The organism is Ideonella oryzae, from assembly GCF_024055665.1.
In the GTDB taxonomy this organism is placed as follows: Bacteria; Pseudomonadota; Gammaproteobacteria; order Burkholderiales; family Burkholderiaceae_C; genus Ideonella; species Ideonella oryzae.
Genome location: NZ_JAMXMC010000001.1, coordinates 165992 through 389177 on the forward strand (window position 1 = coordinate 165992; position 223186 = coordinate 389177).

General features: G+C 70.4%; 209 protein-coding genes, 2 pseudogenes and 4 riboswitches (1 of these 215 only partly in view). Of the genes and pseudogenes, 81 read left to right on the forward strand and 130 right to left on the reverse strand.

Features of this window, described 5'->3' with window-relative positions:
• Positions 1 to 444 precede the first annotated feature (444 nt).
• A complete protein-coding gene (locus M0L44_RS00825) occupies positions 445 to 3729 on the forward strand; it encodes a PAS domain-containing hybrid sensor histidine kinase/response regulator (protein ID WP_252767714.1) in 3285 nt (1094 codons plus the stop codon).
• Here M0L44_RS00825 and M0L44_RS00830 read toward each other — a convergent pair.
• Positions 3699 to 4427, reverse strand: coding sequence for a response regulator (locus tag M0L44_RS00830; RefSeq protein ID WP_252767715.1), 729 nt, complete (start codon positions 4425 to 4427; stop codon positions 3699 to 3701). The genes M0L44_RS00825 and M0L44_RS00830 overlap by 31 nt on opposite strands.
• The gene (locus tag M0L44_RS00835; protein WP_252767716.1) at positions 4427 to 5908 is read right to left on the reverse strand and encodes an ATP-binding protein; all 1482 of its coding nucleotides are present in this window, start codon (positions 5906 to 5908) and stop codon (positions 4427 to 4429) included. Before M0L44_RS00835 ends, M0L44_RS00830 begins: the two co-directional genes overlap by 1 nt.
• Positions 5909 to 6035: 127 nt before the next feature.
• Here M0L44_RS00835 and M0L44_RS00840 point away from each other — a divergent pair, with 127 nt between their 5' ends.
• The 3 genes from M0L44_RS00840 to M0L44_RS00850 are packed head-to-tail and all read left to right on the forward strand — an operon-like array spanning position 6036 to position 11851.
• Positions 6036 to 7238, forward strand: coding sequence for an efflux RND transporter periplasmic adaptor subunit (locus tag M0L44_RS00840; RefSeq protein WP_252767717.1), 1203 nt, complete (start codon positions 6036 to 6038; stop codon positions 7236 to 7238).
• A gap of 12 nt (positions 7239 to 7250) precedes the next feature.
• Complete coding sequence (locus tag M0L44_RS00845; protein ID WP_252767718.1) at positions 7251 to 10409, forward strand: efflux RND transporter permease subunit; 3159 nt, start codon at positions 7251 to 7253, stop codon at positions 10407 to 10409.
• Positions 10406 to 11851 carry an efflux transporter outer membrane subunit gene (locus M0L44_RS00850; RefSeq protein WP_252767719.1) on the forward strand — a complete coding sequence of 482 codons (1446 nt, stop codon included), beginning with the start codon at positions 10406 to 10408 and terminating at the stop codon, positions 11849 to 11851. The genes M0L44_RS00845 and M0L44_RS00850 overlap by 4 nt, the downstream gene beginning before the upstream one ends.
• A 6-nt stretch (positions 11852 to 11857) precedes the next feature.
• Here M0L44_RS00850 and M0L44_RS00855 read toward each other — a convergent pair whose 3' ends face one another.
• The 4 genes from M0L44_RS00855 to M0L44_RS00870 form a co-directional block, all read right to left on the reverse strand.
• Entirely contained in the window at positions 11858 to 13303 is a 1446-nt protein-coding gene (locus tag M0L44_RS00855) for a DHA2 family efflux MFS transporter permease subunit (RefSeq protein WP_252767720.1), read from the reverse strand.
• A 103-nt stretch (positions 13304 to 13406) separates the two neighbouring features.
• Positions 13407 to 13775, reverse strand: coding sequence for a VOC family protein (locus M0L44_RS00860; RefSeq protein ID WP_252767721.1), 369 nt, complete (start codon positions 13773 to 13775; stop codon positions 13407 to 13409).
• Between the two features lie 117 nt (positions 13776 to 13892).
• Positions 13893 to 14297, reverse strand: coding sequence for a hypothetical protein (locus tag M0L44_RS00865; RefSeq protein ID WP_252767722.1), 405 nt, complete (start codon positions 14295 to 14297; stop codon positions 13893 to 13895).
• A 103-nt stretch (positions 14298 to 14400) separates the two neighbouring features.
• Positions 14401 to 15015: a DUF1345 domain-containing protein gene (locus M0L44_RS00870; RefSeq protein WP_252767723.1), complete on the reverse strand. Its 615-nt coding sequence runs from the start codon at positions 15013 to 15015 to the stop codon at positions 14401 to 14403.
• A 101-nt stretch (positions 15016 to 15116) separates the two neighbouring features.
• Between M0L44_RS00870 and M0L44_RS00875 the strand changes: the two genes are divergently transcribed.
• Together M0L44_RS00875 and M0L44_RS00880 are read left to right on the forward strand one after the other, a co-directional pair.
• Positions 15117 to 15743: an FMN-binding negative transcriptional regulator gene (locus tag M0L44_RS00875; protein WP_252767724.1), complete on the forward strand. Its 627-nt coding sequence runs from the start codon at positions 15117 to 15119 to the stop codon at positions 15741 to 15743.
• A 19-nt stretch (positions 15744 to 15762) separates the two neighbouring features.
• Positions 15763 to 16080, forward strand: coding sequence for an antibiotic biosynthesis monooxygenase family protein (locus tag M0L44_RS00880; RefSeq protein ID WP_252767725.1), 318 nt, complete (start codon positions 15763 to 15765; stop codon positions 16078 to 16080).
• A gap of 15 nt (positions 16081 to 16095) precedes the next feature.
• Here M0L44_RS00880 and M0L44_RS00885 read toward each other — a convergent pair whose 3' ends face one another.
• Positions 16096 to 16926 carry an EAL domain-containing protein gene (locus M0L44_RS00885; protein WP_252767726.1) on the reverse strand — a complete coding sequence of 277 codons (831 nt, stop codon included), beginning with the start codon at positions 16924 to 16926 and terminating at the stop codon, positions 16096 to 16098.
• A gap of 192 nt (positions 16927 to 17118) precedes the next feature.
• Positions 17119 to 17222, forward strand: a riboswitch (glycine riboswitch).
• A gap of 166 nt (positions 17223 to 17388) precedes the next feature.
• Here M0L44_RS00885 and M0L44_RS00890 point away from each other — a divergent pair.
• On the forward strand, positions 17389 to 18621 hold the full coding sequence (locus tag M0L44_RS00890) for a D-amino acid dehydrogenase (protein WP_252767727.1): 1233 nt from the start codon (positions 17389 to 17391) through the stop codon (positions 18619 to 18621).
• A gap of 52 nt (positions 18622 to 18673) precedes the next feature.
• Here the strand turns inward: M0L44_RS00890 and M0L44_RS00895 are convergent, their stop codons facing one another.
• On the reverse strand, positions 18674 to 19588 hold the full coding sequence (locus M0L44_RS00895; protein WP_252767728.1) for a LysR family transcriptional regulator: 915 nt from the start codon (positions 19586 to 19588) through the stop codon (positions 18674 to 18676).
• A 146-nt stretch (positions 19589 to 19734) separates the two neighbouring features.
• Here M0L44_RS00895 and M0L44_RS00900 point away from each other — a divergent pair, with 146 nt between their 5' ends.
• The 3 genes from M0L44_RS00900 to M0L44_RS00910 all read left to right on the forward strand — a co-directional run bounded on the left by M0L44_RS00900 (position 19735) and on the right by M0L44_RS00910 (position 23521).
• Complete coding sequence (locus M0L44_RS00900) at positions 19735 to 20658, forward strand: pyridoxal-phosphate dependent enzyme (protein WP_252767729.1); 924 nt, start codon at positions 19735 to 19737, stop codon at positions 20656 to 20658.
• A 134-nt stretch (positions 20659 to 20792) separates the two neighbouring features.
• Positions 20793 to 22208 (forward strand): ATP-dependent RNA helicase DbpA, encoded by a 1416-nt coding sequence (dbpA, locus tag M0L44_RS00905; protein WP_252767730.1) that lies wholly within the window; start codon positions 20793 to 20795, stop codon positions 22206 to 22208.
• Between the two features lie 11 nt (positions 22209 to 22219).
• On the forward strand, positions 22220 to 23521 hold the full coding sequence (locus tag M0L44_RS00910) for a DEAD/DEAH box helicase (RefSeq protein ID WP_252767731.1): 1302 nt from the start codon (positions 22220 to 22222) through the stop codon (positions 23519 to 23521).
• Positions 23522 to 23564: 43 nt separating this feature from the next.
• Here the strand turns inward: M0L44_RS00910 and M0L44_RS00915 are convergent, their stop codons facing one another.
• The 5 genes from M0L44_RS00915 to M0L44_RS00935 form a co-directional block, all read right to left on the reverse strand.
• On the reverse strand, positions 23565 to 24536 hold the full coding sequence (locus M0L44_RS00915) for a bifunctional helix-turn-helix transcriptional regulator/GNAT family N-acetyltransferase (protein ID WP_252767732.1): 972 nt from the start codon (positions 24534 to 24536) through the stop codon (positions 23565 to 23567).
• 112 nt (positions 24537 to 24648) lie between these two features.
• Positions 24649 to 25518 (reverse strand): hypothetical protein, encoded by an 870-nt coding sequence (locus tag M0L44_RS00920; RefSeq protein ID WP_252767733.1) that lies wholly within the window; start codon positions 25516 to 25518, stop codon positions 24649 to 24651.
• A complete protein-coding gene (locus M0L44_RS00925; protein ID WP_256489907.1) occupies positions 25515 to 26060 on the reverse strand; it encodes a sigma-70 family RNA polymerase sigma factor in 546 nt (181 codons plus the stop codon). The genes M0L44_RS00920 and M0L44_RS00925 overlap by 4 nt, the downstream gene beginning before the upstream one ends.
• Positions 26057 to 26410, reverse strand: coding sequence for a cupredoxin domain-containing protein (locus M0L44_RS00930; protein ID WP_252767734.1), 354 nt, complete (start codon positions 26408 to 26410; stop codon positions 26057 to 26059). Before M0L44_RS00930 ends, M0L44_RS00925 begins: the two co-directional genes overlap by 4 nt.
• A 2-nt stretch (positions 26411 to 26412) precedes the next feature.
• On the reverse strand, positions 26413 to 27303 hold the full coding sequence (locus M0L44_RS00935) for a metallophosphoesterase family protein (protein WP_252767735.1): 891 nt from the start codon (positions 27301 to 27303) through the stop codon (positions 26413 to 26415).
• A 223-nt stretch (positions 27304 to 27526) separates the two neighbouring features.
• On the opposite strand from M0L44_RS00935, the gene M0L44_RS00940 reads away from it, so the two are divergent.
• Together M0L44_RS00940 and M0L44_RS00945 are read left to right on the forward strand one after the other, a co-directional pair.
• Entirely contained in the window at positions 27527 to 27874 is a 348-nt protein-coding gene (locus M0L44_RS00940) for a Rieske 2Fe-2S domain-containing protein (RefSeq protein WP_252767736.1), read from the forward strand.
• Positions 27871 to 28119 (forward strand): hypothetical protein, encoded by a 249-nt coding sequence (locus M0L44_RS00945; RefSeq protein WP_252767737.1) that lies wholly within the window; start codon positions 27871 to 27873, stop codon positions 28117 to 28119. Before M0L44_RS00940 ends, M0L44_RS00945 begins: the two co-directional genes overlap by 4 nt.
• Before the next feature lie 27 nt (positions 28120 to 28146).
• Here the strand turns inward: M0L44_RS00945 and M0L44_RS00950 are convergent, their stop codons facing one another.
• Entirely contained in the window at positions 28147 to 29073 is a 927-nt protein-coding gene (locus tag M0L44_RS00950; protein WP_252767738.1) for a LysR family transcriptional regulator, read from the reverse strand.
• Positions 29074 to 29172: 99 nt separating this feature from the next.
• On the opposite strand from M0L44_RS00950, the gene M0L44_RS00955 reads away from it, so the two are divergent.
• The gene (locus M0L44_RS00955; RefSeq protein ID WP_252767739.1) at positions 29173 to 30177 is read left to right on the forward strand and encodes a zinc-dependent alcohol dehydrogenase family protein; all 1005 of its coding nucleotides are present in this window, start codon (positions 29173 to 29175) and stop codon (positions 30175 to 30177) included.
• Between the two features lie 171 nt (positions 30178 to 30348).
• On the opposite strand, the gene M0L44_RS00960 is transcribed toward M0L44_RS00955, so the two are convergent.
• Both M0L44_RS00960 and M0L44_RS00965 read right to left on the reverse strand, forming a co-directional pair.
• Entirely contained in the window at positions 30349 to 30912 is a 564-nt protein-coding gene (locus tag M0L44_RS00960; protein WP_252767740.1) for a ferritin-like domain-containing protein, read from the reverse strand.
• Positions 30913 to 31252: 340 nt separating this feature from the next.
• Positions 31253 to 31783, reverse strand: coding sequence for a hypothetical protein (locus M0L44_RS00965; protein WP_252767741.1), 531 nt, complete (start codon positions 31781 to 31783; stop codon positions 31253 to 31255).
• A gap of 405 nt (positions 31784 to 32188) precedes the next feature.
• On the opposite strand from M0L44_RS00965, the gene M0L44_RS00970 reads away from it, so the two are divergent.
• A complete protein-coding gene (locus tag M0L44_RS00970; RefSeq protein WP_252767742.1) occupies positions 32189 to 33718 on the forward strand; it encodes a DUF2779 domain-containing protein in 1530 nt (509 codons plus the stop codon).
• 25 nt (positions 33719 to 33743) lie between these two features.
• Here M0L44_RS00970 and M0L44_RS00975 read toward each other — a convergent pair whose 3' ends face one another.
• Complete coding sequence (locus tag M0L44_RS00975) at positions 33744 to 34499, reverse strand: SDR family oxidoreductase (RefSeq protein ID WP_252767743.1); 756 nt, start codon at positions 34497 to 34499, stop codon at positions 33744 to 33746.
• Positions 34500 to 34599: 100 nt separating this feature from the next.
• On the opposite strand from M0L44_RS00975, the gene M0L44_RS00980 reads away from it, so the two are divergent.
• On the forward strand, positions 34600 to 35517 hold the full coding sequence (locus M0L44_RS00980; RefSeq protein ID WP_252767744.1) for an AraC family transcriptional regulator: 918 nt from the start codon (positions 34600 to 34602) through the stop codon (positions 35515 to 35517).
• Here the strand turns inward: M0L44_RS00980 and M0L44_RS00985 are convergent.
• The 19 genes from M0L44_RS00985 to M0L44_RS01075 all read right to left on the reverse strand — a co-directional run bounded on the left by M0L44_RS00985 (position 35509) and on the right by M0L44_RS01075 (position 52642).
• Entirely contained in the window at positions 35509 to 37050 is a 1542-nt protein-coding gene (locus M0L44_RS00985) for a cobyric acid synthase (protein ID WP_252767745.1), read from the reverse strand. The genes M0L44_RS00980 and M0L44_RS00985 overlap by 9 nt on opposite strands.
• Positions 37047 to 37949, reverse strand: a complete 903-nt coding sequence (locus tag M0L44_RS00990; protein WP_252767746.1) for a cobalamin-binding protein — start codon at positions 37947 to 37949, stop codon at positions 37047 to 37049. Before M0L44_RS00990 ends, M0L44_RS00985 begins: the two co-directional genes overlap by 4 nt.
• Before the next feature lies 1 nt (position 37950).
• The gene (gene cobU / locus M0L44_RS00995) at positions 37951 to 38526 is read right to left on the reverse strand and encodes a bifunctional adenosylcobinamide kinase/adenosylcobinamide-phosphate guanylyltransferase (protein ID WP_252767747.1); all 576 of its coding nucleotides are present in this window, start codon (positions 38524 to 38526) and stop codon (positions 37951 to 37953) included.
• Positions 38527 to 38536: 10 nt separating this feature from the next.
• Positions 38537 to 39154, reverse strand: coding sequence for a histidine phosphatase family protein (locus M0L44_RS01000; RefSeq protein WP_252767748.1), 618 nt, complete (start codon positions 39152 to 39154; stop codon positions 38537 to 38539).
• Positions 39155 to 39158: 4 nt separating this feature from the next.
• On the reverse strand, positions 39159 to 40001 hold the full coding sequence (locus M0L44_RS01005) for an adenosylcobinamide-GDP ribazoletransferase (RefSeq protein WP_252767749.1): 843 nt from the start codon (positions 39999 to 40001) through the stop codon (positions 39159 to 39161).
• On the reverse strand, positions 39998 to 41080 hold the full coding sequence (locus tag M0L44_RS01010) for an aminotransferase class I/II-fold pyridoxal phosphate-dependent enzyme (protein WP_252767750.1): 1083 nt from the start codon (positions 41078 to 41080) through the stop codon (positions 39998 to 40000). The genes M0L44_RS01005 and M0L44_RS01010 overlap by 4 nt, the downstream gene beginning before the upstream one ends.
• The gene (cbiB, locus tag M0L44_RS01015; RefSeq protein ID WP_435526374.1) at positions 41077 to 42036 is read right to left on the reverse strand and encodes an adenosylcobinamide-phosphate synthase CbiB; all 960 of its coding nucleotides are present in this window, start codon (positions 42034 to 42036) and stop codon (positions 41077 to 41079) included. Before cbiB ends, M0L44_RS01010 begins: the two co-directional genes overlap by 4 nt.
• Complete coding sequence (locus M0L44_RS01020; RefSeq protein WP_252767751.1) at positions 42033 to 42461, reverse strand: (2Fe-2S) ferredoxin domain-containing protein; 429 nt, start codon at positions 42459 to 42461, stop codon at positions 42033 to 42035. The genes cbiB and M0L44_RS01020 overlap by 4 nt, the downstream gene beginning before the upstream one ends.
• Positions 42458 to 43459, reverse strand: a complete 1002-nt coding sequence (gene cobJ, locus M0L44_RS01025; RefSeq protein WP_252767752.1) for a precorrin-3B C(17)-methyltransferase — start codon at positions 43457 to 43459, stop codon at positions 42458 to 42460. The genes M0L44_RS01020 and cobJ overlap by 4 nt, the downstream gene beginning before the upstream one ends.
• The gene (locus M0L44_RS01030; RefSeq protein WP_252767753.1) at positions 43456 to 43887 is read right to left on the reverse strand and encodes a cobalamin biosynthesis protein; all 432 of its coding nucleotides are present in this window, start codon (positions 43885 to 43887) and stop codon (positions 43456 to 43458) included. Before M0L44_RS01030 ends, cobJ begins: the two co-directional genes overlap by 4 nt.
• Entirely contained in the window at positions 43884 to 44645 is a 762-nt protein-coding gene (locus tag M0L44_RS01035) for a cobalamin biosynthesis central domain-containing protein (RefSeq protein WP_252767754.1), read from the reverse strand. Before M0L44_RS01035 ends, M0L44_RS01030 begins: the two co-directional genes overlap by 4 nt.
• Positions 44642 to 45448 carry a precorrin-2 C(20)-methyltransferase gene (cobI, locus tag M0L44_RS01040; RefSeq protein ID WP_252767755.1) on the reverse strand — a complete coding sequence of 269 codons (807 nt, stop codon included), beginning with the start codon at positions 45446 to 45448 and terminating at the stop codon, positions 44642 to 44644. Before cobI ends, M0L44_RS01035 begins: the two co-directional genes overlap by 4 nt.
• Complete coding sequence (gene cbiE / locus M0L44_RS01045; protein WP_252767756.1) at positions 45445 to 46776, reverse strand: precorrin-6y C5,15-methyltransferase (decarboxylating) subunit CbiE; 1332 nt, start codon at positions 46774 to 46776, stop codon at positions 45445 to 45447. Before cbiE ends, cobI begins: the two co-directional genes overlap by 4 nt.
• Positions 46777 to 46783: 7 nt before the next feature.
• Positions 46784 to 47902 carry a cobalt-precorrin-5B (C(1))-methyltransferase gene (locus M0L44_RS01050; protein WP_252767757.1) on the reverse strand — a complete coding sequence of 373 codons (1119 nt, stop codon included), beginning with the start codon at positions 47900 to 47902 and terminating at the stop codon, positions 46784 to 46786.
• A complete protein-coding gene (locus M0L44_RS01055; protein WP_252767758.1) occupies positions 47899 to 48582 on the reverse strand; it encodes a precorrin-8X methylmutase in 684 nt (227 codons plus the stop codon). The genes M0L44_RS01050 and M0L44_RS01055 overlap by 4 nt, the downstream gene beginning before the upstream one ends.
• A complete protein-coding gene (locus M0L44_RS01060; RefSeq protein WP_252767759.1) occupies positions 48579 to 49484 on the reverse strand; it encodes a sirohydrochlorin chelatase in 906 nt (301 codons plus the stop codon). Before M0L44_RS01060 ends, M0L44_RS01055 begins: the two co-directional genes overlap by 4 nt.
• Entirely contained in the window at positions 49481 to 50290 is an 810-nt protein-coding gene (cobM, locus tag M0L44_RS01065) for a precorrin-4 C(11)-methyltransferase (RefSeq protein ID WP_252767760.1), read from the reverse strand. The genes M0L44_RS01060 and cobM overlap by 4 nt, the downstream gene beginning before the upstream one ends.
• Positions 50291 to 50292: 2 nt before the next feature.
• Positions 50293 to 50925 carry an energy-coupling factor ABC transporter permease gene (locus M0L44_RS01070; protein ID WP_252767761.1) on the reverse strand — a complete coding sequence of 211 codons (633 nt, stop codon included), beginning with the start codon at positions 50923 to 50925 and terminating at the stop codon, positions 50293 to 50295.
• 174 nt (positions 50926 to 51099) lie between these two features.
• A riboswitch (cobalamin riboswitch) is annotated at positions 51100 to 51365 on the reverse strand.
• A gap of 20 nt (positions 51366 to 51385) precedes the next feature.
• Positions 51386 to 52642 carry an MFS transporter gene (locus tag M0L44_RS01075; RefSeq protein ID WP_252767762.1) on the reverse strand — a complete coding sequence of 419 codons (1257 nt, stop codon included), beginning with the start codon at positions 52640 to 52642 and terminating at the stop codon, positions 51386 to 51388.
• Positions 52643 to 52834: 192 nt separating this feature from the next.
• Between M0L44_RS01075 and dacB the strand changes: the two genes are divergently transcribed.
• A complete protein-coding gene (dacB, locus tag M0L44_RS01080) occupies positions 52835 to 54331 on the forward strand; it encodes a D-alanyl-D-alanine carboxypeptidase/D-alanyl-D-alanine endopeptidase (RefSeq protein WP_252767763.1) in 1497 nt (498 codons plus the stop codon).
• An 82-nt stretch (positions 54332 to 54413) separates the two neighbouring features.
• Here dacB and M0L44_RS01085 read toward each other — a convergent pair whose 3' ends face one another.
• The 8 genes from M0L44_RS01085 to M0L44_RS01120 form a co-directional block, all read right to left on the reverse strand.
• Positions 54414 to 57233 (reverse strand): TonB-dependent receptor, encoded by a 2820-nt coding sequence (locus M0L44_RS01085; protein ID WP_252767764.1) that lies wholly within the window; start codon positions 57231 to 57233, stop codon positions 54414 to 54416.
• Positions 57234 to 57276: 43 nt separating this feature from the next.
• Positions 57277 to 57489, reverse strand: a complete 213-nt coding sequence (locus M0L44_RS01090) for a hypothetical protein (RefSeq protein WP_252767765.1) — start codon at positions 57487 to 57489, stop codon at positions 57277 to 57279.
• Positions 57490 to 57669: 180 nt separating this feature from the next.
• Complete coding sequence (locus M0L44_RS01095; protein WP_252767766.1) at positions 57670 to 58614, reverse strand: succinylglutamate desuccinylase/aspartoacylase family protein; 945 nt, start codon at positions 58612 to 58614, stop codon at positions 57670 to 57672.
• A gap of 43 nt (positions 58615 to 58657) precedes the next feature.
• The gene (locus M0L44_RS01100) at positions 58658 to 59620 is read right to left on the reverse strand and encodes a dipeptide ABC transporter ATP-binding protein (RefSeq protein WP_252767767.1); all 963 of its coding nucleotides are present in this window, start codon (positions 59618 to 59620) and stop codon (positions 58658 to 58660) included.
• Positions 59617 to 60570 (reverse strand): ABC transporter ATP-binding protein, encoded by a 954-nt coding sequence (locus tag M0L44_RS01105; protein ID WP_252767768.1) that lies wholly within the window; start codon positions 60568 to 60570, stop codon positions 59617 to 59619. The genes M0L44_RS01100 and M0L44_RS01105 overlap by 4 nt, the downstream gene beginning before the upstream one ends.
• Positions 60570 to 61496: an ABC transporter permease gene (locus M0L44_RS01110; protein ID WP_252767769.1), complete on the reverse strand. Its 927-nt coding sequence runs from the start codon at positions 61494 to 61496 to the stop codon at positions 60570 to 60572. Before M0L44_RS01110 ends, M0L44_RS01105 begins: the two co-directional genes overlap by 1 nt.
• Entirely contained in the window at positions 61493 to 62503 is a 1011-nt protein-coding gene (locus M0L44_RS01115) for an ABC transporter permease (RefSeq protein WP_252768055.1), read from the reverse strand. The genes M0L44_RS01110 and M0L44_RS01115 overlap by 4 nt, the downstream gene beginning before the upstream one ends.
• 50 nt (positions 62504 to 62553) lie before the next feature.
• A complete protein-coding gene (locus M0L44_RS01120) occupies positions 62554 to 63456 on the reverse strand; it encodes an N-acetylmuramoyl-L-alanine amidase (protein WP_252767770.1) in 903 nt (300 codons plus the stop codon).
• Between the two features lie 245 nt (positions 63457 to 63701).
• On the opposite strand from M0L44_RS01120, the gene M0L44_RS01125 reads away from it, so the two are divergent.
• The 9 genes from M0L44_RS01125 to M0L44_RS01165 all read left to right on the forward strand — a co-directional run bounded on the left by M0L44_RS01125 (position 63702) and on the right by M0L44_RS01165 (position 72566).
• Entirely contained in the window at positions 63702 to 64955 is a 1254-nt protein-coding gene (locus M0L44_RS01125; RefSeq protein WP_252767771.1) for a D-amino acid dehydrogenase, read from the forward strand.
• Positions 64952 to 66241, forward strand: coding sequence for a class A beta-lactamase-related serine hydrolase (locus M0L44_RS01130; protein ID WP_252767772.1), 1290 nt, complete (start codon positions 64952 to 64954; stop codon positions 66239 to 66241). Before M0L44_RS01125 ends, M0L44_RS01130 begins: the two co-directional genes overlap by 4 nt.
• Entirely contained in the window at positions 66238 to 67146 is a 909-nt protein-coding gene (locus M0L44_RS01135) for a S66 peptidase family protein (RefSeq protein ID WP_252767773.1), read from the forward strand. The genes M0L44_RS01130 and M0L44_RS01135 overlap by 4 nt, the downstream gene beginning before the upstream one ends.
• Before the next feature lie 19 nt (positions 67147 to 67165).
• Positions 67166 to 68755 (forward strand): ABC transporter substrate-binding protein, encoded by a 1590-nt coding sequence (locus tag M0L44_RS01140; RefSeq protein ID WP_252767774.1) that lies wholly within the window; start codon positions 67166 to 67168, stop codon positions 68753 to 68755.
• On the forward strand, positions 68752 to 69651 hold the full coding sequence (locus M0L44_RS01145) for a LysR family transcriptional regulator (protein ID WP_252767775.1): 900 nt from the start codon (positions 68752 to 68754) through the stop codon (positions 69649 to 69651). The genes M0L44_RS01140 and M0L44_RS01145 overlap by 4 nt, the downstream gene beginning before the upstream one ends.
• Positions 69652 to 69654: 3 nt before the next feature.
• A complete protein-coding gene (locus M0L44_RS01150; protein WP_252767776.1) occupies positions 69655 to 70272 on the forward strand; it encodes a M15 family metallopeptidase in 618 nt (205 codons plus the stop codon).
• 24 nt (positions 70273 to 70296) lie between these two features.
• Positions 70297 to 71349 carry a S66 peptidase family protein gene (locus M0L44_RS01155; RefSeq protein ID WP_252767777.1) on the forward strand — a complete coding sequence of 351 codons (1053 nt, stop codon included), beginning with the start codon at positions 70297 to 70299 and terminating at the stop codon, positions 71347 to 71349.
• 174 nt (positions 71350 to 71523) lie between these two features.
• On the forward strand, positions 71524 to 71778 hold the full coding sequence (locus M0L44_RS01160; protein ID WP_252767778.1) for a DUF2789 family protein: 255 nt from the start codon (positions 71524 to 71526) through the stop codon (positions 71776 to 71778).
• Between the two features lie 60 nt (positions 71779 to 71838).
• A riboswitch (FMN riboswitch) is annotated at positions 71839 to 71994 on the forward strand.
• A gap of 80 nt (positions 71995 to 72074) precedes the next feature.
• Positions 72075 to 72566, forward strand: coding sequence for a 6,7-dimethyl-8-ribityllumazine synthase (locus tag M0L44_RS01165; RefSeq protein WP_252767779.1), 492 nt, complete (start codon positions 72075 to 72077; stop codon positions 72564 to 72566).
• Between the two features lie 51 nt (positions 72567 to 72617).
• On the opposite strand, the gene M0L44_RS01170 is transcribed toward M0L44_RS01165, so the two are convergent.
• Both M0L44_RS01170 and M0L44_RS01175 read right to left on the reverse strand, forming a co-directional pair.
• A complete protein-coding gene (locus M0L44_RS01170) occupies positions 72618 to 73235 on the reverse strand; it encodes a TetR family transcriptional regulator (protein WP_252767780.1) in 618 nt (205 codons plus the stop codon).
• 3 nt (positions 73236 to 73238) lie between these two features.
• Positions 73239 to 73691, reverse strand: coding sequence for a MaoC family dehydratase (locus M0L44_RS01175; protein WP_252767781.1), 453 nt, complete (start codon positions 73689 to 73691; stop codon positions 73239 to 73241).
• Positions 73692 to 74015: 324 nt separating this feature from the next.
• Between M0L44_RS01175 and M0L44_RS01180 the strand changes: the two genes are divergently transcribed.
• The 14 genes from M0L44_RS01180 (at position 74016) to M0L44_RS01245 (ending at position 87043) form a co-directional block, all read left to right on the forward strand.
• Complete coding sequence (locus M0L44_RS01180; RefSeq protein ID WP_252767782.1) at positions 74016 to 75137, forward strand: BMP family ABC transporter substrate-binding protein; 1122 nt, start codon at positions 74016 to 74018, stop codon at positions 75135 to 75137.
• Between the two features lie 39 nt (positions 75138 to 75176).
• Positions 75177 to 76307: an ABC transporter permease gene (locus tag M0L44_RS01185; protein WP_252767783.1), complete on the forward strand. Its 1131-nt coding sequence runs from the start codon at positions 75177 to 75179 to the stop codon at positions 76305 to 76307.
• The gene (locus tag M0L44_RS01190) at positions 76304 to 77224 is read left to right on the forward strand and encodes an ABC transporter permease (protein WP_252767784.1); all 921 of its coding nucleotides are present in this window, start codon (positions 76304 to 76306) and stop codon (positions 77222 to 77224) included. Before M0L44_RS01185 ends, M0L44_RS01190 begins: the two co-directional genes overlap by 4 nt.
• Before the next feature lie 27 nt (positions 77225 to 77251).
• Complete coding sequence (gene biuH / locus M0L44_RS01195) at positions 77252 to 77935, forward strand: biuret amidohydrolase (RefSeq protein ID WP_252767785.1); 684 nt, start codon at positions 77252 to 77254, stop codon at positions 77933 to 77935.
• Positions 77936 to 77958: 23 nt separating this feature from the next.
• Positions 77959 to 79554 carry an ABC transporter ATP-binding protein gene (locus M0L44_RS01200; protein ID WP_252767786.1) on the forward strand — a complete coding sequence of 532 codons (1596 nt, stop codon included), beginning with the start codon at positions 77959 to 77961 and terminating at the stop codon, positions 79552 to 79554.
• A complete protein-coding gene (locus M0L44_RS01205; protein ID WP_252767787.1) occupies positions 79551 to 80228 on the forward strand; it encodes a cysteine hydrolase family protein in 678 nt (225 codons plus the stop codon). The genes M0L44_RS01200 and M0L44_RS01205 overlap by 4 nt, the downstream gene beginning before the upstream one ends.
• Complete coding sequence (gene atzF / locus M0L44_RS01210) at positions 80225 to 82024, forward strand: allophanate hydrolase (protein ID WP_252767788.1); 1800 nt, start codon at positions 80225 to 80227, stop codon at positions 82022 to 82024. Before M0L44_RS01205 ends, atzF begins: the two co-directional genes overlap by 4 nt.
• Positions 82025 to 82043: 19 nt before the next feature.
• Positions 82044 to 82445, forward strand: coding sequence for an oxalurate catabolism protein HpxZ (hpxZ, locus tag M0L44_RS01215; RefSeq protein WP_252767789.1), 402 nt, complete (start codon positions 82044 to 82046; stop codon positions 82443 to 82445).
• 52 nt (positions 82446 to 82497) lie between these two features.
• Positions 82498 to 83226, forward strand: coding sequence for a GntR family transcriptional regulator (locus M0L44_RS01220; RefSeq protein WP_252767790.1), 729 nt, complete (start codon positions 82498 to 82500; stop codon positions 83224 to 83226).
• Positions 83227 to 83397: 171 nt separating this feature from the next.
• Positions 83398 to 85314 (forward strand): putative bifunctional diguanylate cyclase/phosphodiesterase, encoded by a 1917-nt coding sequence (locus M0L44_RS01225; protein ID WP_252767791.1) that lies wholly within the window; start codon positions 83398 to 83400, stop codon positions 85312 to 85314.
• Between the two features lie 31 nt (positions 85315 to 85345).
• Positions 85346 to 85771 carry an acyl-CoA thioesterase gene (locus M0L44_RS01230; protein ID WP_252767792.1) on the forward strand — a complete coding sequence of 142 codons (426 nt, stop codon included), beginning with the start codon at positions 85346 to 85348 and terminating at the stop codon, positions 85769 to 85771.
• A 102-nt stretch (positions 85772 to 85873) separates the two neighbouring features.
• Entirely contained in the window at positions 85874 to 86086 is a 213-nt protein-coding gene (locus tag M0L44_RS01235) for a CsbD family protein (RefSeq protein WP_252767793.1), read from the forward strand.
• 277 nt (positions 86087 to 86363) lie between these two features.
• Positions 86364 to 86528 carry a DUF1328 domain-containing protein gene (locus tag M0L44_RS01240; RefSeq protein ID WP_252767794.1) on the forward strand — a complete coding sequence of 55 codons (165 nt, stop codon included), beginning with the start codon at positions 86364 to 86366 and terminating at the stop codon, positions 86526 to 86528.
• A 29-nt stretch (positions 86529 to 86557) separates the two neighbouring features.
• Positions 86558 to 87043 (forward strand): BON domain-containing protein, encoded by a 486-nt coding sequence (locus M0L44_RS01245; RefSeq protein WP_252767795.1) that lies wholly within the window; start codon positions 86558 to 86560, stop codon positions 87041 to 87043.
• 2 nt (positions 87044 to 87045) lie between these two features.
• Here M0L44_RS01245 and M0L44_RS01250 read toward each other — a convergent pair whose 3' ends face one another.
• From M0L44_RS01250 to M0L44_RS01270, 5 genes are all read right to left on the reverse strand, one after another.
• A complete protein-coding gene (locus M0L44_RS01250) occupies positions 87046 to 87651 on the reverse strand; it encodes a nucleotidyltransferase family protein (RefSeq protein WP_252767796.1) in 606 nt (201 codons plus the stop codon).
• 8 nt (positions 87652 to 87659) lie between these two features.
• Positions 87660 to 89948, reverse strand: a complete 2289-nt coding sequence (locus M0L44_RS01255; RefSeq protein ID WP_252767797.1) for a xanthine dehydrogenase family protein molybdopterin-binding subunit — start codon at positions 89946 to 89948, stop codon at positions 87660 to 87662.
• Entirely contained in the window at positions 89948 to 90415 is a 468-nt protein-coding gene (locus M0L44_RS01260) for a (2Fe-2S)-binding protein (RefSeq protein WP_252767798.1), read from the reverse strand. The genes M0L44_RS01255 and M0L44_RS01260 overlap by 1 nt, the downstream gene beginning before the upstream one ends.
• Complete coding sequence (locus M0L44_RS01265) at positions 90412 to 91431, reverse strand: XdhC family protein (protein WP_252767799.1); 1020 nt, start codon at positions 91429 to 91431, stop codon at positions 90412 to 90414. Before M0L44_RS01265 ends, M0L44_RS01260 begins: the two co-directional genes overlap by 4 nt.
• 130 nt (positions 91432 to 91561) lie before the next feature.
• Positions 91562 to 92521: a LysR family transcriptional regulator gene (locus M0L44_RS01270; RefSeq protein ID WP_252767800.1), complete on the reverse strand. Its 960-nt coding sequence runs from the start codon at positions 92519 to 92521 to the stop codon at positions 91562 to 91564.
• 193 nt (positions 92522 to 92714) lie between these two features.
• On the opposite strand from M0L44_RS01270, the gene M0L44_RS01275 reads away from it, so the two are divergent.
• Both M0L44_RS01275 and M0L44_RS01280 read left to right on the forward strand, forming a co-directional pair.
• Entirely contained in the window at positions 92715 to 92891 is a 177-nt protein-coding gene (locus M0L44_RS01275; RefSeq protein ID WP_252767801.1) for a hypothetical protein, read from the forward strand.
• 43 nt (positions 92892 to 92934) lie between these two features.
• A complete protein-coding gene (locus tag M0L44_RS01280) occupies positions 92935 to 93156 on the forward strand; it encodes a hypothetical protein (RefSeq protein ID WP_252767802.1) in 222 nt (73 codons plus the stop codon).
• 16 nt (positions 93157 to 93172) lie between these two features.
• Here the strand turns inward: M0L44_RS01280 and M0L44_RS01285 are convergent, their stop codons facing one another.
• A complete protein-coding gene (locus M0L44_RS01285; protein ID WP_252767803.1) occupies positions 93173 to 93940 on the reverse strand; it encodes an SDR family oxidoreductase in 768 nt (255 codons plus the stop codon).
• A 198-nt stretch (positions 93941 to 94138) separates the two neighbouring features.
• On the opposite strand from M0L44_RS01285, the gene M0L44_RS01290 reads away from it, so the two are divergent.
• The 4 genes from M0L44_RS01290 (at position 94139) to M0L44_RS01305 (ending at position 97356) form a co-directional block, all read left to right on the forward strand.
• On the forward strand, positions 94139 to 95056 hold the full coding sequence (locus tag M0L44_RS01290) for a LysR family transcriptional regulator (protein ID WP_252767804.1): 918 nt from the start codon (positions 94139 to 94141) through the stop codon (positions 95054 to 95056).
• Between the two features lie 505 nt (positions 95057 to 95561).
• Positions 95562 to 95762, forward strand: coding sequence for a ribbon-helix-helix domain-containing protein (locus M0L44_RS01295; RefSeq protein WP_252767805.1), 201 nt, complete (start codon positions 95562 to 95564; stop codon positions 95760 to 95762).
• Complete coding sequence (locus M0L44_RS01300; RefSeq protein WP_354004088.1) at positions 95763 to 96170, forward strand: very short patch repair endonuclease; 408 nt, start codon at positions 95763 to 95765, stop codon at positions 96168 to 96170. It abuts the gene before it with no gap.
• Positions 96163 to 97356, forward strand: a complete 1194-nt coding sequence (locus M0L44_RS01305; protein ID WP_252767806.1) for a DNA cytosine methyltransferase — start codon at positions 96163 to 96165, stop codon at positions 97354 to 97356. The genes M0L44_RS01300 and M0L44_RS01305 overlap by 8 nt, the downstream gene beginning before the upstream one ends.
• Positions 97357 to 97362: 6 nt before the next feature.
• Here the strand turns inward: M0L44_RS01305 and M0L44_RS01310 are convergent, their stop codons facing one another.
• Complete coding sequence (locus M0L44_RS01310; RefSeq protein WP_252767807.1) at positions 97363 to 98457, reverse strand: Eco29kI family restriction endonuclease; 1095 nt, start codon at positions 98455 to 98457, stop codon at positions 97363 to 97365.
• 400 nt (positions 98458 to 98857) lie between these two features.
• On the opposite strand from M0L44_RS01310, the gene M0L44_RS01315 reads away from it, so the two are divergent.
• The 13 genes from M0L44_RS01315 (at position 98858) to M0L44_RS01375 (ending at position 109341) form a co-directional block, all read left to right on the forward strand.
• Positions 98858 to 99010 (forward strand): hypothetical protein, encoded by a 153-nt coding sequence (locus M0L44_RS01315; RefSeq protein WP_252767808.1) that lies wholly within the window; start codon positions 98858 to 98860, stop codon positions 99008 to 99010.
• 138 nt (positions 99011 to 99148) lie between these two features.
• Positions 99149 to 100552 carry an AmmeMemoRadiSam system protein B gene (gene amrB / locus M0L44_RS01320; RefSeq protein ID WP_252767809.1) on the forward strand — a complete coding sequence of 468 codons (1404 nt, stop codon included), beginning with the start codon at positions 99149 to 99151 and terminating at the stop codon, positions 100550 to 100552.
• Positions 100549 to 101628, forward strand: a complete 1080-nt coding sequence (amrS, locus tag M0L44_RS01325; protein WP_252767810.1) for an AmmeMemoRadiSam system radical SAM enzyme — start codon at positions 100549 to 100551, stop codon at positions 101626 to 101628. Before amrB ends, amrS begins: the two co-directional genes overlap by 4 nt.
• A gap of 57 nt (positions 101629 to 101685) precedes the next feature.
• Positions 101686 to 102027 carry an ArsR/SmtB family transcription factor gene (locus M0L44_RS01330; RefSeq protein ID WP_252767811.1) on the forward strand — a complete coding sequence of 114 codons (342 nt, stop codon included), beginning with the start codon at positions 101686 to 101688 and terminating at the stop codon, positions 102025 to 102027.
• A gap of 10 nt (positions 102028 to 102037) precedes the next feature.
• A complete protein-coding gene (locus M0L44_RS01335) occupies positions 102038 to 102562 on the forward strand; it encodes an ArsI/CadI family heavy metal resistance metalloenzyme (RefSeq protein ID WP_252767812.1) in 525 nt (174 codons plus the stop codon).
• Between the two features lie 8 nt (positions 102563 to 102570).
• Entirely contained in the window at positions 102571 to 103065 is a 495-nt protein-coding gene (locus M0L44_RS01340; RefSeq protein WP_252767813.1) for an arsenate reductase ArsC, read from the forward strand.
• A 15-nt stretch (positions 103066 to 103080) separates the two neighbouring features.
• Positions 103081 to 103581 (forward strand): arsenate reductase ArsC, encoded by a 501-nt coding sequence (locus M0L44_RS01345; RefSeq protein WP_252767814.1) that lies wholly within the window; start codon positions 103081 to 103083, stop codon positions 103579 to 103581.
• A 13-nt stretch (positions 103582 to 103594) separates the two neighbouring features.
• A complete protein-coding gene (gene arsB / locus M0L44_RS01350; RefSeq protein ID WP_252767815.1) occupies positions 103595 to 104674 on the forward strand; it encodes an ACR3 family arsenite efflux transporter in 1080 nt (359 codons plus the stop codon).
• A complete protein-coding gene (locus M0L44_RS01355; RefSeq protein ID WP_252767816.1) occupies positions 104671 to 105219 on the forward strand; it encodes a sigma-70 family RNA polymerase sigma factor in 549 nt (182 codons plus the stop codon). Before arsB ends, M0L44_RS01355 begins: the two co-directional genes overlap by 4 nt.
• A gap of 73 nt (positions 105220 to 105292) precedes the next feature.
• The gene (locus M0L44_RS01360) at positions 105293 to 106318 is read left to right on the forward strand and encodes a permease (protein WP_252767817.1); all 1026 of its coding nucleotides are present in this window, start codon (positions 105293 to 105295) and stop codon (positions 106316 to 106318) included.
• 34 nt (positions 106319 to 106352) lie between these two features.
• Complete coding sequence (locus M0L44_RS01365) at positions 106353 to 106586, forward strand: thioredoxin family protein (protein WP_151123300.1); 234 nt, start codon at positions 106353 to 106355, stop codon at positions 106584 to 106586.
• 7 nt (positions 106587 to 106593) lie between these two features.
• Complete coding sequence (gene arsA, locus M0L44_RS01370; RefSeq protein ID WP_252767818.1) at positions 106594 to 108360, forward strand: arsenical pump-driving ATPase; 1767 nt, start codon at positions 106594 to 106596, stop codon at positions 108358 to 108360.
• 42 nt (positions 108361 to 108402) lie between these two features.
• Complete coding sequence (locus M0L44_RS01375) at positions 108403 to 109341, forward strand: sensor domain-containing diguanylate cyclase (RefSeq protein ID WP_252767819.1); 939 nt, start codon at positions 108403 to 108405, stop codon at positions 109339 to 109341.
• A 64-nt stretch (positions 109342 to 109405) separates the two neighbouring features.
• Here the strand turns inward: M0L44_RS01375 and M0L44_RS01380 are convergent, their stop codons facing one another.
• The 3 genes from M0L44_RS01380 to M0L44_RS01390 form a co-directional block, all read right to left on the reverse strand.
• Positions 109406 to 109594 carry a DUF3563 family protein gene (locus M0L44_RS01380; protein WP_252767820.1) on the reverse strand — a complete coding sequence of 63 codons (189 nt, stop codon included), beginning with the start codon at positions 109592 to 109594 and terminating at the stop codon, positions 109406 to 109408.
• 114 nt (positions 109595 to 109708) lie between these two features.
• On the reverse strand, positions 109709 to 110245 hold the full coding sequence (locus M0L44_RS01385) for a flavin reductase family protein (protein WP_252767821.1): 537 nt from the start codon (positions 110243 to 110245) through the stop codon (positions 109709 to 109711).
• A 70-nt stretch (positions 110246 to 110315) separates the two neighbouring features.
• Positions 110316 to 111218 (reverse strand): LysR family transcriptional regulator, encoded by a 903-nt coding sequence (locus tag M0L44_RS01390; protein WP_252767822.1) that lies wholly within the window; start codon positions 111216 to 111218, stop codon positions 110316 to 110318.
• Positions 111219 to 111326: 108 nt separating this feature from the next.
• Here M0L44_RS01390 and M0L44_RS01395 point away from each other — a divergent pair, with 108 nt between their 5' ends.
• From M0L44_RS01395 to M0L44_RS01405, 3 genes are read left to right on the forward strand one after another with little or no spacing between them, the layout of a single operon-like run.
• Entirely contained in the window at positions 111327 to 112103 is a 777-nt protein-coding gene (locus M0L44_RS01395; RefSeq protein WP_252767823.1) for an SDR family oxidoreductase, read from the forward strand.
• 42 nt (positions 112104 to 112145) lie between these two features.
• Entirely contained in the window at positions 112146 to 112418 is a 273-nt protein-coding gene (locus M0L44_RS01400; RefSeq protein WP_252767824.1) for a hypothetical protein, read from the forward strand.
• Positions 112419 to 112440: 22 nt separating this feature from the next.
• Positions 112441 to 113625, forward strand: a complete 1185-nt coding sequence (locus M0L44_RS01405) for a low temperature requirement protein A (RefSeq protein WP_252767825.1) — start codon at positions 112441 to 112443, stop codon at positions 113623 to 113625.
• A gap of 45 nt (positions 113626 to 113670) precedes the next feature.
• On the opposite strand, the gene M0L44_RS01410 is transcribed toward M0L44_RS01405, so the two are convergent.
• From M0L44_RS01410 to M0L44_RS01475, 14 genes and pseudogenes are all read right to left on the reverse strand, one after another.
• Positions 113671 to 114330, reverse strand: a complete 660-nt coding sequence (locus M0L44_RS01410) for a response regulator transcription factor (RefSeq protein WP_252767826.1) — start codon at positions 114328 to 114330, stop codon at positions 113671 to 113673.
• Positions 114327 to 116123 carry a sensor histidine kinase gene (locus tag M0L44_RS01415; protein WP_252767827.1) on the reverse strand — a complete coding sequence of 599 codons (1797 nt, stop codon included), beginning with the start codon at positions 116121 to 116123 and terminating at the stop codon, positions 114327 to 114329. Before M0L44_RS01415 ends, M0L44_RS01410 begins: the two co-directional genes overlap by 4 nt.
• Positions 116124 to 116243: 120 nt before the next feature.
• Positions 116244 to 118349 (reverse strand): c-type cytochrome, encoded by a 2106-nt coding sequence (locus M0L44_RS01420; RefSeq protein WP_435526375.1) that lies wholly within the window; start codon positions 118347 to 118349, stop codon positions 116244 to 116246.
• A 48-nt stretch (positions 118350 to 118397) separates the two neighbouring features.
• Complete coding sequence (locus M0L44_RS01425) at positions 118398 to 119213, reverse strand: putative bifunctional diguanylate cyclase/phosphodiesterase (RefSeq protein WP_252768058.1); 816 nt, start codon at positions 119211 to 119213, stop codon at positions 118398 to 118400.
• Positions 119214 to 119312: 99 nt separating this feature from the next.
• Positions 119313 to 119774, reverse strand: a pseudogene (locus M0L44_RS01430) (diguanylate cyclase domain-containing protein); the annotation flags it as partial.
• Positions 119757 to 121103 (reverse strand): annotated as a pseudogene (locus M0L44_RS01435) (PAS domain-containing protein); the annotation flags it as partial. The pseudogenes M0L44_RS01435 and M0L44_RS01430, both read right to left, overlap by 18 nt.
• 4 nt (positions 121104 to 121107) lie before the next feature.
• The gene (locus M0L44_RS01440) at positions 121108 to 121617 is read right to left on the reverse strand and encodes a hydrogenase maturation protease (protein WP_252767828.1); all 510 of its coding nucleotides are present in this window, start codon (positions 121615 to 121617) and stop codon (positions 121108 to 121110) included.
• Positions 121614 to 123146, reverse strand: coding sequence for a nickel-dependent hydrogenase large subunit (locus M0L44_RS01445; protein ID WP_252767829.1), 1533 nt, complete (start codon positions 123144 to 123146; stop codon positions 121614 to 121616). The genes M0L44_RS01440 and M0L44_RS01445 overlap by 4 nt, the downstream gene beginning before the upstream one ends.
• A gap of 21 nt (positions 123147 to 123167) precedes the next feature.
• Entirely contained in the window at positions 123168 to 124109 is a 942-nt protein-coding gene (locus M0L44_RS01450; protein ID WP_252767830.1) for an NADH-quinone oxidoreductase subunit B family protein, read from the reverse strand.
• A gap of 136 nt (positions 124110 to 124245) precedes the next feature.
• Positions 124246 to 125478: an OmpP1/FadL family transporter gene (locus M0L44_RS01455; protein WP_252767831.1), complete on the reverse strand. Its 1233-nt coding sequence runs from the start codon at positions 125476 to 125478 to the stop codon at positions 124246 to 124248.
• A 120-nt stretch (positions 125479 to 125598) separates the two neighbouring features.
• Positions 125599 to 126654, reverse strand: a complete 1056-nt coding sequence (locus tag M0L44_RS01460) for an AbrB family transcriptional regulator (protein ID WP_252767832.1) — start codon at positions 126652 to 126654, stop codon at positions 125599 to 125601.
• A gap of 89 nt (positions 126655 to 126743) precedes the next feature.
• The gene (locus tag M0L44_RS01465; RefSeq protein ID WP_252767833.1) at positions 126744 to 128114 is read right to left on the reverse strand and encodes an MFS transporter; all 1371 of its coding nucleotides are present in this window, start codon (positions 128112 to 128114) and stop codon (positions 126744 to 126746) included.
• A gap of 34 nt (positions 128115 to 128148) precedes the next feature.
• Positions 128149 to 128943, reverse strand: coding sequence for an SDR family NAD(P)-dependent oxidoreductase (locus M0L44_RS01470; RefSeq protein ID WP_252767834.1), 795 nt, complete (start codon positions 128941 to 128943; stop codon positions 128149 to 128151).
• Between the two features lie 48 nt (positions 128944 to 128991).
• The gene (locus M0L44_RS01475) at positions 128992 to 129564 is read right to left on the reverse strand and encodes an ester cyclase (protein ID WP_252767835.1); all 573 of its coding nucleotides are present in this window, start codon (positions 129562 to 129564) and stop codon (positions 128992 to 128994) included.
• Between the two features lie 126 nt (positions 129565 to 129690).
• Between M0L44_RS01475 and M0L44_RS01480 the strand changes: the two genes are divergently transcribed.
• Complete coding sequence (locus M0L44_RS01480) at positions 129691 to 130620, forward strand: LysR family transcriptional regulator (RefSeq protein WP_252767836.1); 930 nt, start codon at positions 129691 to 129693, stop codon at positions 130618 to 130620.
• A gap of 27 nt (positions 130621 to 130647) precedes the next feature.
• Here M0L44_RS01480 and M0L44_RS01485 read toward each other — a convergent pair whose 3' ends face one another.
• Entirely contained in the window at positions 130648 to 131793 is a 1146-nt protein-coding gene (locus M0L44_RS01485) for a GGDEF domain-containing protein (protein ID WP_252767837.1), read from the reverse strand.
• Between the two features lie 96 nt (positions 131794 to 131889).
• Complete coding sequence (locus tag M0L44_RS01490; RefSeq protein ID WP_252767838.1) at positions 131890 to 132117, reverse strand: DUF3079 domain-containing protein; 228 nt, start codon at positions 132115 to 132117, stop codon at positions 131890 to 131892.
• A 327-nt stretch (positions 132118 to 132444) separates the two neighbouring features.
• Here M0L44_RS01490 and nirB point away from each other — a divergent pair, with 327 nt between their 5' ends.
• From nirB to M0L44_RS01515, 5 genes are all read left to right on the forward strand, one after another.
• The gene (gene nirB / locus M0L44_RS01495) at positions 132445 to 134985 is read left to right on the forward strand and encodes a nitrite reductase large subunit NirB (protein WP_252767839.1); all 2541 of its coding nucleotides are present in this window, start codon (positions 132445 to 132447) and stop codon (positions 134983 to 134985) included.
• Between the two features lie 17 nt (positions 134986 to 135002).
• The gene (nirD, locus tag M0L44_RS01500) at positions 135003 to 135347 is read left to right on the forward strand and encodes a nitrite reductase small subunit NirD (RefSeq protein ID WP_252767840.1); all 345 of its coding nucleotides are present in this window, start codon (positions 135003 to 135005) and stop codon (positions 135345 to 135347) included.
• Positions 135348 to 135410: 63 nt separating this feature from the next.
• Complete coding sequence (locus M0L44_RS01505; RefSeq protein WP_252767841.1) at positions 135411 to 136730, forward strand: nitrate- and nitrite sensing domain-containing protein; 1320 nt, start codon at positions 135411 to 135413, stop codon at positions 136728 to 136730.
• A gap of 250 nt (positions 136731 to 136980) precedes the next feature.
• Complete coding sequence (locus M0L44_RS01510; protein WP_252767842.1) at positions 136981 to 137793, forward strand: formate/nitrite transporter family protein; 813 nt, start codon at positions 136981 to 136983, stop codon at positions 137791 to 137793.
• Between the two features lie 17 nt (positions 137794 to 137810).
• Positions 137811 to 139553 carry a bifunctional protein-serine/threonine kinase/phosphatase gene (locus tag M0L44_RS01515; RefSeq protein WP_252767843.1) on the forward strand — a complete coding sequence of 581 codons (1743 nt, stop codon included), beginning with the start codon at positions 137811 to 137813 and terminating at the stop codon, positions 139551 to 139553.
• Here M0L44_RS01515 and M0L44_RS01520 read toward each other — a convergent pair.
• From M0L44_RS01520 to M0L44_RS01570, 11 genes are all read right to left on the reverse strand, one after another.
• A complete protein-coding gene (locus M0L44_RS01520; RefSeq protein ID WP_252767844.1) occupies positions 139530 to 140645 on the reverse strand; it encodes a dipeptidase in 1116 nt (371 codons plus the stop codon). The genes M0L44_RS01515 and M0L44_RS01520 overlap by 24 nt on opposite strands.
• On the reverse strand, positions 140633 to 140995 hold the full coding sequence (locus tag M0L44_RS01525) for a DUF1304 domain-containing protein (protein WP_252767845.1): 363 nt from the start codon (positions 140993 to 140995) through the stop codon (positions 140633 to 140635). The genes M0L44_RS01520 and M0L44_RS01525 overlap by 13 nt, the downstream gene beginning before the upstream one ends.
• 53 nt (positions 140996 to 141048) lie before the next feature.
• On the reverse strand, positions 141049 to 142029 hold the full coding sequence (locus M0L44_RS01530; RefSeq protein WP_252767846.1) for a tellurite resistance TerB family protein: 981 nt from the start codon (positions 142027 to 142029) through the stop codon (positions 141049 to 141051).
• A 73-nt stretch (positions 142030 to 142102) separates the two neighbouring features.
• Positions 142103 to 143386 (reverse strand): cobyrinic acid a,c-diamide synthase CobB, encoded by a 1284-nt coding sequence (locus M0L44_RS01535; protein WP_252768059.1) that lies wholly within the window; start codon positions 143384 to 143386, stop codon positions 142103 to 142105.
• A gap of 28 nt (positions 143387 to 143414) precedes the next feature.
• Positions 143415 to 144461, reverse strand: coding sequence for a nicotinate-nucleotide--dimethylbenzimidazole phosphoribosyltransferase (gene cobT, locus M0L44_RS01540; RefSeq protein ID WP_252767847.1), 1047 nt, complete (start codon positions 144459 to 144461; stop codon positions 143415 to 143417).
• A gap of 37 nt (positions 144462 to 144498) precedes the next feature.
• Positions 144499 to 145128 carry a cob(I)yrinic acid a,c-diamide adenosyltransferase gene (gene cobO, locus M0L44_RS01545; RefSeq protein ID WP_252767848.1) on the reverse strand — a complete coding sequence of 210 codons (630 nt, stop codon included), beginning with the start codon at positions 145126 to 145128 and terminating at the stop codon, positions 144499 to 144501.
• A gap of 32 nt (positions 145129 to 145160) precedes the next feature.
• Positions 145161 to 145976, reverse strand: coding sequence for an ABC transporter ATP-binding protein (locus tag M0L44_RS01550; RefSeq protein ID WP_290429026.1), 816 nt, complete (start codon positions 145974 to 145976; stop codon positions 145161 to 145163).
• Positions 145973 to 146998: a FecCD family ABC transporter permease gene (locus M0L44_RS01555; protein WP_252767849.1), complete on the reverse strand. Its 1026-nt coding sequence runs from the start codon at positions 146996 to 146998 to the stop codon at positions 145973 to 145975. Before M0L44_RS01555 ends, M0L44_RS01550 begins: the two co-directional genes overlap by 4 nt.
• 7 nt (positions 146999 to 147005) lie before the next feature.
• Complete coding sequence (locus M0L44_RS01560; protein ID WP_252767850.1) at positions 147006 to 147809, reverse strand: energy transducer TonB; 804 nt, start codon at positions 147807 to 147809, stop codon at positions 147006 to 147008.
• 43 nt (positions 147810 to 147852) lie between these two features.
• Positions 147853 to 149715 carry a TonB-dependent receptor domain-containing protein gene (locus M0L44_RS01565; protein WP_252767851.1) on the reverse strand — a complete coding sequence of 621 codons (1863 nt, stop codon included), beginning with the start codon at positions 149713 to 149715 and terminating at the stop codon, positions 147853 to 147855.
• Positions 149716 to 149854: 139 nt separating this feature from the next.
• Positions 149855 to 150102: riboswitch (cobalamin riboswitch) on the reverse strand.
• 32 nt (positions 150103 to 150134) lie between these two features.
• Positions 150135 to 150746, reverse strand: coding sequence for a DUF6198 family protein (locus tag M0L44_RS01570; RefSeq protein ID WP_252767852.1), 612 nt, complete (start codon positions 150744 to 150746; stop codon positions 150135 to 150137).
• A gap of 53 nt (positions 150747 to 150799) precedes the next feature.
• On the opposite strand from M0L44_RS01570, the gene M0L44_RS01575 reads away from it, so the two are divergent.
• The 4 genes from M0L44_RS01575 to M0L44_RS01590 all read left to right on the forward strand — a co-directional run bounded on the left by M0L44_RS01575 (position 150800) and on the right by M0L44_RS01590 (position 156375).
• A complete protein-coding gene (locus tag M0L44_RS01575) occupies positions 150800 to 151498 on the forward strand; it encodes a 3'-5' exonuclease (protein ID WP_252767853.1) in 699 nt (232 codons plus the stop codon).
• A gap of 73 nt (positions 151499 to 151571) precedes the next feature.
• Positions 151572 to 152183, forward strand: coding sequence for a DUF2242 domain-containing protein (locus tag M0L44_RS01580; RefSeq protein WP_252767854.1), 612 nt, complete (start codon positions 151572 to 151574; stop codon positions 152181 to 152183).
• Positions 152184 to 152310: 127 nt separating this feature from the next.
• Positions 152311 to 154293: a methyl-accepting chemotaxis protein gene (locus M0L44_RS01585; RefSeq protein ID WP_252767855.1), complete on the forward strand. Its 1983-nt coding sequence runs from the start codon at positions 152311 to 152313 to the stop codon at positions 154291 to 154293.
• 105 nt (positions 154294 to 154398) lie between these two features.
• Entirely contained in the window at positions 154399 to 156375 is a 1977-nt protein-coding gene (locus M0L44_RS01590; RefSeq protein WP_252767856.1) for an amidohydrolase, read from the forward strand.
• Positions 156376 to 156394: 19 nt separating this feature from the next.
• Here M0L44_RS01590 and M0L44_RS01595 read toward each other — a convergent pair whose 3' ends face one another.
• On the reverse strand, positions 156395 to 157378 hold the full coding sequence (locus M0L44_RS01595) for a helix-turn-helix transcriptional regulator (RefSeq protein ID WP_252767857.1): 984 nt from the start codon (positions 157376 to 157378) through the stop codon (positions 156395 to 156397).
• Between the two features lie 140 nt (positions 157379 to 157518).
• Positions 157519 to 159774, reverse strand: coding sequence for a helicase-related protein (locus M0L44_RS01600; protein ID WP_252767858.1), 2256 nt, complete (start codon positions 159772 to 159774; stop codon positions 157519 to 157521).
• Between the two features lie 192 nt (positions 159775 to 159966).
• Here M0L44_RS01600 and M0L44_RS01605 point away from each other — a divergent pair, with 192 nt between their 5' ends.
• The 3 genes from M0L44_RS01605 to M0L44_RS01615 all read left to right on the forward strand — a co-directional run bounded on the left by M0L44_RS01605 (position 159967) and on the right by M0L44_RS01615 (position 163208).
• Positions 159967 to 160134 (forward strand): hypothetical protein, encoded by a 168-nt coding sequence (locus M0L44_RS01605; RefSeq protein ID WP_252767859.1) that lies wholly within the window; start codon positions 159967 to 159969, stop codon positions 160132 to 160134.
• A gap of 45 nt (positions 160135 to 160179) precedes the next feature.
• Positions 160180 to 162369, forward strand: coding sequence for a phosphocholine-specific phospholipase C (locus tag M0L44_RS01610; protein WP_252767860.1), 2190 nt, complete (start codon positions 160180 to 160182; stop codon positions 162367 to 162369).
• 62 nt (positions 162370 to 162431) lie between these two features.
• Positions 162432 to 163208 (forward strand): DeoR/GlpR family DNA-binding transcription regulator, encoded by a 777-nt coding sequence (locus M0L44_RS01615; RefSeq protein ID WP_252767861.1) that lies wholly within the window; start codon positions 162432 to 162434, stop codon positions 163206 to 163208.
• An 18-nt stretch (positions 163209 to 163226) separates the two neighbouring features.
• On the opposite strand, the gene M0L44_RS01620 is transcribed toward M0L44_RS01615, so the two are convergent.
• From M0L44_RS01620 to M0L44_RS01645, 6 genes are all read right to left on the reverse strand, one after another.
• Complete coding sequence (locus tag M0L44_RS01620) at positions 163227 to 163727, reverse strand: DUF411 domain-containing protein (RefSeq protein WP_252767862.1); 501 nt, start codon at positions 163725 to 163727, stop codon at positions 163227 to 163229.
• Positions 163728 to 163752: 25 nt separating this feature from the next.
• A complete protein-coding gene (locus M0L44_RS01625) occupies positions 163753 to 165126 on the reverse strand; it encodes a multicopper oxidase family protein (RefSeq protein ID WP_252767863.1) in 1374 nt (457 codons plus the stop codon).
• Positions 165127 to 165135: 9 nt separating this feature from the next.
• Entirely contained in the window at positions 165136 to 166566 is a 1431-nt protein-coding gene (locus tag M0L44_RS01630) for a TolC family protein (protein ID WP_252767864.1), read from the reverse strand.
• Positions 166567 to 166716: 150 nt separating this feature from the next.
• Positions 166717 to 167091, reverse strand: a complete 375-nt coding sequence (locus M0L44_RS01635) for a hypothetical protein (RefSeq protein ID WP_252767865.1) — start codon at positions 167089 to 167091, stop codon at positions 166717 to 166719.
• A gap of 55 nt (positions 167092 to 167146) precedes the next feature.
• Entirely contained in the window at positions 167147 to 167752 is a 606-nt protein-coding gene (locus M0L44_RS01640) for an Lcl C-terminal domain-containing protein (RefSeq protein WP_252767866.1), read from the reverse strand.
• Positions 167749 to 168129: a YggL 50S ribosome-binding family protein gene (locus M0L44_RS01645; protein ID WP_252767867.1), complete on the reverse strand. Its 381-nt coding sequence runs from the start codon at positions 168127 to 168129 to the stop codon at positions 167749 to 167751. The genes M0L44_RS01640 and M0L44_RS01645 overlap by 4 nt, the downstream gene beginning before the upstream one ends.
• A gap of 147 nt (positions 168130 to 168276) precedes the next feature.
• On the opposite strand from M0L44_RS01645, the gene M0L44_RS01650 reads away from it, so the two are divergent.
• Positions 168277 to 169410, forward strand: coding sequence for a metallophosphoesterase (locus M0L44_RS01650; protein ID WP_252767868.1), 1134 nt, complete (start codon positions 168277 to 168279; stop codon positions 169408 to 169410).
• Here the strand turns inward: M0L44_RS01650 and M0L44_RS01655 are convergent.
• The 6 genes from M0L44_RS01655 to M0L44_RS01680 all read right to left on the reverse strand — a co-directional run bounded on the left by M0L44_RS01655 (position 169388) and on the right by M0L44_RS01680 (position 181851).
• Positions 169388 to 172825, reverse strand: a complete 3438-nt coding sequence (locus tag M0L44_RS01655) for a patatin-like protein (protein WP_252767869.1) — start codon at positions 172823 to 172825, stop codon at positions 169388 to 169390. The genes M0L44_RS01650 and M0L44_RS01655 overlap by 23 nt on opposite strands.
• A 148-nt stretch (positions 172826 to 172973) precedes the next feature.
• A complete protein-coding gene (locus M0L44_RS01660; RefSeq protein WP_252767870.1) occupies positions 172974 to 176876 on the reverse strand; it encodes a PAS domain S-box protein in 3903 nt (1300 codons plus the stop codon).
• 44 nt (positions 176877 to 176920) lie between these two features.
• The gene (locus tag M0L44_RS01665; RefSeq protein ID WP_252767871.1) at positions 176921 to 177994 is read right to left on the reverse strand and encodes a response regulator; all 1074 of its coding nucleotides are present in this window, start codon (positions 177992 to 177994) and stop codon (positions 176921 to 176923) included.
• Positions 177995 to 178049: 55 nt separating this feature from the next.
• Positions 178050 to 178688 carry a response regulator gene (locus tag M0L44_RS01670; RefSeq protein WP_252767872.1) on the reverse strand — a complete coding sequence of 213 codons (639 nt, stop codon included), beginning with the start codon at positions 178686 to 178688 and terminating at the stop codon, positions 178050 to 178052.
• On the reverse strand, positions 178685 to 181420 hold the full coding sequence (locus tag M0L44_RS01675; protein WP_252767873.1) for a PAS domain-containing sensor histidine kinase: 2736 nt from the start codon (positions 181418 to 181420) through the stop codon (positions 178685 to 178687). The genes M0L44_RS01670 and M0L44_RS01675 overlap by 4 nt, the downstream gene beginning before the upstream one ends.
• Positions 181421 to 181515: 95 nt before the next feature.
• Positions 181516 to 181851 carry a hypothetical protein gene (locus M0L44_RS01680; protein ID WP_252767874.1) on the reverse strand — a complete coding sequence of 112 codons (336 nt, stop codon included), beginning with the start codon at positions 181849 to 181851 and terminating at the stop codon, positions 181516 to 181518.
• Between M0L44_RS01680 and M0L44_RS01685 the strand changes: the two genes are divergently transcribed.
• The 4 genes from M0L44_RS01685 (at position 181850) to M0L44_RS01700 (ending at position 189293) form a co-directional block, all read left to right on the forward strand.
• Positions 181850 to 182851, forward strand: a complete 1002-nt coding sequence (locus M0L44_RS01685) for an LLM class flavin-dependent oxidoreductase (protein ID WP_252767875.1) — start codon at positions 181850 to 181852, stop codon at positions 182849 to 182851. The two genes, M0L44_RS01680 and M0L44_RS01685, sit on opposite strands and share 2 nt — an antisense overlap.
• Before the next feature lie 62 nt (positions 182852 to 182913).
• Positions 182914 to 185325, forward strand: coding sequence for an ATP-binding response regulator (locus tag M0L44_RS01690; protein WP_252767876.1), 2412 nt, complete (start codon positions 182914 to 182916; stop codon positions 185323 to 185325).
• A 49-nt stretch (positions 185326 to 185374) separates the two neighbouring features.
• Entirely contained in the window at positions 185375 to 187303 is a 1929-nt protein-coding gene (locus M0L44_RS01695; protein WP_252767877.1) for a B12-binding domain-containing radical SAM protein, read from the forward strand.
• A gap of 118 nt (positions 187304 to 187421) precedes the next feature.
• Positions 187422 to 189293, forward strand: coding sequence for a diguanylate cyclase (locus M0L44_RS01700; RefSeq protein ID WP_252767878.1), 1872 nt, complete (start codon positions 187422 to 187424; stop codon positions 189291 to 189293).
• A 51-nt stretch (positions 189294 to 189344) separates the two neighbouring features.
• Here the strand turns inward: M0L44_RS01700 and M0L44_RS01705 are convergent, their stop codons facing one another.
• The 7 genes from M0L44_RS01705 to M0L44_RS01735 all read right to left on the reverse strand — a co-directional run bounded on the left by M0L44_RS01705 (position 189345) and on the right by M0L44_RS01735 (position 197359).
• Complete coding sequence (locus M0L44_RS01705; RefSeq protein ID WP_252767879.1) at positions 189345 to 191489, reverse strand: PQQ-dependent dehydrogenase, methanol/ethanol family; 2145 nt, start codon at positions 191487 to 191489, stop codon at positions 189345 to 189347.
• Between the two features lie 38 nt (positions 191490 to 191527).
• The gene (locus tag M0L44_RS01710; protein ID WP_252767880.1) at positions 191528 to 192982 is read right to left on the reverse strand and encodes an aldehyde dehydrogenase family protein; all 1455 of its coding nucleotides are present in this window, start codon (positions 192980 to 192982) and stop codon (positions 191528 to 191530) included.
• 17 nt (positions 192983 to 192999) lie between these two features.
• The gene (locus tag M0L44_RS01715; RefSeq protein ID WP_252767881.1) at positions 193000 to 193971 is read right to left on the reverse strand and encodes a SphA family protein; all 972 of its coding nucleotides are present in this window, start codon (positions 193969 to 193971) and stop codon (positions 193000 to 193002) included.
• Positions 193972 to 194120: 149 nt separating this feature from the next.
• Entirely contained in the window at positions 194121 to 195089 is a 969-nt protein-coding gene (locus M0L44_RS01720) for a helix-turn-helix domain-containing protein (RefSeq protein WP_252767882.1), read from the reverse strand.
• A 125-nt stretch (positions 195090 to 195214) separates the two neighbouring features.
• On the reverse strand, positions 195215 to 195850 hold the full coding sequence (locus tag M0L44_RS01725) for a class II glutamine amidotransferase domain-containing protein (protein ID WP_252767883.1): 636 nt from the start codon (positions 195848 to 195850) through the stop codon (positions 195215 to 195217).
• A 199-nt stretch (positions 195851 to 196049) separates the two neighbouring features.
• On the reverse strand, positions 196050 to 196451 hold the full coding sequence (locus M0L44_RS01730; protein WP_252767884.1) for a PPC domain-containing DNA-binding protein: 402 nt from the start codon (positions 196449 to 196451) through the stop codon (positions 196050 to 196052).
• Positions 196448 to 197359 (reverse strand): ketopantoate reductase family protein, encoded by a 912-nt coding sequence (locus tag M0L44_RS01735; RefSeq protein WP_252768060.1) that lies wholly within the window; start codon positions 197357 to 197359, stop codon positions 196448 to 196450. Before M0L44_RS01735 ends, M0L44_RS01730 begins: the two co-directional genes overlap by 4 nt.
• A 252-nt stretch (positions 197360 to 197611) precedes the next feature.
• Between M0L44_RS01735 and M0L44_RS01740 the strand changes: the two genes are divergently transcribed.
• Positions 197612 to 199150 carry a methyl-accepting chemotaxis protein gene (locus M0L44_RS01740; protein ID WP_252767885.1) on the forward strand — a complete coding sequence of 513 codons (1539 nt, stop codon included), beginning with the start codon at positions 197612 to 197614 and terminating at the stop codon, positions 199148 to 199150.
• A 35-nt stretch (positions 199151 to 199185) separates the two neighbouring features.
• Here M0L44_RS01740 and M0L44_RS01745 read toward each other — a convergent pair whose 3' ends face one another.
• From M0L44_RS01745 to M0L44_RS01870, 26 genes are all read right to left on the reverse strand, one after another.
• Entirely contained in the window at positions 199186 to 200214 is a 1029-nt protein-coding gene (locus tag M0L44_RS01745; protein WP_252767886.1) for a 2Fe-2S iron-sulfur cluster-binding protein, read from the reverse strand.
• Positions 200211 to 201197: an aromatic/alkene monooxygenase hydroxylase subunit beta gene (locus M0L44_RS01750; protein WP_252767887.1), complete on the reverse strand. Its 987-nt coding sequence runs from the start codon at positions 201195 to 201197 to the stop codon at positions 200211 to 200213. The genes M0L44_RS01745 and M0L44_RS01750 overlap by 4 nt, the downstream gene beginning before the upstream one ends.
• A 20-nt stretch (positions 201198 to 201217) precedes the next feature.
• Positions 201218 to 201532 (reverse strand): MmoB/DmpM family protein, encoded by a 315-nt coding sequence (locus tag M0L44_RS01755; protein ID WP_252767888.1) that lies wholly within the window; start codon positions 201530 to 201532, stop codon positions 201218 to 201220.
• Positions 201533 to 201551: 19 nt separating this feature from the next.
• Complete coding sequence (locus tag M0L44_RS01760; protein ID WP_252767889.1) at positions 201552 to 201887, reverse strand: monooxygenase system ferredoxin subunit; 336 nt, start codon at positions 201885 to 201887, stop codon at positions 201552 to 201554.
• A 10-nt stretch (positions 201888 to 201897) separates the two neighbouring features.
• Entirely contained in the window at positions 201898 to 202158 is a 261-nt protein-coding gene (locus M0L44_RS01765) for a toluene-4-monooxygenase system B family protein (RefSeq protein ID WP_022981827.1), read from the reverse strand.
• Between the two features lie 24 nt (positions 202159 to 202182).
• Positions 202183 to 203688, reverse strand: coding sequence for a ferritin family protein (locus tag M0L44_RS01770; protein ID WP_252767890.1), 1506 nt, complete (start codon positions 203686 to 203688; stop codon positions 202183 to 202185).
• A gap of 142 nt (positions 203689 to 203830) precedes the next feature.
• Positions 203831 to 204523: a response regulator transcription factor gene (locus tag M0L44_RS01775; RefSeq protein WP_252767891.1), complete on the reverse strand. Its 693-nt coding sequence runs from the start codon at positions 204521 to 204523 to the stop codon at positions 203831 to 203833.
• Complete coding sequence (locus M0L44_RS01780; protein ID WP_252767892.1) at positions 204520 to 207462, reverse strand: ATP-binding protein; 2943 nt, start codon at positions 207460 to 207462, stop codon at positions 204520 to 204522. The genes M0L44_RS01775 and M0L44_RS01780 overlap by 4 nt, the downstream gene beginning before the upstream one ends.
• A gap of 97 nt (positions 207463 to 207559) precedes the next feature.
• Positions 207560 to 208567: a zinc-binding alcohol dehydrogenase family protein gene (locus M0L44_RS01785; RefSeq protein WP_252767893.1), complete on the reverse strand. Its 1008-nt coding sequence runs from the start codon at positions 208565 to 208567 to the stop codon at positions 207560 to 207562.
• Between the two features lie 133 nt (positions 208568 to 208700).
• Complete coding sequence (gene thmT / locus M0L44_RS01790) at positions 208701 to 208892, reverse strand: 2-hydroxymuconate tautomerase (RefSeq protein WP_022979328.1); 192 nt, start codon at positions 208890 to 208892, stop codon at positions 208701 to 208703.
• Between the two features lie 19 nt (positions 208893 to 208911).
• Positions 208912 to 209952 (reverse strand): 4-hydroxy-2-oxovalerate aldolase, encoded by a 1041-nt coding sequence (dmpG, locus tag M0L44_RS01795; RefSeq protein WP_252767894.1) that lies wholly within the window; start codon positions 209950 to 209952, stop codon positions 208912 to 208914.
• A 16-nt stretch (positions 209953 to 209968) separates the two neighbouring features.
• Positions 209969 to 210898 (reverse strand): acetaldehyde dehydrogenase (acetylating), encoded by a 930-nt coding sequence (locus M0L44_RS01800; RefSeq protein WP_252767895.1) that lies wholly within the window; start codon positions 210896 to 210898, stop codon positions 209969 to 209971.
• A gap of 51 nt (positions 210899 to 210949) precedes the next feature.
• Positions 210950 to 211738, reverse strand: a complete 789-nt coding sequence (dmpH, locus tag M0L44_RS01805) for a 2-oxo-3-hexenedioate decarboxylase (RefSeq protein WP_022979331.1) — start codon at positions 211736 to 211738, stop codon at positions 210950 to 210952.
• 11 nt (positions 211739 to 211749) lie between these two features.
• A complete protein-coding gene (gene dmpE / locus M0L44_RS01810; RefSeq protein ID WP_252767896.1) occupies positions 211750 to 212535 on the reverse strand; it encodes a 2-oxopent-4-enoate hydratase in 786 nt (261 codons plus the stop codon).
• A 42-nt stretch (positions 212536 to 212577) separates the two neighbouring features.
• Positions 212578 to 213438, reverse strand: a complete 861-nt coding sequence (locus tag M0L44_RS01815; RefSeq protein ID WP_252767897.1) for an alpha/beta fold hydrolase — start codon at positions 213436 to 213438, stop codon at positions 212578 to 212580.
• Positions 213435 to 214889, reverse strand: a complete 1455-nt coding sequence (locus M0L44_RS01820) for a 2-hydroxymuconic semialdehyde dehydrogenase (RefSeq protein WP_252767898.1) — start codon at positions 214887 to 214889, stop codon at positions 213435 to 213437. The genes M0L44_RS01815 and M0L44_RS01820 overlap by 4 nt, the downstream gene beginning before the upstream one ends.
• Before the next feature lie 43 nt (positions 214890 to 214932).
• A complete protein-coding gene (locus M0L44_RS01825) occupies positions 214933 to 215400 on the reverse strand; it encodes a GlcG/HbpS family heme-binding protein (RefSeq protein ID WP_256489921.1) in 468 nt (155 codons plus the stop codon).
• 19 nt (positions 215401 to 215419) lie between these two features.
• Positions 215420 to 216316 (reverse strand): SphA family protein, encoded by an 897-nt coding sequence (locus M0L44_RS01830; RefSeq protein ID WP_252767899.1) that lies wholly within the window; start codon positions 216314 to 216316, stop codon positions 215420 to 215422.
• 77 nt (positions 216317 to 216393) lie between these two features.
• Complete coding sequence (locus M0L44_RS01835) at positions 216394 to 217338, reverse strand: catechol 2,3-dioxygenase (protein ID WP_252767900.1); 945 nt, start codon at positions 217336 to 217338, stop codon at positions 216394 to 216396.
• Between the two features lie 20 nt (positions 217339 to 217358).
• On the reverse strand, positions 217359 to 217730 hold the full coding sequence (locus M0L44_RS01840) for a 2Fe-2S iron-sulfur cluster binding domain-containing protein (RefSeq protein ID WP_252767901.1): 372 nt from the start codon (positions 217728 to 217730) through the stop codon (positions 217359 to 217361).
• Between the two features lie 13 nt (positions 217731 to 217743).
• Positions 217744 to 218805, reverse strand: coding sequence for an NADH:ubiquinone reductase (Na(+)-transporting) subunit F (locus M0L44_RS01845; protein ID WP_252767902.1), 1062 nt, complete (start codon positions 218803 to 218805; stop codon positions 217744 to 217746).
• 8 nt (positions 218806 to 218813) lie between these two features.
• Positions 218814 to 219170, reverse strand: a complete 357-nt coding sequence (locus M0L44_RS01850) for a phenol hydroxylase subunit P4 (RefSeq protein WP_252767903.1) — start codon at positions 219168 to 219170, stop codon at positions 218814 to 218816.
• Complete coding sequence (locus M0L44_RS01855; RefSeq protein WP_252767904.1) at positions 219167 to 220735, reverse strand: aromatic/alkene/methane monooxygenase hydroxylase/oxygenase subunit alpha; 1569 nt, start codon at positions 220733 to 220735, stop codon at positions 219167 to 219169. The genes M0L44_RS01850 and M0L44_RS01855 overlap by 4 nt, the downstream gene beginning before the upstream one ends.
• Before the next feature lie 38 nt (positions 220736 to 220773).
• Positions 220774 to 221043 carry an MmoB/DmpM family protein gene (locus M0L44_RS01860; RefSeq protein WP_022979342.1) on the reverse strand — a complete coding sequence of 90 codons (270 nt, stop codon included), beginning with the start codon at positions 221041 to 221043 and terminating at the stop codon, positions 220774 to 220776.
• A 32-nt stretch (positions 221044 to 221075) separates the two neighbouring features.
• The gene (locus M0L44_RS01865) at positions 221076 to 222071 is read right to left on the reverse strand and encodes a ferritin family protein (protein ID WP_252767905.1); all 996 of its coding nucleotides are present in this window, start codon (positions 222069 to 222071) and stop codon (positions 221076 to 221078) included.
• Positions 222072 to 222091: 20 nt separating this feature from the next.
• A complete protein-coding gene (locus tag M0L44_RS01870; protein WP_022979344.1) occupies positions 222092 to 222319 on the reverse strand; it encodes a phenol hydroxylase subunit in 228 nt (75 codons plus the stop codon).
• A 284-nt stretch (positions 222320 to 222603) separates the two neighbouring features.
• Here M0L44_RS01870 and M0L44_RS01875 point away from each other — a divergent pair, with 284 nt between their 5' ends.
• Positions 222604 to 223186: the 5' portion of a sigma-54-dependent Fis family transcriptional regulator gene (locus M0L44_RS01875; RefSeq protein ID WP_252767906.1), read on the forward strand. 1154 nt of this gene lie beyond the right edge of the window; the window shows 583 of its 1737 coding nt (coding positions 1-583); it begins with the start codon at positions 222604 to 222606; the stop codon falls past the right edge of the window.

Sequence of the window (223186 nt, forward strand, 5' to 3'; positions counted from 1 at the left end):
AAAGGCCTGCCGCGCTGGCTGGAAAGACGGCCTTTTCTGGCTCTCAGCCTCCTGTGGGGCTTGCTGACGGCGCTGGCGCTTCAGCAGGGGGCGCAGTGGCAGAGGCAGCGGCTGGCGGAGTCGCTGGCCTCAGAGTCCCGCCTGGATGCCCAGATCCTGAGCAGCTGGGTCCAGGAGCGCAGCGCAGAACTCCGCTTCCTTCAGAGCAGCGCCTACATGGCTGAACTCAGCCAGAAGGTCAGGGAAGGCTCGCAGCCGGCCCATGAACTCCTGGTCAGCCGTATTCAGACCTTTGTGCGCCCCGACGGCGCAGATCGGGTCACCTTGGTCGACGACAGTGGCGCGCCATTGGCAATGGCACCGCCAATGGCGCCGGTGCCATTGCTGGGCCGGCCCGCGACACGAGCACAAGCCACTGCAGGGGCTCGGGATGAGTCGCCTCGCATGGGCTCTCCTTCCCTGGATGCGCAGGGGCTGGACATTGTGGTTCCCCTGGCCAAGTCGGGGGATCCGCCACAGACCTATGCGGTGTTGCATGTGCCTTTTCAGCGCCGCATATCCGATCTGCTGCAGGAACGGATCCAGGCCCGGCAGGACCAGATTCTTCGCATCTGGTGGCAGACGGAGCCCCCCGGCTGGCTGAACGTCACGCTGGGCGCCAGTCCCGGCCCTGCGGTGGCTGCCCAGGCATTGCCGGAAGGCGATCTGGGCGCACGCAGCCCATTGCGGGGCACCGACTGGTGGCTCACCGTGGACCCGGCGCCCGGTGCGCTGTGGCAGGCCAGCTGGCCCCTGGCCTTGGGCACATTGCTGTTGTCGGCATCGCTCTATGCGGTGATGGCGCTGGGCCGGCGCACGCTGCGCCAACAGTTCCAGCTGCAGACGGCCGCCCGCAGCGAGCGCACCCGCGAGCGCGAACTCCAGGAACTGGGCCTGTTGGCCGCCATCGCCCAGGCGGCCGCCGACCTCATCTTCGCCAAGGATCTGCAGGGGCGCTACTTCCTCTGGGAGCCCCGCGACCCCCATGCCCCCGGACCCCGCCCCACAGACGTGCTGGGCCATACCGACGCGGAGTTGTTCCCGCCGGACATTGCCCAGCAGCGCGCCCAGGAGGACAAGGAAGTCCTCCTCACCCAACAAGCCGTCCATTACGACCGAGGTGAGGCCGATGGCCGTCAGCTGCTGGTCACCAAGGGGCCCCTGCGCAATGCCCAGGGACAGCTGATCGGCCTCTTTGGCGTGCTGCGCGATGTCAGTGAGGCCAGGCAGCTGCAGAGAGAGGCACGCGAGGAGTCCGCGCTGCGGCAGGCCCTGCTCACCAACGCCCACGATGGCATCGTGGTGCTGGACGACGAGGGGCGGGTCGTCGTCGCCAATCCCAGCTTTGCCGAACTGCTGGGCCGCAATCCAGAGGAAACCGCCCGCCTGCAGGCCTGGGACTGGGATGCCCAGTGGTCCCGCGAGGAACTGCTGAACAAGCTGCGCGACCAGACCCTCGGCAAGCGGCTTCTCGAAACGCGCTTCCTGCGGGCCGACGGCACCCGGGTGGACGTGGAAATCAGCTCCAGCCACATCACGCTGGGCGATCGGCACCTGGTGCTGTGCGACTGCCGGGACATCACCGAGCGCAAGCGCATCCAGGCTGAACTCGAACGCCACCGCCACCATCTCGAGCAGTTGGTGGTCGAACGCACCGAGGCGCTCCAGCGCGCCACCGAACAGCAGCTGCGCACGCTGCAGTTCAGCCAGGACGTGGCCGACAACATGCCCGGCGCAATGAGCTACTGGGACACCGACCTCGTCTGCCGCTTTGCCAACAAGGCCTATGCCCAGACCTTCGGGAGCACGCCGGACCAGCTGGTGGGGACCGCCATCCAACACACCGCCGTGCATGCCAGCTACCTGATGGCCCACCACCACGCGCAGGCCGCTCTGCAGGGACAAACGTGCGAGTTCGAGCAGGAGAGCCGGTCGGCCCAGGGTGACAAGATCTTCTGGTGTACCTACCAGCCCGACCTCCAGGGCGGCCAGGTGCGCGGCGTGTTCGTCGGCTTCCACGACATCACCGCCCGCAAGCAGGCCGAGGTGGCGCTGCAGCAGCTCAACCTGCAGCTGATGCAGGCGCGTGACCATGCCGAAGCCGCCAGCCGGGCCAAGAGTGCCTTCCTGGCCAACATGAGCCACGAAATCCGCACGCCGATGAACGCCATCATCGGGCTGACCCACCTGCTGCAGCGTGAGGTGGCGGTGCCGGAACAGCGGGAGCGCCTGGGCAAGGTGGAGGGCGCCGCCCAGCACCTGCTGGGCGTGATCAGCGACATCCTGGACCTCTCGAAGATCGAGGCAGGCAAGATGACGCTGGACATCACCGACTTCGCGCTCGACGCCCTGCTCTCCCGCATCACCACGCTGGTGGCGGACAAGGTCCGCGCCAAGGGCATTGAGCTGGTCATCGACACCGACCACATGCCGCCGCGGTTGCGTGGGGACGCCACGCGCCTGTCACAGGCCATGCTCAACCTGCTCAACAACGCCGCCAAGTTCACCGAACATGGCGTCATCACCCTGCGCTGCACGCTGGTGGGAGAAGGCGGTGGGTGGCTCCAGGTCCTGTTCGAAGTGCAGGACACCGGCCCCGGCATCGCCGCGGACCAACAGGGGCAGCTCTTCCAGGCCTTCGAGCAGATCGACAACTCCAGCACCCGACGCCATGGCGGCACCGGGCTGGGCCTGGCCATCACCAAGCGACTGGCCGAGCTGATGGGCGGCACGGTCGGAGTCGACAGCCACCCCGGCCAGGGCAGCCGCTTCTGGTTCACCGCCCGCCTGCAGATGTCCGCTGCCCCCGCAGAGCGGGCCCGGGCCGCACTGCTGTCTGGCCGCCGGGTGCTGATGGCCGACGACCTGCCCGAGGCGCGCCAGGCCCTGGGTGACATGCTGCGCCAGATGGGCCTGGACGTGCAGGAGGCCCTGGACGGGGGCGACGCCGTCGCACGCTGGCATGCGGCCCTGGACGACGGCCGGCCTTACGACTTCCTGGTGCTGGACGCGCTGATGCCCGGCATCGACGGCCTCGAGGCCCTGCGGCACATGCACCAGCGGGCCCCCAACCATGTGCCCCCCACCCTGCTGGTGACGGCCAGCGACGACCCCAGCCTCTGGAACCAGGCCCGCGACGCCGGCTGCGCCGCGGTGCTGCTCAAGCCCGTCACGGCATCGGCCCTGCTCGATCACCTGGTGAGCCTGGCCTCCGCGCAGGGCGTCACGCTGGAGGAGATTGCACCCGACCCCGGCACGCAAGCCAACGAAGAGGCCCTCCGGGAGTACTGCGCCGGCGCCAGCATCCTGCTGGTGGAAGACAACCCGGTGAACCTGGAGGTGGCCACCGAACTGCTGCGCCATGCCGGCCTGCGGGTGGACACCGCGACCGACGGCGCCCTGGCCGTGCAGGCCGCGGCCGAGCGACCCTATGACCTGATCCTGATGGACATGCAGATGCCGGAGATGGATGGCCTGCAGGCCACGCGCCGCATCCGTGCGCTCTCAGGCCATGTCCGCACTCCCATCATCGCGATGACGGCCAGCGCCTTTGCCGAGGACCGGGCCGCCTGTCTGGCCGCCGGCATGAACGACCACGTCGTCAAACCGGTGGAGCCTCGGGTGTTGCACGCCACGCTGCTGCGTTGGCTCGATCGGGCTCAGGCCTCCACCCAGCCCTCCCAGGCGTAGCCCACCCCATAGACCGAGCGGATGGGGTCACTGCCCGGCAGGGCGGCCTCCAGCTTGCGCCGCAGGTTGCGGATGTGGCTGTCCACGGCGCGGTCCGTCACCGCACGGCCATCTTCGTGCAGCACGTCCAGCAGTTGATCGCGCGAAAACACCCGCCCAGCGGAGCGCGCCAGGTGCCGCAGCAAGCGGAACTCGGCCGGCGTCAGGTCCAGCGCCGCACCCTGCCAGTGGGCGCGCAGCGCCTCGTCGTCGATGAGCAGGCCACCCGGCCCGGCCTCCGCCGCAGAAGGGCCCTGCCGGGCCTGGTCCCAGGCCTGTCTGCGCAGCTGGGCCTGCACACGGGCCACCACTTCCCTGGGGCGATAGGGCTTGCAGACATAGTCGTCGGCCCCCGCCTCCAGTCCGATCAGGCGCTCCACCTCCTCCACCCGGGCGGTCACCATGATCACCGGCACGCGGCTGAAGCCGCGCAGCTCACGGCACAGGCTCACCCCGTCCCGGCCAGGCAGCATCAGGTCCAGCAGGACCAGCACCGGCGGCCGCTGGCGGATGGCGTCCAGCACCAGGCGGCCATCGGCCACGATCTCGGTGCCGAAGCCCGCGGCCCGCAGATAGTCCTGCAACACGGCCGCCAGCTTCGGCTCGTCCTCAACGATCAGGACCGTGCCAGGGGCAGCGACGGATGCGACCTCTTCCATCAGGGCACCTCGCTCGTGGAGGCCACGCGCGGCGGGTGCGGCGGATGCGGCAGGCGCGGCAGACTCAGGCGCACGCACACGCCGCCCAGGGGCGAAGGCAAGGCCTCGATCTGCCCGCCATGCGCCAGCGCGATGTTGCGGCAGATGGACAGGCCCAGGCCGGCGCCACCGGTGCCGCGGCTGCGCGAGCCCTCCACCCGGAACAGGCGCTCGAACAGGCGAGACAGTGCTTCCTCGGGCACGCCCGGGGGGGAATCGTGGATCTCCACCCACAGCACATCGGAGCGCGCCTCCAGCGAGACCTCTACCCGACCCGGCGCATCGGTATAGCGGTAGCTGTTGGCCAGCAGGTTGTCCAGCAGCTGCTGCAGCCGTCCCTCGTCGCCCTGCACCCGCCAGGCCTCGGCACCGGCCGGCAGGGGCAGCAGGCGCAGGTCCAGCCCGTGCTGCTCGAAGTGCCAGTGGTGTTCGGCCACCCGGCGTTCCAGGAAGTCGGCCAGGGCCACCGGGGCCATGCGGTAGCTCAGCGCGCCGGCATCGGACAGCGCCAGTTCATTGAGGTCGTTCACCAACTCGCCCAGGCGCTCCACCTCGCCGCGCAGCGAGGCCAGGGCCTGCGGCGTCACCGGACGGATGCCGTCGACCAGTGCATCCACCTCGCCCGAGAGCACGGCCAGTGGCGTGCGCAGTTCGTGCGAGACATCGGCCAGGAAGTCGCGCCGCAGCGCCTCGTGCCGGGCCAGGGTGTTGGCCAGGGCATTGAAGTCCTGCGCCAGCTGCCCCACCTCGTCGGGGCTGTCCACCTCGACCCGTGTGTCATAGGCCCCCGCGGCCAGACGGTGGGTGGCCGCGGCCACGCGACGCACTGGCGCCAGCAGCCGGCGCGACACCCACCAGGCGATCAGCGCCGCCAGCACGCCGGCCACCCCGGCGATCAGCAAACTGGCCTGGGCCTGCCGCCGCCCGAAGCGCACAGCACCGCCCTCGGTCACGCTCTGGAAGGGCGCCAGCACCAGCCAGCCCACCGTGCGCCCGTTCACCTGCACCGGCAGGCGCTGCATGCCCGGCACCTGGTAGCGAAAGCCCGCCACCCACTGGTTCTGGCTGTCCACCACGCCCAGGCGCACCGAGGCGCCCGTCAGGTCCGAGGTGGGCGGCACGCCCTGCAGCGGGTCCACATCGGCGGGCAGTTCCTCACCGGCCACCGGCCGCAGCAGGTGGAACCAGCGCCGCGGCTCCTCGCGCAGAAAGTCCCAGCTGCCATGCTCGGCATAGGCCCGCTCCAGCCGCGGCCCCACATAGGCCATGCGCTCAGCCGCCACGTCGTTCAGGTAGCCCAGGAATTCGCGGCTGAAATTCCAGTGCGTGGCCATGCCCACCAGGGCCGACACCAGGATGCCGGTGCCGAACACCGCCAGAAAGATCCGCACCGACAGGCTGGTGCGCGGCACACGGCGCCGCCAGGAATGCAGAAAACGCATGCCCGGATTGGGCCAAAGCCGGGCCCGTCCGGCAAGCCCATCCGAGCCGGCCTGCTGGTTCCTCGTTTTTTCTGCACATTCGGGGGTCAGCATCGGTCCATCCTCATCCAAGTTGTCTGCCGCCGTGATGGATCACCGCCTCCAACGCACACCCCTGGCGTTCGCCGCCGCTGCCGCCCTGCTGTGCCTGGGCCTCGGGCTGTCTGCCTGCTCCTCCAAGTCCGCCGAGGCCCCCACGGCTCCGGCCACCGATGTGGGTGTGTTCACTGTCAGTGCCCAATCGCTGCCCCTCAAAAGCGAGCTGCCCGGGCGCACCGTGGCCCTGCAGTCGGCCGAGATCCGCCCCCAGGTGAGCGGCATCGTCCAGAAGCGCCTGTTCACCGAGGGCAGCGAAGTCCAGGCCGGACAGCCGCTCTACCAGCTGGACGCGGCCTCCTATGACGCCGCGGTGCGCAGCGCCGAGGCCGCCGTGGCCAAGGCCCAGGCCACGCTGGCCGCCGCCCGCCTGAGCGCCCAACGCCAGCAGGCGCTGCGGGCCGCCGATGCGAGCAGCCAGCAGGCACTGGAAGATGCCCAGGCCGCACTGAAGGAAGACGAGGCGGCCCTGCTCTCGGCCCAGGCGACGCTGACCAGCGCCCGCATCGACCTGGCCCGCACCCGCATCACCTCGCCCATCGCCGGCCGGGTGGACACCTCCAGCGTCACCGAAGGCGCCCTGGTGACCGCCAGCCAGACCACGGCCCTGACCACCGTGCAGCGGCTGGATCCGATCAACGTCGACATCCCGCAGAGCAGCGTGGACCTGCTCAAGCTGCGCCAGCAGCTCGGCCAGGGCGGCCTGAAGGACGGCAGCGCCCGCATCCAGCTGGTGCTGGAAGACGGCAGCACCTACGCCCACGAGGGCACGCTCAAGGTCAACGGCGTGGCGGTCAACACCAGCACCGGCGCGGTGACGCTGCGGGCCACCGTGCCCAACCCCGAGCATGTGCTGCTGCCCGGCATGTATGTGCGCGCGGTGCTGACCCAGGCGGTCGACCCGGCCGCCCTGCTGGTGCCGCAGGCCGGCGTGCAGCGCAATGCCTCCGGCGCGGCCAGCGCCCTGGTGGTGGGCGCCGACGGCAAGGTCGAGCAGCGCCCGGTCACGGTGGCCCAGGCCATCGGCAACCAGTGGCGCGTCACCCAGGGCCTGCAGGCCGGGGACCGCGTCATCGTCGAAGGCGTGGCCAAGGTGCGGCCGAGCCAGGTGGTGCACGCGGTGCCCGCCGCCCTGGGCGCCTCGGCGCCGGTGGCGGCCTCCGCAGCGTCGGCGGCCTCGGCGGCCAGCCGCTGAGCGGGAGCGGCCATGGCCAAGTTCTTCATCGACCGGCCCATCTTTGCCTGGGTCCTTGCCATCCTGATCATGCTGGCCGGCGCGCTGTCCATTCTGGATCTGCCGCTGGAACAGTACCCCGACATCGCCCCGGTGCGCGTGTCGGTCAACGCCACCTACACCGGCGCCAACGCGCAGACGGTGGAGGACTCGGTCACCCAGGTGATCGAACAGAACATGAAGGGCCTGGACGGGTTGCAGAGCATGCAGTCCACCTCCAGCTCCACCGGCGGCGCCAGCGTCACGCTGAGCTTCATCGCGGGCACCAACCCCGACGTGGCGCAGATGCAGGTGCAGAACAAGGTCCAGCAAGCCCTCACCCGCCTGCCCCAGGTGGTGCAGAGCCAGGGCGTGACGGTCACCAAGTCCGGCACCGACTTCCTGCTGATCGCCAACTTCGTCTCCGACGACCCCGCGGTCACCGCCTCCGACCTGGGCGACTACGTCTCCACCAGCCTGGTGGACACGCTCAGCCGCATCGACGGCGTGGGCGACGTGACCACGCTGGGCTCGGGCTACGCCATGCGCATCTGGCTGGACCCGGCCAAGATGCAGAAGTACGCGCTGATGCCCTCGGACATCACCAGCGCGTTGGAATCACAGAACACCCAGGTCTCTGCCGGCCAGCTGGGCGCCCTGCCGGCCGTGCCCGGCCAGCAGATCAACGCCGTGGTCTCGGCCCGCAGCAAGCTGCGCACGGTCGAGCAGTTCCAGAACGTGGTGGTCAAGTCGGCCACCGACGGCGCGCTGGTGCACCTGGGCGACGTGGCCCGCGTGGAGCTGGGCAGCGACAGCTACACCTTCCAGACCCGCTACAACGGCCGCCCGGCCGCCGGCGTGGGCATCAAGCTGGCCTCGGGCGCCAACGCCCTGGGCGTGGCCAAGGCGGTCAAGGCCAAGCTGGCCGAGCTGGCGCCCTTCTTCCCCAACCAGATCCACTACAGCATCGGCTACGACACCACGCCCTTCGTCACCATCTCGGTGGAAGAGGTGGTCAAGACCCTGGCTGAGGCGATGGTGCTGGTGGTGATCGTGATGGTGCTGTTCATGCAGAACCTGCGCGCCACCCTGATCCCGGCCATCGCCGTGCCGGTGGTGCTGCTGGGCACCTTCGGCGTGCTGGCCGCCTTCGGCTACTCGATCAACACGCTCACCCTCTTCGGCATGGTGCTGGCCATCGGCCTGCTGGTGGACGACGCCATCGTGGTGGTGGAGAACGTGGAACGGCTGATGCGCGAGGAAGGCCTGTCACCCCGGGACGCCACCCGCAAGAGCATGGGTGAAATCACCGGCGCGCTGATCGGCATCTCCCTGGTGCTGTCGGCCGTGTTCATCCCCATGGCCTTCTTCGGTGGCTCCACCGGCGTGATTTACCGCCAGTTCTCGATCACCATCGTCTCGTCCATGGTGCTGAGCGTGCTGATGGCCCTAAGCCTGACGCCCGCCCTGTGCGCCTCGCTGCTGCGCCACCACGCCGCGGCCGGCCTGGACGAGGAAGCCAAGACCGGCCCCCGCCACGGGCCGGTGGGCCGCTTCTTCGCCGCCTTCAACCGCGGCTTCCAGCGCTTCACCCAGCGCTACCAGGACTTCATGCGCCGCACGCTGGGCCGCACCGGCCGCATGATGGTGATCTACGGCCTGATCGTGGCCGCGCTGGGCGTGAGCTTCGTGCGCCTGCCCACCTCCTTCCTGCCGGACGAAGACCAGGGCCTGCTGATGGCCATGGTGCAGCTGCCCGCCGGGGCCTCGGCCGAGCGCACCCGCGCCGCGCTGGGACAGGTGGAGGACTACCTGAAGGCCCAGCCCGAGGTGGGCAGCACCATCTCGCTGATCGGCATGAGCGGCGACCAGGCCAGCGGCAACCTGTACGTGCGGCTCCAGGACTGGTCGCAGCGCAAGGGCCGAGGCCAGGACGCCGCCGCGCTGGCCGGACGCTTCACCAAGGACCTCTCCGGCATCCGGGACGCACGCATCTTCTTCATGCTGCCACCCGCGGTGCGCGGCCTGGGCAGCAGCGCCGGCTTCACGGTGGAGCTGGAAGACCTGGGCGGCCTGGGCCACGACGCCCTGCTGGCCGCACGCGACCAGTTCCTGGCCGCAGCCCGCAAGAGCCCGCTGCTGACCCAGGTGCGGCCCAGCGGCCTGGACGACACCGCCCAGCTGCAGATCAGCGTGGACGACAGCAAGGCCGCCGCGCAGGGCCTGTCCACCGCCAACGTCAACGACACCCTGTCGGTGGCCCTGGGCGGCACCTATGTCAACGACTTCATCAACAAGTCGCGGGTCAAGAAGGTCTACATGCAGGGTGATGCGGCCTACCGCATGCAGCCCGAAGACCTGAACCACTGGTACGTGCGCAACAGCGCGGGCGACATGGTGCCCTTCAGCGCCTTCGCCAGCGCCAGCTGGGGCAGCGGCCCGGCCAAGCTGGAGCGCTACAGCGGCATGTCCTCCTTCGAGATCGTGGGCTCGCCCGCCACGGGCGTGAGCACCGGCACCGCCATGGCCGAGGTGGAGAAGATCGCCGCCACCCTGCCCACCGGCATCACCTACGAATGGGCAGGCCAGAGCTTCCAGGAACGCCTCTCCGGCTCGCAGGCCCCGGCGCTCTACGCCCTGTCCATCCTGTTCGTCTTCCTCTGCCTGGCCGCCCTGTACGAGAGCTGGTCGGTGCCCTTCTCCGTCATGCTGGTGGTGCCGCTGGGCGTCATCGGCGCGGTGCTGGCCACTGGGCTGGCCGGCCTGTCCAACGACGTCTACTTCCAGATCGGCCTGCTGACCACCGTCGGCCTGTCCGCCAAGAACGCCATCCTGATCGTGGAGTTCGCGCAGAAGCTCTATGACGAGGGCATGGACCTGATGGAGGCCACGCTGCAGGCCATCAAGCTGCGGCTGCGGCCCATCGTCATGACCTCGCTGGCCTTCGGCTTCGGCGTGCTGCCGCTGGCCATCGCCACCGGCGCGGCCTCGGGTAGCCGGCGCGCCATCGGCACCGGCGTGCTGGGCGGCATGGTCACCGCCACCGTGCTGGGCCTGGTCTTCATCCCGGTGTTCTACCTGGTGGTGCGCCGCTTCTTCCAGGGCCGCAAGGCGGTCCATTCCACCCCCTCGATTCCGGAGAACGCGGCATGACCACGCGCGCCATCCTCAAGCCCATCGCCCTGGCCGCGGCCCTCGTGGCCCTGCTGGCCGGCTGTGTCACCACCCAGCCCAGCGGCCCGGGTGACCCGCAGTGGCAGGCCCCGGTGCCCGCCACCCTGGGCGCCAGCGCGGTGGCCGGCTCAGCCTCCCAGGCCGCCAGCGCCGACGCCACGCCGGACTGGCAGACCGTCGTCCTGGACACGCGCCTGCGCCAGACCATCGCCCTGGCGCTGACGCAGAACCGCGACCTGCGGGTGGCACTGCGCAACATCGACGCGGCCCGCGCCGCCGTCAGCAGCGCCACGGCCGACCGCCTGCCCACCCTCAAGGCCTCGGCCGGCACCACCACCAGCAAGAGCGCGGACGACCTGAGCAGCAGCGGCCACGGCGGCGTGAGCCGGCAGCACAGCGCCAGCCTGGGCCTCTCCGCCTGGGAGATCGACCTCTGGGGCCGCCTGGCCCGGCTGGATGAGGCAGCCCAGGCCAAGCTGCTGGCCAGCGAGGCCACCGCGCGCAGCGTGCAGGCCACGCTCATCGCCGAGACCGCCACCGCCTGGCTCACCCTGGCCGCCGACCAGCAGTCGCTGGCCCTGGATGAAGACACGCTGGCCAGCCAGCAACGGACCCTGGCACTCAGCACGCAGCAAAAAGCCCTGGGCGCCATCTCGGCACTGGACCTGGCCGCGGTGCAGGCTGCGGCGCAGACCGCAAGGCTCAATGCCGCCACCGCCCGCAGCCAGGTGGCCCAGGACCTCAATGCCCTGCGCCTGCTGCTGGGCACCGAGCCGCCGGCGGACCTGCTGCCCCCCACGGGACCGAATGCACTGGACCAGACCGCCCAGGCCACCGCCCTGCTGGGCGTGCCGGCCGACCTGCCCTCCAGCGTGCTGCTGCGCCGGCCCGATGTGATGGCCGCCGAGTTCACCCTGCAGGCCAACGACGCCAACGTGGCCGCGGCCCGGGCCGCCCTGTTCCCCACGGTCTCGCTCACCGCCACGGCCGGCACCGCCAGCACCGCCCTGAGCGGCCTGTTCAGCGCCGGCAACGGCACCTGGACGGTGGCCCCGGCGCTGAGCCTGCCCATCTTCGACTGGGGCAGCCGGCAGGCGGCCATCGACACCGCCCGCGCCAACCAGCAGGCCCAACTCGCCAGCTACGAGAAGACGCTGCAGACGGCCTTCCAAGAAGTGGCCAACGCCCTGGCCGTGCGGGCCCAGCTGGACGAGCGGCTGGACGCCCAGACCCAGCAGGTGCAGGCCTATGCCCAGGCGCTGAAGCTCACCGAGACCCGCCGCGCCCTCGGCGCCGAAAGCGCCCTGACGGTGCTGGAGGCCCAGCGCAGCTACTGGAACGCACGGCAGAGCCTGATCGCGCTGCGGCTGGCCGAGCAGAGCAACCGCCTGACCCTGTTCAAGGCCCTGGGCGGCGCCTGAGCCGGATCAGCTGGGGCGGAAGCTGGCCGAGGCCTCTTCCGCGTCGGTCTGCCCGGGCCGGCTGACGTTGTCGCCATCGTGGTCCCGCAAGGTGCGGAACATCGTGGAGGCCGCGACGGTGAAGGCGGCCAGCAGCAAGAAGGCCTTGTGCAGCGCCGGCAGCGCGCCGCCCTCCACCCCACTGGGCGCCTGCGCCAGGAAGTAGCCCGCCGCCAGCGTGCCGCTGGCCAGGCCGAAGCTCAGCGAGAGCTGCTGGAAGGTGCTGGCGATGGTGCTGCCATCGGCCGTGTCGCGCTCGCCCAGGTCGGCGAAGGCGATGGTGTTCAGGCTGGTGAACTGCAGCGAATTGGCCAGGCCCATCACCAGGCCCAGGCCCACGATGACCGGGATGGGCGTGCTCAGCCCCACCTGGGAGAAGGCGGCAATGCACACGGCTACGATCCAGGTGTTGACCATCAGCACCCGCCGGTAGCCGAAGCGGCCCAGCACCCGCTGGGCCAGGGCCTTCATCAGCATGGCCGCCCCGGCCGCCGGCATCATCAAGAGGCCCGACTGCCAGGCCGGCATGCCCAGGCCCACCTGGTAGAGCAGGGGCAGCAGCAGCGGCGTGCCGCCGATGCCCAGGCGGGTGAACATGCCCCCCAGCACCGAGACCCGGAAGGTGCGCACCTTCAACAGGGCCAGGTTCAGCAGGGGCGCCGCATGGTGGCGGCTGTGCCAGACGTAGCCACCCATCAGGGCGGCCGAGGCGGCCAGCCAGGCCAGGGCCTCGCCGTTGCCCAGGCCATGGGCGCCGAACACCTCCAGCAGCCAGGACAGCAGCGCGGTGCCGCCTCCGAAGAGCAGCATGCCCCGCAGGTCGAAGGGCTTGACGCTGGCGGCCCGGTAGTCGGGCATGTGACGCAGGCCGAAGGCCAGCGCGGCCAGGCCCACCGGCACGTTGACGAAGAACATCTCGCGCCAGCTGCCCCAGTGCACGATCAGCCCGCCCACCGTCGGACCCAGCAGCGGGCCCATCAGCGCCGGGATGACCATGAAGTTCATGGCCTGCAGCAACTGGCTCTTGGGAAAGCTGCGCACCAGGGTCATGCGGCCCACCGGCATCATCATCGCGGCTGAGATGCCCTGCAGCACCCGGCAGGCCACCAGCACCGCCACGCTGGGCGCCAGCCCGCAGGCCAGCGAGGCCAGCGTGAACACCACGATGGCCGACAGGAACACCCGGCGCGTGCCGAAACGGTTGGCCAGCCAGCCACTGGCCGGAATGCTCATGGCCAGTGCCAGCACGTAGCTGGCCGACACGGCCTTGAGCGCCAGCGGCGTGGTGCCCAGGTCGGCCGCCATGGCCGGGATGCCGGTGTTGACGATGGTGGCATCCATCTGCTCCATGAAGAGCGAGGAGGCCACGATCCAGGGGAGATAGCGCTGGGTGCGCGGGTTCACATCGGGCATGCCCCGAGTGTCTCAGCTTGGGCGCGGCGCTTCAGCCCGACCCGGGCATCGGCCTGATCCAGGCAGGGCCGAATGCCAAGGGCGAGCGCACGGGCCTGCGCCCTCAGCGCGGCGGCTCGCGCAGGATCCAGCCGTTGCCATCCGGGTCGCTGAACTGCGCGTAGCGGCCCCAGGGTTCCTGGTGGATCTCGCCGATGGCCAGCCCCCGGCCACGCAGCAGCGCATGATCGGCGTCGAGGTCGTCGGTGTTGAGCATCACCCCCTGCAGCCCACCGGGCCGCATTTGCTCGAACCAGGTCACCAGGGCGATGGTCACCGTCTGCCCGGCAGGCGCCAGCTGGATCCACACCATGCCGGGGCCCATCGGCGCCTCGCGCACCAGGGCAAAGCCCAGCACGTCGCGGTAGAAGGCCTTGGCCCGCTGTGGATCGGTGACGGGCACCGAGATGATCTCGAAGCTGTGGATGGTCATGAGATTCCCTGTGGCAGCGGCACCGCATTGAAATGCAGACCGCAAAGGGCCGTCAATCCCTTCCGCGTTCGCCCACCAGTTTCTTGATGGACGCCAGGGACGCCGCCACGCCCAACCTCAATACAAGCGCCATGCCCCCCAGCCATGGGCCAGTGCCATCACCATGCAAATGCCCGACGACACCCACCAGAACCGGGCCGAGTTGTCGGGGAACATCGGCTTGAGCCAGGGGAAGGCCATGGCGCGGATCAGCAGCACGGCAGCAAATGTCAGCAGCAACATCCGCTGCCAGGGCAGTGGGGGTCGTTGGGCCGCGGCGGCGCCAGCATAGAAAGCCATCACGAACAGGCCCGCGGCGATGGCCAGGGTGATCAGCGTGGGTGGCCACCGGCCCGCCTGCGCCGCGCGGGCCATGCGCTCGCCGGCCCCCATGACGCGGTAGGCCGGTGCCCCCAGGACGATGCAGGCCAGGTGGGCAAGGGCTGCCAGCGCGTCCAGGCCGGACGCCAGGGCCAACGGCAACGGAACGCCGCCCGTGCTCATAGCCGCGGCCCGTCTGCAGTGCAGCGGTGTTGGGGGAATTGGCAGGCGGGGCGCATGCCTGTCATGGTGCCACGTGGCAGCCTCAGAGCAGGCTGGACGCCACGTTGATCATCAAGCCGATGAGGCTGGTGTTGAAAACGAAGGCCAGCATGCAGTGCAGCGTGCCCACGCGGCGCATCGGTCCACTGGCAAAGCTCACGTCGGCCGTCTGACCCGAGGTGCCGATGACCGCGGAGAAGTAGAAGAAGTCCAGGTAGTCGGGCGCCTCGGTGTCGGGGAACTGCAGCCCGCCGGGCTGACCGCGGGCCACGGCAGCGTGGTAGTCGTGCGCATAGTGCAGCGCAAACATCACCTGCGTGAACAGCCAGGACGCCACGATGGTCAGCACCGCCAGGCCGATGTGGCTGAGCCGGTCGGCACCGCTGAAATTCTTGGCCACCGACAGCTCCGCCACGATGGCCCACAGGCTCACGATGGACGACACGCCCACCAGGGCCAGAAGCGTCTTGGCCCCTTCGGCCTGCAGCTGGGCGCGCCGGTGGATCTGGGCCAGGCTGGCGCGGGCCATCATCCAGACCGCCAACAGCAGGTACAGCCACACGCCCACATTCCAGCCCACGATCAGGCGGGTGACACCGCGGCCCACCCAGGCATGGGGCAGCAACACAGCCGCCAGCACGCCCACAACGATGGACACGAACAGACGGGGATGGGCGCGCAATAGGCGCAACACGCGGGACCGAATACGCTTCACGTTCTGCAGAATACCCTGCCCAGCTGTCCACTTCCCTTCTGACCATGTACCTGCCCACCCACTTTGCCGAGCCCCGCCAGGACGAACTGCTCCGCCTGATCCAGGCCCATCCGCTGGGCACCCTGGTCAGCCACGGTGCCGACGGCCTGGACGCCAACCACCTGCCCTTTCTGCTGGACGCCCAGGCGGGCGAGGCCGGCACGCTGCTGGCCCATGTGGCGCGGGCCAACCCGCTGTGGCAGACGCTGACCGAGGGCGCGCCGGTGCTGGTCGTCTTCCACGGTCCGCAGGGCTACATCTCGCCCAGCTGGTACCCCGGCAAGCAGGACGCCCACCGCCGCGTGCCCACCTGGAACTACGAGGTGGTGCATGCCCACGGCACGCTGCATGTGCACGAGGACGAGAAGTTCCTGCGCCGCGTGCTGGCCCTGCTCACCCGCACCCACGAGGCGGCCGAGCCCCAACCCTGGAAGATGGGCGACGCCCCGGCCGACTACCTGGCCGAACAGCTGCAGCGCATCGTGGGCATCGAAGTGCGCATCACGCGCCTGGTGGGCAAGCGCAAGCTGGGCCAGAACCATGAACTGCGGGACCGCGAGGGCGCCATCCAGGCGCTGGACGCCCGCGGCCAGTCCCCGTTGGCCCAGGCCATGCGGGACGCCCTGCCCTGACACCGGAAGAGCCACCGCGATGTACACCGCCACCTTCACCTTCGCCCCGGGCGAATACGACGACGAGTTCCACCGCCTGGATCAGGCCATTGCCGAAGCGGCCCGTGCCATCCCCGGCTATCTGGGCGAGGAAGCCTGGGAGAACCCGGCCAACGGGCTGGTCTCCAACGTCTACTACTGGCACACGCTGGAAGCCCTGCAGCAGCTGATGGATCACCCGGTCCACCGCGAGGCCAAGGCCCGGCAAGCCCGGTGGCTCAAGGGCTACCACGTGGTGGTGGCGCAGGTGCTGCGCTCCCACGGGGACGGCGGCATTGCCCACCCGCTGGCGGGCTGAAGCAGAACGTCCCGCTCAGCCGCGCAGCGGTGCCGAGGCCAGGCCGCGGAACTGCGGCCGCGAGAACAGGTAGCCCTGGAACAGGGTCACCCCCTCGTGCAGAAAGAAGTCGCGCTCGCCGACGGTCTCCACCCCTTCGACCACCAGGCGGATGCCCAGATCCTGGGCCAGGCGGATCACCGCCCGGGCGATGGCCTGCCGCGGGCGCAGCGTGTCCACATGGCGCACCAGGTCCATGTCGAGCTTGATGAGGTCGGGCTGGAAATCGGACAGCAGACGCAGGCCGGCATAGCCGGCGCCGAAGTCGTCGATCGCGGTCAGGAAACCCTGGCGGCGGTATTCCCGCAGGATCTCGGCGAACCAGGGGCCGTCCTCGATGCGCTCGCCCTCGGTGACCTCGAAGATGATGCTGGACACGTCCAGGCCGCGCCGGTGGGCCGCCTGCAGCGTGGTCTGAATGCAGACCTCCGGCCGGTAGACCGCATGGGGCAGGAAGTTGATCGACAGCTTTTCGTTCCCGCGCTCGATCAGGCCGAGGTCGCAGGCCAGGTCGATCGCGCGCACCCGGCAGGCCTGGTCGAAGCTGTAGCGGTTGGCTTCGACCACCCGGTCCAGCACGCTCGGGGCGGGCTCGCCCGCCACGCCCCGCACCAGGGCCTCGTGAGCAAACACCTGACCCGACACCCCGTCCACGATGGGCTGGTAGGCGAAGGCGAAATCGAGGCCCGGGTCCTGCCCCTGGCCGCAGATGGTGCAGGGGCCGGGCCCGCCGCCACCGCAGGTCGGCGAGCGCCTGTCGGAGGTGGCCCGGGGGGAACTGTCGGGGGTGGGGGATGTTTGGGCCATGGCGGGCTCCGGGGACCTGCCACTGCCGGCTGGCGATCCGGCATTCTGGCGCTTGTCCACGCGATGCGATCACCGCATGAAGCCGTCCATTCCGTGCCATCCTCGTCGCTCGGGGCCGCGCCGCGCATCGACATCCACCGCCACATCGCGCACAATCGCGCCTCAACGCAATCGACCGGCCCCTGGCCGGACGACGCGGGATCGGGAGAGTCCGCCCCTGGCCAGCATGGCCCCGGGGCGGCGCCGAAGGAGCAACCACCCCGGAAACTCTCAGGCTCATGGACCGGTCCCACGAAGCAACTCTGAAGAGCGTTCGGCGCACACGTCCGCCGGCTGCACCGAAGGAGCAAGCGTTGCCGGCCCACGGCCCGGCGGCGTGAATCTCTCAGGTTCCGAACAGAGGGGGTGTCTGCTGCACACAGTCGTGCAGCGGTCCCCACCCCTCGACGTCGGAGTCCTGTCATGCGCAAGCCCCATCTCGCCGTCCTCGGAGGCGGCATCACCGGTGTGACCACCGCCTACGCGCTGTCCCTGCGCGGTTTTGCCGTCACGCTGTACGAACGCCACCGCTACGCGGCGATGGAAACATCCTTCGCCAACGGCGGCCAGCTCTCGGCATCCAACGCCGAGGTCTGGAACCTGCCGGCCACCGTGCTCAAGGGCCTGAAGTGGATGCTGCGGGCCGATGCGCCGCTGCTGGTCTCGCCCACGCCGGGCTGGCACAAGCTCTCGTGGTTTGCCGAGTTCATCGCCGCCATGCCGCAGTACGAGCGCAACACCATCGAGACGGCCCGCCTGGCCATTGCCGCGCGCCAGCACCTGTTTGCCTGGGCCGAGGCCGAGGGCATTGACTTCGACCACAAGCGCGAAGGCATCCTGCACATCTACCGCGACAAGGCCGGCTTCGACCACGCGGCCAAGGTCACCGCCCTGCTGGCCCGCGGCGGGCTGGACCGCCGGGCCGTCACGCCCGAGGAGATCAAGTCCATCGAGCCCACGCTGGCCGGCCAGTACCACGGTGGCTTCTACACCCCCAGCGACAGCACCGGCGACATCCACCGCTTCACCTTCGGCCTGGCCCAGGCGGCCCAGCGCCGCGGCGTGGAATGCCTGTACGAACAGCAGGTGAGCCAGCTGCGGCCCGAAGCCGGTGGTGGTGTCACCCTCACGGCCACCGGCCCCGAGGGCGAGCCCAGCCCGCGCCGCTTCGACGGCGTGGTGGTGTGCGCCGGCGTGGCCAGCCGCGGCTTCGCAGCCCAGCTGGGCGACCGGGTGAACGTCTACCCGGTCAAGGGCTACTCGATCACCGTGCACCTGGACGACGAGGCCAGCCGCGCGGCCGCGCCCAACGTCAGCCTGCTGGATGACGAGACCAAACTGGTCAGCAGCCGCCTGGGGCCGGACCGCTTCCGCGTGGCCGGCACGGCCGAGTTCGCGGGCGAGAACCGCAACATCCGCGCCGACCGCATCCGGCCGCTGGTCGACTGGGTGCGCCAGTGCTTCCCCGGTGTGGACACGCGCCGCGTGGTGCCCTGGGCCGGCCTGCGGCCGATGATGCCCAACATGATGCCGCGGGTGGGCCGGGGCCGCGCGCCCGGCGTGTTCTACAACACCGGGCACGGCCACCTGGGCTGGACGCTCTCGGCCGTGACCGCCGACATGGTGGCGTCCAACGTCGCCTCCGCGATGGACTGAAAGGGTCGCCCGCGCCTGGGCCGCGGCCATTGGTCCAAGGAGGCTGGGGGCCCTATCCCGCTGTGCCGGCTTCTGCCACAGCGGCTTTGAGCAAGGCCATGAAGCGCTGCATGACGGGCGTCACCCGGTCAGGGGCGTACACCCACTCCACCGGAAAGTGCCGACCGACTTCTCCCAGGCTCACCAGGCGGATGCTGGGAGGACAGGTGGACGCCATGCTGCTGGGCACGAAGGTGCAGCCCACGCCAGCCGCCACCAGCCCCATCAAGGTGGCCAAGTCGCTACCTGTCTGCTGGACCTGGGGGGTGAACCCGACCTCCTGGCATTGGGCCATCAGAAAGCGGTGCTGGGCTGGTGACCGAATCGGGTCGCACCAGACGAAAGGCGTTCCCGCCAAGTCAGCCAGCTTGCGGGGCGGGCGAACCCGCGCCGTGCCCGAAGACGGCATGGCCAACACGAAACGCTCCTTCAGCAGCAACACATGGCTCAGGTGCGGTGCTTCCACCTGCCGCCAGGCCATGATGCCGCCATCGATCTGCCCCTGCGCCATGGCAGCAGCTTGCTCGACAGACAACATCGGCTCCACCGACAGGCTCACCCGCGGCAGCTCGGCTCGAAAGCGTTGCAGCGCACCCGCCAGGGCAGGCAGAAAGAGGTAGTTGGGCAACGCGCCCACCCGCAGCACCCCCAGCTCGCCCCGCGATGCGCGCAGGGCCCGGTCCTGACTTTGCGCCAGCCCCTGCAGCATCTGCCGTGCATCGCTCAGGAAGGACTGCCCGGCCGCTGTCACTTCCACGCCCTTGGTGGTTCGCCGCAGAAGTGGCGTGCCGATGGCTTCTTCGAGTTCGCGAATCTGCCGGGAGAGTGCAGGTTGGACGATGCCGACCACGCGGGCCCCCGCCTGCACGCTGCCCGCCTCGGCCACAGCGACGAAATAGCGAAGGTGCCGGAATTGGATGTTGCGCATGGCGTGCGGGTCTTGCGGCTTCTTGCATTGGCGATGCCTGGCAGGCATCACACGGCAACTTTCATAGCACTCGCCAGCATACCCTGCGCGACCTACCATGCCCTTCGGTTGCCCCCATACCCCCGTGATTCATTGCTTGCCTCGCCATGCCACTGCATATCCGCACGCCCTACCTGCGTTCATCACCACTGTCTCAGCACCAGGATGTCTGGCTGAAGCTGGAGGCCTTGCAGCCCTGCGGCTCCTTCAAGCTGCGCGGTGTGGGCGCCTTGTGCGAAGCACGCCTGGCCCAAGGTGCACGGGGCTTCATCTCGTCCTCAGGGGGCAACGCCGGCATTGCTGCAGCCTATGCAGGCCGCGCCCTGGGCGTGCCGGTGCGGGTGGTGGTGCCAGAGACCACCTCGGCCCGGGCCCGTCAGATCATTCTGGACACCGGCGCCCAGCTGACGGTGCATGGCAGCCACTGGGCCGAGGCCCACGCACTGGCCGAAGAACTGACCGGGCCGCAAGACGCCTTCGTGCATCCCTTCGATGACCCCCTGCTCTGGCAAGGCCATGCCGTCCTGGTGGACGAGATGGCCGAACAAGGCCCCAAGCCAGACGTGGTGGTGCTCTCCGTCGGCGGAGGCGGCCTCTTGTGCGGTGTGCTGGAGGGCCTGTGGCGCAACGGCTGGTTCGACGTCCCCGTCCTGGCGGTCGAGACCGTCGGCGCCGACAGCTACGCCCAATCGCTGAAGGCGGGCCATCCGGTGGCCCTGCCCCGGATCACCAGCATCGCCACCACCTTGGGGGCCAAGCAACCCTGTGACGAATCCGTGCACCGGGCACAGCGCCACCCGGTCCATTCCCTGGTGGTGAGCGATGCCGAGGCCGTCGCTGCGGCGGTTCGCCTCATGGACGACCACCGGCTGGTGGTGGAGCCTGCTTGCGGCGCCGCCTTGGCCGCACTGACGCAGGGGCACCCTCTGCTGAACGTGGCACGGTCCATCGCGGTGGTCGTCTGTGGCGGTGTGACCACGCCCGACACCGAGCTGCGTGCGCTGCACGCCCGCCTGTCAGCCCCACACTGACCACGTCAGCGCGCTCCCGGCATGCACACACCGGTCGGCGCGAACAGCCACGTTCCCCCTCCAGCCGGGCCCTACCGTGGCAAGGTACCTCAGCGCCAGCCGCCGTCCGGCGAGAGTTCATTGGACAATCGCGCATGACCCGCACCGACACGACCGGCGCTCCGGCGCCCGCCGCCGCCTCCTTCGCCAGCCTGCCCCTGCCCCCGGCCATGCAGGCCAATCTGCAGCAACTGGGCTACCTGGCCATGACGCCCATCCAGGCCGCCAGCCTGCCGCTGGCCCTGGCCGGGGCCGACCTGATCGCCCAGGCCAAGACCGGCAGCGGCAAGACCGCCGCCTTCACCCTGCCCCTGCTGGCCAACCTGAACCCGCGCCGCTTTGCCGTGCAGGCCCTGGTGCTGTGCCCCACCCGTGAGCTGGCCGAGCAGGTCACGCAGGAGATCCGCCGCCTGGCCCGGGCCGAGGACAACATCAAGACCCTGACCCTGTGCGGGGGCGCGCCCATCCGCAACCAGCTGGCCAGCCTGGCGCACGGCGCCCACATCGTGGTGGGCACGCCCGGCCGCATCCTGGACCACCTCTCGCGCGACACGCTGGCGCTGGACGCCCTGAACACCCTGGTGCTGGACGAGGCCGACCGCATGCTGGACATGGGCTTTGCCGAAGACATCGCCCAGGTGGTGGAACGCTGCCCCAAGGCGCGCCAGACCCTGCTGTTCTCGGCCACCTACCCGGAGGGCGTGGCCAAGCTGGCCGGGCGCTTCATGCGCGACCCGAAGGAAGTGAAGCTCACCGAGCGCCACGCCGAAACCAAGATCCGCCAGCGCTTCTATGAGGTGAAGGACAGCGAGCGCCTGCACGCGGTGAGCCTGCTGCTCAAGCACTTCCGCCCGGTCAGCACGCTGGCCTTCTGCAACACCAAGCAGCAATGCCGCGACCTGGTGGCCGTGCTGCAGGCCCAGGGCTTCGTGGCGCTGGAACTGCACGGCGACCTGGACCAGCGCGAGCGCGATCAGGTGCTGGTGCGCTTTGCCAACCGCAGCTGCAGCGTGCTGGTGGCCACCGACGTGGCCGCCCGCGGCCTGGACATCGCCCAGCTCGAGGCTGTCATCAACGTGGACATCACCCCCGACCCCGAGGTGCATGTGCACCGCGTGGGCCGCACCGGCCGGGCCGATGCCGAGGGCTGGGCCTTCAGCCTGGCCAGCCTGGACGAGATGGGCAGCGTGGGCCGCATCGACGAGATGCAAGGCCGCCCCAGCGAATGGCACCCGCTGAGCGAACTGGCCGACGCCGCCGACGCCCCGGCCTTGCTGCCCCCGATGGCGACGCTGCAGATCCTGGGCGGGCGCAAGGAGAAGATCCGCCCCGGCGACGTGCTGGGCGCGCTGACCAAGGACCTGGGTTTTGACGGCGCGAAGATCGGCAAGATCAACGTCAACGACTTCTCCACCTACGTGGCGGTGGACCGCAGCATCGCCGACGCGGCGCTGCGCGGACTGTCTGACGGCAAGGTCAAGGGCCGTGCGGTGAAGGTGAGGCTGCTGTGAGCGAATCGCCGATGAACACGCCTGAGGTGGCCGGCTGGGACGCCCTGGGGCTGTCGCCCCGGCTGCTGCGCGCCGTCCAGGCCCTGAGCCTGGACGCCCCCACCCCCGTGCAGGCCGCGGCCATTCCGGCCGCTCTGGCCGGACAGGACGTGCAGGCCTGCGCGCCCACCGGTTCGGGCAAGACGGCCGCCTACGCCCTGCCCCTGCTGCAGCGCCTGGCCGCCCACGCCCCCATCGGCAAGCGTCGGCCCCAGGCCCTGGTGCTGGTGCCCACCCGCGAACTGGCCGCCCAGGTGGGTGAGACCCTGCAGGCCCTGGCCGAGCATCTGCCCAAGCCGGTCAAGCTCAGCGTGCTGTACGGCGGCGTGTCCATCAACCCGCAGCTGATGGCGCTGCGCGGCGGTGCCGACGTGGTGGTGGCCACCCCGGGGCGGCTGCTGGACGTGCTGGACCACAACGGCCTGCGCCTGGACGACGTCGCCACCCTGGTGCTGGACGAGGCCGACCGCCTGCTGGACAGCGGCTTTGCCGAGGAACTGGCCCGCGTGCTGCGCGCGCTGCCGGCGCGGCGCCAGAACCTGCTGTTCTCGGCCACCTTCCCGGCCGAGGTGGACGCCCTGGCCCAGCGCCTGCTGCACGACCCGCTGCGGGTGGCGCTGGCCCACCAGGCGGCCGGCAGCCTCACTGACGCGGAAGCCGAGACCGACGAAGCCGAGGAAGCCAGCGAGCGCCGGCTGACCGAACGCGCCATCGAGGTGGACAGCACCCGCCGCACCCCGCTGCTGCGCCAACTGATCGACCAGGAAGGCTGGCCGCGGGTGATGGTCTTCGTCGCCACCCGCTATGCCTGCGACCACGTGGCCGACAAGCTGCGCCGCGCCGGCCTGACGGCCGAGGCCTTCCACGGCGACGCCAGCCAGGGCGCCCGCACACGCCTGCTGGCCGCCTTCAAGGCGGGCGAGCTGCAGGTGCTGGTGGCCACCGACCTGGGCGCACGCGGCATCGACATCGCCCAGTTGCCGGTGGTGGTGAACTACGACCTGCCCCGCGCCGCGGCCGACTATGTGCACCGCATCGGCCGCACCGCGCGCGCTGGCGCCAGCGGCCTGGCGGTGAGCTTCATCAGCCCGGCCACCGAGGCGCACTTCCGCCTGATCGAAAAGCGCCAGGGCCGGCGCGTGCCGCGCGAGCGCATCGAAGGCTTCGACGTGACCGAGACCGCCCCGGCCGGCGCTGCCACCGGCGGCATCAAGGGCACGCGGCCGAGCAAGAAGGACAAGCTGCGGGCCGCGGCCGCGACGAACGGCAGCTGAGACGGACCCAGGCGCCTGCGGGGCTCCGGGGCCCCGTGTTCGCTCAAGGGTGCGCGGCCAGGTCCAGTTCCCAGGTCTCGGCCACCTGTTCGTGGCCGAAGCCGGTGAAGGGCTCGCTGGTCATCAACCGGTAGCCCGCCTTGGCGTAGAGGTGCCTCGCAGCGCCCAGCTGGCTGTGGGTCCACAGCCGGATGCGCCGGTAGCCGGCCTCCACGGCAAAGCGGGTGCATTCGGCCACCAACCGCTCGCCCAGCCCCAGCCCGCGGGCCGTGGGCTCCACCAGCAACAGGCGCAGCTGAGCCGTGCCTTCGATGGGCTGGGCCGAGGCCTCGTCGCGGGCCTGGACCAGACACACACAACCCAGGTTCACGCCATCACGTTCGGCCATCCAGCACGCTTCTCGGTGGGGATCAAAGCGGTCGAGGAAGTCCGCCGCGATGCGGGCCACCAGGGCTTCGAACGACATGTCGAACTGGTACTCCCGGGCATAGAGCGCGCCGTGGCGCGACACCACCCACCCCATGTCACCGGGCCTCGGTGGCCGCAGGATGAAGCTGCCCCGGGCCGGCTTGGCCTTCGGATCCTCCAGCAGTGCCTGCACCTGCCGAAAGGCCTGCAGCAAGGCCACCTGCTGGGTGTCGCTCAGGCGTGTCAGGAGGGCATCCGTCTGCTGCTGGGAGCGCTGGTCCAGTGGCGCAAATGCCGCCCGGCCGGCCGGGCTCAGCTGCAGCAGCCACTGCCGCCCGTCCGCCGCGCTGCGACTGGACTCGATGAGCTCGCGCTCCTTCAGCGCTTTCAGCAGCCGACTGAGGTAGCCGGCGTTCAGGTCCAGGGTCTGGCCCAGCTCGGTGGCGGTGATACCAGAGCCCTCGTCCAGCCGGGACAGCTCCCACAGCACCCGAGCTTCCGTCAACGAGAAAGGCGAATCCAGCAGCCCTTCGTTCAGCACGCCCAGATGACGGGTGTAGAAGCGGTTGAAGCGGCGAACGGCTTCGATGCGGTCGGCATTGTCCATGGCCCAAAATTTTGCGCCATTTAGTTGCCAAAAGCAATTAATTGAATTTCAAAGAAAACCATCCGAGCCTGCGCGCCCAGGCGATCGGTGCCTGGTGGCCTGCTGCCAGCCCTCATCCTCCTGCGGAGGGCAGCGAGGCTGGCCGCCCTGCCAGCGGCACCACCAGGTCCGCCAGCTTCCTGAGCTCCTGAGGGTTGGCATCCGACACAAAGCAGTAGGCCAGCCCGCCCAGCGTGCGCTCGATCACGTTGAAGCCGCGCACCACGCGGGTGGCCTCGGCGGCACGCGGCGCGGTGGGGTCCACCGGCCGCACGAACACCGACACCACATGCGCCCCGTGGCGATACACCAGCGCGGCAGCGGTCTCCCCCGACAACACGTCCCGCCGCGCCCCCAGCAAGGCATAGCCTTCGGGCGCAAAGTCGGTCACCGGCGGCACGAAGTTGAGCCGGGCCGACAACCAGGGACGCACGGTGTGCTGGTCCGAGCTGGCCACCTCGATCGGATGATCGACCAGCAGGGCGCGGGTGTGCGCGCTCACGGCTTCGGAGGCCTCCGCCGTCTGCAGTGCCGCCAGGGCGCTGTCACCACGCCACCCCAGCGCGCCTGGATCCACCACCGCCAGCGTGCCCAGCGTGGCCAGCACCATTCCACCGAAAGCACTGCCCAGCCCCAGGACCCAAGGCGACCCGAACGAGGATCGACGGCGCGGGGGTGCTGTTGGCGCCGGCACCGGACCCGCGCCGCGCAGGTCGTTCGCGGTGCCGGCGGGCGCCAAGCCCACCAGCAGGTTGGCACGCAACGCATCCGGCGCAGCATGCCGCGTGGCCTGCTGGCGGACAGCGTCGCGCAGGGCCCGGCGCGCGTCCAGCCGCTGCTGCAAGGCGGGCTCCGCCGCCAGGCGCCGTTGCAGTGCCAGGCTGGCCGAGACGTCCAGCTCATCGTCCAGCAGCGCGTCCAGCCAAAGATCGTCGTCGTTCATGAAAGTGTCCTCGCTGGCGCGGGCCGCAGGGCCACGGCCAACAGGTTCCGTGCCCGCGACAGCCGCGACATCACGGTGCCGATGGGGACGTCAGTGATCCGCGCGATGTCGCGGTAGGACAGCTCCTCCAGTTCCCGCAGCACCACGACTTCCCGAAATGCCACCGGCAGCGCGGCGATGGCGGCATCGATCTCGCGCCGCTCGGCACGCTGGATGGCCAGGGTTTCGGGATCATTGGCCGACGCGCCGATGGCCAGGGCGGCATCCAGCTCATGTTCCAGCTCGGAAAAATCGACCTCTGCAGGTCGCCTCGCGCCCAGCCAGGCCAGCGCGGCATTGCGCACAATGGCCAGCAGCCAGGGGCGGGGATCTGTGCCGCGAAAGCCATCGAAATGCCGCAGCGCGCGCACGAGCGCATCCTGCACGACGTCCTGGGCGTCGTGCGCATCACGCACCAGCCAGCGCGCCAGGTTGTAGGCCGCATCCAGGTGCGGCAGCACGGACGCCGCGAAGCGCCCCTGACCGTCATCCGCCACGTTCAAGCCTGGACGATGAGTTGCCCATTCATTCCCTCGTGCCCATCGCCGCAGAATACATCGCACAGGAAGTCGAAGCGGCCCACCTTGTCAGCGGTGAAGGGCACTTTGGCCACCTCGCCTGGCACGATCAACGCGCGCAAACCCAGCTGCGGGGCGAAGAAGCCCATCACCACCTCGGGCGCGGTGAACTCCAGCACGACCGATTCACCCCGCCGCACGGTGATCTCCCGCGGGATGAACACGAACTTGCGCGCCACCACGGGAATACGGCGAGGCTCCCCGCCGCTCGCGGCACGCGAGGCTGCGGCCACCAGCGTGGCCGCGAATCCAGCCAGCACAAGGCGTCGGTCCATGGTCATGCCCCTTTCACGCCATGCTGGTCCAGCGCGTAGTCGCCGGCACCATGCCGCTGCACATCCCGCCAACCCAGGCCACGGAAGGGCTGCGCGGCATCCCAGGGGATGGGCGCACGCGAGGGTTGCGAGCCCGGCGCCGGCAAGGGAAAGATCAGCGAGGTGGCCGCATGGTGCGCGATGTGGGCGCTCTGGTGGTGGTGTTCCTGGTGGATGTGGCCGTAGAACACGGTGACATGGGCATGCGGCATCAGCTGCGCCAGCACCTGGCTTCCGTCACGCGTGGCCCAATCCCACTGGGGCGCCAGGTCGAACAAGGGGCGGTGGGTGAAGACGACGATCGGCGCCTCCTTGTCCAGACCGGACAGGTCTTGCGCCAGCCAGGCCAGTTGCGCCTCGCCCAGACGGGCCGCGGGATCGGACACATTGTCCAGGGCGATGAAATGCACCCCCTTGTGATCGAAGCTGTAATGCGTCGGCCCGAAGAACTCCTGGAACGCGGCCCCCTGGTCCAGCGAGGCGTCGTGCTCACCGGGCAGAAAGTGGATGTCTTGCACCTTCAGGTCGGCCACGATGGCCTTGAACTCGCGCAGGCGCTTGCGGCGCTCCTGGGGGTCGTCCGTGGTGTGGGTGAGGTCGCCCGTGAAGACGATGAAGTCGGGCGGCATGGGCAAGGCGTTGACCTCCGCCACCGCACGGGCCAAGGTGGTCTTGGCCTCCGGGTTGGCGGCCCCGGCGTAGCCCCAATGGGTGTCCGACAGCTGGACGAAGTGGAAGTCGCGGGACGGCGCCGTGGCCCAGGCCGTGCAGCCGGACAGGCCGGACGCGAAGACAGCGCCAACCCCGACGCCGGCCAGGCGCAGGAAATGCCGTCGATCCAACTGTGCAGACATGCGAGCTCCTCGGAGTGAATGAAGGTGTGAATGGATGTCTGCAAGATCGGCGGCGGTCCGCCTTTATTCCCGCCTGGAACCGAAACCTGCAAAAGAAGCTTGGGCGTTGATGGCGCGCCTTTTGCAACGCCTGGGCTCGGACCCGGCTTTGTCGGCTTTGGAACAGGGCCTGCCTGTCACGCCTCATGTCACTCCGCCGGTTTCGCGCAAGGAGCCTTGCCCCATGAGCTTTCAGACGCTGTGCAAACAACGCTACCTGGGCGAAGGCGAAGCCGTGCCCTTCCTGCTCGACGGCCACGAAGTGCTGGTGATCTGGCCCGACGGCGGCCAGCCCCGCGCGTTCACGGGTCTGTGCCCGCATGAGCAGCAGTCGCTGGTCAACAACTCACAGTTCAACGGCCGCACCCTGACCTGCACCGTGCACGGCTGGGTGTTTGACGGCCGCAATGGCGAAGGCCTGCGACCCGAGGGCTGCGCACTGGACGAATACCCGCTTCGCCTGACCCACGATGGTCGGGTGGAACTCGACCTGCAAGGCCCGGCCACGGCCAACGATGGAGCGACGACATGAGCAGCACCCCGGAAGGATTCTTTGTGGACTGGGACGGCCAATTGCGCAGCACCACCGACTGCGGTGGCGGCTACCGCTGCGAGGTGGACCTGCCCGCCAAATACGTGGCCGTCATGTCGCCCAAGGGCGCGCTGGTGCACGAGGCCACCTTCTACAAGGACCAGGCCGCCGTGGAGAAAGCCGGCATCAGGGCCGGCCTGGTGCCAGGCAGCGTGCCCTGGGGAAGCAAGAGCGAAGGGTTCTGAGGGCCGGCGCCCATGGGGCCGCCTCCGTCAACGCACGGCCAGCGCGGGCACCAACCGTTCGACCAAGAGGTCGATCAGCACCCGCGTCTTGAGCGGCATGGCGCGGGCGTGCGGCCACACGGCGTGGACGGCATAGCCAAAGGCCTGGGGCTCCTCGAACACACGCACCAGGCGGCCCTGGTCCAGGGCCTCGCGCACCAGCCAGACCGGCAGCCGCGCAATGCCTGCCCCTTGCATGGCCGCCATGGCCGCAATCTCCAGGCTGTTGCAGCCGAAGTCGAACTGGCTGGAGGGCGTGAACGCCACCGCCTGGCCCTTGGCATCCCGGAACTGCCAGGGAGGCCGGCCACTGTCGCGCACATAGCCCACGAAGCGATGCGCCGACGCCTGGGCGAGCAGCGCTTCCAGGCTGGCGGGCCGGCCACGTGCGGCCAGGTAGGCCGGTGAGGCGAACATGCCCATCCACTGGTGCCCCATCGGCCGGGCCGCCAGGGCCGTGCTGTCGTCCAGCGGGCCACTGCGGATGGCCAGGTCCAGGCCCTCTTCCACCAGGTCCACCCGCCGGTCGTTGAAGGCAGCGTCGAAGGACAGCTCGGGGTACTGCGCCCCCAGCTCCAACAGCAGAGGTGCCACCAGCACCCGGCCCAGCACCTCGGGCATGGTGATGCGCAGCCGCCCCGAGGGCGTGAGCCGGCCCGCCTCCAAGGCGGCATCGGCGGCATCCAGTTCAGCCAGCGCCCTGCGGCAACGCTCGTAATAGGCCTGCCCGTCCTCGGTCAGGCTCTGGCTGCGGGTGGTGCGGTGGAACAAGCGCGTGCCCAGCCGTGCCTCCAGCCGGGCCACGCTCTTGCCCACGGCCGAACGGGTCAGCCCCAACCGCTGTGCCGCCAAGGCGAAATTGCCCGCCTCCACCGCAGCGACAAAGGCCTCAATGCCATTCAGACGTTCGCTCATTGACGCTATTTTGGCGCCAATCTTCGGAAGAAATGGCTTCACTGCGCCGTCAGTGGCATCAATAGCATCTCTCTCCGTTGTCTTCCCGAGGAACATCACATGAGCGACCTGCTGCGCCAATGGCAACTCACCGCCCCCGGCCTGGATCACCTGAGCTGCATCGGATCCCCCATGCCCCAGCCCGGCCCCGGCCAGGTGCTGGTGCGGGTGGAAGCCGCTGCCCTGAACTACCGCGACCTGATGGTCACCACCGGTGATTACGGCCGCAGCATGCCGCACCCGCTGGTGCCGGCGTCGGACTTTGCGGGCACGGTCACTGCCGTGGGGGCGGGGGTGAGCCGCTGGCAAGGCGGCGAGCGGGTCATCAGCACCTTTGTCGGAGGGTGGATCGACGGGCAGGCGCCCGCCGATGTGACCATCCTGGGGGCGCCGGGGCCGGGCGGCCTGGCCTCGAACGTGCTGCTGGATGCCCAATGGCTGGTGGCCGCGCCGGCCAACGCATCCGCGGTGCAAGCCAGCACCCTGCCCTGCGCCGGGCTGACCGCCTGGTTCGCCTTGGTGGAACAGGGCGGGCTGCGCGCGGGCCAGACCGTGTTGGTCCACGGCACCGGCGGGGTTGCACTGTTCGGCGTACAACTGGCCCGGCTGCACGGGGCGCAGGCCATCGTGGTGTCCGGCAGCGCGGACAAGCGCGAACGCGCGCTGGCGCTGGGCGCTCACCACGCGCTGCCGCGCGACAGCGACTGGCCGGCGGAGATCCGCCGCCTCACCGGCGGGCACGGCGTGGACCAGGTGCTGGAAACCGTGGGCGGCGCCAACGTCGCGCGCTCCATGGCCGTGCTGGCCCAGGGCGGCCGGCTGTCCATGATCGGCGTGCTGGACGGCGGCGAGTTCACCGCGTCCACCTACGACACCCTGCTGCAGCGCGCCGTGGTTCAGGGCATCAGCGTGGGCCACCGGCGCGCGCTGGAAGACCTGGTCCGCGCGGTTGAACTGAACCGCCTGCAACCGGTGATCGCCGCCGAATACGGCTTCGAGGAGGTGCCGGCAGCCTTCGCACACCTGACCCGAGGGGCCTTCGGCAAGGTGGTGGTGCGGATGTGAAGACTGCCAGGCCCCAACGAAGGGCCTGCGCCAGTGTGCGGCGACATGCGCCGCATCCATCCACAGCTTAAGACCCTGCCATATGCCCGCAAGGAGATCAAGGCATCCACATCGCCGCAGACCGGAGCGCTGGCCTCGCCAGCGTCAAGATGACTTCGCCGGACGTCCCGCTCAAGTGGCAAGCCAGTCCCGCAATTCCTCGGCATGGGCTTGCTCGACACCCAGGATGTCCTCGACCAGCCGGCGCGTCGTCGAATCCTTGTCGCCGATCAGCGCAATCATCTGGCTGTAGCTCTCGATAGCCACCCGTTCAGCGATCAGGTTCGCCGTGATCATGGCCCTCAGTTCCTCGGAGGTGTCGTAGACCGCATGGCTGCGCTGCGACAGTGAGTCGGGCGACAAGTCCGGCAGGCCACCCAGTTGGACGATGCGCCTGGCCAGCATGTCGGCATGTGCGAGTTCCTCATCGGCATGGATCAGGAACTCCTCGGCGATCTTGGGCGAGGCCAGGCCCTGTGCAGTGAAATGGTGGCGCCTGTACCGCAACGCGCACACCAGTTCGGTGGCGAGGGCGTCGTTCAGGAGTTGGACGATGTCCATGCGCCAGGGGCCGTAATGCGGTGTCACGGCGCCCTGGTCCAGGCCGCTCCTGGCCTCTTCGATCGCCTTCATGTCCAGCACCAGGTGCGGGGCGACAGGCTCCGCGGCGCCCTTGGGCTCTTGCTGGGCCGGCATGCCCAAGGGAGGAGGCGAGCCCTCCGAAGTGAAGGCCAGTTCCTGGAGGGCCGTGCTCGTCGGTGCCGGACTGCGACCCTTGGCTCGGGTGTGGTGAAGGTTCATGGAGAACTCCTGCTGTGAACGAGGTGCCGCGAGTGCAGGGAACTCCCTCGCGAGGGAGCTCCCCGCTCAACTCGGGCGCCCGGAGTCTCTGCCTTCGTGACGAGGTCGTCTGTGGTCCAGCGAACGGACCCCCTCCCATGCCCGGAGCCCTCCGGCGGCAGAGCGGATCGGCATGGTGGGGCGGGTCACGGCCTGCCGCAAGAACGGACGGGGGAGCGGACGGGGGCTCGCCGGATCAGCCCTGCGTGACCGACACATCCTGAGATTGGCCGACCGCGGTCTGGATCACCTCCCGGGCCATGGCCGACTCCTGCTCAGACTGGGTTCGCACCACCAGGACGATCTGACCGGCCGCGATGGCGTCGCGCACCAACGCCGACAGCGTGCCCTCCTTCTTGGCTGATGCGCTGACTGCACCGACGGCCGCCCCCACGGTCGCGCCCAGGCTGGCGCCCCAGCCCAACATGACCAGCGGGGCGACCAGCGGACTGGCCACGAACAGGCTGACGTTGGCTGCCACCAGCGCCACCTGCCCGATGGCGCCCAGGCTGGTGCCCACGGCCGTGCCGATGGCGCCGTCCACCAGGATGTCCTTCAGGATCGCATTACTGCGGCCCTGCTCCGGCGTGTCCGGGTGGGCGGGGTCGGAGGAGTAGATGCTTTGCCTCTCGCGCGGAATGCCGCATTCGAAGAGGCGGTGCGAGGCCTGCTCTGCCGCGCCGCGGTCGAGGAAGATGCCGGAAACGTGGTGACGGTATTCATTCATGGCGAGGCTCCTGTGTCACCCCTGGTCAGGGGCGGTGGCGCAAGCGTGGGGCCGGAAGATGCGGGCATCTGTTCGGTGTCGCACCCGGGGACGCAATTCACCGAGCCGCGGAACATCACCATGGACGGGGGCGCCGGACAACTGAGAGCTGCGGTCAATCTGGGCAGGAGCTGCCTCTGCGGCATCCTGGACCTCTCATGGCACCAGGCGCGGTTCAAGTGCGCGATCTCGTTGCCCCATGGCCTGCAATTTGCCTCTCCCGCGCCCAAAGCACTGCCTGGGAGCCAACGCCATGGCCTTCACCCCTGTTTGTCGCCAGGACGCCATCGCCAAGGGGGCATGGGCCTGTGAAACCGCCGGCCGCCCGCGCCGGCCGACTGTCGGATTTGTCCGTTTCTGCCCATGATGGCCGATACCTTGCCTCCCCTGGACGATGCCGACGTGCGCCGGTGGCGGGCCTGCGTGCGCCGCTTCTGGCTGCACCGACACGCGGGGGCCAGCGCAACGGCAGCTGCCACCACCGAGCCCGCCGACAGCGATGTGGTCCAGGGGCCGGCGCTGCCTGTGGCGCTGCGCGCCTCCTTCCCGGCCGGGGTGACGCTGTCAGCGTCGCAGACGCAAGTCGATTGGACCCGGGCCGTGGAACGCACCCACATCGCCCTGGCTCAGGCCACGCCCGAAGCCGAAGGCTGGGCCCTGTTCGGCGCCTGCCTGTCCAGTGACGACGGTGCGCGTGCGTGGATCGACCTCATCACCCGAGGCGCGCACGGCTGGCGCCTGTTCAAGCTGCGCTACGCCACCGTGGGCACCGAAGCCGACGTAGACGCGGTGGCGCTGTGGGCCCATGTGGCTGCGCGCTGCGGGCTGCGCGTGCAGAGCGTGGGCCTGCTGCTGGTGGACACCGGCTTCATCTACCCCGGCCACGGCTGCTACGCCGGCCTGCTGCGGGAGGTGGACCTTGGCCCCACGCTGGGTTCACGGCCCGTGGGCACGTGGCTGGCAGCCATGCAGGCCTGTGCCCGAGGAGCCGCGCCCCCTGTGCCCCCGGGCGCTCCCTGCACCCAGCCTCACCCTTGTGAACAGCTGCCGCACTGCGCCCTGCCGCAAGCGTCCGTCCGCAGGACCGACGCGCGTGCGCGCCTGGAAGTTGTCGGCCGCGAGATGGCCAGCCAACTGCGCGCTGCCGGCCATGCAGACCTGCACAGCGTCCCGCTGGAGGCCCTGCCCGACGCCCGCTTGCGCCGCGCCACCCGCGCGGTGCAGCAGGATGCGCCCGTGCTGGAGCCTGAAGCGGCCGCTGTGTTGCGGGCCCTGCCCTACCCACGCCACTTCCTGCGCTTCGAGACCATCGGCTTTGCGGTGCCGGTGTGGGCTGGCACGCGGCCCTACCAGGTGTTGCCCTTCCAGTGGAGCTGCGACACGGTGGCCGCAGCAGGGCAGCCGCCACAGCCGCTGGGTTTTCTGGCCGGTCCGACGGGCGATCCCGGCCGCGCCTTTGCACAGAGTCTGCTGCAGGCACTGGGCGCCGAAGGGGCCATCCTGGCCTACAACGCCGGCTTCGAGCGCAACCGCCTGCGCGAGCTGGCGGCCCAGTTCGAGGACATGGGCCCTGCGCTGTTGGCGCTGGCCGAGCGCATCGTCGATCTGTTCCAGATCGCCCGCGCCCACTACTACCACCCGGCCATGGCCGGCTCCTGGTCGGCCAAGTCGGTGTTTGCCGCCATCGCACCCGACCTGGGCGCCGAACGCTTTGACTGCGAAGGGCAGGGCACGCCGCTGGAGGCGTTTGCCCGTTCCCTGCAGCCCGGCCTACCTGCGGCCGAACTGCAGCGCCTGCGCGCGGCCCTGCACGCCCATGGCCAGCGGCAGACGGCGGCGCTGCGCCGCTTGGTGGCGTTGTTCGAGCACCGACGCGAAAGCGCGAACCCGCCATGACCGCCCAGCCACGGCTCCAACAGCGTCAGTGGCCGGCGGGCAGCGCGGCCAACGCCACCGCATTCGGGCCCGCCGGGTAGCGCATCCGGTCCGAGGTGTCGTGGACAGCCTGCCAGACGACCTCGGCCACATCGGTCGCCTCGGTCTTCGGCGCGTCCCCCATGAACTGGGCGAACACGCCCTGCGCATAGGCGGCATAGGGCTCGGTGACGAGCCCCTGCATACGCTGCTGGCCGTTGCTGGCAAAGCGGGTCTGGGGGCCGTGACCAGGCTCCACCAGCTTCACCCGCACGCCCAACGGTGCCAGCTCCAGCGCCAGGGAGGCGCTGAAGCCCTCGATGGCCGTCTTGCTGGCGGTGTAGGCCGCCACCAGGGGCATGGGTGCCAGCACGGCGCTGGAGGTGACATTGATGAGCGTGCCGGCCCCACGGGCCCGAAACTGCGGAATGACGGCCTGGCACATCGCCATGGTGCCGAAGGTGTTGGTCTCGAAGAGCTCCCGCACGGTGGCCATCGGCGTTGCCTCGAAGGCGCCGAACAGGCCGATGCCGGCGTTGTTCACCAGCACATCGATGGGGCCGGCCGCCTCCAGCGCCTGGGCAATGCTCTCCGAACGGGTCACATCCAGCGGCAGCACGCGCAGCCGGTCCGACACGGGCAGAAAGCTGTCGTCACGGGGCTGACGCATCGTCGCGATGACCGACCAGCCCAGGGCGTGGAAGTGGCGGGCCGTCTCGAGCCCATAGCCGGACGAACAGCCGGTGATCAGCACGGTTTTCATGATTCATCTCCTGATGCGTGGAACATGAGATGAACGATAGGGGCGCCAGACCGGACTTCCAATCGTCTACAGTCCGTCAAACTTCATTGATCGTCCAGACATGCACGATCCCCTGTCCGACGTCGTCCGCCTGCTGCGCCCCCGTGCGGTGATGGCCAACCCCATCACGGCCAAGGGCGCCTGGGCCGTGCGCTATGCGGAGTACGGCCTGCCCAGCTTCTGCATCCTGCTGGCGGGCAGTTGCCGACTCAGCGTCGACGGCCACGCTCCCTTCACCCTGCAAGCCGGGGACTTCGTGCTGCTGCCCCGCACGCCGGGTTTCACGCTCTCCAGCCCGGGCGAGGCCCCGCCGCCCATGCCCCTGGACCCGCAGGCCGCCGCCAACACGCGGGGCGGCCTGCGCTACGGGGAGCGGCGCGGGCGCCCGGACATGCGCTCGCTGGGCGGCGCCTTCGCCTTCGATGGCGGCGACGCCGCGCTGCTGGCCGCCATGCTGCCCGGCGTGGTCCATGTGCGGGGCTCGGCCCGACTGGCGCAGCTGGTGCGCATGGTGGGTGAGGAGGCGGCCGACGGCCGACCCGGCGCGGACTTCGCACTCACCCGCTTGGTGGAGCTGCTGCTCATCGAATCGATGCGCATGGCGGCCACCGACACCGCGCCCCCCGGGCTGTTGCGCGGCCTGGCCGATGCGCGTCTGGCCCGCGTGCTCAGCCAGTTGCACGCCCAGGTCGATCGGCCCTGGACCAGCGAACAGCTGGCAAAGCTGGCGGCTCTGTCCCGTTCCGCCTTCTTCGAGCGCTTTCGGCGCGTGATGGGCCAGGGGCCGATGGAATACCTGCTGGCCTGGCGCATGGAAATCGCCAAGGCCCTGCTGCGCGAAGACCGGCTGCCCGTGGCCGAAGTGGCCGAGCGCGTCGGCTACGGCTCTGCCAGCGCCTTCAGCCTGGCCTTCACCCGACAGGTGGGGCAGGCCCCCGGGCGCTACGCCCGTGCAGGGGCGCCATCCCCCTCACGCTGAGCGCGGGGTCTCGGCCACCACCCGCCACAGCGTGTCGGCGTCCAGGTGCTCTTCGAGCACATCGGCCAGCCGGTCCAGGCTGGCTTCGCGCAGCGCAGCCAGGTCCACTGCGGCGGCGTCGCGCAGGCCGGCCCAGCGCAGCAGCGCGGCCTGGGCCTGCGGGTCGTCGAACAGGCCATGCACATAGCTGCCCAGCACCTGGCCGTCGGGGCTCAGCGCGCCATCGGGGCGCGGGGCGACGGCATCGTCGTCCACAGGTTGCAGCCAGGCCGCGGGCTGCTGCAGCGCCGGGCCCTGGCTGATGCCCAGGTGGATCTCGTAGCCCTGCACGGCGGCGGGCGCGTCATCGGCCGCACCCAACGCCGCCAGCCGCCCCTGCACCCGGCGCAGCTGCTTGTCGGCCGCCAGCGTGGTCGTCATGTCCAGCAGGCCCAGGCCGGCCGCCTGGCTGCCGGCGGGGCCTTCCAGGCCCAGCGGGTCGTGCAGCGCGCGGCCCAGCATCTGGAAGCCGCCGCAGATGCCGATGAGCTTGCCGCCATAGCGCAGGTGACGGGCGATGGCCGCCTCGTGGCCCTGCTCGCGCAGCCAGCGCAGGTCGGCCAGGGTGTTCTTGCTGCCAGGCAGGACGATCAGGTCGCAGGCCGGCAGCGCCTGGCCGGGGCCGACGAAGCGCAGGTCCACCTGCGGGTGGGCGCGCAGGGCGTCGAAGTCGGTGTGGTTGCTGATGCGCGGGAACACCGGCACCGCCACCACCAGCCGCGGGCCGTGGGCGGCCGCGGCCTGCTGGGCGTCCACCGCATCCTCAGCGTCCAGGTGCAGGCCGTGCAGGTAGGGCAGCACCGCCAGCGTGGGCTTGTCCGTGCGCTGCTGCAGCCAGTCCAGCCCGGGCGTCAGCAAGCTCACATCGCCGCGGAAGCGGTTGATGACGAAGCCGCGGACCAGGGCCTGCTCCTGGGGCGACAGGCAGGCCAGGGTGCCGGTCAGGTGGGCGAAGACACCGCCGCGGTCGATGTCGGCCACCAGCAGCACCGGCACCCGGTAGGGCAGCGCAAAGCCCATGTTGGCGATGTCGCGGTCGCGCAAGTTCACCTCGGCCGGGCTGCCGGCGCCTTCCACCAGCACCAGGTCGTGCGCGGCGCGCAGGCGCTCGAAGCTCTCGCGCACTGCCTCGAAGGCGATGGGCTTGTACTGGTGGTAGGCGCGGGCGTCCATGTCGCTGCGCACCCGGCCGTGGATGATGATCTGCGCGCCGGTGTCGCTGCTGGGCTTGAGCAGCACCGGGTTCATGTCGGTGGTGGGCGGCACGCGGGCGGCCAGGGCCTGCAGGGCCTGGGCGCGGCCGATCTCGCCGCCGTCCACCGTCACCGCGCTGTTCAGGGCCATGTTCTGCGGCTTGAAGGGCGCCACCCGGGCGCCCTGGCGCACCAGCCAGCGGGCCAGGCCGGCCACCAACGTGCTCTTGCCCGCGTCCGAGGTGGTGCCCTGCACCATCAGCGCCCGGCTGGGAATGCCGAGCCAGGGCGCGGCGCTCATGGCTTGGCCGCCAGGTCGGTGCGCACCTTGTCCAGGCCTTCGCAGAGCTGCTGCGCACCATCGACGATGCGCGGGCCCTGGCGGCTGATCAGGTCGGTGTTGAGCCACACCACATGGTGGCGGGCGATGGGCTCGAACTGCTTGAACGGCGCCCACAGGGCCAGGCTGTCATCGGGCTGGCCGCCCACGCTGGCGGCCACCAGCACCTGCGGCTGGGCAGCCAGCACCGCCTCGGGGCTGACGGTGGGCACCAGTGCGGTCTGCTGGGCGAAGACGTTGACGCCGCCGCACAGGCGGATGGCGTCGCTGATCAGGTGCTGCTTGTTCAGCGTGAGCAGCGGCTGCTGCCACACCTGGTAGAAGACCTTGAGCGGCGTGCGTTGGCTGTAGCGGGCCCGCAGCGACGTCACCCGCTGGGCGTAGGCGTTGGCCGCAGCGTTGGCCACGTCCGCGGTACCGGCCAGCACGCCCAGGCGGCGGATGCCCTCACCCACGTCCTCCAGCCTGTGCGCCTCGCTGTGGAAGAGCGGGATCTTCAGCGCGCGCAGGCGCTCGATCTGCCGGGCCGAGCTGCCGTGCATCCACACCACGATCAAATCGGGCTTGAGCGCGACGATCCGTTCCAGGTCCAGCGCGTGGGCGTCGCCCACCTGCGGCAGGGCCTTGGCCTCGGGCGGGTAATCGGCGTAGCGCACGGTGGCCACGATGCGGGCGCCGGCGCCGGCCGCGTAGAGCAGCTCGGTGGTGTGCGGCGCCAGGCTGATGATGCGCCGCGCCGGCGCGGGCAGCGTCACGGTGCGGCCGTCATCGTCCTGTGCGCTGACGCTGGCCCTGGCGGGGCCGCTCAACACCATCGTGGCGGCCAGCAGGCCGGCACAGCACAAACTCAGCGTCTTCATCTCACCCCTTGAGCGGCAGCACGCAGCCCGCCATCACGAAACGCACCCGGGCGCACTGTGCGGCCAGGGCCTGGTGCAGGCGGCCGCTCTCATCGACGAACAGGCGGTTGACCGCGCCCAGCGGCACGATGCCGTGCCCCACCTCGTTGCCGATCAGCAGCACCGGGGCCTGCAGCCGGGGCAGCACGGCCAGCAGGGCCGCGCGGCCGGCCTGCCAGCGCGGGCCGGGCTGCAGGGCGCGCACGCTGTCCAGGTCCAGCTCCGGCGGCAGGTCGGCCAGCAGCAGGTTGGTGAGCCACAGGGTCAGACAGTCCACCAGCAGCAGGCGCTGCGGGCCGTCCGCCGCGGCCAGGGCCTCGGCCAGCGCCAGCGGCGCCTCCACCGTCTGCCAGCCCACCGGGCGCTGGGCCTGGTGGGCGGCAATGCGGGCGCGCATCTCCTCGTCGCGGGCCTCGCCCGTGGCGATGACCACCACCTCGCGCCCCGGCGCCTCGGCAGCCCAATCCGCCGCCTGGCGTTCGGCCCAGGCGCTCTTGCCAGAACGGGCGCCGCCCAGGATCAGGGTGTGTTCGGCCATGGGTCGATCTTCATGCATTGAGGGCGCGCAGCGCCCAGCCGCCACCGGGCTGCGGGTCCAGCCAGGTCAGGCCGCCGAAGTCCAGGGACACCGGCGCCTGCTGCGGGTCGGCCGAGGCCACCCAGCCCTGGGCCGCGCCCAGCGCCACGCGCAAGGGCCCGGCATGGGCCACCACCAGCACCGCCTGGCCGGGCTGGCTGGCAGGGGCGTGCAGCGCGGCCAGGGCGGCCTGCACGCGGGCGATCAGGGCGTTCTGCGTCTCGCCGCCGGGCGGGGCGCGGTGGTGGGTGTCGGCGGCCCAGGGGTCGCTCTCCACACGGGGGATGTCGTCCCAGCGCCGGCCCTCCCAGGCCCCGAAATGCAGCTCCATCCAGCGCGGGTCCACGGCCACGGTCTGGCCATGGTCCGCCGCCAGGTGCTGGGCCAGCAGGCGGGCGCGGCTCAGCGGGCTGCACACCACCGCCCCCACCCGGGCGTCCACCCCGATGCGGGCCAGCAGCGTGCGCAGGCGCTGGCCCACGCCGTCGAAGGGCGGATCGTGCGGCTGCAGCAGCGGCACATCGGCATGGCCGTAGCACGTGCCGGCCGGCAGGTCCACGCGGGTGTGGCGAACGAGGATCAGGGCCATGGGCTCAGGGGAAGCGACTCAGCTGCGCCACGGCGGGCGGCACCGACAACAGGGACAGCAGCACCACCAGCTCGGTGATCTGCTGGGTGGCGCCCAGGGCATCGCCCACATAGCCGCCCAGGCGCCGGCGCAGGTAGCGGATGGCGAACCAGGCCACCAGGGCGGCGGACACCGCGGCCGACAGACCCGGCAGGCCCAGCAGCGCCGCCGGCAGCAGGGCCACGACGGAGGCGAACAGCAACGGCCCGCGGCCGATGCCCTGGGCGATGGGCTTGGACTTGGACAGCGCGTCCTCGCGCACATAGTCCAGCCGGGCCATCACCCACAGCACGCCCCAGCGGCTCAGGGTGTGGGCGGCAATGGTCACGCACAGCAGCGGCGCCAGGCCCCAGGCCCGCTCGGCCAGCAGGCTCAACAGTTGCGCCTTCAGGCCCAGGGTGATGACCACGCCCAGGGTGGCGTAGCTGCCCACCCGCGAATCCTTCATGATGGCCAGCACCTGATCGCGCTGCCAGCCACCGCCGAAGCCGTCGCAGCTGTCGGCCAGGCCGTCCTCGTGGAAGGCGCCGGTCAGCAGCACGCCCGCGGCAATGGCCAGCCAGGCCGCCACGCCGGGCGTCCACAGCTGGGTGGCGCCCCACAGCACCGCGCCCACCACGGCGCCCACCACCCAGCCCACGCTGGGGAAGTGCCGGGCCGAGGCATTGAGCTGCGCAGCCGACCAACCCACCCAGGCGGGCACCGGCACGCGGGTGAAAAACTGCAGCGCGGTGAAGAACAGGCGCAACTCGCCTCGCAGCGCGCCTTCCTGGCGCGGGGTCTCGGGCCCCGGTGCGGTGGTGTTCATGCGCCCTCGCCTTCCTCGCCCTTCCAGCGGCTGTCATGCCAGACCAGGGCCAGCGCGGCCTGGGCGTCGGGCGACTGGGTGGACACGCGCACCCAGCCCGGCAGGCCGAAAGAGCTGGCGTCGCGCAGCTTGAGGCCGGCGCTGCGCAGCTGACGCAGGCGCAGTTCCAGCAGGCGGGCCGGCAGCGGCGGGCGCGCCAGCCAGAAAGGGGTGACCGTGGCGCGCTGGGCCCAGCCCAGGTCGCTCAAGAGGTTGCGTTGCATGGTGCGCCATTGTTCCAGGGTGCGGCGGCTGTCGGCCAACCAGGCCTGCACCGCCTCGCCCCACCAGGCCAGCAGCATCTGCTCGCCTTCGGCCGACAGCACCCAGCTGGGCGCCAGCGCGCGCAGCCGCTGGCCCAGGCCCTCGGCGGCCTCGGTCGGCGCCAGCACATAGCCGGCGCGGATGCCCGTCAGCCCCAGCGCCTTGTTGGGCGACCACAGCTGCCAGGCGCGCGCGGCCATGCCGGGCAGGATGGGGTCGCGGCCCTCCAGCCGCAGCGGCTCGTAGGCGCGGTCCAGCACCAGCCAGTGGCCCTTGGCCCAGGCGATCTCGGCCAGCGACTGCCAGAAGCTGTGCGGCAGGCTGACACCGGTGGGATTGCAGGGTTCGTTGAGCCAGACCAGGGCCGGGTGGTGGGCGCGGTCAAGCGCCTCCAGCAGCGTGGCCGGGGCCGGCCAGCCATGCACCTTCAGGCCCAGGGCGTAGGCCGCGGCGGCATAGTCGCCATAGCCGGGCGCGGGCACCCAGGCCTCGCCCAGGCCCTGCAGATGGGCCAGCAGGGTCAGGCGGCGGATGGCCTCGCTGCTGCCGGCGGTGGGCAGCACGCGGTGGGCGGGCACGCCGTGGTGGGCCGCCAGCCGCTCGCACAGGCGGCCGTAGTGCGGGTCGGGGTAGCGGCGCCGGTCGGTGGCGGCCAGGGCGTTCACCAAGGGCTCGGGCAGGGGCAGCGGGTTGGCGTTGGTGGAGAAGTCGTGCAGGATGGCCGGCCCGCCATCGGGGCCACCATGTTCGGGCCAGGGCATGGGGGCGAGGCTCATGCGCGCGCCCCGCCGAGCAACAAGGCCAGGCCCGCCAAGGCGGCCAGGGCGCCCACCACGCGGCCACACCAGCGCAGCGCCTGCGGCACATCGGCCGCCGCCGGCACGGGGTGGCCCTCGTTCAGCACATAGACGCCGGGCTTGCCCAGGCGGCGGCCCAGCAGCAGGGCCAGCGCGCCCATGGGCCAGCCGCTGTTGGGCGAGGCGGTGCGCCGGGCCTGGCCACGCAGCCGCGCCGCGCCGGGCCAGCGGCCGGCCGCCGCGCACAGGGCCAGCGCCGTCAGGCGGGCGGGCAGCCAGTTCAGCACATCGTCCGCCCGGGCGGCCCATTTGCCGCCCCACTCGCGGTGGTCGCGGTAGCCCCACATCGCATCGGCGGTGTTGGCAAAGCGGTAGAGGGCCGCACCCGGCAGGCCGGCCACGGCAAACCAGAACAGCGGCGCCACCACCGAATCGCTGAGGTTCTCGGCCAGGGTTTCCAGCGCGCTCTCGCGCACCTCGTCGGCGCTCAGGCGGTTCACCGGCCGGCTCACCAGCCAGGACAGGCGCTGGCGCCCCTCGGCCAGCGAACGGTCCAGCGCCGCCTGTACCGCGCCCACCTCGTCGCGCAGCATGCGCCAGGCCAGCAGGGGCTTGAGCAGCACGCCCAGCAGCAGGCCCTGGGCCAGGGCGCGCCAGGGCCCGGTCCCCAGCCAGGCGGACGACAGCAGGCCCGCCTGCAAGAGGCCATACACCCCCGCCACTGCCACAGCGCCCAGCCCCCAGGCCAGCGCGCCCGCGACGAAAGCCCGGCGCGGTGCCAGCGGCCACAGCCGGGGACCGACGGCGCCCAGGGCCCGGCCCATGGCCACCACCGGGTGCCAGCGCGCCGGGGGCTCGCCCAGCACCCGGTCCCAGGCCAGGGCAACCAGCACCGCCACGGCGGCCACCGGCCAGGAGAGATCCAGTCCGATCACGCCGCGCGGTCTCCTTCCAGGCCCAGGGTCTCGTCGTCGGCGCCGGTGGCCGCGCAGCCCGGTCCCTGGTGGAACACCCGGTCGGCCACGGGCCGGCCGTGGCGCAGGTGTTCGTCGATGATGCGGTCCATGGTCTCGGGGGTCACGTTGTCGTACCAGGTGCCGTCGGGCTGCACGCAGAGGATGGGGCCGCCCTTGCACGCGGCAAAGCAGCTCACCCGGCTGCGCTTGACCCGCAGGGCGCCTTCGTTCAGCCCGGCGGCCTTGAGCTTGTCGCCCAGGCTGTCGAACAAGGCCTGCGATTGTCCCTCCTGCGCGCAACGCGGGCCGGTGCACACCAGCAGATGGCGGGCATAGGCGGCGATGCGCGGGCGCGGCAGCGGGTCGGCCGGGACGATGGGCACGGGGTTCGGCGCGTCACTCATGCCTCACCCTCCTCGGCCACCGCCGCCGTGGTGGCCTCGGCCGGCACCAACAGGGCCTGCACGATGTAGTCGGCCGGCAGGCGGTGGCGGCGGGCCAGCTCGTCCGGGGTGGCGCCGGCCTGGTGTTCGGCCTGCAGGGCCTGCAGCCAGCCCAGCAGGCCGGTGGAGAGGGACCGCCCGGCCTGCTCGCCGGCGCGGGTGGCGCCGCCCTCTTCCAGCGCGTACTTGTGGGCGTAGCCGCGCGGGGTGACCATGCGGCCCTCGCGCACAAAGGTCTGGCTGTTGCCGATCAGCACGGTGCTGAGCATGCCGATCTCGGCCTCGGCCATCTGGTCCAGCGTGGTGAAGCTGATCTGCTCGCGGCGGCGGTAGGCGCTCTTGACGATGGCCACCGGCGTGTCCGGCCGGCGGTGGCGCAGCAAGAGCTGCTGGGCCTGGACGATCTGCTGGGTGCGCCGCCCGCTCTTGGGGTTGTAGAGCGCGACGACGAAGTCGGCCTGGGCCACCGCGTCCAGCCGGCGGGCGATGACCGGCCAGGGGGTGAGCAGGTCCGACAGCGAGATGGCGCAGAAGTCGTGCGTCAGCGGCGCGCCCACAAGCGCAGCACAGCTGTTGAGCGCCGAGGCGCCGGGCACGATCTCGACCTCGATGCCCGAGTCGGGTGTCCAGCCGGCCTCGAACAGCACCTCGTAGGTGGGGCCGGCCATGCCGTAGACGCCGGCATCGCCCGAGGACACCAGGGCCACCTTCTTGCCGGCGCGGGCGCGGGCCAGGGCCTCGATGGCGCGGTCGAGCTCCTCGGTCATGCTCTTGCGGATGACCTCCTTGCCCTCGATCAGGTCGGCCACCAGCTTGATGTAGGTGACGTAGCCGATGATGGTGTCGGCCTCGGCGATGGCCGCGCGGGCGCGGCCGGTCATGTGCTCCACGCTGCCGGGGCCGATGCCCACCAGCATGATCTTGCCCGCGGGCGCGGGCGTCTCTGTCACATCGTTCATGCGTTCTCTCCGGGGTTCATGGGTTCGGCCCGGGCCACCGACACGGTGGCGTTGCGGCCATCGGCGCCCTTCACGCGCAGCTTCTCCAGCAGCAGGGCCTCGGGGCCGCAGGCGCCGGCCACCAGCAGGGCCGCGGCCTCGCTGACCGAGGGCGTGCCGGTGTGGCGACGCACGGTCTCGGACGGGTTGGGCACCGGCACCGCCGCCAGCACCTGGGGCGTGAAGAAGCGCAGCGGCCAGCCGCGGTCGCAGGCCAGGGCCAGCATGCCGATCTCGTCGGCCTTGAGGTCGATGCTGCCCATGCCCACCACCTCCAGGTCGGCCCAGCCGTGGCGCAGGCGCACCTCCACCAGGGCGCGGGTCACCGCCTGCTCGAAGGTGTCCAGCGGCGTGCCGCGGTCGCAGCCCAAGCCCAGGGCGACTTTCACGACCGATCCTCCAGCGGCGGCCGATAGACCACCAGGCGCTGGTCCAGCCACTGCCACAGCTCGGGCGGCACCGGCGCGTGGGTGACCCACAGCACGGCGGCGTAGCGGTCCAGGTCCACCGCCTCGAAACGGTCGAAGCGGTGGATGTGGGCCGGCAGCGGCGTGGGCCGGGTCCACCAGTGCGGGCTGCCGGCCTCCTGCACGAAGGCCACCGGCTCCTCGTTGACCACCGCCGCCGAGACGCGGGTGATGTTGAGCTTGGGCGCCTCCACCGTCCAGCCCAGCTCCCGGCCCAGGATGTCCACGGCAATGGTCTTGCCCACGTCGGAGGCGGTGGTCAGCACCGGCGTGGCGCCCAGCAGCGTGGCCACCGTCTCGGCCATGGCGTTGGCCCCGCCCACATGGCCCGACAGCACCGGAATGACGAACTGCGCCGCGTCGTCCACCACCAGCACGCCGGGGTCCTCGTCCTTGCTCTTCAGGTGCGGGGCGATCAGCCGCACCACCGCGCCCAGCGAGACGAAGAAGACGATCTGGTCGAAGCGCGCGAACAGGCCGGGCACCTCGTCCTTGAAGGCGCCCTCGTAGGCCCGCACCGGGTTGAGCTGGCCGGCGAAGGCGGCAGCGAACTTGGCCGCCACGCAGACCTCGGCCGCGGGCAGCTGCCGTGCCAGGGCCGCGGCCTGGGCGGCGCCGTGCTTGGTGAGGGCCACCAGCACCACGCGGGGCACCGGGGATGAAAGCGACAGGTCGTTCATGGGGTGACGGGGGCGTTCGGGGTGGGCGGCGTCTTCTTCAGGCAGCCGCGGATGCGCTCGCCGCGCAGGCGCTGCCCATGGCGCACCAGCAGCAGCGACAGGTAGCTGACCGGCTGACCGCGCAGGGCCAGCATCTCGGCGCCGCGGTAGACCCGTTCGTCGGGCGCGCCGCAGCGCTCGATGAAGTCGGCGCCGTCCAGCAGGCCGCGCTCGCCCAGCCAGTCGAACAGGGGCTCGATCAGCGGCTTGACCTTCATGAGCACCAGGGTGTCGAACTCGGGCAGCAGCCGGTCCAGCGCGGCCACGCCATAGGCCGCAGGCACGATGGCCACCGTGTCGTCCTGCTCGGACAGCGGCCGGCCCAGGCGCGCACAGGCCGCCGTGAAGGCGTTGACGCCAGCCAGCGTGCGCACCGGCAGGCCCTGCGCCAGGGCCTGCAGCGTGCGGGCCAGGTGGCCAAAGGTGGCGTAGGTGCTGGCGTCGCCCTCCACCAGGAAGAGCACGTCGCGCCCGGCCTGCAGCCAGGGCAGCACGGTCTCGGCCGCGCGCTGCCAGTGGCGCAGCAGCTTCTCGGCGTCGTGCGTCATCGGGAACAGCAGGGCCTGGTGCTCGACCGGCGGCACCAGGCCCGCGCGCTGGGCGATGTCGAAGGCGTAGCTGGGCGTCTTGGTGCTGCGGGCCGGGTAGACCCACACCGCATCACGCCGCTGCAGCTGGGCCCAGGCGGCGCGGGTGATGAGTTCCGGGTCACCCGGACCCAGGCTGACACCGATCAGGGTGCCGGGAGTCACGGGGACCGTCATGTGCTCGCCTCCTCAGGCGCTGCACCGCGCTGGGCGCAGACGATCCACACCGGGTTCTCGGCGGCCATGCGGTGCATCTGCAGGATGGGCTTGCTGCGCGCCGCCTGCAGCTGCAACACGTCCCAACTCGCCCCAGCGTCGGTCAAGGCCTGGGTGGCCGTGGCCAGGTTCTCCAGCGTGACGAAGTTCATCACCAGCCAGCCGCCCGGGCGAAGGCGGCCCAGGCACAGGGCGATCAGCCCGGCCAGCTCGCCGCCGGAGCCGCCGATGAAGACGGCGTCCGGGTCGGGCCAGCGGTCCAGGGGCTCGGGCGCCTTGCCGTGCACCAGGGTGTGGTTGCTCAGGCCCATGGCGGCGCGGTTGCGGGCGGCAATGGCCACGTCCTCGGCGTTCTTCTCGATGGCCCAGACATGGCCCTGCGGGCACAGGCGCGCCGCCTCCAGGCCCACCGAGCCGCTGCCCGCGCCCAGGTCCCAGACGCGGCTGTCGGCCCGCAGCTGCAGCCTTGCCAGGCTGACGGCACGCACCTCCTGTTTGGTGATCAGACCCTTGTCAGGCTGGCGCTGGGCATAGGCCGCATCGGCCAGGCCGAAGCGCACGGGCTGCTGGCGCGGCTGCACCCGCCACAGCAGCAGCACATTGGGGTCGGCAAAGCGCAGCGTGGCGGCCTCGGCCGCGCTCAGACCGCTGCGCACCCGCTCGCCGGGCTGCAGCAGGCACTCGGCCACCGCCAGCTGAAAGTCCTCGCCCAGGCCCTCGGCCAGCAGCAGGCGGGCCACCCGGTCGGGGCTGTTGTCGGGGCTGGTGAGCACCAGCAGGCGCTCGTGCTGGCGCAGGGCCTGGGCCAGCGGATACAGGCCGTGGTCGGGCTCGGCGCCCACCGCCCACTCGCCGGCATCGCGGGCATGGATGGAGACGATGGTGGCGTCCTGCCAGGCCAGGCCGACACGGGCGCAGGCCAGCTGCAGCGTGGAACGGTTGGGCAGCACCTCCAGCGCGTCCAGGCACAGGCGTGCGCCCAGGTAGGCGGCGATGCCGTGGCACAGCGGGTCGCCGCTGGCCAGCACCACCACCCGCTGGCCCTCGGCCCGGGCCGCGCGCACCCAGTCGGGCACCCGGGCCAACTGGCCGCCCAGGTCGAGCCGGCGCGCCTCGGGGCGGATCTCCCCGGCCAGGCTCTGCAGCGGCCGGGTGGCGCCGATCACCACATCGGCCGTGCGCAGATGGGCCAGGGCCGTGGCGTCCAGGCTGGCGGCGCCATCGTCCAGCACGCCGATCACGCGGCAGGGGTTGGGGTCGCGGAACCCCGGTTCCAGGGAGTCTTTCATGGGCATCTCAACAACAGGGGTCGGAGGCGGCCTCGGCCAGCTTCCGGCCCTCGAAATCACAGACCAGCACCTGCAGGCGGAAGCGCCCGCCGTAGCGGGCCGGGTCGCTCAGGGTGGCCACCACGGCCTGGGCCAGCCGGGTGTGGAAGGCGTCGACCAGGCCCAGCGCCGCCATGCTTTCGGCGGCGAAGCGGGCGGTCTCGGCGGCGGCGATGGCCGCGCATTCGTCGGGCGGCGCGCCGACCTCGGCCGCCAGCCGGGCCAGCAGCGCGGTGTCCACCTCGGCCCGGTTGGCGTGGGTGATGGTCTCGCCCTGGGCGATCTTGGTGAGCTTGCCCACCATGCCGGCGATCACCACCTCGCGCAGGCCGCGGGCCACCGCCTCGTCCAGCGCGTAGCGCAGGAAGTCGCCCATCTGCACGAAGCAGGCTGCGGGCAGCTGCGGCCGCTCGGCCATCGCGAACTTCTCGGTGCGCCCGCCGGTGGTGAGCACCACCACGCCGTGCGACAGCGTGGCCGCCAGCTGCACGCCCTGCACCACGCTGGCCCGCCAGGCCGAGGTGCTGTAGGGCTTGACGATGCCGGTGGTGCCCAGGATGGAGATGCCGCCGAGGATGCCCAGCCGGGCGTTGTGGGTCTTGCGGGCCATGGCTTCGCCCTGCGGCACGGAGACAGTCGCTTCCAGCCCGTCACGGGCCAGCAGCGCGGCCGCGACTTCGCGCAGGTTGTCCTCGATGTTGCGGCGGGGCACCGGGTTGATGGCGGGGCCGCCCACCTCGAGGCCCAGGCCCGCCATCGTGACCGTGCCCACGCCCGCACCGCCGCGCAGCGTCACCACGCCGGCCTGGCCCGGCAGGCGGCGCAGGTCCACGGTCAGGTGGGCGCCGTCGGTGCAGTCGGGGTCGTCGCCCGCGAACTTGACCACCATGGCGTGGGCGCTCTGTCCATCCGCGCGTCCGTCCTGCACGGCGAACACCACCCGCTGGCCGTTGGGCAGCAGGCTCTCCACCGTGGCCGGCACCGCGCCCGTCACCAGCCCCAGCGCCGCCGCCCGCGCGGCTGCGGCCGTGCAGGCACCGGTGGTGAAGCCGGTGCGCTCGCCGCGCCGGACGGTCTTCTCCATCATGCCGGGGCGCGCTCCGCGGCTTCGGCCAGGGCCAGCAGCGCATGCAGGGCCGCCACCACCAGGGTGGAGCCGCCCTTGCGGCCGCGGATGACGATCCAGGGCACCTCGGCCACCTCGGCCATCAGCGCCTTGGACTCGGCCGCCGAGACGAAGCCCACCGGCATGCCGATGACCAGGGCCGGGCGCAGGCCCTCCTCGCGGATCAGGCGCACCAGCTCGATCAGCGCGGTGGGCGCATTGCCGATGCCGACGATGGCGCCCTGCAGCAGGCCCAGGCGGTGCGCCTTGCGCATGGCCTGCACGGCGCGGGTGGTGTCCTCGGCCTGGGCCGCGGCGATCACATCGGCGTCGCTGATGAACTGATGGGGAACCATGCCGAAGTGCGCCAGGCGCGGCGCCGACAGGCCCGAGCAGATCATCTCCACATCGGCCACCACCGGCGTGCCGCCGCGGCGGATGGCGGCAATGCCGGCGGCCACCGCCTCGGGGTGGAAGTCGGTCAGACCGTTGAACTCGAAATCGGCATTGGCATGGATCATCCGCCGCACGATGGGCCATTGCTCCGCACGGTAGCGGTGCGGGCCGGCCTCAGCGTCGATGATGGCGAAGCTGTCGTGCTCGATGGCCTGGCCGGCGCGGGTCAGCTGTTCCGTGACGGTGTTGGCCTGGGGGACGCTCATGCCATCACCACCGGTGCGTGGTCGTGAGCGTGACCATGGGTGTGTTCGTGGCTGTGCCCATGCCCCAGGTCGTGGGCGATCTCGCGGAAGCGGCAGCCGTCACAGCTCAGCGCGCTGTCCTGGCGCCCGGCCACCAGGTCGGCCACGCGCTGTTCCAGCAGGGCGAAGATCTCGGGCTCGAAGCCGAAGTGCGTGCCCAGGGCAAAGCGGATCTGTGGGTACTGCGCGCGCAGATGCTCGACCTGGCGGCCGATGCGCTGCATCAGCGTGCCGGTGTAGAGGTAGTACGGCAGCACCACGATCTGCGTCATGCCGATGCGGGCCTGGCGCTGCACCACCCGCTCCAGGCGCGGAAAGGTGATGCCGGTGAAGGCCAGGTCCACCAGCTCGTGGTCGCCGGCCTCCTGCAGCCAGCGGGCCATCTTGGCCATGTCGCCGTTGGCGCCGCGGTCCGAGGAGCCCCGGCCCAGCAGCACCACGCCGGTGGTGGTGGGGTCGGGCATGTCCAGCGCGGCCATGGCGCGGCGCAACTGGCGCTTCAGGATGTCCAGGATGGGATCGCAAGCCGTCAGATGCGGGCCATAGAGGAACTCGACCTGCGGGCGGTCGGCCCGGGCGTGCTCGATGGCCTCGGGGATCTCCATCTTCACGTGGCCGGCGGCGTTCAGGATGAGCGGCAGCACCAGCACGCGGCGCGCGCCCTGGGCGGCGGCCCCCAGGCCGTCGTGCAGCGACGGGGAGGCGAACTCGATGAAGCACACCTCGATGCGCCAGCCGGGCTGGCGGGCCCGCCACTGGGCGACGAAGTCGCGGATCTCCTGGTTGCCACTCTCTTCGCGCGAGCCGTGGCCCACGATCAGGATGGTGGTGTCGCGCAGGGCCGTGTTCAGGTCGGGGTTCATGCGCTGGCCTTTCGGAAGCGGTGGGTGAAGGTGGGGTCGTAAAGCTTGGAGCGGGTCAGCTCGGACCAGTGGCGTGCGCCCAGCGTGGGGCTGGCGATGACCATGGCCTGGCTGACGATGCCGGCGTCGCGACACTGCTGCTTGAGGGTGGCCAGGGTGCCGCGCACGATCTGCTCCTCGCCCGGCCAGCTGGCCTTGTGGACGACGAGCATGGGCGCGTCCTCCGGCCAGCCGGCCGCGCGCAGCCCGGCCTCAACCTTGTGCAGCAGGGTGATGGACAGGAAGATGCACAGCGTGCTGCGGTGCGCGGCCAGGGCCGCCAGATCCTCCCCGGCAGGCATGGGCGTGCGCCCTTCCACGCGGGTGAAGATGGTGGTCTGCGTCACCTCGGGCAGGGTAAAGCTTTCCACCGCGGCCGCCGCCGAGGCCATGGCCGAGGACACGCCCGGCACCACCCGCAACGGCACGCCCGCGGCGTCCAGCGGCTGCACCAGCTCGATCAGCGCGCCATAGAGCGCTGGGTCACCGGTCTGCAGGCGCACCACGGTCTCGCAGCGCCCGGCCTGCTCGATCAGCCAGGCGGCCATCTGCTCGAGCGTCATGTCCTTGCTGTCGGCGATGACGCAGCCCGGCGGGGCCCAGCGGGTGGCCGCCACGTTCACCAGCGAGCCGGCGAACAGGATGGCGCCCGCGCGGGCGATCAGGTCCCGGCCCTTGACGGTGAGCAGGTCCGGGTCCCCCGGGCCCGCACCGACGAACCAGACCGTGCCGCGGCCTGCCGGCGCGGCGCTGTCCTGGGCGGCCATGCTCAGGCGCGGCTCAGGCGTTCGTCAAAGCACAGGCGCAGCCAGGCCGGCGGGTTCAGGCGCTGCAGGCCGGTCAGCACGGACAGCGTGAACATGGGCTCCAGCACCACCAGGCTCAGGTAGCTGCTGGCAAACCACAGCCAGTCGGACAGCGGGGTGCGGATCTCGGCCATCGACAGCCAGAAACCCACCATCAGCGTGACGCCGGCGTAGTAGACCGCGTCCAGCCGCAGCACCCGGGCCACGGTGAGCGCCTGCGGGCGGCGGCCCAGCGTGGCGTGCAGCGCCATCAGCGGCACCATCAGCGACAGCGAGTTGACCCCCAGGTGCAGCAGGTCCTGCGGCTCGAACACCAGGCCCTGCAGCAGCAGGCCGGCGGCAAAGCCGAACAGCGTGGGCAGGTAGCCCAGGGTCAGGTAGATGGGCATGGCGCCCACGAAATGCAGCTCCGACGGCCCCACCTGCAGGTGGAACATCTGCATGAACAGCGTGAAGAACACGGTGGCCAGCAGCGTGCGCAGCCACAGCACCGGGCGGCGCAGCAGCGCGGGCGCATGGCTGGCCAGCACGGCGGCGGCCACGCCGTTGGCAGCCAGGATCTTGGTCTGGGCCAGCAGGCCGGGTTCGATGTGCATGGGTCTCTCTTTCCTGCGCCCCCACCGGGCGCGACGTTGACGGCGACATCAGCCCGTCAAGGCGGAAAGAGGGATGAGCGGCCGGCACGAAGGCGACACCCGGCCAGGTGAGAAGGGATGTGACCCGACAGGGCCCGACCGGCGGCACGCACACCCCACCACCCACCGTGACGGACTGTTCCTGTGCGACAGGCCGGTCTCCGGGCTCACGAGGGACCGGGTGCCAAACACCCGGCCCGAACCCGATCACCTTCCCATGTCCCGCAGGACACAGTGGCGGGACCGGCATTGGTCATGCCGGCCGATCGGGCCACGGACTCGCTTACCGTTGCGGGGGCAGCGCCGGCCTTGCGGCTCGCAAAGCGAGCCACGCACCGGCTTCCCGTTTCACTCCTGCCGCATGAACAGCCGGCAGAAGCACCTGAAGCGAGGGGCAGTGTAGCAGCGCGGTCGGGCGCCTTCAGCCCGCCAACGCGGTGCCGGGCGCCTGCGCCGCGCGCCGCGCGTCCTGCCGGGCCCACCAGAACACGCCGAAGCCGCCCAGCGACAGCAGCGTGCCCACCCAGCCGGTGGACGGGTAGCCCAGGCCGGCGTCGATGGCCAGGCCGCCCAGCCAGGCGCCCAGCGCATTGGCCAGGTTGAAGGCCGAGTGGTTGAGCGCCGCGGCCAGGGCCTGGGCATCGCCGGCCACGTCCATCAGGCGGATCTGCAGCGCCGGGCCGATGGCCACCGCGCTGCCCACCAGCACCACGGTCAGCGCGGCCGCCACCGGGTGGTGGCAGGTCAGCACGTACAGCAGCTGGATGGCGGCAGACCAGAGCAGCAGCCCGCCGATGGTGGGCATCAGCGCCTTGTCGGCCAGGCGCGAGCCGATCAGGTTGCCGCCCACCATGCCCACGCCGAACAGCGAGAGCACCACCGGCATCCAGCCCAGCGGCATGCCCGCCACCTGCAGCAGCGTGGGCTTGACGTAGCTGAAGACCGAGAACATGCCGCCGAAACCGATGGCCGCGATGCCCAGCGTGAGCCAGACCTGCTTGCGCCCCAGGGCGCCCAGCTCACGCAACGGACTGGCCCCGGGCGGCGGCGCCAGGTTGGGCACCCAGGCGCGGATCATGCCCACCGAGAGCAGGGCTGCCACGCCGACGAACACGAAGGCGGCCCGCCAACCCAGCCATTGCCCCAGAGCGGAAGCCACCGGCACGCCCAGCAGCGTGCCGCTGGTCAGCCCCAGCATGACCAGGCCCACGGCGCGGGCCCGCTGGTGGGGCTCGCTCAGCGCGGCGGCCACCAGCGCGGCCATGCCGAAGTAGCTGCCATGCGGCAGGCCGGCGCACAGGCGCAGCAGGTTGAGCGACAGATAGCCCGGCGCCAGCGCGCTGGCCAGGTTGCCCAGGCCGAAGATCAGCATCAGCACCATCAGCAGCGTGCGGCGGTGCCAGCCGGCGGTCAGTACCGCCAGCAGCGGCGCGCCCAACACCACGCCCAACGCATAGGCGCTGATCACATGGCCGGCCTGCGGGATGGAGACGGCCAGATCGCGCGCCACCTCGGGCAGCAGGCCCATGATGACGAACTCGCCGGTGCCGATGGCGAAGCCGCCCGCCGCCAGGGCCAGCACGGTGCTGAGCAACAGACGGTCCTGGGCGGGACGATGGGCAGCGTGGTCCTGCAGCTTCTCGGGGTGATGTGGTGAGAGGTCGGGAGGCAAAGACATGGCGTGGGATGGGATCGGCAACAATCGGCGCCTCGCGGGAGCCCAGTGGCTGCAATGCGGCAGGCGTGCAGCCTAGCAGGACCATCAAGCCCTTGCCGCTCACCGCCCAAGCGCCCCCCTCCGCGCCGCACATGGCCCATGCACAGGCATGCTTGATGCATGCCGCCCGTCCGCCACTCCTTCCTGCCCTGAATGCCAATCGCCCCTGCCCGCATCCTGCTGATCACTGCATGCGCCTTGAGTCTGCTGGGGTGCGCCCACCCGGCCTCGCCGCCCTTGCTCACCAGCCCGCCTACGCCGATCGCCCAGGCACTCGCAGGCAGTGGCTGGACCGACCAGGCAGTGGCTCTGGCCGCCTATCCGCTGGGCCACCCCGAGAAGGGGGTGTACTGGCGCAGCGATGTGCCCATGCAGCCGGCCTCGACCATGAAGGTCGTCACGGCGGCTGTTGCGCTTGACCGGCTGGGGCCGGCCAGCCAAGGCTGGACGGAGCTGCGCATCGAGGGAGCGCCCCAGGGCGGCGTGCTGAAGGGCCCGCTCTTCCTGCGTGGAGGCGGTGATACGGCGCTTGACTGGGGCGCGCTCTGGACCTTGCTCAGCCAGCTGCGCGCCCGTGGGATCGACACGCTGGACGACGGTGTGGTCGTGGACCGCACGCTGTTCCAACCAGCGCGCATGGAACTTGGCGTTCCGCCTTTCGATGACGCTCCGGAGTTCGACTACAACGTCATTCCCGATGCACTGGACTTCAACCAGCATCTGCTGCTGATCCAGTTGCAAAGCGACGCACAGGCATTGCGGGCCAGCGTCTGGCCACCCCTGCCCGGCGTGCATTTCGACGCCCGGGCGGTCACGCTGATCGACGCACCGTGTGAGGATTGGGACGCCCAATGGCGCACACCCGTGGCGCACACCGACGGGCAAGGCGAGGTCACCCTCGCGCTGCAAGGCAGCTTCCCACGCGATTGCACCCAGCGCAATGGGCTGAACCTGGTGGACAGCCAGTGGCTGGTGGACAGTGCGGTTCGCCTGCTCTGGCACGAACTGGGCGGCCACTGGGGAACCACCGCCACGGTTCGCGAAGGCCGCACGCCAGAGGACACCCAGGTGGTGGCCCTGCATCAGGACGCCGCGCTGGCCGACGTGTTGCGCAACACCCTCAAGCGTTCCGACAACATCCTGGCCCGCCTGGTCTTCTTGCGCCTGGGCCGCCAACAGATCGATCTCGAAGCGCTCCGCCGGCCTGCGCCAGCAGAGCTGTCACCCGACACCCGAGAAGCCGCCGGTCGGGCGGTGCGGGCCTGGATGCAGGCCCAAGACATCCCCACGGATGGCCTGGTGCTGGAGAACGGCTCTGGCCTCTCCCGCGCCGAACGCATCACGCCAGCCACGATGGCCAGGCTGCTGGCCGCCGTCGACCGCGCGCCCTACGCCCCCGAGCTGCGCAGCGGCTTGCCGCTGGCCGGTGTGGATGGCACCCTGCGCCGCCGCTTTCAGAACCAGCCTGCGCAAGGCCGAGCCCGGCTCAAGTCCGGCACGCTGAGCAATGTGGTGGCTGTGGCGGGCTATGTGCGCGACCGCGCAGAACGCGACTGGGTGGTGGTGGCGATGGTCAACCAGCCCGATGCCTCCAGCCACGGCACCCAGGTCGTGGACCGGCTGGTGAACTGGGTCGCCGAACAGCGCTGAGGCCTCCAGCAAAGATCCCCGCCACCGTGACCGGAGGCGGGGAAGCGGTCATGGACCACCGGCACACCGGCCGGCGCCAGGTTCAGAACTTGTGGTTCACACGCAGGGTGAAGGAGCGCATGCGCGGATCACCAACCCGCCCATCCCAACCGGCCCCCACCACGTTGTCCACGTTGTGCGCGCTGTACGAAGGCTTGGTGTCGAACAGGTTCTTCACACCGAAGGTCACGCTGGTGTCCTTGAAGCCCGTGTAGGTGGCCGACAGGTGGTACAGCGTGTAGCTCTTGACCCAGGTGGGCGCGTTGGGCGAGGTAACCCCGGAGCCAAAGCCGTCGACTTCGTCGCGGTAGTGACCTGTGAAGGACTGGACACCGGTGACACTCCAGTCGCCGCGCGACCAGGTCAGCATGGCCTGATGCTTCCAGCGCACGTGCAGATCGTAGCCGTAGATCGCGTCCCCGAAGGAACCCACCAGTTCGGTCCACGGGTCGTTGGCACTGAAGCGCGACTTGTAGCTGTCGGTGTAGGTGCCATCGAGGCTGGCCACCCAGGTGTCCGGACCATCCTTCACATTGGCCGTCACGTTCAAGTCGACGCCGCGTGTCTTGGCCCCGGCCTGGTTCATGATCGGGGCATCGACCTCGGTGATGTAGCCATTTTCGTCGCGGACCACGTACTGTGAGTACTGGTCGTAGTGGGCCATCAGGGCCTGACCGGACAGCGCGGCGATCTTGTTGTTGATCTCGATGTTCCAGAAGTCGATGCTGGAAGTCAGCCAGGGAAGCGGCGAGGCCACCAAGCCGATGGACCATTGCTTGGAGGTCTCCGGCTTCAACTGGGGGTTGCTGGTGGTGACGATGTCCGGGCGGATGCCGCAGGCATTGGCATCGGTGCCGCCATTAGGGCACAACACCGGGTCGTTGATGTCGCTGTTGAACTGTCCAGTGCTGCTGCCACCATAGAGCTGCTCGAAGCCCGGTGCGTGGAAGCCCTTGCTGTAGGATGTGCGAAAGGCCAGTTCCGGCAGGGGTTGCCAGCGCAAGGCCACCTTCGGGTTGGTGGTGGAGCCAAAGTCGTTGTAGTGGTCGTAGCGCAGTGCCGTCTGCAGATCCAGGCTCTTCATGAGCGGAACGTCCAGCTCACCGAACACCGCGCTGATGTCGCGGCTGGCCTGGTCCAGCGAAGCCGGTGCGCTCACGCCATTGATCGTGGGATAGCTCGACTCGGATTCGTTGAACTTGTACTTCTCATTGCGGAGGTCCAATCCCAGCGCCATCGAGACGGCCCCCGCTGGCAGGCTGTAGATCTCATGCGACACGGTGGCGTCAAGCTCCGCCACGCTGGCCTGTCCACCGTAGAGCTTGGCGCCACGCGCCTTGGCGGCCTCCAGCAAAGCCATGGCCTCCGGTGTCTGGCTCTCGCCAGCCTTCAGGAAGGGGTTGATCAGCCCGGTGGCCATGGCCGCGCTCAGCTGGTCCTGGTACAAGTAGCCGTCACCCAGCGTGGTGTCGGCCTTGCTCTGGGCATAGGACAGACCCGTCTTGTAGTCCCAGTCGCCGGCCAGTACGCCCTCCAGGCCCAGCAGCACACGGTAGGCGTCGGTCTTGGTGTTCTGCTGACGCGGACCACATTCCAGGCAGCGCCACCGGATCAGTTCATCTTTGGTGTTGTCGAAGCCAGGCACCAGACCGGTCAGGTCCTGGTAATAGGGCGAACGCACCAGATTGCCGTTGGCATCCTTGATGTACGCCGGGTACAGCGCGCCGGCTGACTTGGTGGTGAGCTGGATCGGGGTGTATTCCACCGCAGATTCGGTGTGGGAAGCCACCACCTCCGCCGTCAGCATGTGATCGGGCGACAGCCGGAAGTTGGCCTTGGACACCAGGTTGAAGCGATCCACCGGCTGCATCAGGCTCCACTGCTTGCCGTAGTCGTAGGCACAAGCCTTGTTGTTGTTGTTGAAGCCGGTGATGTCGCCTCGGTAGGCGACCATGTCGGTGCCCGCAGAGCAATCCCCTTGCAGGGCCAGCAGGTTGGCCTTGTTGTAGGACTGGGTGTCCCCGGGCAGGGTGTAGTAGCCCGACAGCGCCGTGCCGGACGATGCGCCGATGGTGGCGAACGGCGTGCCGGTGGTGTCCGGCGCCAGGCCACGGTCGGGCTGGTAGCCGTTCTGGAACGAACGCTGGGTACCCCGCAGGCGGTTGTTGGTGTCGTAGGTCAGGCTGAACAGTGCGTTGTAGCCATCGGCCTCGTAGTCACCCACCCCACCCAACACCGAGAGGCGGTACATGTCACCGCCCCCATGCTGGGTCTTGTCGGCCGAGGCCGTCATCTCCAGGCCCTGGTAGTCACGCTTCAGGATGAAGTTGATCACCCCCCCAATGGCATCGGTCCCGTAGATGGCGGAGGCCCCGTCCTTGAGCACCTCGATCCGATCAACCGCCGCCATCGGAATGGAGTTCAAGTCGACCGAGGTGCCATTCAACCCATGGGTGGAGAGACGCCGGCCGTTGAGCAGCACCAGCGTGTACTGTGCGCCCAGGCCCCGCAGCGAAGCGCTGGCGGCACCGTTGTTGTGGGGGCGGTCGGCCGTGCTGTTGAGGAAGTCCCCGCCCTGGTTGGTCGTCATGTTGTCGACGCCATTGCCGTTCGACGACAGGGTCGCAACAAACTGCTCGGCACTGGTGATGCCCTGCTTGACCAGGTCCTGCGCCTGGATGACCTGCAAGGCCACGGCCCCTTCGTCCCGCACCCGCTTGATGCTGGAACCCGTGACCTCGATGCGCTGAGGCTTGCCCTCGTCCTTCTTCGGCGTGGGCGGAGCATCCTGGGCGTAAGCCATCGCAGGGAGCACCAAACCCACCATGACCAGGCTCTGCGTGAGCCGATTCAGCTTGAACAACAACGTACCTCTCCTCTCAGATGAACAAAATCCCTGTTTCAATTCATTCACCTGTCATCAGCAGGTTCTGGCTTTCAGCGTAGGCAAGGCCGTGCACGAACAACAATGCCGACTTGTGCCGGGGCAATAACCTGGACTCATACCCCGCGATGCGACCACCGGCCGTGACAAGCCGTTTTGGTGCGGTCACTCGGGCCTCGCCGAGGAGGCCTGCCCCAAGACGGCGCGAAGACATGTCCCAAACGAACAGAAACATGCTTCGTGTTTCGCAAAATCTGGACCACAAACCCAGATTGCACGTTTCTGGTTCATGTCGGATCGTTTGGCTCAGCCCGTCCCATCGCCGCCAGAAATCAACCACCATTCGTGCGGTCTGTCGCGCCACGGCACAAAAAAGCCGACGCACTGCGTCGGCCGGTCATGCGTGCTCTGGCATCTAGCGAAAACGCCCGGAAGGGCGTGCCAGGTAGAACCACTCCTGGCCAACGGGCGCCCGATCATTGGGAAACAGCAGAACCACGTCCTCGGTCGCACGCAGCACGACCCCATCGGCCCGGGTGCCGATCACCTCGCCCTTGGCCACGGGATCGAAACTGCGCCAGGCGCGTGCAAAGGTGTCCCCCTCGCTGGCGCGATCCACCACGTCGAAGATCTGCAAGCCATCCATCGACGCCTGCGGCGGCGGCGGCGCATCGCGCAACATCCCCAGATGGGCCAGCGCATTGAGGATGGCCCGATAGGCCACCTCGGGCGCCTCAAGCGCCTGGTGCTGCCCACACTCCAGCGTCACGCCCCAGCCGCCCTGGCGGCGCATGTACTCGGTCGTACCCACGCCATAGTCCACCGACAGGTCGCCCCCGGTGACCCCGGCGGCGGCCCGGCGCTCCACGCCCGCGGCGTAGGTGGACAACCAGCCCCACACGCCTCGCCCCACCCCGAGGGCGCGGGCGAAGGCCTGTTCCTTGGCCTCATGGACGAAGGGCTCGATGGCGCCCGTGTTGTCACGCGGGCCCACCATCACGAAGCCCGGCCCGCCCCCCTGGAAGGAATGCAGGTCCAGCAGCACCTCGTGCTCGGACAGCAGCGGGCACAGCCAGTTGGCCACCTGGTCCTCGAACTCGACCGGCGTGGCGGTCGGCATCAGCCGGCGGTTGAGGTTGCGGTCACCGTTGCGCTCGCCCTTCTGGAAGGCCAGCGGGTTGCTGATGGGCACCAGGGTCAGCGTGCCGCAGTCCAGTGCCATTTCGCCGCGGTCCAGCGCGTCGATGAGGCGCCGGATGGCGATGCCGCCGCAGACCTCGTTGCCGTGCACCGTGCCCAGCACCAGCAGCCGCGGCCCGGGCCGCGGCGAGACATATTGAACCGACTTGAAGGACAGCATGGCAGGGCGCCTCCTTGCGCGCCCGGAGAAGAGAGCACGGGGTTCAGACCCGGTGACAGGCCAGATGGCGACCCTGCACTTCGCGCCAGACCGGCACCTGGGCTGCGCACTCGGCCGTGGCCCGGGGACAGCGCTGGTGGAAGGCACAGCCGGAAGGCGGCGCCAGCGGGCTGGGCAGCTCGCCTTGCAGGTGGATGCGCTGCACCTTGGCCGAGGCTGGGGCCAGCGTGGGCGCCGCGCTGAGCAAGGCCTGGGTGTAGGGGTGCAGCGGCGCCTGCAGCACCGCGTCACGCGGGCCCTGCTCCACCGCGCGGCCCAGGTACATCACCATCACCTCGTCGGCCATGTGCTCCACCACGCCCAGGTTGTGCGAGATGAACACATAGCCGGTGCCATTGGCCGCCTGCAGGTCCTTGAACAGGTTGAGGATCTGGGCCTGCACCGAGACATCCAGCGCCGAGGTGGGCTCGTCGGCCACCACCACGCGCGGGTTGAGGATCATGGCGCGGGCGATGGCGATGCGCTGACGCTGCCCGCCCGAGAACATGTGCGGATAGCGCAGCAGATGGCCTTCGGCCAGGCCGACCTCGCGAATCATGCGGGCCATGCGCTCCCAGCGGGCGGCGCGGTCCAGCGGCGTGTTCAGCAGCAGCGGCTCGGCCAGCGTCGCGGCAATGCTCTTGCGCGGGTTGAGGGCCGCGAACGGGTTCTGGAACACCATCTGCACCTGGCGGCGCAGTGTGGCCCGGGCCGCGGCGTCGGCCTGGCCGACCGGCTGACCGTCCAGCCACAGCTCGCCGGCCGTGGGCGTCTCGATCAGCGCCAGCTGGCGCGCCAGCGTGGACTTGCCGCAGCCCGATTCACCCACCACCGCCAGCGTGCGACCGGGCTGCACCGCAAAGCTCACACCGTCCAACGCCTTCAGCAGCCGGGGTGTCTGCCACCAGTGCGCACGCACCGGGTAGTGCCGGGCCAGGCCGCGGGCTTCCAGCAGGATCTCGCTCATGCCGTGGCCTCCTCGTCCTGCGGCACCCGGGGATGCAGGCAGCGCACCACGCCCTGCCAGGCCGGCCGGGCGGCATGGCAGTCGGCCCGGACCGCCGCGCAGCGCGGTGCAAACAGGCAGCCTGCGGGGCGGTCCACGCCAGCCGGCACGCTGCCCGGCAAGGCCGGCAGGCGGGCCTGGCCCCGGCTGCGCTCGGGCAGCGCGGCCAGCAAAGCCGCCGTGTAGGGGTGACGCGGCTGGTCGAACAGCGTGTCGGCCGGCCCGGTCTCGATGATCTGGCCGGCGTACATCACGGCCACCCGCTGGGCCAGTTCGGCCACCACGCCCAGATCGTGCGTGATCATGATCAGCCCCATGCCCTGCTCTTTCTGCAGCCGGCGCAGCAGGTCCAGGATCTGGGCCTGGATGGTCACATCCAGCGCGGTGGTGGGTTCGTCAGCGATCAAGAGCCGCGGCTGGCAGGCCACCGCCATCGCGATCATCACCCGCTGGTTCATGCCGCCCGAAAGCTCATGCGGGTAGGCGCGCAGGCGGCTGCGCGCATCCGGGATCTCGACCTGCTCCAGCAGTTCCAGCGTGCGCTGGCGCTGCGCCGCGCCGCGCAGGCCCAGGTGGGCGCGCAGCACCTCGGCGATCTGGTCGCCCACGCGGTAGGCCGGGTTCAGCGCCGTCAGCGCGTCCTGGAACACCATCGCGATCTCGCGGCCGATCACCTGCCGGCGCTCGCGCGGGCGCAGGCGCAGCAGGTCGCGGCCCATGAACTCCACCGCCTCGGCCTGGACCTGGCCCGGCGGATCGATCAGGCCCATCAGCGCCATCATGCTGACCGACTTGCCCGAGCCCGATTCGCCCACCAGGCCCAGCACCTCGCCGGCGGCCACGTCCAGGTCCAGGCCCTCGACGGCCACCGAGTCGCCAAAGCGCACGCCCAGGTTTCGCACACGCAGCATCAGCGGGCCTTTCGCAGCTTGGGGTCCAGCGCATCGCGCAGGCCATCGCCCAGCAGGTTCACGCACAGCACCGTGACCAGGATCACCAGGCCCGGCAGCATCACCACCCAGGGTGCGCGCACCAGGTAGTCCCGGGCGGCCGACAGCATGGTGCCCCACTCGGGCGTGGGCGCCTGCACGCCCAGGCCCAGGAAGCCCAGGCCGGCCACCTCCAGGATCGACGAGGAGAAACTCAGCGTCGCGTTGACCAGCAGCGGCGCCATGCAGTTGGGCAGCACGGTGTTGAACATCAGCCGCGCGTTGCCCGCGCCGGCCAGGCGGCTGGCGGTCACGTAGTCCTTGGGCAGTTCGCCCAGCGCCGCGGCCCGGGTCAGCCGCACATAGCCCGGCAGTGCGCCGATCGCGATCGCCAGCACGGTGTTGATCGCCCCCGGGCCCAGCACCGTGATGACGCAGATGGCCAGCAGCAGGCCGGGCAAGGCCAGCATCACATCCATCACCCGCATCACCGCCGGGGCCAGCCAGCGCGGATGGAACGCCGCCAACAGGCCCAGGGCCACCCCGGGCAGCAGCGACAACAGCACCGAGGCCAGGCCGATGCCCAGCGAGATGCGGCCGCCCCACAGCAGGCGCGAGAGGATGTCGCGGCCCAGCTCATCGGTGCCCAGCGGAAAGCGGGCCTGTCCACCCACCTGCCAGACCGGGGGGGTCAGCAAGGCATCGCGGTACTGCTGCACCGGGTCGTGTGGCGCCAGCCAGGGCGCCAGCAGCACGGCCAGGCCGATCAGCGCCAGCACCGCCAGTGCCACCACGGCGCCGCGGTGGGCGGTGAAGGCGCGGGTGACGTCGCGGCCGGCCGCCAGGCGGGCCTGCCAGCGGGCCCAGCCGCCCGGTGCCTGCACGGCGGAAATGTCGGTCGTGCTCATGCCTGCCCCCGGATGCGCGGGTTGACCACGCCGTAGAGAAGATCGACCACCAGATTCACCGCAATGAAGGTGCAGGCGGCCATCAGGATGCCGGTCTGGATCACCGGGTAGTCGCGCCGGGCGATGGCCTCGATCAGCCACTTGCCGATGCCGGGCCAGGAGAAGATGGTTTCGGTCAGCACCGCGCCGGCCAGCAGGCTGCCGGTCTGCATGCCGATCACCGTCAGCACCGGCACCAAGGCATTGCGCAGGCCGTGCACCACGACCACCCGCCAGGGCGACAGGCCCTTGGCCCGCGCGGTGCGCATGTAGTCCTCGCGCAGCACCTCCAGCATGCTGGAGCGGCTCATGCGCGCGATCACCGCCATCGAGCTGGTGCCCAGCACGATGGCCGGCAGCAGCAGGTGCAGCAGGGCCGAGCCGAAGGCACCGGCCTGGCCGGAGGCCAGCGCGTCCCACAGCAAGAAGCCGGTCACCACCGGGATGTCGTACTCGACGCTGATCCGGCCCGTCACCGGTGTCCAGCCCAGCGTGACCGAGAAGTACATGATGAGGATCAGCCCCCACCAGAACACCGGCATCGAGTAGCCCACGGTGGCCAGGCCCATCACGCCATGGTCCAGAAAGCTGCCGCGGCGCAGCGCGGCGGTCACGCCGAGCAGCCCGCCCACCAGCACCGCCACCAGCAGCGCCGCCAGCGCCAGCTCCACCGTGGCCGGGAACAGCGCGGCGAACTCCTGCGCCACCGGCTGGTGGCTGACCAGCGAGTCGCCCAGGTTGCCATGCGCCAGCTGGCCCAGGTAGTCCAGGTACTGCTGCCACAGCGGCTGGTCCAGCCCCAGCCGGTGCAGCAGCGCCGCATGGGCCTGCGGGTCCAGATGACGCTCGCCCATCATGATCTCGACCGGGTCGCCCGGCACCAGCCGGATCAGGCCGAAGGCCACCAGGGTCACCCCCAGCACCGTGGGCACCAGGGTCAGCAGTTTGCGCAGCAGGAATTGGAACAGCATCGGGTCAGCCGGGGCGCGAGAGTCGTCAGGCAGTCATCAGGCCGGCCTCAGGGCGTGGCGTCCGCGCCCAGCATGCGCATGCCGCCGGGCGTGTTGGCCACCGACAGCAGTGCGGCGCTCTGCGCATCGGGCAGGCCATCGTAACGGCCGGGCCGGTACTTCATCTGGAAGGCCGACAGCACGCGGCGCGTGGCGTGGTCGAGCTGGCCGCTGCGCTCCAGCCCGTAGCCAAAGGCGATCAGCTGGTCCTGGAACCAGCCCACATCGGGCAGCTGGGCTGCAAAGCGGGGCTGGGCCGCCGCCACCTGGGCCGCATCGGGCCAGGGGATCAGGTCGGCCTCGGCCAGCCGGTGCCAAGGGAAGGACGGCCCCGGGTCCTGCTTGGACTGGGGCTGGATGTCGCTGTGGCCCAGGATGCGATCGGGCCGGATGTGGTGGCGCGCGACGATCTCCTTGCACAGCTGGATGACCTGCTGGATCTGCTCTTCCGGAAAGGGCACGAAATCCTGGTCGCCCGGCTCGGCCGGCTCGCGCCGCGGGCCGCTGTTGACGATCTCGATGCCGATGCTGCTGGAGTTGAGCAGCGAAGCACCCTTCCAGTAGCTGGGGCCGGCATGCCAGGCCCGCTGGCCCTCATCGACCAGCTGGTAGACCTCGACCGGGGTCTCGCGCACCAGGTAATGGGCGCTGACCGGCGGCCGATCCGGACGCTCGGTGGTCAGGATGTCCATCGAGTGGTCGAAATTGGCCTCGGTGTAGTGCAGGATCAGGTACAGCACCCGGCTGTCCTGGTTCTGCGAGACATGGCTGCGATCGATCCTCAGTGCCGAAGGCAGGGCCTGGATGGTTGTCGGCCCCGACACCGGCGTGGCGCATCCGGTCAGCATGGCCAGGGCCGACAGCCCCAGCACGGCAGCGGCGCGGCGCGCCCGTTCACTACGTTGTTGCATTACCCGTGATTGTGGTCTGAGCCCTGAGTGGACTGCAGCTTAGGAGCCGCCAGCCGCCGGGGGCCAATGTCAATCCGCGCCGAGGGTATAACCCCCGGTTAAGGCCACCCCGTCGAGAACGACCCGCTCGCCCCAGACCGGAGCAATGATCATGCCCTGAGGTTATGGGAACCCCTCGCGCTTTCATTGGCCCCGCACCGGCAGGCTCCGTACCCTTGGCTCCGTTGCAGATTCTTGTTGCGGAGATGAAGACAGTCGTCGTGATCGGTGGGGGAATCATTGGCCTGACCACGGCCTGGTCCCTGGTGGAAGCGGGATTCAACGTCCGCGTGATCGAACGCAGCAAGACCCCTGCAACCGGTGCCAGCCACGCCAACGGCGGGCAGCTGAGCTACCGGTACGTCTCACCCCTGGCCGATCAGGGTGTGCCGCTGAAGGCGCTCAAGTGGCTGCTGGACCGCGACGGGCCGCTGCGTTGGCGACCCGAAGCCGATGCACATCAGTGGCGCTGGCTGGCGTCCTTCCTGGCCCACTGCAGGGCCCCGGTCAACCGGCAGACGACTGCACGGCTGTTGGCCCTGGGCGCCCTGAGCCAGGCCGCCTGTGCAGAGTTCGGTGCCCGGTTGCCGCTGGCCGAAGCCCATTGGCGCGCCCCCGGCAAGCTGGTGCTGTACCGGCACCAGAAGGACTTCGACCATGCCCGCGCCCGCGTCGAGCGCCAGGCTGAGGGGCCGGAACAGGCCCTGGGGCCGCACGACTGCCGTCGCGTCGAGCCGGCCCTGGCCCACAGCCCGGTGGCCTGGGCCGGTGGCATCTTCACCGAGGGCGAGGCCGTGGCCGACTGCCACGCCGTCTGCCTGCAGCTGGCCTCGGCCCTGGCCCAGCATCCGAACTTCGACGGCTTCGTGCAGGCCGAGGTGACGGGCTTCCAGCTGCAACAGCGGCAGGCCCGGGCGGTGCTGACCGACCAAGGCCCCATCGGCGGCGATGCGTTCGTGCTGGCGGCCGGGATTGGCAGCCGCCCCCTGGCCGAATCGGTGGGCATCCGCCTGCCGCTCTACCCGCTCAAGGGCTACAGTCTGAGCGCTCCCATCGCCGCGCACCACCATCCGCCGGAGGTGAGCGTCACGGATTTCGAGAAGAAAGTGCTGTACACCCGGATCGGACGCCAGCTGCGCGTGGCAGCGATGGTGGACCTGGTCGGTCTCCACGAAGAGATCGATCCACAACGCCTGGCGGCCCTGCAACGGGCCGTGCATGCCACCCTGCCCGACGCAGCCGACTATGAGCAGGCCGAGCCCTGGTCCGGCCTGCGCCCGGCCACGCCTGCGGGTGCGCCCATCCTGGGTGCCAGCCCCATTGAAGGCCTCTGGCTCAACGTGGGTCACGGCGCCTTGGGCTTCACCTTCTCGTTCGGCTCGGCCCGCATCCTGAGCCGCCTGATCGCCGGCCAACCCAGCCCGCTGCCCCTGGACGGGCTGCAACTGCAAACTGCATGAGCGCCCCCACCCTGCCCCCCCTGACCGCCGAGGCGCTGGCCGAGGCCTTGCGCCAGGCCGTGCTTGCACGCGACTTTGGTGCCACACCCGATGCGCTGGAAGGCGGCGGACCGGTGCGCCACTGTCCCAGCCTGGACCTGGCGGTGGTGGCCTTCCCGGAGGGGGGGGCGCCGGTGGCGGCCAACGTGCTGTTCTCGCGCGATCTGCCGCAGGGCTGGGTGGCCCGCCACGAGCCCGGCTGCGGCCCGGTGGCCAATGTGCGCTACCTGGCCGATCAGACCGATGCGCTGTTCAACTCCGTGGCCTGGCAGCCCGAGGCCCAGTGGAACGCGATGGCCTGGACCCCGCTGCCCACGGGCGCCCGCCAGACCGATCCGCAGGCGCCCCGCTTCGTCCAACCCTATCCGGCCTCGCTGCTCAAGCTGATGGTGCTGGTGGCTGTGGCCCGCTGTGTGGACCGCGACGAGGTGCGCTGGGACGACGGCTTCGGCTTTGCCGAGATGACCCGCCCGGTGCGCACCTGGGCCATGGACATGATGGCCCAGAGCAGCAACGAGGCCACCTCGGCCATGGTGGCGCTGCTGCACCGCTGCGGCATGATCCGCCGCGAAGGCGGCGTCGAAGTGCACAACGGCTGGCACGACTGGATGGCCCGCCACGGCCTGCACACCCTGCGCCTGGCCGACACCACACCCGAAGGCGGCTGGCAGAACCGGACCGGTGCCGGCGTGGGTCACTTGCAGATGACCGCCTGGGACACGGTGCGCCTGTTGTGGCTGCTCGACCCGCTGGCCCCACCCGCCCCCTGGCCGCGCCAGGACAACGGCCCGCTGCTGAGCGCGCCGCAGCTGAAGGTGGTGCTGGACTGCCTGGCCGCCCAGGGCGTGCACGGCATCCTGTCTTCGGCCCTGCTCGCCGGCCTGCCCGGTTGGGTGCCCGGCATCCCGGCCCAGTTGCCGGCGCAATGGATCGACCGCCAGGGCGACGGCCAGGTGGCCGGCGACTGCTACCCCGGCGACCTGCGCGCGGCCCAGGCGGAGGCCCCGCTGCGCTTTGCCCACAAGACCGGCACCACCGAGAACTACGCTTCCGACGCGGGCATCGTGACCGGCCGGCCGGGCTTGGCCCGGCGCCATTACCTGGTGGCGGTGCTGACCAATCTGGGGACCCGCTACGCCCCGCACCCACTGGCCTTCAGCACCTGGCGCCTGCCGGCCCTGGGCGCAGCCATCGACGCCTTTCTGGCCCCTCACCTGGAACCGAAAGTGGAGCCGGGCGCGTCATGAGCCGCCACACCTGGATCCCGCCGCTGCCGTCTGGTGCCTGCCTGGGCCTGGTGGCGCCGGCCGGCCCGACGCCCGGCGAGCTGCTGGCCCCGGTGCAGGCCCTGCTGCACGCGCAGGGCTGGCAGGTCCGGGTCTATCCCGGCTGCCACGGCCCTGCCCATCTGGACCACCTGGCCGCTGACGACGGCCAGCGCCTGGCCGATCTGCACGCTGCTTGGGCCGACCCGACCGTGCACGCCGTGCTGGCCCTGCGCGGCGGCTACGGTTGCGACCGCCTGCTCGACCGCATCGACCCGGCGTTGATGCGCGCCCATGCCAAGCCGCTGATCGGCTACAGCGACCTGACCGCCCTGCACCTGCTGCGTGACCGATGGGGCCTGCCCGGCCTGCACGCGCCCATGCCGGGCTCGGACGGCCTGAAGGCGCCGGAGGACTGGGCCCGGCTGAGCGAAGCCCTGCGGCAAGGCTGGCACGCCGGCGATCTGCTGGTGCCATCGGTGGCACCCCATCCACTCAACCGGCCCGGCGTCGCCCGTGGCCGGCTGATCGGCGGCAACCTGACGGTGCTGACCTCGCTGGTGGGTACACCGTTTGCGGCACGCACCGAAGGCGCCATCCTGTTCCTGGAAGACGTCGGCGAGCCACCCTACCGCATCGACCGGCTGCTGGCGCAGCTGCGGCTGTCCGGGGCCTTGCAGGGCGTGGCCGGCTTCTTGCTGGGTGGATTCACCGAAGCCGACAATGCCGACGCCGTGCTGGCCGACTACCTGCACCCGCTGGGACGGCCGGTGCTGGCCGGCTGGCCCGCCGGCCACACCGTGCCGAACCACGCGCTGCCGCTGGGCGTGCCGGTCGAGATGGATGTGGCGGCAGGCACGCTGCGGCTGCTCGACCCCCTGCCCTGATGCCCCACCTCTGCTGCCGATGAAGTTCCCCCCCCTGCCGCTGCTGACCCTGGGCTGCCTGTTGTTGGCGCTGGCCGGTCAGCCGGCCCTGGCCGCCCGGCCGCTGGTCTACTGCGCCGACGCCAGCCCCGAGGGCTTCGATCCCTCGCTGTGGGACTCGGCCAGCACCCACAACGTCACCACCCAGATGTTCGAGGGCCTGCTGGCCTTCGAGCGTGGCAGCTCCAGGCTGGTGCCAGCGCTGGCCCAAAGCTGGCAGATCTCGCCCGACGCCCGCACGGTCGAGTTCCATCTGCGGCCGGGCGTGCACTTCCACACCGAGCCCTACTTCACCCCCACGCGGGACTTCAACGCGGACGATGTGCTGTTCACCTTCGGCCGCATGATCGACAAGCAGCACCCGTTCAACCAGGCCTTCCCCGCCACCTTCGTCTACCCGGAGAACCTGGGCCTGGCCCAGATGGTCGAGCGCATCGAGAAGGTGGATGCGATGACCGTGCGCTTTCACCTGACGCGGCCCAACGTCAGCTTCCAGAACTACTTCGCGATGGGCTTTGCAGGCATCCACTCGGCCGAATACGGCGCGCAGCTGCTGCGCCAGGGCCGAGCCAAGCAGATCAACAACCAGCCCATCGGCACCGGCCCCTACCAATTCAAGTCTTATGCCAAGGACGATGTGGTGCGCATGCAGCCGCACCCGGGCTACTGGGGTGGCCGACAAGCCTCACCAGGGCTGATCTACAGCATCACCACCGAGCCCAATGTGCGGGTGCAGAAGCTGCTGGCCGGTGAATGCCAGGTCAGCGCGCCGATCCGCGACGTGGACATCGCCGCCATCCAGCGCCGGCCCGACATCCGGCTGATGCAGACCCAGGCGCTCAATGTCTCCTACCTGTCGTTCAACCTGCGCAAGGCCCCGACGAACAACCGCCTGGTGCGCGAAGCGCTGGACATTGCGGTGGACCGCGACACCCTCTTCAAGGTGCTGTTCCCGCGTGGCGACGCAACCCAGGCCGTGAGCGCCTTCCCGCCCATGGTGCCGGGCTACAACCGCACGCTGAAGAACGAATACAACCCCACCCGCGCCAAGGCCCTGCTGGCCCAGGCGGGCTATGCCCAGGGCATGGACATCGACCTCTGGGCCCTGCCGGTGAGCCGCCCCACCAACCCCAACGGGCAGCTGCTGGCCCAGCTGATCCAGGCCGACTGGGCGCGCATCGGCGTGCGGGCCCACATCAAGACCTACGAGTGGGGCGAGTACCTCAAGCGCGCCAACAACGGTGAGCATGACGTCTACATGAGCGGCTGGTCGGGCGACACCGCCGACCCCGACGACTTCCTCAGCCCCAACCTGTCCTGCGCAGCCAACCGCAGCGGCGTGAAATTCTGCAACCCGGACTTCGACCGCCTGCTGGACCAAGCCCGCGCCACGCCGGATGCGACGCGCCGCGCCGCGCTCTACGAGCAGGCCCAGCTGATCTTCCACCACGAGCGGCCCTGGATCCCGATCGCCCACTCCACCGTCTACATCCCGGTGCGCCAAGGCGTGACGGGCTTCGTGATGTCGCCCGACGGCAGCGTGGACTTCAAGGACGTCGTACGCCAATGAGACTGCGCCACATCGAGGTCTTCCACGCCATCATGCAGGCCGGCTCGGTCAGCGGGGCCGCCCAGCTGTTGCACATCTCGCAGCCGGCCGTCACCAAGGTGCTGCAGCACTGCGAACTGCAGTTGGGCATGCCACTGTTCGAGCGCACCCCCGGCAAACTGCACCCGACGCCGGAGGCACACCGTCTGTTCACCGAAGTGGACCGGCTGCACCGCGACCTGCTGGGCGTGCGCCGCCTGGCTGCCAACCTGCGCACCGGCCAGGCCGAGCGGGTGCGCATCGGCATCACCCCCTCGCTGGGGGTGGACCTGCTGCCCGAGGCCCTGGTTCGCTGGCGCAAGCTGGCGCCGCACACGCCGGTGGACCTGAGCACCAACCACACCACCGAGATCGTCAGCGCACTGTTGAGTGGCGACATCGACCTGGGCCTGTCGCTGCAGAACCCGCACCACCCCGGCCTGCGCGCCGAGGCACTGGCCAGCAGCACGATGATGGCGCTGTGCCCGGTCAGCAGCCCCGAGGCCCGCCAGGCCGGCCCGCTGCCCATCAGCGACATCACCAGCGAGCTGATCGGCCTGGGCGACGACGACCCGATGGGCCACGCCGTGATGAACCTGGCCAGCGATGGCGAGGCCGCGCCGCAGCCGCTGGTCACCGTCAAGACCTACCAGCTGGCGCGGGCGCTGGTCGAATCCGGCATGGGCCTGAGCCTGGTGGACCCGTTCACCGCGGCCTCGGCCCATCCCCAACGCATCCGTGTGCGGCGGCTCACCCCCGCCGTGCCGGTGCAGCTCTACCTGCTGACGCTGGCCAAGGCCCCGCTGGGCCTGCCCGCCCGCAAGCTGGTCCGGGTGCTGGGCGACGTGGCCCAGGAGAGCCTGGCCCGGCTGCCCTGAACCATGCCATCCCCCTTGACCCTGCCCTGTGCGGACGTGCCCGGCCACCCGGACTTCCAGGCTTTGGCTGCATTGCCCGACATCGCCGTCGAGCTGCGCTACGCCACCGCCGACAACTTCGTCGGCACCAATGTCTATGGCACGCTGGACCTGGCCTACCTGCGGCGCGAAGCGGCCCAGGCGCTGGACAACGCCGCCACCTGGCTGGCCGGGCGGCGCCCAGGCTACCGGCTGCTGGTGCTGGACGCGCTGCGACCGCAGCAGGTGCAGGAGCGGCTCTATGCCCAACTGGCCGGCACGCCGCTGGTGCGCTACCTGGCGAATCCGCAGATCGGCTCCATCCATTCCTTCGGCATGGCGGTGGACGTGACGCTGCTGGACCCGCAGGGCCGCGAGGTGGACATGGGCACCGGCTTCGATGCGATGGAACCCGGCTCCCACCCCGAGTACGAGGTGGAGCACCTGGCCCAGGGCTGGCTGAACGCCCAGCACCTGGTGGAGCGCGGCTGGTTGCGCGCGGCCATGCGCCAGGCCGGCTTCCACGGCATCAGCACCGAGTGGTGGCATTTCGATTTTGGCGACCGCGCCCAGGTGCGCGCCACCCTGCCCCGCGTGCTCTGACCCTTCATCCCGACGAGGCCCGCCATGACCGCCGCCAGCCGCCGCCTGTTTCTGCAAATCGCCTCCGCCAGCGGGGCCAGCCTGGGTACGGGTGCAGTGGCAGCCGCCACACCGGCCCGGCCGGTGCTCACGCCACGCCGCCTGCGCCCTGGCGACACGGTGGGCTTGGTCAGCCCGGCCAACGCCACCTATGAGCAGGAACCGATCACGATCGCGATCGAGTCGCTGCAGGCTCTGGGCTTTCAGGTGAAGGAAGGCCGCCACCTGCGGGCCCGGCGCGGCCAGTTCGCCGGCACCGATGCGCAGCGCGCCGAGGACATCAACGCGATGTTCGCCGATGACAGCGTGGCCGGTATCTTCGCGCTGACCGGCGGCTCGGGCTGCACCCGCATCGTCGACCAGCTCGACTACGCCAGCATCCGCCGCCACCCCAAGTTCTTCGGCGGCTTCTCGGACATCACCTGCCTGCTCAATGCCATCCAGCAGCAGACCGGGCTGGTGACCTTCCACGGCCCGGTGGCCAGCTCGGAATGGAACCCCTACAGCGTGGCCAACTTCCGCGCGCTGGTGATGGACGGCCAGGCCGCGCTGCTGCGCAACCCGGTCGACAGCGCACCGGCCGGCCTGGTGCCGACCGAACACCGCATCGCCACGCTGCGCCCCGGCAAGGCGACCGGCCGGCTGGTGGGCGGCAACCTGACGGTGCTGGCGGCGCTGGCCGGCTCGCGCTACTGGCCCGACTTCCGCGGCGCCATCCTGTTCCTGGAAGACATCAACGAGTTCATCTACCGGGTGGACCGCACCCTGTCCACGTTGCGCCTGGCCGGCGCGCTGGACGCACTGGCCGGCGTGGTGCTGGGCCAGTTCACGAACTGCGAGCCGGGCGACGGCTACGGCACGCTGACGCTCGACGAGGTGTTCGAAGACTACTTCGGCGGCCTGGGCGTGCCGGTCTACCGCGGCGCCCAATTCGGCCATGTGAGACTCAAACTGACACTGCCGGTCGGGGCGATGGTCGAGATGGACGCCCAGGCCGGCACGCTTCGCTGCCTGGCACCGGTGGTCGCATCGACCTGAACCCAACAACACCACACCGACAACAGCAGACGCGCGCTCATGAGCGCTGACGTCAACGTGAAATCCGTCATGCCTGACTGGACCACGGTGACGTTACAGGCCAGCAGGAATGTCCCAGGCCACGCGCCGCGACAGGAAGGCATACTCGTTTCGCCATCCTGAGAGGGGTCTGCCATGCAGCTGTCCGCCCACCACGACCTGCCGGAGCTGTTCTGCCAGCTGGGCCTGCCCAGCGAGGGCAGCGCCATTGAGCGATTCATCGACGCCCACCGGCCGCTGTCCCTGCAGCTGCGCCTGTGCGAAGCCCCGTTCTGGAGCCCCCAGCAGGCCCACGCGCTGGAGACCATGATGGACGCCTCCGGCGAATGGACCGAGGTGGTGGACGACCTGAACGTCCGCCTGCGCTACCGGGCTTGCGACCTGTTCTGACCCTGCGTCCCCGGGGGCTGTCTTCTCCTGCCTAGAATGGCCGGGCCGGTCTTGTGCCGGCAGCGTTCTCAGGGCGGGGTGGAATTCCCCACCGGCGGTATCCGTGCACGTCACGGGAGCCCGCGAGCGCCCCGTGGCTCACCATGGCCGCGGGGGTCAGCAGACCTGGTGAGAGGCCAGGGCCGACGGTCACAGTCCGGATGAAAGAGACCGCATGTGTTCGCCACCGCGCTGTTCAGGCGCCGGTGGCGCTGCTGCGTTCGCCCTGATTCTGGCCACTCTCCATGAGGATCACCATGAATCAGCCCCTCAGCTCCCCCCTCGCGCCCGCCACGGGCGATACCCCGCGCCGCATCGCCGTCGTCAGCGCCAGCTGGCACCGCGACATCGTGCAGAACGCCGTCGAAGGCTTCCGCGCCGAATGCGCGCGACAGCGGCCCGGCCAGTGCCAGGTCGAACAGCTCGAAGTGCCCGGCGCCTTCGAGATCCCGCTGCACCTGCAGCGCCTGGCCCGCGGCGGCCGCTACGACGCCCTGGTGGCCTGCGGCCTGGTGGTCAACGGCGGCATCTACCGCCACGAGTTCGTCGCCAGCGCGGTGATCGACGCGCTGATGCGCATCCAGCTCGACACCGGCGTGCCGGTGTTCTCGGTGGTGCTCACCCCGCGGGACTTCCACGCCCACGAGGAACACCTGAGCTTCTTCCGCACCCACTTCGTCACGAAGGGGCAGGAAGCGGCCCAGGCCTGCCTGGCCACGCTGGACAGCCTGGCGCAGCTGCCGGCCTGAAGGCCTGGCGCCTGAAAACCCGACCGACCGGCCCCGCCGACCGCACCCGCCTCAGGCGGGCGGGTCGACCGGACGGTCGGTCGGGGGCAGCGCCGCCAGCACCGCGGCCTGCAGCTCGCGGATCCAGCTGGCATCGCCCACCGAACGCGCCAGCAGGCCCGTGCCGACCATGGCGGCAAACAGCAGATCCACCTCGGCGTTGGTCAGGGCCTGGCCCTGCGCCGACGCCGGGGCCTTCTGCGCGGCCGTGCGGAAGCGCTCCAGCAGGGTCTGCGCCCCCTGCCGGTAGGTGGCCATGGCCGGCGCCTGCGGGGCCTGCCCGTCATCGCAGGTCGCGAAGGCCAGCATCGGGCAACTCCACTCGGCAGGACGGGGGCGGAAGTAGAAGCGCACCAGCGCCGCCAGCGCGCGGTCCTGCCCCGAACGCTCCCGCTGGGCCACCTGGTCCCAGGCCCCCAACGCCTGCTGGAAGGCCAGCGCGAAAGCCTCGTCGACCAGCGCCTCCTTGCTGGCGAAGTGCTTGTAGAAGCCGCCGGGGGTCAGGCCCGCCGCCCCCATGATGTCGGCGATGGAGACGCCCTCCACCCCCTGCTGGCGGAACAGCCGGCTGGCCGTCTCGACGATGTGCTGGCGGTTGAGCGCCGCCTGCGCCTTGGAAACCCGCCCCATCGCTCAGCCCGGCCGGCGCAGCACGACCATCTGGGTCACCAGGCGCTGGCAGGTTTCGTCGCGCTGGTTCAGGGTCAGCGTTTCGACGGTCACCATGCCGCGGTCCGGCCGGGAACGCGAAGGCTTGATCTCCAGCACCTTGCAGACCACGCGCAACGCGTCGCCCGGCCGGGTGGGCCGGGGCCACTCCACCGTGCCGCCCGCGCCGATCAGGCCGCCGCCCAGCGGCACGCTCTGCACCAGCAGCTTCATGGTGATGGCCGCGGTGTGCCAGCCGCTGGCGGCCAGGCCCTGGAAGAAGGTGTGGCGGGCCGCCTCGGCATCGGTGTGGAAGGGCTGGGGGTCGAACTGGCGGGCGAAGTCGACGATCTGCGTTTCGTCGAGCCGGTGCTCGCCGCTGCGAAATTCATCGCCCACGGTCAGGTCTTCAAGATAGACAGCAGCAGTCAGGGACATGGGATCTCCAGAGGCGATGCGCAGCCAGCGCGTGAGGGGAACGTCCTCAGCATAGCAAAATAGATTTCAAATCAAATCTATTTAACCTGCTCCGGGACAGGGGCACGCCCTTGGTGCAGCCCGACCCGCCCGGGTTCACACCGCCGCCGGATGGGCACCGGAACGGCGCATTCCTCCCTGTGCCACTCCATCAAATCCACGCTCAGGCATCCCGAAAAGCTGGCCCATCGATTGCTTGTATACCAACTAGAACCCCAGAAAGCACACCAAGCGTTGGTGGGCTGGCAGGTTCCCCCAACAGACCTTTTCGACTGGAGCAGCGTGATGTCCGAAGAAATGCAGTGGAAGCGGCGGGACTGGATCAAGCAGGTGGGCGCCCTGGGCGCGGCCGCCAGTGCCGGTGGCTGGGCCTCCTGGGCGCAAGCCGCCGCCCCGCTCACCGTGGGCTTCATCTATGTGGGCGCCAAGGACGACTACGGCTACAACCAGGCCCATGCCGAGGCGGCCGCCGTGGTCAAGACCTGGCCGGGCATCAAGGTGGTGGAAGAGGAGAACGTGCCCGAGACCACCGCGGTGCAGAAGACCATGCAGGGCATGATCGTGCAGGACGGCGCCAAGCTGCTGTTCCCCACCTCCTTCGGCTACTTCGACCCGCATGTACTGGCCATGGCCGGCAAGTTCCCGGACATCCGCTTCGCCCACTGCGGCGGCCTGTGGACCGAGGGCAAGCACCCGAAGAACGTGGGCAGCTTCTTCGGCTACATCGACGAGGCCCAGTACCTCAACGGCGTCATCGCCGGCCACATGAGCAAGAGCAAGAAGATCGGCTTCGTGGCGGCCAAGCCCATCCCGCAGGTGCTGCGCAACATCAACGCCTTCACGCTGGGCGCGCAGTCGGTGCACCCGGACATCACCTGCTCGGTGATCTTCACCGGCGACTGGTCCATGCCCGTCAAGGAGGCCGAGGCCACCAACAGCCTGGCCGACCAGGGCGTGGACGTCTTCACCATGCACGTGGACGGTCCCAAGGTGATCGTCGAGACCGCGGCCAAGCGCGGCAAGTTCGTCTGCGGCTACCACGCCTCGCAGGCCAAGCTGGCACCGCAGGCCTACCTGACCGGGGCCGAGTGGAACTGGGTCACGCCCTACAAGCAGATCGTCGAGGCCGCCAAGAACGGCCAGCCGCACCCGAACTTCGTGCGCGGCGGCCTGAAGGAAGGCTTCGTGAAGTCCTCGCCCTATGGCGGCATGGTGCCGGAGGCCGCCCGCAAGCAGGCCGAATCCATCCGCGCCGCGATGATGAAGGGCACGTTCGACATCTTCAAGGGCGAGCTCAAGGACAACACCGGCAAGGTCGTGATCCCCAAGGGCACGGTGCACAAGCAGACCGACGTGGCCCTGGAAGGCATGAACTACCTGGTGGCCGGCGTCATCGGCAAGGTCTGACACCCCCGTCCCACCGCTGAAGACGCCACGGAGAACGCCATGCCCGCTGCTGCCACCCGGCCCTGGCACGTCGCCGCCGAGAACCTGCTCCTGCCCGTGCTGGCCCTGGCCGGCGCGCTGCTGCTGTTCGGCGGCTTCGTCTGGCTGGGCGGCACCAGCCCGCTGCAGACCTGGCAGCTGCTCTACGAGGGCGCCTTCGGCTCGGCCTTCTCCTGGCAGAACACCCTGCTGCGCGCCGCGCCGCTGATGCTGACCGCCCTGGCCGTGGCCCTGCCGGCCCAGGCCGGGTTGGTCGTCATCGGCGGCGAGGGCGCGCTGGCGCTGGGGGCCCTGGGCTGCGCCGCTCTGCCCGGCCTCATCGCGCCGCCGGCCAACGGCCTGGGCATCGCCATGGTGCTGGCCGCGGGCGCGGCCGCCGGGGCCGCCTGGGTGGCGCTGGCCGGCGCGCTGCGCCAGTACCGCGGCGTCAACGAGACCATCTCCAGCCTGCTGCTGGGCTACATCGCCATCGCGGTCTTCAAGCATCTGGTCGAAGGCCCGCTGCGCGACCCGGCCAGCCTGAACAAGCCCTCCACCCCGCCGCTGGCCGAGGCTCTGCGCATCGGCCCCATCATGGGCGAGGCCGCTTTCGACAGCTGGCTGGGCGATGTGCACTGGGGCCTGGTCATCGGCACGGTGCTGTGCCTGCTGGCCGGCCTGTGGCTGAGCTTCACCACCCACGGCTTTGCGCTGCGGGTGGTGGGCGGCAACGCCAAGGCCGCCCGCCTGGTCGGCCTGCCCAGCCACCGGCTGATCCTGGTGGCCTGCGCCGCCGGGGGCGCCTGCGCCGGCCTGGCCGGGGCGGTGGAGGTGGCGGCCGTGCAGGGCGCGGCCAATGCCTCGGTGCTCTCGGGCCTGGGCTACACCGGCATCCTGGTGGCCTTCGTGGCCCGGCAGAACCCCTGGGCCATTCCGCCGGTGGCCGTGCTCTTCGGCGGCTTCGGCGCCGCCGGCAGCCTGCTGCAGCGCCGGCTGGACCTGCCCGACGCCTCGGTGCTGGTGCTGCAGGGCTTCGCCTTCGTGTTCATCCTGGCGGCCGAGGCGCTGCGCGGCCGCATCGCCGCCGGCCTGGCCAACGCCCTGTCCCCCGCCCTGCCGGTCGCCCCGGCCCTGAAGGAGACCACGCCATGAACGCCGACGCCTGGACCACCCTGCTGCTGGCCGTGCTGGGCGGCGCCATCCGCGTGGGCACGCCCTTTCTGTTCGTCAGCCTGGGCGAATGCCTGACCGAGAAGTCCGGCCGCATCAACCTGGGCCTGGAAGGCGTGCTGGTGCTCTCGGCCATGGCCGGCTTCGGCGGCGCCTACCTCAGCGGCAACGTCTGGCTGGGCGTGCTGGCCGCGGGGGCCTGCGGCGCGCTGCTGGCCACGCTGCACGGCCTGCTGTGCTCGCTGCCGCGGGTGTCGGACATCGCCACCGGCATCGCGCTGATGCTGCTGGGCACCGGCCTGGCCTTCTACTTCGGCAAGCCGCTCATCCAGCCGCAGGCGCCGCAGATCCCCGCGCTGGCACTGGGCGCCTGGAGCGCCTCGCCGCAGGTGCAGACCGCCCTGTCCATCAACGCCCTCTTTCCGCTGGGCGTGCTGCTGGCCGGGCTGATGGCCTGGGGCTTCACCCGCACCCGATGGGGCCTGGTGGTGCGCATGGCGGGCGACTCCAGCGACGCCGCCCGCGCCCTGGGCTACTCGGTGCACGGCGTGCGCATCGCCGCCACCGCGGCCGGCGGTTTCATCGCCGGCTTGGGCGGGGCCTCGCTCTCGCTCTACTACCCCGGCAGCTGGAACGAAGGCCTGTCCAGCGGCCAGGGCCTGATCGCGGTGGCCCTGGTCATCTTCGCCCGCTGGAGCCCCTGGCGCTGCCTGGGCGCGGCCCTGCTGTTCGGCGGTGCCGGCGCCATCGGGCCGGCCCTGCAGTCGGTGGGCATCACCGCCGGCTACTACCTCTTCAATGCCGTGCCCTACGCGCTGACGCTGCTGATCCTGGTGCTCACCTGCTCGCCCCACCGCTCGCTCAAGGGCGCGCCGGTCGAGCTGGCCGTCTCGCGCTGAACCCTCACCCCCTTGTCGGAGCCCGCCATGCCCACCCTTGCCTCCACCCCCTACGCCTGGCCCTACAACGGCGACCTGCGCCCGGCCAACACCGCCCTGGTCATCATCGACATGCAGACCGACTTCTGCGGCGTGGGCGGCTATGTGGACAAGATGGGCTACGACCTCTCGCTCACCCGCGCGCCGATCAAGCCGCTGAAGCGCCTGCTGGCCGAGGCCCGCCGCGTGGGCATGCACGTCATCCACACCCGCGAAGGCCACCGGCCGGACCTCTCCGACCTGCCGGCCAACAAGCGCTGGCGCTCGCAGCAGATCGGCGCGGGCATCGGCGACATGGGCCCCTGCGGCCGCATCCTGGTGCGGGGCGAGCCCGGCTGGGACATCATCCCCGAGCTCTACCCCATCGCCGGCGAACCCATCATCGACAAGCCGGGCAAGGGCAGCTTCTGCGCCACCGACCTGGAGCTGATCCTGCGCGTGCGCGGCATCGAGAACCTGATCCTCACCGGCATCACCACCGATGTCTGCGTGCACACCACCATGCGCGAGGCCAATGACCGCGGCTTCGAGTGCGTGATGCTGACCGACTGCACCGGCGCCACCGACCCCACCAACCACGCCGCCGCCTTCCAGATGATCAAGATGCAGGGCGGCGTGTTCGGCGCGGTGGCCGATTCGGCCGCCGTGCTCGAGGTCCTGCGCACCTTCTGACCCAGCCCGGAAGGGAGGCCCCCATGAACGCCGTCCAGCTCGACACCTACCGCCTGACCAAGCGCTTCGGCAGCTTCACCGCGCTGGGCGATGTCTCGCTCAGCGTGCGGCCCGGCACCGTGCACGCCCTGCTGGGCGAGAACGGCGCGGGCAAGAGCACCCTCGTCAAATGCGTGGTGGGCTACCAGCCGCCCGACGACGGCGCGGTGCTGGTGGGCGGGCGCGAGCAGGCCATCGGCTCGCCCACCGTGGCGCGCGACCTGGGCATCGGCATGGTCTACCAGCACTTCACCGTGGTGCCGGGCATGACGGTGGCCGAAAACCTGCTGCTGGCCCGCGGCCGCCTGCCGGCCGTGGTGCCCTGGAGGCGGGTGCGCGCCGAGCTGGAGGCCTTCCTGAAGACCACCCCCTTCCGGCTGGACCTGGACGCCACGCCCATGAACCTCTCGGCCGGCGAGAAGCAGAAGCTGGAGATCCTCAAGCAGCTCTTCCTCAAGCCGCGCCTGCTGATCCTGGACGAGCCCACCTCGGTGCTGACCCCGCAGGAGGCCGACGAGGTGCTGGGCGCCCTGCGCGAACGGGCCCATGCGGGCGACTGCTCGGTGCTGATGATCACCCACAAGTTCCGCGAGGTCAGCGCCTATGCCGACGACGTGAGCGTGCTGCGCCGCGGCCGCCTGGTGCACACCGGCGCGGTGGCCGACACCACGCCGCAGGCCCTGGCCGAGGCCATGGTGGGCGGGGCCCAGGCCGGCGCCGAGGAGGCCCGCGAGGAGCTGGCCAGCCGCCCCGCCGCCGCGCTGGCGCCGCACACGCCCGGCGAGGTGCAGCTGGACATCCGCGGCCTGACCGTGCGCGGCGACCGCGGCGAGCCGGCGGTGCGGGCCCTGAGCCTGGCGGTGCGCGCGGGCGAGATCGTCGGCGTGGCCGGGGTCTCGGGCAATGGCCAGCGCGAGCTGATGGAGGCCCTGGTGGGACAGCGCGCCCGCGAATCCGGCCAGGTGCGGGTGGCCGACCAGCCCTTTGCCGCCACCCGGGCCGAGAACCAGCGCCTGGGCGTGCGCGCCCTGCCGGAAGAACCGCTGCGCAATGCCTGCGTGGGCGCGCTGAGCGTGGCCGACAACATGGGCCTGCGCAACTTCGACCAGGCGCCCTTCGCCCGCGGCGGCTGGCGCCTGGGTGGCCGCCTGCGCGCCCAGGCCCGCGCCTGGATCGGCGAGTACGGCGTCAAGACCCAGGGCGAACGCGCGCCCATCCGCAGCCTGTCCGGCGGCAATGTGCAGCGCGCCGTGCTGGCCCGCGAACTGGCCGGCGAGCCGCGCCTGCTGCTGGTCTCCAACCCGGTGTTCGGCCTGGACTTCGCCGCCGTGGCCGACATCCACGCCCGGCTGCGCGTCGCCCGCGCCCGCGGCTGCGCGGTGCTGCTGGTCAGCGAGGACCTGGACGAGCTGCTGGCCCTGGCCGACCGCATCGTCGTGATGAGCGAAGGCCGGATCGTGCTGGACCTGCCCGCCGACCAGGCCGACCGCCAGGCCCTGGGTGCCCACATGGGCGGCGGCCACGGCGATCACAGCGACCCAGGCGCCCACCCCACCTCTGCCGAACTGGAGGCCGCATGAAACCGCCCCCCCGCACCCTGGACGCCCAGCCCTTCGCCTACCGCTACGAGCTGCCCCACACCGCGCTGGTCATCATCGACATGCAGCGCGACTTCGTGGAGCCCGGCGGTTTCGGCGAAAGCCTGGGCAACGACGTGACCAAGCTGCAGTCCATCATCCCCACCTGCCAGGCGGTGCTGTCGGCCTGGCGCCAGGCCGGCGGCCTGGTGGTGCACACCCGCGAAGCGCACGCCCCCGACCTGTCGGACTGCCCGCCGGCCAAGCGCCTGCGCGGCGAGCCCCGGCTGCGCATCGGCGACGACGGGCCCATGGGCCGCATCCTGATCGCCGGCGAGCCCGGCAACCAGATCGTGCCGCAGCTGGCCCCGCGGGTGGGCGAGTTCGTGATCGACAAGCCGGGCAAGGGCGCCTTCTACGCCACGCCGCTGCACGCCCTGCTGCAGGGCCGCGGCATCACCCACCTGGTCTTCATGGGCGTGACCACCGAGGTCTGCGTGCAGACCTCGATGCGCGAGGCCAACGACCGCGGCTACGACTGCCTGCTGGTCGAGGACGGCACCGCCAGCTACTTCCCGGAATTCAAGCAGGCCACCCTGGACATGATCCGCGCCCAGGGCGCCATCGTCGGCTGGACCAGTCCCGCCGCCCCCCTGATCGAAAGCCTCTACACATGAACACCCCCGTCACCCTGGCCGACTGGCGCGCCGCCTATGCGGCCGGTGCCCGGCCCGCCGCCCTGCTGGGCGCGCTGCTGGCCCGCATGGCGCCCGACGACCCGGCCTGGCTCGCCCGGCTGGACGCCGCCGGCCTGGCCACCGAGCTGGCCCGCCTGGACGGACTGGACCCGGCGCAGGCGCCGCTCTGGGGCATTCCCTTCGCGGTGAAGGACAACATCGACGCCGCCGGCTGGCCCACCACGGCCGCCTGCCCGGCCTTCGCCCACACCGCCGAGGCCGACGCCACCGTGGTGGCCCGGCTGCGCGCGGCCGGTGCGGTGCTGGTGGGCAAGACCAACCTCGACCAGTTCGCCACCGGCCTGGTGGGCACCCGTTCGCCCTATGGCGAGGTGCCCAACACCTTCGATGCGGCTTATGTCAGCGGCGGCTCCAGCTCGGGCTCGGCCTCGGTCGTCGCGCGCGGCCTGGTGCCCCTGGCCCTGGGCACCGACACCGCAGGCTCCGGCCGGGTGCCGGCCGGCTTCAACCAGCTCATCGGCCTCAAGCCCACGCCGCACCGCCTGGGCATGCAGGGCGTGGTGCCGGCCTGCCGCACGCTGGACGTGGTCAACGTCTTCGCCCTGACCTTGGGCGATGCGGCCGAAGCCGCCGCCATCATCGACGGACCGGACGCCGGCTCGCCCCTGCCCCGCCCGGTGCTGCAACCGGCCTGGCTGCCCGAGCGGCCGCGCATCGGCATCCCCGCCGTGCCCGAACTGGACGCCGCCCTGGGCTACCCCGCCCCCTGGGCCGCCGCGCTGGCCCGCGCCCGCGCCCTGGGCGCCGAGCTGGTGCCGGTGGACTTCGGCCCCCTCTTCGCGGTGGCCAGCCTGCTCTACGACGGCCCCTGGGTGGCCGAGCGCTACGCCGCCATCCGCACCCTGATGGACGAACAGCCCGAGGCCCTGGACCCGGTGGTGCGCGAGGTCATCGGCCAGGCCCGGCGCTTCGATGCCGCCCAGGCCTTCGAGGCCCGCTACCGGCTCGATGCCCTGGCCCGCGCCGTGGCCACGCTGTGGCAGGGGCTGGACGCCCTGCTGGTGCCCACAGCCCCCACCCACCCGATGCGGGCCCAGGTGGCGGCCGAGCCCGTCGCCCGCAACAGCGCGCTGGGCCGCTACACCAACTTCGTCAACCTGCTGGGCTGGTCGGCCCTGGCCCTGCCCAGCGGCTTCACGGCCGCCGGCCTGCCGTTTGGCATCACGCTGATCGGCCCGGGCGGTGCCGATGCGGCCCTGGCCCAGTGGGGCCAGCGCTGGGAGGCCGCCCGCCTGGCCGAGCCCGGCGCCTTCCTGGGCGCGCACCTGCGCCCGCCGCGCGAGGACGACCACGCCCTGCGCCGCCAACCGGCCGCCGCCCCCAGCCTGGTGCTGGCGGTGGTGGGCGCCCATCTGCAGGGCCTGCCGCTGCACGGGCAACTGGTCGAGCGGGGCTGCCGCCTGCTGGCCCGCACCAGCACCGCAGCGGCCTACCGGCTGCATGCGCTGCCGGGCACCGTGCCGCCCAAGCCGGGCCTGGCCCGCGTGGCGCCCGGCGAGGCCGGCCACGCCATCGAGGTCGAGGTCTACGAGATGCCGCTGGACCGGGTGGGCTCCTTCCTGGGCCTGATCCCGCCGCCGCTGGGCCTGGGCTCGGTGGAGCTGCTGGACGGCAGCTGGGTCAAGGGCTTCATCTGCGAAGGCGCGGCCCTGACCGGCGCCCCCGACATCAGCGCCCACGGCGGCTGGCGCGCCTACCTGGCCAGCCAGCGCTGACCCTCAACAAAACACGACCATGACCCTGCCGACCGAACAAATCGACCTGCCCGAGGTGCTGCGCGAGGTGGAAGCCGCCTTCCATGCCTACGAGGCGGCGCTGATGGACAACGATGTCGAGGCCCTCAACGCCTTCTTCTGGGCCGACCCGCGCACCACCCGCTACGGCATCGGCGACCGGCAGTGGGGCCACGCCGAGCTGGTGGCCTACCGCCAGGCCACGCCGGCGCCCAGCTTCACCCGCCGGCTGGAACACCTGCGCCTCTGCGCCTTCGGGCCCGACCATGCCGTGGCCCAGGTGGAGTTCGTGCGCAGCGACACCGCGCTGCGCGGCTTCCAGACCCAGACCTGGGTGCGACTGGCCGAGGGCTGGCGCATCGTCAGCGCCCACGTGAGCATGATCCCCTGGCCCGCGGGCTGAGGGCCGGCCCCCCCGGTTGCCCCCAGACCTGCCCCCGTATGATGACCCTCCGATGAAGCCGCGCCTGCCGTTCGCCCCCGCCTCCGCCCTCGGCCCTGCGGGCCCCGCACCGGCCGATGCGGCCCCCACCCTGGCCGACCAGGCCTACGACCGCATCAAGGGCCTGATCTTCGACTTCAGCCTGATGCCGGGCGACCGCTTCAGCGAGACGGAGCTGGCCGAGCATGTGCAGGTCAGCCGCACCCCCTTGCGCCAGGCCCTGCAGAGGCTGCAGCGCGAAGGCTTTCTGCAGGTCTTTCCCAAGCTGGGCTGGCAGGTCGCGCCGCTGGACTTCGACAAGTTCGACGAGCTCTACGACCTGCGCATCCTGCTCGAATGCCATGCGGTGGGCCGCCTGTGCGAAAGCGTGGACCGTGCCGGCCTGGCGGCCCTCAGCGCCCTGTGGGAGGTGGCGCCCGAGCAGCGCCTGGACACCCCCGCCGCGGTGCGCGACCTGGACGAGGCCTTTCACCGCAGCCTGGTCGAAGGCAGCGGCAACCACGAAATGATGCGCGTGCACGCCGAGATCACCGACCGCATCCGCATCATCCGGCGGCTGGACTTCACCAAGCCACCGCGCGTCGAAGCCACCTACGACGAGCACGGCGCCATCCTGCGCGCCATCACGCGGCGCCGCGCCGCCGAGGCCCAGCGCCTGCTGCGCGCCCACATCGAGCAGAGCAAGCTCGAGGTGCGGCACATCACGCTGGACATGCTCTACCGCGCCCGGCAGGTCGGCTGAACCGCGTGTTTCGTGGCCTGGGTGTGCCTGGCTGACCACAGCCCTGTCCTTGATTCAGGGGACGGCCGGCATGACCTCCCTCAAATCCGTCTGTTTGCAGTAAGTTACGTCTGACGTTCCGCCCGGGCTGCCGTTGGGAGGCTCTGCCGCAGTGGGCGTCAGGACGGATTGGTGATTCCTCAAGACAGACAAGAAGACGGCGGCAGCTGGCTGGCGGCCGGTGGACCGGGAGGCACCCGGTCCCACCGGGCTTTTCTGCATCTGTTCTGGGGTGGCAGCTTCGCCCTGTTCCTGCTGCTCGAAGGCTACGCGCTGTGGGTGGGGGGCAACCCGCCGATGCGGCTGGCCTTCAACGCGGTCTTCCTGGCCTGCGCCCTGGTGGCCCTGGTCCTGCTGCAGCGCGGTCACATCGGGCTGGTGACCCGGATCACCGGCCATCTGCCGCCGATCCTGCTGCTGGCGGTGATCCTCACGGCGCGCTCGATCTACATCCCTGCGGTGGTGGCGCTGCCCCCCATGGTGGTGGTCACGGCCTGGCTGCTCGGCCGACGGGCCGCGGTCTGGGTCACCGCAGCCGCCGTGCTGGAGGTCATGGGCGTGGGCCTGTACCTGCACCTGGGCGGCCAGCCCCGCCTGCCGCCGCCGGAGCCCATCCAGTACGGCATCACGCTGCTGGTCTACCTGCTGATCAGCCTGTCCATCGGCCTGCTGTCGGAGTCCAGCCACCGGGAACAGATCCGCATCGCACAGGAACACGCCTTCGTCGACGAACTCACCGGCCTGGCCAACCGCAGCCTCTTCCTCGACCGGCTGGGCCAGGCCCTGCAGGACGGCCACACGCCTCCACGCCACGGCGCGCTGCTGCTCATCGACGTCGACCACTTTCAGCGCTTCGGTGCGGCGTACGGCGCCCGCCTGGGCAACTCCCTGTTGATGACCGTGGCCGAGCGGCTGCGCCAGCGGGTGGGGCCCGACATGACCCTGGCCCGCCTGGGCGGCGACGTGTTCGGCGTGCTCGTCACCGGCCGGGCCCACGGCGGCGAGCTGCTGCTGGAGGTGACCCGCCTGGCCGACCAGATCACCCGCGCCGTGGCCCAGCCCATCAGCCTGGACGGCCAGCCGCAGTCGCACACCGTCACCGTGGGGATCAGCGCCTTCGACGGCCCCGGCAGCGCGGGCGACCAGCTGCACCAGGCCGAGCAGGCCGTGGCCCAGGGCAAGGCCCAGGGACAGGGCACGGTGCACTTCTTCGACCCGACCCTGGCGGAGGCCGCCCAGCAGCGGGCCCGGCTGGAAGCGGCGCTGCGCCACGCCCTGCAGCAGGGGCAGCTGCTGCTGCATTACCAGCCCCAGATCCGCGGTAGCCAGCCCACCGGCGCCGAGGCCCTGGTCCGTTGGCAGCACCCCGAACGGGGGCTGATCCCGCCGGCCGAGTTCATTCCGCTGGCCGAGGCCTGTGGCCTGATCGTTCCGCTGGGACAGTGGGTGCTGGAGCAGGCCTGCGCCGTGCTGGCCCAATGGCGCCAGGACCCGGTGCTGGAAGCGCTGACGCTGTCCGTCAATGTCAGCGCCCACCAGGTGCAACAGCCGGGTTTTGTGCTGCACCTCAAGCAGTTGTTGGAACGGAGCGACTGCAACCCGCATCGCCTGAAGCTGGAGCTGACCGAGAGCGCCTTCATCGGCGACGAACAGACCGCCATCCGGGCCATGACCGCCCTGCGGGCGCTGGGCATCCGCTTTTCGCTGGACGACTTCGGCACGGGCTATTCCTCGCTGCGTCATCTCAAGAGGCTGCCGCTGGACCAGATCAAGATCGACCAGTCCTTTGTGCGCGATCTGCTGGACGACCCGGACGATGCCGCCATCACCCAGGTCATCACGCAGCTGGCGCGCAACTTCGGCATGGAGGTGATGGCCGAGGGGGTGGAGCTGCCCGCGCAGCGGAGCTTCCTGGAGCGCCTGGGCTGCCACGCCTTCCAGGGCTACCTCTTCGCCCGACCGCAGCCCTTGCCCGCCTTCGTGGCCTTCTGCCGGCAGCAACTCGCGGCGGCGCTCCCCCGCGGCGCCCCCCTGGCGCCTGGGGCATGATGCAGAGGTCATTCCGCACCCGCCGCGCACCATGCCCCGTGTCACGATCCATCTGCCCGAACGCCTGCCCTTTCGCACCGAGCTGCCGCTGCTGATCTCGCAGATCAACCACGCCGGCCACCTCGACAACGCCCAGGTGCTGGTGCTGGTGAGCGAAGCGCGCCAGCGCTTCCTGCGCTGGATGGGCTACCGCTCGGAAACCGACATCGAGGGCCTGGGCATCATCCTGGCCGACAACGCGGTGCAGTACCGCAGCGAGTCGTTCTACGGTGAGGTGATGGTCATCGAGATGGCGGCCGACGACTTCAGCCGCCGCGGCTGCGACTTCGTCTGGCGCATGACCGAGAAGCTCTCCGGGCGCGAGGTGGCGCTGGGCAAATCCGGCGTGGTTTTTTTCGACTACTCGACACGCCAGGTGGCCGAGGTGCCGGCGAGCTTCCGCAGCCGCTGGCCCTGACAGCACGCCAGCACGTCCTCCTACACGCAGGCCTTCCCTTGGCCGATGGCCGTCCGGAACCGGGTTTCCTAAAGTGAGCTTCCCCCCTTGAAAGGAGTTCACATGAACTGGCAACGCATCGAAGGCAACTGGAAACAGATCAAGGGCAAGGTCGTCGAGCAGTGGGGCAAGCTCACCGACGACGACCTGGACCTCATCGCGGGGCGCCGTGAACAGTTGGCCGGCAAGCTGCAGGAACGTTATGGCATCGCCAAGGACGAGGCCGAACGTCAGCTCAAGGACTGGGAAAAGCGCCTTGACCGGCTCGATCACTGAGTCCGACGCCCTGACCTGACGCCACAGCGTTTCATCGCGCATTCCACCCCCGCGGGTGCCTCGGCCCACGGGGGCTCTTTGCGCCCCTGGCAGTGCGCAGGCCTTGGCCTGGCGTAGGACGATGCCGACGCCGCACCGCCGCCTGATCCCACAGCCAGATGCGCGCTTGACCGCTGCCGGCCCGACCACGGGCCTCCTACAGTGAAGTCATCGCAGGCCCGGACGGGGCCGCGAACCCCATGGAAGACACCGTCTTCTTCTCAGAGAGGAGTTCACCATGCTGCACTACACCGTCGTCTTTCTCGTGATCGCCCTGATTGCGGCCCTGCTGGGCTTTGGCGGCATCGCCGCCGGTGCCGCGAGCATTGCCAAGATCCTGTTCGTGGTCTTCCTGGTCATGGCTGCCGTGTCCTTCGTGGTCGGCCTGATGCGCAAGCCATGACCCCCACCCGCCACCACCAGGAGATGACCATGATGACTGCCCTGCACCCCACTGCCCTGCGAACGCTGACCCTGGCCGCCTTGTGCGCGGGCGGGCTGGCCTTGAGCGCCTGCTCCGAGCGCGACCATGACAAGACCGCTGGCGAGAAGGTGGATGCCGCCATTGCCCAGGCGGACAGCAAGATCGAGACGGCACAGGCACAGGCTTCCCGCGAACTGGACCAGGCGCGGGATGCCAGCGCCGAGGCCGCCATCGAAGTGGGCGACAAGTTCAACCGCGCTGCCAAGAAGGCCGCCAGCGCAGTGGACGACGCCGCCATCACCACGGCCATCAACGCCAAGCTCGCCCAGGATCCACAGCTCAATGTGCTGAAGGTGAATGTGGACACCCGCAACGGCCATGTGCTGCTCAAGGGTGAAGCGCCCGACGAAAAGGCCCGCGCCCGGGCCACCCAGTTGGCCATGCAGGTCGATGGCGTGCGTGGCGTGGAAAACCAGATGGAAGTGCGCGGCTGAATTCAGCGCCCGTGCCTGGAGAGCCCGACAAGGTCCTGTGGCGTGTCCACATCCTGCAGGCAGCCCGGGTCATCCACGTCGATGAGGGTGAGCTCCGCGGCATGCTGCCGCAGCAGGGCCCGTGCGCCTTCGTCGCCCGTCAGGCTGAGCAACGCGCTGCGCCATGCCGGTGCAAAGCCCACCGGATGTCCGCGCACGCCCTGATGGAACGGCGCGGCCAGCGAGGCGCCCCCCGCCAGCGCGCCGGCCACCTGGCGGATGGTGAGCTCGGCCACGCAGGGCATGTCGCCCAAGGCGACGACCCAGCCAGACGCCGGGCCCTGACGCTGCACCGCGGCCGCCAGTGCGGCGCCCATGCCGCCTTCGGCCTCGGGGCAGACCAGCAGCCCGATGCCGGTCTCGGCCAGCCGGGCCTGCAGCGCATCCTGCTCGGGCCGCACCACCGCCACCGCCTGGCCCAGCGCGGCCACCAGCGTGCGGGCGCTGGCCACCGCCACCGGCGTGCCATCGGCCAGCGGTGCCAGCAGCTTGTCCCCCCCGAAGCGCCGGCCGAAGCCCGCGCACAGCAGGATGCCGACCGGGCCTCGCTGCGCGCCAGGACTCTGCATGGCCGCGCTCAGGCCTTCTTCGTCAGCTGATCGCGCACCGGCAGCTGGCGGATACGCCGGCCGGTGGCCGCGAAGATCGCATTGCACAGGGCCGGCGCCACCGGCGGCAGCGGCGGCTCGCCCACGCCGCCGGGCGGCAGGGCCGGGTCGTTGTTGACCAGGTGGGTGCGGATGGTGCGCGGCGACTGGGCGTGGCGCAGCACCTCGTAGTCGTGGAAGTTGCTCTGCCTGACGTGCCCACCCTCGAAGCTGATCTCGCCAGTCAGCGTCAGGCCGATGCCCATCACCGCCGCCCCTTCCATCTGCGCACGGATGCGCTCGGGGTTGATCTGCGGGCCGCAGTCGATGCCCATGTCCACCGCCACGATCTGCAGCGCGCCCTTGGCATCCACCGCCACCTCCACCACCGTGGCGGTGTAGCTCATGAAGCTGTACGCGAAGGCCAGGCCCAGGCCGTGGCCCTGGGGCAGCTTGCGGCCCCAGCGGGCGCCCTGCGTCACCGCCTCGATCACACCGCGCAGCCGGCCGGTGTCCACCGGGTAGCGCTCGGGCGATTCGCCGTAGTTCCAGTGGTCGCCCAGCGCGGCCGGGGCGATCTGACGCGGCGGGCCGATCAGCTCCAGCGCGTAGTCCTTCGGGTCGCGGCCGGCACGGTGGGCCAGTTCGCTCAGGAAGCATTGCACCGCAAAGGCGTGCGGGATGTTGGACACCGAGCGGAACCAGCCGATGCGGGCCATGGCCTCGGCCTCGCCCACCTCGATGCGCACGTTCGGGATGGCATAGGGCACGTTGATGGCCGTCATGCCGACCTCGAACTCGGCCTCGGTCTTCACACCCGGGGCGAACAGCGAGGCGATGGACGGCGCCACCGAGCGGTGCAGCCAGGTCTCGGGCCGGCCGTCGGGGCGCAGCACCGCCTCCAGCCGCTCCACCGACACGGTGTGCAGGTAGTCGTGGCGGATGTCGTCGTCGCGCGTCCACACCACCTTCACCGGCGTGCCGGGCATGGTCTTGGCGATCAGCGCGGCCTCCACCACGTAGTCGGGTTTGGACTTGCGGCCGAAACCGCCGCCCAGCAGCGCCTGGTGCACCGTCACCTGCTCGGGCTTCAGGCCCAGCGCACCGGCCACGCCTTCCACCGCGGCCTGCGGGGCCTGGCAGGAGGTCCAGACCTCGCAGCGCCCTTCGGTCACCAGCGCCGTGGCGGCCGGCGGCTCCATGCTGGCGTGGGCCAGGTGCGGCAGGTAGTACTCGGCCACCAGCTTCTGTGCCGGCGCGGCCTGGGCCAGCGAGGCCAGCGCGTCGCCATCGCTGCGCACCGCCTTGCCCGGCGCACGGGCGCTGGCCTCCAGGGCCTGGCGGTAGCGGGCCGAGTCGTAGGCCCCGTTGGGGCCGTGGTCCCAGTCGATCTTCAGCGCCGCGCGGCCCTGCATGGCGGCCCAGGTGTTGCGGGCCACCACGGCCACGCCGCCCAGGGGCTGGAAGGCCGGCACGCCCTTGAACGGCGGGATGTCGACGATCTTCTGTACCCCCGCCACCTGCAGCGCCGCGGCGCTGTCCACCGCCTTGACCTTGCCGCCCACCACCGGCGGGCGGGCCACCACGGCGTAGACCATGCCGGGCAGGTGGATGTCCTGGCCATAGACAGCGTGGCCCTGGCCGATGTCCGCCAGGTCCACCGGCCGCACCTGGCCCTTGCCGATGTAGCGGAACTCGGCCGTGGTCTTCAGCCGCAGGGCGCTGCCGGCCGGCACTGGCAGCCGGGCGGCCGCCTCGGCCAGCGCGCCGTAGCCCAGGCGGCGGCCGCTGGCGCTGTGCAGCACCTCGTGGCGCATGGCCTTCACCTCGCCCACCGGCACGCCCCACTGGGCGGCGGCGGCGGCCTCCAGCATCTGCCGGGCCGCCGCGCCCACGCGGCGCATGGGCTGGTAGAAGTGGCGGATGCTGCGCGAGCCGTCGGTGTTCTGGTTGCCGTAGCGGGCCTCGCCGGCATCGGCCTGCACCACCTTGACCTGCGCCCAGTCGGCCTCCAATTCGTCGGCCACCACCATGGGCAGGCTGGTGCGCGCGCCGGTGCCCATCTCGGCCCGGTGGGCGATGATCTGCACCCGGCCATCGGCCCCGATGCTGACGAAGACCAGGGGGTTGTCCACCGTGCCGCCGGGCATGGCGTCGCCGCCGTACTTCTTGGCTTCGGCGGCGTGCACCACGCCGTCCAGCCCCACCGACAGCATCAGGCCGCCGGTGGCGGCCTTCAGCAGGGTGCGGCGCGAGAGTGTCAGGTTGGCCGTGTTCATCACTTCGCTCCTTGAAGACGGCTGGCCGCCAGCTGGATGGCCGCACGGATGCGCGGGTAGGTGCCGCAGCGGCAGATGTTGCTGTTCATCGCCTCGTCGATCTGGCGCTCCGACGGCTTGGGCTGCTGCTTGAGCAGGGCCACGGCCGACATGATCTGCCCGGCCTGGCAGTAGCCGCACTGGGCCACGCCCAGCTCCACCCAGGCCGCCTGCACCACGCGGCCCACGCGGTCGTCGGCCATGGCGTCGATGGTGCTCACCGCCTGGTCGCCCACCGCGGCAATGGGCGTGACGCAGGAACGCGTGGGCCGGCCGTCGACGTGCACGGTGCAGGCGCCGCACAGGGCCATGCCGCAGCCGAACTTGGTGCCGGTCATGCCCAGCTCGTCGCGCAGCACCCACAGCAGCGGGGTGTCGGGCGGGGTGTCCACCGCCACAGGGCGGCCGTTGATCTTCAGGGTGGTCATGGGTGGGTCACCGCGTCAGTGGAGGGTTGTGAAGGGGCGGAGGAAAGGACTGCGGCTGCGGCCACACCGTTCTTGGTGGCCACCACCTCCGCCAGGATGGACAGGGCGATCTCGGCCGGCGTCTTGCTGCCGATGGGCAGGCCGGCCGGGCCGCGCAGGCGGTCGAGCTGGGCCTCGCTCAGGCCGAAGTGCTCGCGCAGGCGCTGGCGCCGGGTGGCGCTGTTGCGCCGCGAGCCGATGGCACCGACATAGAAGGCCTCGGTCTGCAGCGCGTCGATCAGGGCCAGGTCGTCGAGCTTGGGGTCGTGGCTGACGGCCACCACCGCGGTGCGGCGGTCCGGCCGCAGGCGCTGCACCAGGTCGTCGGGCATCTCGCGGCTGAAGCCGACGCCGGGCTCGGCCCATTGGGCTTGTTCGGGCCGGGGGTCGCACACGGTCACGTCAAAGCCCATGCCGCGCGCCATGCCGGCCAGGTAGCGGGACAGATCCCCCGCGCCGATCAGCAGCAGCCGCGCCTGCGGCCCCAGCGGGCTGACGAAGTGATGCTCGTCCACCCAACGGGGCGCCGCGTCGTGCCCGCCGGGCGCCAGCGTGACGACGCCGCTGCGCAGGTCCAGCGTGCGCTGCACCGTCTGGCGCTGTTCCAGCGCGGCCAGGGTTTCGGCCAGGCGGCTGTGGGCCGACAGGGGTTCGAGCATCAGCTCCAGCGTGCCGCCGCAGGGCAGGCCGAAGCGGTGGGCCTGCTCGGTCGTCACACCGTAGCGCACCAGGCGCGGGCGGTCGGTGGCGGCGTCCAGGCCGATGTCGCCCTGGCGCAGGCGGTGCACCAGGTCGTCTTCCACGCAGCCGCCGGAGACCGAACCGACCGTGAGGCCATCTTCGCGCAGCGCCATCAGCGAGCCCGGCGGCCGGGGGGACGAGCCCCAGGTGCGGGCCACGGTGACGAGCAGCACGCGCTGGCCCTGGGCCTGCCATTGCAGGCTCTGGCGCAGCACCTGTGCGTCCAAAGGTTCCATGGTCTGCGTCCTTCCCTGTGCGTTCTTGTGGCCCTGGCCTCCCAGCGTCGGGTGGCAGGAAGGCGGAACGTTAAGGCCCCAGGCTGGCCCTGTGTAGTCGGGTCAGACCTCTAGACCTCATGAAGGCGACTCATGAATTCGTCAGGACTTTCCTGCTGCGTGTGCTGCCCTTGACGGGTGCCTCGCCCAGGGCCGGGCGGCGGTAGCGCAGCGCCTCCACCACCAGTTGCAGCGCGCGCGAGGACTGCCGCCGGCTGGGGTAGTACAGATGCAGGCCGGGGAAGGCCGGGCACCAGTCCTCCATCACCCGCACCAGGTTGCCCTGGGCCACATGCGGGGCCACCAGATCGTCGGGCACGAAGGCCAGGCCCAGGCCCGACAGCGCGGCGTTGACCATCTGGTACACGCCGTTGAACACCACCTGGCCGGACACCCGCGCCTGCAGCTTCTGCCGGCCCTTTTCCAGCTCCCACGCATAGAGCCCGCCCTTGGTGGGCAGGCGCAGCGTGATGCACTGCTGGGTCGTCAAGTCCTGCGGCGTGCGCGGCACCGGGTGGCGGGCGAAGTAGGCCGGGCTGGCCACCATGGCCATCTGCATCGGCGCGTCCACCGGCACGGCGATCATGTCCTTCTCCACCTGGTCGCCATGGCGCACCCCGATGTCGAAGCCATCGGCCACGATGTCGGTCAGCCGGTAGTCCACGCTGACCTCGACCTGGATGTCCGGGTACTGCAGCAGCAGCGGCGCCAGGCGCGGCCAGATGACATGGTCCACCGCGAAATCGATGGCGGTGATGCGCACCGTGCCGGCGGGCTGGTCCCGCATCTCCTTCAGGGCGCGCAGCTCGGCCTCGATCTCGTCCAGCCGCGGGCCCACCGTCTGCAGCAGGCGCTCGCCCGCTTCCGTGGGCGCCACGCTGCGCGTGGTGCGGGTGAGCAGGCGCAGGCCCATGCGCGCTTCCATGGCGCGCAACGTGTGGCTGAGCGCCGACTGGGACACGCCCAGCTTGGCAGCGGCCCGGGTGAAGCTGCGCTCGCGCGCCACCGCCAGAAAGGCCATCAGGTCGCTGATGTCGTTGTCCCGTGCCATTGATGATTCCGCTTCATGAGTTCGGATTCATTTTTTCACCGAGGCGCTATCCACGGATCCAGCAGGGCTGATGCCCGTTCATGCGTCACAGCGCTGTGAAGGGCCTCCCGTCTTCCCCCCCAAACTGGCGGCTTGTGGCCGCAGGCGTTCACGGCACACTCTGCGGCTCTGTACTGCCCCCTGCGAGAACTGCATGAACCTCCAACGCCTGGGTCCATCTGCCATCGGTCTGCTGCTGGCCATGGGCGCCCCCTTCGCCCATGCGGCGCCCGCCTATGCCTGCGAGCAGGTGGGGGAGATTCACGCCATGCCGCCCATCATTCCCGCGCCCATCCACATCCACGAATGCACCAGCTTCGAAGGGCCCTGACGCGGTCGAATCGGGCAAGGCGTGGTGCGACAGCGCCGGCAAGATGACGCTCGGCCCCAAGGATGTGCCCCCCGTGGTGACGGCCGTCAGCGCCTGCCCGGCCGGTGCCCTGGCGCGCTGCCGCGCATCGCTGCCCGGCGGCAACCTGACCGTCGACCGCTACTACTACCGGGCCGATGCCGGCACGGGTGGGCTGGAAGGCCTGCGCAAGACCTGCGAAGCCCACAAGCCCGGCCAAACCGGCGGCGTCTTCACCCGGTACTGACCCACCGCGTGCGCCCTCAGGTGCGCGTGATCGACAGCCCGCCATCCACCAGCGACGCCGTGCCTGTCACGAAGGACGCATCGTCCGAGGCCAGGTAGAGCACCGAGCGGGCGATCTCTTCGGGCTGGGCCACGCGCTTGAGGGCGTGCAGGCCGGTGAGAAAAGCCTGCGACTCAGCGCTGTTGTTCTTGCTGCGGTACATGGCCGTGTCCACCGCGCCGGGCAGCACGGCATTCACCCGCACCTGCTGCGGGCCATATTCGGCCGCCAGCGCCTGGGTCAGGCCGATCAGGCCCGACTTGCTGGCCGCGTAGGCCGTGGTGCCGGGAAAGGCCACCGTGTAGCCCACGAAGGTGGAGGTGAAGATGACCGAGCCGCCGCCGTTCTTCAGCATCTGCGCGATCTGGTGCTTGGCGCCCAGGAAGGCGCCGGTGAGGTTGATGGCCAGCGTGTCGGCCCAGCCGGCTTCGGACACCTCAATGCTCGGCCCGCCCTCGCCCAGCGTGCCGGCGTTGTTGAACGCCACGTCCAGCCGGCCGTAACGCTGCACGGCCAGCGCCACCAGCGCCTCGGCATAGGCCTCTGAGCGCACATCCCCCGCCAGCGCCACCGCGCTGCCGCCCGCAGCGGCAATCTCGGCCACCAGTTCATCCAGCTCGGCGGCGCGGCGCGCGCCCACCACCACCCGGGCCCCTTCGGCCGCAAACAGGCGCGCCGTGGCCCGCCCAATGCCGGAACTAGCACCCGTCACCAGGGCCACCTTGCCGTTCAGTCTTCCGCTCATGCTGTTCTCCTTCGTCTGACAGTTGCAGACCGTTGAATTGCGCCTTCATTGGCGATGACGCAGTCTGTTCCTGCTGCAGCGCCGAGAGAAGCCAGCCAGCCGCGGATCAACTTTCCGCAAAAGCAGAACAATCCGACCGGGCGTCGTCCGTAAACTGGCACGCACCGGGCCACCCCAGCGCCCGCCGAAGGGCCCGCCATGCTCAAGCTCGAGGACATCGCCAGCTTTGTCGCCGTGGCGGAGGTGGGCTCCATCAGCGCCGCCGCGCGGCGCGGGGGCTGGTCCAAATCGGTCGTCAGCAGCCGGCTGGCCGCGCTGGAAGAAGACCTGGGCGCCCGCCTCTTCCACCGCACCACCCGGCGCCTGAGCCTGACCGAAGACGGCGCCGCCTTTCTGGTGCGAGCCCGGCGCCTGGTGCAGGACGTGGACGAGGCCGTGGCCGACATGGCCGAGCGCCGCGGCGAGCTGGCCGGGCCCATGCGCCTGTCCGCCCCCGTCACCTTCGGGCGCGCGCACCTGGGGCCGGCGCTCTACCCCTTTCTGGCCCGCCACCCCGCCATTGCGCTGACGCTGGAACTGGACGACCGCCGGGTGGACGCCATGGCCGAAGGCTTCGACGCCGTCATCCGCCACGGCCGCATTGAAGATTCGCGCCTGGTGGCCTGGACGCTGGCGCGCGGCCAGCGCAGGCTGGTGGCGTCGCCCGACTACCTGGCCCGCCACGGCCAGCCCCAGAGCCCGGCCGACCTGGCCGGCCACCGCGCCATCTACTACCTGAACCGCGGCATTGCCGACTGGCGCTTTGAAGGTGAAGGCACGGAGCCCACCGACTTCGTGCGCCCGCCCGCGGCACTGCGCGTGAACAACGGCGACATGATGCGCGACGCCGTCCTGGCCGGCCTGGGTATGGCCATGCTGCCCAGCTTCATCGTGGGCCAGGACATCCGAGCCGGCACGCTGAAGGTGGTGGACATCGGCCTGCAGGCCGCGCCGGAGTATCTGTACGTCGCCCATCCCGAAGGGCGCAAGGTGTCCGCCAAGCTGCGCGCGCTGGTGGATTGGCTGCGCACGGCGTTTGGGGACCCGCCTTATTGGGAGGTGGGGGAGGAAAAGTGATTCGCTTCAGTCGTTGGAGACTGGCCGTCATCGTCCAGGAGCGGCTCTCTATAGAGCTCTTCTTTTGGCAAGCGCACCGTGTGACAAGCGGCCTCGCCGTCGAATCCGCGCCCGAGGCTCTCGTGGGCTTGGCCGTCCTTGGCACGACCGCTAGGAGAGGTCTGCAAAACCCCGCCCATGCGCCCAGTAGCGGTGTACATCACAGGCGAGATCTCGCGATGTGCAAGGCTAGGATGATTTCCCGCCCGGAAGGCCCGCTCGACTGGCCGATTGGACCTGTCTTGCGGCCTCAAGCACATTTGGGGCGCACTAAGACCTGCACAGCAAGCGACCGCCAGCAAGTCATCCACATTGCCGCGCAGACATCACCCCCAGCTGCGCCAGGTTCTTGGCGAAGCCCCCGTAGTGCACTTTGGCGTGGCCGAACTGCTGATTGCTCACCCGGGATCAGCCAGCTAGGGTTCTTACCTTCAATTTTGCACCGAAGTGATGTAAAGTGGTGCAAATGAAGGACACCCAGACGAAGCAAAAGCGTGAGCCTAAGACGGCGCGCGCTTCCGTTAGCTTTCCCGCCGAGCTATATGCGACGCTGGAACGCATCGCGGAGGAGAAGCATGTGTCGGTTGCATGGATCGTTCGCGAGGCCGCCGCCAAGTACGTAGGCGACCAATGGCCCTTGTTCGATCAGGAAAGGCGGAGCTTGTGAGTGGACACCGTCACGGCGGAACGTAGGTCGGAAATCATGGCCCGAGTGCGGGCCAAGGACACGCGTCCTGAGTTCGTGGTGAGGCGGCTTGTTCATGGTATGGGGTACAGATACCGCCTTCATCGTCGGGACTTACCGGGCACACCCGACCTGGTGTTCCCAGCGCGAGGAAAGGTGATTTTTGTTCACGGCTGTTTCTGGCACGCGCATGCAGGTTGTGCACTTGCCCGAATGCCGAAATCGCGACAGGATTTTTGGTCTGCGAAGCTGCAAGGCAACGCCGAGAGAGACTCCCGAAACATGCGTGCTCTCCGGCGGCTTGGTTGGGGTGTGATGGTGATTTGGGAGTGTCAGTTGAAAAATTTGCCTCGATTGCGGGCCAGGATTGGGAGATTCCTTGATGCGTAGCGTCGAATTGTTTGCGGGTGCGGGAGGTCTTGGAATGGGTCTTGGCGCCTCGGGCTTCGAGCCCGAACTGGTCGTCGAGTGGGACTCTCATTCATGCCGTACGCTTCGCGACAACAAGGCACGCCAAGTCGCTCAGGTAGCGAACTGGAACATCGTCGAAGCAGACGCGCGGGAGGTCGAATACGGGGGAGTCCGCGGTGAGATTGCGCTGGTATCGGGCGGCCCGCCGTGCCAGCCGTTCTCAGTGGGTGGCAAGCACAAGGGCCAAGCTGACGAACGAAACATGTGGCCTGAGGCGGCCCGCGCCGTTAGAGAGCTGGCTCCGCGAGCATTCATGTTCGAGAACGTCCGTGGTCTTATGCGCGAGGCGTTTGGCCCGTACCTTGACTACGTATTGCTCCAACTGCGTTTCCCGCTACAAGGGCCGGAAGAAGGAGAGGATTGGGAGGAGCATGCCGCTCGCCTGCGCAATTCGGTCGCGCACGACGAACAGCAAGCTCTTAGGTACAACGTTTCAATTCACGCGGTGGACGCAGCTGACTACGGTGCGGCGCAGCGGCGCCGTCGCGTCATCATCGTCGGCTTCCGGTCAGACGAGCCAGTGGAATGGCAAGCGCCAACCCCGACCCACTCGCAAGAAGCCCTCCTTTGGGATCAATGGGTCTCTGGCGACTACTGGAAGCGTCATGGCGTCTCGGCGACGCAGCGCCCAGAGATGCCTGCATCCGTCGGCAAGACTGTCGAGCGTTTGCGGGCTGCAGGCGTGCGTCCAAACGGCAGCGCTTGGCGCACTGTCCGCGATGCAATTGAAGGCCTGGGGGAGCCGGGCAAGGTAAAAGTCAAGATCGCAAACCACAAGTTGCAGCCGGGTGCTCGCTCGTACGCAGGCCATACGGGAAGTCCGTTGGACGCTCCCGCAAAGGCGCTAAAGGCGGGCGCCCACGGCGTTCCCGGGGGCGAGAACATGCTTGCCTACTATGACGGCTCCGTGCGCTACTTCAGCGTTCGCGAGGCTGCGCGACTGCAGGGCTTTCCGGACGAATACGAATTCCCCTCAAGCGTTGCCTGGGGCGAAGCGATGAGGCAACTAGGCAACGCCGTGCCTACGCAACTTGCCTACGCCTTTGGTTCGGCGATCGCCGACGCGTTGAGCGCGGCGGGTCGGGCGAGGCGCCGAGTCGCTTAAGTCGCCTCAGGCGACGGTAGGAACTTCTGCCTCTTCCGAATCATCGGGAGGCGGTGTCACCGCAGCCACAGCGTCGTCGATGCCCTCGTCTGCGTCAACTGGGATCGCGGCGGTGGCTTCGGGCATCTCGAACTGCCCAAGCTCCTTGCTGAAGAAGTCGAATAGCTCGTGAATGTCCTTGTAGGGAGGCTTTTTGCGAAAGTGATCAGCTATTTCCTGCTCGATCTGCGCCTTCGACTTCTGATCGCCCAGCTTCTCGTCGTCCGCCCAAGCCACGCCCGGATGCATAGTGAACCACGGCGATCGTCCGTTGCCGCGAACGCCCGGGTCATCGCCATGCTTGCTCATCCCAAAGCAAATCTTCGTGTCGGAATTCCAGATAGGCTCGAAGACCTTTATCAGGTGCGCCTCAGCCGATTGCTGGAAGCCCGATTGGCAAATTAGAAACCGACACTCGAAGTCCTCGATGCTGAGCGTGCTTGACACCTTCATGATTCTCGCAGCGTGCTCTCGCAAACGCTTTCCAAGACTGACGCCCTGCGCGATCGCATCTTTCGCTGATCGATCGACAGGGTCGGCCTTTCCGACATAAATCGGATGATCTTTGCCCTTGAGCGGCTCATATGCTGGGAATGGCTTGACCGTTCCCTTGTAGTACAGCGCATAAACTCCAGACCCGTAGAAAACGGGGATACGCGCGAGAGGATAGGACTTCTGCGCGACAAGTGTCAGCGCGATCATGCGCCCGGCCGTCACGGGAGCCGTCGGGTCGAACACCGAATCCGGGCGAATCACCGGGTCGAGCTTCGCGCCGGCTTGGCTTAGCTTCTCGGCCGCCGCCTCGATCAACTTTCTTGCTGCGCTCACTTTTCGAGGCGAGTCGCCAACGCTGGCTTTGACAATCTTGTCGACCACCGCATCCAACTTAATCAAGTGAGACTTCACCGCGACCGGCCCGATCACCGGGTCAAGCTTTGCGTCTGCGCGGGTTAGCTTGTCTGCGGCTGCTTCCAGAGCCTTACGCGTGGCTCTTGCCGCACGCGACGAGCCTTGTTCATCCTCCTTGAGGATTTTCTCAACGACCGCTTCCAACTCGGCCAAGTGCGTCTTGATTGGAGACGCCTTCGTCCCGTTTGCCATTCTTAGTTCACCTCGGCTTGAGGGTTCGCGACGACGGTCGCGTAAACCCTATGCAGACCAAGTATCGCCGAGAAGAATGGAATCGGCCTTTTGGTAGCCAATGAAGCGTACTGTGCTTCACATTGCAGTTCGAGGCGCCTGCCCCAAAATCCCACCTGATTGGTCATGAACCAAAGCCTTGCTGCGACTCTGGCGTTCCCGGGTAAGAGAGGCCATGGCGGCATGGCCAAGCAAGCCGAGCAGCAGATTTTCAAAGCTGACCCCGCCGTTGACCCGGTACGCGAAGGCACCGAGGTAGTGGCTGGCGTACTTGCGGAACGTGAAGGCTTTAAGGGCGTGACCTGCCCCTTCAACGATACCAGTGATTTGGTCCGGCTACGTGTTCGCGGGCACGGACCTGCTGGCCCACAAGGGCGCGGCGGCCACGGCGCCGTTCCCGCTGTTCATTACGCTGATGGGCGTCGTGCAGATCGTCCTGGCACGCCTGGCTGCCCGGCACGGCTGGGTGGGCTGAGCGCCCTCCCCGCTCTGCGGCCGCTCGCTTGCGGCCGCTTGCAGCCAGTTGCTCTTTTGCGCCCCGTTCCTGACAGGCGGGCTTGAATTTCACCGCCGATAGGATCATCTTGCAGGCAGATCCGCCAGGAGGTCTGCCATGCCCGTTACCGCCCACCGCCCCGCCGCCGTCGCCGGCCGTTTCTACCCGGCGGCGCCGGCCCTGCTGCGGGCCGAGCTGCAGGGCTATCTGGACGCGGTGCCGGCCACGCCGCCGGGCTCGCGCCCGCCCAAGCTGCTGGTGGTGCCGCACGCGGGCACGGTGTATTCGGGCCCGATTGCCGCGCACGCTTACGCCCGGCTGCGGCCCTGGCGCGATCAGATCCACCGCGTGGTGCTGCTGGGGCCCACCCACCGGGTGGCGGTGCAGGGCCTGGCCGCGCCCACGGTGGCCGTGTTCGACACGCCGCTGGGCCCGGTGCCGTTGGACGACGCGGCCCTGGCCATGCTGGACGCCCTGCCCCAGGTCAGCCGCAACGACCGCGTGCATGCGCAGGAGCATGCGCTGGAGGTGCAGCTGCCCTTTCTGCAGCTGGTGCTGGACGACTTCACCCTGGTGCCGTTGGCGGTGGGCGACGCCGCGCCCGAGGCGGTGGCCCAGGTGCTGGAACGGCTGTGGGGCGGGGACGAGACGCTGATCGTCATCAGCTCCGACCTGTCGCACTACCTGCCGTATGGGCAGGCCCGGGTGATGGACGCCCGCACGGTGGCCCAGGTGCTGGAAGAGCGCAGCAACCTGGACCCGCACGATGCCTGCGGCGCCATGCCGCTCAATGGCGCCATGCTCTGCGCCCGCCGCCACGGGCTGCGGCCGCATCTGCTGGACCTGCGCAATTCCGGCGACACGGCCGGGGACCGCGAGCGCGTGGTGGGCTACGCGGCCTTCAGCTTCGACGCGCCGGCCCCGCAGCCGCCGGAGAAGGCGGGGAAGGCGGCAGAGCCTGAAGACGCCGGCCTGGGCCCGGCCCTGCTGGCCCGGGCGCGCAACAGCATTGCCGCGGCGCTGGGCCTGCCACTGCGGGCCGAGCCACCCTGCCCCGCGCTGGCCGCGCCGGGCGCCACCTTCGTCACGCTGCAGCACCAGGGGCAGCTGCGCGGCTGCATCGGCCGGCTGGAGGCGGGCCACCGCTCGCTGGACGAAGACGTGCGGCACAACGCCTTTCAGGCGGCCTTTGAAGACCCGCGCTTTGCGCCGCTCACCGCGGCCGAGTGGCCGGGCCTGTCGGTGGAGGTCTCGGTGCTGAGCCCGCCCGTGCCCTTTCCGGTGCGGGACGAGGCCGATGCCTGCGCCCGCCTGCAGCCGGGGGTGGACGGCCTCATCCTGGCCTGGCGGGGGCGGCGCGCCACCTTCCTGCCGCAGGTGTGGCAGCAGCTGCCCGATCCCATCGACTTTCTGAGCGCCCTGAAGCGCAAGGCCGGCCTGCCGGACGACTTCTGGGCCGATGACCTGACGCTGGCCCGCTACCAGGTGCAAGCCTTTGAAGAACAGGAGGCCACGCGATGAGCACCGACCACCCCGCCCGCTGGTGGCACCGGCTGGACGATGGCCGCATCCAGTGCGACCTGTGCCCGCGCGACTGCAAGCTGCACGCAGGCCAGAGCGGCCTGTGCTTCGTGCGCCAGCGCGTGGGCGACGCGATGGTGCTGAGCACCTACGGCCGCAGCTCGGGCTTCTGCATCGACCCGATCGAGAAGAAGCCGCTCAACCACTTCCTGCCCGGCAGCAGCGTGTTCAGCTTTGGCACGGCGGGCTGCAACCTGGCCTGCAAGTTCTGCCAGAACTGGGACATCTCCAAGAGCCGCGAGATGGACCGGCTGATGGACCAGGCCAGCCCGGCGCAGATCGCCCAGGTGGCGCACGACACCGGCTGCGCCAGCGTGGCCTTCACCTACAACGACCCGGTGATCTTTGCCGAGTACGCGATGGACACCGCCGACGCCTGCCACGCCCTGGGCGTGAAGACGGTGGCGGTGACGGCCGGCTACATCCACGCCGAGCCGCGGCGCGAGTTCTTCGCCAAGATGGACGCGGCCAACATCGACCTGAAGGCCTTCACCGAGGACTTCTACTTCCAGCAGACCGGCGCCCACCTGGCCCCGGTGCTGGAAACGCTGGCCTATGTGCACCACGAGACCGACTGCTGGCTGGAGCTGACCACGCTGCTGATCCCCGGCCTGAACGACAGCGACGCCGAACTGCAGGCCCTGAGCCGCTGGGTGGCCCGCGAGCTGGGGCCGGACGTGCCGCTGCACTTCAGCGCCTTCCACCCGGACTACAAGCTCAGCGACATTGCCGGCACGCCCACGGCCACGCTGCAGCGCGCCCGGCGCATCGCGCTGGACCAGGGGCTGCACCATGTCTACACCGGCAATGTGCACGACCCGGAGGGCGGCACCACCTTCTGCAGCGGCTGCGGCGCGGCGCTGATCGTGCGGGATTGGCACGAGATCCTGCAGTACGAGCTGACACCCGAAGGCCACTGCCCGCACTGCCACACCGCACTGGCCGGGCGCTTTGCCCGCCAGGCCCCCACCGGCCGGGGCCGGCGCCGGGTGCCCGTGCGGGTGGCCATGGCCTGAGCCGCGGGGCCTGCGGCGGCGCTTGACTCATTCCAACAATTCCATGATGATGGAAACATGGAAGAGAAAACCGCTGTTGCCTCGCTGGCGGCCCTGGCCCAGGAAGCCCGGCTGCGGGTGTTCCGCGCCCTGGTGGGCGCCGGCCCTGCGGGCATGACGCCCGGCGCGCTGTCCGCCCTGCTGGATCTGCCCGCCTCCACCCTGTCGTTTCACCTCAAGGGCCTGGTGCATGCCGGCCTGGTGAACGTGGACCGCGAAGGCCGCAACCTCTTCTACAAGCCCCATCTGGCGCAGATGAACGATCTGCTGGCCTACCTCACCGCGCATTGCTGCCAGGGGCAGCCTTGCGATGTCCCCACCACGGCCGCGCCCCCGTGCGGCTCCTCCTCCTGCTGCTGAAGGAACGACCATGAAGCGCTTTCACGTCCACCTGCATGTCGATGACCTGGGCCAGAGCATCGGCTTCTATTCCAAGCTGTTCGCCGCCGAGCCGGCCCGCGTGGAGGCCGACTACGCCAAGTGGATGCTGCAGGACCCGCCGGTGAACTTCGCCATCTCCACCCGCGGCAGCCAGCCCGGCATCGACCACCTGGGCATCCAGACGGACGACCCGGCCGAACTGGCCGAGATGAAGGCCCGCGCCGCAGCCGCCGACATGGCCTTGCTGGACGAGGGCGAAACCACCTGCTGCTACGCCCGCAGCGAGAAGCACTGGGTCACCGACCCGCAGGGCATCGCCTGGGAGCACTTCCACACCCTGGGCAACATCCCGGTGTTCAAGGAAGCCGGCCAGGCGGAGACCTCGCCGTCGGCCTGCTGCGCACCGTCCGCGGCCCCGCAAGCCGCCGCCCAGCCTGAAGCTTCGGCCTACTGCTCGCCCAGCCGCGGCAAGCCAGTGGGCATCCCCGTCAAGTCCAACTCCAGCTGCTGCTGAGGTTCGCCATGAACGACAAGGTCTACAACGTCCTGTTTGTCTGCACCGGGAACTCGGCGCGCTCGATCATTGCCGAGGGGCTGCTCAACGAGATGGGCGGCGGCCGCTTCCGTGCCTGGTCCGCGGGCAGCCACCCCAAGGGGACGGTGCACCCGATGGCCCTGGCCGTCCTGGCCGAACACCGCATCCCCACCGATGGCTTTCGGAGCAAAAGCTGGGAGGAATTCGCCCAGCCCGAGGCGCCGCAGATGGACTTCGTGTTCACGGTCTGCGACCAGGCGGCCGGCGAGGTCTGCCCCGTCTGGCCCGGCCAGCCGATGACCGCCCACTGGGGCATGCCCGACCCGGCCGCCGTTCAAGGCGATGCCAACACCCAACGCCGCGCCTTCCTGGACACCTTCGTGACGATGCAGCGCCGGCTGCGCCTGATGCTGTCCCTGCCGCTGGCCAGCCTGGATGCCCTGGCCATCAAGAAGGAAATCAAGGACATCGGCACCCGCTGAGACCTTTTCGACACCATGACCACTCACGTCCTGATCCTCTGCACCCACAACTCGGCCCGCAGCGTGCTGGCCGAGGGCATGCTCAACCAGCTGGCCACCCGGCTGGGCAAGGATGTCCAGGCGCACAGCGCCGGCTCCGCGCCCAGCGGCCGCATCAACCCCTTCGCGCTGGAGGCGCTGGCCCATGCCGGCATCGCCACCGAAGGCTTTCACAGCAAGAGCTGGGACGCCTTCACCGGCCCGGAGGCGCCGCCGCTGTCCATCGTCATCACCGTGTGCGACAGCGCCGCGGCCGAAACCTGCCCCATCTTCTTCGGCGGCAACGGCCAGCCGGTGAAGGTGCATTGGGGCTACCCGGATCCGTCCGACGAAGACGGCGTGAGCGACAAGCGCCGCGCCTTCGAGCTGACCCGCCAGGCCATTGGCTACCGCATGCTGCAGCTGCTGGCCCTGCCGCTGGAGACGATGGACCGCCCCGCGCTGCAGGCGGCCCTGCAGGACATCGCCCAGAGCTGAGCCAACGACCGCCATGAACACTGCCACCACGCTGCCACCACCCGCCGCCGCGCCCGCCCCCATGAGCGTCTTCGAGCGCTACCTCAGCGTCTGGGTCGCGCTGTGCATCGTCGCCGGCATCGCCCTGGGCCAACTGCTGCCCGGCCCGGTGCAGGACATCGGCCGCATGGAAGTCGCCCAGGTCAACCTGCCGGTGGGCCTGCTGATCTGGGTGATGATCATCCCGATGCTGCTGAAGGTGGACTTCGGCGCGCTGCACCAGGTCAAGGCCCATTGGCGCGGCATTGGTGTCACGCTGTTCGTGAACTGGGCGGTCAAGCCCTTCTCGATGGCGCTGCTGGGCTGGTTCTTCGTGCGCCAGGTCTTCGCCCCCTGGCTGCCGGCCGAGCAGATCGACAGCTACATTGCCGGCCTGATCCTGCTGGCCGCGGCGCCCTGCACGGCCATGGTCTTCGTCTGGAGCCGGCTGACCAACGGCCACCCGCTGTTCACGCTCAGCCAGGTGGCGCTCAACGACACCATCATGGTGTTCGCCTTCGCGCCCATCGTGGCGCTGCTGCTGGGCCTGTCGGCCATCACCGTGCCCTGGGCCACGCTGCTCACCTCGGTCGTGCTCTACATCGTCATCCCGGTCATCCTGGCCCAGCTGTGGCGCCGGGCGCTGCTGCGCCGCGGCCCTGCCGCCTTCGACGCCGCGCTGGCCAAGATCGGCCCCTGGTCCATCACCGCGCTGCTGGCCACCCTGGTGCTGCTGTTTGCCTTCCAGGGCCGGGCCATCCTGCAGCAGCCGCTGGTCATCGCCATGCTGGCGGTGCCCATCCTGATCCAGGTCTTCTTCAACTCGGCCCTGGCCTACTGGCTCAACCGCCGCGTGGGCGAGGCCCACAACGTGGCCTGCCCCTCGGCCCTGATCGGCGCCAGCAACTTCTTCGAGCTGGCGGTGGCCGCGGCCATCAGCCTGTTCGGCTTTGAGTCCGGCGCGGCCCTGGCCACGGTGGTGGGCGTGCTGATCGAGGTGCCGGTGATGCTGCTCGTGGTGCGGGTGGTGAACCAGAGCAAGGGATGGTACGAGCAAGGCGCGCGCTGCGCATGAGCGTGGCCGAAGCCCGTCCCTGCCTGATGCAGGCCTGGCACGCCCACGAGCGTGAGCTGCAGGCCTGGCTGGCCAGCCGGCTGGACGACCCGGCGCTGGCGCGCGACCTGTTGCAGGAGATCTTCATCAAGGCCTTGCGCATGGGCAGCCGCTTCTGCGAAGTGGCCAATGCCCGGGCCTGGCTGTTCGAGGTGACCCGCAACGCCCTGACCGACCACTGGCGCCGGCTGCGCCCCACCGTGGCGCTGGACGACAGCCTGCCCGAGGCCGAGCCCGACGCGGCCCCGGCCGTGGACAGTCTGGCCACCTGCCTGCCGCGGGTGCTGGCCGAGCTCAGCGCCGCCGACCGCGACGCCATCACCCAGTGCGACCTGCAGGGCCTGAGCCAGGAGGCCTATGCCCGGCAACTGGGCATCAGCCTGGCGGGCGCCAAGTCGCGCGTGCAGCGGGCCCGCCGCCGGCTGCGCGCACAGCTGCTCGCCTCCTGCCAGGTGGTGCTGGACCCGCAGGGCGGCGTCTGCTGCTTCACCCCCCGGGAGCCCTGAGCCCGCCCGCGTCGGCCCCTGCATCTTTTGGGACGGTCCTGCGTCTTCTGGGGGAGACGACACAGGACACACGATGACGCCCCTGAAACGCTGGTGGATTGGCTTGGCCGTGCTGCTGCCGACCTGGTGGTGGGCCTACACCCACCTCACGGCCTTCGCCGACACCCTGCTGGGCTGGACCGGCCTGAGCCGCCAGACGGCACTGGGTGAATCGCTGCACTTCTTCTTCTACGACACGCCCAAGGTGCTGCTGCTGCTCGTCGGCGTGGTGTTCGTCATGGGGGTGGTGCAGACCTGGTTCGCCCCCGAGCGCACCCGCGCCCTGCTGGCCGGCCACCGCGCCGGCATCGGCAATGTGCTGGCGGCCCTGCTGGGCATCGTCACGCCTTTCTGCTCCTGCTCGGCCGTGCCGCTGTTCATCGGCATGCTCTCGGCCGGCGTGCCGCTGGGCGTCACCTTCTCCTTCCTCATTTCCGCGCCCATGGTCAACGAGGTGGCGCTGGTGATGCTGCTGGGCCTGTTCGGCTGGAAGGTGGCGGCGCTCTACCTGGGGCTGGGCCTGAGCGTGGCCATCGGCGCCGGCTGGGTCATCGGCCGCCTGGGCATGGAGCGCCACCTGGAAGACTGGGTGCAGGCCGTGGCCCGTGGCCAGGGCGGGGCCGCGACGACGGACGAGCCGCTGAGCACACTGCAACGCCTGCAGACGGGCGCCGGCCATGTGCGCGAGATCGTCGGCAAGGTGTGGCCCTATGTGGTGGTTGGCATCGCCCTGGGCGCGGGCATCCACGGCTATGTGCCGCAGGACTTCATGGCCGCCATCATGGGGCGCGACGCCTGGTGGAGCGTGCCGGTGGCCGTGCTGCTGGGCGTGCCCCTGTACACCAATGCCGCCGGGGTCATCCCCATCGTGCAGGCCCTGCTGGGCAAGGGCGCCGCGCTGGGCACCGTGCTGGCCTTCATGATGAGCGTGATCGCCCTCTCCGCCCCCGAGATGATCATCCTGCGCCAGGCGCTCAAGCCGCGCCTGATCGCCACCTTCGCTGGCGTGGTGGCTGGCGGCATCCTGCTGGTGGGCTACGTCTTCAACGCGGTGCTGTGACCGCAGAAAACCCGGTCTTCAACAAGGAGTGAGCATGAAAGACATCAAGGTTCTCGGCTCGGGCTGCGCCAACTGCCGCAACACCATCGCCCTGATCGAACAGGTGGCCCGGGACAAGGGCGTGCCGGTGACGATCGAGAAGGTGCAGGACATGCAGGCCATCATCGGCTATGGCGTGATGGCCACGCCGGGCGTGGTGCTGGACGGCAAGGTGGTGCACGCCGGCGGCCTGCCCAGCCGTGACAAGATCGAGGCCTGGCTGAGCTGACACCTCCATGAACCTCGTCCCCCACCCCACCCGCTACCTGTTCTTCACCGGCAAGGGGGGCGTGGGCAAGACCTCGCTGTCCACGGCCACCGCCATCCAGCTGGCCGACCAGGGACGGCGGGTGCTGCTGGTCAGCACCGACGCGGCCTCCAACCTGGACGAGATGCTGGGCGTGCCGCTGCGCAACGCGCCGGTGGCGGTGCCCGCGGTGCCCGGCCTGTCGGTGCTGAACATCGACCCGCAGGTGGCGGCCGACCAGTACCGGCAGCGGGTGCTGGCCCAGATGGAGCAGGCCTCGGCCGAGGAACGCGACACGGTGCGCGAACAGCTTTCGGGCGCCTGCACGACGGAGATCGCTTCCTTCGACGAGTTTTCCGGCCTGCTGGCCGGTGGCGCCCAGGACGTCGACCATGTGGTGTTTGACACTGCCCCCACCGGCCACACCCTGCGCCTGCTCAGCCTGCCCCAGGCCTGGAGCGGCTTTCTGCAGGACAACGACCGCGGCGCCTCCTGCCTGGGCCCGCACTCGGGCCTGAAGATGCAGGAGTCCCGCTTCAACGCCGCCCTGGCCACCCTGACCGACCCTGCGCTGACCACCGTGGTGCTGGTGGCCCGGGCCGACCGCAGCGCCCTGGCCGAAGCCGGCCGCAGCGCCCTTGAGCTGGCTGCGCTGGGCCTGAACGCGCAGCGCCTGGCGATCAACGGCGTGTTCCCGGCCGAGCAGGCCAGCGACGCGGTGGCCGCGGCCATCGCCCGCCAGGAGGCCGCCGCCCTGGCCGACCTGCCCGAGGCGCTGCAGCCCCTGCCGCAGGTGCGGGTGCCGCTGCGGCCCTTCGACACGGTGGGCGTGGGCGCGCTGCGCCAGTTGCTGAGCGACACGCCTCCCAGCCTGTCGGCCCTGCCCCCTGCGCCGGCCGACGTCCATGCCGACAGCTTCGGCCACCTGGTGGAACAGCTGGCCCAGGCTGGGCGCGGCCTGATCATGGTGATGGGCAAGGGCGGCGTGGGCAAGACGACCCTGGCCGCGGCGCTGGCCGTGGGCCTGGTGCAACGCGGCCATGCGGTGCACCTGAGCACCACCGACCCGGCCGACCACCTGGGCGACACCCTGGCCGGCTCGCTGCCGGGCCTGGATGTCAGCCGCATCGACCCGAAGGCCGAGACGGCCCGCTACATCGAGAAGATCATGGCCGCGCGCGCGCCCGGCCTGGACGCCCAGCAGATGGCCCTGCTGCGGGAGGACCTGGCCTCGCCCTGCACGGAAGAAGTCGCCGTCTTCCACGCCTTCTCGCGCACGGTGGCACAGGCGCGCAGCGCCTTCGTGGTGCTGGACACCGCCCCCACCGGCCACTCGCTGCTGCTGATGGACGCCACCGGCGCCTACCACCGGCAGATGACCCGCGAGTTCGAGGGCCAGCCGGCCCTGCACGTGGTCACGCCGCTGATGCGGCTGCAGGACCCGGACTACACCCGGGTGATCCTGGTCACGCTGCCGGAGACGACGCCGGTGTCCCAGGCCGCGGCCTTGCAGGACGACCTGCGCCGGGCCGGGGTGGAGCCCTGGGCCTGGGTGCTCAACCGCTCGCTGCTGGCCACCGGCACCCGCGACCCGCTGCTGCAGGCCCGGCTGGTGGGCGAGCAGGCGCAGGTGCGCCGGGTGGCCAGCGGCCTGGCCCGGCGACTGCACGCGGTGCCCTGGCAGGCGGAGCCGCCCGTGGGCTTGCCGGCGCTGCAGGCCCTGGGAACGACGCCGGTATCCGGCACGTCATCTTGATCTGCGATAAGGTGTGCTTGTGCAGACTTGAGCAGTACCCCGATGGCTGAGATCAGCGACCTTCAGAGCGACAGCGCCGTTTACAAGACCCTGCTGGAATCGACCCAGGCCATCCCCTGGAAGATCGACTGGCCGACGATGAGCTTCAGCTACATCGGCCCGCAGATCGAGCCCCTGCTGGGCTGGCGCCAGGACAGCTGGGTGTCCGCCAACGACTGGGCCAGCCGCATCCACCCTGAGGACCGCGACCGTGTGGTGAACTTCTGCATCGCCCAGTCCCAGGCCGGGGTGGACCACGAGGCCGACTACCGGGCGCTGACCCAGGACAACGGCTATGTCTGGATCCGCGATGTGGTGCACGTGGTGCGCAACGCAGCGGGCGAGGTGGAGGCCCTGATCGGCTTCATGTTCGACATCAGCGAACGCAAGAAGACCGAGGAAAAACTGCTGGCCTTGCAGAAGGAGCTGGAGGCCCTGTCCTTCAAGGATGGCCTGACCGGCATCGCCAACCGGCGCCAGTTCGACACCAGCCTGGCGCGCGAGTGGGAGAGCGCCCGCCACAGCCAGCAGCCCGTGTCCCTGCTGCTGGTCGATGTGGACCTGTTCAAGCAGTACAACGACCTGTACGGTCACCTGCAGGGCGACAGCTGCCTGCGCGAGATTGCACAGACGCTGAGCCTGGCCCTGGTGGGCCCGCGCGATCTGGTGGCTCGCTACGGCGGTGAGGAGTTCGTGCTGGTACTGCCCGAGACCGATGGTCAGGGTGCTCTGCGCGTGGCCGAGCGCTGCCTGCGCCTGATCGAGAAGCTGGCCCTGCCCCATGCGCAGAACCCGCATGGTCAGCGGGTCACGGTGAGCATCGGGATGGGCACCTTCACGCCGGACCCCGGGGCCGAGCCGCAGGACGCCCTGCGGGCGGTGGACCAGCAGCTCTACCGGGCCAAGCAGGAAGGCCGCAACCGCATCGCAGCCCTTGTCTGAGGCCCCAAAGAAAACGCCCCGCCCGGGTGGCATGCACCACGGGCGGGGCGTGCGTGGACGCCGATCAGCGGATGAACGGGGTCAACTGCGGGGCCAGCATCAGCAGCGTGCGCTGACGGTGCTCGATCTCGCAGCGGCGACGCTCGGCGTCGCCCAGATGGGCCGCTTCGGCCAGATAGGCCGCGCGGCTGTCCTCCAGCGAGGACGGCAGGGTATGGAACAGGTCTTTCAGTAAGGTGAGTACGGAGCGCATGGTGTTGTCAGTGTTCTAAGACACCGTATTTCTAGGGAAAACCCTTAATTCTAAACCGTCCCCCATGACCAGGAGACGACAACCATCCAGCGCCCCTTGGACAGCGCCCGATGCTCAGCGCATCTTCGAAGGCTGTCGGATGGTGTCGCCCGCGACCATGAAGCGCCCGTAGCCGCGGTGGTGCAGCGTGCGGGGGTTCTTGACGCCAGGGTCCACCCAGGCCGCCACCACCTCGAGCACGAACAGCTCATAGCGGCGCACCATCCGTGTGTCCACCACCTGGCATTCCAGGCTGGCGTAGCAGTCGTCCAACAAGGGCGCCGCCACCTGGCTGGCAGGGCTGTGCTGCAGGTGAAAGCGCTCGAACTTGTCGCCCTGGCTGGCGTGGCAGTTGCCGCAGCCCACCACCTGGCGGGCCAGTTCGACGGTGGGGATGTTGAGCACGCACTGGCCGGAAGCCTTGAGCAGCTTCTGCGACTCATTGCCGGCACTCACCACGCAGGACACCAGCGGCGGATCGAAGCCCAGCAGCGAATGCCAGGACATGGGCATCACATCGCACGCCCCGCGGTGGGCAGTGGTCAGCAGCAGCACGGGCCCTGGCTCCAGCAGGCCGTACACCTTGGGCAGAGGAAAGCGCTTCTTGTTCATGCGGGCTCCGATGACATGGCGCATGGCCATTCTGGCACCCGGGCAAAGGCGGTGGGCCCGCTGGACCTGGTCAGGCCAGCTGGCCGCTCAGCAGCTCGGCCATCCAGGCCATGAAGACCTGCACCCGACGGGACAGATGGCGGCGGTGCGGATACACCACCTGCACCGGCATGGGTGCCGGCCGGTGCTGTGGCAGCAGCTCGACCAGGCTGCCGTCGTCCAGGTGTTCCTGAACATCGAAGCGGGGAATCTGGATCAGGCCCAGGCCCGACAGCGCGCAAGCGATGTAGCTCTCGGCATTGTTCACGCCCACCCGCCCGGCCAGCGCCAAGGTGCGGCAGGTCTCGCCTTCCTGCCACTCCCAGGGGGCCGCCTGCCCGGTGGACGGCGAGAGGTATTGCACCACCTGGTGCTGCGCCAGGTCCTTGGGGGACTGCGGCACGCCAAAGCGCTGCACATAGGCCGGGCTGGCGCAGTTGATCAAGGGAAAGCAGCCCAGAGGATGCGCCACCAGGCTGCTGTCACCCAGCACCCCCACGCGCAGCGCGCAGTCGATGCCTTCGGCCACCAGGTCGACCGCCCGGTCGGTGGAACCCAGTTCGATGTCCAGCGCCGGGTGCCGCGCCAACAACCCAGGCAGGGCCGGCGCGACCAGGCGCCGGCCGATGCGGCTGGGCACGTCCACCCGCAGTCGCCCGGCCACCCCGCTTTCGCCCGGTGGGTGGAAGCGGGCCTCCAGGTCCTCCATGTCGCCGACCAGGGCCGAAGCCCCCTCCAGCAGGGCCTGGCCGTCCTGGGTCAGGGTCACCTTGCGCGTGGTGCGGTGAAACACCCGCACGCCCAACCGCGCCTCCAACTGCTGGATCGCCAGCGACACGGAGGGTCGGGGCAGGCCCAGTTGATCCGCCGCCAGGGAGAAGCTGCCCGTGGCCGCCACACGCAGAAAGGCCCGCAAGGTGTCGATCCGATCCATCGCTCGATTGGTATCAATGACTGAATAGTCTTGTATTGAAAGGCGTGTTTATCTTTTCTGTCAAACCAATAAGCTGTCCAACATCAAGACAAACACCGGGGAGACCCCATGTCCCAACTGCACAGTCTCGAAGGCAAGGTGGTGCTGATTGCCGGCGGCGCGAAGAACCTGGGCGGCCTGATCGCCCGCGACCTGGCCCAGCACGGTGCCAAGGCAGTGGCCATCCACTACAACAGCGCCGCCACCCGGGCCGACGCCGAAGCCACTGTGGCGGCCGTGCAGGCCGCTGGCGCGCAGGCCGTGGCCCTGCAGGCGGACCTGAGCACGGCCGCGGCGATGGAGAAGCTGTTCGCCGATGCGGTGGCCGCGGTGGGCCGGCCCGACATCGCGATCAACACCGTCGGCAAGGTGCTCAAGAAGCCGCTGCTGGAGATCAGCGAGGCCGAGTACGACGCGATGAGCGCCGTCAATGCCAAGACGGCCTTCTTCTTCCTGAAGGAGGCGGGCCGGCATCTCAACGACCACGGCAAGATCTGCACATTGGTCACCTCACTGCTGGGTGCCTTCACGCCCTTCTACAGCGCCTACGCGGGAACCAAGGCCCCGGTCGAGCACTTCACCCGCGCCGCGGCCAAGGAGTTCGGCGCGCGTGGCATCTCGGTCACCGCCGTCGGCCCCGGCCCCATGGACACGCCCTTCTTCTACGGCCAGGAACAAGCCGATGCGGTGGCCTACCACCAGTCCGCTGCCGCCCTGTCGGCCTTCAGCAAGACCGGCCTGACCGACATCCAGGACGTGGTACCTTTCATTCGCCATCTGGTCAGCGATGGCTGGTGGGTCACCGGCCAGACGCTGCTGATCAACGGCGGCTACACCACCAAATGAACAAACGCGGACCGGCACGTCCCGGCCGCAGGGAGATGCGCCATGCATGTCGTGCTGGTGATGCTGGGCGGCCTCGGTCAACTGGGCCTGTTCCTGCTGTTTGCCTGGCTGTGGGGCGCCACCCCTTCGGCCATGGCCCTGGCCGCCAAGGCCTTCGTGCCGGTCTGGCTGATCGTGGCCTGCGTGAACATGTGGGTGGGCGTTCAGCATGCTGGCTACAGCGTGCGTGAAGAGGCACCGATCTTGCTGATCGTGTTCCTGCTGCCCGCCGCCCTGTCCGTCGGTCTGGCCCTGTGGCTGGGCCGCCAGGGATGACACCGCCCACCGCCCACCGCGCATGACCCCAACCCGCTCCCTGCTCCGACAACGCGATGGGCACCATGCCCGCGTCACCTTCGAAGAACTGTTCTTCGACCTGGTCTACGTCTTCGCCGTCACTCAGCTCAGCCACCTGCTGCTGCACCACCTGGGCTGGATGGGCGTGGCCGAAACGACGGTGCTCTGGTTCGCCGTCTGGCTGGGCTGGCAGTACACCTGCTGGCTGACCAACTGGTTCGACCCGGAGACGCCCCACATCCGGGCCTTGCTGTTCCTGTCGATGCTGGCGGGGCTGCTGATGGCCGCCAGCATCCCCCGCGCCTTCGGCGATGCCGGGCTGCTGTTTGCCGGCAGCTACGCCACCATGCAGGTGGGGCGGGCGGCCTTCATCGTCGGGAGCCTGCCCCGCAGCCATGCCCTGGCGGCCAACTACCGCCGCATCCTGGGCTGGATGCTGATCGCCGCCGCCTTCTGGCTGGCCGGCGGGCTGGCCGAGCACGAGCACCGCCTGCTGCTGTGGGCACTGGCCGTGGCCTGCGAATACATCTCGCCGATGCTCGGCTTCCCGCTGCCGGGGCTGGGCCGCTCGCGCACCCGGGACTGGACCATCGAGGGCGGCCACCTGACCGAGCGCTGCCAGCTCTTCGTGATCGTCGCGCTGGGCGAGACGGTGCTGGCCAGCGGTGTCGCCCTGTCGGAGGCCGAGGTCTGGACGCCCGCGCTGCTGCTGGCCCTGCTGACCACCTTCGTCAGCACGCTCGGCCTGTGGTGGCTGTATTTCGGCACCTCGGGCAAGACCGCCACCGACGTCATCACCCACGCCGAGGACCCGGGGCGCATGGGCGCGAGCTTTCACTACGTGCATGCCATCCTGGTGGGCGGGGTGATCGTGGCTGCGGTGGGGCACGACCTGGTGATGGCCCACCCGCCGTCGGTGCCCGGCGCCGCCCAGGCCGCCGCGGTGGTGGCCGGGCCGATCCTCTTCCTGCTGGGCTGCGCACTCTACAAGCGCATCGTCACCCGGGCCTGGCCCAACTCCCACCTGGTCGGCGCACTCGCGCTGCTGGGCGTGGCCCTGGCCTCCGGACAGATGAGCCTGCTGACCCTGGGCGCGCTGGTGGCCGCCATCCTGCTGGCCGTGAGCCTGTGGGAACGCTGGACCTGCGCCGCTGCGCTGGCGCCACCGCACAGCAGCCTGCATTGACCGGGCTGCGCACCCTGCCGGCACAGGCCTGAGGCCGACGCAGGCTCAGGCCTGCGCCTTGGCCACCATCGTCGCCAGCTCGGCCAGCGAGCCCGCCTCCATCTTCAGCATGATGGAGGCGCGGTAGGCCTCCACCGTCTTGACCGACAGTTCCAGCTCGTAGGCGATGACCTTGTTGAGCTTGCCCACCAGGATGCCTTCGAGCACCTCGCGCTCGCGCCGGCCCAGGCGGGCCAGGCGTTCGCTGATGGAGCGCTGCCGGCTCTGCCGGGTCAGCGCGTCCTGCGAGACGCGGATGGCCGCGCCGACCATGTCCAGCAGGTACTGCTCCTTGAAGGGCTTCTCGATGAAGTCGTAGGCGCCGGCCTTGAGGGCCTGCACCGCCATCGGCACGTCGCCATGGCCGGTGACGATCAGGATGGGCAGCGGGAACTGGCGCTCGGCCAGCAGGCGCTGCAGCTCCAGCCCGCTCATGCCGGGCATGCGCACGTCCAGCACCAGCGCGCCGGGGCGCAGCTGCTCGGCCGGTGGCAGCGCGGCCAGAAAGCTGGCGGCATCGGGATAGGTCTGGGCCGCCAGGCCGATGGAGGCGAACAGGAAGGCCATGGAGCTGCGCATGGCCTCGTCGTCATCGACGATCAGGATCAGTGGGGCGTGGGTCTCGGCCTCGGCCGAGGACGGACTGGAACCGGTGCTGGGACTCATGAGGGACTGTCCTCCGTGAGGATGGGCAGGGCAAAGCGCATGCTCAGCCCGCCATCGGGTTCGTTCGTGGCCCACAGGTGGCCACCATGGCTTTCGACGATGGTGCGGCAGATCGACAGCCCCAGGCCCAGGCCCTGCGGCTTGGTGGTGAAGAAGGGGTCGAACAGATGGGCCTGCACCTCGGGGGTGAGGCCCGTGCCGTGGTCGCGCACGGCCACCTCGACCGAGTCGACGGTCTCCGTGCTGCGGCGCGTGGTCACGGAGATGCCGCGGGCCTTGTCGGGCCGGCCGTCCATCACGTCCAGCGCGTTTTGCAGCAGGTTGAGCAGCACCTGCTCGATCTCGATCAGGTCGGCGCTGATCGGCGGCAGCGGCTCGCCCAGGTCCACGGTCAGCGGCACACCGCGCAGCAGGGCCTGGCCTTCGAACAGGGCCAGGGTCTCGCGCACCACGTGGTGGATGTCCAGCCGCTCGCGCTGCACCTCGCGCCGGCGCACGAAGCTGCGGATGCGGCGGATGATGACGCCGGCCCGCTCGGCCTGGCCGGCGATGCCGCGCGCGCCGTTGCGGATGAAGGCCGGGTCGATGCGGCCAGCGTCGATCACGCGGGTGATGCCCTCGGCGTAGTTGGTGATGGCCGCCAGCGGCTGGTTCAGCTCATGGGCGATGTTGGACGCCATCTCGCCCAGGATGCCCAGGCGCGAGAACTGGTCGCGCTCCTCCCGGTGCTGGCGGGCGGCGCGCTCGGCCGCCTCGCGGCCTTCGATGGCGCGGGTCAGCTCGGCGGTGCGCCGACGCACCAGGGTCTCCACGCGCACCACGTGGAAGACCCACCACAGCACGGCCAGCGCCGAGAAGACGAACCAGGGCCAGTGCTCACGCAGGATGCCGCCCAGGGTGGTGTGGCCCAGGTAGGCGTAGGGGCCGATGCGGAGCTCGCGGAACAGCGCGTGGACGCTGGTGTAGTCCTGGGGCGCGGTCCAGGCCCGGCCGTCCACCGGCGGCATGGTCAGCAAGGCGGCGGTCACCGCCTTGGCCAGGTCGGGCGAGGTGCCGGCCAGGCGGGCGAAAGGCCAGTCCGGGTACAGGCGCGAGGACAGCCGGCAGGGAAAGCCGCTGGGCGGCTGCTCGGCCACCACGGCGAACTCGTCGGGCTGCACCCGGCCGGCAGCGATCTCCTCTTCCAGCAGGCAGGTGCGCAGCACCCCGGCATCGGCCCGGCCCTCGCGCAGCGCGGTGATGACGCTGGCCATCGGAAAGCCCGTGCTCACCAGGGCCTGCAGGCGCTCGGGCGGCACGCCGGCCTGGTCCATCTCGCGCCAGACCACCCGCCAGCCGCCGAAGGCATCGGGCGAGACCACGGCCAGCCGGCGCCCGGCCAGATCGGCAAAGCGCGTGGGCTGGCCCGGGCGGTGGGGGGTGATGACGGTGGAGCCCACGGTGTCGGTGGGCACGGCATGGTCATGGCTTTCCAGCGTGGCCAGGCGGGTCACACCGTGGCCGGCCTCCAGCTCCACATAGTCGCCCGGGTTGGTGACGACAAAGTCCACCGTGTGCTCGGCCACCGCCAGCTCGATGCCGGCCGGGTCCAGCGCCGCCAGCGCGAAATGGTGCTGCGGCAGCGCGGCGTTGAGCTGGGCCAGCGTGGGCTCGAAGTCCTTGGCGGCCCGCTCGGAGCCCTGGAAGGCCAGCACCGCGATGCGCACGGTGTCGGCCTGTGCCGCCACCGGGGCGCCGGCCGCTGCCACCAGGGCCAGGAGGGGGGCAAGAAGGGAGCGCAGCACGGGGTTCACGCTAGCACAGGCTGGGGCGATGGGCAGGCAAAAAGGCCGGCCGCCCGGGGAAGGGGCGACCGGCCGAACAGGCCGGTGTCTCAGTGGCCTGACGGAGTTTTCGAGGATCCGTACCGCGCATCAATACCGCGCATCCTTGGGCTTGGGGTCCTTCGGCCAGTCCTTGACCTTGTCCGGGAAGTCGGGCCGGTCCTGGTGGGTGAAGTACTCAGCCACGTCCACCGCGTCCTGGTCCGACAGGCCGCCCTGGCCCAGCGGGAACTTCTCGTGGAAGCCGATGGGCATGTTGCGCTTGACGAAGGCCGCGGCGGTGTAGGTGCGGGCCATGCCGGCGCCGATGTTGAAAGAGCGTTCGCCCCACAGCGGCGGGTAGACGGTGCGGCCGGCCGCATCCTTCAGGCCCTCGCCGTTCTGGCCGTGGCAGACGGCGCATTGGGCGCCATAGACCTTCTCGCCGTTGGCCAGGTTGGGCACGATCTTCGGATCGACCTTGCCCACACCGCGGCCGGGCACCTTGTCCTCCTTCCTGGTGTTGCCCTTCATCCAGTCGAAGTAGGCCACCATCGCCTTCATGTCGTCCGAGTCGGGCGGCAGCGGCTTGCCGTTCATCGAGCGACGGAAGCAACCGTTGATGCGGTCCTCGATGGTGATGACCTTGCCGGCGCGCGGCGCATACGAGGGGAAGAAGGCCGACACCCCGACGTAGGGCGAGCCATCGGCCACGGTGCCCGCATTCAGGTGGCAGGAGGTGCAGTTCAGGTCGTTGCCCACGTTCTTGGGCAGCAGGAGGTGGGTCTCGGCGTTCAACCGCATGCCACGCACCAGCTGCTGGGCATTCGGTTCGGCCAGCAGCTTGGACAGGCGCGGTGTCTCGAAGGCGCTGGTGTCGACCTTCGGATCCAGCTGCTGGCGCGCCTGGGCCACATCGGCGGCGGCCACCGGGCCGGCACCCTGGCCCCAGCTCTGCCGCACGAAGCTCAGGATCTCGGCGATCTCGGCGTCGCTCAGGCGGGCGAAGGCCGGCATGGTGTAGACCCGCGGATGGGCGCCCGTGGAGACCGTCTTCCAGCCGGTCAGCGTGATGTGGATCAGTGTGGCCGGGTCCTGGGCGGCCACGGTCGGGTTGCCCGCCAGAGCCGGGAACACGCCCTTCACGCCGCCGCCGGTGGGCCGGTGGCAGTCGGTGCAGAACTGGGTGTAGCCCAGGCCGCCCGCGCTGGTGAAGAGCTGGGCCGGCGGCTCAGCGGCGCTGGCCGCCGCCGAGGCCGGCGCGGCCGCCACCGGTGCCGCGGTCTTCGCCGTGTCCGAAGGCAGGGACTTCAGGTAGGTGGCGATGGCCACCAGGTCCGGGTCGCTGACATGCTGCGTGGAATGCAGGATCACGTCGGTCATGCTGCCCGAGGCGGTGGCAAAGCGGTTCTGCCCGGTCTTGAGCATCTCGACTGTGTCAGGCACGGTCCACAGGTCGCGCAGTGCCACCGCGTTCCAGTGCTCCACCTGGGCGCCCGAGAGGAACAGCTTGCCCTTGGAGCCCAGGTCGCTCATGGCCAGTTCCTGGAAGCCGATGCCGCGCGGCGTGTGGCAGGCGCCGCAGTGGCCCAGGCCCTGCACCAGGTAGGCGCCACGGTTCCAGATGGCGTCCTTCTGCGGGTTGGGCACGAAAGGCGTCTTGTCGGCGAACACCGCGTCCCAGTAGGCCAGGCCCCAGCGCTGGTCGAAGGGGAAGTGCATGCCCAGGGGCTGGTTGGCCTGGGCCACCGCCGGCACGCCCTGGCGCAGGTAGGCCCACAGCGCGGCCATGTCCTCGTCGCTCATCTTGGCGTAGGAGGGGTAAGGCATGGCCGGGTAGAGGCGGTGGCCCTTGGCCGTCACGCCGTGGCGCATCGCGCGGTCGAAGGCGGCATAGCTCCAGCCACCGATGCCGTGCTGCACGTCCGGGGTGATGTTGGTGGAGTAGATCGTGCCGAAGGGCGTTTCCAGCGCGCGGCCACCGGCCATCTCGGGGCCGCCCGGGGCGGTGTGGCAGGCCACGCAGTCGCCCAGCTGGGCCACATAGCGGCCCTTGGCCACCAGACCAGCCTCGGCGGTGCCGCTGAAGCCGGGGCTCTTGGCCTCATCCAGCCGCGGGGGAATGGCCATCCAGATGGCGGCGATGGCGCCCAGGGCCACGATGGCCACGCCGCCCAGGGCCAGGCGCCGACGGCGATTGCCTGTGTTGACTCTCATGGTGCAAGACCTTTCACTTCTCAAGGTTTTGCAACAGAGCTTAGGCGTTTACCCTGATTGGAGAGAGTCGGGCTTTTCCGCGGCGCAACCCGGGTTTCCCCGGGTCGCCTCGCGGCAGCGTTGGGCAAAGTCGGCAGCCGGCATGGGCCGGGCAAAGCCGAAGCCCTGCACCAGGTCGCAACCATGCGCCTTCAGGAAGGCCGCCTGGCCTTCGGTTTCCACGCCCTCGGCCTGCACCACAAAACCCAGGCCGTGGCCCAGGCCGATCACCGCCCGGGTCACCGTGGCGCCGGCGGTATCGCGCTCCAGGTCCTTGATGAAGGCCCGATCCACCTTGAGCTTGGACAGCGGCAGGTGCCAGAGGTGGCTCAGCGAGGTCTGGCCGGTGCCGAAGTCGTCGATCGCCAGCACCACACCCAGCTGGCGCAGCTGGGCGAGCTGACGCAGGTCGCGCTCGGCGTGCCGCATGATGTAGGACTCGCTGATCTCCAGCTCCAGGCGCTCGGCCGGCAGGCCGGTACGGGTCAGCACGGCGGCCACCGTCTCGGCCAGGTCACCGCGCTGGATTTGCAGGCCGGCCACGTTGACCGCGATGACGCCGATGGCCAGGCCCTGGTCCAGCCAGGCCCGGGCCTGGCTGCAGGCCTCTTCCAGCACCCAGGCGCCGAGGGGGATGATGAGCCCGCTGTCCTCGGCCACCGGAATGAACTCGGCGGGCGACACCGGGCCCCGCTCGGGGTGGGTCCAGCGCAGCAGCGCCTCCGCGCCCACCAGCTGGCGGTCCGCCAGCCTGAAGACGGGCTGGTAGTGCAGCTGGAACTCCTGCCGCTCCAGGGCGCGGCGCAGATCGCTCTCCAGGCGCATGCGGTCCAGCGCCTGCTCGTTGAACCGGGGCTCGAACAGGCGGTAGCCACCGCGGGCGGACTCCTTGGCCTGGTAGAGCGCCAGATCGGCGAACTTGAACAGGCTGGTGACGTCCGCGCCGTGCTCGGGGTAGAGACTCACCCCCACGGTGGTGCCCACCGAGAGGCTGTGCTCCTCCAGCACGAAGGGCTCGCGGAAGGCCTGCAGGATGCGCTGCACGCTGGCATCGACATCCAGCGGCGATTCCACGTTCTCCAGCAGCACGACAAACTCGTCGCCACCCAGGCGGGCCACGGTGTCGGTGTCGCGCACGGCCCCCTGCAGCCGGCGGGCCACGGCCTGCAGCAGGGCGTCGCCGACCGGATGGCCCAGGCTGTCGTTGATGTGCTTGAAGCGGTCCAGGTCCATGAAAAGCATGGCCAGGTGGCTGTGGGCCCGCTTGGCGCGCGACAGGGCCTGGCGGCAGCGGTCCATCAGCAGGGTGCGGTTGGGCAGCGCGGTCAGCGCGTCGTAATAGGCCAGCTGGTGAATGCGCCGGGCCTGGGCCTTCTGCTCGGAGATGTCCGAGAAGATGCCGATGTAGTGGCTGACCGCCCCCTGCTCGTCCCGCACCGCGGTGATGCTCTCCCAGATCGGGACGATGCGGCCGTCGCGGTGGCGGTTGAGCACCTCGCCCTCCCAGTGGCCGCTTTCCAGCAGCTGGCCCCAGAGGTCCTGGTAGAAGCTGAGCGCGTGCTGGCCGGACTGCATCACGCTGGGGTTGCGGCCGAGCACGTCGGTCTCCTCATAGCCCAGGATGGCGGTGAAGGCCCGGTTGATCTTGCGGATGCAGCCCTCGCCATCGGCGATCAGCACGGCGTTGAGGCTGGCGTCGAACACGGTGGCGGCCAGGCGCAGCTCGTCCTCCACCTGCCGGCGGGCGGTGATGTCCTGCACCGTGCCCACGCCGCGCAGGCCCTGGCCCGGCACGGCCTGCAGGCTGGCCCGCAGGTGGACCCAGCGCAGCGGGCCGTCGCCGGTCTCGATGCGGAACTCCAGGTCGCAGCTGCGCCGCTCGGCCAGCGCCTCCATGAAGGCCTGGGCACTGGACAGGCGATCCTCGGGGTGGATGGCCGAGAACAGCGCCGACAGGCTGGGCTCGGTGTCGGGCAGGGCGCCCAGCAGGCGTCGGGTCTCGGCCGACCATTTCATGCGCTCGTCGACCGGGTCCAGCTCCCAGCTGCCGACGTGGGCCACCCCTTCCGCATCCTTGAAGCGGGCATCGCTGGCCAGCAGCTCGGCTTCCTTCTGCTTGAGCAGGCCGATGTCCGCCCCGGTGATGACCGCGCCCTCCTCCTTGCCCTGGGCACTGTGCAGCAGGACGGCCTCGATCAGATGGTGGCGGAAGCCACCGCCGCGCAGCGCCAGGCGGTGTTCGGCCCGGTAGTGGCCACAGCGGCGCACCTGCTCGAACAGCACCGAATGCACCGGCCACGGCAGGGGCGGCAACTCGCCCGCCAACCGCATCTGGTCCTCCGGGTACAGCAGCTGGTCAACGCTGTCGCCTTCGTTCAAGGGCCGCAGGACCTCGCGGGCGCGGCTGTTGCTGCGACGCAGCCGGCCCTGGGCATCGAGCACGATGACCACGCTGCCCACGGTGTCCATCACCCGCTCGGCGAAGGCGGCCAGCGACTGCTCGCGGTCGCGTGCCGACTGCAGGGCCGCCCGCTGCTGCTCCAGCTGGGCCAGCATCGCATCGGCCTGCTCGGCACCGGCCATCAGCTCGAATTCGAGCGCCCCATTGGCCAGGCGCAGGGCCTGCAGCTCCAGCCGCAGGCTGGCCAGCTCGTCCCCCGGGGGCGGCAGCAGTCCGTCGGGCAGCGGACGGATCGGATGCTGGCTCATCGCCATGCCCTCAGCAGGTTTCCACCCCGGCCGGCACCTGCCAGCGGGTGTCGGCCAGCCAGCCGGACACCCGGCGGGCCGCGGGCGCCACGGCCTGCGCCACCGGAGGTGACAGCCCCAGGTGGAAGGGCCGCAGCGCGGCCATCTCGATGGTCAGCAGCCGCGCGGGCGCGGGCACCACGGCGCAGCTCCGCCAGGCACGCAGCAGATGCCCCAGACCCATGCCGTGCCCCACCGCCGCGTGCTCCAGCGGCACCGCCACCGGGTCGCGTTCCGCCAGTTGGCCCGGCTGCCCCGCGGGTTCGGCCGCGTCCACCAGCACCACGGCCCGCGCGTCCATCAGCCAGGCCAGGGCATCCAGGCCCCGGGTGCCCACCGCCTGCACCGACCAGCCCGCTGGCAGCCCCGCCGCGACCAGCGCCTGCCCCACCGCCTCGGCCACGCCGTCGTCACCGTGCAGGGCATTGCCGAAGCACAGCACGACACCGCCGTCCTGCGGGACCGGGGCGACGTGACTCATGCGTCCACCCTCAGGCTGGGCACGTCGGCCCCCGCGAAGTGGACGGTGCACACCAGGCAAGGGTCGTGCGAGCGGATCAGGTGGCCGACCTCGATCGGGTCCTCCGGGTCCTGCACGCGCTGGCCCACCAGGCTGGACTCCCAGTGGCCCGGCTGGCCCAGGCTGTCGCGCGGCGAGGCGTTCCAGCCGGTGGGGGTGATGATCTGGTAGCGGTGGATCACTCCGTCGCGCACCTGCACCCAGTGGCCCAGCGCGCCTCGCGCGGCCATGATGAGGCCGGCGCCATCGCCGTCCACCTCGGTGCCCGGCGCTGGCGGCACGAAGTGCGGCTCGTCCAGGTGGGTGCCCAGCTCGTCGAGCATGCGCAGGCCGTGCCGCAGGGCCACGCCGATGTGGCGCACACGGGCGAACTGCCGCAGCCAGGCCCCACCGCCCTGGCGGGACCACAGGTCGCGGATCAGCGGATCGCCCGCAATCAGCAGCTCGGCCAGTGGCCCGGTCTGCACCACCCGGCCGTCGTAGCGGGGCGCCTTGGCCCAGGTGTAGCGGTCGGTCTCGGGCTGGTAGTCCGGCACCGTCTCGCCCTCGAAGGGGTGGCGACCGCCCTCGTAGGGCCGGAACCAGGAATGCCGCACATGCTCGGTGATGCGCGCCGGGTCCAGTGACTGGATCTGACCGGAGTCGCCATCGAGGAAGCCGGCCGGCAGGGCGTGACGCGCCTCGCCGCGGGCCCAGGCCTCGGGCTCGCACCAGGTGCCGAAGGCCAGCATGTGCGGCGTGCCCGGCCCCAACCTGTCCAGGCCCTGCCCGCACAGGAAGCGGGTCAGCAGGCCCAAGGCCGCCTCGGCCGGGCCGGGCTGGGCCAGCCAGCGCTCCAGCGCCTCGGCCGAGTCCAGGGCCAGCCAGGCGTCCAGCCCACCGCCGAGGATGCGTTGTTCGTACCAGCGCTGCAGGCCCAGCAGCACGCTGCGGCAGGCCACCAGGCGCCGGGTGTCGGCCGGAGTCACCACACCGCCGGGCAGCATGTAGGACGAATGCGGCCATTGGCCGCCGAAGTGCGCGACGATCTGCAGCACCTGGCGGGTCTGGGTCAGGGTCTCGCGGTAAATGCTGCCCTTGAAGGGCTCGAAGGCGGCCATCAGCGGCGCATGCAGCGGATCGGCCGCATAGCGTGGGTGGCACAGGTCCGGCGCGAAGAACAGGAAGGTCTGCCGCAGATCGTTCTGCAGGCCCTCGGCGATCAGGCAGAGGTTGCGGATGCGGGTGGCGTTGGGCGGCACCGGCGTGGACCAGATCTGCTCCAGCGCCAGCACGCCGGCATAGAGGTGGGCGGTGCCGCAGATGCCGCAGACCCGCGGCGTGATGACCATCGCGTCGCGCGGGGCGCGGCCCAGCAGGATCTGCTCGAAGCCGCGGTACATGGTGCCCTGGGTGCGCGCGGCCACCACCACGCCGTCCTCCAGCGTGACCTGCACGCTGAGGTCCCCTTCGACGCGGTTGAGATCCAGGTTCAGTTCGATGCGGGCCATGGGCTCCGATGCTAGACCCGTTCAGGGCTTCATCTTCTTGTCGCGCACCCGCTGTGGCGCCGCCGCACGGGCCAGGTTCTTGTAAGCCATGTAGCGCGGCCGCTCCACCCCCAGCGGCAGGTGGATCGGTACTTCGCCCATCTTCTCGGTGCGGAACAGATCCCCATCGCGTGGAAACCCGGGGGAGGTGCAGCCGAAACAGGGCACCCCTGCGCGGGTCTTGCTGCTGACGCCGTTCCAGAGGTCGGTGTTGCACACCGCCTGGGTCATCGGCCCCTGGCAGCCCAGGTTGAAGAACAGGCAGGCGCGGTCGCCCGGCTGGGTGTCCTCGACGTCGTACTCGTGGTATTCGTTGCGGGTGCAGCCCTGGTGCACCACGGTGCTGAAGTGCGAGGCCGGACGGTTCAGGCCGTCCAGCGGCACCGGCAGGCCCAGGGCCAGCGCGGCCAGGGTCTGGGTCATGGTGTGCGGATGGGCGGGGCAGCCGGCCACATTGATGACAGGCTGGCCCCGGCGCGAGCGCCAGTCCGGCGCCAGCAGTCCGCCCGGCTGGGCATGGTCGAACTGCAGACCGATGCAATCGGAGGGATTGGGCGGGGCCGCATGCACGCCACCGAAGGCGGCGCAGGTGCCCATGGCCACCACCACGCCGGCCCGCTCGGCCAGGTCACGCACGAGCTCCATCTTGCCGCGACCGCGGTAGGGGTCGCACAGGCCGGTGCCGCGCGGGGCCGTGATGATGCTGCCCTCGATGCACAGGATGTCCAGGACCTGCTCGCCGGTCAGGATGGCGTCCACCAGCTGGTCGAAGCGCCGGGCGTGGCCATGCGACAGCGAGGGATGCCAGAGCAGCTCCACGCCGCCATCCTGGAGCAGTTGCTCCAGGCTGGGAGATTCCGCGCTCAGGATGGCGAGAGAGTCGCCACCACAGGCGCCGGTTTGAAGCCAGAACAGAGTCGCCATCGGATCCAGGTGTGCCGCAGGGTTGCCCCTCCAATCCGGGCGCGGCCCATGCTGGCCCGGCTGATCCTTTTATCGGCACGGGCCGTGCGGACTCAAGCCCGCGGATCTGGACCCGATTGTCTCAAACGAATGCAGCTCAGTAGAGCCAGCCCCAGGACAGGCCGACCACGTCTTCGCTCAGGTGGACGTTGGCCTCGCCCCCGCCGAAGTTGGCCGGGATCGATCCCTGGCCGTGCACGGTCTTCTTCAGGGCGCGGCCATAGAAGGCGCTCCATTCGCTGCGCGCGCCGGCCTTCCAGCTCAGGCCCAGCGTGGCATGGTCCTGCACCACCCCGGGCGCCAGGATGTTGAAGAAGGTCTGGCTCTGCGGCACGGGCTGGGTGGCATGGCTGTAACCGGCCCGCAGGGTCAGTGCGGGTGACCACTGGTAGGCGGCCCCGAGCTTGACCACCTGCACGTCCCTCCAGCCGAAGCCCGCGCCCCCATCGGCCCCCAGGGGCTGGCCGGCCAGCAACGGCGCCAGCGGCGTGCCCACCGACTTGACGCCGCTGTACTGGATCACCTGGTAGTCCAGCGCCAGCGTCCAGTCCTGGCTGGGCTGGTAGGCCAGGCCCACACCGTAGTTGGCCGGGATGTCGAAGCTGCCCTGGTCGGCGAACAGGCCCCGGTACTTGTCGAAGCGGCCGTGGATCTTGGACGACCAGGTGGCGCCCAGCCGCCACGCGGGGCTGAGCTGGCCGATCCAGCCCAGGCGCACGCCGGCCCCCACCGAGCTGTCGTTGCCCAGGCCGCTGACCTGGGTGGGCGCCGCTGATGCCGTGGTGAAGGGGCTCAGGCCCTCGGCGGAAAAGCGCTGGTAGGCCAGGTTGAGCGCCACGCTCACCGCGTGGTCCTCGGTCAGCCGGTAGGCCACGGAGGGCGAGATGAAGAGCTGCTCCAGGTTGACCCCGGTGTGGCCGGTCTCGCCAAACGCGGCAAACGGGCTGCGGTCGTACTGGGTGTTCATGCCGCCGTTGCCATAGACCGCCAGCCCCAGGCTCAGGCGCTCGTCGAGCTGCCGTGTCAGGCCGAACTCGGGGATGAAGAAGGTCTTGCGACCGTTGCCGCTGTAGTCGCCGTCCAGTCCGGCGCCATTGCCCTGGATGCTGGCGCCACGGCTGGGCACGAAGACGTTCAGGCCGGCATCCAGGCGATCACCGACCCAGGCGGTTCCGGCGGGGTTGGTGGCGCCCGTCAGGGCGTCCTGCGGCAGCGCGATGCCGGTGCCGGCCATGCCCTCGCTCTTGACACCATAGCCGTGGGCGAAATAGCCGTTGGTGGCATGGGCCACGCCAGGCAGGACACTGGCACCGCCCAACAACACGGACATAAGGGACAGCGGGAAACGGCGAGACATCGATACATCCTGAGGTATGAACGGGCTGCCCACTGTAGGAGCCCCACCCCGCCTGCCCAAGGAAAAGATCGCTATGTGCTCATGACGAATCTGTCACTGGGCCGGGGACGAACGCCGGGACACCCAGCGCGCCACCGCCGGGCCCACCGCCAGCACGGCCAGCAGACGCCCGGTCTGCATGGCCATCACGAAGGGCGCGTCAACATGGCTGGAGGCGGCGATCAGGGCCACCGAGTCCGCCCCGCCCGGGCTCATGGCCAGGTAGGCCGTGAGCGGGTCGATGCCCATCCAGAGCACCAGCAGGCCGGCCATGCCGCTGCACAGCAGGAGCAGCAGCGCCAGCACCGCGAACAGCCGGGGCAGCACACGCACGGCGTGGCGCACCACGGCGCGGTCGAAGCGCAGGCCGATGCTCCAGCCCAGGCACAGGGCCGCGGCGGCCAGCAGCCAGGGCGGCAGCACGACGGCCTGGCCCGCCACATCCTGCATCAGCACGCCACCGGCCAGCCCCAGCACCAGGGCGCCGCCCGGCGGGCGCCAGCGCCAGGCGCCCCCCGCCGCAAGGGTGGCCCCCAGCAGCGTGAGGGCCAAGCCCCATCCGTCCACGGGCGCCAGCCAGTCCGCCAGCAGACCGGCCGGGGGGTTGCCAGCCCCACCCACCACGCCGGACACCGCCATCATCAGCGTGGCCACCATCACCACCCGCAGGTACTGCATCAGGGCCACCAGGCGAACGTCGGCGCCGAACTCGCCGGCCAGCAAGGTCATGGCCGAGGCCGCGCCGGGGAAAGACCCCCAGATGGCCGTGGAACCCGGCAGCAACTTCCAGCGCGCAAGCTGCCAGCCCAGCCCCACACTGAGCACGATCACCGAGGTGACACCCAGCAGGAACACCTCCCAGTGGCGCATCAGCTCGGCGAACACCGGCAGCGGGCAGGCCCGCGCGATCATGAAACCCAGCAGGGCCTGGGACAGCATGAAGGCCGACATCGGCACCCTCACCCGCTGGCCCGCCAACCCCAGGGCCACGCCGGCCACGATGGACCCCAGCAGCGTGGGCGCCGGCAGGTGCAGCAGCGCCATCGGCAGCGACAGGGCCAGCGTCAGCAGCACCAGGCCCAACCAGCGGCGGGTCGCCTGGAAGGGCATGGGCGCTGGCGACGGGGGCAGCACAAGGGCATCGGGCGCAGGGGTGGACACGGGCGGCAGTCTATCCAGGCGCCGCATCCCGCCCCGCCTCAGCGTCGCAGCACCTGCTGCCCGGCCTGGGCCGGCAGGTGCCAGCTGTCCACCAGGGCCAACAGCGCCAGGGCCGCAAGCAGCCAGAACGCGCCTTGGAAGTCCGCCACGCTGGGCTGCCCCGCGGACGTGCCATGCCACAGCCCGGCCACACTCAAGGCCAGGGCCCCCACGGCAATGCCCATGCTGGCATTCATCTGCTGCAGCACAGAAAACAGGGTGGTGGCGTCGCGCATCTGGGCCTCGGGCACGTCGGCAAAGCCCAGCGTGTTCAGCGCTGTGAACTGCATGGAGCGGTTCATGCCGCTGACGAAGAGCAGCACCGCCATCCAGCCCCGCGGGGTCTCGGCCTGCAACGTGGCGCAGGCGGCAAAGCCCAGGGCCAGCAACAGGCCATTGCCCACCAGCATCCGCCGAAAACCGAAGCGCCGCATGAGGGCGGTGGTGGCCGGCTTCATCGCCAGGTTGCCGGCGAACAACCACAGCAGCATGGCCCCGGCGTCCACGGCCGACCAGCCGAAGCCGATCTGGAACATCAGCGGCAGCAGGAAGGGCGCAGCCCCGATCGCAGTGCGGGAGAGCGAGCCCCCCAGCGCGGTGACCCGGAAGGTGGTGATGGCCAGGGGCGCGAGGCCGAACAGGGGGTGGGCGGCCCGGCGCAGGTGCCGCACGCTCCAGGCCAGCAGGCCGGCGCCCGCGGCCAGGGTCAGCGCCCAGGCGGCTGCGGGACAGTCCGGCCTGCTGGCCAGTTCGATGCCGCCCATGAACAGCGCAAAGCCCAGGCCACTGAGCACAAAGCCCACCGCGTCGAAGCGGGCCACCGCGGGCCGGGAAGGCGGACCCCAGCGCAGCAAGGCCACCCAGGCCATGAGCCCCAGCGGCAGGTTGAGCAGGAAGATCCACCGCCAGCCCCAGTGGGTGCTGATCCAGCCGCCCACCGGAGGGCCCAGGATGAAGGCCACCAGGCCGGGCCAGGTCAGGATGGCGATGGCCCGCACCAACTGGCTCTTGGGCAGGCCGCGCAGCACCAGCAGTCGGCCCACCGGCACCATCATCGCCCCGCCGATGCCCTGCAGCGTGCGCGCCAGCGTGAAGCTCCACAGGCCCTGGGCCGCGGCACAGGCCGCCGACGCCAGGGTGAACAGCACGATGGCCCAGGCAAACACCCGGCGCGCGCCGAAGCGGTCGGCCGCCCAGCCGCTGATGGGAATGAAGACCGTCAGTGCCACCAGGTAGGCGGACACGCCCACGGACAGATGGGCCGCGGCCTCGCCGAAGTCCGCCGCCATCGTGGGCAGCGCCGTGGTGATCACGGTGGCGTCCAGGTTCTCCATGAAGTAGGCCCCCGCCACGAGCAGGGCCACGGCCATGAAGTGGTCCGGGCGCCCGAGAGGGCGCCCGGCTTCAGACAATGTCGTCCACCACGCCGCCATCCACCCGCAGCGCCGCGCCGGTGGTGGCCGAGGCCTGCGGCGAACAGACGTAGACCACCATCGACGCCACCTCGTCCACCGTGGCCGCGCGCTGGATGATCGAGCTGGGGCGCTGCGTGCGCACAAAGCCGTTGAAGACCTCTTCCAGCGACTGGCCGGTGCGGGCCACCTCGTCCTTGAGCATCTCGGCCACGCCGTCGGACAGCGTGGGGCCCGGCAGCACGGCATTGACCGTCACCCCGCTGCCGGCCACCCGCTTGGCCAGGCCGCGCGAGAGGGCCAGCTGCGCCGTCTTGCTGACGCCGTAATGGATCATGTCGGCCGGGATGTTGCGGGCCGACTCCGAGGCGATGAACACCACGCGGCCCCAGCCCTTCTGCACCATGGCCGGCAGCAGCGCCCGCGACAGGCGCACGCCGGACATGACGTTGGTCTGCCAGTAGCGCTCCCAGATGGCGTCGTCGGTCTCGAAGAAGTCCTGCGGGCCGTAGATGCCGGCGTTGTTGACCAGGATGTCCACCGCCGGCACGGCCGCCAGCAGGGCGTCGGCACCGGCGGCGTCGCTGAGGTCGGCCACCGCGCCGCGCAGGCGGGCCCCGGGCAGGGCGGCCCGCAGCGACTGCAGGGCCCGGTCCACCGTGGCGGCGCTGCGGCCGTGCAGCACCACCTCGGCGCCGCTGTCGGCCAGACCGCGGGCGATGGCATGGCCGATACCGGCCGTGGAAGCGGTGACGAGGGCCACGCGGCCCGTGAGATCGATGTTCATGGGAATGCTCCTGAAGGTGAGAGTGTGACGTGAGGCGGACCGACCCGCTCAGAGGGCCACCAGGCCCATCTGCTGCAGCAGGGTCAGGTTGTCCTCGAGGTGCCAGTTCTCGGCGATGCGGCCATCCTGCACGCGGTAGATGTCGGTGGCGATGAAGTCGATGGCCTGCCCCTGGCCGGCGCGGCCGTGGAACTGCCCGCTGAAGTGGCCGGTGAAACGCAGATGGGACACCACCCGGTCACCGGAGACGATCATCTGCGCGATCTCGCAGCGCAGGTCGGGCACGGCCTGGCGAAAGCCCGCCGAGGCCGCCAGCGGCCCAGCCAGCCCCTGGGCGCGGCCGGGCGGCAGGGTGCGGTCCATGAAGTCCGGCGCCAGGGCGGCCCGGGCCAGCGCCTCCTCGCCGGTCGACCAGAAGCTGCCGTAGCGGCGCGCAGCCAGGATCTCGCGCTCGGCCTGGTTCCGGTCCAGGTGGGCATCCACCACCAGGGTGCGGGGCTGGATCAGCGCCTCCTCGGCGTGGGCGGGGCCGGCCAGGGCCAGCAGAGCGGCTGCGGCGGCCAGGGCGGCCGCGGTGGTCAGAAGGGTCAGCCCGGCGGGCCGTGAAGAAAGGCGGTGCATGTCGATGCGCTCCCTCGGAGTGGGTGACAGGAAGAGCCGGGATCCGGCATGGGGAGCAACTTTGATTTAACGTACTCACGAGATAAAGAACGCCATATCTCAAATACTTTCTTCACAGGCAAGAAGATGATCCGCATCGACGATCTGCAGGTCTTCGTCCAGACCGCCGAGGCCGGGAGCTTCTCGGCCGCAGCCCGGCAGCTGGACCTCACCCCGGCCCTGGCCAGCAGCGCGGTGCAGCGGCTCGAGCGCGAGCTGGGCCTGCGCCTGCTGGTGCGCTCCACCCGCAGCATGCGGCTGTCGGAGGAAGGCGCGCGCTACCTGCCCCATGCCCGCGCGGTGCTGGCCGCGCTGGCAGCCGGCCAGGAGGCGCTGGACCAGGGCCGCGCCGAGATCGCCGGGCCGCTGCGCCTGTCGGTGCCCTCGGACCTGGGGCGGCAGGTGCTGCTGCCCTGGCTGGACGCCTTCCAGGCCGAGCACCCCCGGCTACAACTGCAGCTGCGGGTCAGCGACCGCTTCACCGACCTCTTCCGCGCCGCGGTGGACGCCGGCATCCGCTACGGCCAGCTGGCCGATTCGGGCCTGGTCTCGCTGCCGCTGGCCGCGGACAACCGCCGCATCGCCTGCGCGGCCCCGTCCTACCTGGAGCGCCACGGCCGCCCGGCCACGCCGGCGGAGCTGCGGCAGCACAACTGCCTGCGCTATGTGATGGGCGAGCACACCCACGAGCGCTGGAGCTTCCACCTGCCCTCGGCCCAGGGCGGCCTGCAGACCGTGCCGGTGCACGGCGATCGGGTCAGCGACGACGGCGAGGTGGTGCGGCGCTGGGCGCTGTCGGGCCAGGGCATCGCCTACAAGTCGGCGCTGGATGTGGCCGAGGATCTGCGCACCGGACGCCTCGTGAACTTCTTTCCCCTGGACTGGGGCGAGCCCGCCCCGCTGCAGATGGTCTGCCCGGACCGGGCCAGCCTGGGCCCGGCCATCCAGCGCCTGCGCGACTTCCTGGTGGCGCGCTGCCAGACCGTGCTGAGCAGCCTGCCTGGCCCGGCCGACTGAGGGCCGACCTCGCCGGACCGGTGCGGTTCAGATGCCGGCCAGGTCCGCGGGCACGGCCTCGGTGCCCGTCACGCTGGCGGCCACCACCCGGTTGCGCCCCTGGCGTTTGCCTTCGTACAGGGCCGCGTCGGCACGGCGGATCACATCTGCAAACGAGCCGGCGCGCAGGGACTGCGCCACGCCGATGGTGACGGTCAGACGGACCGGCTCCCCATGGGCGCCCAGGGCGTCGTCGGCGATGGCACTGCGCAGGCGCTCGGCCAGCTGCACGGCCTGGGCCTCGTCGGTGTCGGCCAGCAGCAGCAGAAACTCCTCGCCGCCCCAGCGGGCCACCACGTCCGAGGCGCGGGCGGTGCGCGAGATCAGATCGGCCACATGCCGCAAGGCCTGGTCGCCGATCTCATGGCCCCAGGTGTCGTTGACGCGTTTGAAGTGGTCCACATCCAGCAGCACCACACTGAAGGGCCCGCCCTGGGGTCGGTCCAGCAGACGGGCCACCAGGGCCTCGCCGGTGGCCTGCACATGGCGGCGGTTGAACAGCTGCGTCATCGGATCATGCAGCGCCAGACGCACCATGGTGCTGTGCTGGCGGCTCACCAACGTGAAGAAGTGATAGACCAGCACCGCGGGCGCCAACCCCAGGGCCAGCAGGTTGATGTCCCGCAGACGCTGGAGGATCTCCGGGGTCGGCAGCTGCTGCGGTTCGGTGGCGGCCCGTTGTGCCCACCGTGCCGCGCTGGCCGCATCCAGCCACAGGGTCAACAGACAGGCCCCGGCCACCAGCAGCACCTTGGCCCACGGCGGCAGTCGCCCCGAGGTGACCAGGACCGGGGTGTAGGCCAGCAGCAGCGCGTGAAACAGGGCCGCGGGCCCATAGGTCAGGGCCAGCGCACCGATTGACACGGTGCAGGTGCTGATCAGCAGCAACAGCGCGCCGATGAAGCCCGGGTAGGAAGCCTGCCGCCCGAACCACGGCTGCAAGGCCACGGCCAGCAAGGCGATCAGGCCATGGTGCCACCAGTGCGGATCACCGACCCGCCACAACGCCACGGCATAGACGCAGGCGACGCAGGCGATGACCACCGCCGATCCGCGGATCGTGGTCCGGAAATTCTGGCGGATGAATTCGGAGGCCTCGTCGGGCACGAGGCAGCTCGGATCAGACAGGCTCACACGGCAGCACTCCAACCCCACGACGTCCTCGCCTGCGCTTCTGCGAGCACCAGGTCACGCTCGCTGGCAGTGTAAAGGCGCGCCGGGCGGGCCGGTTCAATCCCCGGCTGGCGATGATGGGGACGTGGTAGTTCCGTCCGGGGACGTCCGGTCAGCCTCGGTGGGGGGCACCCACTCGGCCCAGTCGGGACCGAACAGTTCCTCGGGATGCTGGGTGCGGTCGGAGCCGTTGCCGCAGGCCATGGCGTTCGCCGGGCAGTAGCGGTCACAGCCCCAGCAGGTCCGCTCGGGGTGGGCAGGGTGGAGCGGAAAACGCTTGGCCATGGCGGCAGTGTGCGCCCCGCGGGAGCGGGGCCGCTTGATGTTGGGCAAGCCGCCCAGGCCGCACCAGGCTGGGGCAAGGCGCCCAGGACCGGCCCGCTCCTGCACCGCGCCGGACCTGTTTCCCGCCTGCGCCCGATCCCGTCCCCGGTCCCAGGCCTGGCCAGGATTGGCATCCAAGTTGCTTCAGTGCTGGTCGAGACCCCCGGGGTGCTGCTGCCCCGCCCTCACCCGCTAACGACGGCGGTTTTCTGTTGGCACCGGTTCGCGCCGTGTGCCCCTCCCGATGTGCGCACGCTGGGCGTGTGCCGCTTCCCTTCGGAGCACAACATGAAGATCGTCGTCGCCGGCCACGGCATGGTGGGCCACCAATTCCTGCAAAGCCTGGCCGAGACCGGCCTGAAGGACGTGCAGGTCACCGTCCTGTGCGAGGAACCCCGCCCCGCCTACGACCGGGTCCACCTCTCCGAATTCTTCGCCGGCAAGTCCGCGCAGGACCTGTCCCTGGTCGAGCCCGGCTTCTTCGAGCGCAGCGGCTTCGACCTGCGCCTGGCCGCCCGTGCCGCCAGCGTGGACCGCCGGGTGCGCACCGTGACCACCGCCGAAGGCGAGGTGCTGCCCTACGACGTGCTGGTGCTGGCCACCGGCTCGGTGCCCTTCGTGCCGCCCATCGCCGGCCGCGAGCGGACGAACTGCTTCGTCTACCGCACGATCGACGACCTGGAGGCCATGCAGGCCGCCAGCACCAAGGCCCGGCGCGGCGTGGTGGTGGGCGGCGGCCTGCTGGGCCTGGAATGCGCCAAGGCCCTGCGCGACCTCGGCCTGGAAACCCATGTGGTGGAGTTCGCCCCGCGCCTGATGGCGGTGCAGGTCGACGAGAGCGGCGGCCGCGTCCTGCGCGAGAAGATCGAGGCCCTGGGCGTGCACGTGCACACCCGGCGCAGCACCACCCAGATCACCGACGGCGCCGAGCACCGCCACCGCATGGTGTTCGAGGACGGCAGCCACCTCGAGACCGACCTGATCGTGTTCTCCGCCGGCATCCGGCCGCGCGACGAGCTGGCCCGCCAGTGCGTGCTGGCCATCGGCCCGCGCGGCGGCGTGGTGATCGACGACCACTGCCGCAGCAGCGACCCGCATGTCTACGCCATCGGCGAGTGCGCGTCGTGGAACGAACAGACCTTCGGCCTGGTGGCCCCGGGTTACGAGATGGCCCGCGTGGCCGCGCGCCACATCGCTGGCGAGGCCTCGGCCGCCTTCGCGGGCGCCGACATGAGCACCAAGCTCAAGCTGATGGGCGTGGACGTGGCCAGCATCGGCGATGCCCATGGCAAGACGCCGCACTGCCGCAGCTTCTCCTTCACCGATGAGCTGAACGGCATCTACAAGAAGATCGTCGTCAGCGAGGACGGCCGCCAACTGCTGGGCGCCGTGCTGGTGGGCGACGCGGCCGAGTACGGCACGCTGCTGCAGATGGCCTTGAACGGCATCGCCCTGCCCGAACACCCCGAGGCGCTGATCCTGCCGGCCAGCGATGGCCAGGCCAAGGCCGGCCTGGGCGTGGACACCCTGCCCGACAGCGCGCAGATCTGCTCCTGCAACAACGTCAGCAAGGGCCAGATTGCCCAGGCGGTGGCCGACGGCGCCACCACCATCGCCGCACTGAAGGCCGGCTGCAAGGCCGGTGCCACCTGCGGCGGCTGCGTGCCCCTGGTCACCCAGGTCATGAAGGCCGAGATGGCCAAGCGCGGCCTGGCGGTCAACAACCACCTGTGCGAGCACTTCCCGCACTCGCGTCAGGAGCTGTTCCACCTGATCCGCGTGGGCCAGATCAAGACCTTCGAGGACCTGCTGGCCCAGCACGGCCAGGGCCTGGGCTGCGACATCTGCAAACCCGCCGCCGCCAGCATCTTCGCCTCCTGCTGGAACGACTTCGTGCTGCAGCCCGAGCTGGCCCCCCTGCAGGACAGCAACGACTACTTCCTGGGCAACATCCAGAAGGACGGCAGCTACTCGGTGGTGCCGCGCATGCCCGGTGGCGAGGTCACGCCCGAGGGCCTGATCGCCGTGGGCCAGGTGGCGAAGAAGTACGGCCTCTACACCAAGATCACCGGCGGCCAGCGGGTCGACCTGTTCGGCGCCCGCGTCGAGCAGCTGCCGCTGATCTGGGAGGAACTGATCGCCGCCGGCTTCGAGAGCGGCCATGCCTATGGCAAGAGCCTGCGCACCGTGAAGAGCTGCGTGGGCAGCACCTGGTGCCGCTACGGCGTGGCCGACAGCACCGGCCTGGCCATCGCGCTGGAGAACCGCTACAAGGGCCTGCGCGCGCCGCACAAGATCAAGTTCGGCGTCTCGGGCTGCACCCGCGAATGCGCCGAGGCCCAGGGCAAGGACGTGGGCATCATCGCCACCGACAAGGGCTGGAACCTCTACGTCTGCGGCAACGGCGGCATGAAGCCACGCCATGCCGAGCTGATCGCCAGCGACCTGACCCAGGACGCGCTGATCCGCCTGATCGACCGCTTCCTGATGTTCTACGTGCGCACCGCCGACCGCCTGCAGCGCACCAGCACCTGGCGCGACAACCTCGAAGGCGGGCTGGACTACCTCAAGGGCGTGCTGCTGCGCGACACCCTGGGCCTGGCGGCCGAGCTGGAAGCCCAGATGCAGCAGGTGGTGGACCGCTACCAGTGCGAATGGAAGACCGCCGTCACCACGCCGGCCGTGCGCCAGCGCTTCCGCAGCTTCGTCAACAGCGCCCAGCCCGACGAGCACATCGTGTTCGTGCAGGAGCGCGGCCAGATCCGTCCGGCCCGACCGGAAGAGCGTGCCGGCGCCACCCCCGCGGCGTCCACCGATCTCACCGTCTGACCCAGGAGCCCCGAACCATGGACACCCTCGTCTCCCATTGGACCGCCGCCTGCGCGGTCGACGACATCCTGCCGGACACCGGCGTCTGCGCCCGCGTGGACGGGCGGCACATCGCCATCTTCCGCGTCGGTCAGCACCAGTTCTTCGCCATCGACAACGTGGACCCGAAGGCCGGTGCCAGCGTGCTCTCGCGCGGCCTGGTGGGCAACCTGGGCGAGCACCTGGTGGTGGCCTCGCCGCTCTACAAGCACCACATCGACCTGCGCACCGGTGTGTGCCTGGAGTCGCCCGACTGGTCGGTGCGCAGCTACCCGGTGCTGGTGGAGGATGGCCGGGTGCTGGTGAACGCCGCGGCCGCCTGAGGGTTCCGGCCGGCCCCCATCTTGCGGACAATCGGGGCACCACTGCCCCGAGCCGCCCGCCCCATGCCGCTGTCCGCCTCCCCCTTCGTCCTGCGTGCCAAGCAGCTGGACATCGACGCCGTGCGGCACCTGGCCGCACGGGTGGAACTGGTCACCGTCATCGGCCAGCTGATCCACGCCCTGCAGCGCGAACGCGGGGCCTGCAGCATCTTCCTGGCCTCGCATGGTCTGCAGTTCAACGAGCAGCACCTGAATGCGCAGCAGGCGGCCACACCGCTGGAGCAGCAGCTGCGCAGCCTGTTCGACGCCCAGCTCGACCCCGCCCAGGGCGCCACCGCGCGGTTGCTGTCCCTGATGGCCTGGGTGCTGCTGGACCTGGACGCCCTGCACGAGCTGCGCCGGCAGATCGATCGCTGCCAGCCCAGCGCGCACGACAGCGTGGCGGCCTTCAGCCGGGTCATCGCCGGCCTGGTGGAGCTGGTCTTCCACCTGGCCGACAGCACCGTCCACCCCGGGGTGTCACGGCAGCTGGTGGCCTTCGTCCACCTGGTGCAGGGCAAGGAGGCCGCCGGCCAGGAACGCGCCGTGGGCGGCCAGCTCTTCGCCTCGGGCCAGGCCCTGCCGGTCGAGCAGGAGCGCATCACCCACCTGATCGACGCCCAGGAACGCAGCCTGGCGGTGTTCGAGGAGTTCGCCGATCCGGCCCTGCGTGCGCGCTGGCAACAGCTGCAGCTCACCCCCACCGTGGCCCAGTTGGAACGGCTGCGCCGCACGCTGTGCACGGCCCGCCCCGGCGCCGCCCTGGATGCCCAGCTGAGCGGGCGCTGGTTCGAAGTTGCCAGCGAGCGCATCACCGACCTGTGGCAGCTGGAGACCGAACTGGTGCAGGACCTGCGCCAGGCCTGTGCCCGGCAGCTGCTGCAGCTCCAGCAGGAGCTGCAGGACGCCGAGGGCCTGGTCCAGCGGCTGCGCAACACACCGCCACCGCACACCCATGCGGTGGTGGAATTCTTCGGCATCTCGGGCCACCCGGGCACGGTGCCGCTGCTGGCCCAGCCACCGGGCGAGGCCCCGCCCGACACCCAGGCGCGCGATGCCCAGGCCATGTCCTCCATGGTGGAGCTGCTGCAGGCCCAGACGGCCCGTCTGGCCAGCGTGGAAATGGAGCTGGAGGCCGCCAAGCGCGCCCTGCACGAACGCAAGATCATCGAGCGCGCCAAGGGCGTGCTGATGTCGCGCATGGGCCTGTCGGAAGAGGCCGCCTTCCGCGCCCTGCAGAAGACTGCGATGGACCAGAACCGCCGCCTGCTGGACGTGGCCGAGGCCACGCTCTCGCTGCCGGACCTGGCCTTTGCGCGCCCGCCCGCGCCCGCGGCGGACTGACGGCAGCCCCGCCTACACGCCGAATTTGGCACGCCGCGTGCTTGTGGTGAGGCCATCAAGCTAACGGCGGCTTGAATCCACCCCTGCCGGCCGCTGGGCTGCCTGCAGGTGGTGCGCGAATGTGTGGACAAAGGCGTCCATGCCTGCAACCGGTGCAAACCGGTCCAGGTGTGGGCGCCTTTTTTCATGCCCGGCTGCCGCCGGCATGGGCCGCACTGTCTCCTCCATGTCTGTCCTGAAGGAACCCACCATGGCCTACCTCGCCCCCGCCGAATTCGTGACCAAGATGGTCGATGCCGGTGAATCCAAGCTGCTGATGTCCACCCGCGACACCCTGATCCGCGCCTACATGGCCGGTGCCATCCTGGCGCTGGCCGCGGCCTTCGCGGTCAGCGTCAACGTCAACACCGGCAACCCGCTGATCGGCGCCCTGCTCTTCCCGGTGGGCTTCTGCATGCTCTACCTGATGGGCTTCGACCTGCTGACCGGCGTCTTCACGCTGGCCCCGCTGGCCGTGTTCGACCGCCGCCCGGGCGCCACCTGGGCCGGCGTGCTGCGCAACTGGGGCCTGGTCTTCGTCGGCAACTTCGCCGGCGCGCTGACGGTGGCCGTCTTCATGGCCATCATCTTCACCTTCGGCTTCACCGAGGCGCCCAATGCCATCGGCCAGAAGATCGGCAGCATCGGCGAGGCCCGCACCGTCGGCTATGCAGCGCACGGCGCGGCCGGCATGCTGACGCTGTTCATCCGTGGCGTGATGTGCAACTGGATGGTCTCCACCGGCGTGGTGGCCGCGCTGATGTCCACCTCGGTCTCGGGCAAGGTCATCGCGATGTGGATGCCCATCCTGGTGTTCTTCTACATGGGCTTCGAGCACTCCATCGTCAACATGTTCTTGTTCCCTTCGGGCCTGATGCTGGGCGGCCACTTCACGCTGATGGACTACTTCCTCTGGAACGAGATCCCCACCGTGCTGGGCAACCTGGTGGGCGGCCTGAGCTTCGTGGGCGCCACCCTCTACGCCACCCATGTGAAGACGGCGCCCAAGCGCGTGCTGGCCTGACGGGCCAGAATGGCCCCATGCCCCAGGAACTGCGCGTCTCGATCGGCCAGCACTCGCTGGCCGGGCCCAAGCCGGTCAACCAGGACTTCCATGGCGCGGTGGTGCCCACCGGCCCGAAGCTCGCCACCCAGGGCGTCGTGCTGGCACTGGCCGACGGCATCAGCAGCAGCCGCGTCAGCCAGGTGGCCAGCGCGGCCGCGGTGCGCAGCTTCCTGGAGGACTACTACGGCACCGCCGAGACCTGGACGGTGCGCCGCGCCGGCCAGTGCGTGCTGGAGGCCACCAACGCCTGGCTGCATGCCCAGACCCGCCGCAGCGACGCCCGCTTCGACCCGGACCGCGGCTATGTCTGCACCTTCAGTGCGCTGATCCTGAAGGGCCGCGAAGGCCACCTGCTGCATGTGGGCGACAGCCGCATCTACCGCCTGCATCCCCAGGCGCTGGAAGCCCTGACCCAGGATCACCGGGTGCGCCTGTCCTCGGCCGAAAGCCACCTGGCCCGGGCGCTGGGCGCGGACGCCGCGGTCGAGATCGACTACCGCAGCTGGCCGCTGGCCGAGGGCGAGGTCTACCTGCTGGCCACCGACGGCGCCTACGAACACCTCATCGCGGCCGACGTGCACGCCGCCCTGGCCCGGCACCCGGCCGATCTGGAGGCCTGTGCCGCGGCCCTGACTGCCACCGCCCTGGCACGCTGCAGCCAGGACAACATCACGGTGCAGCTGGTGCGCATCGAGTCCTTGCCACCGGCCGAAGCCCAGGCCGCGGCGGACGCACAGCGCCACCTGTCCTTTCCGCCGCCGCTGCAGGCGCGCATGCGCTTCGAGGGCTACACCCTGCTGCGCGAACTGCACACCAGCGCCCGCAGCCAGGTCTGGCTGGCCACCGACGACGCCAGCGGACAGCCGGTGGCCCTGAAGGTGCCCACCCAGGACCTGCGAACCGACGCCCAGGCCATTGACCGCTTCCTGCTGGAGGAATGGGTGGCCCGGCGCATCGACCACCCCCATGTGCTCAAGCCGGCCAGCGGTGAAGGCGACGCGCGGGTGCGCCAGCACCTCTTCGTGGCCATGGAGCACATCGACGGGCAGACGCTGGCGCAGTGGATGCGCGACCACCCCCGGCCCGGCCTGGCCGAGGTGCGGCCCTGGGTGCAGCAAATCGCCGCGGGCCTGCAGGCCTTTCACCGCAAGGAGATGCTGCACCAGGACCTGCGGCCCGAGAACCTGATGATCGACCGCACCGGCACGCTCAAGCTGATCGACTTCGGCTCGGTGCATGTGGCGGGCCTGGCCGAGGCCGGCCTCACCGAGCGCGACCCGGCGCTGGCCGGCACGCTGCAGTACCTGGCGCCAGAGTACTTCGTCGGCCAGCCGCCGGGCGTGGCCTCGGAGCTCTTTTCGCTGGCGGTGCTGACCTACCAGATGCTCAGCGGCCAGCTGCCCTACGGCCTGCAGGTGCCCCGGCTGCGCAGCCCGCGGGACCTGGCCGGCCTGCGCTACATCCCGCTGCGCCAGCACCGGCCCGACCTGCCGGCCTGGCTCGACACGGTGCTGGCCAAGGCCCTGCACCCGCAGCCCGCGCGTCGGCACGAAGCCCTGTCCGAGTTCACCCACGCGCTGGCTGCCCCGGACCCACGCTGGGCCGAGCCGGCCCGCGTGCCGCTGATCGAGCGCCACCCGGTGCGGTTCTGGCAGACCGTCAGCGCGGTGCTGGGCCTGACCCTGCTGGGGGTTTCAGCCGCCTGGATCCTGCGCTGAAGGGCACCACACCTCGCCAAACAGCCGCAGCGCATTGCCGCCCAGCACGCGGTCAACGACCGATGCGCCATGCCCGGCCCGGCCAAGGGCATCGGCCAAGCGCTCGAACTGGGACGGGCCTGTTGCGTCCGGCAGGAACAGACACACCTCGGGATCCTCGTCGGCCGAGGCCAGCCCGGCGGCCTGGCGGGCGCGCACCGCCTCGCCCAGAAAGCGCCGGTAGTTGTCCACATCGTCGACCGCCGTCAGCGTGCCATCGGTGCCCACGCCCACATGCTCGGTGCCGGCCACCTGCAGTGCATGGTCGATGTGTCGCACCAGGTCCTCCAACAGGGGCTGGCCCGCAGCACGCAGGAACGGCATGGCGTACAGGCCCACGACACCGCCGGCGTCGGCCACGCGCCGCAGATCTTCGTCCGCCAGGTTCCGGCGATGGTTCGCCAGGGCGCGACAGCCGGTGTGGGACACGATGACCGGGCGCTGGCTGGCCCGCACCGCCTCGGCCAGCGTCCGATCGCCCGCGTGGCTGAGGTCGATCAACACGCCCTGGGCGTTCATCGCCTCGACCATAACCTGCCCCAGCGCCGTGAGGCCGGTGTCTTCGTTGGCCAGGCAGCCGCAGCCCACGGCATTCACGCCGTTGTATGTCAGTTGCATCACCCGCACGCCCTGCGCCGCACAATGGGCCACCCGCAGGGGGTCAGCCCCCAGCATCTCGGTGTTCTGAAAGCCCAGCAGCACGCCCACCTGGCCCGCAGCCCGGCTTTCCACCAGATCGGACACGCCATCCACCTGACGCCAGGGGCTGTCCGGCCGGTCCAGAAACTGCCGCCACCGGGCCAGGTCGTCGCAGGTCTTCTGCCAGGCATCCCCGGGCCCCGTCACATGGCCCACAGTGATGCAGACCGCGGCCAGACCCGATGCCCAGGCATTGGCCTGGGCCCGCGCATCGACCCGGCCCGGCCCCTCGGGCGGCAGCTGCGACCAATCGCCTCGGCGCGCGGCCTCCAGCGCCAGGTTGGGGTTGGCCAGGCTGCCCTGCAGGTTGATCCAGGGGCTGGCCGGTCGCCGCAGCGCGCTCAGCCCATCCACACCAGGCCCAGGCCCACCAGCGCCGGCAGGGCCTGGATGTAGAGGATCTTGCGGCTGGCAGTGGCGGCGCCGAACAGGCCGGCCACCAGCACGCAGCCCAGGAAGAAGAATTGCAGCGGACGCGCCAGGGCCTGCGGGGCCAGCAGGCTCCACAGCAGGCCGGCGGCCAGGAAGCCGTTGTACAGGCCCTGGTTGGCCGCCATCACCTTGGTGAGGGCCGCGCGCTCGGGGCTCAGGCCGAAGGCCTTGCGGCCCATGGGCTTGTCCCAGAGGAACATCTCCAGCACCAGGAAATAGAGGTGCAGCAGGGCCACCAGGACCACCACCGCAGAGGTCAGCAAAGTCAGCATGGAGATGTCTCGCTGGAAATCGTTGTGGGAATGCGTGGTGAAGCGCGCCTGTGTCAGCGCTTGAGGGCACGGCCCAGGCGCTTGCGCACCTGCTGGCCGGTGGATTCAATGTCCTGCAGCAACCCGGGCAGGCGTTCGGCCACCTTGGCCGCCGTGCGGACCACGGCCTGTCCCCCCGTGCTCAGCCCCTTGCCCACCCCCTGCTGCAGGCTGCTGCCAGCCGCTTGCGCGCGGTGGCGGGCCAGCATCCAGGCCTTGGCCAGTTCGCCCGGGGGCGCCTGGGCCAGCAAGGCGGCCACCTCGTCCAGGGCCGCGGCCTCCTGGGGGGTGACCGGGCCGGCGGCTTCCAGCATCTGCCGCAGGCTCTGCACTACATCGGCGGCAATGGCCGCATGGTTGCAGTCGGGGTTGGCATGCAGGAAGACACTGCGCTCGCGAGCCATGCGGGCCAGGTCACCGGCCGAGGCCTCGCCGATGATGCGCACGATGGCCTGGTTGACGAAGGCCTCGTCCAGGCCCCACTCGCGCACCAGGTGCTGTTGCAGGTGATCGAGTTCGGCCCGCTCGATCTGGCCGTCGACCGCCGCCATGCGGATGGCCAGCGGGGCGATGAGGTCGAAGATCGCCAGGCCCAGCTGGTCCAGCGGTGTGTTCAGGTAGCGCGGGATCTCGATGACGCGCTCACCGCGCCGGTTGCCCAGCAGACGGTAGAGCCCATAGCAGGCACCGCCCGAGGCCAGCGCCGCGAAGGCCACCCAGCCGATGGGCGTGGCCGCCGTGCCCAGGCCCACCGCCCCCAGCAGGCCGCCGGGCGCGAAGAAGGTGGAGGCCACCAGGCTGGACTTGGCCACCGCCGCCCCGGTGCCCGCCGCGCCCAGCACATCCCAGATCTCCCGCGCCCGGTTGACGGCCCGCAGCGAGGCATCGGCCTGCTCGCCGATGGCCAGCTTGGCCTTGAAGCGCAACTCGTCGGCCACGACGCGGCTGGCCTCGATGGCCGGCATGGCGGTGGATGGGGATGGGGTGTCGGTCATGGTGGAGGGACACGGACGCGGTCCGCCGAGTGTATCGACGCCCCCCGCGTCCGTCCTCCGGGACCGCCCGGGCTCAGACCGAGAACCAGCGCGCCACCGCCGCCGGGGCGCTGGGGAAGTAGGCGTGCAGGAAGCTGGCCTGCAGGCGGCCCTGGCGGTGGACCGCCTCGGGCTGGCCGTGGTGGCGCTGGGCCTGGGTGTGGGCCAGTGGGGGCAGCGGGCTCTCGAAGCGGGCGTGGTGGAAGGTGTGGCCGCGCACCGTGCCCTCGGGCAGTTCCGCGGCGTGCAGGCCCAGGTTGACCAGGCGCGGGCTCATGCGCGCCTCGCCGGGCAGCAAGCCCCAGCCGGCATGGCGGGTGCCCTGGGCATCGGTCAGCCCCTCGGCCAGGGCCAGCATGCCGCCGCATTCGGCCACCAGGGGCAGGCCGGCGGCGTGGTGGGCCTGCAGGCTGCGGCGCGTGCGCTGGGCTGCGGCCAGGGTGGCGGCGTGCAGCTCGGGGTAGCCGCCGGGCAGGTAAACGGCGGTGGCGCCTTCGGGCACCGGCTCGTCGGCCAGGGGCGAGAAGAAGCACAGGCCCGCGCCCAGGCGCTGCAGCAGCTGCACATTGGCCGGGTAGAGGAAAGCAAAGGCCGCGTCCTGCGCGATGGCCACGCACTGCCCGCGCAGCGGCGCGCGCTGGTACACGGCCTGCTCGTCGGCATCGGGCTCGGGCCGGCCCCAGTCCACCTCGGGCGGCAGCGGCAGGTCCAGCGCGGCCAGGGCATCGGCCGCGCGGTCCAGCCGGGCGTCCAGGTCGGCCAGCTCGGCCGCCTGCACCAGGCCCAGGTGGCGCGAGGGCAATTCAAAGCCTGCCTCGCGCGGCAGCGCACCGTACCAGGCCAGGCCCGGCGGCAGGCTCTCGCGCAGCATCTCGGCGTGGCCGGGGCTGCCCACGCGGTTGGCCAGCACGCCGCTCACCGACAGTCCGGGCCGATACTGCTGCAGGCCCAGGGCCAGGGCGCCGAAGGTCTGGGCCATGGCCGCGGCCTCGATCACCGCCAGCACCGGCAGGCCGAAGGTCTGGGCCAGGTCGGCGCTGCTGGGCCGGCCGTCGAACAGGCCCATCACGCCTTCGACCAGCACGATGTCATGGTCCTGCGCGGCCTCGGCCAGCAGGCGCCGGCAATGGGCCTCGCCGCCCATCCACAGGTCCAGCTGCCAGCAGGGCTGGCCGCTGGCGCGGGCGTGGATCATCGGGTCCAGGAAGTCCGGCCCGGTCTTGAAGACCCGCACCCGCAGGCCCTGGCGCGTCCACCGCCGGGCCAGGGCCGCGGTGACGGTGGTCTTGCCCTGCCCGGAGGCGGGTGCGCTGACCATCAGCGCGCGGCAGCGCTCACCCACGCCCTCAGTCCTTGTTGGAAACGCCGGCCGACTCGAAGCTGGCCATCTCGTTGAGGAAGGCCACGGCCGCGCGCACCAGACCGTAGGCCAGCACCGCGCCGGTGCCCTCGCCCAGGCGCAGGTCCAGCATCATCAGGGGCTGGGCCTGCATGGCCTGCAGCATGGCCTGGTGGCCGCGCTCGGCCGATTGGTGGGCGAAGACGGCATAACCCAGCACCTCGGACGCCAGGCGCGAGGCCACCAGCATGGCGCTGCTGGTGATGAAGCCGTCGACCAGCACCAGCATACCCGCCTCGGCCGCGCCCAGCATGGCGCCGGCCATCATCGCGATCTCGAAGCCGCCGTACTCGGCCAGGGCCTGCAGCGGCTGATCGCGCAGCGCGCCGGTGCGTGCGGCCGCGCGGGCCAGCACCGCCTGTTTGCGCTGCAGGCCAGCCTCGTCCACGCCGGTGCCGCGGCCGGTGGCCACGTCCAGCGGCACGTCGGCCAGCTTGTGCAGCAGCAGCGAGGCCGCGCTGGTGTTGGCAATGCCCATCTCGCCGAAGGCCACCACATTGCAGCCCTGCTCGCGGGCCTCGCGCATCAAGGCGCGGCCCCGCTCCAGGGCGGCCACGGCCTGTTTGGTCGTCATGGCCGGCTGCACCGCGCTGTTGGCGGTGCCCGGGGCGATCTTGGCGTGCACCAGGCCCGGCACCTCGCCGAAGTCGTGGTTGACGCCGGCATCCACCACCTGCACCGCCAGGCCCTGGTCGCGCGCCAGCACATTGACCGCCGCGCCGCCACCCAGGAAGTTCATGACCATCTGCCAGGTCACGTCCTGCGGGTAGGCGCTCACGCCTTCCAGCGCGATGCCGTGGTCGCCGGCAAAGACGAACACCTGCGGCTGCGACAGCCGGGGCGTGAGGCTCTGCTGCACGCGGCCGATCTGCAGGGCCAGGGCCTCCAGCCGGCCCAGGGCGCCCAGCGGCTTGGTCTTGGTGTCGATCTTGTGCTGCAGGGCGGCGTCCAGCGCGGTGGACACGGGGGGGATGCGGACGATGAAGGCGGTCATGGCGTGGACTGGTGGAGTGAAAGTGGGGCGGCCGGGTTCAGAACTCGATGCCCGGCTGGGCGCGGATGCCCTGCTTGAAGGCGTGCTTGACGACCTTGATCTCGCTGACGGTGTGGGCGGCCTCGACCAGCTCGGGCGGGGCGCCGCGGCCGGTCACCACCACATGCTGGCCCGCGGGCCGCGCGGCCAGGTCGGCCAGCACCGTGGCCACCGGCAGGTAGCCGTGGGCCAGCACGATGTTGAGCTCGTCCAGCACCACCAGGTCGATGTCCGGGCGCTGCAGCAGGCCGCGGGCGATGGCCCAGCCGGCCTCGACGCGTTCGACGTCGCGGGCGCGGTTCTGCGTCTCCCAGGTGAACCCTTCGCCGGTGACGTGGAACGCCACCTCGTCGGGGAAGCGGCGGAAGAAGCGCTCCTCGCCGGTGGGGATGGCGCCCTTGATGAACTGCACCACACCCACGCGCCCGCCGTGGCCCAGGGTGCGCGCGGCCATGCCGAAGGCCGAGCTGCTCTTGCCCTTGCCGGGGCCGCTGAGCACCAGCAGCAGGCCGGTGTCCTGGTCGGCTCGGGCGATGCGGGCATCGACGGCCGCCTTGTGGCGCTGCATCTTGGCCTTGTGGCGGGCTTCGCCGTCCTCGGGCGAGGTGGGGGTGTCGGGGTTCGCCATGGGATCTTTCAACAACGGTGGCGGCGTGGCGTTCAAGCCGGCAGCCACCAGCGGCGGCCGTCGATCTCGCGGCAGCGCAGGGGGTGGCCGAAGGCGGCCGAGAGCGTGTCCTCGCGCATCACCTGCTCGACCGGGCCGGCCAGCGCCGTGCCGCCCTGCCCGTCCAGCAGCAGCGCATGGGTGGCCACGCGCTGGGCCAGGCTGAGGTCGTGCACCGAGACGACCAGGGCGCGGCGGCCGGCGCGCACGTCCTCGGCCAGCAGGTCCAGCATGCGCAGCTGCTGGGCCAGGTCCAGGTGGGCCAGGGGTTCGTCCAGCAGGGCCAGCGGCGGGTCCTGCGTCAGCAGGGTGGCCAGGGCCACGCGCTGGCGCTCGCCGCCGGAGAGCGTGGTCACGTCGCGGCCCTCGAAGCCGGCCAGGCCCACGCGGGCCAGCGCGGTGCGGGCCAGCGCGGTGTCGGCCTCGCCCTCCCAGTGCCAGCGCGACAGATGCGGGTGGCGGCCTTGCAGCACCACGTCCAGCACCGGGGCGGGAAAGGCGTCCACCACCTGCTGGGGCACGTAGCCGCGCCAGCAGGCCAGCTCGGCCAGGGGCCAGGCCGCCAGCGGGTGGCCGGCCACCGCCAGCGTGCCCTCGGCCGGGGGCCGGGCGCCGGCCAGGGTGCTGAGCAGCTGGGTCTTGCCCGCGCCGTTGCGGCCCAGCAGCACCCAGCACTGGCCGGCCTGCACCGCCAGGTCCAGGCCGCGCAGCAGCCAGCGCGCGTCGCGGCCGGGCCCGGGCACCTGCACGCCCAGGCCCTGCGTCTGCAGCAGCGGCGCCCCAGGAATGGCGGCCGGGGAGCGGCTCATCCGCGCCCCCGACGACTCAGCAGCACGATGAAGGTGGGCGCGCCCACCAGCGCGGTGATGACGCCCACCGGCAGTTGCAGCGGGTCCACCAGGGTGCGTGCCAGCGTGTCGGCCGCCAGCAGAAAGACCGCGCCGGTCAAGGCGCTGGCGGGCAGCAGCAGGCGCTGGTCGCTGCCCAGCAGCAGGCGCAGCGCATGCGGCACCACCAGGCCGACGAAGCCGACCGAGCCGGCCACCGTCACCGCAGTGGCGGCCGCGGCGGAAGCGCTCAGGTAGATCAGCGCCCGCACCCGCCGCACCGGCACGCCCAGCATCTGGGCCGGGCCGGGGCCGCGCAGCAGCAGGTTCAGGTCGCGGCCGAAGGGCAGCAGCAGCGCCAGCAGCGCCAGCGGCAGCAGCAGCACCGGGGCGGGCACATCGGTGCCGGAGAGGTCGCCCATCATCCAGAACAGCATGCCGCGCAGCTGTTCGCTGGGCGCCAGGCTCAGCACCAGGCTGACGCCGGCCATGGCCATGGACGACAGCATCACGCCGGTCAGCAAAAGGCGCGGCGTGCTGTCCTGGCTGCTGGCGGCCTCCAGCCGGCCCAGGTCGTGCCGGCCCAGCAGGAAGACGATGGCGACGGCCGCCAGCGCCCCGGCGAAGGCCCCGGCCTGCACGGCCAGGAAGCTGCAGCCCAGCGCCAGCATCAGGAGCGCCCCCAGCGCGGCCGAGCCCGACAGGCCCAGCACATAGGGGTCGGCCAGCGGGTTGCGCAGCAGCACCTGCATCAGCGCGCCCGAGAGCGCCAGCAGCGCACCGGTGCTGAGCGCGGCCAGGGCGCGCGGCAGGCGCAGCCGGTGCAGGATTTCGGAGGCCATGCTGCCGTCGGGCTGCCACAGCAGGCGCGGCAGGTCGGCCCAGGCCAGGGCGTCGCTGCCGCTGGCCAGGGCCCAGGCCAGCACCACCAGGGCCAGGGCCAGCAGCAGGCCCAGCACCCGCAGGGTGCGGGCCGCCGTCAGGGGGGAACGGGTGGCGTTCATGGGCAGATCAGCGGGTGTCGGCCTGGGCCACCCAGCGCACCGGGGCGTCCAGGCGGAACTGCAGGGCCACGCGCACGGTGCTGGCCACGGCCTGCCCGTCCTGGCGGGCCGGCTCGAAGCGCCACAGCCGCACCGCGTCGCGCGCGGCGATGTCCAGCAGCATGACGCCCGAGCGGGCGTCCCAGCGCACCGCGCTCACGCGGCCCTGGGCATCCACCTCGACCGCCAGGCGCACCAAGCCTTCCAGGCCGTCCTCGCGGGCGGCTTCGGGGTACGGCGGCAAGGCATTGCCCGGCAGCGCACGGGCGGCATGGTTGACGCCGGCGGCGGCCGCCAGCGTGGGCGCGGAAGCGGCGCTGGCCGCCTTCTCACCCGAAGGGCCCGCGACGCCCGCGGTGTGAAGCGGCGCAGACACCGGGCCCGGGGACGCGGCCGCCATCACGGGGAGGGCCTGGGGGAGCCTGTCCGCGGCAGCCATGGGCGCCGTGGCTGCCGGTGTCCGTGTGATGGGCAAGGACGACCCGCCGTCCCGCAGGTCCCGGTCCCCGGCCGACTTCGGCGGCGGCAGGGCTCGCAGCGGGCTCGGTGCCGGCACGGCGGGGGCCGCGGCCAGGGCCGGCAGCGTGACCATCACCAGTTGCCCCAGGGGCGCGGCGGGCTCAGGGGCTGGCCGCCCACCCGCGCCGGGGCCCCAGACCGCCGCGGCCAGCACGCCATGCACCAGCGCCACCGCCGCCAGGGCGGTCACGCGCCGGCGGCCCGTGCCGCAGGCCGGACGGTTCGAAGGCGGGGGCACGGTCGCGAAGGGCATGGTGCGCAGGCGGCGGGCGGACCGGGAGGACGCGCTCAGCCGATCAGAGGGCCGGCGTCCAGCGCAGGGTCACCTGGCCTTCGCGGCCCGGCGCGCTGTAGCCCTGGGCCGTGGTGTAGTGCTTGTCGCCCAGGTTGTTCACCCGCGCTTCCAGGCGCCACTCGGGCGTGAAGGCCCAGCTGCCGAACACGGCCACCAGGCCGTAGGCCCCCATGGCGCTGCTGGCGGGTTCTCCGGGCGCATCGAAGCGGCGGCCCACCCAGTCAAGGTCGGTGCCCACCTGGGCCGGGCCGGCGTTGTGGCTCAGGTGCAGGCCGCCGAACACCCGGGCGCGACGCGGCAGCAGGTCGTTGTCTTCCGTGTTCAGCGGGGCCTGCCAGGTCAGGTTGGCCTTCAGGCGGGTGTCGCGGTCGATGCGGGTCGACAGGTTCAGGGCCAGGCCACGGATGCGGGCGTGGCCGGTGTTCATCGGGGTGTAGATGAAGTTGTTGGGATCGGTCTCCACCCAGGTGATCAGGTTGCGGATCCGGTTCTGGAACACGGTGGCGCTGACCAGGGTGCTGCCGGCAGTCCAGTCCAGACCCGCCTCCAGATTGCGACTCTCCTCGGGCTTCAGGTCGGGGTTGCCAGAAGAGCCATAAGGATCGACGTAATAGAGGGCGTTGAAGGTCGGGGCATGGAAGGCGCTGCCCCAGCTGGCGCGCAGGCGCCACTGGCTGTCCAGCTGCCAGCCCCAGCCCAGCTGGGCGGTGGTGTGGTGGCCGAACTGGCTGTTGCGGTCCTCGCGCACATCGGCCTGCAGCGCATGCTCGCCAATCTGCCCCTTCCAGCCCACCAGGCCGCTGCGCACGGTGCGCTCGTCCACGGCGTAGTCGGTGGTGCTGTCCACGCTCTGCTTGAGCCACTCCAGGCCCACGGTGGCCGTGCCACCAAAGGCGGCCAGGCGGTTGAGCCAGCTGGCCTGGTCTTCGCGGGTGTCGAAGGTGCTCGGGTAGTTGCTGTGGCTGTTGGACTGGTCCAGCGAGCGGGCGATGCTCAGCTCGCTGCGCCAGCTCTGGGCCAACTGACCGTTCCAGTGCGCCCCCAGGGACTGGGTGACGGTGTCGGCGTAGCTGTCGCCAGTCGGACCATCGTCGATCCGGCCCTTGCTGGCGCTGCGCAGCCACTGCACGCCCACCTCGTGGTCGGCATTGAGCTGCTGGGTCAGGCGCAGCTGGCCGCCGCGCTGCAGCAGGCCGTCGCGGTCGGGGTTGTAGTTGTAGGTGTTGTCCGGCGTGGTGGCGTTGATGCCGTCGGTGCTCAGGTAGTTCAGGCCCAGCGAAAGCTGGGTGCCTTCGCCCAGGGCGGCGGCATAGCTGGCCGCGGCCTGGCGCAGGTCGTGGCTGCCGGTGGTCAGGGCCACGGAGGCGCCTGGCGAACGCTTGGCGCTCTTGGTGAAGATCTGGATCACGCCGCCGATGGCGTCGGAACCGTACAGGCTGCTGGACGGTCCGGGCAGCACCTCGATGCGGTCGATCAGGGCCAGGGGAATGGATTCGAAGGACGCGGTGCCCAGCGTGGCCGAGCCGATGCGGACACCGTCGATCAGGACCACGGTGTGGTCGCTGTTGGCGCCGCGGATGAAGACGCTGCTGCTGCTGCCCAGGCCACCGTTCTGGGTGATCTCGACGCCCCCCAGGGTGCGCAGCAGGTCGGTGACGGAAGCGGCACCGGACTGGCGGATGTCCTCGGCGGTGATGACGGTGACCGGCCGCACGGCCTGCGCAGCCGATTCGGGCATGCGGCTGGCAGTGACGACGTAGTCGGTCGTGTCGGAGGTGGGAAGGTTCGTGCCCGCGGTCTGGGCGTGGACGAACACGGGCGCGAACAGCGCCACGGCAAGCGCGACAGGTGTGCGCAGGAACATGAGAGGACTCGCTCGAACAGAGCCGGCAGCTGGCGGCGGCGGGCCTGTTCAGCAGGCAGCACACCGGACACGACAGCCATCGCGGCCACGCGACGACCGGCTTCCCCGCAGGTCGTCACCCCATGGCGGAGGTGCCAAGGCACCCCACCCCCCGTTGGCCGGTATCCGGGCTGGCGGAACGACCCGTGCAGTCTTCCCGAGGGGATCACCCTCAGTGACCAGGTGCACGAGCGGCGGTGCGGGAGGACTGCTCCCGGACACCACGTCCGCTTACCGTTGCGGGGGCAGCGCAGGTTGGACGCATCTCGCGGAGAGTTGCCTTCCTGCTTCCCGTTTACCCCGAGCCATCAGAAGAATGGCCCAGGCACCAACAGCGTCGGAGTTTAGCACCGGCCCCTGGCTGGACCGCCCCGGGGCGGTCAGGTGCCGTTGTAGCGGCCGGGCCGGTGGTTGATGGCGATGAACAGGCCCATCACGACCGCGCCCAGCACCGAATAACCCAGCTTCGGCGGCGGCAACACCGCCGCCGCGGTGGCCAGCACGGCCAGGTCCATGGCGATCTGGATCTTGCCGGCCCGCCAGTGGCGCGACTGCTGCAGATACAGCGAAATGACCGTGGCCCCGCCCAGGCTGGCCCGGTGCCGCGCCAGAAACAGCACACCCGAGCCCAGCAGCAAGCCGCCCAGGATGGCGGCATAGGCCGGGTGCAGGCGGTCGATGGCGAAGAGCGCGGGCGAGAACTCCGTCATCAGCGACAGCAGCGTGATGGCACCAAAGGTCTTGAGCGTGAACTCGCGGCCCATGTGCTTCCAGGAGAAGCCATAGAACGGCAGGTTGATCGCGAAGAACAGCTTGCCGAAGCTGATGCCGGTGAGGTGGCTGAGCACAAAGGCCGCCCCGGCCGTGCCGCCGGTGATCATGCCCACCTGGTTGAACAGGATGAGCGCCAACGAGATGAACAGGGTGCCGGTGAAGATGGCCTGGGCATCCTCGAAAGGGGTGTGGGGAGACGGCGCGGTGAGATCGGACATGCGAAAGCTGAGGCAGGAACCGTGCCCACCCGCAGGCGCGGCACAATCCCCGCATGATCGCCGATTCCGCGGAGAACTCAGTAGAAACCCTAGCCGTCATTGACTTCGAAACCACCGGCATGGGCCCTCAGCAAGGCGCCCGCGCCACCGAGATCGCGGCCGTGCTGCTGCGCGGCGGCCAGGTGGTGGGCCACTACCAGAGCCTGATGCGCTCGGATGTGCGGGTGCCCCCCTTCATCGAGCGCCTGACCGGCATCAGCAACGCGATGCTGGCCCAGGCTCCGCCCGCGGAAGAGGTGATGCGCGAGGTGCTGGACTTCGTCGGCGACTGCCCGCTGGTGGCCCACAACGCCGCCTTCGACCGCGGCTTCTGGCTGGCCGAGGCCGCCCGTGCCGGCCGCCCGCTGGGCGAGGGCCCGGGCTTTGCCTGCACGCTGCTGCTGAGCCGACGCCTGTTCGACCAGGCGCCCTCGCACCGGCTGAGCGACCTGGCCGGCTGGCTGGGCCTGGCCCGCGACGGCCGGGCCCACCGCGCCCTGTCCGACGCCACCCTCACCGCCCATCTGCTGGCCCGCCTGCAGGACGAGGTGGTCCGCCGCTTCGAGGACCGGCTGGGAAACGGGCAGGCCGGGCACGCCACCCTCTGCCGCCTGCAGCGGGCGCCCCGCCACCGACTCGACCAAGCCCTGGGCGCCCGTCCGGCCGCCGCGGGCGGCACCCTCTGTCACACCGGGCCGGATAATCCCCTCTGATCCGACGCCATGTTTCCGGTGGGTATCCGCCGGGAACCTGTGGCCCGGAAACCGAGTCCTTGGGAGCATGAACATGAATCTGCCACGCGCCCGGTGGCGCCAAGCCGGCCTGTGGGCCAGCCTGCTGCTGGCCCTGACGGCCACCGGCTGCAGCACCGAGACCCGCAAGGCGGCCTCGGTCTACCAGAACGAACACTTCAAGGCGGATGAGACCTTTTCCCGGCTGTTCGATTCGGATGCCACCTCCACCTGCGAAGCTGCCCGCCTGGCCCTGCTGAGCCAGGGCTATGTGATCAACACGGCCAACAAGGACGTGGTGACCGGCAACAAGCGCTTCCAGCCCGACGGCGAGATGCATGTGGAGATCAACTTCACCGTGACCTGCGCTGCCGACCCGCGCGAGCCCAAGCTCTCCACGGCCTTCGTCAACGCGGTGCAGGAGCGCTATGCGCTGAAGAAGGCCTCCACCTCGGCCAGCGTGGGCCTGCCCGTGGGCTCGTTCTCCATCCCCCTGTCCTCGTCGGACGACTCGCTGGTGCGGGTGGGCAGCGAGACCATCCCCGCCGGCAGCTTCTACGACCGCTTCTTCGCCCTGGTGCAGCGCTACGTGCGCGAGCAGGCCTGCGGCGACAGCAGCGACAGCGACGGCGGGCGCTGCAGCGACGCCACCGCCCGGGGCAAGTAAGCCCGCCGGTCGGCGACCGGCAGGGTTCCGCAAGCGGAATCAGGAAGGGATCCACCCCGCATTTCGCCGAGTTGGATCAGGTCAGCCTGTCGAGAATTCAGGCATCCCTGACCAACTTCGGCCCACGATGTCCCTGCCCGCTTCGCAAGGCGCTCCTCGGCGCACGCTCGACTCCGGTTTCGGCGAGTTCTTCCGCTACCACGGTTGGTTGGCCCCGGGCGTGCGGCTGTTCCGGCGCTTGAGTTTTCCCGGCAAGGCGGCCTGGGTGTCCGTGGCTTTCATGATCCCGCTGGTCGTGCTGATGGGCTACCTGTGGCGCGATGCACAGAACCAGGTGCGTGCCACCCGGATGGAACAGGACGGGTTGCGCTACGTCGGCACGGCCATCGATCTGCTGCATGCCGCGCAGGCCCGCCGCCTGGCGGCCGTCGAGCAGGGGCCCGAACTGACTCAGCTGCAGCAGCAGGTGCAGAGCAGCTTCGACAAGCTGGAAGCCGCCCAGCGCCAGCACGGCGCGGACTTCAACACCGCGGAGAGCTTCGAGAAGCTGCGCAGCCTGCACGGCCCTCTGCAGACCCAGCCCACGGCCGGCAGCCCGGATGAGACCTTCGAGCGGCAGGACGCCTACGTCTCGGCGCTGCTGACCCTGGTGCGCGAGATCACCGACGGCTCCGGCCTGATCCTCGATCCCGAGGGCGACACCTACCACATGGTCGCCTTCTCGCTGGTGCGTGGCCCGCGGCAGTACGAGAACACCGCGCGCCTGCTGGCCCTGGGGCACCTGGCGCTGTCCAGCCAGCAGATGACACCCGAGCGGCGCACCCGCCTCGATGAGTGGCAGACCATGCAGCAGTATCTCGACGACGATGTCGAGAACGAATACGCCGAGGGCATCGAGGCCCACCCCGAGGTGGCAGCCCAGTACGACATGAAGGGCACCGACGCGGCCTCGGACGCCTTCCGCCAAGCCATCGACACCCAGCTGAAGGCCGGCCAGCTCAGCGGCACGGCCGCCGAGTTCCAGCAACTCGGCCAGGCCGCGGTGGACAAGCAGGCCGCCCTGTGCGTGGCCGTGGCCCAGCGCCTGCAGGACCGACTGCAGGCCCGCATCGACGGCCTGTGGCGCACCTTCTACCTGGAACTGGGCATGAGCCTGTTCTGCCTGGCCATTGCCGCCTACCTGCTGCTGGCCTTCTACCGGGTGATGATGGGCGGTCTGCGCGAGGTGTCCGAGCACCTGCGCCAGATCACCCAGGGCAACCTGACCACCGCCCCCACCCCCTGGGGCAAGGACGAGGCCGCCCAGCTGATGACCACGCTGGGCGAGATGCAGGCCAGCCTGCGACGCATCGTCGCCACGGTGCTGCAAGGCTCGGCCACGGTGCAGACCGCCTCGCGCGAGATCGCCTCGGCGTCCCAGGACCTGTCCCAGCGCACCGAGCAGAACGCGGCCAACCTGCAGGAGACAGCGGCCAGCATGGCCCAGATCGCCGAATCGGTGAAGGGCGCGGCACAGCATGTGCACTCGGCCGCCAGCAGTGCCAGCGCCAACGCCGAGGCCGCCCAGCGGGGTGGCGAGGCGATCAGCGAGGTGGTGCGCACCATGGAGGACATCCAGGCCGCCTCCGCCAAGATCGGCGAAATCATCGGCGTGATCGATGGCATCGCCTTCCAGACCAACATCCTCGCCTTGAACGCCGCGGTGGAAGCCGCCCGCGCCGGCGAGCAGGGTCGCGGCTTCGCGGTGGTGGCCGCCGAGGTACGCGCCCTGGCCGGCCGCTCCGCCACGGCCGCCCGCGAGATCAAGAGCCTGATCCAGAGCAGCATCGAGAAGGTGGAGAGCGGCACCCAGGTGGTCACACGCGCCGGCGAGATCATGCAGGACGTGGTGAGCAACGCCGGCCAGGCCAGCGGCCTGATGGGGACGCTGGCCGAGTCGGCGCGTGGCCAGTCCCGCAGCATCGGCGAGGTCGAATCCGCTGTGCAAGCCCTGGACAGCGCCACACAGCAAAACGCGGCGCTGGTGGAGCAGACCACCTCGGCCGCCACCTCGCTGGCCGACTCGGCCCACCAGCTCAGCCAGGAAGTGTCCTTCTTCAAGCTGGCCTGAGCGGCCACCGTGCATTCCCCACCCCTTCCGCATCTGTGGAGGGGGCAAACGGCCTGACCCGGACTAACTTGACGGCAAACGTCTTTTCATTTGCCGGAGTCCGCCATGTCAGGAAAACCCACCTCCTTCACCCGCCGCCGCAGCATGGGCGCCGCCTTCGTGGCCTTGCTGGCCCCCGCCGAAGTCCTCGTGGGCTGCAGCGGCGACAGCAGCACACCTGAAGCTGCCGACACCGTGCTGCGCAACGGCTATGTCTACACCGTGGACGGCAGCGACTCGGTGCAACAGGCCGTGGCCGTGCGCGATGGCCTCATCGTCCACGTCGGCAGCAACAGCAGCGCGGCCGCCTACATTGGCTCCAACACCCAGGTCGTCGACCTGGCCGGGCGCATGCTGATGCCCGGCTTTGTCGATGCCCACATGCACCCCCTGGCCGGTGGCCGCGCCCTGCTCCAGGCCAACCTGAACTACGCCCCGCTGACCCGCGCCCAGATGCAGACCCTCATCCAGGGCTTCCTGGACAGCACGGCCGACCAGGAGCCCGACACCTGGCTGGAGGTGGTCAACTGGGATCGCCAGAGCACCCAATCGCTGGACACCGACCCGACCAAGGAGACGCTGGATGCGCTGCACACCAGCCGCCCCATCCTCGTGCGCTCGTCCGACTTCCACACGGTGCTGACCAACAGCCGTGGCCTGGCCCTGGCCGGCATCACCCGGGACACGCCCGACCCCACGGGCGGCAGCTTTGACCGCGACGCCGACGGCAACCCCACCGGCATCTGCGAGGACGCCGCGAGTTGGGCCGTGTCGGCTGTCATTCCGCCCGACACCGAAGCCGATCAGCTCAACCAGGCCCGCGCCGCGCTGGCCCAGATGCGCAAGTCGGGGATCACCTCCTTCATGGACGCCGCCGCGGGCGACGCCCAGGGGGCGGCCTTCACCGCGCTGCAGAAGTCCGGCGAGCTGACCGCTCGCGCCTTCTTCGCCATCCAGATCGCGCCCGAGGATGCCGCCGCCGACCCCCGCGCTGCCGTGGCCGCCGCCGCAACGCTGGCCAACACCTATGACCAGGGCGAACCTCAGGTCACCCCCGGCATCCGCTTCCGCCACCTCAAGCTGTTCGGCGACGGCGTGGTCAACGCCCCGGCGGACACCGGCGGCCTGCTCACGCCCTACTTCACCAACGCGGGCACCGATGCCGAGCCGAACTGGGTGCCTGGCACCAACACCGGGGCCGACTACTTCCCGCCCTCGGTGCTCAACCCGCTGATGGCCGCCATTGCCAGCAGCGGCTTCGACCCCCACGTCCATGCCACCGGCGAGCGCACCGTGCGGCAGGTCCTGGACGCCGTGGCGAACGCCCGCACCCAGGTGTCCAGCACCACCTTCCGCCCGGTCATCGCCCACAACGAAACGGTGGCCGTGGCGGACTATCCCCGCTACGCCCAGCTGGACGTGATGGCCAGCTTCGCCTTCCAGTGGGCACAGCAGGCGGGCTATTCGGTGGGTGACACCCAGTACCACCTGGGCGAGGACCGCTTCCAGCGCATGGAGCCCTTCGGCAGCGTGCGCAACGCCGGGGCCCGGGTGGGTTTTGGCAGCGACTGGCCGATCGACCCCATGGACGAATTCCTGGCCCTCAAATGCGCCGTCACCCGTTCCGGCGACCCGCAAAACCCCAACAGCGCCGCCTACACCAACCCCGCCTACACAGGCCCCATCAACAGCGACCCGGCCCTGAGCCGCGCCGACACGCTGCGCGCCATCACCATGAACTCGGCCTGGCAGCTGCGCATGGAGGAAAACATCGGCTCCATCGAAGTGGGCAAGTACGCCGACCTCATCGTCCTGGAGAACAACTTCATGCTGGCCAGCGACGAGGCCCTGGGCCGCAACTCGGTGCTGCTGACCATGGTGGGCGGCACCGTGGTGATGGGCACGGGGGATTACGCGACTCTCAGCGCCACCCTCAGCACCAGCCGCGCCCGGCAGATCGAGCAAGCCCTCAGCTGGGGGGCCTACAACCCCTACGCTTGCCAGTGCGGCATGCCCCACAGCACCTTGCCGCGGCAGGCCTGATCGCCCACCAACTGGCCCACTAGCTGGCCGTGGCCCCGTCAAGTGCGGCCAGGCGGTGGATCAGCGCAACCCGGCTGCCCACGCCCAGGCGCTGGTAGGCGTCACGCAGGTAGGTGCGCACGGTGGCCGGGCTCAGGCCCAGTTCCTGGGCAATGGCCTTGTGCGACTGGCCCTGGGCAAAGCGCCAAGCCACGGCATGCTCGCGGGGCGGCAGGGGGCCGACCGAGGCCGGCCCGAGCGACAGCGCCAGCAGCTCGCCCTGGCGCTGCACCCGCAGCGCCTCGCGCCCGCCCAGGGGCAGCAGCCGGGGCGCCGGGCCGGTGGAGGTCAGCCACTCCCCAGGCAGCACCTCGCCCTGCCAGTCCTGCAGCTGCCGGGCCAGGGTCTGGGCCACCGAACGGCCGAGGTAGATCAGGCGGCCCTGGGCATCGCACAGCGCGCGCTGGTCGCCCTCCCCGGCCTGGGACAGGCCCAGCAGATCCCAGACCCGCTGCTGCCACAGCTGCATCAGATGCTGGCAGAACTCGCCGAAGACCATGGCCTCCAGCTCGCTGAACGCCCGTTCGTGCTCGCCCCGGTAGACCGAGACGAAGAAGCGGAAACCGCTGGCCGGCAGGTCCATCGAGATGGCCATGGCATGGAAGATGTCGTGCCGCCGCGAGAAGGACTCCAGCGCGTCGCCGGCCGAGCGGTGGCCGCTGGAACGGCAGACCTGGCCCAGGTGCCGCAGCGACTGCCGGGCAAACCGGTCGGCCTGGCCGACCTCGTTCCATTCCGCCCCGAAGGACAGGGCCAGGTGCAAGCTGCCATGCAGCCAGTTGGTGGGCGGTGCGTCGTCCAGCCCGGCAGAGCACTGGCCCCACCAGGCGCGCGAGAAGGGCACCAGCTCGGCCAAAGGTGCCAGGGCCTGGGCCAGCCAACGGGCCGACATGGGTTGCCGGGCCTGGCCCTGCAAGGCCATCACCTGCCGGCTGAAGGCCTGCACCCAATGGCCGGCCAACATGCCGGACCGCGCCCCGCCGCCTGCTGCGGCACTGCCAATCACCACCACCGTCTGCACCCCTGCCCCCTCCCCAGGGAGCCCATTGCAGGGAGCAAGGCTAGCAAGTTGCGGGCCGCCCGGCAGCGCCCACAAACCCGGGGTCAGCGCCGCGCTCGCCCCCCCTGGCGCATCTGCCACAGCGGCTTCTTGCCCTTGAGCTGACGCTCGATGCCGTCGTTGAGCCGGCTGCGCAGGCCCACCACCTCGTCCACCTGGCCGTAGATGCCCGGGAAGCGCAGGTCCAGCCACAGCCACAGCGTGCAGGTGCGCAGGGCCTGCTCCATGCGGTCCAGGCGGCTGTGCTCGTCCACCCCGTCCAGCACCGAGGGCCGGCTGACGCTACCTTTCTGCGCATGCTCCCAGGCCCAGCCCAGGAAGTCCTGCACCAGGGTCTCGGTGCGGGCGTCGACCGGCGCCTGGGCATAGACGAAACGGTCGCGCAAGCTCAGGGTGGCGGCGTTGCGGTCCAGCTCACCAGCCAGGTCCAGCATCTGCTCCAGCTCCGCCACCTCGAAGTGGGCGTTGTCCAGGCGCAGCTGCTCCATGAACACATCGAGCACCTCCTGCAGGCGCTGCTTGCCCAGGCGCTGGGCGATGGTGTTGACATGCCACCAGTTGGGCGCCACCGGTGCCTTGAAATTGCGCGGGGCCCGGGGCACGCGGGGCAGCAGTTCCTTAAGCGTGCGTGCGGCACCGGGCTCGGCCTCGTGCAGCACGCCGGTGAAGCCTTCCTCGTGCAGACCGAAACGGCCGGCCCGGCCGGCGATCTGGTGCACCTCGGACTCGGTCAGCGCCCGGTCGCCCACGCCGTCGAACTTGGTCATGGTGGAGAACAGCACGCGGCGGATCGGCAGGTTCAGGCCCATGCCGATGGCATCGGTGGCCACCAGGATGTTCGACTCGCCGGTGGCGAAGCGCTCGGCCTCGCGCCGGCGCACCTCCGGTGGCAGCGCGCCGTACACGACCGACACCGGATGCCCCACCGCGGCGATCTGGTCGCGCAGCATCAGCACCTCGCGCCGGCTGAAAGCCACCACCGCATCGCCCTTCTTCAGCGCCGCGATGGGCACCGGCGACTTCAGCAGGTCCACATGCTGCTTGCGCACGAACTTGCGCACCACCGGGCTTTCGCCGCAGAGGTTGAGCAGGCTTTCGATGGCCGGCACCGCGTACTCGGAACAGATGATCACCAGCTCGCGCGCGGGCACCGCCACGATGGCCTGGGTCCAGGCCCAGCCGCGCGAGTTGTCGAACAGCATCTGGGCCTCGTCGATCACAGCAACGTCGATCGGGTCGCGGGTGTTGACCATCTCGATGGTCGACGAGACGACGCGGGAGCCGTCGGCCGGCACGTTCTCCTCGCCGGTCAGCAGCGAGCAGGGCACGCCCTTGGCCACCAGACGGTCGCGCCCTTCCAGGGCCAGCAGGCGCAGCGGCGCCAGGTAGGCGCCGTCCAGGGCCTGGGACAGGCGCTCGAAGGCCGCGTGGGTCTTGCCGCTGTTGGGCGGGCCGACGAAGAGCGTGACCTGGCGCTTCAACTGGCGGGCAATGGGGAAGCTGTCCGGGTAGCCCTGAAAGGCGAGTTCGTGGTTCAGGCTGGAGAGCGTCTGCTGCTCGTTGACCTGGCGTTCCCAGCGGTCCTGGGCCCGGGTACAGGCAGCCTTCAGGTCGGCCAGGCTCTGCGGGCGCAGGCATTCGGCCTGAAGGCGTGGCAGCAGCGAGTCCATCGCCTTCTCGTCGCACCAGGCGCTGCGCTCGGCCAGGGCATCCAGATGGGCGGCCAGCTCGGCCGCGTCAGGCCAGCGCGGTTGCTCGGCCAGCCCGCCCAGCAGGGCCCGCTTGTCGCCATGGCGGAAGTAGGCCCAGACCGGCTCGGCCGAAATGGGGGCCCGAAAGCCCACGTCCAGCCCCTTGCCCTGCCAGGCCGCGTGGCGCACCGGCAGCGGCTGGCGGAACTGGCGCTCCCAGCCATCGCCCGGCCCGTCCTGGGTGGCGCGGGTGATGCCCAGGGCCTCCAGCGTGGCGGCCCGCTCGATCATGAGCGTCCGGGTCTCGCGGCCCACGCCCACCTCGTCCAGGTGGCGCAGCGCGCTGTCGATCAGGGTGGGTGAGATCCAGCGGCTGGGCCGCTGGTGGGGCACCGCCTTCTGCAACAGGATCAGCCCCAGGCCGTCCAGGTGCTGCTCCAGATCGGGACTGTCCTCGGGGATGAAGTCCGCCGGCTTGACCACCTGCGGCAGGTTGTAGGCGCCTTGCCGTACCCGCTCAAGTTGCTCCGGCGTGATGTGGGCCGGCACGCGGCTGGCATGGCGGGGCTGGGGGAGCTTGAAGGCGGGAGCGGCGGCTGGGTCAGTCATGGATGCGGGAATGAAAAGCAAGCTGGATTGTCCGCGTTTCGGGGCGTCAGACAACGCCTCCCAGGCAGAGCGGCGCGAGCCGTGCATCCTAACGAATGCACAGAGTCACACAAATGCAAATAAGTGCACATAGCATGACCCGCATCCCGGCTCACGACCGGGCCTCAACCCAGCTCCTCCGATTCCCACACCATGACCCACATCCCCTCCGAAGGCACCCGCCTGCCCCGCTGGCTCGGCCTGCGCGCCTGTCTGGCGCTCTGCCTGGGCCTGAGCCTGGCCCTGGCCGGCTGCGGCGACAGCAGCAACAACGACAAGGGCTCCGAAGGCCAGTCCCGCAACCTGCGCTGCGCCCCCTGATCCCGCCCTTCCTGCCTCGTCCACGCTGTCACCCGAACTCACACCATGACGCAATCCCGTCGCCACTTCCTCCGCTCGCTGGCAGGCACCGCCGGTGCCGCCACCGCGTTCTCTGCCTTCCCTCCCGCCATCCAACGCGCGCTGGCCATTCCGGCCAACCAGCGCACCGGCACGATCCAGGACGTCGAGTACATCGTCATCCTGATGCAGGAAAACCGCTCCTTCGACCACTACTTCGGTGGCCTCAACGGCGTACGCGGCTTCGCCGATCCCTTCCCCATCCCCGTGCCGAACAGCGGTGACATCGCCGGCAAGACGGTCTGGTCGCAGCCCAACGCCAGCGAGGGCGCCGCGCCCTCGGTCATCGCCCCGTTCCACATCAACACGGTGCAGACCTTCGAGTACATGCGGGTGAGCGGCACGCCGCACAGCTGGTCCGACGCCCAGCACGCCTGGGACCACGGCCGCATGAGCCAGTGGACGACCTACAAGAACAACCACGCGATGGCCTACTTCGGCGCGAAGGACATGCCCTTCCAATACGCGCTGGCCAACGCCTTCACGATTTGCGACGCCTATCACTGCGCCTCGCAGACCGGCACCAACACCAACCGTCTGTTCCAGTGGACCGGCACCAACGACGGCCTGGGTAAGGGCAACGGCCCGGCCACCTACAACGACTACGACTGGTTCGATGCCGACAACGGCGATGGTGGCTACACCTGGACCACCTACCCCGAACGTCTCGAGGCCGCCGGCATCAGCTGGCAGGTCTACGAGAACATGGACGACAACTTCACCGACAACCCGCTGGCGGGCTTCCACAGCTTCCGTGACGCCTGGTTCCAGCGGCCGGGCTACTCCGAAGCGCTGCGCCAGCGTGGCGTCAGCACCCGCGACCTGGACAAGCTCAAGGAGGACGTGCTGAACGGCACGCTGCCGCAGGTGAGCTTCATCGTCGCCACCGCCGAAGGCTCGGAGCACCCCGGCCCCTCCAGCCCCGCCCAGGGCGCGGAATACACCGCCCAGGTGCTGGACGCGCTCACCGCCAATCCGGACGTCTGGAGCAAGACCGTCCTGATCCTGAACTTCGACGAGAACGACGGCTTCTTCGACCACGTGCCGCCGCCGGCCCCGCCGTCCTATGTGAGCTGGAACGCCGACCCGGCGCAGGCGGTGCTGGCCGGTGCCAGCACCGTGGACACCACGGCCGAGTACCACGAGATCCTGGTCAGCTACCACAACACGCCCAGCGAGGCCGAGCTGCTGCACCGGCCCTACGGCCTGGGCCCGCGGGTGCCGATGTACGTCATCTCGCCCTGGAGCAAGGGCGGCTGGGTCAACTCGCAGGTGTTCGACCACACCTCGGTGCTGCAGTTCATCGAGAAGCGCTTTGGCGTGAAGGAGACCAACATCTCCGCCTGGCGCCGGGCCGTCTGCGGCGACCTGACCAGCGCCCTCAACTTCACCAGCCCGAACGACGACAGCTTCCTGGCCAGCCTGCCGGACACCACCGCCCTGGCGGCCAAGGCGCGCGCCCTGCCGGGCCGCACCACGCCCGTGCCGCCCAGCGACGCCCAGATGCCCGAGCAGGCCCAGGGCGTGCGCCCCTCGCGGGCCCTGCCCTATGAGCTGCACACGCACGCCACGGTGGCGCCGGCCGACCAGCAGGTGACGCTGGACTTCGCCAACACCGGCAGCGCCGCCGCCGTGTTCCACGTCTACGACCGCCTGCACCTGGATGCCCAGCCGCGCCGCTACACGGTCGAGGCAGGCAAGCAGCTGCAGGGTGTGTGGTCGCTGGCGGCCGACCAGGGCGCCTACGACCTGTGGGTGCTGGGCCCGAATGGCTACCACCGCCACTTCACCGGCAGCGCCAGCGCGATCGCCAGCGCCAGCCAGCCCAACCCCGAGCTGAAGACCTGCTACGACGTGGCCAACGGCGACCTGCAGCTGAGCCTGCACAACACCGGCACGGCGGCCTGCACCTTCCAGATCACCGCCAACGCCTACCTGAGCACCAGCGCGAAGAAGCGCACGGTGCAGCCAGGCGCTACCGAGACCTTCATCTGGGGCCTGAAGGACAGCGGCCACTGGTACGACTTCAGCGTGACCGTGGACGGGTTGAGCGGCTACAGCCGGCGCGTGGCGGGCCGTGTCGAGACCGGCAAGGACTCGGTGAGCGATCCGGCCATGCACGGCACGGCGGTGGCCGATCAGCTCAAGGTGGGCTGAGCATGCCGGGGCGGGCCGGCGTGCGGCCCGCAGCCGGCCCATCCTGCGGCATCATCGCGCCCATGCTGCAAGAGGAACGCCACCAGCGCATCCGCGCCCTGCTCGCCAGCGCCGAGCTGGTGACCACGGAACGGATCGCCCAGGACCTGGGTGTCTCGCGGGAGACCGTGCGACGCGATGTCGTGGCCCTGGAGGCGCTGGGCGCGCTGCGCCGCGTGCATGGCGGCGTGCAGCGCGCCAGCGCCCTGCCCGAGCCGCCGCTGCAGCAGCGGGCCCGCGCCCACCTGCTGGAGAAGCGGGCCATCGTGCGGGCTGCGGCCCGGCTGCTGCAGCCCGGTCAGACGGTGTTCATCGACGCCGGCAGCACGGTCTCGCTGCTGGCCGATGAGCTGGCCTCGCTGCGCGGGCTGACCGTGATCACCAACTCGCTGGACGTGGCGCAAAAGCTGGTGGCCGATGACACGGCCGCCCAGTGCCGCCACACGGTGCGGCTGCTGGGCGGCCAGCCCCGGCCCAGCACCGGTGCCACCTACGGGGACGCGACCGTGGCCGCCATCCTGGACCAGCGCGCCGACTGGGCCATGCTCTCGCCGGTGGGCATCAGCGTGGAACTGGGCGCCAGCAGCTACGAGTTGCACGAGGCCGAGGTTGCCCGCGCCATGTCCCGGCAGGCCAACCACACGGTGATCCTGGCGGACCACAGCAAACTCGGCCAGAGCAGCCGGGTGAGCTTCTGCCCGCTGGAGCGCATCGAGCGGCTGATCACCGACGCCCGCGCCGCCAAGACCGCTGGCCATGCGGCCCTCAGCCGCGCGGGCTGCCCCATCGTGCTGGCCTGATCCACCGGCCGGCACCGTTCAGCCGCCCGTCTTCGGCACGGGGTAGGACGCCCACACCGTCTCGCGGCCCTGGGCATCCACCAGGAAGACCTCGTAGGGGTCCTGGCGGCCCGGCACGTCCATGCCGGGTGAACTCGGCGGCATGCTGGGCACGGCTAGGCCGACGGCGCGCGGCCGGCTGGCCAGCAGGCGCTTGACCTCGGCCGCCGGCACATGGCCTTCCACCACATAGCCGTCCACCAGCGCGGTGTGGCAGCTGGCAAAGCGGTCGGGCAGGCCGTGCTGGCGCCGGATGGCGCCGGGGAAGTCCACCGCGTGCAGCGTGACCGGGAAGCCGGCCGCGCGCATGTGGTCGGCCCAGGCGCCGCAGCAGCCACAGGAGGGGTTCTTGTAGACCTCCACGCGGGGCAGCGGCGCTGCAGCCCGCGCGGGGCGGGCCATGCCCACCAGGGTGACGAGGCCGGCGGCCAGCCACTGGCGGCGGCCCAGGGCCGCGGTGAGGACGGTCTTGGTCTTCATGGTCATTCTCCGGTTCGGGCTGCGTTCAGTGCGCCATGGGCATGTCGGCCCCGGGCTTGTGCACATGCATCGTGTGGTCATCGGCCGGTGGGGCCGGGGCGCGGGTGGGTTCGGGCAGCTCGGCGGTGTACTCGCTGGCCAGGGTACCGGCCGGGTGGCGGTACCAGCCGGGGTCACGGTGGTCGCCCGGTTTCAGGTCGTCGCGCACCTTCACCACGCTGAACATGCCGCCCATGCCCACCGGGCCGAAGGGCCCCTGGCCGGTCATCATCGGCAGGGTGTTGTCCGGCAGGGGCATCTCCATCTGCGCCATCTCGTGCATGCCGTGTTCGCCCATGGCCATGTAGTCGGGCACCAGGGCGGCCACCTTCTTCGCCAGTTCCTTCTGCGCCACGCCGATCATCGTGGGCACGCTGTGGCCCATCGCGTTCATCGTGTGGTGGCTCTTGTGGCAGTGGATGGCCCAGTCGCCGGCGACGGCATCGAACTCGATGGCACGCATCTGGCCCACCGCCACATCGGTCGTCACCTCGGGCCAGCGGGCACTGGCGGGCACCCAGCCACCGTCGGTGCCGGTCACCTCGAAGTGCGGGCCGTGCATGTGGATGGGGTGGTTGGTCATCGTCAGGTTGCCCACCCGGATGCGCACCCGCTCGCCGCTGCGGGCCACGAAGGGATCGATGCCGGGGAAGGCCCGGCTGTTCCAGGTCCACAGGTTGAAGTCCAGCATGGTGTTCACGCGGGGCGTGGCGCTGCCGGGCTCGATGTCGTAGGCGTTCAGGATGAAGCCGTAGTCGCGGTCCACCCGGTGCTGGCGCGGGTTCTTCGGGTGCACGATGAACAGGCCCATCATGCCCATCGCCATCTGCAGCATCTCGTCCGCATGCGGGTGGTACATGAAGGTGCCGGCGCGCTGCAGCGTGAACTCGTACATCCAGGTCTTGCCCACCGCGATGGGCGGCTGGGTCAGGCCGGCCACGCCGTCCATGCCCGAGGGCACGAGGATGCCGTGCCAGTGCACGGTGGTCGGCTCGGGCAGCTTGTTGGTCACGAAGATGCGGATGCGGTCGCCTTCCACCGCCTCGATCGTCGGGCCGGGGCTCTGGCCGTTGTAGCCCCACAGCTGGGCGGTCATGCCTGGGGCGATCTCGCGCACCACCGGCTCGGCCACCAGGTGGAATTCCTTCACCCCGTCCTTCATGCGCCAGGGCAAGGACCAGCCGTTGAGCGTGACCAGGGGCTGGAAGGGCCGGCCGTTGGGCGGCGGGGGCGGCACCTGGGTTTCGGGCGAGGTCTGGGTGGCGGCCTCGGGCAGCAGCGCGGCGCCGGCGCGGCTGACGGCGGCCGCGCCCAGCAGGGTGGCACCCGCCGTGCGGAAGAAGTCTCTGCGTGCGGTCATGGCAGGCTTTCAGTGGCCCGCGGCCGCGGTGGCCGGGGCGTCGGACAGGAGGGAGGCGGCCAGGTCGGCGGCATCGGCCGCACGGGTGGGCACGCCGGCCAGGGCAGCCTGCAGGCGGGCATCGGCCTGCCAGAAGGCGCGCTGTGCCGCCAGGGCGGCACTGGCGGCCGCGGTGCGGCTGCGGGCGTCGTCCAGCAGCTCGCTCGTGCCGATCAGCATGCCGTTGTAGCGCAGCAGCATCTCGTCGGCGATCTTCTGGCGCAGCGGCAGCAGCTCGCGGCTGTGGACCTGGGCCGCGTCATAGGCACTGCGGTAGGCCGCATAGGCCTCGCGCACCTCGGATCGGGCCTCCAGCGCCACCTGGGCGGTGCGGTGCAGGGCCTGGCGGTAGCGGGCCTCGGCATCGGCGCGGCGGGTGCTGCCGAAGTCGAACAGCGGGAGCTCCAGCGTCAGCTCGGCCCCGCGCTGGGTGGGCTCGCCGCGGGCGTGCTTGTCCTGCACCCCGGCCTCCAGCACGTTGACCCAGCTTGTCGCGCGGCTCAGGCCCAGGTCCTGGGCGGTGGCCTCGGCGGCGAGGCGGGCCATCTGCACGTCCAGGCGCTGGTCGATCGCGGCCTGCTCGGCCTCGCTCAGGCTGCGCGGCTGGTTCGGCAGCGCGGGCAGGTGCTCCGGCAGGCTCAGGCGGGGGGCGTCGGCGTCCAGCCCCAGGGCGCGCACCAGGCGCTCGCGGGCAGCCAGGGCCGCCTGTCGGGCCTGGGCCCCCTGCAGCCGGGTTTCGGTCTGGAAGGCCTGTTCGCGCAGCTGGGTCAGCGCCGGCACATTGCCGGCCCGGGCCATGGCCTGGACCAGCTCGGCGGCGGTGTCGGCCACGGCCTGCAGGCGGTCCTGCAGCGCCAGTTGCTGCTGCACCGCCACCGCATCCACCCAGGCCTGGCGGGCCGCCAGCCCCTGGCCGACCGCGGCCACGGCGGCCTGCCACTGCGCGCTGCGCCACTGGCGCTCAGCCACGCCATCGCGCACCGGCCAGGCCAGCCAGCCCAGCAGGTCCACGGTCAGGGCGCGGTCGACTTCCAACGCGCCGCCGCCGGCCAGGCGGCCCAGCGACAGCACCGGGTTGGGCAGGCGCCCGGCGCGCACCCGCTCGGCCTCGGCCTGGGCCAACTCGTCGAAACGGGCTTGCAGGCCCGGCTGCTGGATCAGCGCCAACTCGACAGCCTGGTCGGCCCCCAGGGGCTGGGCCAGCAGGGCCTGGACGCGGGCCTGCACGGCCTCGGGCACGGTGTCCGTGCCATGGGCCTGCGGCGTCTGGCCGGTGCGGGCCTGGGTCAGGGCCGCGACCTCGTCCATGCCGCCATTGCCGGAAAAGGTGGCGCAGCCGGCCAGCACGGCCAGGCTCAGCGCCGACAGGGACAGGCGCAGCCCGCGGCGGCGCCTGGACACCGGCGGGCGCCATGCCCTTCCGGTGGGTTCAATCGGAAACATCGCAAACCCTTCTGTTCGTCGGCCGCGCCCGGCGGGGCGGCCCTGGGACAGGCACCCAAGCGGGCGCCACAGAACGAAACCCCAGGCCTGGGCCAGGGCTTCGGGGGGTCAGCAGCGCCTGGGGGGGCGCTCGTCGGGCGCGCCCTGGAAGGCGGGCGCGGGCACCGTCAGCCGCGGATAGCGCACCGAGGCGATGGGCTGCGATCGCGGCACGCCCTCGACCCCGCGCGGCAGCACAGCCAGGCAGCAGGCCCCCGCGCTGGCGTGGCAGAGCGGGTTCGCGGCGTGGTCGGCGCCCGCGCTGTCGGGCATGGCGTGGGCCACCGCCCCATCCACCCCATCCGCCTGCAGGGCATGCAGGACGCAGGGGGCTTCCTGCGCGGGGGCCTCTGTCGGCAGGGGCGCCCAGGCCCAGCTGGCCCGCAGCGGCAGCAGCAGCAGGGCCAGCACCAGCACCAGAAGAACGCGCGCGGAAAAGGTCACGATGTGCGGACTTTAAACCTTGCCGCAGTGGCAAGGTCAAGCCCCGGCAGGGCCCTCAGGGCATCGGGCGGACCAGACGCACCCAGTGGGTGGCGCGCTTGGGCTCCTCGCGCGGCTCGGCGGTGGACAGCGGGTCCACCGTCCAGGCATGGAGGAAACGCAGCTGCACCGCGTTGTCCTGGGTGCGGCCCTGCTCGATATTGCCGTAGTTGTAGGGGTTCACCTGGCTTTCGCCCACCACCCTGCTGTCGGTCCAGTACAGGCCGCGCGGCGCCTGGGGAAACAGCAGTGGCTGCAGTTGGGGTTCCTTGGACAGGCGGTTGGACAGACGGCGCAGATCGGCCACATGCGGCAGGCGCCAGGCCGGCCCCTGCGTCTGGCCCTTTTGCAACGCAGCAGCCTGGCGCATGGCAACTTCCTGGGCCAGGGGTGTGGCCTGACCGCTGCATTGGCGCCCGTTCCACTGCATGCCCTGCACACAGCGCGCCCAGACCAGGCCGGTGCGCTGGTCCAGCACACCGGCCCCCTCATCCACCAGCGCAAAGCCGGCGGCGCGCATCTCCTCCGCAGGACCGGCCTGGGCGGCCGGTGTGCCGATCAGCCAGCCCAGCGCCAGAAGACCCACCCGCCAGCCTGAAAGGCCGACGCTGCTCTCCCTCATCGATGGGTCTCCCGGGCCGGCGCATACCAGGCATCCTCCAGCGGGCCGACCACCGCGCGTTCCACGCCGGGACGGGCCTGCAGCCAGTCGCGCACCGCGGCGCGGTCGGCCTCGGTGGCTGAGCCGCTGCCAAAGCGCATCACGAAACCCTCCTCGTGCCCGCAAAAGGCCAGGGCGCGGGGCACGATCAGCTCGGTGAGGAAGGCGTCCCAGAACTCGTCGCAGGCCTTGGAACTCAACGCCGGGCTCAAGCGGATGCTGACCGGGAAGCCAACCTCCTGGAACTCGCCGATGCGCAGCTTCTTCTCCAGCCGCCGGCTGCGTTGGCGAACGGGAGGCGGCAGGGGCTTGTCGGTGCTCTTGGGGCGCTGAACCATGGTGATGGCGGCTGGAAGAGGTTTCGCAACGATTGTGCCTGCTCACCGCCCGGGCCGGCGCTTCAAAGGCGCTTCAATTCAGGGCCGGACCGCGGGCGAAGCCGCACTGCCCTTGATTTCGGACAATCCATCCCCATCTGCCATGGAATGATTCGCCTGACTTTGCCGACCCTGTCGGCCTTGCTGCATGCCTACATGGGCTGGCGGCTGCTGCCCGCCCTGCCCGGTTCCCTCGCCGTGAGCACGGCGGTCCTGCTGGTGCTCTCGGCCTGGCTGGTGCCCCAGGGGCTGGGGCGACGCGGCCACGGCAGCGCCCACCGGGGCCTGACCATCGCCGGCCTGGTGGCCATGGGCTGGATGTCCTCGCTGCTGGTGTTGACCCTGCTGCGCGACCTGCTGCTGGGCCTGGCCCACGCCGGCCACGCCCTGGGGTGGTGGGCGTTGAACCTGCCCAAGCTGGCCACCGATTCCGCCGGCACGGTGCTGACCGGCGCCCTGGCACTGACGCTGTGGGGCGCCTGGCAGGCCCGCCGCCGCCCGCCGGTGGTGGCGGTGGACGTGCCGATCGTCGGTCTGCCCGCCGGCCTGCAGGGTTTCACCATCGCCCAGATCAGCGACATCCACGTCGGCCCCACCATCCGCCGCCCGCAGCTGCAGGCCATGGTGGACGCGGTCAACGCGCTGCAGGCCGACGCGGTGGCCATCACCGGCGATCTGGTCGACGGCTCGGTGGCCCAGCTGGCCGAGCATGTGGCCCCGCTGGCCGAACTGAAGGCCCGCCACGGCGCCTTCTTCGTCACTGGCAACCACGAGTACTACAGCGGCGGCAGCGACTGGGTGGCCGAAGTGGAACGCCTGGGGGTGCGGGTGCTGATGAACGAGCACGTGACCTTGCTGCACCAGGGCACCCCGCTGGTGCTGGCCGGCGTGGCCGATTACAGCGCCCACCAGTTCGAGCCCAGCCACCGCAGCGACCCGCAGGCCGCGCTGGCGGGCGCCCCGGCCGACGCTGGCGCCAAGGTGCTGCTGGCCCACCAGCCGCGCAGCGCCGCGGCTGCCGCGGCGGCCGGCTTCGACCTGCAGCTCTCCGGCCACACCCACGGCGGCCAGTTCTGGCCCTGGGGCTGGTTCGTGCCGCTGCAGCAGCCCTTCGTGGCGGGCCTGCACCGGGTGCAGCAGATGTGGATCTACGTCAGCCGCGGCACCGGCTACTGGGGCCCGCCCAAGCGGGTCGGCGCCCCGTCCGAGATCACTCTGCTCAGACTGGTGGCGGCGGCCTGACCGAATCGTCCTGAAGGTCCTGCGGGTCCGCCTCCTCGGGCGGATCGCAGGCCGGGCCCAGGCCATCGGCCACCGCCGGCACCGTGCACAGCAGCGTGACGGGCCCCAGCTGCCACAGCGACCAGCCGCCCACCACCGCCAGGCCGGCCAGCAGCAGGGCGGCGATGGCGGCCGTCAGTTTCAGGCGGCCACTGCGCCGCACCATCAGATCCCCGGTCAGCATGGTGGCCAGGTGGGCCACGGCCGTGAGCGCCAGGGCCGCCAAGGCGAAGTCGCGCGTGCCCGTCGCGGCCAGCAGCCAGGCACCCAGCAGCACCAGCACTTCCACCGCGTAGAGCAGCAGCAGGCCGTGTCGCACCACGGCCGCCGGCAAGCTGCCCGGCAGTGACACGGCCAGCAGGCCCTGCAGCGCCAAGCCGCCCCGGGTCAGCCAGATCGCCCGGCTGGCCTGCGCCCGCTGGCGCTGCTCCAGGTCCTGCAGCAGGCGGCCGGTGACAGTGACCGCCCGCGCCGCGTTGTCCAGCATGCGCGGGGTGTCGAGCTGGCGGTTCACCTCGTACTGCCCGGCCACATAGGCCAGCAGGCCGCCATCGCCCAGCACGGCCTTCAGGGCCTGGGCGGTGCGCTGGCCGCGCGCCGCGTCGTCCGGTCCCAGCTGCTGCCAGAGCGCGCCGAAGGCCTGCTGCAGCGTGGGCTGGCCCTGGGCCAGCAGGGCCTGGGCAAAGCGCTGCACCAACTCGTCATAGCCCTCAGGCGCCATTTCCTCGCGCAGGATGGCGCGCTGGGCCTGGGCCAGCAGCGCCTCGCGCAGCCGGGTGTCGTTGTCGCCCGGCAGCAAGGCCGCCAGCAGACGCTCGGCGCCGTCCAACCGGCCCCACATGATGTCGTTGCGGCGCCAGCGCGCATCCAGGAAGCCGCCGAAGTGGAACAGGCTGTCGCCGGCCAGCTTGCGCCGCCCGCTGCCCGGCGCCACCAGGCTGGGCGCGTCCTCCGGGCTGACGCGCAACACCTCGACGGTTGAGGGCTCGCCGGTGCCGGTGTCGTAGTAGAGCGGGAAGGAAGCCTGGTCGTACTCATCGAAGCGCAGGTAGTACTCGGCCAGCAGCGCGCGCAGGGCCTGGCCCACCGGGCTGTTCAGCGCGCCGTCGTCACCGGTGTTGGCCACCGGCTCCAGCGCCACCCGCACACGCTGGCGGTCGCCCTCCTTCCGGGCCACCAGCCGGGGCTGACCCAGCAGCTCGCGCACCAGCAGGGCGCTGGCCCGGCGTTCCTCGGAGCGCCGGGTGTAGCGCCGGAACTGCGTGCCCAGGGCCTGCAGGTCGGTCTCGAGCAGGGCCTGCAGCCGGGTGCGCCGGCCTGCGCCCGCCAGCTGGAACAGCGCCTGGGCCCGGGCGAACACGTTTTCCTGCAGGGTGAGCTGAGGGTCCAGCGGCGGCATCCCGGCCCGGGCGATGGACACGGGCTGCCCGGCGTCGTCCGGCAGGCTGTCCAAAGGCGGGTCCAGGGTCTCGCCCATCAGCAGCTTGAGCACCCGCTGGAGCTGGCGCCGCTCGTCTTCACTGCCCATGTCGGGGCGCTGCCCCGGCGCCGGCCAGTTGGCCTCGCGCAGTTCGCCCAGGGCGTTGGCCAGGCCCTGGCGCAGCTGGGTGAGGGCGGCCTCCAGGGCCGGGCTGCCAGCCAGCGCCGCGGGGTCGCCATGGCGCTGCAGACGCTGGCGCAGGGCCTCGTCGGCATCGCCCAAGCGCAGCGCGGGGTCGCGCAGCGCATGCATCAGGCGACCGAGCTGGTGCGTCTTGCGCAGCAGAAAGCCCACCCGCCGCAGGCGGTAGCCCAGGTCATAGGTTTCCAGGAAAGCATTGACCGAGACGCTGCGCTCGGCCGTGGTCTCCTCCCGGTGCTCGAAGTAGTGCGCCTCGCGCCAGGCCCGTACCAGGGCCCGCATCGCGTACTGCAGGTCCGCATGGCGGTCCACGCCCCAGCGCATGGCCAGGCGGTCGGCCAGGTCGTCGCTGACCGTGACCAGGCGCAGCCGCCGGTAGGGCAGGAAGGCCGCACCGTAGTAGGTGATCATGTCGCCCAGATCCAGGGCCGACCAGTCGGGCACCTGGCCGTTCTGGTCCAGCAGCACGCGGGCGAAGGGCTCTTCCTTCAGCGTCTCGACGTCCAGCTCCACCCGGCGGACGATGCGCTCGACCCGCTCGATGCGTCGGTTGCGCTTGAGCACTGCCTCCAGATCCTCGCGGATGGTCTCGTACTGCGGGATGCGGGTCAGGGCGTCGACCGCGTTCTCCAGCGCATCGGGCTTGGCGTCGAAGACCTGGCGTTCGCGCTCGGGGTGGTCCGGCGTGGGCTCGACGTAGATCAGCTTGCGCTCCATCGGCAGGGCCGAGAGCCGCCAGGACAGGGCGTCCACCACATAGCTGAAGGGCTTGTTGTCCAGGTAGCCGCCGTCGCCGAAGGCCCGGCGCTGCCACTGGCCACTGGCCAGGTCGTCGGCCGACAGTCCTTTGAGGTAGCCACGCCAGGCCCCGGCCTCCACCCCGCCCCCGCCGGGCCGCAGCCGGGCCAGACGCAGCGCGTCGTCCACCGACATCGGCTCGAAGGCGAAGGGGAAGGACGAGGTGCAGCGTGCCGCGAAGGCCAGGAAGGGGGTCAACTCGGCGCGGAAGTCGCTGTAGAGCGTGCGCCCGCCCGCGCCGTGGTACTGCAGCTGCATCACCTGCTTGTGGCGCTTTTCGTAGACCACCTTGTCGGCCAGGCGCAGCGGCACCACCGCGCCGCGGATGTCGGTGGTGGTGACGAAGAGGTCCAGCTCGTCAGACAGGGCCGATTCATCCTGCCCCACCGGCGGCACGGCCGGGGCCATGTCCTCCATGGCCTGCAGCAGCTTGAGGTACATGCGGTCGCTGTTGAGCAGCGACTGCGGTGCCCCCTCGCGCCGGGCGAACTCGATGCCCTCGTAGGAAGCCTTGTCGTTGATCAGGCGGGCGATGTCGCCTTCCTGCACCCACAGGGTCTTGAGCGGCGCGAAGGCCTGGCCCTGGGCCAGGGCCTTGGCCAGGAAGATGCCATTGATGCCGCCGGCCGAGGTGCCCGAGATGACGTCGACCACGAAACGCACCCGGGTGTCGCTGTCCGGCGGATCACCGGCGGCAAAGGGGTCGGGCCCCTGCCCCTCCAGGTGGGCCAGGTAGGCCGCGCGCAGCGCCGGGTCGCGCAGCAGCCAGGACAGGCGCCGGTAGACCGCCCGGGTGCTGCCCTCGGGCGCGGGCACGTCGCCGCGCTTGGGCGTGGCGCAGGCCAGCTCGTAGAGCTCATTGGCCACGCCATTGATGTAGATGGCCAGGGCCACGCCGCCGTACATGACGACGCCGAAGCGCACCTCGCTCGCATAGTCCGGTCGGGTGTCTGCCATGGCTGCTCCCCCTGTGTGTGGCTTGTGGTGTCTGGCGCCGCATCATGCAGCAGCCCGGCCGGACGTGCGAGCGCGCAGCTCAATCCTGCAGGGGATGGCAACCGAGCCCCGTGCGTGTGTGACCCGTGCGCCCCGTGCAGCCGCGGGTTCAGCGGGGCTCGGGCAGCACGCCGGCCAGAGCGGCCAGCAACTCCTGGGAATCGAAGGGCTTGCGCAGGAAGCAGCGCACCCCCAGGGTGCGGGCGCTCTCGGCATCGATGTGCTCGCTGTAGCCGGTGCACAGCACCACCGGCAGGCCGGGCAGCAGGGCCAGCGCCGCCTGGGCCAGCTTGGCACCGGACAGGCCCGGCATGGTCTGGTCGGTGATCAGCGCCACCGGATGGGCGTCCGGACGGGGCTTGACGGCCCGGAGCGCATCGATCGCCGGCTGGGGGTCGCCAAAGGCCTGGACCTCGAAGCCGTTTTCGCGCAGCAGCTCGGTGAGGAAGACCAGCACGGCCGGGTCGTCGTCCACGACCCAGACCGCACCGCCGGCCGGCAGGGACAGGGGCACCGGCGGAACGGGTGCCGGCGCCGCCACGGCTTCGCCAGCGGCCGGCAGCAGCATGCGCATCAGCGTGCCGCCTTCCGCGGGTGCAATCGCCTGCACATGCCCGCCGGCCCGGTGCACCAGCCCGGTCACCGAGGCCAGGCCCAGGCCGGTGCCCTTGCCCACGGCCTTGGTGGTGAAGAAGGGGTCGAAGATGCGGGGCAGCAGTTCCGGCGGAATGCCCGGCCCGTTGTCCCGCACCTCCAGCACGACGCAGTCGCCTGGCAGCGGCTGGTGGCAGTGGGAGCAGTGGGCCGGCGGGGACGGCGCGCGACGGTCATGGCGGAGCACCACCTCGATCCGCCCGCCCGGGCCCACCGCGTCGCGGGCGTTGAGCACCAGGTTCATCACGATCTGGTGCAGGTCCACGGCCGAGATGCGGGCCGGCGGCACCGGCTCAGGACAGCGGCAGTCCAGGCTGACACCCTCGGGCAGCGACGCCCGCAGCAGGTCGCAGACCTCACCAACGATCGGCTGCAGGGCATGCGGCGGGCTGACCGTGGGCTCGCCGGTGCGGACATAGGCCAGCATCTTGGCCACCAGATCGCGGCCTCGCTCGCTGGTGCGAACAATCTCCCGAAGGTACTGCGCCAGCTTGCTGTCCGGGTCCTCGATGTGGCGCTCCAGTCCCAGGCTGGCCAGCCCCAGGATGCCACCGAGCATGTTGTTGAAGTCGTGCGCGATGCCACCGGTGAGCTGCCCCAGCGCCTCGAGCTTCTGCGACTGCATCTGCTGCTGCTGCATGGCCTGGCGCTCGGCCTCGGTGCGGCGCTGCGCCGTCAGGTCTTCGGCGATGGACCAGAGGTAGGGCTGGCCATCCAGCTCGATGCGCACCCCGTTCATCCGCACCGGCACGCGGCTGCCGTCGGCACACAGATATTCCTTCTCGTACGGACCATAGCGGCCGGTGTGGGCCACCGCCTCAAGCTGCTCGGCCTCCGCCTGCACGTACTCCGGCGGCGTGAGTTCCCAGTAGGTCATGCCGCGCAGCGTGGCGGCATCGAAACCCAGCAGACTGCGGTAGGCCTCGTTGAACTCCACCAGACGCCCTTCCATCGTGCACATCGCGATGCCCAGGGGCGACAGCTCGAACAGGCTGCGCAGCTTGTCCTCGCTCTCCCGCAGGGATTGCTCGGCCCGGTGGCGCTCGCTCAGATCCTGGTGGGTACCGATCAGACGCAGGGCCTGCCCGGACTCGTCGCGCACCAGCTGGCCGCGGCAGAGCACCGGCACCCAGTGGCCGGCCTTGTGGCGCAGGCGCAGTTCCACCTCGAAGCGGTCGCCCGCCCGCCCCGCCAGCAGGTCGGACACCGCGGCATGGGCGCTCAGGGCGTCCTCGGGGTGCAGGAGCCGACGCACCCAGTCGAGCTGGCTGGGCAATTCAGGGTCGGCATAGCCCAGCATCTCCTTCCAGCGCGGCGACAGGAAGAGCGACTGCTCCAGAAAGTCGTAATCCCACAGGCCATCGTTGGTGCCGCGCAGGGCCAGGGCCAGGCGCTCCTCGCTCTCGCGCAGCGCGCGCTCGGCTGCCTTGCGCGAGCTGAGGTCCCGGGCAAAGATGAAGAGCTGACCGCCATCGACAGCCCAGTGGGCCACCGAGATCTCCACCGGCCAGACCACGCCCTGCTTGCTGCGGTGGCGGGTTTCGAACTGCATGTTGCCGTGCTGGACCACGTGGCGGATGCGGCCGGCCACACCGGTGGCATCCAGCTCGGCCTGCAGGTCGACGATCTTCATCCGCTTGAGCTCGTCGCGGCTGTAGCCGGAGAGCCGGACGTAGGCATCGTTGACCTCCACCAGACGACCCTCGAGGTCACACAGGAGCACCCCGTCCATCGCGGTGTCCATCAGGGCGCGGTAGCGCTGCTCCCGCTCGGCCAGCGCGCGCTGGGCCTGGCGCTGCTCGCGGATGTCGCGCATGAAGCCGATGTACACCTTGCCGTCGGGCAGGCAGGCCTCACCCACGGTGAGGTGCAGCTCCAGCGGCCGGCCATCGCGGTGCAGGCCCTCCACGTCCCGGCCCCGCCCGATGATGCGGGGGTCCCCGGTCTGGGCGTAGCGCTCGAGGTGCCCGTCGTGGAGCCCCGCCATCTCGGCCGGCATCAGCATGCGGATGTTCTGCCCGACCATGGCCTCGCGCGCGTGCCCGAACATCAGCTGGGCGGCCTCGTTGACCAGCAGCATCGTCCCCGCCCGGTCGATGACGATGACCGCATCCGGCGCCGAGGCCAGCAGCGCGCGCAGCCGCTCCTCCCCGGCGGCCAGTGCGCGGGCCTGGGCCTCGCGCTCCGTGATGTCCTCCCCGGTCATCACGTAGGCATTGAGATGGCCCAGGGCATTGCGGATGGGGGTGAGGCGGCGGTCGTCCAGGTAGGCGCTGCCGTCCTTGCGCCGCATGCTGACATGGCCCTGCCAGGACCGGCCGCTGGCCATCGCGGCCTGCTGCTCCGGCCACCGGCTGTCGTCATCCCGGCACAGGCTGGCGAGGCTGCGGCCCCGCAGTTCGCCCAGCTCGTAGCCGGTGACCTGGCTGAAGGCCGGATTGACCCAGTGGATGGTGCCCAACTCGGAGCAGATCAGGGTCGGGTTGCCGCTGGCCGTCAGCGCATCGGCCAGGCCACCCGCCCGGGCCAGCGGCAGGCGCAAGGACAGCAGATAGGCCGTGCGGACCAGATAGGCATAGGCCAGGATCTTGGCCACATGCCCCAGGGCATTGAGCATGTCCGAGGGGCTGGCGTAGCTGGCGAAGCAGAGCTCGGCCACCGCGCAGAACATGGCCGACACGGCCAGGGTGACGGCCGGCGTGCCCACCCGGCCGGCCACCCGCTGCAGGCGGGCCGCGGCCAGCAGGTTGATGCCCACCAGCACCAGTTCGAAGGCCACCTTGAAGGAGGTGAGCCCGGCGCCTGGCAGGTAGGTGCGGGGCAGGTCGTCGGGGCGCAGGAGGATGAGCACGCTGACGCCGAGCGTCGCTGCCAGGGTCAGGGTCAGCCAGAGGTAGCGGCGGCCGGGAGACTCCATGCGCTGCAGCGGAGCCCAGGCCGCCACCAGCACGCCCAGGGCCAGGGCCGAGCGACCAGCCAGCCAGAAGGCGATGGCCTTCTCGGGGCTGGACGGCGTCACCAGGGCCGGCATGCCCGCATAGGACAGCATGTGCAGCATGTCCAGCCCGGAGGCCGCCGCCACCGCGCAGGCCAGCGCCACCGTCGACGTCCGCACCGCCGTGGCGGGCGTCAGCCACAGCAGGCCGAAGCACACCAGGCCCATCGTCATCGCGATCAGCTCGACCGCGGTGTGGAAACCCAGATAGCTGGACAGCGGAAAGCTCAGCGCCGCGCGCCAAGGTGAATATTCCAGGGCCAGCAGCACCAGGATGGGCAGCATCCAGGGCAAGGCGCGGCGCCATTCCGGCCCGGGGTCACCCAGATGGAGGCGCAGGGAAGAGGTGGGCTCGTGAGGCACAGCGGACCGCGAGGGGCAGGAGAAGGTGAAGGCGGCGGCCGGCGTCAGTCCGCGCTGGACAGGCTGGCATAGAGCTGGATGCCCAGGTCGTCCGTCGGCTGGGCGGGTGGCTGGGCCCAGGTCGGCTCCCGGTCGATCCAGTCAAAGAACGCGCGGATCAGGGCCGGATCCCGCCAGCCACGGGCCGTTTCTTCCTCCAGGATGGTCCGGGCCTGGGCCTCGCTGAGCGCCGGCTTGTAGGGCCGCTCGAAGGTCAGGGCGTCGTGGATGTCCACGATCTGGAACACGCGTGCCAGCAGCGGGATGGCCTCGCCGGCCAGGTGGTCCGGGTAACCGCTGCCGTCCCAGCGCTCATGGTGGTGGCGGATGATCGGCGCGGTCAGTCGCATGCTGCGCAGGTTGGAGACCAGGTGGTAGCCGATGGTGGTGTGCTGCCGCATCACGGTCCACTCCTCGTCGCTCAGGGCCCCGGGCTTGAGCAGGATGTGGTCGGGAATGCCCAGCTTGCCGATGTCGTGCAGCACGCCCCCCCGCCGCAGCGCCTGCAGCTCGGGGGTGGACAGGCCGATGGCCCGGCCGAAGCCCACGGCCTTGTGGGCCAGGCGGCTGCAGTGGTCCCCAGTGTTCTCGTCCTTGGCCTCCACCATGCGCGCCAGGGCGAACAGGGTCGATTCGGTGCTGTCGAGCTGGTCCATCGCCCGCTTGCGCTGGGCCGCCACCCGCACCCGGGCCAGCAGCTCGACCGGGTTGTAGGGCTTGCCCAGGAAGTCGTCGGCGCCGGCCGACAGCCCGGCCTGCAGATCGCTGGAAGCCGTGCTGCCGGTGACCATCAGGATGGGCAGCATGGCCAGGCCGGGTTGCCGGCGCACCCGGCGACAGAACTCGTCGCCATCGATGCCCGGCATCCGCCGGTCGGTGAGGATCACGTCGTAGTCGCCCCGCCCCAGGCAGGCCAGCCCCTCCAGCCCGTCGGCGGCGATCTCCACCTCGAAGCCCGGCCCCGCAAGAATCTCCTGCACCAGGGTCCATTGCAGCGGTTCGTCGTCCACCAGCAGCACCCGAAACGGTGGCTCGCCACCCAGCTGGGGAGAAGAGGAAGAGGATGTGGAGAGATCCATCGCCATGTCCTGATCTGTTGGCGCCTCTGCGGGCGCGACCGGAGAAAGCGGCCGGCTAGCCGTTGGTGATGCCGTGCCGCACCGCGTACTTCAGCAGATCGGCATTGGTCTGCAGGTTGAGCTTCTGCATCAGGCGCATCTTGTGGGTGCTGACCGTCTTCGGGCTGAGGTGCAGCTCGTCGGCAATGTCGCCCAGGGCCTGGCCCGCGGCAATGCGCTCGAGCACCTCGCGCTCGCGCGGCGACAGCAGATCATGGGGTTGCGACTCGGGGCGATCGACCTGGAAGACCACGGAATCGACCAGGGAGGGATCGATGAAGCGCCCGCCTTCGGCCACCCGCCGCACTGCCGCCACCAGGGTGCCGGGGTCGCAATCCTTGGTCGCGTAACCGGAGGCCCCGGCACGCAGCACGCGCGCGACGATGGGCGCCTCGGCATGCATGGACAACACCATCACCGGCAGCTTGGGATGGGTGTGCCGGATGCGGTTGATCAGGTCGACGCCGCTCAGACCGGGCATGGACAGGTCCAGCAGCAGGATGTCGGCCGGCGTACCGGTCAGCACCTCCATCAGGGCTTCGCCATTGGCGGCCTCGCCGACCACCTGCAAGCCGTCGATGCTGTCCAGCAACTGGCGCAGGCCGCTTCGAACGATGCTGTGATCGTCCGCGAGGATGACGTGGATCGGATTCATGGTGAGTTCGGGTTCTTGTCCATGTCGTAGAGGATATCCACCGCCGTGCCGGTGGGCCCGGTGGCAATGTCGATGACGGCGCCGATGGCCAGCATGCGCTCGCGCATGCCCAGCAACCCCAGGCCGCCGCCGCGACGGGCCGCCACCACCTCGGGGTCGAAACCCCGACCGTTGTCGCGCACCGTCAGATGCAGAAGGGTACCGCGCTGCTCCAGCCCGATGGTGACCTGGGTGGCCTGCGCATGCTTGGCGATGTTGGTGAGCGACTCCTGAACCGCCCGGAACAGGGCCAGCGCGACCGATTCTGGCAGGCTGGGCTCCTGCTCGTGGGGCAGCTCCAGCTGGCAGCGGGTCTCCCAGCGCAGCGAAAAGTCCTCGGCCAGCCACTCGATGGCCGCCACCAGCCCCATGTCCAGGGCCCCGGGGCGCAGGTGGGAGGCCACATGCCGCACCACATCGCTCATGGTGGCCATGGTCTGGCGCATGCGATCCGCGCGCTGCAGGGCCTGCGGCTCCTCGGGCAGACTCTGGCGCAACATCGACAGGTCCATGCGCAGGGCGGTGACCAGCTGACCCAGCTCGTCGTGCACCTCGCGGGCGATGCGCTTTCGCTCGTCCTCGATCAGTTGGCCTTCGTAGACGACCAGCGCGCGCAGCTGCTCGCGCGAGGCACGCAGCGCGTCCTCGATGCGCTTGCGCTCGGTCACGTCCTGCAGCGTGCCCATCAGCACCTTGCCGGCCCCGCTGCGTTGCATCACCGCGTGCAGATGCACCACCATCACCTGCCCATCGGGGCGGTTTAGCCGGGTGTCGATGCTCAGGCGGCCATCCCCCTGCAGGGCCTGCTCGAGGGCCGCAGCGTAGGTCGCCCGGTCTTCCTGCGGCATGCGCTCGATCCATCGACCGCGCGGCAGCACCTGCTCGGACGGGCCGTAGCCCAGCAAGCGCAGCAACTCCAAGGAGCAGGTCACGGTTCCGCGCTCCACATCCAGCTGCCATTCGCCCATGCCGGCCATGCGCTGGGCCGCGGTCAGTCGCAGACGTGCGGCGGCGATCTCCTCGTCGGCCCGCCGGCGGGCCTCCACGTCGGCGGCCTGGACCAGCAGGCGCACCTGCTCATCGTTCTCCCCCGGCAGACGGCTCAGGACCAGGGACGTCCAGGCCGGCGCGGCCGCAGGCCGGCGCACGGCGTGCTCGCCCATGTGCGTGCCACGCTCCCCCCGTGCGATGGCCGCGAGCTCCTCGCGCACGGTGATCAGATCGGCCGACCCAAGGGTGGCCAGCAGCGACTGGCCCTCCATCGCATCGACCAGCAGGCGCCAGGCCAGGTTGCAGCGCACCACCTCGCCGGCCTCGTTCACCAGGGCCATGCCGGCCATGCTGGCGTTGAAGATGCGTTCCAGCAGCTCACTGGAATGGCGCAGGGCCAGCGCACTGCGGCGCGCCTCGGTGAGATCCTCGTCCACCGCCAGCACGCCCACCACCCGGCCGCGAGCGTCCAGGATGGGCTTGGCCGTGACCTGGATCTCGCGCATCGCGCCCTGTGCGTCCGACACGGACCGCAGGCCGCTGCGCACGGCCTCGCCGGTGATCACCGCGCGGCGCATCAGCGACTCGTGATCGCCCCGTCCGCAGCTCGACTCCGACTTGCCATACAGGCCCAGCAGCTGGACGGCCGGGTTGATCCGCTCGGTCTGCCCCTGGGCGTCGCCGATCCACACCCCCACCGGCATGGCCTCCAGCACGGCATGCAGCTGCGTGGCCAGGCCCAGGGCCTGCTGCTGGACCTGCTTGAGTGCGCCGATGTCCTGCACGCTGACCAGGTAGTGACAGGGCTGGCCCGCGGCATCCCGCACCACGGTCAGATGGACCAGCGTGGCCAGGTCGTGGCCGTTGCGGTGCCGGTGACGCAGTTCGACCTGGGCGCTGCCCTGGATCAGCGCCTGGGCCCGGGCCGTGGCCAGCGCCACCCAGCAGGCGGGCACCACGCATTGGCGTTCGAGCGTGTCCTCCAGCCGCTCGACGCCGTGCCCCAACAGGCCGGCAAAGGCCGCATTGCAGGCGATGATGCGGGGGTCCTCGTCCAGCGACACCATGGCCATGCCCCAGCCGGCCAGCTGCAGCAGGCTGCGGCTGAGGGCCGCGGGATCGGGTTCGGCCGGCGGGGGGGGCGATGGCGGCTGCGGCGGCGCCGGAGCGGCCACAGGCCCGTCCGGCTGGGCCCCGGCCAGCCGGAATCCGGCGGCCGCCAGCAGCGCCAGCAGGCCCCGGACGGACCAGGACAAGCCCGGCGTCAGCCAGGCGGCCAGGGCGACGGCCAACAAGCCGGCAGCCAGCACCCAGGCCAGACCCGAACGCCGGCCCGCAGCCTGGGCACCACACCAGGCCACGCCGCTCCCCAGGATCAGCCCGGTCTGGAGCAGGAATGGGCCCAGCGGTGCGGCCGTGCCCACCAGGACATGCGACAAGCCCTGGACCAACCCGGACGCCAGCACCAGCAGGGCCGCGCCTGCCGCCGCAGTGGCCGCCAGCCGCGGATGGGCCCACCGCCCCCACCACGCCCCGGCCAGCATCAGGAAGGCCAGCCGTGTCGGGATGGTCCACTCAGGCAGCAGTGCCTGCAGAGGTGGCCAGGCCGGCGCCAGGATCAGGGCCACGGCGACCACCAAGCCGCCCACCGCGGCCAGATCCGGCGGCTGAGACGTCCCTGCGGGGCGGGCTTCGAAGGTCAAGACGTGGGGGCTCCTGGCGCTGGGGCGGGTCACCACACACCCCTGCGCGATTGTCCACGCGCGCGGGGTGCCCGTCTGCCCAGAGTTGTGCCAATTCAGCCCTGGTGGGGCGTTGACGACACTGGCCCGCCGACACGGGCGACCGGGGCCACTTCCCGGGCCTCGATGTCCACCACATCGCCCGCCGCAGCCGGGCCGGCCGCGGGGAAGCCGCCCGCGCGCCCCCAGCGCAGATTGACCGCCGGCAATGGGCGACCGCGCAGGCGTGCCCACACCAGCACGACGGCGGCCGTCAACAGGCCCGCCAGCAGCAGGCCCGCCATCAGCACCAGCCCCAGGGCGGTGGCAACGGCCTTGAACAGCATCGAAAACAAGGTCTTCATGCCCTCCATTGTGAACGGTTGCCGCCACTCGGGCAGGATGCGGGCCATGATCCCCTTGTCCATCCTCGACCTCGTCCCCATCCCGGAGGGCAGCATCCCCGCCCAGGCCATCGGCAACACCGTGGCGCTGGCCCGCCTGGCCGACGAATGGGGTTACCAGCGCTACTGGCTGGCCGAACACCACAACATGGACGGCCTGGCCTGCTCGGCCACTGCGGTGCTGATCGGCCAGGTGGCCGCCGCCACCTCCCGCATCCGCGTCGGTTCCGGCGGCATCATGCTGCCCAACCACGCCCCGCTGGTGGTGGCCGAGCAGTTCGGCACCCTGGCCACCTTGTTCCCGGGGCGCATCGACCTGGGCCTGGGCCGGGCCCCGGGCACGGACGGCGCCACCGCCCGCGCCCTGCGCCGCCAGGCCCTGGCGGGCAGCGAAGACGAGTTCCCCCGCGACGTGGAGGAGCTGATGGGCTACCTGGCCGCCGAGGACGGGCCGGGGCAGACGGTGCGCGCCATCCCCGGCCGCGGGACCGAGGTGCCGGTCTGGCTGCTGGGCTCCAGCCTGTTCTCGGCCCAGTTGGCGGCCTGGCTGGGGCTGCCCTTTGCCTTTGCCTCGCATTTCGCGCCCGACATGCTGGACCAGGCCCTGGCCATCTACCGCCGCACCTACCGTCCCTCCGAGCGCTGGCCGCGGCCCCACGCCATGGTGGGCTGCAACGTCATCGTGGCCGACAGCAACGAGGCGGCCGAGCACCTCTTCACCTCCGCCCAACAGCGGGTGCTGGGCATGTTGCGCGGCCAGCGCGGCCCCCTGCCCCGACCCATCGACCCGGCGGAACTGGCCCGGCTCTGGCGGCCCGAGGAGCAGGCCGGCGTGCACCGCATGCTGGCCGTCAGCGCCGTGGGCGACGCCGCCCGGGTCACCGAGCAGCTCGGCCAGCTGCTGGAACGCACCCAGGCCGACGAGCTGATCGTCGCCTGCGCCGTGCACGACCCGCTGGCCCGCCAGGACTCCTACCGACGGCTGAAGGACGTGACGCATTTCGCCTAGCGGGCCTGCACCGGCGGCCCGCGGGCCGCTACCATGGACAGCGCTGGTTCCAGGCTCCATCCATGTCCTTGCTGTCTGCCCTGTCGTTGCGCGCTCGCCGTTGGGTCAAGGCCCCGCAGCACCTGTTTGATCACCTGAGCTTCCGCACGAAGTTCGTGGTCATCGGCATGGTGCTGGCCGGCCCGCTGTCGACCCTGGTGGGTTTCGTCGCGTCGCGCTATGACCACCGGGTGGACCAGGCCCAGGCGCGGGAGTCGGCCCTGCTGCGCAGCAGCCATTTGCGCGATCTGGCCCTGGCCCTGGCGGTGCACCGGGGCCTGTCGGCCCGCATCCTGGCCGGGGAGGAAGGCGTCAGCACCGAACTGGTCCAGCAGCAGAAGCGGGTCGATCGGCTGCTGTACGAGGCCCAGGAAAGCATCCCCGCCGACCAGTGGCGCACCGCCAACCCGGGCCAGGGCCCCACCCTGGTGGCCGAGGTGCACGACCTGATGCGCCTGAGCGACCCCGGTCAGCCCGAACAGAACTTCGTCCGCCACAACGCGGTGATCGACGCCGTGCTCAACCTGAACGCCCGCGTGGGCGTGGGACCGGATTTGGGCCCGGACGCCCACCGCGAGTCCGCCCTGCTCCACCTGGCCTTCCAGCAACTGCCCATGCTGCTGGAGGCCCTGGGGCGGCAACGGGGCTGGGGCAGCGCCGTGCTGACCCAGGAGGCCTATGCCGATGCAGACACCACCCGCTACATGATGTATGCCGGCGGGGCCGCCCAACAGCTGGAGGTGACGCAAAGCGCCCGCGAAGCCCTGGCCGAGACGAACCAGCTGCTGGCCCACCCGGAAGAGCCCGCCCCCTTGAGCACGGCCCTGAACGAGGCCGACATCTTCACCCAGCGCTCCATGGCCCTGGTGATGGCGCATGAGGGTGGCACGGCCGCGGCCACGGAGCACTTCCGCGAGGGCAGCTTCGCCATCAACCAGTTGGCCGACGTCACCGCCACCTTTTCCGACCTGCTGCTCGCCCGTTCGCGGCAGGATCTGGCCGCGGCCCAGAGCGGCCGCACCTGGTCGCTGCTGGGCATGGGGCTGGTGGTGCTGGCCCTGCTGCTGATGTACCGCGGCTTCGAGCGCTCCACCGTGCTGCGCCTGCGCGCCCTGCAGCGTGCCTCCCGGCGGCTGGCGGACGGCCAGTTCAACGACCGGGTCACGGTGGTGGGCAGCGACGAGATCGCCCGCCTGTCCGGCGCGCTGGACGACATGCGCCAGCGCCTGCAGAACGCCGTGCGCGAGCGGGCCGATGCCCTGGCCGCCCACGCCGCCTCGCGCGCCAAGACCGAATTCCTGGCCCGCTGGAGCCACGACCTGCGCACCCCGCTGGCCGCCGTGCTGGGCTTTGCCGACATGCTGCTGACCCGCCAGGCCCCGGCCCTGAGCGAGGCCCAGCGCGAGGACGTGATGCACATCCGCGAGGCCGGGGAACACCTGCTGGCCCTGGTCAACGATGTGCTGGCCGTGGCCAGCCTGGACGCGCGCGACAGCATCCGCCAGCGCGACGAGGCGGTGCCGATCGGGCCGCTGATCGCCTCGGCCGTGCACCTGGTGCAGGCCCAGGCCCGCACGGCGGGCGTGCTGCTCGAATGGCCCCGCGAGCAGGGCATCCTGTCGCCCGACTGGGTGCGGGGTGACCGCACTCGGCTGCTGCAGGTGCTGGCCAATCTGCTGAGCAATGCCATCAAGTACAACCAGGCCGGGGGTCATGTTCGCCTGCTGTGGAGCGCGCAAGGCGCACAGGTCAGCATCGCGGTGGAAGACGATGGCTGCGGCATTGCCGAGGAAGACCTGCCCCGGCTGTTCCAGCCCTTCGAGCGGCTGGCCACGCCCGACCCGGGCATCGAGGGCCTGGGGCTGGGCTTGTCCAACGTCAAGCGGCTGCTGGAGGCCATGGGCGGCAGCGTGGCGGTGCACAGCCGGTTGGGCGAAGGCTCCCGCTTCACGGTGAGCTTGCAGCGCATGGCGCCGCCCGTGCCCGCCCCGGCGCTGGTCCCGCAGGCACTCCCCCCCGCGCCCCCGCTGCATGGGCGCATCACCTATGTGGAAGACGACGAAACCAACGCCCTGCTGCTGCAGGCCATGCTGGCGGCCGAGCCCGGCCTGGAGGTGACGGTCTGTCACGACGGCGCCCAGGCGCTGGCCAGCCTGGATGCCACCGACCTCTGGATCGTCGACGGGCAGCTGCCCGACATGGACGGGCTGGACCTGCTGCGGCAGCTGCAGCGCCGCCCGGGCCCGCCCCCGCGGGCCGTGATGTTCTCTGCCGACGCGCTGCCCTGCCGGCGCGACCAGGCGCTGGCCGCTGGCTTCATCGACCTCTGGGTCAAGCCCATGGGCCGGGACGAGCTGCTGACACGCCTGCGCCAGCTGCTGAGCCGGCCGCGCCCCGAAGGCCAGGGCGTCTCGGCCGCCCCGCTGGCACAATGACCGCCCCTGGCGGCGCCCCGCCGCCGCGCACCCCGGCCACGCCTCCTGCATGACCCCGACCCCGTACCGCGTGCTCAGCCTCATCCCGCCGATGACGCAGCTGAACACGCCCTACCCCTCCACCGCCTACCTGACCGGCTTCCTGCGCTCGCGCGGCCTGGCCGCCGCCCAGGAAGACCTGGCCCTGGGCCTGGTGCTGCGCCTGTTCACGCCGGCCGGCCTGGACGAACTGCGCACAGCGGCGCAGGCGCTGCCGGCGCGCCAATGCCCCCCGCAGGTGGGCCATTTCTTGGCCGAGTTCGACACCTACCGCGCCACCGTGGCCCGGGTGATCGCCTTCCTGCAGGGTCGCGACCCCACGCTGGCCCACCGCATCAACACCCGCGGCTTCCTGCCCGAAGGGGCGCGCTTCGCCGCCCTGGACAGCTACCCCGCCGAGGAGGGCGAGGACCCGCTGGCCTGGGCCTTCGGCGCCCTGGGCCTGCAGGACCGGGCCCGCCACCTGGCCACGCTCTACCTGAACGATCTGGCCGACGTGGTGCGCGAGGCGGTGGACCCGCGCTTCGAATTCGTCCGCTACGCCGAGAAGCTGGCCACCGCCCAGCCCCATTTCGACCCGCTGGCCGAGGCCCTGGCCGCCCCGCCGCACCTGCTGGACCGCACCCTGGCCACGCTGACGGCCGAGGCGCTGGCCCGCCACCGGCCCCAGCTGCTGCTGCTGTCCGTGCCCTTTCCCGGTGCGGTCTATGGCGCGCTGCGCATCGCCCAGGCGGCCAAGGCCCTGCAGCCGGAGCTGCCCATCGTGCTGGGCGGCGGCTTCGTCAACACCGAGCTGCGCGAACTGGCCGAGCCGCGCCTGTTCGACTTCGTCGATTACGTGACGCTGGACAGCGGCGAACGACCGCTGCTGGCCCTCATCGAGCACCTGCAGGGCCAGCGCGGCCGCGAGCGCCTGGTGCGCACCTTTGTGCGTGAAGGTGCCGGCTCGGGAGCCTCCGTGCGGCTCATCAGCTGGCCCGAGCCCGACGTGCCTTTCGGCGAGGTGGGCACGCCCACCTGGGACGGCCTGCCGCTGGACCGGTATCTGTCCCTGCTGGACATGCTCAACCCGATGAACCGGCTGTGGAGCGACGGGCGCTGGAACAAGCTGACGGTGGCCCAGGGCTGCTACTGGAAGAAGTGCAGCTTCTGCGACGTGGGGCTGGACTACATCGGCCGCTACGAAACCACCACCGCCCAGGTGCTGGTCGACCGCATGGAAGCCATCGTCGCCGAGACCGGCCAGACGGGCTTCCACTTCGTGGACGAGGCCGCGCCGCCCAAGATGCTGCGCGCCCTGGCCGAGGAGCTGCTGCGTCGCCAGCTGCCGGTGAGCTGGTGGGGCAATGTGCGCTTCGAGAAGACCTTCACCCCCGAGCTGGCCCAGCTGCTGGCCGAGAGCGGCTGCATCGCCATCAGCGGCGGGCTGGAGGTGGCCTCCGACCGGCTGCTGGCCCTGATGAAGAAAGGCGTCTCGGTCGAGCAGGTGGCCCGCGTGACCAAGGGCTTTGCCGACGCCGGCGTGCTGGTGCACGCCTACCTGATGTACGGCTTCCCCACCCAAACGCTGCAGGACACCCTCGACGCGCTGGAGTACGTGCGCCAGCTGTTCGCCAACGGCTGCATCCACAGCGGCTTCTTCCACCGCTTCGCCTGCACCGTGCATTCACCGGTGGGCCAGCACCCCGAGGACTACGGCATCACCCTGCTGCCGCTGCCCGAAGGCCAGTTTGCGAAGAACGATGTCGGCTTCGTCGACCCGACCGGCACCGACCACGACGCCCTGGGCCGCGGTCTGAAGAAGGCGATCTACAACTACATGCACGGCATCGGTCTGGACGAGGACGTGCGCGTCTGGTTCGAGCACCTGCCCGGCAAGCTGCCGCGGCCCACCGTGGGCCGCCAGCGCATTGCCAAGGCGCTGCAGTCGGCCGCCTGACGACGGACCCGCCCGCTCCCGGCGCCTACCCAGGCGCCTTACACTGGGGAAGTCATTGCCCCCCCGATGTCGCATGCAGGATCGCGTCAAAGAACAAGAAACAGGACCGGTGGAGGCGATGCCGTCCTGGGCCACCCGCCCCCTGGGCTGGGTGGGCGGCTGGCTGGTGCTGGGCAACCTGCTGGTGGCGCTGGTGCTGTGCGTGGCCACCGCCTTCAGTCTGGAATCCACCCGCAGCGCGGAACGGGCCCGGGGCGCCGAGGTGGCCGACAACCTGGCGCACAGCGTCAGCATCGAGGTGGCTGCCGAACTGCGGCTGGTCGACAACGCGCTGGCCAGCATCGCCCAGCGCCTGCCATCCCACCCCGAGGTGAACAGCCCCGCCACCGCCCAGGGGCTGGCCGCGGCCATCCGGGAGCAGGCGCCCCGGGTGCCCTTCGTCTCGGCCATCCACTTCGTCGACAGGCAGGGCCGGATCAACCCGCTGTCCCCCGGTCAAGCCCCGCGGCAGATCGACGACCTTGGTTTCCTGCAGCAGGTGCTGGCCAGCGACACCGCGCTGCTGTCACCGCCCCGGCCCAGCCCCGCCGTGGGCGAATGGGCGGTGATGCGGGCCCAGCGGGTGATGGGGCCGGACGGGCAGCCCTGCGGCATCCTGGTGGCGGAGATCACGTCCCGCCAGTTCGCCGAGGCCTTCGCCCGTCTGGCGCTGGGGCCCCAGGACATCATCCTGCTGCGCGACCGCGGCCTGCGGATGGTGGCCCAGCACATGCCCAGCCGGCCGGCCAACACCGAGGGCCTGGGCACCACCCAGATCTCCCCCGAACTGCGCAGCCTGCTGGCCCGTCAACCCGCGGCAGGCACCTACAGCAGCCGCCTGGGCCGGGACGGGGTGGAGCGCATCTACGCCTACCGGGAGGTGCCGGGCTACCCGCTGCTGCTGATCGCTGGCCTGAGCTCCGAGCAGTACTTCGTGCCCTGGCGGGCCACCGCCTGGCGGCACTGGAGCTTCACCGCCCTGATCATCCTGCTGGTCATCCTGGGCTCGATCTACCTCTACCTGCAGCGGCGGCGGGAACAGGAGGCACTGCGCTACGCCAAGCGCCTGGCCCGGCAGCAGGCCCTGATGATCGAGAACGACTGGGTCGGCATCCTGCGGCTGCACAAGCGCCGGATCACCTGGACCAACCGGGCCCTGGCCACCATCACCGGGTATGAGAAGAAGGACCTCGTCGGGTCCGACACCCGGCTGCTGTACCCCGACGACACCAGCTATGCGGCCATCGGCCAGGAAGGCCACCACGCCCTGCGGGAACGCGGCAACTTCCACACCCAGATCCGCATGCGCCACCGCAATGGCGAACTGATCTGGGTGGACCTCAGCGGCACCGCCCTGTCGGAGGAGGAGTCGGTCTGGATGCTGATCGACATCAGCGGCCTCAAGCACAGCGAAGCCCAGGCCCACCACATGGCACTGCACGACGCCCTGACCGGCCTGGCCAACCGACGCTCGCTGGACGAGAGGCTGCGCGGGGCGCTGGCCTGGGCCCGCCGGGAACAACGCGCCATCGCGCTGGCCTACATGGACCTGGACGGCTTCAAGTCGATCAACGACCGCCACGGCCATGAGGCGGGCGACGCGGTGCTCCGGCAGGTGGCCGATCGACTGGCCGGGCGCGTCCGCGGCCACGACCTGGTCGCCCGGCTGGGCGGCGACGAATTTGCCATCGTGCTGGCGGACACCACTTCGCCCGAGGAAGTCCGCACCATCCTCGACCGCTGCCTGGCTGCCGTCCAGGTGCCGCTGGCCCTGCCCGATGGCACCCTGGTGCAGGTGGGAGGCAGCCTGGGCGTGGTGTTCGGTCCCACCCAGGCCGACACGCCGGAAGCCCTGCTGACGGCGGCGGACGCCGCCATGTACGAGGCCAAGCGCCGAGGCAAAGGGCAGATGGTGTTCGCCACCGCGGCCCACCTGGTGACGCCGCGCTGACGCCTCGCCGCGGGGCAGCGCCCGCGGCGGCAGGTCGTGGCAGGAAGGATGTCAGGGGGCCGGCGCGGAGGCCGGCGCCGCCGCCGCATCCAGCTCAGCCTTCAGGGCATGCGAGCGTGTGATGATGTACTGACGGATCAGCTCGACCTGCTCCGGGTTGATGCCCTTGGCGAAGGAGGGCATGCCACGCTCGGTTCGGCCCCCGTAGACGATCCCGAGGAAGTAGCCGTGCTTTTCCGGGCTCAGGTAGCGCAGGTCCGGCACCACACCGCCGCTGACCGCGTTCAGGCCGTGGCAGTTGGCGCACAGGCCGTTGAACATCGTCCGCCCGGCCTTGAGCTCGGCCTCGCTGCTCGGCTTGAGTGGCTGCAGCAGTGGCAGGACGGCGGCCTCACGCTTGGCCGGCGGCAGCGTGGCCTGGCCGCCCAGCTTGAAAGTCACCACCCGTGATTCGGGCTTGACCTTGGCATTGAGCGACATCGGCCCGGTGATGTTGGGGAAGGAGCCGCCCCAGCCCACCATGAAGGTCACGTACTGCTCGCCGCCCACGGTGTAGGTCACCGGGCCGGCCATGGCACCGGAGTTGACCGGTGCCTGCCACAGCAGCTTGCCGGTGTCGGCGGCATAGGCCACGGCGCGGCCATCGGCCGTGCCTTGGAACACCAGATTGCCGGCCGTGGCCAGCGTGCCGCCGTTCCAGGCCGTGGGGTATTCCACCGACCAGCGGGCCTTCTGCGCCACCGGGTCCCAGGCCAGCAGCCGGCCCTTCCAGCTCTCGGCGATCTGCTTGACGATCTTCGGGTCCTCAGGCAACTGCGGCACATCCAGACCGATGTTCACCACGTTGCGAATGGGCATGAACATCGGCTCTTGCTGCGGTTCCAGCCCGGCCGCTGTCTCCTGCGCCGGCAGGTAGACCAGGCCGGTGCCGGGGTGGAAAGACATGGGCTGCCAGTTGTGCCCGCCCAGGAAGCTGGGCACCACGATCTTCATGCCCTTGCCGTCCAGGTAGTCGGCGGCCCCCGTCTTGACCGGCCGGCCGGTGGCCTTGTCGATGTGCGAGGCCCAGTTGACCGGCACGAACTTCTCGGCCGACAGCAGCTGGCCATTGGTGCGGTCGAGCACGTAGAAGAAGCCGTTCTTGGGCGCCTGCATCAGCACCTTGCGCTTCTTGCCCTCGATCGTCAGGTCCGCCAGGATCATGTGCTGGGTGGCGGTGTAGTCCCACATCTCGCCCGGCGTGGTCTGGTAGTGCCAGATGTACTTGCCGGTGTCGGGGTTCAGGGCCACGATGGACGACAGGAACAGGTTGTCGCCCTTGCCATCGCTGCGAAACTTGTAGTTGAACGGCGAGCCGTTGCCCACGCCGATGTAGAGCTGGTTGAGCTCGGGGTCGTAGGCCATCGAATCCCAGGCGGTGCCGCCGCCACCCCACTTGACCCAGCCATTGCCCGACCAGGTCTTGAGCGCCATCGCCATGGCCTCGTCCTCGGGCGGCAGGGAGGGATCGCCCGGCACGGTGAAGAAGCGCCAGGCCTGCTGACCGGTCTTGGCGTCATAGGCGGTGACGTAGCCGCGCACGCCGAACTCGGCGCCGCCGTTGCCGATCAGCACCTTGCCGTGGACGATGCGCGGCGCGCCGGTGATGGTGTAGCTCTTGTTCGGGTCCAGCCGGGTGTCGACCGACCACACCGGCTTGCCGTTGCGCGCATCCAGCGCAATCAGCCGGCCGTCGAAGGCCCCCACATAGACCTTGCCCTCCCAGACGGCCACACCACGGTTGACCACGCTGCAGCAGCCCTCGCCGCCCTTGTCGCGCGGCACCTGCGGGTCGTACTTCCACAGCGGCTGGCCGGTGCGGGCGTCGTAGGCGTAGACGATGCTGTAGGCCCCGGTGGTGTACATCACGCCGTCGACCACGATCGGGGTGGCCTCGACGCCGAAGTCCCAGTCGAGCTTCTGGGTCCAGGCCACGCCCAGCTTCTGGACGTTGTGGTCATTGACCTGGGTGAGCGGGCTGTAGCGCTGCTCGCCATAGGTGCGGCCGTGGCTCATCCAGTTGCCGGGTTCCTTGTCGGCCTGGAGGATGCGCTGGCCGTTCACATCGGCCGGGGGACGCGCCAGCGTCGGCGCTGCCAGGCTGGCGGCCAGCACCAGGGCCAGGCCGCGTGCCGCAGAGAGTGGGAGGGTGTTCATGGGCGTTCCAAAATGCAGGGAATGGGTGGGGCGCGGTCTCACATCACGACGGTGACGACCTTCTCCTCGAGGTAGCCATCGAGCGCAGCCCGCGACAGGTCGCGGCCCACGCCGCTGTCCTTGCCGCCTCCCCAGGGCAGCCGGGCGTCCAGCGGGCTCCAGCCGTTGATGGCCACGGCCCCCACCTTCAGGCGCGCGGCCAGGCTGTGGGCCTTGGTCAGGTTCTGCGTCCACAGCGTGGCCGACAGACCGTAGGCGCTGTCGTTGGCCAGGGCCACGGCCTCGTCATCGCTGTCGAAAGGGATCACCACACCGACCGGGCCGAAGACCTCCTCGCGGGCGATGGCCATGTCGGGCGTGACGCCGCCGAAGATGGTGGGCCGCACGAAGAAGCCGCGCGCGGGCACCCCCTCGTCACCGGCCAGCATCTGCGCGCCGGCCTGGCGGGCGGCCGCGATGTGGGCCCGCACCCGCTGCGCATGGCGCTCGCTGATCAGCGCGCCCATCTGCGTGGCCGGGTTGAAGGGATCGCCCAGCTGCAGCGACCGCGCCGCCCCGGCCAGCGCCTGCAGCACATCGTCATAGCGCGAGCGGTGCACCAGGATGCGGCTGCCGGCCGCGCAGGTCTGGCCCTGGTCCACGAACAGGCCCATGGCGCAGCCGCCGATGGCCTGCTCCAGCACCGCGTCTTCCAGGATGATCTGCGGCGCCTTGCCGCCCAGCTCCAGCGTCAGGCGCTTGAACAGCGGCCCCGCTTCGGCCGCGATCTGCCGGCCCACCACGGTGCTGCCGGTGAAGCTGATCTTGTCCACCCCCGGGTGGGTGGTGAGCGCGCGGCCCACCGCCGGGCCCAAGCCCTGCACCACGTTGACGACGCCAGGCGGGAAGCCCGCCTCGGCGGCCAGAGCGGCCAGCGCCGACAGCGCCAGCGGCGCATCTTCCGAGGGCTTGAGCACCACGGTGCAGCCGGCCGCCAGCGCGGGGCCCAGCTTCCAGGCGCCGATCATCAGCGGCGCGTTCCAGGGCACGATCAGCGCGGCCACGCCCACCGCCTCGCGCACGGTGTAGTTGAAGGTGGGCCGGCCCATGAAGCCGGCAGTCGGGATCTGTCGGCCCTCGAGCTTGTCGGCCCAGCCGGCAAAGTAGCGCAGCGTGTCCACCGCCATCGGCACGTCCAGCATGCGCATCTCCATCAGCGTGCGGCCCTGCTCACGGGCCAGCAGCTGGGCGAAGTCCTCGGCCTTGGCCTCCAGCAGGTCGGCCAGGCGGTTCAGCAGCCGGCCGCGGGCCGCGCCGGGCAGCTGGGACCAGGCACCGCCGTCGAACTGGCGGCGCGCCGCGGCCACCGCCGCGTCCACATCGGCCGGGGTGCTGGCCGTCACCTGGCACAGGCGCTCGCCGGTGGCGGGCTCGGCCTTGTCGAACCATTGACCCGCGGCCGAGGCCTGCCATTCGCCGTCGATCAGGTTGAGTCGGAAGAAGTTGTCGCTCATCGCAAAGCTCCTGGGGATCAGCGGAAGTGGTGGATGAAGCGCAGCGTGGCGCGTTCGCCTTCGGTGCGGTTGCGCGCGCCGGTCTCGGTGTAGTAGTTCAGGCTCAGATGGTCGTCGGCGCTGAAGCTGTACATCACGCCCGGTCCGTAGCCGATCACCCGCTCCTGGGTGTCCGCCAGCGACTGACCGTTGACCTTGGTGTCAGTGGTCTGCTGCAGCCAGTAGGCCGCCAGGCCCAGGCGCAGCTGGGGCGTGATGGCGTAGTCGGTGGCCAGGTTCATGTGCACCGCCTGGCCGGCCTGGAAGCTGTGCGCCTCGGTGATGCCACTGCTGGCGAAACGGGTCGGTGAGGGATCGCCATTCACGCCGTTCCACAGGTAGAAGACGCGGCTGGAGACCGTCCACTCCGGTTTCACCCACCAGGTGCCGCTCCAATAGGCCTCGACCGAGGTGGCATGGGCGCCGGGCGTCAGGCCCTTGCTCTTGTCGTAGCTGCCCCAGGGCAGGGTCAGGTCCAGCTCGACGCGGTGAGCGAACACCGGCCCCTGCGCCCCCATCACCGGGTCCCATTGCAGGAAGGCGCCCAACACCGGGTCGCCCATGCCGGTCTGGGTCTGGCCCAGGATGGTGCCACCCGCGCCATCGTCCAGGCTGGCCGACAGGAGGGACGGCAGCAGCAGCATGCCGCCCAGCTTGCCGCCCAGCCAGCGCGCATCGCTCTGGTAGACGAACTGGTTCACCCAGGGGGTGACGCTGATGTCGCTGTTGGGCAGAGGCAGGTCCTGGCCCTTGGCGTCCTTGAAGTGGCTGGCCTGGTAAGGCTGCACGTAGCTCATCCAGTACAGGCCTGGCCCGGCCGGGGGCGGCGCGCCGTCGACAAAGCCAGTGAGGCCCAGGTTGATGGAGGGCAACTCATAGGCCTGGGCAGCACCGGCGCTGATCAGTGCCGCAAGCAAGCCCGCGCCAAGTCGCAGGGTGGTGAAGATCATGGTGGGTCCCGTGTCGCAAAGCGGATCGCTGGAGCCTGGGCTGACCGTGGTGACGGCGCAGCGCAGGGGCACGGAACGATGCTAGGAACCGGGGCCGGCGGCGGCTTGATCCTGCGTGCACACCACTTGTCCAGGCGTGCGCCGCCCCCTCAGGCCGGGCGACGCTGGCGGGCCTGCGAGGGCGATTCGCCAAAGACCTTCTTGTAGGTCCGGCTGAAATGGGCCGCATCGCTGAAGCCGTGGCTCAGCGCCAGGTCGGCCAGATTGCGGTGCGTCCCCAGGTTCCCCATCAGCAGCTCGCGGCAGCGTTGCAGCCGGGCTCTGAGCAGAAATGCCTGCGGCTTCTCCTGGACCTGCTCAAAGGCCTTGTAGAGCGAACGGCGCGACACCCCCAGCTCCGAGGCCAGCCGATCCGGTGTCAGGTCTGGCTCGGTCAGGTGTGCGAGCAGGTAGGCCTTGGCCTGATTGAGCAAGCTCATCCAGGCATCCTGGCCGCGCCGCTCGGTGGCTTCGCGGCCCTGCAGCTGCATCGCAATGTCCAGCAGCGCCCGCACACTCAGCGAAAAAGCCGAGCAGGTGGCCGAGCCGAGGTGCACATCCTCGGCCAGGGCCGCGCTGACCATGTCCAGCGCCAGCTTGGCCGCCTCGGTGGTGCTGCGGGGCGACTGGGGCAAACGCTGGCAGGCCTGCAGCCAGGCATCGCCCTCGTCAACTGCGTGAAACATCACGGAAAAATCAACCCCTTCGCTCATGGCCAACTCGTACGGGCGCGAGGCCTCGTAGAGCAACCATTCGCCGGCCTGCAGGTCGATCACCTGCCGGCCCTGGCTGAACTGCGCACTGCCCTGGCGCAGCCACAGCACCTTGACTTGGCGCCGCGGCAGGCTGAGGCAGGCCGGCTCGGTCATGCGGGCCACATGGGCGGGCGCCTGGATGCGGGCCAGCCGGCAGCCCTGACGCACCTTGGCCACCGTCTGAATGGCCAACGGCTCCACCGGACGAGACATTTCCAGCACCAGTGGGAAGAAGCCCTGGTGGATCTGCCGCGCCCAGGACAGCGGCGCAGGCACCGGGGTGGCTGGCTGCGGTGCGCCAAGAAACGTGGCAGCGATGGACATGGCAAACCCCGGCAGAACGGCCTCGACCGCCCTCCGAGGAAGCCCCCGGGACTTCAGGCAGTCTTGATATAGGAAAATTCAAGCATTTAACATGCCTGCGGGGTCCACACCACCGCGGCCGACGCTCAGCCCAATGCCCAGGACAACCAGCGCCAGCGGTTGCCACCCGGGCGCTGCAGCCCGGGCTTGGGCGCCCAGGCATGGGTGTTGGACACCTGGATGCCCGGCATCTCGCCATCCCACTCATGGGCCTGCACGGTGTGCCAGTCGCGCCCCAGCCGCACCGCCCCTTGGGCGTCCAGGAGCAGCACCATGGAGCCCTGCACCAGCGGCGCCATCAGGCGGACAAAGCCCTCGCTGCGCACCAGGGCCTGGGCCTGGGTGTCGTCCAGCCCGTCCAGCATGTCGCGCAGCAGGCGGGCCAGTTCGGCGGTGTCGCTCAGGGCCGGATCCTGCGGGGCCAAGTGGTGAATGCTGCCGTTGTGCATCAGCAGCAGGCCCTCGCGCACCAAATAGGGGTGAGCCAGCGCATGGCAGACCGGGCCGTAAGTGGCCTTGCGCAGGTGCAGGTAGGCCTCGGTCTCCAGCGGCAGCTGCCGGTTGTAGATCAGCAACTCCTCAAAGGCCATGCCCTTGACGGAAGTGACCCGCCCGCCGTGGCGATGGAAGGCGCCCCAACCATGGCTGTTGCGCTGCCAGACGTTCTCCAGGAAATCGGCGGCGATCTGCCGCCCCGCGGGCTTCTTGATGATCAGGCACATGTCCGGAACCAGGCTTCGACGGAAAGGCAAGCAAGATGAATGCCTTCATCCTCGCCGTTTGATCGGCCGGGCAGGCGCCGAAATGAACGGTTTGAGCGTGGCAATCTTTCTAACGGACGGTTCCGATGCCTGGCCGACCGGTTTCAGGCGGGCACGGGCCCTCGCGCGCCCATCTCGACAGCTTGCAGACAGCTTGCGTTCAGCGTCGATCCTGGATCTGCAGCTCCGTGAAGCCGGTCTGCACATCCGGGGCACGGCCCAGGGCCCACTCAGGGGACCAGGCCAGCAGCAGCTCGGCGGTGGTGCGCACCACATTGCCGGGCAGCAGGTGCCCGCCCAGCACCCGCCCCTGTGCATCGGCGACGGTGGCGTGCAGATGCGGCCCTTGCGGAGAGACGGTGCCGGCCAGGGTCAGCAGCTCCACCGGGCCGGCCAGGCAGGTCGCGGCCTCGGCCCCGGCCAGGCGCAAGCGGGCATCTCCCAGGCTGCCAATGCCCGAGAGCACGAAGGCCGAGCCGGTGGGCAGCTGCAGACGCACGGCCTCGGCCAAGGCCGTGCGCAGGTCGCAGCCCGGTGTCAGGCGCAAGGGCCAGGTGTTCATCCGGGCTGGACGTGCAGGGCCAGGATGTCGGCCACCGCGCTGTTGTACGGCGTGGCCACCCCCCGCAGCGCGCCGCGGCGGCTGACGTCGCCACTCAGCCAGGGCAGTTCCAGCCGATGGCCCTGCAACAGGTCGCGCAGCATCGATGCGGTCATGTCCGCGGGCAGCTGGTCGCAAAAGCGCAGCCGGTCCTCGGCGTAGTCGGGTGGCAGTGCCACCCCTTCGGCACGGCCCACGGCCACCGCTTCGGCCATCAGCGTCAACAGCAAGCGGCGCGAGGCCGGGTGGCTGCGGACCGGCCCCAGGGCGCAGCGGGTGCTGGCCGTGGCGCCGGACAGGCCCACCAGGAAGACGAACTTCTCCCAGATGGCGCGGGCGATGTCCTCGCTCACCACGGCCTCGATCCCCGCCTGCTCGCAGGCCTGCCGGAAGGCCTCCACCCGAGGCGTGCGCTGGCCGCCGTATTCGCCGAAGACCAGCTTCTGCAGGGTGCCGCTGTGCGCGATCACGCCGGGCGCCTCGATGGTCGCGGCGATGTAGCAGACGCCGCCCACCACCGCCGCATCGCCCAGCGCGGCCCGCAGCATCTCGTCCTTGACCACGCCGTTCTGCAGGGAAATGACCGCCGTGCCCGGCCCCACCAGGGGGCGGATGGCCTGGGCGGCGGTCTCGGTGTCCCACAGCTTGACGCCCAGCAGCACCACGTCCACCGGCCCGATGTCGGCCGGGCGGTCGGTGATGGCGGGATGAGGCAGGTGCATGTCGCCCAGGGGGCTGCGCACCGTCAGGCCCTGGGCCCGGATGGCATCCAGGTGGCGCCCCCGGGCGATGAACTGCACGTCGTGCCCGGCCAGTGCCAGGCGGGTGCCGAAGTACCCGCCCACGCCGCCGGTTCCCATGATGGCCACTTTCAAGTCGGTGTCTCCGGTGAGAGTGATGGGCGCTGATCATCGTTCTTCCCGCCCTTCCCTGGGCGCGCAGGGGTGATCGGCGCCACCGGGCCTGCCGCGCACGGCAGATGGTTTCCCCGGCCGCGCTTTGGGGGTTTGGGGTTGAGCCGAATCAAGCTTGGGCTGCCGACGTCGAAAACAGTGACAACCCGGTCTGCCAGGGCCCACCCCGGTCGACCGTCTCCCGAACCCTTCACCTGCCGAACGACCATGCTCACCTGGTTCGACAACCTGCGCCTGGGGCGCAAACTGCAACTCCTGATGGCGGCCGTGCTGGTGCTCACCGTGGTGGTGGGCGGGCTGGCCGTGGTGCAACTGGGTCACATCGGCGCCGGCGTGGGCGAAGTGGCGCACACCGCCCTGCCCCGGGCCCGGCAGGTGGCGGCCCTGCGGGCCGAGATGCTGTCCTTCCGCACCACCCAGTACGCCCACATGCTCAGCGACGACGAGACCGAGCAGGCGGGCTTCAAGCAGCGCATCCAGCAGATCGCCAGCCAGGTGGCCCAGACCCGCCAGCGCATCGAGCCCCTGCTCTCCGACGCCCAGCAACGCAGCGCCTATGACGCTTTTGCCGGTCAGTGGACCCAGTACCTGCAGGGCAACGAGAAGGTGCTGATGCTCAGCGGCGACTTCGGCGCCACGGCCCTGGGCGGGGACTATGGCAAGACTTTCGAGGCGATGAACGCCAGCCTGAGCGACATCCTGAAGGCCAACGACGTGGTGGTGGACGAGCAGGTCCAGGCCACGGAGTCGGCCGTCGTCCACACCCGCACTGCCATCCTGGGCACGGTGGTGGCCGCCCAGGCCCTGGGCACGCTGCTGGCCTGGTTCATGTCGCGCCGCATCGTGGCCTCGCTGGGCGAGGCCTCGCGCAGCGCCCGCGCGGTCGCCAAGGGCGACCTGACCGGACGCATCCCGCAAGGGGGGCACGACGAGGTGGGCGCCCTGCTCACCTCCCTGGGCGAGATGCAGGGTGGCCTGTCCAGCCTGGTGCACACGGTGCGTTCGGGCGTGGATTCGGTGGCCACCGCCTCGTCCGAGATCGCCACCGGCAACATGGACCTGTCCAGCCGCACCGAGCAGCAGGCCGCCAGCCTGCAGCGCACCGCCTCGGCCGTGCAGCAGCTGGCCGGCAACCTGCACCAGAGCACCGATGTGGCCCGTCAGGCCGAGCAGATGGCCCGCAACGCCGCCGAGGTGGCCCAGCGCGGCGGTGGCGTGGTGCGCGATGTGGTGAGCACCATGGGCGAGATCACCCAGGCCTCGCAGCGCATCGGCGACATCATCGGCGTGATCGACGGCATCGCCTTCCAGACCAACATCCTGGCCCTGAACGCCGCGGTGGAAGCTGCCCGCGCCGGGGAACAGGGCCGCGGCTTCGCCGTGGTGGCCGGCGAGGTGCGCAGCCTGGCCCAGCGCAGCGCCGAGGCCGCCCGCGAGATCAAGAGCCTGATCGGCGCCTCCTCCGACAAGGTGGAGCAAGGCGCCCGCCTGGTGCAGGGCGCCGGCCAGACCATGGACGACATCGTGCGCTCGGTGCAGCAGGTCAGCGCGCTGATCGCCGACATCGCCGGCACCGCGGGCGCCCAGACTTCGGGCATCGAGGAGGTCAATGCGGCGATGCTGCAGCTCGACCAGATGACCCAGCAGAACGCCGCCCTGGTGGAGCAGAGCGCTGCCGCCGCGGCCAGCCTGCACGCCCAGGGCGACCGGCTGCGCGAGGCGGTCGCCCGCTTCCACGTGGTCTGAGGACGCGCCCGCGGGTCTCGCGCGGCGCGGGTCCGTCAGACGAAGCGGTCGAAGTGCACCTGCCCGAAGGGCACGCGGTGCTGCACCATCAACAGCTGCTGCACGGCCTCCACCATCGGCGGCGGGCCGGCGAAGTAGTGGTCGTACTGGTCCAGCGGCGCCGGCAGGGCCGGTGCGATCATCTCGTGAACGAAGCCGCGGTGGCCGGCCCAGGGCTGGCCCGGGTCCGGGGCCGACAGGGCCGTGTGGACCTGCACGCGGGCCGGGTCCAGCCCCTCGAACTCCCGCAGGACGCCCAGTTCGGCCTGCTGCCGCAAGCCGAGAAAGAAGTGCACCCGGCGGGGGCCTGCCTCGGCCAGCACGCCGCGCGCCACCGACAGCATGGGCCCCAGGCCCGAGCCCCCGGCCACGCACACCACGTCGCGCTCGCCCGCGCGCAGATGGCCATGGCCATAGGGCCCATCCAGCAGGACACTGGCCCCGGGGTGGAGCGCGGCGAACAGGGCCTGGCTGCCGGCGCCCCCGGGCACCCGCCGGACGATGAAGTGCCAGCGTCCCTCGGCATTGGGCAGGTTGGCCATGGAATAGGCCCGCGCCCCCACCACGCCCGGCGGATGGAGCAGCGCGTACTGGCCGGGGAGGAACAGCGCCGACCCCGGCGCCTGCAGCACGAACTCGTCCATGTCGGGCGTGATCGAACGGCGCCCGACCACGGTGGCCTGCAGGGGCCGGGGCGGGATGGGTGCTTCTTCCGGCGGCGCCTCCAGCCGCACCCGCACGCGACAGTCCTGCAGCGGCCGGGACTGGCAGGCCAGGCGCTTGCCACGCCGCCGCTCGCGCTCGGACAGGCCCGGGGCCTCGGGCCACAGCGTGACCACCTCGCCCTCGACCAGCTCGTAGCGGCAGGCGCCACAGCCGCCGACGCTGCACTCGTAGGGCCAGGGCACCCCGGCCCGCAAGGCCGCGCGCAGCAGGGTGTCCTCACCCTCGGCCATCTCGAAGGCGGGGCCGCCCTCGACCTGGATGCGCAGCGGCGGCGCGGAAGCGCTCGTCTCGCCGCTCACAGACCCAGCCCCTCGCGCCACTGGCGGGTGGCGGCCTGGGCCCGGCCGGCCAGGTCGCCCGCCTCGGGCAGGGCCGCCACATAGCGCTCGATGGCGCGCTCGGCCAGCGGCGCCCAGGTGGCCACCCAGCGCTGCAGCACCGCGCGGTTGCCCTCGGTCTGCAAGGCCATCTGCACCAGGGCGGCGGCCCAGCGGCGGTGGCGCTGCGCGTCCAGCAGCTGGGCGTCGGTCAGCAGGCCCATCAGGGTGTCGCCGTTGTGGCGCGCCACCTCGCCCAGGCCGCGCAGCACCGTCTCCTCCACCGCCGGGCGCACCACCAGGCTGAAGGCCGTGAAGCTCTCGCCCCAGTCCCAGGCGACGAGCGCCCGCTCGACCAGCTCGCGCCAGCCCTGCCAGGCCAGGTCCTGCTCCCAGCGGTCACGCTCGCCGGTGGCAAAGCCGGCGGCCGGGAAGGCGGTGGCCAGCTCGCGGGTGCGGTAGGCCGTGTGGGTGAGCCAGCGCAGCGCATCGGCCGTCTGGTAGGTGGCGCAGTTGGAGATGGTCGAGGCCGGCGCCATCTGCGACAGATAGGCCGAGGCCATCTGCAGCGTGTGGAACAGGTAGCGCGCGGGGGTGTAGAGCCGGGCCAGCGTGCCGGCCCAGGCCGGCTCCAGCATGGCGTCGTGGCCCCGCGCCGAGAACTGCTCGAACAGGCCCTGCACATAGGTCTCCTGCCCGTCCTGCTGCAGGTTGTAGGTGCGGTAGACCATCTCGTCCGGGTCGCGGAAGGCGTCCCAGTCGGCATGCTGCAGCGGCGAGGCGTTGCGGTACTGCTTGAACCAGGTGGCCAGGCCGTGGTTGGGGTCCAGCTCGAAGGGCGCGTCGGGGTTGTCGGTGGAGAAATGCAGGTTGGTCGAGACGATCTCGTACTCGCTGGGCTTGCGGCGGCGCCCGGCCAGGTGGCTCCAGGTCTTGAGCGGCTTGAGCACTTCGGTGTGTGACATGGGGGTGTCTCCTGCTCCGGTCAGAGCGTCTTTTCGTAATAGAAGCGGACCTGCTCGTCGCCGGTCTCGATGCGTCCGGCAAAGGAGCCCAGGTTGAGCTCCAGCTCGGACATCTTGAAAGGTCGGCCCAGCGCGCGTTCCAACGTCTCGCGGCGCAGCACGAGCTCGCCTTCGCAGTCGATGCGCACATAGGCCAGCTTGTCGTCGACGCGGATCTGCTTGCCGGGGTTGTCCTCCTCGGCGGCCTCGATCACGGCGGAGGTGATGGGGCTGGCGCGCAGCACGGGGCCGACGCGGTTGTTGCGGTAGGCCTCGGCGGTCTTGGTGTCACTCATGATGGATGGGTCTCGGTGATCAGCTGTGGGCGAACAGCGGGGTGACGTCGGCGGCGTCCACCAGCACGTCCTCGCCCTCGATGCGCACGGGGTACTGCGCCAGGCGACAGTCGCCGGGGTTGATGCCCGCGCCGGTGCGGGCGTCGAAGGTCCACTGGTGGGCGCGGCACATCAGCACCTTGCCGTCGAATTGGCCTTCGCACAGCGGAATGTCCTGATGCGGGCAGACGCCCTGGAAGGCGCGCACCTCGCCGCCGTCCATGCCCAGCAGCACGATGACGTGCTCGCCCACCTCGACCTCGGTCATCTCGCCTTCCCAGACCTCGTCCAGGGTGCAGACTTTCTGAAAGCTCATGGGCGGGTCCTCAGGCGTCGCAGAAGATGAACTCGAGCGACTCCATCGGCTGGATGTCGGTCTCGCACAGCTTCTTCTCGCGGGGGAAGAAGGTCTCGCTGCCCTGGCGGCGCACGCGCACCACCTTGCCGGGTTGCGGACGCACCCGTCGGCCCACCGAGTGGTGGGCGGCGGCGGCGGCCACCTCGTCCATGGTGTTCTCGGTGTCGACCGGCAGCAGCTGCAGCACGAAGTCGTACTGGAAATTGGAAATCAGGGGGAACAGGGCCATCGTTGTCTCCTGGAACTGGCCGGCTCAAGCGGCCTGCTTCTTGGTGCGCGGGTCGCGGTAGGCGTCGACCCAGGCATAGCCGTGGGCGTCGTCGCCGATCTCGCCGGGGGCAAGGCTCATGTACTGCAGCGCCCCCATCAGGTTGGGCGGCTGGATCTGCCCGGCCAGGAAGCGGTCCACCAGGGTCAGGTGGTCGCGGTAGCGCAGCGGGTCCTGCTGGAAGACCCAGCGGTCGATCTCGGAGTTGAAGTGGTAGGTGCGGCCGTTGTAGGTCAGCGGGTGGTCCTTGACGTTCCAGCCCTTGCCCGGCACCGCGCAGATCGGGATCTGGCTCATGTTGCAGACGATGGGGAGGGTCTCGGGCAGGGTCAGGTCGGTGCGGCCGGCCTTGAGGTTGTCGATGATCACGTCCCAGGCCTGGCCGAAGCTGTCGTTCCAGCCGGGGTACTTCTCCTCCAGCCAGTCGCGGCAGTCGGGCGTCATGCCGGCGGCCACGTTCCACCACAGCGTCGGGCGCCAGTACCAGATGCCCATCTGGTAGGCGTGGTGCTGGTAGTCGAACTCGTTGATCATCTGGTCCCAGTACCAGGGCAGGTCCAGGCCCAGGTCCAGCAGCGTGCGCTCGAACTGGCCGACGATCCACTCGCGCATGAACTCCTTGAAGGACTGCTTGCGGTGCTCCAGCGGCGTGGCGTAGTCCATGGCCGTGCCGGTGAGCAGGCAGAACAGGCGCCAGGCGCGGGCGATGGCCACGTCCACCAGCTTCTGCGCCTCCTCCTTGCGCCCCTGGGCGATCAGGATCTGCAGCGCCGGCCCACCGATCTGCGCATGGCGCGACTCGTCGGTCTGGATGCTGGAGATGAGGCTGGAGAAGGTGTAGTCGCCCGCCTCCGCCGCATCGGCCGCCAGGCCCAGGAACTGCATGTTGGTGAAGCCCGTCTCGAAGGCGAAGGTCAGCATCACCGCGATGTCGGTGGCGCTGCGCGAAAGGAACAGGTCATCGAAGGTGTGGCGCGCCGCGATGGCCCCCCACTCGTTGGTGTGATAGGCCTTGTGCGCCCAGTCGAACTGGCGGTCCTTGGCGCAGTAGCTGTGCGGGAAGTACAGCTGGATCTGGGCGTGGCGGTTCTCGTCCATCATCCCGAAGGTGGCCATGTTGCGCATGCCTGGCGCGCGGCCGAAGCGGGTCATGCGGGCCTCCGCACTCATCGCCGCGTACTCGCCCAGGGCGATGGCGCCGTAGTGCGACTTCAGGATCGAGAGCCAGCCCGGATCGGCCTCCTCGAACATGCGGCTGCGCTCCAGGGCGGCCTTGACCGAGTAGGCCCCGGCGTCCTTCTCGCGCTGAATGCGCACGTACTCGGGGTACGAGGTCTTGTAGGGTTCGTCGTAGCTTTCCCAGGCCTGCATCGGCACGCCCTTGGCGCCGGTCATCAGATCGGGAAAGAGTTCATCTTCGCTGACGTAGGACGGTGTCCAGTTCGTGCTGCGCGCAATGTCGTACCACTCGTTGCGGTCGAGCAAGGCCATGGCGTCTGTCTCCTGTATGTTGGCGGTGGGCCTGCTGTGAGGCCCTCTTCTCGCCCGGCACCGTGCGATGCGGTGGGCGTGCCATGGAATCTAGTGAGACAGGCCTTGGTGCACCATTGCACAAAGGTTCAGTTCGGGCCCTTCAGCCCCCCTCTGGCCCCTGGGACATTCCCGGATCGGCGCGCGGCACACCCAGGCGGTCGAGCATGGCGATGAGCTCGGGCAGCGAGCCCGCGGCCATCTTCTCCATCATGCGGTGGCGGTGCACCTTGACGGTCACCTCCGAGATGCCCAGGCGGTCGGCCGTCTGCTTGTTGCGCAGGCCCTGCAGCAGCCACTGCATCACCTCGCGTTCGCGCTGGGTCAGGGCCTCGTAGCGCGCGCGCAGGGCCCGGCTGTCCTGCTGGGCCTGCCAGGCCTGTGCGGCCTCGGCCAGGCCCTGGGCGATGGCCCCCAGCAGGGCCTCGTCGTCAAAGGGCTTGGGCAGGAACTCGAGGGCCCCGGCCTTGATGGCCCGCACGGTCATCGGGATGTCGCCATGGGCCGTCAGAAAGACGATGGGCAGCTTGCAGCCGGTCTGGGCCAGTTCGCGCTGCAGCTCCAGCCCGGTCATGCCCGGCATGCGCACGTCCAGCACCAGGCAGGCCGGCCCGTCCAGGGGCGTCTGCAGGCGCTGCAGCAGCTCGGCGGCCGAGGCAAAGCTCTCCACCGGCCAGCCGGCGGACCCGATCAGGCTGGCCAGAGCCTCGCGCATGGACAGGTCGTCGTCGACGACCAGCACCCGGGCCTGGCCGGGGAGGGGTGCGGTGGCGGGGGCCGGAGCGGGTGCGTTCATGCGACAGCGCCCTCGCCTGCCACCGGCAGGGTGAAGCAGAAGGTGGCGCCTGCCCCGGGCCGCTGTTCGGCCCACAGCCGGCCGCCGTGCGACTCCACGATGCCGCGGCTGATGGCCAGGCCCATGCCCAGGCCCTGTGGCTTGCTGGTGTGGAAGGCCTGGAAGATCTCCTCGCCGGCCTGCGGGTCCAACCCCGGCCCGGCATCCTCGACCCGCACATGCAGGCTGGCCGCGTCGTGCCGGCCCAGGGTGACGCTGACCCAGCGGGGCCCGGCCCCGTCGCGGCCGATGGCCTCCATGCCGTTCATCACCAGGTTGAGCACCACCTGCTGGACCTGCACCGGGTCGGCCAGAACCGCCGGCAGCCCGTCGGGTGCGGCCACCTGCAGCGTCACCCGGCGGCTCTGGGCCTCGGCCCGCACCAGCTCGATGACCTCGGCCACCGCCGTGGCCAGGGCCACCGGCTGGCGGCGGGTGGCCCCGCGCTGCAGAAAGGCCCGGGTGCGGCCGATGATGTCGGCGGCGCGCCGGGCGTCGCGCACGATGCGCTCCAGCGCCGCATGGGCCTGGGGCTCGTTGGGCGGCTGGGCATCCAGCCAGCGCAGGCCGGCCTGGCCATTGGCCGCCACGGCCGCCAGGGGCTGGTTGATCTCGTGGGCCAGCGAGGCCGCCATCTCGCCCAGCGCGCTGGCGCGGGTGACCTGGGCCAGCGTCTCGCGGGCCGCGGCCAGCGCCTCCTCGGCGGCCTTCTGCTCGGTGATGTCCTCGGCCACCACCACCAGCAGCGGCGCGTTCGCGGCGGTGTCGGGCACCTGGGCCACGCTGGTGCTGGCCCACACCACGTGGCCGTCGCGGTGCAGAAAGCGCCGCTGCACGTGGTACTCGCGCACCTCGCCGGCCAGCACCCGGGCCACCCGCTCACGGCTGGCCGGGTGTTCGCCCGGCGGCGTGATGTCGGCCAGGCCGCAGCGGCGGATCTGGGCGTCCGTGTGCCCGAGCATGCGGCTGAACGCGGGGTTGGCCCCCAGGATGCGCTCGGCCCCGTCCAGCAATGCAATGCCCACCGGCGAATGCTCGTAGATGGCCCACCAGCGCTGCTCCGATTCCTGCAGCGCCCGCCGGCTGACGATGAGCTGGTGGGCCAGGTGGGACAGGTCGTCGCTCTGCGAAGCCAGGGCCTGGCGCATGGCGTCGCGGGCCAGCTTCATGCCCACCAGGTTGCGCACCCGGGCGCGCAGCTCATGCGCCGAGAAGGGCTTGGTCAGGTAGTCCTGCGCGGCCTGGGCCAGCAGCCGGGTGCGCAGCGCATGGTCGTCCCGCGCGGACAGCACCAGCACCGGCACCTCGGCCAGCGCAGGCGCCTCCCGGATGGCCTGGATCAGCCGGTCCCCGGACAGACCCGGCATCATCAGGTCGGTGACGATCAGGTCCGGCGGCGCGGCCAGGGCCTGCTGCAGCGCCGTCTGCCCATCGCCCACGGCCAGCACCCGGTGGTCGTGCCCCAGGGCCTCGCGCACGAAGCGCCGCATTTCGGGGTGGTCCTCCACCAGCAGCACGGTGGCGCGGCCGGGTGGCGGCGCCGCCCCCTCGGGCGCCAGCGCCTCGGCCTCGCCGGGCACGGCGGCGCACACCGCCTCGGAAGACGGGTCGGCATCCAGCTCCGGCAAGGCACGCGGGGTCGAGGTGAAGGCGGTCTGCAGCGGCCGGTCGGGCAGGTAGTGTTCCTCACCGGGCTGCAAGGGCAGCTCCAGCTGGAACAGGGCGCCGCCGCCCGGCGCATCGCTCACGCCGATCACGCCGCCGTGCAACTGCACCAGCTCCTTCACGATGGCCAGCCCCAGGCCGGAGCCGCTCTGGTCGCCGGCGGCGGTCTCGCTGCCCTGGTGGAAGCGGTCGAAGATGGCCTGGCGCTGCGCCGGCGGCACGCCCGGCCCCGAGTCCTGCACCTTGAGCAGGCAGCGCGCACTGCCCAGCGGCTCCAGCACGCAGCGGATGCGGCCGCCCGCCGGCGTGAACTTGAAGGCGTTGGACAGCAGGTTCTGCAGGATGCGCTCGAACTGACGCGGGTCCACCGCGGCGGGCAGGCTGGGCGGCGTGGACACCGTGTAGCTCAGGGCCCGCTTGGGCGCCAGCCACTGGAAGGGCTGGGCCACATGGCGCACCAGGGCGGCCAGGTCCACCCGGGCATAGCTGGGCGCCAGGTGGCCCGCATCCACGCGGGCCAGGTCCAGCAGGTCGTTGACGTGGCCCAGCAGGGTCTCGGCGCTGCGGCGGATCAGCAGCAGCCGATCGCGCTGCGTGGGGTCTGGCCCGGCGTCCTGCTCCAGCAGGTCCTCGACCGGCCCGAGGATGAGGGTGAGCGGCGTGCGGAACTCGTGGCTGAGCTTGGCGAACAGGTCGCTCTTGAGCTGGTCCAGGCGGCGCACCTGGTCCAGAAGGTCCTGCAGCTCAGCGTTCTTGCGCACCACCTCGGCCTCGGCCTGCTTCTTGGCCGAGATGTTGCGCCCCTCGGCCAGCAGGAACACCACCTCGCCCTGGTCGTCGCGCACCGGCATCAGCGAGTAGTCGACCACGATGGTCTCGTCGCCCGCGGCCTGGCCATAGACCTCCAGGTCGCAGCGCACGAACTCGCCGCCCGCGGCGCGGCGCACGATGTCGCGCTGCAGGGCCACGCTCTCGCGCGAGACCTGGAACCAGCGCGCCTCCCAGAAGGGCCGGCCGCGGATGTCCTCGAACTGCAGGCCCGCGCCCTCCAAGGCTGCGCGGTTGATCTCCAGCGTGGTGCCCTGCGCATCCAGCACGCCGACGAACTGGTACATCGCGTCGAGCACGATGCGCGCGAGCTTCTCGCGCCGGGTCTGCGGCGGATCGGTGGCCCGCAGCGTCACGTCGCCGATCTGGCAGCCGCTGTCGACGGCGAGAGAAGGCGAAGGGCTCATGGACTGCGGCATGCCAGGAAGAGGAACCCCAGGTTCTAAACGAGCCGCCGGTCTGGAGCGACGGGGCTTTCCCTCAAGCCCCATCGTCGCGGCACGCTCAGAAGCCTTCGAGCACGATCTTGCCGCGCGCGGTGCCGCTCTCGATCAGCGCATGGGCGCGGCGCAGATTGGCCGCGTCGATGCGGCCATAGTGCTCGCCCAGCGTCGTGCGGATGCGGCCGGCATCGACCAGATCGGCCACGCGTTCCAGCAGTTCGTGCTGACGCACCATGTCCGGCGTCTGGAAGACCGCCCGGGTGAACATCATTTCCCAGTGCAGCGAGAGGGACTTGCGCTTGAGCGGCATCGCATCCAGCGTGCCCGGGTCATCGATCAGCGCGAGGTGGCCCTGCGGGGCCAGCGCCTCCACGATCTGGGCGTAGTGCTCGGCGGTGTGGGTAATGCTGATGACATAGGGCACGGCCGGCACGCCGATGCGCGCGAGTTCCTGGGGCAGCGGCTGGCGGTGGTCGATCACCGCATGGGCGCCCAGCTCGCGCAGCCAGGCCTGGGTCTCGGGGCGCGAGGCCGTGCCGATCACCGTGAGCTGCGTCAGCTGCCGCGCCAGCTGGACCAGGATGGAGCCCACCCCGCCGGCCGCGCCCACCACCAGCAGGTGCTGGCCGGCCCCGCCCCCTTCGGGGATGGCCAGGCGGTCGAACAGCAGTTCCCAGGCGGTGATGGTGGTCAGCGGCAGGGCCGCGGCCTCGGCGTCGCTGAGCGTGCGCGGCTTGCGCCCGGCAATGCGCTCGTCCACCAGCACCGCCTCGGCATAGCAGCCGGGGCGGTCGATAGCACCGGCGAAGAACACCTCGTCGCCCGGCCGGTAGAAGCGCACCTCGGGGCCGACGGCCTCCACCACGCCCACCGCGTCCCAGCCGATGACGCGCGGCGTCTCGGTCGGGGCGCCGCGCCGGACCTTGGTGTCCACCGGGTTGACAGCGATGGCGCGCACCCGCACCTTCAGGTCGCGCGGGCCGGGCACCGGCTCGGGCAGCGCGATGTCGATCAGCGAACGGGGGTCTTCGGGCGGCAGACCGTGCAGGGTGTAGGCGATGGCTTTCATGGCGGGCGTCTCAAGGGGGTTGCGATGCCTGCCACTGTGCCCGCCCGGCACCCGGCTTTGAAGCCCCGGCGACCCGGTTCTTCTTCAACGGAATTTTGAAGATGCGCCGGGCGGACGGGGCGCCACCGGGGCCTCAGCGCCCCAGGGCCTTGGCGCTGACCCCGGCGATGCCCCAGTTCTCCTTGGGCACCTCGGTGATCCAGACGCGCACGTTCTCCTTGGGCGCGCCCACGGCTTCGACCAGGGCGGCGGTGACCTTCTCGATCACGGCGGCGCGCTGTTCCTCGGTGCGGCCTTCGATGAGGTAGATCTGTGCAAAAGGCATGGTGTGTCTTCCTTCTCGTTCAGGCCGCCTGGGCGACGGCGGCGCGTTGCTTGGACAGCGTCAGCGCAGTGTCCTCGATCATGTCTTCCTGGCCGCCGACCATGCCGCGCCGGCCCAGTTCGACCAGGATCTCGCGGGCGGGGATGCCGTACTTCTTCTCGGCGCGCTTGGCGAACAGCAGGAAGCTGCTGTACACCCCGGCGTAGCCCAGCGTCAGCGAGTCACGGTCCACGCGGATGATGTGGTCCATGATGGGCACCACCAGGTCCTCGGCCACGTCCTGGATCTTGAAGACGTCCACCCCGGTCTGGATGCCCATGCGGTCGCACACGGCGATGAAGACCTCCATCGGCGTGTTGCCCGCCCCGGCGCCCAGGCCGGCGGCGGCCGCGTCGATGCGGTTGGCCCCGGCGGCCACCGCGGCCACCGAGTTGGCCACGCCCATGGCCAGGTTGTGGTGGCCGTGGAAGCCCAGTTCTGTCTCGGGCTTGAGCGCGGCGCGCACCGCCTGCAGCCGCACCGTCACATCGTCGGGCAGCATGTAGCCGGCCGAGTCGGTCACGTAGACGCAGTTGGCGCCGTAGCTCTCCATCAGCTTGGCCTGGGTCACCAGCTTCTCCGGGCTGGCCATGTGGGCCATCATCAGGAAGCCCACGGTGTCCATCTCCAGCTTGCGCGCGGCGGTGATGTGCTGCTCGGAGACATCGGCCTCGGTGCAGTGGGTGGCCACGCGGATGGTGTGCACGCCCAGGTCCTTGGCCATCTTCAGGTGGTCCACGGTGCCGATGCCCGGCAGCAGCAGGGCCGAGACCTTGGCCTGCTTCATCTTCGGGATCACGGTGGAGAGGTATTCCTCGTCGCTGTGCGCCGGGAAGCCATAGTTGACCGAGCTGCCGCCCAGGCCGTCGCCGTGGGTGACCTCGATCAGCGGCACGCCCGCGGCGTCCAGGCCGCAGGCGATGGAGGCCATCTGCTCGAGCGTCATCTGGTGCCGCTTGGGGTGCATGCCGTCACGCAGGGTCATGTCGTGGACGGTGATCTTCTTGCCTTGCAGGTTCATCGTTGTTCTCCTGAGTTCAGGCCACGGCGTCGGCCACGGCTTGCAGCACCAGCTCGCCCTTGAGGATCTCCTCGGCGAACATCTCGGCGGTGCGGGCGGCGGCGGCGGTCATGATGTCCAGGTTGCCGGCGTACTTGGGCAGGTAGTCGCCCAGGCCTTCGACCTCCAGGAAGACCGAGACGCGCTGGCCGTCGAAGACCGGGCCGTTGACCAGGCGGTAGCCGGGCACGTACTTCTGCACCTCGGCCAGCATCTGGTGGATGGAGGCGGTGATGGCCTCGCGGTCCGGTTCACCGGCGCTCTCGTCGACCAGGCAGTGCACCGTGTCGCGCATGATCAGCGGCGGATCGGCCGGGTTGATGATGATGATGGCCTTGCCCTTCTTGGCACCGCCCACCTTCTCCACCGCGCCGGCGGTGGTGCGGGTGAACTCGTCGATGTTCTTGCGGGTGCCGGGGCCGACGGAACGGCTGGAGACGGTGGCGACGATCTCGCCGTAGGCCACCGGCTGCACGCGGGAGACGGCCGCCACCATCGGGATGGTGGCCTGGCCGCCGCAGGTGACCATGTTGACGTTCATCTCCTTCTTCCCCACGTGCTGCTTGAGGTTCACCGGCGGCACGCAGTAGGGGCCGATGGCCGCGGGGGTGAGGTCGATCATCAGCGCGCCCTGGGCATTGACCTTGCGGCTGTTCTCGGCGTGCACGTAGGCGCTGGTGGCGTCGAAGACGATCTGCACGCCGTCGGCCCGCATGTGCGGCACCAGGCCGTCCACGCCCTCGGCGGTGGTCTTCAGGCCCAGTTCACGGGCGCGCTTCAGCCCATCGGATTCGGGGTCGATGCCCACCATCCACACCGGCTCCAGCACCGGGCTGCGCTGCAGCTTGGCCAGCAGGTCGGTGCCGATGTTGCCGGGCCCGATCAGGGCGCATTTGATTTTCTTCATGGGATGCCTTCTTTCAAATCTTTCAAGGAGAGGATTCGGATCGGCCGCGCCTCAGGCGAAGCGCAGCGACACGGTGCCCAGGTCCTGGAAGCGCACCGCGATGTGGTCGCCGGCCTGCACCGCGATGGCCTCGGTCACCCCGCCGGTCATGATGAAGCTGCCGGCCGGGATCTCCTGCCCGCGCGCACCCAGGTGGTTGGCCAGGGCCGCCACCGCCGCGGCCGGGTGGCCCAGCACCGCGGCACCCGCGGCCATGGCGACGATCTTTCCGTTCTTCTCCATCACCACGCCCAGGGTGCGCAGGTCCACGTCCTCGACGTTGCGCGCTCGGCCCCCCACCACAAAGCGCGAGGCCGAGGTGTTGTCGGCAATCACGCTCTTCAGGTCGAACTTGAAGTCGCGGTAGCGGCTGTCGATCACCTCGACACCCGGCAGCACGAAGTCGATGGCCGCCATCACCGCGCCCACATGGCAGCCGGGGCCGCGCAGCGGCGCCTTGGTCACCACGCAGATCTCGGCCTCCACCTTGGGGTGGATCAGCTCCTTCACCGCGATGGCCGCACCCTCGGGCCGGCTCATGTAATCGCTGACAAAGCCGAAGACCGGCACGTCCACGCCCATCTGCTTCATCTTGGCGAAGGAGGTCAGGCCGCACTTGAGGCCCACCGTCTTCTGGCCGCGCGCTTCCTTGCGGCGGCGGATCTCGTCCTGGATGGCGTAGGCGTCGGCCCAGTCCATGTCCGGGTGCTCGTCGGTGATCTTGGTGACGTCGTGGGCCTGCAGCTCCGCGGTCTCCAGGTGCTCGGCCAGGCCGAGGATGGTGTTCTTGTCGAGTGCCATGGTCCCTGCCCTCATTCCACGAAACGCACCGACGTGCCACCCAGGCCGCCGACGCTGCAGTACAGGCTGTCGCCGGCCTTGACCGGCACCAGCGGCGATTGCGAGCCCGAAAGGATCACGTCGCCCGCCTTGAGCGAGATGCCCAGGCGGCCCAGCGTGTTGGCCAGCCAGGCCACCGCATTGACCGGCGAGCCCTGCACCGAGGCCCCGCAGGAGGTGCTGACGATCTCGCCGTTCTTCTCCAGCACCATGCCGGCCAGCGCCAGGTCCAGTTCGCGCGGGCTGCGGCGCACGCCGCCCAGGGTCAGCACGCCGCAGGAGGCGTTGTCCGCCACCGTGTCCTGGATCTTGATCTTCCAGTCCTTGATGCGCGAATCGACGATCTCGAAGCAGGGCATCACGCAGTCGGTGGCGCGCAGCACGTCGGCCGCCGTCACGCCCGGGCCGGTCAGGTCACGGCCCAGGATGAAGGCCACCTCGGCCTCGGCCCGCGGGGCGATCAGCGAGGACACGCGCACCGGCTCGCCCTCGTTGAAGACCATGCCCGAGAGCAGGTGGCCGAAGTCGGGCTGGTTCACGCCCAGCATGTCCATCACCACCTGGCTGGTGACGCCGATCTTCTTGCCCACCACCGTCTCGCCCGCGTCCAGCCGGCGCTGGATCATGCGCAGCTGGATCTGGTAGGCGTCGTCGACGGTGATGGCGGGCTCACGTTCGGTGAGCGGGGCGACGGGCTGGCGGCTTTGCAGCGCCTGGTAGAGCTCGTCGCCGTAGTGCTGGATGAGGGCAGCGTCCATGGCGGTTCCGTGTGGAGGGTGAATCGATGAAGGAAAGGTGCGTCAGGCCGCGTCGGCCTCGGCCAGGAAGTCCCCGACCAGGCGGGCGAAGCGCCCGGCGTGCTCGATCTGCGTCCAGTGGCCGCAGTGGCCGAAGACATGCAACTGGCTGTTGGGGATCCACTGCGACAGCGTCAGCGAGGTCTGCAGCGGGATGACCTGGTCTTCGCGGCCGTGCAGGATCAGGGTCTCGTGCGGCAGCGCACGGATCGCGGCCTCGGGGCTGGCCATGGCGTCCACCCAACGCTGGCGCGGGGCGGGGAACATGGCCGAGAAGGACTCCTGGAAGCCCGGACGGATGCTGGCCTCGTAGCGCAGCCTGGCCAGCTCGTCGTTGACCAGCGAACGGTCCCAGGCGAAGGTGTCCATCAGCGCGCGCATGGTCTGGATGGAGGGCTCGTAGCCCCACACCGCGTCCAGCCCCGGCGTGATGGCGAAGGGCACGCCCACCGAGCCCATCAGCACCAGGCGGCGCACCCGCTGCGGGGCACGGATGGCCAGGGCCAGCGCCAGCGCGCCGCCGAAGCTGTTGCCCACCAGGTCCACCTGGGGCAGCTCCAGCGCGTCCATCAGATCCAGCGCCTGCTGCACCCAGGTGTCCATGCTGTAGGCGATGCCGGCGGGCCGGTCGCTGTAGCCGAAGCCCACCATGTCCGGCGCGATGACGCGCCGCTGCTGGGCCAGCGCCGGCATCACCAGGCGCCAGTTGGCCCAGGCGCTCACGCCGGGGCCGGAGCCGTGGATGAACAGCACCGGCGGCTGGCCGGGCGCCGAGGCCCCCAGGTCGTGGACGTTGGTCTCGAAGGCGCCGGTGCGCACGCGCCGGCCCAGCTCGGGGTTGGTCTTCAGGTCGGGCGCGTTCACAGCTTCACCATCACGTTGCGCAGCTCGGTGTAGAACTCCAGCGAATGCACCCCGCCCTCGCGGCCGATGCCGGAGGCCTTGGCGCCGCCAAAGGCGGTGCGCAGGTCGCGCAGGAACCAGCTGTTGATCCAGCACAGGCCGACCTCGATCTCGCGCGCCATGCGGTGGGCGGTGGCCAGGTTCTGCGTCCACACGGTGGTGGCCAGGCCGTAGTTGGTGGCATTGGCCAGGGCGATGGCCTCGTCCACGGTGTCGAAGGGGGCGATGTGGCAGCAGGGGCCGAAGATCTCCTCGCGCACAATGGGCGAGCTCTCGGGCAGGCCGGTCCAGATGGTGGGCTGCACCCAGTGGCCGGAGGCCAGCGCGCCGGGCATGTCGGGCACGCCGCCGCCGGTCACCACGGTGGCGCCCTCGGCCTTCGCCTTCTCGTAGTAGCCCAGCACCTTGGCCCGGTGCTCGGCTGAAATCAGCGGACCCAGGCCCACGCCGGGCTCCTCGGACGGGCCGACCTTGAGCGCCTGCGCCTTCTCCTTCAAGGCCTGCACGAAGCGGTCGAAGATGGGGCGCTGCACGTAGACGCGCTCGGTGCCCAGGCAGACCTGGCCGCAGTTCTCGAAGGCGCTGCGGGTGATGCCGGCCACCGCCTTGTCGAAGTCGGCATCGGCGAACACGATGCCGGCGTTCTTGCCGCCCAGCTCGAAGCTGACCGGACGCACGCCCTTGGCGGCGGCGGCCATGATGGCCTCGCCGGTGCGGGTCTCGCCAGTGAAGGTGATGCCGTTGACGCCGGGGTGGCGGGTCAGGAACTCGCCGGCCGAGCCGGGGCCGAAGCCGTGCACCACGTTGTAGACGCCCTTGGGCACGCCCACCGCGTTCATCACCTCGCCCAGCAGCGTGGCGGTGGCGGGGGTTTCCTCGGAAGGCTTGACGATCACGGTGTTGCCGCAGGCCAGGGCCGGGCCGACCTTCCAGGTCATCAGCAGCAGCGGGAGGTTCCAGGGGCAGACCACCGCCACCACGCCCAGCGGCGAGCGCAGCGCGTAGCTCAGCGCGGTGCCGCCATCGGGCGTGCCCATCTCGAAGCTCTCGGTGGGCACGTTCTTGACGATGTCGGCGAAGACCTTGAAGTTGGCCGCACCGCGCGGGATGTCGATGTGCGAGGCCAGCGACAGCGGCTTGCCGGTGTCGGCCACCTCGGCCTGCAGGAAGTCGTCGAAGCGGCGGTTGATCTCGTCGGCCACGGCGTAGAGCAGCTCCACGCGCTTGACCACGCTCATGCGGCCCCAGTCGCCCTTGAGCGCGGCCCGGGCGGCGCCCACCGCGGCGTCCACCTCGCGCTCGCCCGCCTCGTGCACCAGGCCCAGCACCCGGTTGTCGACGGGGGCGTGGTTCTCGAAGGTCTTGCCGGTGGCGACGAACTCGCCGTTGATGAAGTTCAGGTACTGGTGCATGGTGATGTCCCCGCGGGAAGTGAAGAGAGAAATTCGTCGGGCCTCAGCCCAGGCCCACGGCCTGCAGGCCGGCCCGGGCGCAGGCCTCGTCCTGCTCGGCCGAGCCACCGGACACGCCGATGCCGCCGATCAGCGCGCCGCCCTCGGCGGCCGGCCGCCGGATCGGCAGTCCGCCACCGAAGACGACCAGGCGCGGCCGCTGCACGATGCCGATGCGCAGGGCCTCGTCCTCGGCCAGCAGGGACATCCACTGGCTCGTCGGGAAGCCGAAGCTGGCGGCGGTGTAGGCCTTGTCGATCGCGATGTCGACCGAATGGAGGAAGGCGCCGGGCATGCGCAGAAAGGCCGCCAGGGTGCCCCCGGCATCGGTGACGGCGGCGTTGATGCGGATGCCCAGCGTGCCGGCATAGGCCACCGCGGCGGCCACCATGCGGGCGGCAGCCTCGGCGCTGACCACGGCCTGGTCGGTACAGACCGGGCCGGTGGCAAGGGTCGGTGCGGTGGCGTTCATGCGGCGCTCCTCGTGACGCTCAGAAGGCCTTGACCAGGGTGAAGCGCAGCAGGTGGCCCTTGGGCTCCACGCTGGTCGCGGCCTGGGAGGCGAACTCCTGGTAGAAGGCGCCCTTGAGGAACAGACCCTGGGACAGCATCGGGTAGATCAGCTCGGCCCCCGCGGCAGAACGCGAGGCCTTCTGGTCCAGCGCGCCGGGGCCGCTGTCCTTGCTCATCTGCTGCTGGGTGTAACCCACCAGGCCGACCACCACCGGGCCCAGCGCCTTGCCCAGGCCCCATTCCACCGACAGGGTCTGCCCCGGCTTGAAGCCGCTGCTGGTCGTGCGGTTGAACTCGTAGCGCGCCAGCACCGAACCGGTCCAGGTCTTGCCGGCGTCGAAGTAGTAGGTTCCGCCGGCCGTCAGCATGGTCGAGCCGTAGCCCTTGCCGGGCGAGGCCGGCGAGTTGGTCGAGCCGCTGTCCAGCCAGTAGCCGGCCGCGGCCACCGCGTCCCAGTTGCTGCCGTGCCAGCCCAGCACCACCGGCCCCAGGTAGATGTCGCCCAGGTCGGTGTCGTTGTCGTGCAGCGGCACCACGCCCAGGTCCAGCTGGGTGCGTTGCACGGGGACGATGGTCTCGACGCCATAGTCGGCGCCCAGGATCTTGTGGTCGGTGATCCAGACCAGGCGGTTGGCCAGGGCCGTCACGTGGATGCTGTTGCTGCCGGGCAGGTCTTCTTTGGTGCCCGGGGCACGCACGGTGTCGGCCTTGTAGTCGGCCAGGTAGCCCAGGTAGTAGACGCCGGGCGGCGGCACGCTGGCGGCCTGCACGCCTTCGACGCCCGGCACATAGTGGCCGGCAGCCTGGGCACCCAGGCCCGCGCACAGGCCGGCCGCCAGGGCCAGGGTGGTCTTCAGAGAGGTGGAAAAGCGCATGGATGAGGTTCCTTCGCGGTGGGTCGTGTTCTTGTGGATGCGGTCCGGGGCCACCGCAGGGCGGCCCCGGTGGCCGATCAGGTGTAGACGTCCGTGAAGGAAGGCACCGCCTCGCCGGTGTGATAGAAGATCCCGCTCCAGAGCTGGTCCTCGGTCCAGGTGGTCACCGGCCGGTCGCGCTGGGCCAGGTAGCCCAGGCCGGCGAAGGTCTCGTTGCGGTTGCCGCTGGGGTCGAAGAAGTAGATCGTCTCGCCGCGGGTGATGCCGTGGCGGGTGGGTGCCACGTCGATCTTGGTCTTGTTCTTGGCCATCACGTCGGCCGACTTCAGCACGTCGTGCCAGCTGTCCAGGAAGAAGGCGATGTGATGCAGACCGCTCTTGGCGCCGCCGACGAAGGCGATGTCGTGCGGCGTGGTGGTGCGCGCCAGCCAGGTGGCCGCCTGGATGCTGCCGCCCGGGCCGACCACGACCTGCTCGGTCAGGAAGAAGTCCAGCACCTCGGTCATGAAGCGGGTGTTGTCCGCCACCGTGTTGATGCCGGCCTCGGGGTTCATCTCGCACATCAGCAGCGCGTGGTCCAGCCAGTGCGCGCCGGCACCGCGGATGTCGTCCGGCCACGGGTCGGGGTTGACGGTGCCGACGTCGGTGCCCACGTACTCCTTCATGGCGTACAGGCGCATCTCATGGCCGCTGGGCAGCTTGAACTGCAGCATGCGACCGGTGGCCGGCAGCGTGCCTTCGGGCAGCATCTCGGTGTGGATGCCCCAGGTCTCGATCTTGTCGCGCAGCTGGTCGAGGTCGGCGTCCTTCTCGACCTTGTAGGCGATGTGGTTCATGCCGGCCTGGTCCGAGGGGGTCAGGATCAGCGAGTACTTGTCCCACTCGTCCCAGCACTTGAGGTACACGTTGCCGGCCTTGTCCTGCATCGTCACCTTCATGCCGATCACCTTCTCGTAATGGTTCAGGGCCGCGGCCATGTCCATCACGCGCAGGCTGGCATGCCCGATTCTCAATACACCCATGCTTGTCTCCTGGTTGTCGTTCACTGCGGTTGGTTCAGGGAGGGGCCCGCCGCCACCGCTGCGGCATAGCCCTTGAAAAACGGCTTCTCGAACTTGCCCACCACCTCCAGCACCACCGGGGTGCTGGGGGCGACACGGCAGGCCAGGGTCACGCCCTGGCATTCCTCGTCGGCGCTGACATGGGCCCGGCTGACCGGCCCCAGCGCATGGATGGCGCCCTCCACGACGCGGACCTTGCACACGCCGCAGCCGCCGCTGGCACAGCCCACCGGGATGCCCTTGCGGCCCAGCTTCAACATGCCCGCCAGCAGGCTCTCGTCATGGGCGCAGGGGTAGTGCTCGCCGGTCTGGGTCAGGGCCACCGTGACCTTGGTTCGGGTGTCGAAGATCATGGTCAGGACCTCCTCAGACGTTCTTGAACAGGGGGCTGCGCACCGCGCTGGCATCCGCGGCCGAGAGGAACTTCTCGGTGTGGATGTCGCGCTCGAACAGCCGGCCCTGCATCAGGGCGCCGATGCAGGCCTCCACCATCGGCGGCGGGCCGCAGAGGTAGGCCTTGTGGCCGGCAAAGCCCTGCGGGAAGGCCGCCTTGGCGGCCTCGTGCACGTAGCCGCGCGCACCGGTCCAGTCCGTGCCTTCCGGCTCGTTGGACAGCACCGGGATGTAGCGCAGGTTGGGGTGCCGGGCAGCCAGGGCCAGGAACTCGTCATGGCCGTAGAGTTCCTCGCGGCTGCGCTGGCCGTAGACCAGGGTGATCGGCGTCGTGCAGCCGCCGTCGAGCAGGTCCAGGATCATCGAGCGCGGGCTGGACAGCCCCGAGCCCCCGGCCATGAAGACCATCGGCGCGGGCGAGGACTTGCGCACGAAGAAGCGGCCGTAGGGGCCACTGAGCCGGAGCGTGTCCCCCACGTTCAGCGACTGGTGCAGCCAGGTGGTGCCGGCACCGCCGGGCACCTGGCGCACATGCAGTTCGATGCTGCGGGTGCGCTCCACGTCGGCCGGGGCATTGGCGATGGAGAAGGCCCGCGCGCCGACGCCCGGGATGTCCAGCTGCACGTACTGCCCGGCCTGGAAGTGCAAGGGCTGGTTGAGCGCCAGCCGCAGGCCCTTGATGGTGGGCGTGAGCGCGGTGATGGCCTGCACCGTGGCCTGGAAGTCCCGCACCGGAATGATCTCGGCGTCGGGCTCCTCGTCGATGTCGGCCTCGATCACCGCATCGCTTTGCAGCGTGGCGCAGCAGGCCAGGGTCTTGCCGTCCTGGCGCTCGTCTTCCATCAGCGCGAAGGGGTTGGCCGGGCCATGGTCCACCTCGCCATCGCAGACCTGCACCTTGCAGGTGCCGCACAGGCCGTGACCACAGGCGTGGGGCAGGTAGATGCCCTGGCGCAGCGCGGCGTCGAGCAGGGTCTGGCCCTCCTCCACCTCCAGCGTGGCACCCAGGGGTTCGATGGTGAGCATGTAGCCCATGGCTGGCCTCAGCTGCAGGAGCCCGCGATGCCGTTCAGGCCCGGCGTGCGGAAGTGGATGGCGTCCTTGTGGCCCAGGCCGTTCTCGGCCAGGCTCTTGGCGCGGTCCGGCCGCCAGGGCTGGCCGGCCTTGGTCCACTCGGCGCGGTCCCAGTCGATGCGGGCAAAGTCGGGGTGCTCACCGTAGATGCCCGGCAGCACCTGGGTCAGCAGGGCGTCGAAGGGCAGGTCCGGCGGCAGCGGCAGACAGTACGGGGCCGCAAACATCAGGTGCTGGTCCCAGCCGATGTACAGCAGCGGAGCCGGGAAGTTCTCCCGCACGTCGGCGACGGGGAAGCGGTAGGGGGCGGCGGCAACGACGGTCATGCCTGTTCTCCGGAAGCGGTATTGGTGCCATCGCCGCGCCAGGCAGCGAAGTTCTTCTGGTCTTCGGACCCTTCGAAGTCGAAGTTGTCGCGGCCCACGTTGAGCTCGTAGTAGTCGAGCACCGCGGCCAGCGGGTCGAAGCCCGGGGCCGTCGGATCCACACCCGGCTTGAAGCAGTGGCCCTGGTAGATCTGGTGCACCGGCAGCCAGGCCTGGACGTACTTCTCCGGCTCGTGGTCGAAGATTTCCTTGCAGTGGTCGCTGCAGAAGTGGAACTTGTCGCCCAGGTAGCTGGACTCGCGGTAGGCGATCTGCGTGGCATCGCCCGGCTCGGTGAAGAGCATGGGGATCTGGCAGGTCTGGCACAGCATCGGCAGCGTCTTGCTGTAGAAGCGCTGGCCTTGTTGCTGGCGCTCGCGGTAGTGCTCCAGGCGCGGTCGGTACAGGGCATCGAAGGTGTCGGGGTACTTCTCCGACAGCCACTGCAGCTCGTCGTCCTTGGGCACCCAGGTGTGGAAGGGCGCGGCGGCGGCGTAGTTGTAGAAGGTGTTCCAGGCCTGGTGGCTGATGTGGTCCTTGCCTTCGCAGGCGTCCTTCCAGCCCTTGGGCTCACGGATGCCGTAGCGCGCCAGGTCCTTGAAGAGCGCGCCGCCATTGCTCTCGGCGTACATCTCCCAGGCTTCCTTCCAGCTCATCACGCGCTTGGGCAGCATGTAGTCCTGCATCATGGCCACCAGGGTCAGCAGGCGGTAGCCGCGCCAGAACCACTTGTCGATCCAGCGCTGGACGATGGGCACGTTGTCCGGGTCCTGCTCCAGCATGAACTTGATGCACTCGATGCCCAGCGTCATGTGGCGCGACTCGTCGCTCTGCGCCGAGAAGCCGAAGGTCACGGTGGACATGTCGCCGTTGTGCGCCGCGCCCGACATGAAGGGCACGAACAGCAGGTTGGTCAGCACGTACTCGAAGGAGAAGCTGACCGCGGTCAGGAACTCGAACGGCCCGGCGGTGCAGGCGTCCTCGAAGAAGGACTTGGGCACGGACAGGTACCAGACCCGGTCGAACCAGTGGTTCGGGCTGTGCAGGCCGTTGAAATACTTGTTGTAGTGGGAGAGCGCATGCGTCTCGGTCTGGTAGTGGCGCAGCTCGTCGATGGACTGCATCTGCGCCGCCACCCGGGCGCCCTCGCCAGTGAACTGGCGACCCACATGGGCGAAGCCGCGGTGGGCGTAGTACTCCAGCGGGGTCACGCCCTGCAGGAAGAGCTTGAGCGCGTTGACATAGCGCGCGTCCGCCACGCCCAGCTGGCCGTTGTTCTGGGCGAAGGCCTCGATCACGGCGTAGAGCTTCTTCTCCTTCTCGCCCTGGTACTTCCAGTAGGCGTCCATCGTCAGGCGGAAGGGGTCCTGCCACTGGTCCCAGTCGTGGATCTTCAGACCCTCGTAGCGGTCATAGGGGAAGACCTTGTCCATCGGCTGGTAGCTGGTTTCCCAGCCCAGGCCGCGGGTCATGGCGGCGTAGCGTTCCTTCAGGCCCAGCTTCTTGCGGGCGACACGGGTGTCCATGGGGCTTGTCTCCGGTGTGGTGGCGCGGGAAAGAGAACTCAGTGCTTCCAGCTCAGCGTGAGCTGGTCGTCGTCCTCGTCGACGTGGCCGGACAGCGTCACCAGGTTCACCTGGATCTGCTGCAGGTCGTAGCTGCGGCCGGTCTGGGACTCGATCGTTTCGCGGCGGATCGTCAGGTGGCCCGGGGCGTCGATCTTCACCAGGCCGGTGGGGTGGCTGACGATGGCGTGCGGGTTGTCGGCCAGGATGGCGTCCACGACGGGACGGGATTCCTCGTTGGCCTGGAAGGCGATGAACACGTTGGACATGGGGAAGGCTCCTGTCGTGGGATGGGCGCGGTTCAAAGGGCCAGGCCGGCCTTGGTGCAGCGGGCCTGCCAGGCCTCCCACACCTCGTCGATCACGGTCTGCGCGGTCTCGCCCAGCACCATCTCGGCCACCGGCGCCAGCGCGCCCTTGGCACGTTCGCCCCACTGGCGGGCCCAGTCGGACAGCAGGCGGCGGTTGTCCTCGCTGGCGGCTGCGGCGGTCTTGACCACGGCATCGACCCAGCGGGCGCTTTCCTCGTGCCACTCGGGCATGAAGGCGGTGAGCATGGCCACCGCGGTGCCGCCCTGCAGGCTCAGGTGGTCGTCCACCAGGGCGCCGTAGACCAGCGGATACAGCAGACCATCCAGGGCCAGGTTCTGGGCCACGAACAGGGCCATCGGGTCAGCCTCGACAAAGCTGTCCTCGACGTAATGGCGCAGGCGCTGCCAGGCCGGCGCGCCCATCCAGGCGGCCTTGCCTTCGTCCAGGGATTCCGGACCGCCCAGAGCCAGGCCCACGCGGGTCAGGTACTGGGCGGCGCCCAACTGGTCCATGGCGTGGAACATGGCCGGCGCGGTGAAGGGCGTGCCGAAACCGTAGGCGCAGATGGCGGCGTTGTTCATGTTGCCGCCCCAGGCCACATGGCGCAGCGGCATCAGCAGGGTCAGGGCCTGGGCCTTCACGGCCTCGGGCATCCGGTCGGCCAGACCGCGCTGCTCGACGAACTGGAAGTTGGCCTCCATCGCCTCCTGCTGGCGGGCGCGGGCCATGGTCCAGGTGGCGTAGTAGTACTGGCGGGGGTCGCGCAGCACGTTCCAGTCGGCCAGGCGGATGGCGCTGCGCGCCGGGTCGAACAGGGTGTGGGCCGGATCCCAGGTGGGCCGGTAGTGGAAGTGGGTCAGGGCCTGGGCCCCGAGCGTGGCTTCCAGATAGCGCGAGGCCGGCTTGTCGCCGCCCTGGGCCTGGGCCACATGGCTGAAGGTGTGGCGCAGGGGCTGGATCTCGCGGGCCTGCAGATCGATGTTCATGGGGCTTGTCTCCTGGTGGTTCAGCGGCCGTCCGCGGGGCCGTCCAGCCGTTCGACGCGGTGGGTCGCGCAGAACGCCTCGAAGGCAGGCCCGGGCAGCATCAGTTCCACCGACAGGTCGGGCCAGCCGATCGCGAAATCGAAGCTGACCAGGCCGTCGTCCCGCACCGCCTGCACCCGCACGAACTTGCGCAGAAGCCCGGTGGCGGGGGCATCGGTGTCGGCATGGCGGGTGGCGGGAGCGTTCACGGCGGTCGTCCTGTCGGTGGATGGGCCTTCTTTGCGAAGGGCGTGCCAATCCCGCGGTCCGATGATCAAAATCTCGATATTTCAAGGGAAAACCCCATGCGGAGTGGCATTCCCGCCCCCGAAACGATCCCGCGGATCAAGCCCTGAACTGCCTCGCAAGACCGGAATTTCCCTGTCAGGCCTTGGACTTGCTGGATCAAATGACGCACAATCCTCGGAGGGACTTCACCAAATGATCAAAACAAGCCGGAAGCCCGCGATTCAGTGCCTTGAACTGCATTCGCATGAATCTCGAGATTTATGCGCAGACCGCCGGAGACAACGTGGCCCCGCCGAAATCCCGCCCCCCGACCGATGACGACCTCAAGCGCCTGCTGCGCTTCTCCCCCGAGAGCGGGGCCATCTGGCTGGGCGAACACCGCATGGTGCTGATGGACACCCAGGCCCTGAGCGCCCTTCGGCGCGACCTGCTGGGCTCCGTGGGCCCGGAGCACACCCGCCGTCTGCTCACCCGCATGGGCTACGCCTGCGGGCTGCGCGATGCCGAGTTCGCCCGCCGCCGCCGGCCCGACATGGCGCCCGAGGAGGTGTTCCAGGTCGGCCCGCAGCTGCACATGCTCGAAGGCGCGGCCCGGGTCAGCCAGCTGAGCCTGGAGATGAACATGCGCACCGGCCAGTACCACGGCCGCTACCGCTGGGACGACTCCTGGGAAGCCCATGCCCACCGCCAGCTCTTCGGGCCGGCCAGCGAGCCGGTGTGCTGGACCCTGCTGGGCTATGCCAGCGGCTACACCAGCGCCTTCATGGGTCGGCTCATCCTGTTCAAGGAAGTGCAGTGCGCCGCCTGCGGTGCCGACCACTGCCTGA

Excerpts from the sequence above, each read along its gene's own strand:
- M0L44_RS01130 (WP_252767772.1), top strand. The coding sequence starts at position 64,952 with ATGAGCGCCCCCACCCTGCCCCCCCTGACCGCCGAGGCGCTGGCCGAG.
- M0L44_RS01190 (WP_252767784.1), top strand. The coding sequence starts at position 76,304 with ATGAACGCCGACGCCTGGACCACCCTGCTGCTGGCCGTGCTGGGCGGC.
- M0L44_RS01570 (WP_252767852.1), bottom strand. The coding sequence starts at position 150,746 with ATGTCCGATCTCACCGCGCCGTCTCCCCACACCCCTTTCGAGGATGCC.
- M0L44_RS01835 (WP_252767900.1), bottom strand. The coding sequence starts at position 217,338 with ATGGGTGTATTGAGAATCGGGCATGCCAGCCTGCGCGTGATGGACATG.
- M0L44_RS01260 (WP_252767798.1), bottom strand. The coding sequence starts at position 90,415 with ATGACCACCCTGAAGATCAACGGCCGCCCTGTGGCGGTGGACACCCCG.
- M0L44_RS01770 (WP_252767890.1), bottom strand. The coding sequence starts at position 203,688 with ATGGCCTTGCTCGACCGCAACGAGTGGTACGACATTGCGCGCAGCACG.
- M0L44_RS01825 (WP_256489921.1), bottom strand. The coding sequence starts at position 215,400 with ATGAACGCCACCGCACCGACCCTTGCCACCGGCCCGGTCTGTACCGAC.
- M0L44_RS01475 (WP_252767835.1), bottom strand. The coding sequence starts at position 129,564 with ATGCACCGCCTTTCTTCACGGCCCGCCGGGCTGACCCTTCTGACCACC.
- M0L44_RS01480 (WP_252767836.1), top strand. The coding sequence starts at position 129,691 with ATGATCCGCATCGACGATCTGCAGGTCTTCGTCCAGACCGCCGAGGCC.
- M0L44_RS00840 (WP_252767717.1), top strand. The coding sequence starts at position 6,036 with ATGGATCACCGCCTCCAACGCACACCCCTGGCGTTCGCCGCCGCTGCC.
- M0L44_RS01155 (WP_252767777.1), top strand. The coding sequence starts at position 70,297 with ATGACCGCCGCCAGCCGCCGCCTGTTTCTGCAAATCGCCTCCGCCAGC.
- biuH (WP_252767785.1), top strand. The coding sequence starts at position 77,252 with ATGCCCACCCTTGCCTCCACCCCCTACGCCTGGCCCTACAACGGCGAC.
- M0L44_RS00985 (WP_252767745.1), bottom strand. The coding sequence starts at position 37,050 with ATGAGCGCCGCGCCCTGGCTCGGCATTCCCAGCCGGGCGCTGATGGTG.
- M0L44_RS00860 (WP_252767721.1), bottom strand. The coding sequence starts at position 13,775 with ATGACCATCCACAGCTTCGAGATCATCTCGGTGCCCGTCACCGATCCA.
- M0L44_RS00875 (WP_252767724.1), top strand. The coding sequence starts at position 15,117 with ATGTACCTGCCCACCCACTTTGCCGAGCCCCGCCAGGACGAACTGCTC.
- M0L44_RS00975 (WP_252767743.1), bottom strand. The coding sequence starts at position 34,499 with ATGAAAACCGTGCTGATCACCGGCTGTTCGTCCGGCTATGGGCTCGAG.
- M0L44_RS01700 (WP_252767878.1), top strand. The coding sequence starts at position 187,422 with ATGCCGTCCTGGGCCACCCGCCCCCTGGGCTGGGTGGGCGGCTGGCTG.
- M0L44_RS00850 (WP_252767719.1), top strand. The coding sequence starts at position 10,406 with ATGACCACGCGCGCCATCCTCAAGCCCATCGCCCTGGCCGCGGCCCTC.
- M0L44_RS01335 (WP_252767812.1), top strand. The coding sequence starts at position 102,038 with ATGAAGCGCTTTCACGTCCACCTGCATGTCGATGACCTGGGCCAGAGC.
- M0L44_RS01510 (WP_252767842.1), top strand. The coding sequence starts at position 136,981 with ATGGCCTACCTCGCCCCCGCCGAATTCGTGACCAAGATGGTCGATGCC.
- M0L44_RS01445 (WP_252767829.1), bottom strand. The coding sequence starts at position 123,146 with ATGGCCCGCATCGAACTGAACCTGGATCTCAACCGCGTCGAAGGGGAC.
- cbiE (WP_252767756.1), bottom strand. The coding sequence starts at position 46,776 with ATGAAAGACTCCCTGGAACCGGGGTTCCGCGACCCCAACCCCTGCCGC.
- M0L44_RS01230 (WP_252767792.1), top strand. The coding sequence starts at position 85,346 with ATGCCCCGTGTCACGATCCATCTGCCCGAACGCCTGCCCTTTCGCACC.
- M0L44_RS01355 (WP_252767816.1), top strand. The coding sequence starts at position 104,671 with ATGAGCGTGGCCGAAGCCCGTCCCTGCCTGATGCAGGCCTGGCACGCC.
- M0L44_RS01390 (WP_252767822.1), bottom strand. The coding sequence starts at position 111,218 with ATGGATCGGATCGACACCTTGCGGGCCTTTCTGCGTGTGGCGGCCACG.
- dbpA (WP_252767730.1), top strand. The coding sequence starts at position 20,793 with ATGACCCGCACCGACACGACCGGCGCTCCGGCGCCCGCCGCCGCCTCC.
- M0L44_RS01685 (WP_252767875.1), top strand. The coding sequence starts at position 181,850 with ATGATCCCCTTGTCCATCCTCGACCTCGTCCCCATCCCGGAGGGCAGC.
- M0L44_RS01780 (WP_252767892.1), bottom strand. The coding sequence starts at position 207,462 with ATGAGCCCTTCGCCTTCTCTCGCCGTCGACAGCGGCTGCCAGATCGGC.
- M0L44_RS01170 (WP_252767780.1), bottom strand. The coding sequence starts at position 73,235 with ATGGGGCGGGTTTCCAAGGCGCAGGCGGCGCTCAACCGCCAGCACATC.
- M0L44_RS01600 (WP_252767858.1), bottom strand. The coding sequence starts at position 159,774 with ATGACTGACCCAGCCGCCGCTCCCGCCTTCAAGCTCCCCCAGCCCCGC.
- M0L44_RS00890 (WP_252767727.1), top strand. The coding sequence starts at position 17,389 with ATGCGCAAGCCCCATCTCGCCGTCCTCGGAGGCGGCATCACCGGTGTG.
- M0L44_RS00990 (WP_252767746.1), bottom strand. The coding sequence starts at position 37,949 with ATGAAGACGCTGAGTTTGTGCTGTGCCGGCCTGCTGGCCGCCACGATG.
- M0L44_RS00935 (WP_252767735.1), bottom strand. The coding sequence starts at position 27,303 with ATGTCTGCACAGTTGGATCGACGGCATTTCCTGCGCCTGGCCGGCGTC.
- M0L44_RS01280 (WP_252767802.1), top strand. The coding sequence starts at position 92,935 with ATGACGCTCGGCCCCAAGGATGTGCCCCCCGTGGTGACGGCCGTCAGC.
- M0L44_RS01035 (WP_252767754.1), bottom strand. The coding sequence starts at position 44,645 with ATGAACGACCTGTCGCTTTCATCCCCGGTGCCCCGCGTGGTGCTGGTG.
- M0L44_RS01440 (WP_252767828.1), bottom strand. The coding sequence starts at position 121,617 with ATGAGTCACGTCGCCCCGGTCCCGCAGGACGGCGGTGTCGTGCTGTGC.
- M0L44_RS01405 (WP_252767825.1), top strand. The coding sequence starts at position 112,441 with ATGACCCCAACCCGCTCCCTGCTCCGACAACGCGATGGGCACCATGCC.
- M0L44_RS01670 (WP_252767872.1), bottom strand. The coding sequence starts at position 178,688 with ATGAATCCGATCCACGTCATCCTCGCGGACGATCACAGCATCGTTCGA.
- M0L44_RS01180 (WP_252767782.1), top strand. The coding sequence starts at position 74,016 with ATGTCCGAAGAAATGCAGTGGAAGCGGCGGGACTGGATCAAGCAGGTG.
- M0L44_RS01470 (WP_252767834.1), bottom strand. The coding sequence starts at position 128,943 with ATGAACATCGATCTCACGGGCCGCGTGGCCCTCGTCACCGCTTCCACG.
- M0L44_RS01385 (WP_252767821.1), bottom strand. The coding sequence starts at position 110,245 with ATGAACAAGAAGCGCTTTCCTCTGCCCAAGGTGTACGGCCTGCTGGAG.
- M0L44_RS01840 (WP_252767901.1), bottom strand. The coding sequence starts at position 217,730 with ATGATCTTCGACACCCGAACCAAGGTCACGGTGGCCCTGACCCAGACC.
- cobO (WP_252767848.1), bottom strand. The coding sequence starts at position 145,128 with ATGGCGAACCCCGACACCCCCACCTCGCCCGAGGACGGCGAAGCCCGC.
- M0L44_RS00835 (WP_252767716.1), bottom strand. The coding sequence starts at position 5,908 with ATGCGTTTTCTGCATTCCTGGCGGCGCCGTGTGCCGCGCACCAGCCTG.
- M0L44_RS01360 (WP_252767817.1), top strand. The coding sequence starts at position 105,293 with ATGACGCCCCTGAAACGCTGGTGGATTGGCTTGGCCGTGCTGCTGCCG.
- dmpH (WP_022979331.1), bottom strand. The coding sequence starts at position 211,738 with ATGGCACTCGACAAGAACACCATCCTCGGCCTGGCCGAGCACCTGGAG.
- M0L44_RS00825 (WP_252767714.1), top strand. The coding sequence starts at position 445 with ATGGGCTCTCCTTCCCTGGATGCGCAGGGGCTGGACATTGTGGTTCCC.
- M0L44_RS00970 (WP_252767742.1), top strand. The coding sequence starts at position 32,189 with ATGGCCGATACCTTGCCTCCCCTGGACGATGCCGACGTGCGCCGGTGG.
- M0L44_RS01695 (WP_252767877.1), top strand. The coding sequence starts at position 185,375 with ATGACCCCGACCCCGTACCGCGTGCTCAGCCTCATCCCGCCGATGACG.
- M0L44_RS01625 (WP_252767863.1), bottom strand. The coding sequence starts at position 165,126 with ATGACCGCACGCAGAGACTTCTTCCGCACGGCGGGTGCCACCCTGCTG.
- M0L44_RS00965 (WP_252767741.1), bottom strand. The coding sequence starts at position 31,783 with ATGAATGAATACCGTCACCACGTTTCCGGCATCTTCCTCGACCGCGGC.
- M0L44_RS01075 (WP_252767762.1), bottom strand. The coding sequence starts at position 52,642 with ATGTCTTTGCCTCCCGACCTCTCACCACATCACCCCGAGAAGCTGCAG.
- amrS (WP_252767810.1), top strand. The coding sequence starts at position 100,549 with ATGAGCACCGACCACCCCGCCCGCTGGTGGCACCGGCTGGACGATGGC.
- M0L44_RS01460 (WP_252767832.1), bottom strand. The coding sequence starts at position 126,654 with ATGCCCTTCCAGGCGACCCGCCGCTGGTTGGGCCTGGTGCTGCTGACG.
- M0L44_RS01665 (WP_252767871.1), bottom strand. The coding sequence starts at position 177,994 with ATGGATCTCTCCACATCCTCTTCCTCTTCTCCCCAGCTGGGTGGCGAG.
- M0L44_RS01290 (WP_252767804.1), top strand. The coding sequence starts at position 94,139 with ATGCTCAAGCTCGAGGACATCGCCAGCTTTGTCGCCGTGGCGGAGGTG.
- M0L44_RS01240 (WP_252767794.1), top strand. The coding sequence starts at position 86,364 with ATGCTGCACTACACCGTCGTCTTTCTCGTGATCGCCCTGATTGCGGCC.
- M0L44_RS01245 (WP_252767795.1), top strand. The coding sequence starts at position 86,558 with ATGATGACTGCCCTGCACCCCACTGCCCTGCGAACGCTGACCCTGGCC.
- M0L44_RS01380 (WP_252767820.1), bottom strand. The coding sequence starts at position 109,594 with ATGCGCTCCGTACTCACCTTACTGAAAGACCTGTTCCATACCCTGCCG.
- M0L44_RS00895 (WP_252767728.1), bottom strand. The coding sequence starts at position 19,588 with ATGCGCAACATCCAATTCCGGCACCTTCGCTATTTCGTCGCTGTGGCC.
- M0L44_RS01345 (WP_252767814.1), top strand. The coding sequence starts at position 103,081 with ATGACCACTCACGTCCTGATCCTCTGCACCCACAACTCGGCCCGCAGC.
- M0L44_RS01270 (WP_252767800.1), bottom strand. The coding sequence starts at position 92,521 with ATGGCACGGGACAACGACATCAGCGACCTGATGGCCTTTCTGGCGGTG.
- M0L44_RS01070 (WP_252767761.1), bottom strand. The coding sequence starts at position 50,925 with ATGCACATCGAACCCGGCCTGCTGGCCCAGACCAAGATCCTGGCTGCC.
- M0L44_RS01145 (WP_252767775.1), top strand. The coding sequence starts at position 68,752 with ATGAGACTGCGCCACATCGAGGTCTTCCACGCCATCATGCAGGCCGGC.
- M0L44_RS00855 (WP_252767720.1), bottom strand. The coding sequence starts at position 13,303 with ATGCCCGATGTGAACCCGCGCACCCAGCGCTATCTCCCCTGGATCGTG.
- M0L44_RS01755 (WP_252767888.1), bottom strand. The coding sequence starts at position 201,532 with ATGAGTGACACCAAGACCGCCGAGGCCTACCGCAACAACCGCGTCGGC.
- M0L44_RS01505 (WP_252767841.1), top strand. The coding sequence starts at position 135,411 with ATGCCGCTGTCCGCCTCCCCCTTCGTCCTGCGTGCCAAGCAGCTGGAC.
- M0L44_RS01060 (WP_252767759.1), bottom strand. The coding sequence starts at position 49,484 with ATGAACCCCGACCTGAACACGGCCCTGCGCGACACCACCATCCTGATC.
- M0L44_RS01830 (WP_252767899.1), bottom strand. The coding sequence starts at position 216,316 with ATGCGCTTTTCCACCTCTCTGAAGACCACCCTGGCCCTGGCGGCCGGC.
- M0L44_RS01550 (WP_290429026.1), bottom strand. The coding sequence starts at position 145,976 with ATGAGCCGCTCCCCGGCCGCCATTCCTGGGGCGCCGCTGCTGCAGACG.
- M0L44_RS01420 (WP_435526375.1), bottom strand. The coding sequence starts at position 118,349 with ATGAGAGTCAACACAGGCAATCGCCGTCGGCGCCTGGCCCTGGGCGGC.
- M0L44_RS01340 (WP_252767813.1), top strand. The coding sequence starts at position 102,571 with ATGAACGACAAGGTCTACAACGTCCTGTTTGTCTGCACCGGGAACTCG.
- M0L44_RS01265 (WP_252767799.1), bottom strand. The coding sequence starts at position 91,431 with ATGGAACCTTTGGACGCACAGGTGCTGCGCCAGAGCCTGCAATGGCAG.
- M0L44_RS00920 (WP_252767733.1), bottom strand. The coding sequence starts at position 25,518 with ATGAACGACGACGATCTTTGGCTGGACGCGCTGCTGGACGATGAGCTG.
- M0L44_RS01535 (WP_252768059.1), bottom strand. The coding sequence starts at position 143,386 with ATGGTCAGCGCACCCGCCTCCGGGCAGGGCAAGACCACCGTCACCGCG.
- cobU (WP_252767747.1), bottom strand. The coding sequence starts at position 38,526 with ATGGCCGAACACACCCTGATCCTGGGCGGCGCCCGTTCTGGCAAGAGC.
- M0L44_RS00885 (WP_252767726.1), bottom strand. The coding sequence starts at position 16,926 with ATGGCCCAAACATCCCCCACCCCCGACAGTTCCCCCCGGGCCACCTCC.
- M0L44_RS01055 (WP_252767758.1), bottom strand. The coding sequence starts at position 48,582 with ATGAGCGTCCCCCAGGCCAACACCGTCACGGAACAGCTGACCCGCGCC.
- M0L44_RS01235 (WP_252767793.1), top strand. The coding sequence starts at position 85,874 with ATGAACTGGCAACGCATCGAAGGCAACTGGAAACAGATCAAGGGCAAG.
- M0L44_RS01765 (WP_022981827.1), bottom strand. The coding sequence starts at position 202,158 with ATGGCCCTGTTCCCCCTGATTTCCAATTTCCAGTACGACTTCGTGCTG.
- M0L44_RS01050 (WP_252767757.1), bottom strand. The coding sequence starts at position 47,902 with ATGATGGAGAAGACCGTCCGGCGCGGCGAGCGCACCGGCTTCACCACC.
- M0L44_RS01645 (WP_252767867.1), bottom strand. The coding sequence starts at position 168,129 with ATGGTTCAGCGCCCCAAGAGCACCGACAAGCCCCTGCCGCCTCCCGTT.
- M0L44_RS01120 (WP_252767770.1), bottom strand. The coding sequence starts at position 63,456 with ATGCAACAACGTAGTGAACGGGCGCGCCGCGCCGCTGCCGTGCTGGGG.
- M0L44_RS01375 (WP_252767819.1), top strand. The coding sequence starts at position 108,403 with ATGGCTGAGATCAGCGACCTTCAGAGCGACAGCGCCGTTTACAAGACC.
- M0L44_RS01160 (WP_252767778.1), top strand. The coding sequence starts at position 71,524 with ATGCAGCTGTCCGCCCACCACGACCTGCCGGAGCTGTTCTGCCAGCTG.
- M0L44_RS01850 (WP_252767903.1), bottom strand. The coding sequence starts at position 219,170 with ATGACCGTCGTTGCCGCCGCCCCCTACCGCTTCCCCGTCGCCGACGTG.
- M0L44_RS01255 (WP_252767797.1), bottom strand. The coding sequence starts at position 89,948 with ATGAACACGGCCAACCTGACACTCTCGCGCCGCACCCTGCTGAAGGCC.
- M0L44_RS00940 (WP_252767736.1), top strand. The coding sequence starts at position 27,527 with ATGAGCTTTCAGACGCTGTGCAAACAACGCTACCTGGGCGAAGGCGAA.
- M0L44_RS01140 (WP_252767774.1), top strand. The coding sequence starts at position 67,166 with ATGAAGTTCCCCCCCCTGCCGCTGCTGACCCTGGGCTGCCTGTTGTTG.
- cobM (WP_252767760.1), bottom strand. The coding sequence starts at position 50,290 with ATGGCCGCCCAGGACAGCGCCGCGCCGGCAGGCCGCGGCACGGTCTGG.
- M0L44_RS01760 (WP_252767889.1), bottom strand. The coding sequence starts at position 201,887 with ATGAGCTTTCAGAAAGTCTGCACCCTGGACGAGGTCTGGGAAGGCGAG.
- M0L44_RS01010 (WP_252767750.1), bottom strand. The coding sequence starts at position 41,080 with ATGAGCCTCGCCCCCATGCCCTGGCCCGAACATGGTGGCCCCGATGGC.
- M0L44_RS01560 (WP_252767850.1), bottom strand. The coding sequence starts at position 147,809 with ATGCCCTTCGCGACCGTGCCCCCGCCTTCGAACCGTCCGGCCTGCGGC.
- M0L44_RS01425 (WP_252768058.1), bottom strand. The coding sequence starts at position 119,213 with ATGCGCCTGGAGAGCGATCTGCGCCGCGCCCTGGAGCGGCAGGAGTTC.
- M0L44_RS01605 (WP_252767859.1), top strand. The coding sequence starts at position 159,967 with ATGACCCACATCCCCTCCGAAGGCACCCGCCTGCCCCGCTGGCTCGGC.
- M0L44_RS01615 (WP_252767861.1), top strand. The coding sequence starts at position 162,432 with ATGCTGCAAGAGGAACGCCACCAGCGCATCCGCGCCCTGCTCGCCAGC.
- M0L44_RS01110 (WP_252767769.1), bottom strand. The coding sequence starts at position 61,496 with ATGAGCACGACCGACATTTCCGCCGTGCAGGCACCGGGCGGCTGGGCC.
- M0L44_RS01620 (WP_252767862.1), bottom strand. The coding sequence starts at position 163,727 with ATGAAGACCAAGACCGTCCTCACCGCGGCCCTGGGCCGCCGCCAGTGG.
- M0L44_RS01785 (WP_252767893.1), bottom strand. The coding sequence starts at position 208,567 with ATGAAAGCCATCGCCTACACCCTGCACGGTCTGCCGCCCGAAGACCCC.
- M0L44_RS00830 (WP_252767715.1), bottom strand. The coding sequence starts at position 4,427 with ATGGAAGAGGTCGCATCCGTCGCTGCCCCTGGCACGGTCCTGATCGTT.
- M0L44_RS01710 (WP_252767880.1), bottom strand. The coding sequence starts at position 192,982 with ATGAGCGACAACTTCTTCCGACTCAACCTGATCGACGGCGAATGGCAG.
- M0L44_RS01220 (WP_252767790.1), top strand. The coding sequence starts at position 82,498 with ATGAAGCCGCGCCTGCCGTTCGCCCCCGCCTCCGCCCTCGGCCCTGCG.
- M0L44_RS01585 (WP_252767855.1), top strand. The coding sequence starts at position 152,311 with ATGTCCCTGCCCGCTTCGCAAGGCGCTCCTCGGCGCACGCTCGACTCC.
- M0L44_RS01005 (WP_252767749.1), bottom strand. The coding sequence starts at position 40,001 with ATGAACACCACCGCACCGGGGCCCGAGACCCCGCGCCAGGAAGGCGCG.
- arsB (WP_252767815.1), top strand. The coding sequence starts at position 103,595 with ATGAACACTGCCACCACGCTGCCACCACCCGCCGCCGCGCCCGCCCCC.
- thmT (WP_022979328.1), bottom strand. The coding sequence starts at position 208,892 with ATGCCTTTTGCACAGATCTACCTCATCGAAGGCCGCACCGAGGAACAG.
- M0L44_RS01855 (WP_252767904.1), bottom strand. The coding sequence starts at position 220,735 with ATGGACACCCGTGTCGCCCGCAAGAAGCTGGGCCTGAAGGAACGCTAC.
- M0L44_RS01365 (WP_151123300.1), top strand. The coding sequence starts at position 106,353 with ATGAAAGACATCAAGGTTCTCGGCTCGGGCTGCGCCAACTGCCGCAAC.
- M0L44_RS01650 (WP_252767868.1), top strand. The coding sequence starts at position 168,277 with ATGATTCGCCTGACTTTGCCGACCCTGTCGGCCTTGCTGCATGCCTAC.
- dmpE (WP_252767896.1), bottom strand. The coding sequence starts at position 212,535 with ATGGACGCTGCCCTCATCCAGCACTACGGCGACGAGCTCTACCAGGCG.
- cobI (WP_252767755.1), bottom strand. The coding sequence starts at position 45,448 with ATGACGGTCCCCGTGACTCCCGGCACCCTGATCGGTGTCAGCCTGGGT.
- dacB (WP_252767763.1), top strand. The coding sequence starts at position 52,835 with ATGCCAATCGCCCCTGCCCGCATCCTGCTGATCACTGCATGCGCCTTG.
- M0L44_RS01845 (WP_252767902.1), bottom strand. The coding sequence starts at position 218,805 with ATGGGCTACATGCTCACCATCGAACCCCTGGGTGCCACGCTGGAGGTG.
- M0L44_RS01135 (WP_252767773.1), top strand. The coding sequence starts at position 66,238 with ATGAGCCGCCACACCTGGATCCCGCCGCTGCCGTCTGGTGCCTGCCTG.
- M0L44_RS01490 (WP_252767838.1), bottom strand. The coding sequence starts at position 132,117 with ATGGCCAAGCGTTTTCCGCTCCACCCTGCCCACCCCGAGCGGACCTGC.
- M0L44_RS00980 (WP_252767744.1), top strand. The coding sequence starts at position 34,600 with ATGCACGATCCCCTGTCCGACGTCGTCCGCCTGCTGCGCCCCCGTGCG.
- cobT (WP_252767847.1), bottom strand. The coding sequence starts at position 144,461 with ATGACCGCCTTCATCGTCCGCATCCCCCCCGTGTCCACCGCGCTGGAC.
- M0L44_RS01705 (WP_252767879.1), bottom strand. The coding sequence starts at position 191,489 with ATGAACACCCTCCCACTCTCTGCGGCACGCGGCCTGGCCCTGGTGCTG.
- M0L44_RS01640 (WP_252767866.1), bottom strand. The coding sequence starts at position 167,752 with ATGAGGGAGAGCAGCGTCGGCCTTTCAGGCTGGCGGGTGGGTCTTCTG.
- M0L44_RS01595 (WP_252767857.1), bottom strand. The coding sequence starts at position 157,378 with ATGTTGGCCGGCCATTGGGTGCAGGCCTTCAGCCGGCAGGTGATGGCC.
- M0L44_RS01740 (WP_252767885.1), top strand. The coding sequence starts at position 197,612 with ATGCTCACCTGGTTCGACAACCTGCGCCTGGGGCGCAAACTGCAACTC.
- M0L44_RS00900 (WP_252767729.1), top strand. The coding sequence starts at position 19,735 with ATGCCACTGCATATCCGCACGCCCTACCTGCGTTCATCACCACTGTCT.
- M0L44_RS01800 (WP_252767895.1), bottom strand. The coding sequence starts at position 210,898 with ATGAAGAAAATCAAATGCGCCCTGATCGGGCCCGGCAACATCGGCACC.
- M0L44_RS00915 (WP_252767732.1), bottom strand. The coding sequence starts at position 24,536 with ATGGACAATGCCGACCGCATCGAAGCCGTTCGCCGCTTCAACCGCTTC.
- M0L44_RS01860 (WP_022979342.1), bottom strand. The coding sequence starts at position 221,043 with ATGTCCAACGTGTTCATCGCCTTCCAGGCCAACGAGGAATCCCGTCCC.
- M0L44_RS01720 (WP_252767882.1), bottom strand. The coding sequence starts at position 195,089 with ATGTCCATCGCTGCCACGTTTCTTGGCGCACCGCAGCCAGCCACCCCG.
- M0L44_RS01200 (WP_252767786.1), top strand. The coding sequence starts at position 77,959 with ATGAACGCCGTCCAGCTCGACACCTACCGCCTGACCAAGCGCTTCGGC.
- M0L44_RS01580 (WP_252767854.1), top strand. The coding sequence starts at position 151,572 with ATGAATCTGCCACGCGCCCGGTGGCGCCAAGCCGGCCTGTGGGCCAGC.
- M0L44_RS01395 (WP_252767823.1), top strand. The coding sequence starts at position 111,327 with ATGTCCCAACTGCACAGTCTCGAAGGCAAGGTGGTGCTGATTGCCGGC.
- M0L44_RS01250 (WP_252767796.1), bottom strand. The coding sequence starts at position 87,651 with ATGCAGAGTCCTGGCGCGCAGCGAGGCCCGGTCGGCATCCTGCTGTGC.
- M0L44_RS01000 (WP_252767748.1), bottom strand. The coding sequence starts at position 39,154 with ATGGCCCTGATCCTCGTTCGCCACACCCGCGTGGACCTGCCGGCCGGC.
- M0L44_RS01750 (WP_252767887.1), bottom strand. The coding sequence starts at position 201,197 with ATGTCACACACCGAAGTGCTCAAGCCGCTCAAGACCTGGAGCCACCTG.
- M0L44_RS01400 (WP_252767824.1), top strand. The coding sequence starts at position 112,146 with ATGCATGTCGTGCTGGTGATGCTGGGCGGCCTCGGTCAACTGGGCCTG.
- M0L44_RS01525 (WP_252767845.1), bottom strand. The coding sequence starts at position 140,995 with ATGCTGACTTTGCTGACCTCTGCGGTGGTGGTCCTGGTGGCCCTGCTG.
- M0L44_RS00845 (WP_252767718.1), top strand. The coding sequence starts at position 7,251 with ATGGCCAAGTTCTTCATCGACCGGCCCATCTTTGCCTGGGTCCTTGCC.
- M0L44_RS01865 (WP_252767905.1), bottom strand. The coding sequence starts at position 222,071 with ATGAACATCGATCTGCAGGCCCGCGAGATCCAGCCCCTGCGCCACACC.
- M0L44_RS01205 (WP_252767787.1), top strand. The coding sequence starts at position 79,551 with ATGAAACCGCCCCCCCGCACCCTGGACGCCCAGCCCTTCGCCTACCGC.
- M0L44_RS01090 (WP_252767765.1), bottom strand. The coding sequence starts at position 57,489 with ATGTTTCTGTTCGTTTGGGACATGTCTTCGCGCCGTCTTGGGGCAGGC.
- M0L44_RS01095 (WP_252767766.1), bottom strand. The coding sequence starts at position 58,614 with ATGCTGTCCTTCAAGTCGGTTCAATATGTCTCGCCGCGGCCCGGGCCG.
- M0L44_RS01020 (WP_252767751.1), bottom strand. The coding sequence starts at position 42,461 with ATGAGTGACGCGCCGAACCCCGTGCCCATCGTCCCGGCCGACCCGCTG.
- M0L44_RS01100 (WP_252767767.1), bottom strand. The coding sequence starts at position 59,620 with ATGAGCGAGATCCTGCTGGAAGCCCGCGGCCTGGCCCGGCACTACCCG.
- M0L44_RS01715 (WP_252767881.1), bottom strand. The coding sequence starts at position 193,971 with ATGATCTTCACCACCCTGCGACTTGGCGCGGGCTTGCTTGCGGCACTG.
- arsA (WP_252767818.1), top strand. The coding sequence starts at position 106,594 with ATGAACCTCGTCCCCCACCCCACCCGCTACCTGTTCTTCACCGGCAAG.
- M0L44_RS01555 (WP_252767849.1), bottom strand. The coding sequence starts at position 146,998 with ATGAACGCCACCCGTTCCCCCCTGACGGCGGCCCGCACCCTGCGGGTG.
- cobJ (WP_252767752.1), bottom strand. The coding sequence starts at position 43,459 with ATGAACGATGTGACAGAGACGCCCGCGCCCGCGGGCAAGATCATGCTG.
- M0L44_RS00950 (WP_252767738.1), bottom strand. The coding sequence starts at position 29,073 with ATGAGCGAACGTCTGAATGGCATTGAGGCCTTTGTCGCTGCGGTGGAG.
- M0L44_RS00955 (WP_252767739.1), top strand. The coding sequence starts at position 29,173 with ATGAGCGACCTGCTGCGCCAATGGCAACTCACCGCCCCCGGCCTGGAT.
- M0L44_RS01820 (WP_252767898.1), bottom strand. The coding sequence starts at position 214,889 with ATGCACCAGTACCTGAACTTCATCAACGGCGAGTTCGTCGCCACCGGC.
- M0L44_RS00960 (WP_252767740.1), bottom strand. The coding sequence starts at position 30,912 with ATGCCGGCCCAGCAAGAGCCCAAGGGCGCCGCGGAGCCTGTCGCCCCG.
- M0L44_RS01185 (WP_252767783.1), top strand. The coding sequence starts at position 75,177 with ATGCCCGCTGCTGCCACCCGGCCCTGGCACGTCGCCGCCGAGAACCTG.
- M0L44_RS01655 (WP_252767869.1), bottom strand. The coding sequence starts at position 172,825 with ATGGCAGACACCCGACCGGACTATGCGAGCGAGGTGCGCTTCGGCGTC.
- M0L44_RS01330 (WP_252767811.1), top strand. The coding sequence starts at position 101,686 with ATGGAAGAGAAAACCGCTGTTGCCTCGCTGGCGGCCCTGGCCCAGGAA.
- M0L44_RS01450 (WP_252767830.1), bottom strand. The coding sequence starts at position 124,109 with ATGGCGACTCTGTTCTGGCTTCAAACCGGCGCCTGTGGTGGCGACTCT.
- M0L44_RS01295 (WP_252767805.1), top strand. The coding sequence starts at position 95,562 with ATGAAGGACACCCAGACGAAGCAAAAGCGTGAGCCTAAGACGGCGCGC.
- M0L44_RS01680 (WP_252767874.1), bottom strand. The coding sequence starts at position 181,851 with ATGGCCCGCATCCTGCCCGAGTGGCGGCAACCGTTCACAATGGAGGGC.
- M0L44_RS01730 (WP_252767884.1), bottom strand. The coding sequence starts at position 196,451 with ATGAACACCTGGCCCTTGCGCCTGACACCGGGCTGCGACCTGCGCACG.
- M0L44_RS01275 (WP_252767801.1), top strand. The coding sequence starts at position 92,715 with ATGAACCTCCAACGCCTGGGTCCATCTGCCATCGGTCTGCTGCTGGCC.
- hpxZ (WP_252767789.1), top strand. The coding sequence starts at position 82,044 with ATGACCCTGCCGACCGAACAAATCGACCTGCCCGAGGTGCTGCGCGAG.
- atzF (WP_252767788.1), top strand. The coding sequence starts at position 80,225 with ATGAACACCCCCGTCACCCTGGCCGACTGGCGCGCCGCCTATGCGGCC.
- M0L44_RS01165 (WP_252767779.1), top strand. The coding sequence starts at position 72,075 with ATGAATCAGCCCCTCAGCTCCCCCCTCGCGCCCGCCACGGGCGATACC.
- M0L44_RS01305 (WP_252767806.1), top strand. The coding sequence starts at position 96,163 with ATGCGTAGCGTCGAATTGTTTGCGGGTGCGGGAGGTCTTGGAATGGGT.
- amrB (WP_252767809.1), top strand. The coding sequence starts at position 99,149 with ATGCCCGTTACCGCCCACCGCCCCGCCGCCGTCGCCGGCCGTTTCTAC.
- M0L44_RS01465 (WP_252767833.1), bottom strand. The coding sequence starts at position 128,114 with ATGGCCGTGGCCCTGCTCGTGGCGGGGGCCTACTTCATGGAGAACCTG.
- M0L44_RS01775 (WP_252767891.1), bottom strand. The coding sequence starts at position 204,523 with ATGAACGCACCCGCTCCGGCCCCCGCCACCGCACCCCTCCCCGGCCAG.
- M0L44_RS01575 (WP_252767853.1), top strand. The coding sequence starts at position 150,800 with ATGATCGCCGATTCCGCGGAGAACTCAGTAGAAACCCTAGCCGTCATT.
- M0L44_RS01105 (WP_252767768.1), bottom strand. The coding sequence starts at position 60,570 with ATGCTGCGTGTGCGAAACCTGGGCGTGCGCTTTGGCGACTCGGTGGCC.
- M0L44_RS01690 (WP_252767876.1), top strand. The coding sequence starts at position 182,914 with ATGTCCTTGCTGTCTGCCCTGTCGTTGCGCGCTCGCCGTTGGGTCAAG.
- M0L44_RS00945 (WP_252767737.1), top strand. The coding sequence starts at position 27,871 with ATGAGCAGCACCCCGGAAGGATTCTTTGTGGACTGGGACGGCCAATTG.
- M0L44_RS01455 (WP_252767831.1), bottom strand. The coding sequence starts at position 125,478 with ATGTCCGTGTTGTTGGGCGGTGCCAGTGTCCTGCCTGGCGTGGCCCAT.
- M0L44_RS01725 (WP_252767883.1), bottom strand. The coding sequence starts at position 195,850 with ATGTGCCTGATCATCAAGAAGCCCGCGGGGCGGCAGATCGCCGCCGAT.
- M0L44_RS01590 (WP_252767856.1), top strand. The coding sequence starts at position 154,399 with ATGTCAGGAAAACCCACCTCCTTCACCCGCCGCCGCAGCATGGGCGCC.
- M0L44_RS00930 (WP_252767734.1), bottom strand. The coding sequence starts at position 26,410 with ATGGACCGACGCCTTGTGCTGGCTGGATTCGCGGCCACGCTGGTGGCC.
- M0L44_RS01285 (WP_252767803.1), bottom strand. The coding sequence starts at position 93,940 with ATGAGCGGAAGACTGAACGGCAAGGTGGCCCTGGTGACGGGTGCTAGT.
- nirD (WP_252767840.1), top strand. The coding sequence starts at position 135,003 with ATGGACACCCTCGTCTCCCATTGGACCGCCGCCTGCGCGGTCGACGAC.
- M0L44_RS01515 (WP_252767843.1), top strand. The coding sequence starts at position 137,811 with ATGCCCCAGGAACTGCGCGTCTCGATCGGCCAGCACTCGCTGGCCGGG.
- M0L44_RS01410 (WP_252767826.1), bottom strand. The coding sequence starts at position 114,330 with ATGAGTCCCAGCACCGGTTCCAGTCCGTCCTCGGCCGAGGCCGAGACC.
- M0L44_RS01125 (WP_252767771.1), top strand. The coding sequence starts at position 63,702 with ATGAAGACAGTCGTCGTGATCGGTGGGGGAATCATTGGCCTGACCACG.
- M0L44_RS00880 (WP_252767725.1), top strand. The coding sequence starts at position 15,763 with ATGTACACCGCCACCTTCACCTTCGCCCCGGGCGAATACGACGACGAG.
- M0L44_RS01530 (WP_252767846.1), bottom strand. The coding sequence starts at position 142,029 with ATGACCGACACCCCATCCCCATCCACCGCCATGCCGGCCATCGAGGCC.
- M0L44_RS00910 (WP_252767731.1), top strand. The coding sequence starts at position 22,220 with ATGAACACGCCTGAGGTGGCCGGCTGGGACGCCCTGGGGCTGTCGCCC.
- dmpG (WP_252767894.1), bottom strand. The coding sequence starts at position 209,952 with ATGAACCTGCAAGGCAAGAAGATCACCGTCCACGACATGACCCTGCGT.
- M0L44_RS01175 (WP_252767781.1), bottom strand. The coding sequence starts at position 73,691 with ATGTCCCTGACTGCTGCTGTCTATCTTGAAGACCTGACCGTGGGCGAT.
- M0L44_RS01610 (WP_252767860.1), top strand. The coding sequence starts at position 160,180 with ATGACGCAATCCCGTCGCCACTTCCTCCGCTCGCTGGCAGGCACCGCC.
- M0L44_RS01565 (WP_252767851.1), bottom strand. The coding sequence starts at position 149,715 with ATGTTCCTGCGCACACCTGTCGCGCTTGCCGTGGCGCTGTTCGCGCCC.
- nirB (WP_252767839.1), top strand. The coding sequence starts at position 132,445 with ATGAAGATCGTCGTCGCCGGCCACGGCATGGTGGGCCACCAATTCCTG.
- M0L44_RS01150 (WP_252767776.1), top strand. The coding sequence starts at position 69,655 with ATGCCATCCCCCTTGACCCTGCCCTGTGCGGACGTGCCCGGCCACCCG.